This window comes from Paenibacillus vortex V453, assembly GCF_000193415.1.
Taxonomy (GTDB): domain Bacteria; phylum Bacillota; class Bacilli; order Paenibacillales; family Paenibacillaceae; genus Paenibacillus_AQ; species Paenibacillus_AQ glucanolyticus.
Genome location: NZ_ADHJ01000017.1, coordinates 1 through 230,686 on the forward strand (window position 1 = coordinate 1; position 230,686 = coordinate 230,686).

Annotated in this window: 191 protein-coding genes, 6 tRNA genes, 15 pseudogenes and 1 other annotated feature (1 of these 213 cut by a window edge); of the genes and pseudogenes, 174 read left to right on the top strand and 38 right to left on the bottom strand. The window is 50.4% G+C overall.

Features of this window, described 5'->3' with window-relative positions:
- Nucleotides 1–67: 67 nt before the first annotated feature.
- The 14 genes from PVOR_RS08925 (at nt 68) to yajC (ending at nt 8,706) form a co-directional block, all read left to right on the top strand.
- Nucleotides 68–144 (top strand) — tRNA-Asp (locus tag PVOR_RS08925).
- Nucleotides 145–279: 135 nt separating this feature from the next.
- A tRNA-Lys gene (locus PVOR_RS08930) sits at nt 280–355 on the top strand.
- 41 nt (nt 356–396) lie between these two features.
- Nucleotides 397–471 (top strand) — tRNA-Gly (locus PVOR_RS08935).
- Between the two features lie 4 nt (nt 472–475).
- Nucleotides 476–552: transfer RNA gene (locus PVOR_RS08940), tRNA-Arg, on the top strand.
- A 50-nt stretch (nt 553–602) separates the two neighbouring features.
- Nucleotides 603–682: transfer RNA gene (locus PVOR_RS08945), tRNA-Leu, on the top strand.
- Nucleotides 683–690: 8 nt separating this feature from the next.
- Nucleotides 691–764: transfer RNA gene (locus PVOR_RS08950), tRNA-Pro, on the top strand.
- A 147-nt stretch (nt 765–911) separates the two neighbouring features.
- On the top strand, nt 912–1,625 hold the full coding sequence (locus PVOR_RS08955; protein WP_006208830.1) for a BofC C-terminal domain-containing protein: 714 nt from the start codon (nt 912–914) through the stop codon (nt 1,623–1,625).
- 214 nt (nt 1,626–1,839) lie between these two features.
- Nucleotides 1,840–2,343 carry a crossover junction endodeoxyribonuclease RuvC gene (ruvC, locus tag PVOR_RS08960; RefSeq protein ID WP_006208831.1) on the top strand — a complete coding sequence of 168 codons (504 nt, stop codon included), beginning with the start codon at nt 1,840–1,842 and terminating at the stop codon, nt 2,341–2,343.
- A gap of 3 nt (nt 2,344–2,346) precedes the next feature.
- Nucleotides 2,347–2,958 (top strand): Holliday junction branch migration protein RuvA, encoded by a 612-nt coding sequence (ruvA, locus tag PVOR_RS08965; RefSeq protein WP_040680404.1) that lies wholly within the window; start codon nt 2,347–2,349, stop codon nt 2,956–2,958.
- Between the two features lie 34 nt (nt 2,959–2,992).
- Nucleotides 2,993–4,000, top strand: a complete 1,008-nt coding sequence (ruvB, locus tag PVOR_RS08970) for a Holliday junction branch migration DNA helicase RuvB (RefSeq protein ID WP_006208833.1) — start codon at nt 2,993–2,995, stop codon at nt 3,998–4,000.
- A 57-nt stretch (nt 4,001–4,057) separates the two neighbouring features.
- Entirely contained in the window at nt 4,058–6,148 is a 2,091-nt protein-coding gene (locus PVOR_RS08975) for a SpoIID/LytB domain-containing protein (RefSeq protein ID WP_006208834.1), read from the top strand.
- A 5-nt stretch (nt 6,149–6,153) separates the two neighbouring features.
- Nucleotides 6,154–7,185 carry a tRNA preQ1(34) S-adenosylmethionine ribosyltransferase-isomerase QueA gene (queA, locus tag PVOR_RS08980; protein WP_006208835.1) on the top strand — a complete coding sequence of 344 codons (1,032 nt, stop codon included), beginning with the start codon at nt 6,154–6,156 and terminating at the stop codon, nt 7,183–7,185.
- A gap of 21 nt (nt 7,186–7,206) precedes the next feature.
- The gene (gene tgt / locus PVOR_RS08985) at nt 7,207–8,346 is read left to right on the top strand and encodes a tRNA guanosine(34) transglycosylase Tgt (RefSeq protein ID WP_006208836.1); all 1,140 of its coding nucleotides are present in this window, start codon (nt 7,207–7,209) and stop codon (nt 8,344–8,346) included.
- Nucleotides 8,347–8,394: 48 nt separating this feature from the next.
- A complete protein-coding gene (yajC, locus tag PVOR_RS08990) occupies nt 8,395–8,706 on the top strand; it encodes a preprotein translocase subunit YajC (RefSeq protein ID WP_040680433.1) in 312 nt (103 codons plus the stop codon).
- Between the two features lie 140 nt (nt 8,707–8,846).
- Here yajC and PVOR_RS08995 read toward each other — a convergent pair whose 3' ends face one another.
- Entirely contained in the window at nt 8,847–9,236 is a 390-nt protein-coding gene (locus tag PVOR_RS08995) for a TIGR04086 family membrane protein (RefSeq protein WP_006208838.1), read from the bottom strand.
- Between the two features lie 195 nt (nt 9,237–9,431).
- Here PVOR_RS08995 and PVOR_RS09000 point away from each other — a divergent pair, with 195 nt between their 5' ends.
- Complete coding sequence (locus tag PVOR_RS09000; protein ID WP_006208839.1) at nt 9,432–10,229, top strand: DUF421 domain-containing protein; 798 nt, start codon at nt 9,432–9,434, stop codon at nt 10,227–10,229.
- Here the strand turns inward: PVOR_RS09000 and spoVB are convergent.
- Nucleotides 10,226–11,830, bottom strand: a complete 1,605-nt coding sequence (gene spoVB / locus PVOR_RS09005) for a stage V sporulation protein B (protein WP_006208840.1) — start codon at nt 11,828–11,830, stop codon at nt 10,226–10,228. The genes PVOR_RS09000 and spoVB overlap by 4 nt on opposite strands.
- A 188-nt stretch (nt 11,831–12,018) precedes the next feature.
- Here spoVB and PVOR_RS09010 point away from each other — a divergent pair, with 188 nt between their 5' ends.
- The 8 genes from PVOR_RS09010 to PVOR_RS09035 all read left to right on the top strand — a co-directional run bounded on the left by PVOR_RS09010 (nt 12,019) and on the right by PVOR_RS09035 (nt 18,682).
- Nucleotides 12,019–12,276 (top strand): post-transcriptional regulator, encoded by a 258-nt coding sequence (locus PVOR_RS09010; protein WP_006208841.1) that lies wholly within the window; start codon nt 12,019–12,021, stop codon nt 12,274–12,276.
- A 130-nt stretch (nt 12,277–12,406) separates the two neighbouring features.
- Entirely contained in the window at nt 12,407–13,657 is a 1,251-nt protein-coding gene (secD, locus tag PVOR_RS29150; RefSeq protein WP_006208842.1) for a protein translocase subunit SecD, read from the top strand.
- Nucleotides 13,647–14,564, top strand: a complete 918-nt coding sequence (gene secF, locus PVOR_RS29155; RefSeq protein ID WP_006208843.1) for a protein translocase subunit SecF — start codon at nt 13,647–13,649, stop codon at nt 14,562–14,564. The genes secD and secF overlap by 11 nt, the downstream gene beginning before the upstream one ends.
- A gap of 140 nt (nt 14,565–14,704) precedes the next feature.
- Nucleotides 14,705–15,670: a cation diffusion facilitator family transporter gene (locus PVOR_RS09020; RefSeq protein ID WP_006208844.1), complete on the top strand. Its 966-nt coding sequence runs from the start codon at nt 14,705–14,707 to the stop codon at nt 15,668–15,670.
- A 58-nt stretch (nt 15,671–15,728) separates the two neighbouring features.
- Complete coding sequence (recJ, locus tag PVOR_RS31555) at nt 15,729–17,096, top strand: single-stranded-DNA-specific exonuclease RecJ (RefSeq protein ID WP_234972818.1); 1,368 nt, start codon at nt 15,729–15,731, stop codon at nt 17,094–17,096.
- Nucleotides 17,097–17,115: 19 nt separating this feature from the next.
- Nucleotides 17,116–17,928 (top strand): single-stranded-DNA-specific exonuclease C-terminal domain-containing protein, encoded by an 813-nt coding sequence (locus PVOR_RS31560; protein WP_268741783.1) that lies wholly within the window; start codon nt 17,116–17,118, stop codon nt 17,926–17,928.
- The gene (locus PVOR_RS32480; RefSeq protein WP_006208845.1) at nt 17,922–18,140 is read left to right on the top strand and encodes a single-stranded-DNA-specific exonuclease C-terminal domain-containing protein; all 219 of its coding nucleotides are present in this window, start codon (nt 17,922–17,924) and stop codon (nt 18,138–18,140) included. Before PVOR_RS31560 ends, PVOR_RS32480 begins: the two co-directional genes overlap by 7 nt.
- 26 nt (nt 18,141–18,166) lie before the next feature.
- Nucleotides 18,167–18,682, top strand: coding sequence for an adenine phosphoribosyltransferase (locus PVOR_RS09035; RefSeq protein WP_006208846.1), 516 nt, complete (start codon nt 18,167–18,169; stop codon nt 18,680–18,682).
- Nucleotides 18,683–18,776: 94 nt separating this feature from the next.
- Here PVOR_RS09035 and uraA read toward each other — a convergent pair whose 3' ends face one another.
- Nucleotides 18,777–20,075 carry a uracil permease gene (gene uraA / locus PVOR_RS09040; RefSeq protein ID WP_006208847.1) on the bottom strand — a complete coding sequence of 433 codons (1,299 nt, stop codon included), beginning with the start codon at nt 20,073–20,075 and terminating at the stop codon, nt 18,777–18,779.
- 310 nt (nt 20,076–20,385) lie between these two features.
- On the opposite strand from uraA, the gene PVOR_RS09045 reads away from it, so the two are divergent.
- The 5 genes from PVOR_RS09045 (at nt 20,386) to PVOR_RS09060 (ending at nt 24,631) form a co-directional block, all read left to right on the top strand.
- Nucleotides 20,386–22,563 carry a RelA/SpoT family protein gene (locus PVOR_RS09045; RefSeq protein WP_006208848.1) on the top strand — a complete coding sequence of 726 codons (2,178 nt, stop codon included), beginning with the start codon at nt 20,386–20,388 and terminating at the stop codon, nt 22,561–22,563.
- 133 nt (nt 22,564–22,696) lie between these two features.
- The gene (gene dtd, locus PVOR_RS09050; protein WP_006208849.1) at nt 22,697–23,140 is read left to right on the top strand and encodes a D-aminoacyl-tRNA deacylase; all 444 of its coding nucleotides are present in this window, start codon (nt 22,697–22,699) and stop codon (nt 23,138–23,140) included.
- Between the two features lie 52 nt (nt 23,141–23,192).
- Nucleotides 23,193–23,411 (top strand): hypothetical protein, encoded by a 219-nt coding sequence (locus tag PVOR_RS30345; RefSeq protein ID WP_127502952.1) that lies wholly within the window; start codon nt 23,193–23,195, stop codon nt 23,409–23,411.
- 186 nt (nt 23,412–23,597) lie between these two features.
- Complete coding sequence (locus PVOR_RS09055; protein ID WP_006208851.1) at nt 23,598–24,104, top strand: type 1 glutamine amidotransferase domain-containing protein; 507 nt, start codon at nt 23,598–23,600, stop codon at nt 24,102–24,104.
- A 77-nt stretch (nt 24,105–24,181) separates the two neighbouring features.
- A complete protein-coding gene (locus PVOR_RS09060) occupies nt 24,182–24,631 on the top strand; it encodes a hypothetical protein (protein ID WP_006208852.1) in 450 nt (149 codons plus the stop codon).
- Nucleotides 24,632–25,006: 375 nt separating this feature from the next.
- Here PVOR_RS09060 and PVOR_RS30590 read toward each other — a convergent pair whose 3' ends face one another.
- A complete protein-coding gene (locus PVOR_RS30590) occupies nt 25,007–25,198 on the bottom strand; it encodes a hypothetical protein (RefSeq protein WP_148247956.1) in 192 nt (63 codons plus the stop codon).
- 177 nt (nt 25,199–25,375) lie between these two features.
- Here PVOR_RS30590 and hisS point away from each other — a divergent pair.
- From hisS to PVOR_RS09080, 4 genes and pseudogenes are all read left to right on the top strand, one after another.
- Nucleotides 25,376–26,630: pseudogene (gene hisS, locus PVOR_RS09065) on the top strand (histidine--tRNA ligase).
- 47 nt (nt 26,631–26,677) lie between these two features.
- The gene (gene aspS, locus PVOR_RS09070) at nt 26,678–28,453 is read left to right on the top strand and encodes an aspartate--tRNA ligase (RefSeq protein WP_006208853.1); all 1,776 of its coding nucleotides are present in this window, start codon (nt 26,678–26,680) and stop codon (nt 28,451–28,453) included.
- 35 nt (nt 28,454–28,488) lie between these two features.
- Complete coding sequence (locus PVOR_RS09075) at nt 28,489–29,244, top strand: tRNA threonylcarbamoyladenosine dehydratase (RefSeq protein WP_006208854.1); 756 nt, start codon at nt 28,489–28,491, stop codon at nt 29,242–29,244.
- A gap of 255 nt (nt 29,245–29,499) precedes the next feature.
- Nucleotides 29,500–31,682, top strand: a pseudogene (locus PVOR_RS09080) (HelD family protein).
- Between the two features lie 109 nt (nt 31,683–31,791).
- Here PVOR_RS09080 and PVOR_RS32485 read toward each other — a convergent pair.
- Nucleotides 31,792–31,923, bottom strand: a complete 132-nt coding sequence (locus PVOR_RS32485; protein WP_255308661.1) for a hypothetical protein — start codon at nt 31,921–31,923, stop codon at nt 31,792–31,794.
- Nucleotides 31,924–32,166: 243 nt separating this feature from the next.
- On the opposite strand from PVOR_RS32485, the gene PVOR_RS09090 reads away from it, so the two are divergent.
- The 4 genes from PVOR_RS09090 (at nt 32,167) to nrdG (ending at nt 37,067) form a co-directional block, all read left to right on the top strand.
- Nucleotides 32,167–33,474 carry a replication-associated recombination protein A gene (locus PVOR_RS09090; protein WP_006208856.1) on the top strand — a complete coding sequence of 436 codons (1,308 nt, stop codon included), beginning with the start codon at nt 32,167–32,169 and terminating at the stop codon, nt 33,472–33,474.
- A 55-nt stretch (nt 33,475–33,529) separates the two neighbouring features.
- A complete protein-coding gene (locus tag PVOR_RS09095) occupies nt 33,530–34,066 on the top strand; it encodes a PCYCGC motif-containing (lipo)protein (RefSeq protein WP_006208857.1) in 537 nt (178 codons plus the stop codon).
- A 272-nt stretch (nt 34,067–34,338) separates the two neighbouring features.
- Nucleotides 34,339–36,567 carry an anaerobic ribonucleoside triphosphate reductase gene (locus tag PVOR_RS09100; protein ID WP_006208858.1) on the top strand — a complete coding sequence of 743 codons (2,229 nt, stop codon included), beginning with the start codon at nt 34,339–34,341 and terminating at the stop codon, nt 36,565–36,567.
- Nucleotides 36,564–37,067: an anaerobic ribonucleoside-triphosphate reductase activating protein gene (gene nrdG, locus PVOR_RS09105; protein ID WP_006208859.1), complete on the top strand. Its 504-nt coding sequence runs from the start codon at nt 36,564–36,566 to the stop codon at nt 37,065–37,067. Before PVOR_RS09100 ends, nrdG begins: the two co-directional genes overlap by 4 nt.
- A gap of 88 nt (nt 37,068–37,155) precedes the next feature.
- Here nrdG and mnmA read toward each other — a convergent pair.
- Nucleotides 37,156–38,266 (bottom strand): annotated as a pseudogene (gene mnmA, locus PVOR_RS09110) (tRNA 2-thiouridine(34) synthase MnmA).
- A gap of 302 nt (nt 38,267–38,568) precedes the next feature.
- Between mnmA and cymR the strand changes: the two are divergent.
- The gene (gene cymR / locus PVOR_RS09115; RefSeq protein WP_006208860.1) at nt 38,569–38,988 is read left to right on the top strand and encodes a cysteine metabolism transcriptional regulator CymR; all 420 of its coding nucleotides are present in this window, start codon (nt 38,569–38,571) and stop codon (nt 38,986–38,988) included.
- Between the two features lie 766 nt (nt 38,989–39,754).
- Here cymR and PVOR_RS09125 read toward each other — a convergent pair.
- Entirely contained in the window at nt 39,755–40,618 is an 864-nt protein-coding gene (locus PVOR_RS09125) for a hypothetical protein (RefSeq protein WP_006208862.1), read from the bottom strand.
- 508 nt (nt 40,619–41,126) lie between these two features.
- Between PVOR_RS09125 and PVOR_RS09130 the strand changes: the two genes are divergently transcribed.
- From PVOR_RS09130 to PVOR_RS09195, 15 genes are all read left to right on the top strand, one after another.
- On the top strand, nt 41,127–42,272 hold the full coding sequence (locus PVOR_RS09130) for a cysteine desulfurase family protein (protein WP_006208863.1): 1,146 nt from the start codon (nt 41,127–41,129) through the stop codon (nt 42,270–42,272).
- Between the two features lie 141 nt (nt 42,273–42,413).
- Nucleotides 42,414–42,935, top strand: a complete 522-nt coding sequence (locus PVOR_RS09135) for a PRC-barrel domain-containing protein (protein WP_006208864.1) — start codon at nt 42,414–42,416, stop codon at nt 42,933–42,935.
- 11 nt (nt 42,936–42,946) lie between these two features.
- Nucleotides 42,947–43,156 (top strand): hypothetical protein, encoded by a 210-nt coding sequence (locus tag PVOR_RS09140; protein WP_006208865.1) that lies wholly within the window; start codon nt 42,947–42,949, stop codon nt 43,154–43,156.
- 158 nt (nt 43,157–43,314) lie between these two features.
- Entirely contained in the window at nt 43,315–44,382 is a 1,068-nt protein-coding gene (locus PVOR_RS09145; RefSeq protein ID WP_006208866.1) for an AI-2E family transporter, read from the top strand.
- Between the two features lie 210 nt (nt 44,383–44,592).
- Nucleotides 44,593–44,724 carry a hypothetical protein gene (locus tag PVOR_RS32490; protein WP_268741784.1) on the top strand — a complete coding sequence of 44 codons (132 nt, stop codon included), beginning with the start codon at nt 44,593–44,595 and terminating at the stop codon, nt 44,722–44,724.
- A 76-nt stretch (nt 44,725–44,800) separates the two neighbouring features.
- Complete coding sequence (gene alaS, locus PVOR_RS09150) at nt 44,801–47,428, top strand: alanine--tRNA ligase (RefSeq protein WP_006208867.1); 2,628 nt, start codon at nt 44,801–44,803, stop codon at nt 47,426–47,428.
- Nucleotides 47,429–47,638: 210 nt separating this feature from the next.
- Nucleotides 47,639–47,899, top strand: a complete 261-nt coding sequence (locus PVOR_RS09155; protein WP_006208869.1) for an IreB family regulatory phosphoprotein — start codon at nt 47,639–47,641, stop codon at nt 47,897–47,899.
- 12 nt (nt 47,900–47,911) lie between these two features.
- On the top strand, nt 47,912–48,325 hold the full coding sequence (ruvX, locus tag PVOR_RS09160) for a Holliday junction resolvase RuvX (protein ID WP_006208870.1): 414 nt from the start codon (nt 47,912–47,914) through the stop codon (nt 48,323–48,325).
- Nucleotides 48,326–48,342: 17 nt separating this feature from the next.
- Entirely contained in the window at nt 48,343–48,645 is a 303-nt protein-coding gene (locus tag PVOR_RS09165) for a DUF1292 domain-containing protein (RefSeq protein WP_006208871.1), read from the top strand.
- Nucleotides 48,645–48,956: a DUF1292 domain-containing protein gene (locus PVOR_RS09170; protein ID WP_006208872.1), complete on the top strand. Its 312-nt coding sequence runs from the start codon at nt 48,645–48,647 to the stop codon at nt 48,954–48,956. Before PVOR_RS09165 ends, PVOR_RS09170 begins: the two co-directional genes overlap by 1 nt.
- Nucleotides 48,957–49,051: 95 nt before the next feature.
- Nucleotides 49,052–50,095, top strand: a complete 1,044-nt coding sequence (gene mltG, locus PVOR_RS09175; RefSeq protein WP_006208873.1) for an endolytic transglycosylase MltG — start codon at nt 49,052–49,054, stop codon at nt 50,093–50,095.
- Between the two features lie 76 nt (nt 50,096–50,171).
- A complete protein-coding gene (locus tag PVOR_RS09180) occupies nt 50,172–51,104 on the top strand; it encodes a peptidase U32 family protein (RefSeq protein WP_006208874.1) in 933 nt (310 codons plus the stop codon).
- Nucleotides 51,105–51,116: 12 nt separating this feature from the next.
- Nucleotides 51,117–52,463, top strand: a complete 1,347-nt coding sequence (locus PVOR_RS09185) for a peptidase U32 family protein (RefSeq protein WP_006208875.1) — start codon at nt 51,117–51,119, stop codon at nt 52,461–52,463.
- Nucleotides 52,464–52,677: 214 nt separating this feature from the next.
- Nucleotides 52,678–54,852, top strand: a complete 2,175-nt coding sequence (locus PVOR_RS09190) for a methyl-accepting chemotaxis protein (protein ID WP_040680437.1) — start codon at nt 52,678–52,680, stop codon at nt 54,850–54,852.
- A 169-nt stretch (nt 54,853–55,021) separates the two neighbouring features.
- On the top strand, nt 55,022–56,818 hold the full coding sequence (locus PVOR_RS09195) for a peptidoglycan D,D-transpeptidase FtsI family protein (RefSeq protein ID WP_006208877.1): 1,797 nt from the start codon (nt 55,022–55,024) through the stop codon (nt 56,816–56,818).
- Here the strand turns inward: PVOR_RS09195 and PVOR_RS09200 are convergent.
- Nucleotides 56,761–57,930 (bottom strand): AI-2E family transporter, encoded by a 1,170-nt coding sequence (locus PVOR_RS09200; protein WP_006208878.1) that lies wholly within the window; start codon nt 57,928–57,930, stop codon nt 56,761–56,763. The two genes, PVOR_RS09195 and PVOR_RS09200, sit on opposite strands and share 58 nt — an antisense overlap.
- A 142-nt stretch (nt 57,931–58,072) precedes the next feature.
- On the opposite strand from PVOR_RS09200, the gene PVOR_RS09205 reads away from it, so the two are divergent.
- A complete protein-coding gene (locus PVOR_RS09205) occupies nt 58,073–59,458 on the top strand; it encodes a polysaccharide deacetylase family protein (RefSeq protein ID WP_006208879.1) in 1,386 nt (461 codons plus the stop codon).
- A 130-nt stretch (nt 59,459–59,588) separates the two neighbouring features.
- On the opposite strand, the gene ilvD is transcribed toward PVOR_RS09205, so the two are convergent.
- Both ilvD and PVOR_RS09215 read right to left on the bottom strand, forming a co-directional pair.
- The gene (gene ilvD, locus PVOR_RS09210) at nt 59,589–61,277 is read right to left on the bottom strand and encodes a dihydroxy-acid dehydratase (protein WP_040680409.1); all 1,689 of its coding nucleotides are present in this window, start codon (nt 61,275–61,277) and stop codon (nt 59,589–59,591) included.
- Between the two features lie 238 nt (nt 61,278–61,515).
- Nucleotides 61,516–61,755 (bottom strand): annotated as a pseudogene (locus PVOR_RS09215) (KGG domain-containing protein); the annotation flags it as partial.
- A 210-nt stretch (nt 61,756–61,965) separates the two neighbouring features.
- Between PVOR_RS09215 and PVOR_RS09220 the strand changes: the two are divergent.
- From PVOR_RS09220 to mgrA, 3 genes are all read left to right on the top strand, one after another.
- Entirely contained in the window at nt 61,966–62,733 is a 768-nt protein-coding gene (locus PVOR_RS09220) for an HAD family hydrolase (protein ID WP_006208883.1), read from the top strand.
- Nucleotides 62,734–62,769: 36 nt separating this feature from the next.
- A complete protein-coding gene (locus PVOR_RS09225; RefSeq protein ID WP_006208884.1) occupies nt 62,770–63,522 on the top strand; it encodes an NAD-dependent protein deacylase in 753 nt (250 codons plus the stop codon).
- 124 nt (nt 63,523–63,646) lie between these two features.
- Entirely contained in the window at nt 63,647–64,672 is a 1,026-nt protein-coding gene (gene mgrA / locus PVOR_RS09230) for an L-glyceraldehyde 3-phosphate reductase (protein ID WP_006208885.1), read from the top strand.
- 106 nt (nt 64,673–64,778) lie between these two features.
- Here the strand turns inward: mgrA and PVOR_RS09235 are convergent, their stop codons facing one another.
- Complete coding sequence (locus PVOR_RS09235) at nt 64,779–65,651, bottom strand: AraC family transcriptional regulator (protein WP_040680411.1); 873 nt, start codon at nt 65,649–65,651, stop codon at nt 64,779–64,781.
- 189 nt (nt 65,652–65,840) lie between these two features.
- Between PVOR_RS09235 and PVOR_RS09240 the strand changes: the two are divergent.
- The 12 genes and pseudogenes from PVOR_RS09240 (at nt 65,841) to PVOR_RS09295 (ending at nt 82,177) form a co-directional block, all read left to right on the top strand.
- Nucleotides 65,841–67,020 (top strand): annotated as a pseudogene (locus PVOR_RS09240) (galactokinase).
- Between the two features lies 1 nt (nt 67,021).
- On the top strand, nt 67,022–68,011 hold the full coding sequence (gene galE, locus PVOR_RS09245) for a UDP-glucose 4-epimerase GalE (RefSeq protein WP_006208888.1): 990 nt from the start codon (nt 67,022–67,024) through the stop codon (nt 68,009–68,011).
- The gene (locus tag PVOR_RS09250) at nt 67,966–69,630 is read left to right on the top strand and encodes a UDP-glucose--hexose-1-phosphate uridylyltransferase (protein WP_083811668.1); all 1,665 of its coding nucleotides are present in this window, start codon (nt 67,966–67,968) and stop codon (nt 69,628–69,630) included. Before galE ends, PVOR_RS09250 begins: the two co-directional genes overlap by 46 nt.
- 167 nt (nt 69,631–69,797) lie before the next feature.
- Nucleotides 69,798–70,961, top strand: a complete 1,164-nt coding sequence (locus PVOR_RS09255) for an iron-containing alcohol dehydrogenase (RefSeq protein WP_006208890.1) — start codon at nt 69,798–69,800, stop codon at nt 70,959–70,961.
- 201 nt (nt 70,962–71,162) lie between these two features.
- Nucleotides 71,163–71,696 (top strand): hypothetical protein, encoded by a 534-nt coding sequence (locus PVOR_RS09260; RefSeq protein ID WP_006208891.1) that lies wholly within the window; start codon nt 71,163–71,165, stop codon nt 71,694–71,696.
- 4 nt (nt 71,697–71,700) lie between these two features.
- Nucleotides 71,701–73,236 carry a flotillin family protein gene (locus PVOR_RS09265; protein ID WP_006208892.1) on the top strand — a complete coding sequence of 512 codons (1,536 nt, stop codon included), beginning with the start codon at nt 71,701–71,703 and terminating at the stop codon, nt 73,234–73,236.
- 163 nt (nt 73,237–73,399) lie between these two features.
- Nucleotides 73,400–74,257, top strand: a complete 858-nt coding sequence (gene glcT / locus PVOR_RS09270) for a glucose PTS transporter transcription antiterminator GlcT (protein ID WP_006208893.1) — start codon at nt 73,400–73,402, stop codon at nt 74,255–74,257.
- Nucleotides 74,258–74,533: 276 nt separating this feature from the next.
- Complete coding sequence (gene ptsG / locus PVOR_RS09275; protein ID WP_006208894.1) at nt 74,534–76,615, top strand: glucose-specific PTS transporter subunit IIBC; 2,082 nt, start codon at nt 74,534–74,536, stop codon at nt 76,613–76,615.
- 57 nt (nt 76,616–76,672) lie between these two features.
- Nucleotides 76,673–76,948 carry an HPr family phosphocarrier protein gene (locus PVOR_RS09280; RefSeq protein WP_006208895.1) on the top strand — a complete coding sequence of 92 codons (276 nt, stop codon included), beginning with the start codon at nt 76,673–76,675 and terminating at the stop codon, nt 76,946–76,948.
- Nucleotides 76,941–78,662, top strand: coding sequence for a phosphoenolpyruvate--protein phosphotransferase (ptsP, locus tag PVOR_RS09285; protein ID WP_006208896.1), 1,722 nt, complete (start codon nt 76,941–76,943; stop codon nt 78,660–78,662). Before PVOR_RS09280 ends, ptsP begins: the two co-directional genes overlap by 8 nt.
- A 340-nt stretch (nt 78,663–79,002) precedes the next feature.
- Complete coding sequence (gene pulA / locus PVOR_RS09290) at nt 79,003–81,354, top strand: type I pullulanase (RefSeq protein ID WP_040680441.1); 2,352 nt, start codon at nt 79,003–79,005, stop codon at nt 81,352–81,354.
- A 196-nt stretch (nt 81,355–81,550) separates the two neighbouring features.
- Nucleotides 81,551–82,177: a 50S ribosomal protein L25 gene (locus tag PVOR_RS09295; protein ID WP_006208898.1), complete on the top strand. Its 627-nt coding sequence runs from the start codon at nt 81,551–81,553 to the stop codon at nt 82,175–82,177.
- 118 nt (nt 82,178–82,295) lie between these two features.
- Here the strand turns inward: PVOR_RS09295 and PVOR_RS09300 are convergent, their stop codons facing one another.
- The 4 genes from PVOR_RS09300 to kduI all read right to left on the bottom strand — a co-directional run bounded on the left by PVOR_RS09300 (nt 82,296) and on the right by kduI (nt 85,910).
- Entirely contained in the window at nt 82,296–83,177 is an 882-nt protein-coding gene (locus tag PVOR_RS09300; protein WP_006208899.1) for a transporter substrate-binding domain-containing protein, read from the bottom strand.
- 271 nt (nt 83,178–83,448) lie between these two features.
- Nucleotides 83,449–84,201, bottom strand: coding sequence for a 2-dehydro-3-deoxy-D-gluconate 5-dehydrogenase KduD (gene kduD / locus PVOR_RS09305; RefSeq protein WP_006208900.1), 753 nt, complete (start codon nt 84,199–84,201; stop codon nt 83,449–83,451).
- Nucleotides 84,202–84,286: 85 nt separating this feature from the next.
- The gene (locus PVOR_RS09310; RefSeq protein ID WP_006208901.1) at nt 84,287–85,036 is read right to left on the bottom strand and encodes a DeoR/GlpR family DNA-binding transcription regulator; all 750 of its coding nucleotides are present in this window, start codon (nt 85,034–85,036) and stop codon (nt 84,287–84,289) included.
- Between the two features lie 40 nt (nt 85,037–85,076).
- Nucleotides 85,077–85,910 carry a 5-dehydro-4-deoxy-D-glucuronate isomerase gene (gene kduI, locus PVOR_RS09315; RefSeq protein WP_006208902.1) on the bottom strand — a complete coding sequence of 278 codons (834 nt, stop codon included), beginning with the start codon at nt 85,908–85,910 and terminating at the stop codon, nt 85,077–85,079.
- A gap of 291 nt (nt 85,911–86,201) precedes the next feature.
- On the opposite strand from kduI, the gene PVOR_RS09320 reads away from it, so the two are divergent.
- From PVOR_RS09320 to PVOR_RS09370, 12 genes and pseudogenes are all read left to right on the top strand, one after another.
- Nucleotides 86,202–87,101, top strand: coding sequence for a glycerophosphodiester phosphodiesterase (locus PVOR_RS09320; RefSeq protein WP_006208903.1), 900 nt, complete (start codon nt 86,202–86,204; stop codon nt 87,099–87,101).
- 320 nt (nt 87,102–87,421) lie between these two features.
- Nucleotides 87,422–88,681 carry an urea ABC transporter substrate-binding protein gene (gene urtA / locus PVOR_RS09325; protein WP_006208904.1) on the top strand — a complete coding sequence of 420 codons (1,260 nt, stop codon included), beginning with the start codon at nt 87,422–87,424 and terminating at the stop codon, nt 88,679–88,681.
- 53 nt (nt 88,682–88,734) lie between these two features.
- Nucleotides 88,735–89,640, top strand: coding sequence for an urea ABC transporter permease subunit UrtB (urtB, locus tag PVOR_RS09330; protein WP_006208905.1), 906 nt, complete (start codon nt 88,735–88,737; stop codon nt 89,638–89,640).
- A gap of 15 nt (nt 89,641–89,655) precedes the next feature.
- Nucleotides 89,656–90,746: pseudogene (gene urtC, locus PVOR_RS09335) on the top strand (urea ABC transporter permease subunit UrtC).
- On the top strand, nt 90,721–91,560 hold the full coding sequence (urtD, locus tag PVOR_RS09340) for an urea ABC transporter ATP-binding protein UrtD (protein ID WP_006208906.1): 840 nt from the start codon (nt 90,721–90,723) through the stop codon (nt 91,558–91,560). Before urtC ends, urtD begins: the two are co-directional and overlap by 26 nt.
- Entirely contained in the window at nt 91,538–92,233 is a 696-nt protein-coding gene (gene urtE / locus PVOR_RS09345; RefSeq protein WP_006208907.1) for an urea ABC transporter ATP-binding subunit UrtE, read from the top strand. Before urtD ends, urtE begins: the two co-directional genes overlap by 23 nt.
- Nucleotides 92,234–92,483: 250 nt before the next feature.
- Complete coding sequence (gene araA, locus PVOR_RS09350; protein ID WP_006208908.1) at nt 92,484–93,971, top strand: L-arabinose isomerase; 1,488 nt, start codon at nt 92,484–92,486, stop codon at nt 93,969–93,971.
- Between the two features lie 102 nt (nt 93,972–94,073).
- The gene (locus PVOR_RS09355; RefSeq protein WP_234972828.1) at nt 94,074–95,276 is read left to right on the top strand and encodes a GntR family transcriptional regulator; all 1,203 of its coding nucleotides are present in this window, start codon (nt 94,074–94,076) and stop codon (nt 95,274–95,276) included.
- Nucleotides 95,261–95,950 (top strand): L-ribulose-5-phosphate 4-epimerase, encoded by a 690-nt coding sequence (gene araD / locus PVOR_RS09360; RefSeq protein ID WP_006208910.1) that lies wholly within the window; start codon nt 95,261–95,263, stop codon nt 95,948–95,950. The genes PVOR_RS09355 and araD overlap by 16 nt, the downstream gene beginning before the upstream one ends.
- 55 nt (nt 95,951–96,005) lie before the next feature.
- Nucleotides 96,006–97,676: a ribulokinase gene (locus PVOR_RS09365; protein ID WP_006208911.1), complete on the top strand. Its 1,671-nt coding sequence runs from the start codon at nt 96,006–96,008 to the stop codon at nt 97,674–97,676.
- Between the two features lie 159 nt (nt 97,677–97,835).
- Nucleotides 97,836–97,997: a hypothetical protein gene (locus PVOR_RS31570; protein ID WP_006208912.1), complete on the top strand. Its 162-nt coding sequence runs from the start codon at nt 97,836–97,838 to the stop codon at nt 97,995–97,997.
- 39 nt (nt 97,998–98,036) lie between these two features.
- Nucleotides 98,037–99,029: a sn-glycerol-1-phosphate dehydrogenase gene (locus PVOR_RS09370; protein WP_234972820.1), complete on the top strand. Its 993-nt coding sequence runs from the start codon at nt 98,037–98,039 to the stop codon at nt 99,027–99,029.
- A gap of 1,471 nt (nt 99,030–100,500) precedes the next feature.
- Here PVOR_RS09370 and PVOR_RS09375 read toward each other — a convergent pair.
- On the bottom strand, nt 100,501–101,418 hold the full coding sequence (locus PVOR_RS09375) for an ArsR/SmtB family transcription factor (RefSeq protein WP_006208915.1): 918 nt from the start codon (nt 101,416–101,418) through the stop codon (nt 100,501–100,503).
- A 423-nt stretch (nt 101,419–101,841) separates the two neighbouring features.
- Here PVOR_RS09375 and arfA point away from each other — a divergent pair, with 423 nt between their 5' ends.
- The 5 genes from arfA (at nt 101,842) to PVOR_RS09400 (ending at nt 107,010) form a co-directional block, all read left to right on the top strand.
- The gene (arfA, locus tag PVOR_RS09380; protein ID WP_327196529.1) at nt 101,842–103,329 is read left to right on the top strand and encodes an arabinosylfuranosidase ArfA; all 1,488 of its coding nucleotides are present in this window, start codon (nt 101,842–101,844) and stop codon (nt 103,327–103,329) included.
- Nucleotides 103,330–103,553: 224 nt separating this feature from the next.
- A complete protein-coding gene (locus PVOR_RS09385; protein ID WP_006208917.1) occupies nt 103,554–104,882 on the top strand; it encodes an ABC transporter substrate-binding protein in 1,329 nt (442 codons plus the stop codon).
- Nucleotides 104,883–104,953: 71 nt separating this feature from the next.
- On the top strand, nt 104,954–105,847 hold the full coding sequence (locus tag PVOR_RS09390; protein ID WP_006208918.1) for a carbohydrate ABC transporter permease: 894 nt from the start codon (nt 104,954–104,956) through the stop codon (nt 105,845–105,847).
- Nucleotides 105,848–105,849: 2 nt separating this feature from the next.
- Nucleotides 105,850–106,683, top strand: coding sequence for a carbohydrate ABC transporter permease (locus PVOR_RS09395; protein ID WP_006208919.1), 834 nt, complete (start codon nt 105,850–105,852; stop codon nt 106,681–106,683).
- Nucleotides 106,684–106,794: 111 nt separating this feature from the next.
- Nucleotides 106,795–107,010, top strand: coding sequence for a DUF2905 domain-containing protein (locus tag PVOR_RS09400; RefSeq protein ID WP_006208920.1), 216 nt, complete (start codon nt 106,795–106,797; stop codon nt 107,008–107,010).
- Nucleotides 107,011–107,192: 182 nt separating this feature from the next.
- On the opposite strand, the gene PVOR_RS09405 is transcribed toward PVOR_RS09400, so the two are convergent.
- The 5 genes from PVOR_RS09405 to PVOR_RS09425 form a co-directional block, all read right to left on the bottom strand.
- Entirely contained in the window at nt 107,193–108,062 is an 870-nt protein-coding gene (locus PVOR_RS09405; RefSeq protein WP_006208921.1) for a YitT family protein, read from the bottom strand.
- 17 nt (nt 108,063–108,079) lie between these two features.
- Nucleotides 108,080–109,324, bottom strand: a complete 1,245-nt coding sequence (locus PVOR_RS09410; protein ID WP_006208922.1) for a cation:proton antiporter — start codon at nt 109,322–109,324, stop codon at nt 108,080–108,082.
- A 3-nt stretch (nt 109,325–109,327) separates the two neighbouring features.
- Nucleotides 109,328–109,819, bottom strand: a complete 492-nt coding sequence (locus tag PVOR_RS09415) for a cation:proton antiporter regulatory subunit (RefSeq protein ID WP_006208923.1) — start codon at nt 109,817–109,819, stop codon at nt 109,328–109,330.
- Between the two features lie 235 nt (nt 109,820–110,054).
- On the bottom strand, nt 110,055–110,399 hold the full coding sequence (locus PVOR_RS09420) for a hypothetical protein (protein WP_006208924.1): 345 nt from the start codon (nt 110,397–110,399) through the stop codon (nt 110,055–110,057).
- Between the two features lie 141 nt (nt 110,400–110,540).
- Nucleotides 110,541–110,732, bottom strand: a complete 192-nt coding sequence (locus PVOR_RS09425) for a hypothetical protein (protein WP_006208925.1) — start codon at nt 110,730–110,732, stop codon at nt 110,541–110,543.
- A gap of 210 nt (nt 110,733–110,942) precedes the next feature.
- Here PVOR_RS09425 and PVOR_RS09430 point away from each other — a divergent pair, with 210 nt between their 5' ends.
- From PVOR_RS09430 to PVOR_RS09450, 5 genes are all read left to right on the top strand, one after another.
- Nucleotides 110,943–111,569: a stalk domain-containing protein gene (locus tag PVOR_RS09430; protein ID WP_006208926.1), complete on the top strand. Its 627-nt coding sequence runs from the start codon at nt 110,943–110,945 to the stop codon at nt 111,567–111,569.
- A 48-nt stretch (nt 111,570–111,617) separates the two neighbouring features.
- Nucleotides 111,618–112,049 (top strand): hypothetical protein, encoded by a 432-nt coding sequence (locus tag PVOR_RS09435; RefSeq protein ID WP_006208927.1) that lies wholly within the window; start codon nt 111,618–111,620, stop codon nt 112,047–112,049.
- A gap of 203 nt (nt 112,050–112,252) precedes the next feature.
- On the top strand, nt 112,253–113,809 hold the full coding sequence (locus PVOR_RS09440) for an extracellular solute-binding protein (RefSeq protein ID WP_006208928.1): 1,557 nt from the start codon (nt 112,253–112,255) through the stop codon (nt 113,807–113,809).
- Nucleotides 113,810–113,840: 31 nt separating this feature from the next.
- Entirely contained in the window at nt 113,841–115,634 is a 1,794-nt protein-coding gene (locus PVOR_RS09445) for a sensor histidine kinase (protein WP_040680443.1), read from the top strand.
- Between the two features lie 35 nt (nt 115,635–115,669).
- Entirely contained in the window at nt 115,670–117,280 is a 1,611-nt protein-coding gene (locus PVOR_RS09450; protein ID WP_006208930.1) for a response regulator transcription factor, read from the top strand.
- A gap of 168 nt (nt 117,281–117,448) precedes the next feature.
- On the opposite strand, the gene PVOR_RS30600 is transcribed toward PVOR_RS09450, so the two are convergent.
- Nucleotides 117,449–117,592 (bottom strand): hypothetical protein, encoded by a 144-nt coding sequence (locus tag PVOR_RS30600; protein WP_160163984.1) that lies wholly within the window; start codon nt 117,590–117,592, stop codon nt 117,449–117,451.
- 849 nt (nt 117,593–118,441) lie between these two features.
- Between PVOR_RS30600 and PVOR_RS09460 the strand changes: the two are divergent.
- The 4 genes and pseudogenes from PVOR_RS09460 to PVOR_RS09475 all read left to right on the top strand — a co-directional run bounded on the left by PVOR_RS09460 (nt 118,442) and on the right by PVOR_RS09475 (nt 126,947).
- Nucleotides 118,442–119,411 (top strand): annotated as a pseudogene (locus PVOR_RS09460) (ABC transporter permease).
- A 16-nt stretch (nt 119,412–119,427) separates the two neighbouring features.
- Complete coding sequence (locus PVOR_RS09465; protein ID WP_006208934.1) at nt 119,428–120,345, top strand: carbohydrate ABC transporter permease; 918 nt, start codon at nt 119,428–119,430, stop codon at nt 120,343–120,345.
- Between the two features lie 284 nt (nt 120,346–120,629).
- Nucleotides 120,630–122,168: an extracellular solute-binding protein gene (locus PVOR_RS09470; RefSeq protein ID WP_006208935.1), complete on the top strand. Its 1,539-nt coding sequence runs from the start codon at nt 120,630–120,632 to the stop codon at nt 122,166–122,168.
- Nucleotides 122,169–122,291: 123 nt separating this feature from the next.
- A complete protein-coding gene (locus PVOR_RS09475) occupies nt 122,292–126,947 on the top strand; it encodes an S-layer homology domain-containing protein (RefSeq protein ID WP_006208936.1) in 4,656 nt (1,551 codons plus the stop codon).
- A gap of 109 nt (nt 126,948–127,056) precedes the next feature.
- On the opposite strand, the gene PVOR_RS30605 is transcribed toward PVOR_RS09475, so the two are convergent.
- The gene (locus PVOR_RS30605; protein ID WP_160163985.1) at nt 127,057–127,203 is read right to left on the bottom strand and encodes a hypothetical protein; all 147 of its coding nucleotides are present in this window, start codon (nt 127,201–127,203) and stop codon (nt 127,057–127,059) included.
- A 145-nt stretch (nt 127,204–127,348) separates the two neighbouring features.
- Between PVOR_RS30605 and PVOR_RS09480 the strand changes: the two genes are divergently transcribed.
- Nucleotides 127,349–127,870, top strand: a complete 522-nt coding sequence (locus PVOR_RS09480) for a hypothetical protein (RefSeq protein WP_006208938.1) — start codon at nt 127,349–127,351, stop codon at nt 127,868–127,870.
- Between the two features lie 18 nt (nt 127,871–127,888).
- Here PVOR_RS09480 and PVOR_RS31575 read toward each other — a convergent pair whose 3' ends face one another.
- Entirely contained in the window at nt 127,889–128,011 is a 123-nt protein-coding gene (locus tag PVOR_RS31575) for a hypothetical protein (RefSeq protein ID WP_234972821.1), read from the bottom strand.
- Entirely contained in the window at nt 128,008–128,637 is a 630-nt protein-coding gene (locus tag PVOR_RS33165; protein WP_234972822.1) for a nucleotidyltransferase domain-containing protein, read from the bottom strand. Before PVOR_RS33165 ends, PVOR_RS31575 begins: the two co-directional genes overlap by 4 nt.
- A 206-nt stretch (nt 128,638–128,843) precedes the next feature.
- On the opposite strand from PVOR_RS33165, the gene PVOR_RS32495 reads away from it, so the two are divergent.
- Nucleotides 128,844–129,545 (top strand): 4'-phosphopantetheinyl transferase family protein, encoded by a 702-nt coding sequence (locus PVOR_RS32495; RefSeq protein ID WP_006208940.1) that lies wholly within the window; start codon nt 128,844–128,846, stop codon nt 129,543–129,545.
- A gap of 72 nt (nt 129,546–129,617) precedes the next feature.
- Here the strand turns inward: PVOR_RS32495 and PVOR_RS09495 are convergent, their stop codons facing one another.
- Entirely contained in the window at nt 129,618–131,192 is a 1,575-nt protein-coding gene (locus PVOR_RS09495) for an FAD-dependent oxidoreductase (protein ID WP_006208941.1), read from the bottom strand.
- A gap of 156 nt (nt 131,193–131,348) precedes the next feature.
- Complete coding sequence (locus tag PVOR_RS09500; protein ID WP_082834391.1) at nt 131,349–133,631, bottom strand: helix-turn-helix domain-containing protein; 2,283 nt, start codon at nt 133,629–133,631, stop codon at nt 131,349–131,351.
- A 232-nt stretch (nt 133,632–133,863) separates the two neighbouring features.
- Between PVOR_RS09500 and PVOR_RS09505 the strand changes: the two genes are divergently transcribed.
- The 11 genes and pseudogenes from PVOR_RS09505 (at nt 133,864) to sigK (ending at nt 145,324) form a co-directional block, all read left to right on the top strand.
- On the top strand, nt 133,864–135,393 hold the full coding sequence (locus PVOR_RS09505) for an extracellular solute-binding protein (RefSeq protein ID WP_006208943.1): 1,530 nt from the start codon (nt 133,864–133,866) through the stop codon (nt 135,391–135,393).
- Between the two features lie 218 nt (nt 135,394–135,611).
- The gene (locus PVOR_RS09510; RefSeq protein ID WP_006208944.1) at nt 135,612–137,150 is read left to right on the top strand and encodes an extracellular solute-binding protein; all 1,539 of its coding nucleotides are present in this window, start codon (nt 135,612–135,614) and stop codon (nt 137,148–137,150) included.
- Between the two features lie 154 nt (nt 137,151–137,304).
- A complete protein-coding gene (locus PVOR_RS09515) occupies nt 137,305–138,198 on the top strand; it encodes an ABC transporter permease (protein ID WP_419144502.1) in 894 nt (297 codons plus the stop codon).
- A gap of 21 nt (nt 138,199–138,219) precedes the next feature.
- Nucleotides 138,220–139,098: a carbohydrate ABC transporter permease gene (locus PVOR_RS09520; RefSeq protein WP_006208946.1), complete on the top strand. Its 879-nt coding sequence runs from the start codon at nt 138,220–138,222 to the stop codon at nt 139,096–139,098.
- Between the two features lie 20 nt (nt 139,099–139,118).
- Nucleotides 139,119–140,546 (top strand): family 43 glycosylhydrolase, encoded by a 1,428-nt coding sequence (locus tag PVOR_RS09525; protein ID WP_006208947.1) that lies wholly within the window; start codon nt 139,119–139,121, stop codon nt 140,544–140,546.
- 15 nt (nt 140,547–140,561) lie between these two features.
- Nucleotides 140,562–141,689, top strand: a complete 1,128-nt coding sequence (locus PVOR_RS09530; RefSeq protein ID WP_006208948.1) for a hypothetical protein — start codon at nt 140,562–140,564, stop codon at nt 141,687–141,689.
- 197 nt (nt 141,690–141,886) lie between these two features.
- Nucleotides 141,887–142,204: a cupin domain-containing protein gene (locus PVOR_RS09535; RefSeq protein ID WP_006208949.1), complete on the top strand. Its 318-nt coding sequence runs from the start codon at nt 141,887–141,889 to the stop codon at nt 142,202–142,204.
- Between the two features lie 60 nt (nt 142,205–142,264).
- A pseudogene (locus PVOR_RS09540) lies at nt 142,265–143,075 on the top strand (alpha/beta hydrolase).
- Between the two features lie 40 nt (nt 143,076–143,115).
- Nucleotides 143,116–143,274 carry a hypothetical protein gene (locus tag PVOR_RS31585; protein WP_234972823.1) on the top strand — a complete coding sequence of 53 codons (159 nt, stop codon included), beginning with the start codon at nt 143,116–143,118 and terminating at the stop codon, nt 143,272–143,274.
- Between the two features lie 87 nt (nt 143,275–143,361).
- Entirely contained in the window at nt 143,362–144,423 is a 1,062-nt protein-coding gene (locus PVOR_RS09545) for a dienelactone hydrolase family protein (RefSeq protein ID WP_006208951.1), read from the top strand.
- A 199-nt stretch (nt 144,424–144,622) separates the two neighbouring features.
- Nucleotides 144,623–145,324 (top strand): RNA polymerase sporulation sigma factor SigK, encoded by a 702-nt coding sequence (gene sigK / locus PVOR_RS09550; protein WP_006208952.1) that lies wholly within the window; start codon nt 144,623–144,625, stop codon nt 145,322–145,324.
- Between the two features lie 122 nt (nt 145,325–145,446).
- On the opposite strand, the gene PVOR_RS09555 is transcribed toward sigK, so the two are convergent.
- The 4 genes from PVOR_RS09555 to garR are packed head-to-tail and all read right to left on the bottom strand — an operon-like array spanning nt 145,447 to nt 149,187.
- Nucleotides 145,447–146,880, bottom strand: a complete 1,434-nt coding sequence (locus PVOR_RS09555) for a four-carbon acid sugar kinase family protein (RefSeq protein WP_006208953.1) — start codon at nt 146,878–146,880, stop codon at nt 145,447–145,449.
- 37 nt (nt 146,881–146,917) lie between these two features.
- Complete coding sequence (locus PVOR_RS09560; RefSeq protein ID WP_327196530.1) at nt 146,918–147,997, bottom strand: GntP family permease; 1,080 nt, start codon at nt 147,995–147,997, stop codon at nt 146,918–146,920.
- Complete coding sequence (locus tag PVOR_RS32500; RefSeq protein ID WP_006208955.1) at nt 147,979–148,263, bottom strand: GntT/GntP/DsdX family permease; 285 nt, start codon at nt 148,261–148,263, stop codon at nt 147,979–147,981. The genes PVOR_RS09560 and PVOR_RS32500 overlap by 19 nt, the downstream gene beginning before the upstream one ends.
- A 30-nt stretch (nt 148,264–148,293) precedes the next feature.
- Entirely contained in the window at nt 148,294–149,187 is an 894-nt protein-coding gene (garR, locus tag PVOR_RS09565) for a 2-hydroxy-3-oxopropionate reductase (RefSeq protein ID WP_006208956.1), read from the bottom strand.
- A gap of 216 nt (nt 149,188–149,403) precedes the next feature.
- On the opposite strand from garR, the gene PVOR_RS09570 reads away from it, so the two are divergent.
- A complete protein-coding gene (locus PVOR_RS09570; RefSeq protein ID WP_006208957.1) occupies nt 149,404–150,027 on the top strand; it encodes a GntR family transcriptional regulator in 624 nt (207 codons plus the stop codon).
- A gap of 77 nt (nt 150,028–150,104) precedes the next feature.
- Here PVOR_RS09570 and PVOR_RS09575 read toward each other — a convergent pair whose 3' ends face one another.
- The 3 genes and pseudogenes from PVOR_RS09575 to PVOR_RS09585 form a co-directional block, all read right to left on the bottom strand.
- Nucleotides 150,105–150,377, bottom strand: coding sequence for a hypothetical protein (locus tag PVOR_RS09575; RefSeq protein ID WP_040680419.1), 273 nt, complete (start codon nt 150,375–150,377; stop codon nt 150,105–150,107).
- 210 nt (nt 150,378–150,587) lie between these two features.
- Nucleotides 150,588–150,866: a hypothetical protein gene (locus PVOR_RS09580; protein ID WP_006208959.1), complete on the bottom strand. Its 279-nt coding sequence runs from the start codon at nt 150,864–150,866 to the stop codon at nt 150,588–150,590.
- 160 nt (nt 150,867–151,026) lie between these two features.
- Nucleotides 151,027–151,864: pseudogene (locus PVOR_RS09585) on the bottom strand (sugar phosphate isomerase/epimerase family protein).
- Nucleotides 151,865–152,174: 310 nt separating this feature from the next.
- On the opposite strand from PVOR_RS09585, the pseudogene PVOR_RS09595 reads away from it, so the two are divergent.
- From PVOR_RS09595 to PVOR_RS09625, 7 genes and pseudogenes are all read left to right on the top strand, one after another.
- Nucleotides 152,175–153,141, top strand: a pseudogene (locus tag PVOR_RS09595) (acetylxylan esterase).
- Nucleotides 153,142–153,413: 272 nt separating this feature from the next.
- Nucleotides 153,414–153,785: a Na-translocating system protein MpsC family protein gene (locus PVOR_RS09600; RefSeq protein ID WP_006208962.1), complete on the top strand. Its 372-nt coding sequence runs from the start codon at nt 153,414–153,416 to the stop codon at nt 153,783–153,785.
- 150 nt (nt 153,786–153,935) lie between these two features.
- Nucleotides 153,936–154,715 carry an ABC transporter ATP-binding protein gene (locus PVOR_RS09605; protein ID WP_006208963.1) on the top strand — a complete coding sequence of 260 codons (780 nt, stop codon included), beginning with the start codon at nt 153,936–153,938 and terminating at the stop codon, nt 154,713–154,715.
- A 30-nt stretch (nt 154,716–154,745) separates the two neighbouring features.
- Nucleotides 154,746–155,627: an ABC transporter permease gene (locus PVOR_RS09610; protein ID WP_006208964.1), complete on the top strand. Its 882-nt coding sequence runs from the start codon at nt 154,746–154,748 to the stop codon at nt 155,625–155,627.
- Nucleotides 155,628–155,670: 43 nt separating this feature from the next.
- Nucleotides 155,671–156,708: an ABC transporter substrate-binding protein gene (locus tag PVOR_RS09615; protein ID WP_040680421.1), complete on the top strand. Its 1,038-nt coding sequence runs from the start codon at nt 155,671–155,673 to the stop codon at nt 156,706–156,708.
- Between the two features lie 49 nt (nt 156,709–156,757).
- A complete protein-coding gene (locus PVOR_RS09620) occupies nt 156,758–157,420 on the top strand; it encodes a cysteine hydrolase family protein (RefSeq protein WP_006208966.1) in 663 nt (220 codons plus the stop codon).
- A 113-nt stretch (nt 157,421–157,533) separates the two neighbouring features.
- On the top strand, nt 157,534–158,937 hold the full coding sequence (locus PVOR_RS09625) for an MFS transporter (RefSeq protein WP_040680446.1): 1,404 nt from the start codon (nt 157,534–157,536) through the stop codon (nt 158,935–158,937).
- Between the two features lie 124 nt (nt 158,938–159,061).
- On the opposite strand, the gene PVOR_RS09630 is transcribed toward PVOR_RS09625, so the two are convergent.
- On the bottom strand, nt 159,062–160,135 hold the full coding sequence (locus PVOR_RS09630) for a M42 family metallopeptidase (protein WP_006208968.1): 1,074 nt from the start codon (nt 160,133–160,135) through the stop codon (nt 159,062–159,064).
- A gap of 554 nt (nt 160,136–160,689) precedes the next feature.
- Here PVOR_RS09630 and spoVAC point away from each other — a divergent pair.
- From spoVAC to leuS, 21 genes and pseudogenes are all read left to right on the top strand, one after another.
- Nucleotides 160,690–161,178: a stage V sporulation protein AC gene (gene spoVAC / locus PVOR_RS09635; protein WP_006208970.1), complete on the top strand. Its 489-nt coding sequence runs from the start codon at nt 160,690–160,692 to the stop codon at nt 161,176–161,178.
- Nucleotides 161,179–161,184: 6 nt separating this feature from the next.
- A complete protein-coding gene (spoVAD, locus tag PVOR_RS09640) occupies nt 161,185–162,198 on the top strand; it encodes a stage V sporulation protein AD (protein ID WP_006208971.1) in 1,014 nt (337 codons plus the stop codon).
- A 4-nt stretch (nt 162,199–162,202) separates the two neighbouring features.
- Entirely contained in the window at nt 162,203–162,553 is a 351-nt protein-coding gene (gene spoVAE, locus PVOR_RS09645) for a stage V sporulation protein AE (protein ID WP_006208972.1), read from the top strand.
- Between the two features lie 174 nt (nt 162,554–162,727).
- A complete protein-coding gene (locus tag PVOR_RS09650) occupies nt 162,728–163,684 on the top strand; it encodes an AAA family ATPase (protein WP_006208973.1) in 957 nt (318 codons plus the stop codon).
- Between the two features lie 2 nt (nt 163,685–163,686).
- On the top strand, nt 163,687–164,934 hold the full coding sequence (locus PVOR_RS09655; RefSeq protein ID WP_006208974.1) for a DUF58 domain-containing protein: 1,248 nt from the start codon (nt 163,687–163,689) through the stop codon (nt 164,932–164,934).
- Nucleotides 164,934–166,595 carry a transglutaminase-like domain-containing protein gene (locus PVOR_RS09660; protein WP_234972824.1) on the top strand — a complete coding sequence of 554 codons (1,662 nt, stop codon included), beginning with the start codon at nt 164,934–164,936 and terminating at the stop codon, nt 166,593–166,595. The genes PVOR_RS09655 and PVOR_RS09660 overlap by 1 nt, the downstream gene beginning before the upstream one ends.
- A complete protein-coding gene (locus PVOR_RS31595; RefSeq protein WP_234972825.1) occupies nt 166,576–167,172 on the top strand; it encodes a DUF4129 domain-containing protein in 597 nt (198 codons plus the stop codon). The genes PVOR_RS09660 and PVOR_RS31595 overlap by 20 nt, the downstream gene beginning before the upstream one ends.
- A gap of 239 nt (nt 167,173–167,411) precedes the next feature.
- Nucleotides 167,412–167,942, top strand: a complete 531-nt coding sequence (locus PVOR_RS09665; protein ID WP_006208975.1) for a YqeG family HAD IIIA-type phosphatase — start codon at nt 167,412–167,414, stop codon at nt 167,940–167,942.
- Complete coding sequence (gene yqeH / locus PVOR_RS09670) at nt 167,939–169,063, top strand: ribosome biogenesis GTPase YqeH (RefSeq protein WP_006208976.1); 1,125 nt, start codon at nt 167,939–167,941, stop codon at nt 169,061–169,063. The genes PVOR_RS09665 and yqeH overlap by 4 nt, the downstream gene beginning before the upstream one ends.
- A gap of 53 nt (nt 169,064–169,116) precedes the next feature.
- Nucleotides 169,117–169,977: a shikimate dehydrogenase gene (locus PVOR_RS09675; protein ID WP_006208977.1), complete on the top strand. Its 861-nt coding sequence runs from the start codon at nt 169,117–169,119 to the stop codon at nt 169,975–169,977.
- A 107-nt stretch (nt 169,978–170,084) separates the two neighbouring features.
- Complete coding sequence (gene yhbY / locus PVOR_RS09680) at nt 170,085–170,375, top strand: ribosome assembly RNA-binding protein YhbY (protein WP_006208978.1); 291 nt, start codon at nt 170,085–170,087, stop codon at nt 170,373–170,375.
- A 60-nt stretch (nt 170,376–170,435) separates the two neighbouring features.
- The gene (gene nadD, locus PVOR_RS09685; RefSeq protein WP_006208979.1) at nt 170,436–171,026 is read left to right on the top strand and encodes a nicotinate-nucleotide adenylyltransferase; all 591 of its coding nucleotides are present in this window, start codon (nt 170,436–170,438) and stop codon (nt 171,024–171,026) included.
- Complete coding sequence (gene yqeK, locus PVOR_RS09690; RefSeq protein WP_006208980.1) at nt 171,010–171,588, top strand: bis(5'-nucleosyl)-tetraphosphatase (symmetrical) YqeK; 579 nt, start codon at nt 171,010–171,012, stop codon at nt 171,586–171,588. Before nadD ends, yqeK begins: the two co-directional genes overlap by 17 nt.
- Entirely contained in the window at nt 171,585–171,932 is a 348-nt protein-coding gene (gene rsfS, locus PVOR_RS09695) for a ribosome silencing factor (RefSeq protein WP_006208981.1), read from the top strand. Before yqeK ends, rsfS begins: the two co-directional genes overlap by 4 nt.
- Nucleotides 171,929–172,829 (top strand): annotated as a pseudogene (locus tag PVOR_RS09700) (CvfB family protein). The gene rsfS and the pseudogene PVOR_RS09700 overlap by 4 nt, the downstream one beginning before the upstream one ends.
- 43 nt (nt 172,830–172,872) lie before the next feature.
- Nucleotides 172,873–173,643 (top strand): class I SAM-dependent DNA methyltransferase, encoded by a 771-nt coding sequence (locus PVOR_RS09705; RefSeq protein ID WP_006208983.1) that lies wholly within the window; start codon nt 172,873–172,875, stop codon nt 173,641–173,643.
- Nucleotides 173,644–173,966: 323 nt separating this feature from the next.
- Nucleotides 173,967–174,833, top strand: a complete 867-nt coding sequence (locus PVOR_RS09710; protein ID WP_006208984.1) for a sugar phosphate isomerase/epimerase family protein — start codon at nt 173,967–173,969, stop codon at nt 174,831–174,833.
- A gap of 28 nt (nt 174,834–174,861) precedes the next feature.
- Complete coding sequence (locus PVOR_RS09715; protein ID WP_006208985.1) at nt 174,862–176,031, top strand: Gfo/Idh/MocA family protein; 1,170 nt, start codon at nt 174,862–174,864, stop codon at nt 176,029–176,031.
- A 23-nt stretch (nt 176,032–176,054) separates the two neighbouring features.
- Nucleotides 176,055–177,140: a Gfo/Idh/MocA family protein gene (locus PVOR_RS09720; protein WP_006208986.1), complete on the top strand. Its 1,086-nt coding sequence runs from the start codon at nt 176,055–176,057 to the stop codon at nt 177,138–177,140.
- A gap of 65 nt (nt 177,141–177,205) precedes the next feature.
- Nucleotides 177,206–178,090, top strand: coding sequence for an AraC family transcriptional regulator (locus tag PVOR_RS09725; RefSeq protein ID WP_006208987.1), 885 nt, complete (start codon nt 177,206–177,208; stop codon nt 178,088–178,090).
- Nucleotides 178,091–178,130: 40 nt separating this feature from the next.
- Nucleotides 178,131–178,387, top strand: a binding site (T-box leader).
- A gap of 88 nt (nt 178,388–178,475) precedes the next feature.
- A pseudogene (leuS, locus tag PVOR_RS09730) lies at nt 178,476–180,919 on the top strand (leucine--tRNA ligase).
- Here the strand turns inward: leuS and comER are convergent.
- Nucleotides 180,900–181,742: a late competence protein ComER gene (gene comER, locus PVOR_RS09735; protein WP_006208989.1), complete on the bottom strand. Its 843-nt coding sequence runs from the start codon at nt 181,740–181,742 to the stop codon at nt 180,900–180,902. The pseudogene leuS and the gene comER sit on opposite strands and share 20 nt — an antisense overlap.
- Nucleotides 181,743–181,915: 173 nt before the next feature.
- On the opposite strand from comER, the gene PVOR_RS09740 reads away from it, so the two are divergent.
- The 6 genes and pseudogenes from PVOR_RS09740 (at nt 181,916) to holA (ending at nt 189,392) form a co-directional block, all read left to right on the top strand.
- Nucleotides 181,916–182,584, top strand: a complete 669-nt coding sequence (locus PVOR_RS09740; protein WP_006208990.1) for a ComEA family DNA-binding protein — start codon at nt 181,916–181,918, stop codon at nt 182,582–182,584.
- A gap of 48 nt (nt 182,585–182,632) precedes the next feature.
- On the top strand, nt 182,633–183,151 hold the full coding sequence (locus tag PVOR_RS09745; protein WP_006208991.1) for a deoxycytidylate deaminase: 519 nt from the start codon (nt 182,633–182,635) through the stop codon (nt 183,149–183,151).
- A 196-nt stretch (nt 183,152–183,347) separates the two neighbouring features.
- Nucleotides 183,348–186,002, top strand: a complete 2,655-nt coding sequence (locus PVOR_RS09750; protein WP_006208992.1) for a ComEC/Rec2 family competence protein — start codon at nt 183,348–183,350, stop codon at nt 186,000–186,002.
- Nucleotides 186,003–186,186: 184 nt separating this feature from the next.
- A complete protein-coding gene (locus PVOR_RS09755; protein WP_036644490.1) occupies nt 186,187–186,735 on the top strand; it encodes an RNA polymerase sigma factor in 549 nt (182 codons plus the stop codon).
- On the top strand, nt 186,732–187,979 hold the full coding sequence (locus PVOR_RS09760; protein WP_006208994.1) for a zf-HC2 domain-containing protein: 1,248 nt from the start codon (nt 186,732–186,734) through the stop codon (nt 187,977–187,979). Before PVOR_RS09755 ends, PVOR_RS09760 begins: the two co-directional genes overlap by 4 nt.
- A gap of 391 nt (nt 187,980–188,370) precedes the next feature.
- Nucleotides 188,371–189,392: pseudogene (gene holA, locus PVOR_RS09765) on the top strand (DNA polymerase III subunit delta).
- Between the two features lie 144 nt (nt 189,393–189,536).
- Here the strand turns inward: holA and rpsT are convergent.
- A complete protein-coding gene (gene rpsT / locus PVOR_RS09770; RefSeq protein WP_006208995.1) occupies nt 189,537–189,809 on the bottom strand; it encodes a 30S ribosomal protein S20 in 273 nt (90 codons plus the stop codon).
- 162 nt (nt 189,810–189,971) lie between these two features.
- Between rpsT and gpr the strand changes: the two genes are divergently transcribed.
- The 18 genes and pseudogenes from gpr (at nt 189,972) to PVOR_RS09860 (ending at nt 208,674) form a co-directional block, all read left to right on the top strand.
- A complete protein-coding gene (gpr, locus tag PVOR_RS09775) occupies nt 189,972–190,973 on the top strand; it encodes a GPR endopeptidase (protein ID WP_006208996.1) in 1,002 nt (333 codons plus the stop codon).
- A 168-nt stretch (nt 190,974–191,141) separates the two neighbouring features.
- A pseudogene (locus tag PVOR_RS09780) lies at nt 191,142–192,513 on the top strand (stage II sporulation protein P).
- Nucleotides 192,514–192,649: 136 nt separating this feature from the next.
- Nucleotides 192,650–192,985: a hypothetical protein gene (locus PVOR_RS29160; protein ID WP_419144500.1), complete on the top strand. Its 336-nt coding sequence runs from the start codon at nt 192,650–192,652 to the stop codon at nt 192,983–192,985.
- An 87-nt stretch (nt 192,986–193,072) separates the two neighbouring features.
- Nucleotides 193,073–194,887 carry a translation elongation factor 4 gene (gene lepA / locus PVOR_RS09790; RefSeq protein WP_006208998.1) on the top strand — a complete coding sequence of 605 codons (1,815 nt, stop codon included), beginning with the start codon at nt 193,073–193,075 and terminating at the stop codon, nt 194,885–194,887.
- A gap of 205 nt (nt 194,888–195,092) precedes the next feature.
- On the top strand, nt 195,093–196,259 hold the full coding sequence (hemW, locus tag PVOR_RS09795; protein ID WP_006208999.1) for a radical SAM family heme chaperone HemW: 1,167 nt from the start codon (nt 195,093–195,095) through the stop codon (nt 196,257–196,259).
- 75 nt (nt 196,260–196,334) lie between these two features.
- Nucleotides 196,335–196,796, top strand: coding sequence for an N-acetyltransferase (locus PVOR_RS09800; RefSeq protein ID WP_006209000.1), 462 nt, complete (start codon nt 196,335–196,337; stop codon nt 196,794–196,796).
- Between the two features lie 108 nt (nt 196,797–196,904).
- Nucleotides 196,905–197,939 carry a heat-inducible transcriptional repressor HrcA gene (gene hrcA / locus PVOR_RS09805; RefSeq protein ID WP_006209001.1) on the top strand — a complete coding sequence of 345 codons (1,035 nt, stop codon included), beginning with the start codon at nt 196,905–196,907 and terminating at the stop codon, nt 197,937–197,939.
- A 13-nt stretch (nt 197,940–197,952) separates the two neighbouring features.
- On the top strand, nt 197,953–199,488 hold the full coding sequence (locus tag PVOR_RS09810) for a TCP-1/cpn60 chaperonin family protein (protein WP_006209002.1): 1,536 nt from the start codon (nt 197,953–197,955) through the stop codon (nt 199,486–199,488).
- Nucleotides 199,489–199,549: 61 nt separating this feature from the next.
- A complete protein-coding gene (gene grpE, locus PVOR_RS09815) occupies nt 199,550–200,146 on the top strand; it encodes a nucleotide exchange factor GrpE (RefSeq protein WP_006209003.1) in 597 nt (198 codons plus the stop codon).
- A gap of 87 nt (nt 200,147–200,233) precedes the next feature.
- Nucleotides 200,234–202,072 (top strand): molecular chaperone DnaK, encoded by a 1,839-nt coding sequence (gene dnaK, locus PVOR_RS09820; protein ID WP_006209004.1) that lies wholly within the window; start codon nt 200,234–200,236, stop codon nt 202,070–202,072.
- A 92-nt stretch (nt 202,073–202,164) separates the two neighbouring features.
- On the top strand, nt 202,165–203,283 hold the full coding sequence (gene dnaJ / locus PVOR_RS09825; RefSeq protein ID WP_006209005.1) for a molecular chaperone DnaJ: 1,119 nt from the start codon (nt 202,165–202,167) through the stop codon (nt 203,281–203,283).
- 179 nt (nt 203,284–203,462) lie between these two features.
- Nucleotides 203,463–203,834 carry a hypothetical protein gene (locus PVOR_RS09830; protein WP_006209006.1) on the top strand — a complete coding sequence of 124 codons (372 nt, stop codon included), beginning with the start codon at nt 203,463–203,465 and terminating at the stop codon, nt 203,832–203,834.
- A 49-nt stretch (nt 203,835–203,883) separates the two neighbouring features.
- Entirely contained in the window at nt 203,884–204,084 is a 201-nt protein-coding gene (locus PVOR_RS09835; RefSeq protein ID WP_006209007.1) for a YfhD family protein, read from the top strand.
- A gap of 183 nt (nt 204,085–204,267) precedes the next feature.
- Nucleotides 204,268–205,245, top strand: coding sequence for a 50S ribosomal protein L11 methyltransferase (gene prmA / locus PVOR_RS09840; protein ID WP_006209008.1), 978 nt, complete (start codon nt 204,268–204,270; stop codon nt 205,243–205,245).
- 2 nt (nt 205,246–205,247) lie between these two features.
- A complete protein-coding gene (locus tag PVOR_RS09845) occupies nt 205,248–205,940 on the top strand; it encodes a site-2 protease family protein (protein ID WP_006209009.1) in 693 nt (230 codons plus the stop codon).
- A gap of 74 nt (nt 205,941–206,014) precedes the next feature.
- Nucleotides 206,015–206,785, top strand: a complete 771-nt coding sequence (locus tag PVOR_RS09850) for a 16S rRNA (uracil(1498)-N(3))-methyltransferase (RefSeq protein ID WP_006209010.1) — start codon at nt 206,015–206,017, stop codon at nt 206,783–206,785.
- Nucleotides 206,786–206,787: 2 nt separating this feature from the next.
- Entirely contained in the window at nt 206,788–208,131 is a 1,344-nt protein-coding gene (gene mtaB, locus PVOR_RS09855; protein ID WP_006209011.1) for a tRNA (N(6)-L-threonylcarbamoyladenosine(37)-C(2))-methylthiotransferase MtaB, read from the top strand.
- Nucleotides 208,132–208,218: 87 nt separating this feature from the next.
- Entirely contained in the window at nt 208,219–208,674 is a 456-nt protein-coding gene (locus PVOR_RS09860; RefSeq protein WP_006209012.1) for an NUDIX hydrolase, read from the top strand.
- Here the strand turns inward: PVOR_RS09860 and PVOR_RS09865 are convergent.
- Nucleotides 208,671–209,642 (bottom strand): Na/Pi cotransporter family protein, encoded by a 972-nt coding sequence (locus tag PVOR_RS09865; RefSeq protein WP_006209013.1) that lies wholly within the window; start codon nt 209,640–209,642, stop codon nt 208,671–208,673. The genes PVOR_RS09860 and PVOR_RS09865 overlap by 4 nt on opposite strands.
- A gap of 329 nt (nt 209,643–209,971) precedes the next feature.
- On the opposite strand from PVOR_RS09865, the gene PVOR_RS09870 reads away from it, so the two are divergent.
- The 14 genes and pseudogenes from PVOR_RS09870 to PVOR_RS09935 all read left to right on the top strand — a co-directional run.
- Entirely contained in the window at nt 209,972–211,345 is a 1,374-nt protein-coding gene (locus PVOR_RS09870; RefSeq protein ID WP_006209014.1) for a class I SAM-dependent rRNA methyltransferase, read from the top strand.
- A 305-nt stretch (nt 211,346–211,650) separates the two neighbouring features.
- Complete coding sequence (gene addB / locus PVOR_RS09875) at nt 211,651–215,181, top strand: helicase-exonuclease AddAB subunit AddB (RefSeq protein WP_006209016.1); 3,531 nt, start codon at nt 211,651–211,653, stop codon at nt 215,179–215,181.
- Between the two features lie 5 nt (nt 215,182–215,186).
- Nucleotides 215,187–219,302, top strand: a pseudogene (gene addA, locus PVOR_RS09880) (helicase-exonuclease AddAB subunit AddA).
- Nucleotides 219,303–219,353: 51 nt separating this feature from the next.
- A complete protein-coding gene (locus PVOR_RS09885) occupies nt 219,354–220,532 on the top strand; it encodes an exonuclease SbcCD subunit D (RefSeq protein WP_006209017.1) in 1,179 nt (392 codons plus the stop codon).
- Entirely contained in the window at nt 220,533–223,988 is a 3,456-nt protein-coding gene (locus PVOR_RS09890; RefSeq protein ID WP_006209018.1) for an AAA family ATPase, read from the top strand. It abuts the gene before it with no gap.
- A gap of 282 nt (nt 223,989–224,270) precedes the next feature.
- A complete protein-coding gene (locus PVOR_RS09895) occupies nt 224,271–224,630 on the top strand; it encodes a histidine triad nucleotide-binding protein (RefSeq protein ID WP_006209019.1) in 360 nt (119 codons plus the stop codon).
- A gap of 184 nt (nt 224,631–224,814) precedes the next feature.
- Nucleotides 224,815–224,988, top strand: a complete 174-nt coding sequence (gene rpsU / locus PVOR_RS09900; protein ID WP_005547957.1) for a 30S ribosomal protein S21 — start codon at nt 224,815–224,817, stop codon at nt 224,986–224,988.
- A gap of 17 nt (nt 224,989–225,005) precedes the next feature.
- Nucleotides 225,006–225,446 (top strand): GatB/YqeY domain-containing protein, encoded by a 441-nt coding sequence (locus PVOR_RS09905; RefSeq protein WP_006209020.1) that lies wholly within the window; start codon nt 225,006–225,008, stop codon nt 225,444–225,446.
- A gap of 268 nt (nt 225,447–225,714) precedes the next feature.
- Nucleotides 225,715–227,076 (top strand): NfeD family protein, encoded by a 1,362-nt coding sequence (locus PVOR_RS09910; RefSeq protein WP_006209021.1) that lies wholly within the window; start codon nt 225,715–225,717, stop codon nt 227,074–227,076.
- Nucleotides 227,077–227,172: 96 nt separating this feature from the next.
- The gene (gene floA, locus PVOR_RS09915; RefSeq protein ID WP_006209022.1) at nt 227,173–228,180 is read left to right on the top strand and encodes a flotillin-like protein FloA; all 1,008 of its coding nucleotides are present in this window, start codon (nt 227,173–227,175) and stop codon (nt 228,178–228,180) included.
- 19 nt (nt 228,181–228,199) lie between these two features.
- Nucleotides 228,200–228,790 (top strand): hypothetical protein, encoded by a 591-nt coding sequence (locus tag PVOR_RS09920; RefSeq protein WP_006209023.1) that lies wholly within the window; start codon nt 228,200–228,202, stop codon nt 228,788–228,790.
- Between the two features lie 129 nt (nt 228,791–228,919).
- Complete coding sequence (yqfC, locus tag PVOR_RS09925; protein WP_006209024.1) at nt 228,920–229,213, top strand: sporulation protein YqfC; 294 nt, start codon at nt 228,920–228,922, stop codon at nt 229,211–229,213.
- Nucleotides 229,210–230,403, top strand: coding sequence for a sporulation protein YqfD (yqfD, locus tag PVOR_RS09930; RefSeq protein WP_006209025.1), 1,194 nt, complete (start codon nt 229,210–229,212; stop codon nt 230,401–230,403). The genes yqfC and yqfD overlap by 4 nt, the downstream gene beginning before the upstream one ends.
- Before the next feature lie 6 nt (nt 230,404–230,409).
- Nucleotides 230,410–230,686: the beginning of a PhoH family protein gene (locus tag PVOR_RS09935; RefSeq protein WP_006209026.1), read on the top strand. 695 nt of this gene lie beyond the right edge of the window; only the first 277 of its 972 coding nucleotides appear in the window; it begins with the start codon at nt 230,410–230,412; its stop codon lies off the right edge, out of view.

Here is a 230,686-nt window from a genome sequence, read left to right on the forward strand (position 1 = left end):
AAGGTCGTAGGTTCAAATCCTGCCCCCGCAACCAATTTTATCACTAGAATAAGTGATTAAGTCTCATGGAACTGTGGTGTAGAGGCCTAACATGCCTGCCTGTCACGCAGGAGATCGCGGGTTCGAATCCCGTCAGTTCCGCCATTCTTACAAGCTTCAGGGATGAGAACTCATATACTTGGGTTCGTCGAAGCATCATCTTCGTTAGCATAGACTTCGCAGTCTCGAACGAAGAGAGAGTATCCCGTCAGTTTCGCCATTCTTTACTCTTAGTAATAAGAGCCATTAGCTCAGTTGGTAGAGCACCTGACTTTTAATCAGGGTGTCGAAGGTTCGAGTCCTTCATGGCTCACCATTTTTACCAATGTGAGTACAGGATGGAATACATATTACATTGCGGACGTGGCTCAGCGGTAGAGCATCGCCTTGCCAAGGCGAGGGTCGCGGGTTCGATTCCCGTCGTCCGCTCCATTATGCGCCCTTAGCTCAGCTGGATAGAGCGTTTGACTACGAATCAAAAGGTCGGGAGTTCGAATCTCTCAGGGCGTGCCATTTTTCTTAAAAAACTATTAAAATATTTGATTCATACGAAATTTCATTATGCCGGTGTGGCGGAATTGGCAGACGCGCGCGACTCAAAATCGTGAGGGAAACCGTGGGGGTTCGAGTCCCTTCACCGGCATTTATTAACGGGATGTAGCTCAGCTTGGTAGAGCACCTGGTTTGGGACCAGGGGGTCGCATGTTCAAATCGTGTCATCCCGATTCAAATAGAAGGACTGCTTTCAGATCATCTGAAAGCAGTCTTTCTTTGTTGTAGGTAGAAAATAATTCTAATTATAAATGCTTTGCTGAATAATTTGGCAGTGTCCCGGTCACAATATGAAAAACATTGAATAGAAGGGGATTACCTTGAGTGTTTTTCATTTTTTCAAGAAACTGTTCAGAAAACGCTGGAGACGCTGGAGACGCGCCATTTGGTCTTGTGCGATCGTTCTGATCGCAGGTGTCGTGATATGGTCCGGCCAGAATATAAAAGATCAGATGAAGAAGCTGCTCACGGCTACATCAGATGAAACACCACTGGCTGTGGAAACGATGCACTACCTGAAGATTGAAGACGACAAGCAGGAAGAGCGCATAGAGGATCAAAGGGAATTCATGCAGAAGTTGAATACGTCAAAGGGTAAGAAACATGTTCACGTTCGCATAACGTATGTGTGTGGCACCGAAGAACAAGATTTGGGACGGCTCACGCCAGACGGTATTTATGAATTGATGAATAAAAATCCTTTATGGCAGGGACGGTTGGATGATAAAGGCGAAGTCTGGCTGGAGCAAACCATTTCAGATCTTTCGCCAGCTTGTAAGAGACAAGCATATATTAGCGTCGATTCCAAAGGCAATTTAACGCTGTTTGATGGTCCGCCGGAAGAGGAGAAGGTCATGCGAACCTTTTTTCAGCTCGATGTCGGTTCGATGGAGTCTTCTTTGCCTAAGGATGTCATTAAGCAATTAGAAGACGGTATTCGTATTCAGGACATTGAAGAGTATAACAGTGTACTGTCAACCTTTAGCGACTACGCTCGGGATATGGCCGAGAATGTCATGAAGCCAAGCCCTTAAGTAGTTTCTGTTTTTGTATTTGCCGAATTAAGATAAAAAACTGCCCGAATCATTCGGGCAGTTTTTTGCGTTTCCGGGACAGCCGGAGAGAGACAAATATGAAAGTTATATTACGGCTAATCAAAGGTTTAAAGTTTTTCCTCAACTGAAGTCGATCTTTTGTTATAATGAGAGAACGATACATATGTTCGCTTCATCAGAGGAGAGATTGGTTTTGCGTATTTTAGGGATCGACCCGGGGATTGCGATTGTGGGTTTCGGGTTTGTAGATAAGGTTGGGAGCAAGGTGACTCCGGTGCAGTATGGCTGCATCCAGACGGAAGCCCATACTCCGGATGAGGAGAGGCTGCTTCATGTATATGAAGGCATGCAGCAGCTTATTGATAAATACGAGCCTGAGGCTGTGGCATTTGAGAAATTGTTCTTTAACCGCAATGTAACGACGGCCATGTCGGTATCCCAAGCCAGAGGTGTTCTCATTCTTGCTGCCATCCAGCGGGGACTTCCGATTGCAGAGTATACACCGATGCAGGTGAAGCAGGCGATCGTCGGTTATGGCAAGGCAGAGAAGAAACAAGTTCAGGAGATGGTCAGGATGTTCCTAAAGCTGCAGAGCATCCCTAAACCTGACGATGTGGCAGATGCATTGGCGGTAGCGATTTGTCATGCGCATTCATATACACTTAATTCCAAGTTAAATGAGGTATTGCGAAAATGATCGATTTTTTTACGGGGACAGGTTGTCCACTTAGAAAGTGAATATATTGTACTGGATGTTCAGGGAGTCGGATACCGCGTGTTCTGCCCGAATCCGTATGCTTTTGCGAAAACCGAAGGGACAGTGACGGTGTATACACACCATCATGTGCGTGATGATGCGATCCTATTGTTTGGCTTCCCGTCAAGGGAGGAGCAAAAATTATTCCGTAAACTCATTGAGGTTTCGGGGATCGGACCGCGCGTGGCCCTTGGCATTTTGGGTGGGGGGTCTCCGGACCATGTTGTTTCAGCGATCTATCAGGAGAACGTATCCTTTCTCGTCAAACTGCCAGGAATCGGTAAGAAAACAGCGCAGCGCATGATTCTGGATCTTAAGGATAAACTCGAAGGATTCGGCAATGCGACGATGATGACAGGACTTTTTGCAATACAGGAACCGGAAGCGGAGAATGATGGTTCGGCATGGTCAGAGGCTCGCGAGGGATTGAAGGCTTTGGGTTACACGGATAGTGAACTGGACAAGGTCTGGCTCAAGATTAAGGATTCTGGGGCCAGCGGTGAATCCGTCGATGTGCTGATGAAACGGGCGCTGCAGCAGCTATTTGCTGGTTAGATAGAGAAATCGCTGCAGGAAAGGAGTTTTGTAGATGGACGATCGAATTATTTCCGCCAATCTGATGATGGACGAACAGGCTGTCGAGCTTAGTTTGCGTCCGCGTTATTTGGCTGAATATATAGGACAGAATCAGGTTAAGGAAAATCTCAAGGTATATATCGAAGCTGCAAAAATGCGCAACGAAGCGCTTGATCACGTGTTATTGTACGGCCCACCGGGGCTTGGCAAAACGACCCTGGCTAATATTATTGCCAATGAGCTTGGTGTTAATCTACGGACGACGTCCGGTCCGGCAATCGAACGACCGGGAGATTTGGCTGCACTTCTTACCAATCTGCAGGAAGGGGATGTCTTGTTTATTGATGAGATCCATCGCCTGCACCGGACGGTAGAGGAAGTGATGTATCCGGCCATGGAGGATTTTGCGCTGGATATAATGATTGGCAAAGGGCCAAGCGCACGCTCTGTGCGTCTGGATCTGCCGCCGTTCACGTTAATAGGCGCCACAACCAGGGCTGGGCTGCTCTCTGCGCCGCTTAGGGACCGTTTTGGAGTGGTTAGCCGGTTGGAATTCTATACGGTGGACGAGCTAAGTTACATCGTGTCACGCAATGCGGATCTCTTGGGGATTGAGATACTAGGTGATGCCGCTGACGAGATTGCCCTGAGATCGAGGGGGACACCTCGTATCGCTAACCGGCTCTTGAAGCGAGTACGTGATTACGCCCAGGTTCGCGGCGATGGGATGATAACGCCAGCCATTGCTCAAGAGGCGTTGAAGATGCTCCAGATTGACCCGATGGGTTTGGATTTTATCGATCATAAAATGCTTAATGCTATGATTCGAAGTTTCCGAGGCGGGCCAGTGGGTCTGGATACGATTGCGGCAACGATCGGAGAAGAGAGTCAAACGATTGAAGATGTGTATGAACCGTATCTCTTGCAGATTGGCTTTTTGCAGCGGACACCGCGGGGCAGGGTCGTTACTCCCACAGCATATCAACATTTAGGCATTCCTTTTCCGGAGGACCGCCGTTAGTTTATAGAGTCATGAAATTCATACTACATCCTAAAAGCTACAGGAGGAAAGACGCAAATGGATAGGAACTGGACGAAATCATTATTCCGCTGGTCCGCAAAAGGATTCTTGGCACTGACAATTGCAGGAAGTGTATGGAGCGCACCAGCCGTGCATGCGGCTGCTCCTTCATTGGATACGATACGAGTCGCGATGTTTTTGGATCTGGGAAGTCAGTATAAGTCAACAACGAATGCAGTTACTCTGCAATCCATGGAAGCTTTAACGGCTTCACTGCTTGCTGCTGGCACTCTGGAAACACTCGTAAATATTCCTGCCAATCAGCAGGTTCGGATGAGTGTGGATACATACCGCGTCAAGGTGCTTGAGACAACGGATTGGAAAACAGCTTCAGAAGCAGCGAAGAAGCTGCAGGGCACGAGCGACAAACCGATGCTGTTTATTGATGGCAAGGTATATAAACTGTATGCCGGTATGTATGGAACCGAGAAATCAGCTATTGAAGCAGCAGCGAGAACAGCAAAGACTGCGGCTGCTCATCTGAACGGACAGACCCCTTCCGTCAAAGGCGGATTGCATCTGTCGGCTGGATCGTATGGCTCAGAAGCCCAGGCGGAGACGGTTCGTAAATCGTTTGCGGATGCAGGCATTGATGCATTCAACGTGCTGGTGCCGGCGGGAGGAGCTTCTACTTATGAGGTATGGGTAGGGGAAGCCGCGAACACATCGGATTTGGCAGCAATCAAACAGGAAGCGGGAAAAGTTTCTGCTGCACTTGTCGAACAGGGTGCTAATACTTCAGGACTGATTCTGAGACGCGATGTCAGCCTGAACCTGGCAACCCCTCAAGAAACACAGCATTACATGTTGGCGGGCGCTCAGTCCACACTGCGCCTGGAAGGGAAGACAGGGGCCGCAACAAATGTGAAAGAGCGCACGGATCGTTCTTATCGAGGGATATTTGAGATCGGGCAAAAGAACGGCCAGCTCTATCTTGTGAATGAATTGCCGTTCCAGCAGTACCTGTATTCCGTTGTCGGCGCCGAAGTGCCGTCTTCCTGGGGAGCAGAGGCTCTGAAAGCTCAAGCCGTTGCAGCGCGCAGTTATGCTCTATTCCAAGGCAGCAAGTTTGAAGTAGCACATGTGGTGGATACAACATTAAGCCAAGCCTATTATGGAACAGCCTATGAGTATGCCAGCATTATTCAGGCTGTAGATGCCACTGAAGGCGAAGTTGTTTTGAAGGACGGCAAGCTCGTGGAAACCGTATTTTCCTCCAACAGCGGGGGGATGACGGCGGACTCCACTGAGGTATGGGGAAACCGGAACGATCTGTTTACAGCAGTGGAAAGCCCCGGGGATTCTTCGTCCCAAGCTGCGCTCAAGTCATGGTATCATGTGCTCCTTCCGAGCGGGGTTACCGGTTATGTCCGTGAGGACAATGCAAAAGAAACCGGCAATAAAACCTCGGCAGGGCTTCTGTACATGACCGTCACTTCCAAGGATACGAATGTGCGGCAATTGCCGTTAATCCAATCGAACGTTGAGCCTGTGGGCAAGATGAATCCGGGAGACACTGCCGTTATTCTTGAAAAGGTGGCGGAGTCCAACAGTTATGATTGGGTTCGCGGTCCTTATACTTCAGACGAATTGCTGGCCTCTCTAAAAGGAAAAACAACTAACAGCCTGCCAGCCTCTATTTCTTCATTGGATGTAACGGAGCGAGGCCCATCCGGGCGTGCCCTTACGATTAAAGCTAATGGACAAGTGCTGGACGTCAAATATCCGGATATGTTCCGCTCTGCTTTCAACGGTCTGCCAAGCACGCTGTTTGATATTGAATCGACCGGAAGTTATACTGTATTGAGCGCGAATGGTGCGGTATCAACGGTTTCAAGCGGTCAAACGGTATCGGTCATCTCTGGAAGCGGAAACGGAAATGTTAGAGGCTCCGGGACCGTTGTGATGAATGGAACAGGGAAAGCACGTGTAATCGAGAACTCTTCCGGCTTCAAATTTACCGGCAAAGGCTTCGGTCATGGACTCGGCATGTCGCAGTGGGGTGCCAAAGGAATGGCCGATGAAGGGTATGATTATAAGCAGATACTCCAACACTATTACCGCAACACGATTATTACGAAGGACTGACCGACATGAATGTAGATTTGTATGATTTTGAATTACCCGAACAATTGATTGCGCAGACACCGCTGCTTGATCGAAGTTCGTCAAGACTTCTCACCCTTAACAAAGAGAGCGGGCAAATCAATCATCAAACGTTCGCAGATATCATAGACAGCCTGAATGCGGGAGACACGCTTGTATTAAATGATACGAAGGTGATTCCTGCACGATTGTTCGGCGAAAAGGAAGATACCGGTGCCAAGGCAGAGGTCCTTCTGCTGAAGAGTATGGGGCAAGACCGATGGGAAGCACTGGTGAAACCCGGCAAGAAGTTGAAAAAGGGAAATGTGATTTCCTTTGGTGATGGCAAATTAAAAGCGGTTATTGAGGAGGAAGGAGAGATGGGTGCTCGCACCCTTTCCTTCTCTTATAAAGGGATTTTTCAGGAGATTCTGGATGAGCTGGGTCAAATGCCGCTCCCGCCTTATATTAAAGAGAAGCTGGATGACCGGGATCGTTATCAGACCGTATACGCGAAGCACGAAGGATCCGCAGCTGCACCGACAGCAGGCCTTCACTTCACAGAGGCACTCCTGGAACAGATCCGTGCCAAGGGGGTGGACATCGCCTTCATCACCCTGCATGTGGGACTGGGAACATTCCGTCCGATGTCCGTGGATGTGGTCGAGGATCATGTCATGCATGAAGAGTATTATTCTCTCTCTCAGGAGACGGCAGATCTGCTTAATGAAACGAAGCGGCGCGGCGGCCGGGTCATAGCTGTTGGAACGACCTCATGCCGAACGCTGGAAACGGTAGGCTCACAGATGAACGGCGAGCCTCTCCGGGAGAGCAGCGGCTGGACAAGTATTTTTATCTATCCCGGGTATTCGTTTACGGTCGTGGATGCACTGATCACGAATTTCCATCTTCCCAAATCCACGCTGGTTATGCTGGTCAGTGCGCTGGCTGGACGTGAACACATTATGAAAGCGTACAAGGAAGCAGTTGAAGACAAGTACCGCTTCTTCAGCTTTGGCGACGCTATGTTTATCTATTAACTTCGGAGGTTGGTAATCACAATGGCAGCAGCTGTTACGTATGAACATATTAAAACGTGCAAACAATCAGGCGCTAGGCTTGGCAGGGTGCACACTCCTCACGGTGTGATCGATACACCGACTTTTATGCCGGTCGGAACATTGGCAACTGTAAAAACCATGAGCCCGGAAGAACTCAAAGCCATGGATGCTCACATTATTTTGAGTAATACCTATCATCTCTTTCTTCGTCCCGGGCATGACATCGTCAAGGAAGCAGGCGGACTTCACAAATTCATGAACTGGGACCGGCCGATCTTGACCGACAGCGGCGGCTTTCAGGTATTCAGCTTGGCAGAAATGAGGAAAATAACGGAGGAAGGCGTACATTTCCGTTCCCATCTGAACGGTGATAAACTGTTCATCTCTCCCGAGGTTGCCATGGAGATTCAGAACGCGCTGGGATCTGATATTATGATGGCCTTTGATGAATGCCCGCCTTATCCTGCGGAGTACGAATATGTGAAACAATCCACTGAGCGTACTTCCCGCTGGGCTGAACGCTGCCTTAAGAGTCATGCCAGACCGGAAGATCAAGCCCTGTTCGCGATCGTCCAGGGAGGCATGCATGAGGATCTGCGCCGCCAGAGCGCCCGGGATTTGACTTCCATGGATTTCCCGGGTTATGCTATTGGTGGACTTAGTGTGGGAGAATCGAAGCAGCTGATGTATGAAGTGCTGGATCACACGGTACCCCTGCTGCCGAACAATAAGCCTCGCTATTTGATGGGAGTCGGATCACCCGATGCGTTGATTGAGGGCTCGATTCGTGGTGTGGATATGTTCGATTGCGTGCTTCCGACTCGGATTGCCCGCAACGGGACAACGATGACAAGTCAAGGCCGTCTTGTCGTTCGAAATGCTCAATATGCCAGGGATTACGGACCGCTGGATCCGGAATGCGACTGCTACACTTGCCGTAACTACTCGCGTGCTTATTTGCGTCATCTGATCAAGAGCGATGAAACGTTCGGAATGAGATTGACGACGTATCATAATCTGCATTTCCTGCTCAATTTGATGCGGGGCGTACGCCAGAGTATTATGGAAGACCGTCTGCTTGATTTCCGCGATGAGTTTTTTGATAAGTACGGCCTACATGATAATAAAAAAGGGTTTTAAATTAAAATCATGGCCATCATGATAAGTTTTATGAAAGGGGTGAAAGATATGATAGAAACTTTTGATTTAGCAGCAGCGGCGAATGGCGGCAGTGGCGGCATATTAGGTCTGATCTTGCCATTCGTATTGATGTTTGTTATCTTCTATTTCCTGCTTATTCGTCCACAGCAGAAGAAACAGAAGACTAGAAACGCAATGCTTAGCGCCTTGTCCAAAGGCGACAAAGTGGTAACAATTGGAGGACTTCACGGCACGATCGTGGAGATTACCGACGATATTGTGGTCTTGAAAGTGAACGATGTAACGAAGTTGACGTTCGACCGCAACTCGATCAGCCACAGTGTAAGCACGGATGCATAATCACGTCTCACCTACATACGGGATGTAATCGTGAAGATATGACAGCCATAACAAAGGCCGGTTCCTGATGGAATCGGCCTTTGTTTTTTTGTGAGTAAAAGTGTAGCAATGGACTGTTCATGGAAGATTTAGGAAGTGTGTTATTTCTTCAAATTGACCCCGAACATTCCCCCGATTGCGCCAGCAGCAAAAACCATGGCAATCAGTGTCAAGTCTCCAAGAGACAAGGAGCTATCCAGGGCAAGAAAGCCAATGACGAGCAGTGTAACGCCGTATAACAGCCCTGTGAGGCAGCCGTAATACCAGCCTTTGTTTCCTGCTCGCTTCCCGCTTACACATCCACCGATAAACGCTGCGATAGCATGTACGAGAAACGTATAAAAGGATAAGTCGTCTTCAGCCAGCCCGCTGCTCCATAGCAGCAGTGATAAAGCCAGTGCACCCAGAAACATCCAGAAAAAAGAATACAAAAGACCTGAAAGAATCGGATTGGAGATCCTAAAGGTAAATACTCGCCGGATTGGTTCCATGAATCGTCCCCCTTAACTAATCTTGATTATTAAACATTGTATGGCCAAGCCTGTACATATAGTACAAACTGAACATTTTGCAACCGGTTTTGCATGATTACCATTAATTAAGCAATTGTAATCGAATGGGAAGAGGTGCAGCAGGCCAGAATAGCTGTACATGAGAATGTTCGACAAGCTAGGGAGGGATTGTTTATGTCTCATATGACTATTCTGATTCTGCGGACCATTCTGATGTATGTGGTCATTTTTGTCACCATGCGAATCATGGGCAAAAGGGAAATCGGAAAGCTGTCCATCTTCGATTTGGTCATATCCATCATGATCGCTGAAATTGCCGTTTTTGTACTGGAAGATGTCAATAAACCGATTTGGGAAGGGCTTGCTCCTATCGCCGTTCTGGTGGGCATTCAGGTAGGGCTTGCTTACATTGGCTTGAAGAATCGAAAGATACGCCTGTTTGCAGACGGAAGGCCAAGCGTATTGGTGTCCCGTGGCAAGCTGCACCGCAAAGAGATGACAAAATTGCGCTATAATCTGGATGATTTGATGCAGCAGCTAAGAGGCAAAGACATCGACAGCCTGGCGGATGTGGAGTTTGCGATTCTCGAAACTTCCGGCCAGCTCACCGTCATTCCAAAGGATGCTGACAGCAGTTCGAATAGCTCCAACAGCAGCAGCCACTCTTCAAGTTCATCAGAGACCCCGAGTTCCGCAAATTCTTCCGGTTCTTCTTCATCCAAATCCACATCCAAGGAAGTAGATCCAACCGTCGTCGATATTCCATACCACAAAATTACGTACGAAGGGCTTCCCATTCCGCTTATACTGGATGGAAAGGTACAGGACGAAAATCTGGAATTAATTGAAAAGACACGATTCTGGCTTAAAAACGAGATTCAAAATCATGGTGCCAAAGATTTTAAAGATATATTTTTGTGCTCGATTGACCATAAAGGACGTATTTACATTGACCGCAAGAATCGGGATTAACGGCGGCTCAATCGGCTGAACCAGGAACCAACGACGGGAACACGCTCCAGGTCACGAGGAGTGACCAGCCTGGTCATAAAAATCACGATCAAATAGACCATGACTCCAACCGTCGCAGAGGCCAGGAATTGCAGCCACGGTAAGGATGCAAACGGAAGATGTTTATAGCCATACAGAACACAGGCGCCCATAATGATCATAACGGCTCCGATTTTCACATAATCAAGCAGGCGGAACCGAAAGCCGATCAGTCTCGACAGGCTGAATCCATGCAGCAAAGTGACAGCGATGCTGTTTACGATGATGGCGATCACGGCACCCTTGATGCCGAAGGCCGGATTGGATGCCAAATAAACGATGAGGCTCATTTTGATGATAGCTCCGACCAGAGTATTCAATAGAGCACGACCTGGTCGGTCGAGTGCCTGCAGTGCAGCTTGCAGGGGGGACTGCACGTACAAAAACAGAGCGAAGGGCGCCATGATTTTGAGCATATCGCTAATCTCGCTATTGTCGTATAAGAGCAGACATAGCGGCTCGGCCAAAACAAACATGAGGATAGCAAAGGGAGCGCCTGAGACAAGGGCAAGCCTAAGGGATTGGTTCATCCGTTTGTGTATGGTAGCCCGATCATTACGCGCGGCTGCTTCTGAGAGTGAAGGAACAAGGGAAATGGCGAGAGAGACGGTCAGGGCACCGGGCAATAGCAGAAGCGGGATAATCATGCCCTGGAGAGCTCCATACTGGGCGGTAGCTACGGATGTCGCAATACCTGCCATGGCCAGACTGCGATTCGTCAGAATGGTCTCCAGCAAGTAAGAGAAGGAGCCAACCATTTTACCGCCGGTGACGGGTAAAGCGATACCGAATAAACGTTTCAGGATGCCTTTATTGGTGGGGGGCGTTTCCTTCACAATCGGTGCCGGGATTGCCTCTTGTGGTGATCTCGGCATCAGTTTGTTGGTTCTGCGTCCCTCACCAGAATATTGCAGCAGCAGTGCAATCATCCCGATCAGCTCTCCGACAGCTGTGCCGAGCATGGCTCCTGCCGCGCCGTATGCGATACCTTTGGGCATCAACAGATGGGCAAACCACAGCATGCAAATAATTCGGACAATCGTCTCGATCACAGAGGAGCTTGCGGAGGGAATCATGTTTTGTTTTCCTTGGAAGTATCCTCGATACACGGACGAAACGGCAATGATGATCAGCATGGGTGTCATGCTGATGAAGGTTTGATATACACGCTCGTCCGGCAAAAGAACACCAGTTACCCAAGGAGCAAGCAGTAGACTGAGTCCCGTAAAGAGGGTACCTGCTATCAGGGTCAGCATAAGGCTTACATGAAGAATCTGCTTGGAGGCATCCTGCTTCCCGGCTCCTTCGGCTTCAGCAACCATTTTGGCAATGGCCAGCGGAATTCCGCCCGTAATGATAGTTACGAGCACGATAAAGAAGGGATACCCCAACTGGTAAATGCCGACACCCTCGGGTCCAATGATCCGGGGGAGGGCGATACGGGGAATAAACCCGAGTAGGCGGTTTAATATGCCGGCTGCAAGTAAGATCAGCGTTCCTTTAATAAATGATTGCTTGTTCACTGTCCATCCCACTCCCTGGTTAAGACTGAATACGATGACACAACATGGCTATTCTTATGGATATGCCCTACCTGTCCCATCTGATGACTTTACTTTTTTTTCAGGACATGGTAGGAATAGAAGGAAAGCAAAGTAGGATGTCGAATGTATTTTAGGGACAACAGGGAGTCAGTGAGGAGGCCATATGCATGGAACTCGAGCAAATGAGCGAGGAAGAATTGATGAGCACCATTGAGATGGTATGCTTGAGCAAAGTTGAAGAAATGCATCTGATCGGGTACGAATATGTGACCAGCGATGATATTTGGAACTGTGTCAGCAGCAAGTATGAGAAGGAAGGCGTCCCATCCCTCCACAAACTGGTCAACGACATTCTGTCCTTGAAGGCAACAGCATTAATGAACTATATGACAATATCAGCATATAAGGGATCTTCTTTCGATTAATCGGAGAGGTCCCTTTTGCCTTGCGGAATAAGGGTTCATCCATAAGCCCGACAAATTTTGATAAATTGACTGGGTTTTATGACATCGCTATAATAGGAATATTGAGTAAAAAGGGGGAACAAGGGACGGCATGAAGAGAATTATCAGTTTCGTTGGAACCGTGCTCGTGATCACTATTTTAATGGCCGTTACAACTCCAGGCTTGTTGAAAGAGGTCCGTCTTGGTTTGGATCTAAAGGGTGGATTTGAAATCCTTTATGAAGCCGAGCCATTAATGGAAGGTCAGCAAGTCACAAAAGAAGCACTGCAGGAAACAGCGAAGAGCTTGCAAAAGCGCGCTGATGCGATGGGAACGTCAGAGCCGGAGGTTACGCCGGAAGGGACAAACCGGATTCGCCTGAAAGTGGCGGGCGTAACGGATGAGGCCGAAGTTCGAAAAACAATGAAAGAACCTGCAAACCTCACATTCCGAAGCAATGACGGCTGTAAAGAAGGCGAGGAGTTTTGTAAAATAGAGCTCCGCGGCGACGATTTTGTCGAGAATGGCGCATCGGTTGCCTATGACACGCTTAATCAGCCTATGATAGATATTAAAGTGAAGGACAAAGGGAAGTTCGCTGAAATTACAGAACGTCTTCTTGGTCAAGAGCTCGCTATCTTCATGGATGACCAACTTCTGTCGGCTCCGACGGTACGAGCTGTATTGACAGACGGCACTGCGCAAATTACAGGGAATTACTCCCTAGATGAAGCAAAACAGATCCGGGATACGATTAATCTCGGTGCTTTGCCACTGAAACTGGTAGAGAAATACTCCCAGAGCGTAGGGGCAACACTCGGTATGCAGTCTCTTACTAAAACGCTGCAAGCAGGTCTTATAGCGTCTGCTGCGATTCTGTTATTCATGATCATTAGATATCGTGTACCAGGTTTGCTTGCAAGTTTTGCACTCATTTTGCATACATGGCTGCTGATTCTTATTTTCGTATGGGCTGACTTTACCTTGACGCTTCCAGGTATCGCGGCATTCATACTTGGTATTGGTATGGCCGTTGATGCCAACATCATTACCTATGAACGTATTCGGGAAGAGATCAAGACAGGTAAGAGTGTGCCATCCGCAGTGAAATCGGGCGGTAAGTCGTCCCTGCGGGCGATTATGGACTCTAACTTGACAACGATTCTTGTTGCCGCTGTAATGTTCGGGTTTGGTACCGGTGCGGTTAAAGGTTTTGCGCTCGTATTGATCTTGGAGATTATCGTAAGTATTGCCACGAACGTTTATTTCTCCCGTTTCTTGCTCAATCTGCTTGTGAATATTGGTTGGGCCCGCAAACCGAGCCATTATGGCGTAAAGGAGCGTGACATTCGTGAGCTTTAAGAAATACGATTTCGTAAGCAAAAGCAGATTTTTCTATATACTATCCATAGCTATTACGATTCTGGGGTTGGTATTTCTCCTGACTCGAGGGCTTAACTACGGGGTTGACTTCCAATCAGGCTCCAACGTGGATATCTCACTCTCCAAACCGTTGACAACGGAGCAGATTGAATCCGTGCTAGCAGAAGCAGGGATCGGTGAAGATGCAAGTGTTACGCCGGGTAATGATCGTGTGAACATCCGGTTCAGCCAGGTACTCACCGAGGATCAGGATTTGAAGCTGAGATCCGGCATCGAGAAGCTGGATGACACGGCAACATTCGAGATCAATACGGTTGACCCCGAGATGGCTAAGGAGCTTGGGCGGAACGCAATATATGCCGTACTTCTCTCATGTATCGGGATTATCATCTATGTCAGCATTCGCTTTGAATGGCGGTTTGCGATTGCAGCGATTGTAGCGCTCCTGCATGATGCATTTGTGGTTATCAGTATTTTCTCGATTCTCGGGTTGGAAGTGGATTTAACATTCATCATTGCCGTTCTGACGATCATCGGTTATTCGATTAACGATACGATTGTTATCTTTGACCGGATACGGGAAAACTTAAGGTTTGCCAAGATTAAAAGATCATCGGATCTAAAAGATCTCGTAAACAAAAGTTTGCACCAGACGCTCGGTCGTTCGATTTATACGGCTTTGTCCGTATTCATCGCTGCGTTCTTCATGCTCTTGCTTGGCGGTGAGTCGATTCAGATGTTCTCGCTGGCGATTTGTATCGGTTTGGCTTTCGGTGCGTATTCTTCGATCTTTATTGCGAGTCCGTTGTGGCTTGTGCTTAAAAAACGTAATGTCAGCAATAAACCGAATGCACCTAAACCAAACAAAGATAAAATTGAAATTTAATCCAATGGGCTGATGGCGTTGCAATCTAGACAGCAGAGATCCTATACAAGTGAAAGCCGCGTCGTAGGCGACGCGGCTTTCTAAAGTTAACAGCATGATCATGTGCAGGATTGACTGGACACGATTGAGGGGGGCCTCAAGTGAACAATGAACGATTGAATCATACCGAAACTATCGTCTGGACAGGGATTGTAACTGATTTTGCATTGGCATTGTGCAAAGGCATTGTCGGTTATTTATCCGGCAGCAAGGCTCTAATCGGAGATGCTATGCACTCTGCGGCGAACGCAGTAACTTTATTGGTGAACCGGATGCCAAGCACAGGAATCTTTGGCTATAAGAGTTCCATTCGGAGCAAACGGGATGCACCTGAAACGGCGGAGCCAGTAATTTCGATCTTGTTTGCCGTATTGTTTATTATGGGCGGCATCCAAATTGCTATTTCAGCCATTCAGCACATGGCATCAGGCAACCTCCAGCCGCCAACCAAAGGCGCAATAATTGCAGTCCTTGTCTCACTGGCAGTAAATGAAGCCGTATTTCAGTACCAATACCGGCAGATCAAAAGAAACAATGATCCAAGGCACGCGATGCTGTCCGCTGACCACCGATTCGCACTATATTCTTCTCTTACGGTCTTGGTCGGGGTGTCTCTTTCCATGGGAGGCTTTTATTTCGAATGGGCTCCGCTGGTATACATGGACTCGATTGCAGCTCTTATTGTGTCTTGTCTCGTAGTGAGAAAAGGGTATATACTGATCGTTCATTCCGTTTATGGAACGCTTTTAGAAGAGAAGCGACATGAGCATGAAGCGGAGTTTATGGATACGATTCAGCGTGTGCACGGTGTCATAACGGTCACGGAACTGAAAGTTCAGGAATACGGACAGTTTCGCCATGTGAACATCGAGGTGAAAATCACCGTGAATCCGCGTACTTCCGTATTGGAGGCACAGGAAATTGCCGAGCGGATCCGAAAGCTTTTAACCCATCGCTTCATTCAGGTTACGGATGCCAAGATTGCCGTAGTTCCCTATGAACCGGGTTATCCGTATAAATCGAATTATGACTTGATGGACAATGATATGCCGACACTGACGCAGTAACGGATGAGTTACAGGCTAAGACAGCAGGAAAAAGGCAGGAAAAGGAAGGTGAGTCCCTGTGCTGTATTCCAAATACGAATGGCGAATACACCCGGCAGAGTCATCAATCACCGATAGGCTGGTTCAGGACCTGTCGTTGTCGCCCATTGTGGCTTCACTTATGGCTTCGCGGGGGATACAATCGGCCGAGGATGGACACAGATTTCTACATGGTACCTTTGAGCTGACGCATGATCCTTATCTCATGCAGGGAATGCAAGAGGCAGTACCGCGAATACGCAAAGCGCTGGAGGATCGTGAGCATATTCTGATCTATGGCGATTACGATGCAGATGGAGTATCCAGCACATCGTTGATGATTCATCTGATGCGTCACTTGGGCGCATCCTATGATATTTATATACCTCATCGTTCCAATGAAGGTTATGGTTTACATAATCATGCACTGGATTGGGCCCATCAACAAGGGGTGAGTCTGGTGATTACCGTAGATACGGGAATTAGTGCAGTCGAGCAAATTGCGTACGCGAACAGCTTGGGCATCGACGTGATTGTCACAGACCATCACGAGCCGCCTGAGACGCTGCCTGAGGCTTATGCACTGATCAACCCGAAGCTTCCCACATGTCCTTATCCTTTTAAGGGTTTGGCGGGCGTAGGCGTGGCGTACAAGCTGGCTCAGGCTCTTGTGGGAGAGCCGCCTGAGGAATGGCTCCAGATCGTTTCCATCGGGACGATAGCTGATTTGATGCCGCTCACTGGAGAGAATCGGGTGCTGGTGAAGCACGGAATTGAATCGATGCGGAACACTCGTTATGAAGGCATTCGATGTTTGCTCGAGGTATCGGGGGTTCACGTGGAGCAGGTAACCGCAGTAAACGTGGCTTTTTCTATGGCACCACGAATTAATGCCAGCGGCCGCCTCGATCATGCAGGTCGTGCGGTTACGCTCCTCACAACAGAGCACAGGGAAGAAGCGGAGCGTTTAGCCTGGGAGCTGGATGGACTGAACAAGGAACGGCAGCAAGTGGTTGAGACCATTGTTGAGGAAGCCCTTGGAATGGTGCAGACCCGCTGGGGAGGGCGGGAGATTCCTCCTGTCATCGTGCTGGCCGGTGAAGGCTGGAATGTTGGTGTTGTTGGAATTGTGGCTTCCAAAATATTGGAGCGATTCTACAGACCTGTTGTCATACTCGGGATTGACCCCGATACGGGGAATTGCAAAGGCTCTGCCCGTTCGATTCCAGGATTCGATATCTATGCGGCTTTACACTCCTGTCGGGACGTGATGGACCATTTTGGCGGTCATCATTCTGCTGCCGGCATGAGCCTCCAGCGGGACCGCTTGGAGGAGTTTGAACGGGGACTTCATGTATATGCAGTAAGAAGTCACTTGATGCAGAGCTATCTCATTAGCCGTATGTGATGCAGACCTCGAAGCCAGCATGTCGGAGATATCTGTGCCTGTTTTGGAGCAAATCGAACAGTTAGGACCGTTTGGGATGGCGAATGCTGTACCCAAGATTGTCTTTCGTGATGTTGTCATTAAGGATGTTCGGAAAATCGGCAAGGAAGGAAAACACCTGAAGCTTCGTATCCAGCAGAAGCGGGACGTGATGGATGCCATCTCATTTGGATGGGGGCATCTTGCCGATATTTTGCCCGTAGGTACTGTCGTGGACGTGTTGGGAGAGCTCTCCGTGAATGAATGGAACGGCAGCCGCAAGGTGCAGCTGATGGTTCAGGACATTCGCGCCTCCTATCAGCAGGTATTTGATTATCGGGGAATCCAAGAGCCTTTGAAAGAAATTCAGAGGTGGAGAGCGGATCTGGAACCGCATCTCCGTTGTCCGGCTGCCCGTTCGGCAGTGGTATACGCAAAAGATTCACACCCGGAAATAAAAACCCAATTGTATGATATGTGCCTTTGGGTATATGATAGGAATGCTGGCGTCTTGCCGGATAATGAAATTGCTGAGAACCACAATCAAGAAGACATTTCCGTTTTGTTCGTACTGGACGTACCGGAGACGGCTGAACAGCTGGATGGATTCATGTCAGCCTTCCATTCCGTTCCCAATATATTCATGTTACATCCGACCCGGAGTCAGCGTGAACGATTGCTAATTCCGGACCGGGAACAGTTTAAAAAGCTAGTACGTTTACACTCGACTGGAATGACGTCCAGTCCCATGGCCGGAGGAACGAGGTTGTTGCGCGTCTGCAGCAGCAGGCTTCCTTGTCTCCACGCATGTTAGTCAAAGTGCTGGACGTGTTTGAAGAATTGGCGTTCATTCAGCGTGTCGAGGGACAAATTACTTTTATACCGAAGCCGGAGAAAAAACCGCTGGATGCTTCCCGTCACTTCAGGGAATTAAGCGATTTGGCGGATATGGAGCAGCATCTGCTTCATGCCGGTACCGAACAATTAACCCAGTGGATGATGTCCCGCACAAAAGGTGTATCTTAGCCGCAACCATACAGGAGGAGATTATTTTGGATTTTAAAGATTATATTCGTGTCATTCCCGATTTTCCGCAGGCGGGGATCAGCTTCAAAGATATTACCACACTGCTGAAGAACGGTGAGGCATATCGCAAATCCATCGAAGAATTGAAGGTCATGGTGTCCGATCTTAAGATCGATGTGATAGCTGGTCCCGAAGCTCGTGGATTTGTCGTGGGTGCACCGCTGGCGTATGCCCTTGGAGTCGGATTCGCTCCCATTCGCAAAAGCGGAAAGCTTCCATACGAAACGATTGAAGTGGGATATGACCTCGAGTATGGAAAAGATCGCTTGGCGATGCATACCGATGCCATCGAGAAGGGGCAAAATGTTCTGATTGCGGATGATCTCCTTGCAACTGGCGGGACCATTGCAACTTCAATTAACCTCATCCGTCAATTGGGCGGCAATGTGGTTGGAGCTGCCTTCATGATCGAACTTGCCGATTTGAATGGCCGTTCGAAGCTGGATGGAATCGATGTATTTACACTCATGAAATACGAGTAAACGACAAAGATCTTCCTGATTTTCCCGGGAAATATTAACGCCCTGAGCTATAAGCTCAGGGCGTTTTTTGATTTGAGATCCAGTTATGATGAAATCAATCTGGTGTTTTCTCCACGATCGGTCCATCATTTTTTTCATTGGAGAGACCGGTAATTTCGAATACTTTAAAGAGCAGAGCCATAACGACACCTACGATGGTTGCCAATGCCATACCCTTCAGTTCGACGGTATTGATCTTCAAAGTTACGCCGCTAATTCCTGTTACCAACACCAGTGTAGCCAGAATCATGTTGCTTGCTTTGGAGAAATCGACCTTTTGCTCAACGAAGATTCGAAGACCGGAAGCTGCAATAACTCCGAAGAGCAACAGGGATACGCCGCCCATTACGGGTGTAGGAATGTTCGCTACAACGGCAGAGAACGTTCCGGAGAAGGAGAGTATGATCGCAATAACGGCTGCTCCGGCAATCACGAATATTGAGTATACCTTTGTAAGCGCCATGACACCAATATTTTCACCGTAGGTGGTATTCGGTGTTGAGCCTACAAACCCGGACAGGATAGTGGATATACCGTTGCCAAGCAGTGAACGATGAAGGCCGGGATCTTTAGAGAGGTCTTTGCCCACAATATTGCTGGTTACAAGTAAGTGGCCAATATGCTCAACGATAACAACGATCGCAACCGGAATGATGGTCCAGATCGCTCCGTTATCGAACACCGGTGTGGTCAGCTGCGGTGCTGACAAGAAGGTTGCATTCGCAATTTTCTCTGTGTCTACCACTCCAAGAACGAAGGAGAGTGCATACCCGACTACGATTCCGATCAGGATGTGAATGATTTTGGAGAAGCCGCGGAACAGGATGGAACCGAATACCGTGACGCCGAGCGTAACGAGCGAGATTGTAATGATTTTAGGATCAATGGCCTGTCCCTCTTCCGGCAAAAAGCCGGCCATGCCAGCAGCAACAGGAACAAGCTCAAGTCCGATCATCGCGATAATGGCACCCATAACCGCAGGCGGAAATACGAAGTCGATCCATTTGGTTCCTGCATATTTAACGATGAGAGCCACAAGACAGAAGATGAACCCCGTGACGATGAAGGCTCCCAATGCTTTGCCATAGTTGGCTTCCGGGTCACCGGCCAGTACGATCAGAACCGGCGAGATAAACGCAAAGCTGGAGCCGAGGTAGGCCGGGATTTTTCCTTTACATAAGAAAATGTAGAGCAGTGTACCAATACCGTTCATCAGCAGGATCATGCCGGGGTCCACGCCGAATATGTTCGGTACAAGCACCGTGCTTCCGAACATGGCAAACAAATGCTGCAGACTCAGAAGGAAGCCTGGACCAAACGGAAGTTTCTCATCTACTTGAATTTCACGTTGCAAACCAATTTCACTCCTCTTAGTAGGACTTTTAAATATAGGACCGTTTCGCGTACGATCTTTAATAGATTAAACTACAATACGTTCGTTTTTTCGAACAATAATTTTTACAGTTCGTCAAAATATCCAATTCATGTCAAGTTTTGATGTCTCCGCGCCGGAAACGGGCATACTATAAGTGTCAGGATGCTGCACATGTTGACGTATAACGCCACAAGCGTCATAATGATAGGAAAACAATCACGAGGGAACCTGCACGTTTTGACAAGGGCGGGTTCCATTTTATATAGAAAGGGAAGAGAAGGACTCCAAAATGGGCATAGAGCGATTACTCGAAAAGGCCAGCGCCTATATAAAAGAACCCGATCTTCTCCGCATTGAGGAAGCGTATGTATTTGCGGAGCAAGCCCACCACGGACAAGTGCGGAAATCGGGAGAACCTTATATTCTTCATCCGCTTGCGGTTGCAGACATCGTGGTGAACATGCAGGTGGACACGTTGTCTATTATTGCTGCACTGCTTCATGATGTCGTTGAGGATACAACTGTATCACTTGAGCAGATTCGCGAGCGCTTCGGGGATACGTGTGCAATGCTGGTGGATGGTTTGACTAAATTAGAACGTATCCAATTCCGGTCCAAGGAAGAGCAGCAAAACGAAAATTATCGTAAAATGTTTATCGCGATGGCACGGGATATCCGGGTGATCGTGATTAAGCTGGCGGACCGTCTTCATAATATGCGCACTCTTAAGTACCAGTCCGAGGAAAGCCAGCGCCGCATTTCCTATGAAACACTAGAGATCTTCTGCCCGATTGCCCATCGTCTCGGTATTTCCGCGATCAAGTGGGAAATGGAGGACATCGCGCTTCGTTACTTGAATCCGCAGCAGTATTACCGCATTGCGAATTTAATGCACAAGAAGCGGGCTGAACGGGAGCAGTACATCGACAACGTCATTGTCTGTATCCGGGAGAAGCTGGATGAAATGGGTATTCAAGCCGACCTGTCCGGCAGACCCAAGCATATCTACAGCGTGTTTAAGAAAATGACCGTAAAGAACAAGCAATTCAACGAAATCTACGATCTCCTTGCAATCCGCATTATTGTGGACAACATCAAGGATTGTTATGCTACGCTCGGCATCATTCACACCCTCTGGAAGCCGATGCCTGGCCGCTTCAAAGATTATATCGCCATGCCAAAAACAAATATGTATCAATCCCTCCACACGACCGTGGTTGGACCGAACGGGGAGCCGACAGAGGTTCAAATCCGCACCTGGGAGATGCATCGTACGGCAGAGTTCGGTATCGCGGCACACTGGGCCTACAAGGAAGGCTCAGGAGGCAACGGAGGCAGCTTCGACAACAAGATGACGTTCTTCCGTGAAATATTGGAGCTGCAGCATGAAACGAAGGATGCCTCAGAGTTTGTAGAATCTTTGAAAATGGACTTTTTCTCTGATTTGGTTTTTGTATTTACACCCAAAGGCGAAGTCATCGAGCTGCCTTCGGGCTCCGTACCGCTTGATTTTGCTTACCGGATTCATACGGAAGTGGGAAACCGCACCATCGGTGCCAAGGTTAACGGAAGGATCGTTCCGCTGGACTATCAGCTTAAGACCGGCGATATCGTGGAAATTTTGACCTCGAAGCATTCGTACGGCCCGAGTCAAGACTGGTTGAAGATTGCCCAATCCTCTCACGCCCGCAGCAAAATCAAGCAGTGGTTTAAGAAAGAGAAGCGGGAAGAGAACGTGGAGAAGGGACGCGAGATGCTGGAGCGCGAGATCAAGCGTCTGGGTCTTGAGGTATCCGAATGGATGACCGATGATAAATTAATGGAAGCGGCCAAGAAGTTTGCTTTTAATGACATCGAGGATATGTTGTCGGCCGTTGGCTTTGGGGGTATCACCGCCGCGCAGATATGCACCAAAGTGACCGAGAAGCTCCGCAAGGAGCAGGAGGAAGCCAATCAGCTTGAATTGACTTCTGAGATGAAGGAGATCAAGCCGGCAGAGAAACGCAGCCGTCCGACCAACGGGGTACGGGTGAGGGGCATAGACAATCTGCTTGTGCGATTTGCGAGATGCTGTAATCCTGTCCCGGGAGACGACATTGTCGGTTATGTTACCCGGGGACGCGGGGTATCGGTTCACCGATCGGACTGTCCGAACCTGCCAACTACGGATGAAGGCGAAGATGCCGCACGTGTGATTGAGGTTGAATGGGAATCGACCATTGAGGCTAATTACAGCGTCGATATCGAAGTGACCGGTCACGATCGTAACGGATTGCTGAACGAGGTCCTCCAGGCCGTGTCAGAGAGCAAGACGAATATATCTGCCGTAACCGGTCGATCCGACAAGAATAAGATGGCGATGATCCACATGACGATTTTAATACGCAATACGGATCACCTCCAATCCGTTGTGGAACGGATCAAGCGGGTAAAGGATGTATATACCGTTCATCGAATCATGCAGTGATTGGAATGTTGGCATGGTCGTTCTGTTAAGGGGGCCCGGGCCTCATGACAGCACGGATTATTATATGAATGCGGTCTGTTATCCTGCGGGAGACAGGCCGTTTTATTATATGGAGATAAGGAGATATTCCGATATGAAAGTTGTTATTCAACGATGCAAGCATGCACAAGTGACGGTCGACAATGAAGTTGTTGGCAAGATTGGAGCGGGCTTGATGGTGCTTGTGGGTGTGACCCACGGCGATGAAGAGAAGGATGCCAAATATCTTGCCGACAAGGTGGCAGGGCTGCGGATTTTTGAGGATGAGGACGGAAAGATGAATTTCAGTGTTCAGGACGTTGGCGGAGCCATTCTCTCTGTCTCCCAATTCACTCTATATGGCGATACCCGGAAGGGAAAACGGCCAAACTTTATGGCTGCGGCAAAGCCGGATGAAGCCAATGCCTTGTACGAGTTCTTTAATCGTGAGCTCTCGGCGAAGGGATTGCAGGTTGAGACAGGGGTGTTCGGAGCGATGATGGATGTGTCGCTGACCAATTGGGGACCCGTCACGCTGATTATCGACAGCAAGTCATAAATCTAGAATCGCATATGCAAATGCATGATATCAGAGAGATGGGGCATCCTGTGTGAGTAATCGCAGGTCCATTATTCTCTTTGGAAAAGGAGTCATGCTGCCTATGCGTCAATCCCCCAAATTCTCGATATGGAGCAGTTTGCCTGTGTTGGTCGGTTCAGGAGACATAAGGGAAGCAGCCAGCATGGAACGCATGGTTGCTGTTTCAGAGGAACCGGCACAGGAAAGAAACATTAAAGGAAATATTCGGAAACAGCTGCCGAGATCCTAGAATATAGCCGCAGTGAATAAGGATGATATTGCATTGATAAGCAGAGCCTGGGTGAGATAAACTCGGGCTTTTTCTGTTCCCTTCTAAAAAGGCACCCCCTTACCCGCTTCAATAATTCCACTGTTATAAAAAAGACATTACAGGGTAATAACAAATCGAGGACAATCATGAAGGGAGATATGCCAGATGAGTAAAATTGCATTTCTACTAGCTGACCAATTCGAAGATTCCGAGATGAAGACTCCTTATGATGCCGTGAAGGAAGCGGGACATCAAGCAGATATCATTGGATTGAAACAAGGACAAGAGGTAAAGGGCAAACAGGGCAAGGCCTCCTATACAACGGATAAGGCCATTGCCGACGTCAATATAAACGATTATGATGCGGTGGTTATTCCAGGTGGATCTTCTCCGGAAAATTTACGTCTGGATTCCCATATATTGCAGTTCGTCACATCAGCGGACAAGTCAGGCAAACCGATTGCTTCGATATGCCATGGGCCGCAAATTCTCGCAAGTGCCGATCTGCTGAAGGGACGCACCATCACTTCCTATCCTCCGCTTCAGGACGATATGGTGAACGCTGGCGCAACCTTTAAGGATGAAGAAGTGGTCGTAGATCGAAACTTCATTACTTCCCGAACGCCGAAAGACGAGCCAGCCTTCGTGCGTGAGCTGCTAAAGGCACTGTAACGGAAAAATAGCTGTATGGGTTGTCTATGTTATACCGCTCTTTCAAACAAGTTGGTTGATAAAAAGGAGGAATGGACATGTCTAGACAAATTCAAGCCTATTTCAGAACGGAAGACGACGCCGAGGGCGCAAGGACGACACTGTTGACCTACGGCACCGAGCAGCTTGAGGTAGGACAGCTGCAGGATTCGGTTCGAGGGGGAGGGAATATTCTTGTCCCGCTCGTGCCTTGGGGTAATTCAGGCACAGGCGGAGCAACTGCGGGTGCCACGACGATGGGTGCACCCGGCGGAGTAGTAGGCGCTCCAGGCGTCATTGTGGGCTCGCGGGAAGCAAGCCGCGACCGGGCAGAGGATCGGCCTGACAGCGATGATATGAACGGAGACGGCTGGCGCGAGGCGGATGTGACGGACCGCGACTATGATGATCTGAGATACGTATTGTCCGTTAAAGTAAGGGACGAGGATTACGATCAGATTGTGCATGATCTGCGGGCAAATAACGCTTACGTGGAGCGTTTTGACTAAATAATAAAGGATAGCCTGGCATTGCAGTCCTATTGGATGATAATGATTGCAGCAAGCGAAGAAGGCATATCCCATTAACGTAAAGGGGCTGTTCCGTCATTGGAGCAGCCCCTTTGAAGCCGTTTCAATAAAAGCGCTTTCTCGCTTGTAATATAACTGTAATGTTTGTTCAATGTTCCTTTAATATTCGCTGTTTATAATAACAGCATGACCCCCTTTTTTATATAATATATGTTTTGGACCTACAACAGTGGTTTGTAGGTTTTTTTCTTTTTTCGGGTAAATTCTACAAAGTTTCTTGACTTTAGTGCGGCGGTTCATTAGAATCTAAAAATATAATGTTTTGGGTATACTATATTTTATGAATAACGGATTTCATGACGGGAACAAGTACTCCATCCCCACAAGACCAGAGAAGAATCCCCTGGCTGTAAGGATTCGCTTGATGAGTGGACGAATGACCTCCCCGAGAACAGACGGCGAAGCAAGCACCGGGTAACCGGTGGGATAGACAGTAGCCGAACTGCGCGGCCGGGCGTTAAACGGATGAAGCGGATGCTTGAACACGCCCTAATGCGTGTCATATCCGGAATGTGGGTGGTACCACGGGTGATATCGTCATGAACATCTCTCGTCCCTGTTGTCTTAGGACAGCGGGGCGGGAGATTTTTTTGGTTTTATAACACAGATCAAGGCATGGACATGTTCAGTCGTGAAGATGTCAAAGGACGTGGAGGGATGAAGATGGCAAACGAGAAATTTGAAAAGCCGACTGGCACGCAGGACATACTTCCTGGAGCCGTCGAGAAATGGCAGTTTATCGAGGAGAAGGCACGGGATCTGTGCCGGAGATACAATTACCATGAAATTCGCACGCCGATGTTTGAGCAGACCGAACTGTTCAAACGCGGGGTAGGTGAAACCACCGATATCGTGGAGAAGGAAATGTACACATTCAAGGATAAAGGCGATCGCAGCATGACTCTGCGTCCTGAGGGAACAGCTGGCGTCGTTCGGGCTTATGTGCAAAACAAGCTGTACGGCGAACCTGACGTATCCAAATTGTACTACATCGGGCCGATGTTTCGTTATGAGCGGCCGCAGGCTGGCAGGTACCGTCAATTCCATCAGTTCGGGGTAGAGGTGTTCGGGACTGCGGAACCGGCCATTGACGCCGAAGTTATTGCACTCGGATACAGCTTCTACAAGGAGCTTGGGCTTAACGGAGTTAAAGCGGAGATTAACTCTGTAGGTACGCCAGAGGTTCGGGCGGCTTACCGAAACACACTTCTGGCCTTCCTGGAGCCGATGAAAGACAGCCTGTGCTCGGACTGCCAATCTCGAATGGACGCGCAACCCGCTGCGTGTGCTGGATTGCAAGAAGGATCAAGGGAAGTTCGATGATGCTCCTTCGATCCTGGATAGCCTTGATGAGGAGTGCAGCACACACTTCGAGAAAGTAAAAGGATATCTGGATGCCATGGGCATTGAGTATGAGATCAATCCAAGACTCGTTCGGGGATTGGACTACTATACGCACACCGCATTTGAATTCAAAGCACAGGGGATCGGCGCAATTGACACGGTAGGCGGAGGCGGACGGTTTAATGGACTGGTCGATCAGATCGGTGGACCGGATCAGCCGGGTATCGGGTTCGGGATTGGTCTTGAGCGGATTCTATTGATCCTGGAGCATCAAGGCGTCAACCTGTCGGCTGCGAAGCCGCTGGATGTCTACCTGTTGGCGCTGGGCGAAGCGGCTGAGCGGGAAGTGGCAAAATTGATCTACGAGCTGCGCAGCAAGGGCGTATCTGCAGAACGGGATTATCTCGGCCGCAAAATGAAAGCCCAGATGAAATCCGCTGACCGTCTGCAAGCCAGGTATGCTGCTATTTTGGGCGATGATGAACTGGCGCGCGGAGAAATCGCTCTGAAGTCGATGGAAACCGGCGAGCAGCGCATCGTGAAATTGGATAGTCTGGTTCAAGAGTTCGTTTAATCGTCGTGATTTAGCGACTTAATTATACTAAAGGGGAATGATAACCGATGAAAAGGACGCATCAATGCGGTCACCTGACAACCGCGCACATTGGAGAAAATGTAACACTGAACGGCTGGGTACAAACCCGCCGTGACTTGGGTGGAGTGCTGTTCATCGATCTTCGTGATCGCAGCGGCATTATGCAGATTGTATTCAATCCGGATTTCTCAGGCGAAGCTTTGGCAGTTGCCGACAAAGTTCGCAGCGAGTTTGTACTGGCTGTATCCGGTAAAGTCGTAAAGCGTGATCCTGAAACGTTCAACCCGAATCTGCCAACAGGCGAGATTGAGGTTCAAGTGACTAACATCGAAGTGCTGAACGCAGCAAAAACACCTCCGTTCTTCATCGAGGACGGTGTGGAGGTAGATGAGCAGCTTCGCCTGAAATACCGTTATCTGGACCTGCGTCGTCCGGAGATGCAGAAAACGCTGATGCTGCGCTCGAAAGCGTCAAAAATTTTCCGTGACTTCCTCGACGGCGAAGGCTTCGTGGATGTGGAAACACCTATTCTAACAAAGAGCACGCCGGAAGGCGCACGTGACTATCTTGTGCCAAGCCGCGTACATCCAGGCGAATTCTTTGCGCTTCCGCAATCCCCGCAAATTTACAAGCAGCTCCTCATGGTGAGCGGAATTGAGCGCTATTACCAAATTGCGCGCTGCTTCCGTGACGAAGACTTGCGGGCTGACCGTCAGCCGGAGTTCACCCAGGTCGACATTGAGACGTCCTTCCTGGAACGTGATGATCTGCTGACCATGATGGAGCAGCTGATGGTGAAGCTGTTCAAAGAAACCGCAGGTGTCGAGCTTGCAACGCCGTTCCAGCGCATTAGTCATGCTGAAGCCATGAGCAAATACGGCTCGGATAAGCCGGATCTTCGCTTCGGTCTGGAATTGATCGAAATGAACGATATCGTAACAAGCAGCGGTGTAAAAGTATTCTCTTCCGTCATCGAAAAGGGCGGCGAAGTGAAGTGTTTGAACGCTAAGGGCTGCGGTACTTGGACCCGTAAAGAGATTGACGATCTGGGACCCTATGCCGCCCGTTACGGAGCGAAGGGTCTTGCATGGATTCAAGTGAAGGAAGGCGAATTCAAAGGGCCTATCGTGAAGTTCTTCAGCGAAGAGGAGATTGAAGCCGTAAGAGAACGTACGGGAGCCGAAGATGGTGACTTGCTGCTGTTCTCCGCTGACAACAAAAAAGTGGTTGCGGATGTTCTCGGTGCACTCCGTCTGAAAATCGGACGTCAGCTTGGTTTGATTGACGATAACGAATACAAATTTGCTTGGGTGCTGGACTTCCCGCTGCTCAGCTATGACGAAGACGCGAAGCGTTATGTAGCCGAGCATCATCCGTTCACCCGTCCAAAACATGAAGATCTGGAGCTGCTAGACACGGACCCGCTTGCCGTACGCGCGGAAGCCTATGATATCGTGTTGAACGGGTATGAAGTCGGTGGCGGTTCTATGCGGATCTATCAGCGAGAGGTTCAGGAAAAAATGTTTGCCGCACTCGGATTGTCGCCGGAAGAGGCTCATGAGAAGTTCGGCTTCCTGCTGGACGCGTTTGAATACGGTACGCCTCCGCATGGCGGAATCGCCTTCGGTTTTGACCGTTTGGTCATGCTCCTTGCAGGGCGCACCAACCTGCGTGAAACGATTGCATTCCCGAAAACGGCCAGCGCAACGGATCTGTTGATGGATGCTCCTTCCCAAGTGGACGGTGGACAGCTGGAGCAGCTGCATATCAAACTTGCCAAGAAGCCGGGCGACGAGAAATAAGCCAGGTGTTCTCGATAAAGGAGGTTGCTTGAATTATGCTGCATCAGTTTTCCCGAACGGAATTAGCCATCGGCCCTGAGGGCCTTGAAGTGATGAAGAACAGTACGGTGGCTGTGCTCGGTATTGGCGGCGTGGGTTCCATCGCGGTGGAAGCCCTTGCCCGTACCGGGGTTGGCCGCATCATTCTGATCGATAAAGATGTGGTGGACATCACCAATATCAATCGTCAGATCCATGCGTTAACCACAACGGTGGGTCAGAAGAAAGCCGATCTGATGGTGGATCGGGTTAAACTGATCAATCCGGAGTGTGAAGCGATTGCGCTGAACATGTTCTACACCGAAGAGACATATGAAGAGCTGTTCAAGTATGAGCTGGATTATGTGATCGATGCTTCGGACACGATTATTTATAAAGTGCATCTGATTAAGGAGTGTCTGCGGCGCGGCATTCCGATCATCTCCAGTATGGGTGCAGCCAACAAAATGGACCCAACGAAGTTCCAGGTAGCTGATATATCCAAAACTTCCATGGACCCGATTGCCCGAATTGTGCGCACCAAGCTGCGTAAAGACGGCATCAAAAAAGGGGTCAAGGTGGTATTCTCTCTAGAGGAGCCGATGAAACCCCGTAAGGACGTTACGGAGAAGATTGTGCCCGAGAATGCACCCGAGATTCGGAAGGCGAAGCAGCCGCCGGCAAGCAATGCGTTTGTTCCTCCTGTAGCCGGTCTGATCATGGTTAGCGTAACCGTGAAAGAGCTGCTCGAAAAAGGCGGCGTATCCTTGTAAACGAGGCTTTCAGCAACAGCCGCAAAAATTTAAAAATATATAAAGACGCAGTATCCGAACAGGGGATGCTGCGTCTTTTGCTGCGATTGAAGGAATGCTTATGTAGCTGAACAAGCACTGCGTAATTCATGCGGCAGAGCTGTGCTAGTATATCCAGGCAAGTTGTGCTACAATGAAACTCCTTTTGTGTCGCGGTCAGTTATAAAGCCAGAATTCCGATGCGAAAATAATATGTTTCTTAGGAGGTAACTGAAAGTGTCAGAATCTTTTCAAAGTGCCTATCAAGAAGAAGAGTCAAGGCTAAACGAGGTTATTGTCGAGATTGACCGTCAACTTGAGCGTTTGCGCGGCATTCCCGTATACACGGGTCATGATTTTACGGAGCAGGTGCTCGAAGCAGGACGGGAAGAGAAACGGCAAGCCCTCGCCAAAAGTTTGCCGGAGCCTTACTTCGGAAGGCTGGATTTTCAAGAAAACGGAAACGGAGCGAAGAAACCGCTCTACATTGGGAAGATAGGCTTCGATAAAGCAGATGCCGGGGATCATCCGATGGTGATTGACTGGCGCGCTCCAGTCGCGAGTCTTTTTTATTCGTTTACGGGCGGTACCGATCCAGCATCATTCGAAGCACCCGAAGGAATCATCGAAGGTCTTGTGTATCTGAAACGCAACGTTGTAATCCGTAAGCAGATCCTGGAGCGGGTCTCCGACACGTACAATCGGGATAGCGGCGGACCCGCTGTATCCGATGAGTTCCTGGTCTACCGTCTCGGGGAAAACAAGGATAACCGGCTTCGGGATATCGTATCTACGATACAGGCCGAGCAGGACAAAATCATCCGGGCAGCGAAAAACACCGCCCTCATTATCCAAGGGGTTGCGGGAAGCGGCAAGACAACGGTAGCACTGCACCGACTGGCATATTTGCTCTATCAGTACAAGGAGCAGGTTACTGCGGAGAAAATGATTATTTTTGCGCCGAACCTGATGTTCCTGGATTACATATCCGATGTGCTGCCTGAGCTTGGGGTTGGCGACATTCAGCAGCGTACATTCGGCGACTGGGCTTCGGAGTTACTGGATATTCAGCTCTCCTCGGAAGATCATGCGACTAGACCGCTGAATCAATGGTTTGAGACAGAACCAGGGCAGGGAACGCCTGACATTGACGACCAAGTGTCAGCGGCCGCTACAAAGGTTCACTAAGGCTGATGGAGCTTATCCGACGCTGTGTGGAATCGTTGGAAACCGAGGCGCTCCCTGTTGACGATTTCTCCCCATGGGATGGAGCCGTTCTAAAACAGGAGACGATAGCTGAATGGTTCTACCAGGAATATAAGCCTTATCCGTTAGCGAAGCGCAAGGAACGGCTGCTGGCAAGATTACACCGCTGGGTAGAAATGGAGCTGAAGAAGTCCCCTTCGGCAGCCGTGATGAAAGAACGGAAGAAAAGGGCGGCTCAACGCGAAAAGGCTTATGGCAATCGATGGCCGAAGTTCGAGCCGGTTTCATTATATAAACAATTGTTCGGTGCGGCTAAAGCGGCCGGTACGTGGTTTGAAGAGCTGTCGGCCCTTATCCCTTCCGGCGTGCTTGCTGCAACGCGCAAAGATTTGAAGAAAAACGTGATCCGGGAAGAGGATCTCCCGGCACTGCTGTATTTCCACTGCCTGCTGAATGATATTTCCGGGGATCAGCGGTTTGACCATATCGTGATTGATGAAGCGCAGGATTTCTCTCCATTTCAGGTAGCCGTGCTGGACCTGTTCGTGAGAGGACATTCTTTCACGATATTAGGTGATTTATCGCAAGGTATCCATGCGTATCGTGGCGTTCATGCTTGGGAAGAGATGAGCTCCCTCTTCAAGGAAGAGGAGACGGCTTACTTTGCTCTGACGCGCAGCTATCGTTCCACGATGGAGATTATTGAATTTGCTAACGACATACTGGAGAAGGGGGTCAGCAGTGACCTGCTGGCTGTACCCGTATTCCGAAGCGGCGATGCCGTCCGTCTTATACCATATGATTCCAAGGACTCCAGAACAGGTGACTTAGCACGGGCGTTGGATACGCTCATCTCCAAAGAATACCGGACCGTTGCGATACTTACCCGCACCCTACGGGAAGCGAAAGATTTACATGAGCAATTAAGTGCCGATTGGCCCGACCTGAACCTGATAGATGGCAACAAAGGAACCTATCAGGGCGGCTATTCCATTCTCCCTGTGTATTTGTCCAAAGGGCTGGAGTTTGATGCCGTTGTCGTGGCGGATGCGGATGCGGCACATTATGCGGAGAAAGCTTGGGATGCCAAGCTAATGTATGTGGGCTGCACCCGGGCATTGCATGAGCTGTGGCTGCTGCATGGAGAGCCGCTGCCTTCCTATGTCATGACGGAAACGTCGGAGATTACTGTCAATGGTTGGCCTGTGGAGTAATGATGTAACATCACGGATGTTAAGGTGATCGAAATTAACAGAAAAAAAGCCTCTTTGGGGTGATACATGCATGCATCATGTGCTCATCCCGACGAGGCTTTTGCTGCGCTTATCCAAGCATTTGGTAGGAGGAACCCAACTGATCGATAAATCGAATCAAAGTCCAAACGATGAGAATAGAGAAAGCGGCAAGCAGCAGGATGATCAGAGTTATTTTCTTTCGTACAGGTTTACGGTTCATTTCATATCCTCCGGTCGTGGTTGATTCTAATCATACGTTGCTTAATCTTAAACGCTTTTAGAAAGATAAAAGTTTGACTTTTTGTCAAAGCAAGCAGTTATTCATCAGTGTTATCAGATCAACAAATTATGAAGTCATTGCCTTCCACAGGCACAGTTAAATCGAATATGATATGATAGAGCGTGACGGATTTTATTGAAACCGGCTTAGGATTGCATTGATATCAGACAAGGAAGTGTAGCAATGGATTTATTCAGTATCGGGCGTGAAGGGGACCGGGATTCCCGGCTGCTGGCCGATCGCATGCGCCCTTCGTCGCTTGATGAATATATAGGACAAGAACATATTATTGGACCGGGCAAGCTGCTTAGGCGGGCCATTGAGGCGGATCAGGTTTCTTCCATATTGCTGTATGGCCCGCCGGGTTGCGGCAAAACAACCCTCGCCCATATCATATCCCAGCAAACCAAGGGACATTTCGTTCGCCTTAATGCGGTGGAGGCGTCCGTTAAGGACGTTAGGGAAGTCATTGAGCAGGCTCAGAGCAACCGCAGTCTGTATGGGACCAAAACGATACTGTTCCTGGATGAGGTTCATCGCTTTAACAGTTCCAGGCAGGATGCGCTGCTGCCCGCCGTTGAGAACGGCACGATTATATTTATCGGTGCTACGACCGAGAACCCCTTCCATTATGTGAATGGGGCCTTGATGAGCCGATCGACCTTATTCCAGCTTCAGCCGCTGACCAAGGAGCATTCCATGATTGCAATGCAGCGTGCTCTGGCAGATCAAGACAAAGGCCTCGGATTTATGGATCTCAGAGCGGAAGAGGAAGCGCTGGATCACATTGCAACCATGGCGAACGGCGATATCCGGCGCGCGCTGAATGCGCTGGAACTGGCAGCTATGACTACACCTCCGAATGCCAGCGGTACGATCCATATTACGCTGGATGTTGCGGAGGAATCGATTCGCAGGCCCATCGTGCGTGCCGATGAGTCCACACAGTATGATGTGCTGTCAGCCTTTCATAAGAGCATTCGGGGGTCCAGTGATGCGGCACTGTTCTGGTTTTTGTACGCGGTTGAAAAGCTCGGGATGGATCCGATGGTTTTCATTCGGCGTTTGATTGCCGCCAGCAGTGAGGATATCGGCTTAGCCAACCCGCAAGCGATGGTGCAGGCGGTAAGTGCGCTGGATGCGTACCGGAATAACGGTTGGCCGGAAGCGAAACTGAATATCGCCCAGGCGATTCTGTTTGCAGTGGAGAGCCCGAAATCGGACAGCGTTGTATCCGCCATCTCCCGTGCCATGTCGGCCATGGATGAGGTGAAATCAGCAGAGGTTCCGCTTCATCTGCGTGATACACATTATCAGGGAGCCGTGAAATTGGGACATATCGGCTACAAATACCCGCATGATTATCCAGGCCATTACGTGAAGCAGGATTATTTACCGAAGGAGCTCTCCCGCAGGGTGTTTTATCAGGCGACCGAGCAGGGGAACGAATCGAAGATCGCCCACAATCAGAGACTACGACGCGAAGAATAGCGGAACGGCTGAGCAACAACCGCTGCGACCGCTAATTAATTGGAGGATAAGAGTAATGAGAACAGGGAAACAACGGTTTGTCATCCTGCTGCTGTCTGTTGGTGTATTGCTCAGCGGCTGTTCGGGAAAAAGCGTCCAGGAGCAGGTCACAAATGGGCAGGCTGCGGAAGCGGCGCATGAGCATGGGCACCAGATTCAGCTGACGAACGGGGATATTCAGGAGGCGACGGCTTCCATTGACGAGCTGCCTGATTTTTTGAAGAATCAGACCAGCGAACTTCAAACGATTTATGCGCTGTCTGCACAAGTGAGTGATGTGCTGAAATATATTCCTTGCTATTGCGGGTGCGGGGAAAGTGCCGGTCATGAGAGTAACTTGAACTGTTTTATCGATGAGATTCAAGAGGATGGGACCGTGGTATGGGATGATCATGGTACCCGCTGCGGAGTGTGCCTGGACATCGCCGTAGAATCTGCAAAAATGAGCAGCGAGGGCATGAGTTTGACGGATATCCGGACTGCCATCGACGAGAAATACAGCACCGGTTATGCCAAACCGACGCCAACTCCAATGCCGCCAGCTGCAAGCTGATCGGTTACTGGAATGAAAGGAATGAAAATTCAGAAGATGCCGCTTGCGATTCATGAATCGTAGGTGGCATCTTTTTCGTTCGCCGGATTTACTTCGGCAAGCTGGCTGCTTGGGCGGTCTTCTTTCTCATTTGTCATTTTCCCTACATGACTCTCTCCTGAACCGTGATCTATATCACAGCGCCAAACTATATATAGATGTAAATTTGTTTAACGAAACTATATATAGTGTGATAGTGATCTTGATCTATCTATAAGGAGTTGACCGAATTCATGAAAGTCATGAAGAGAGACGGATGCCTGGTGAATTTTGAGATGAGCCGGATTGTGAAGGCGGTGGATAAAGCATTTATAGCGGTAGAGGGTGCTTCCCGGGAGCAAGCTGCGTTAGAGATTGGCGTTCGGGCAGCCCATATAGCGGCGGGAATGGATCAGGTGACGGTGGAGGAGATTCAGGACATCGTGGTTGAACATTTGCAGAGCAGCGGTTATACAGAGGTAGCCGCGGCCTATCAGCAATACAGGGAAATCCGTGACCTGGAGCGGGTTCGCCGGGGGGAGCTGTACAAAATCAGCAGGGATGTGATTGGGGTAGCCAATCTCGATCTGCTGCGGGAGAATGCAAATCTGAACGGGGATTCCTTCAGCGGAAAAATGAGCCGTATCGGCTCCGAATATGCCAAGTGGATGGCAAGTCATTTCGTTCTCCCGGCGGAGCTTATGAGAGCTGTCAAGGACGGTTATGTATATGTGCATGATCTGGATCAGTATGCGCTCGGAACGACGAACTGTATATTCATCCCATTCAATCGTCTTTTGGAGCGGGGCTTTAATACCGGAAACGGATCCGTCCGGCCGCCGCAGAGTATTATGACGGCAATGGCGCTGGTAGCCATTATTTTTCAATCCCAGCAAAACAGTCAGTTCGGCGGTGTTTCGGGCAGTAAAATCGATTGGGATCTGGCACCGTATGTCGGTAAATCCTTTCGCCGGCATTTTCGCAAGGGTGTGGCCTATCCGGAGGAGGCAGCACAGAGAACATCGACGGCAGGTATTCTTCCGGACACTGAATTATACATAGACAATGAGCAGCTGAAGGAAACATACCCTCGAACTTACCGATACGCCTACAATGAGACGGTGAATGAAGTGAAGCAGGCTGCGGAATCCTTGATCCATAATTTGAATACGATGAGCAGCCGGGCAGGCGGTCAGATTCCCTTCACTTCGCTGAACTACGGCATGTGTACGTCCACCGAAGGACGTCTGGTGTCCCATGCCCTGCTTGACGCCACGATGAGGGGACTTGGCGGGGGAGAGACGCCGATTTTTCCACAGCATATATTTCAGTGCAAGCAAGGGGTCAATCAAAGGGAAGGAGATCCCAATTATGACCTGTTCCTGAAAGCTGTAGAATGCTCCAGCCGCAGGCTGTACCCGAATTTTGTCAATGTGGACGCATCGTTTAACCTTGCCTACTACAGCCCGGACGATCCGGATACAATCATTGCCACCATGGGGTGCCGAACAAGGACGATTGCAGACCGTTTTGGGCGAAATCGCCTGAGTGGAAAAGGCAATTTGTCCTTCAACACCATTAATCTGGTCAGGCTTGGCATTGAGCATGGAATACTCGAAGGGAAGCGGGACTTACCGGATCTGACCCACTTCTTCAAGCAGCTGGATCATTATATGGCCATTGCGGTGGAGGGGCTGATTCATCGTTATGAGCTGCAAGCGGATCAACCGGCTAAAGCATCTGATTTTATGATGCGGGAAGGCGTGTGGGAAGGCGGCGAAGTGTTGTCACCGGAGGACAAGGTGCGGGATTTGATCAAACACGGCACCCTTGCGCTTGGATTTATCGGGCTGGCTGAATGCCTGAAGGCGTTAACCGGACAGCATCACGGGGAGGATGAGACCAGCCACCGGCTGGGGTTTGAGATCATAAGGCATATGCGGCAGTTTTGCGATGAGGCCAGTGAAAGATACAATCTGAACATCTCCTTGTTTGCAACACCGGCAGAGGGGTTATCCGGAAAATTTACGAAGCTGGATCGCCATACCTTCGGCGTGATCAAGGGGGTAACCGATCGCGAGTATTACACCAATTCCTTTCATATTCCGGTTTACCATCCGATGGCGGCCTATCGAAAAATCCGCTCGGAAGCACCCTTTCACGAGCTCTGTAATGCAGGAGCCATTTCGTATGTAGAGCTGGATGGGAATGCGAGACAGAATACGGCTGCTTTTCGGGAGATTGTGCAGTTTGCCTTGCAGCAGAATATCGGGTATTTCTCTGTTAATCACCCTGTCGATCGGTGCCCCGCATGCAATTATGAGGGGATTATCGGGAGCGCTTGCCCCGGGTGTGGTGCTTCGGAAGCAGATGGGAACTTCCAGCGGCTGCGCAGGGTGACGGGGTATTTAACCGGCAATTATACCGAGCGCTTCAATTCCGCCAAGCAGGCTGAGGTCAGGGACCGGGTGAAACATCTGTGAATGTGTGCGGATATTTGCCTGAGAGCATCAATGAAGGAGCCGGGCTTCGGGCCGTTCTTTTTGTCAGCGGGTGCCGTCATGCCTGCGAAGGATGTTTTAATGCGGCTTCCTGGGATTTTGAAGCAGGGGAACCGTTTACAGAAGCGATGTCCATGAGAATACTCCAAGAAGTGTTGGATAATCCATTGCTGGATGGCTTGACCTTATGTGGCGGGGATCCGTTCTTCTCTCCGGAGGAATGCAGTGCATTTCTGCACAGCTTCAGGAAGCTGTGTCCCGGGAAAAATGTATGGGCTTATACGGGATTCACCTTTGAAGCATTGATGAGGCAGCCGAAGCGGCGTGAATTGGCTTTGCTATGCGACGTGATCGTGGATGGCAAATTTCAAATGGAGCTGAGAGATGTCTCCCTTCCTTTCAGAGGCAGCTCGAATCAGCGATTAATTGATGTAGCGGCCAGCGTGGAGCATGGAGACGTTGTGGAATGGGTTCTCCGATAATATTTCTTCTTATATAAAAAGAGCACACACTTCTCGGAACGGAAACCTTCCGGGTGAAGTGTGTGCTCTTCAAGTTTAAACCAGCCGATCAATAGGGCACTTTATCCGCTGTTTCGATCGTTCCACCGCCGATGCACTCATCCCCTTGATAGAAGACGACGGCTTGTCCAGGCGTGATTGCCTTTTGCGGCTTGGCAAAAGCAACATGAACGGTTCCATCTTCGCGCGGGGTTATGGTTACTTCCTGATCGGGCTGACGGTAACGGAATTTGGCTGTGCAGGTGTAGGCGTCTTTGGGCATAGCGTCTTGACCTGCAATCCAGTTGATTCCGGAGGCAGCGAGTCCGGTTGAATACAAACTCGGATGATCGCCTTGAACTACGTAAAGAATATTGTTAGTCAAATCCTTATCGGCAACAAACCATGGCTCTCCGTTGCCGGAACCGCCGATTCCCAGACCCTGGCGTTGTCCCAGCGTGTAATACATCAAACCGTCATGACGGCCCTTCACTTCGCCGGTTACAATGTCTACCATATCCCCGGACTGAGCGGGGAGGTATTGTCCAAGAAACTCTTTGAAATTCCGTTCTCCGATGAAGCAGACGCCGGTGCTGTCTTTTTTCTTGGCGGTATACAGTCCTGCTTCCTCTGCGAGACGGCGAACTTCCGGCTTAGGCAGATGCCCGATGGGGAACATCGCTCTGGAGAGCTGCTCCTGGCTCAGTGCATTGAGGAAATAGGTTTGATCCTTGTTGCTGTCGACACCACGCAGCAAACGGTATTGTCCGTTTTCTTCGATGACACGGGCATAATGGCCGGTGGCCACATAATCGGCTCCCAGATCCATTGCCTTGTTCAGAAATTCACCGAATTTGATTTCACGGTTGCACATGACATCGGGGTTCGGTGTTCTCCCGGCTTTATATTCATCAAGTAAAATAGGAAAATACTTTATCAAAGTATTCCTTCTCGAAATTGACGGTATAGTAGGGAATGTCGAGCTGCTCGCACACGCGGCGCACGTCTTCAGCGTCCGCTTCGGCTGTGCAGTAGCCAAGCTCATCGGTGTCATCCCAGTTTTTCATAAAGATGCCGATCACTTCATAGCCCTGCTGCTTGAGCAGGAGCGCTGTTACGGAGGAGTCGACTCCTCCTGACATGCCGACAACGATACGAGTGTTATGATTTTCATTTGCCATCGTTATCACCATTTTCATATTGAATTATGCCCATGGACGTATTTTAACATATTGGAACAAGGTTCACACGCTTCATTTTGTCCACTCAGGGTGAACATTTTTTGGTTTTCCAGCTGGAATATTACCCATTGAGGTTCAGGATATGTTACCATAAGCTGAGGGTAATGATCGGAATACGGAGAAAAACACAGAATTCGGTGTATCCTTCGCTGTGCGAGCCGTATGATCGCTTCACCCAACCACCTACAATTTATGTACAGGATGAACACAATATACAAATTACCGAAAGAGGTGTCACCCCCTTGAAGATATCAACTAAAGGAAGATACGGATTAACGATTATGATGGAGCTGGCTGCCAAGTTTGGCGAAGGCCCAACCTCACTGAAGAGCATTGCCGAGAAGAACCAGCTATCAGAGCATTACCTGGAGCAATTGATTGCACCGCTTCGGAATGCGGGTTTGGTCAAAAGCATTCGCGGCGCGTACGGAGGATATATCCTTTCTCGCGACCCGGCTACCATCACGGCGGGTGATGTGATTCGCGTGCTGGAAGGCCCGATATCCCCTGTGGATTTTACGGAAGAGGACGATCCGGCGAAGCGGGATCTATGGCTGCGCATCCGCGACAGCATTGCTGAAGTTCTGGATTCCACAACTCTGGATTACCTGATCAACTATCATGAACAGTCTGCTGCAGACAATTACATGTTTTACATTTGACAGGGATTTGAAATCCCGACTATTCAAAGGGATTGAGAGTTATTGAGGAAAAGCGTTACCCACAAGTTACCCACAACACTTAGTTTTTAAGGCCCATTCAAAATCATCTGCAATTTTTAACTGACGATTTTGGGTGACATGTAGATAGATAAGTGTTAAGAATCCCTTTACGCAGGAGTAGCGGTATCTTCCTCAGGTCCTGCCCTTTGTATTGCAGGATATCGAATACCACATAAGCACATAAAAAATATAGTACTTTGTTGTTGGTCTTTATTTTTTATGATTCATTTTTCACGAAAATTCTAGTAAGTATTATACCACTCAGTATTCCGAATATTATATTAACGTGTAATTTCATAAAGATGTTTGTGAAAAATGAGGGTTCAATATCTATAAAGAATGCGGGGAGCATTGCTAAAAATAATGAGACTAGAAAAGGAAATATTAATGAATAGTGTATGCTTATTTTCTTTTTTACAAGCTTAATGACATTTGACCAATCGAAAACAATACCTAGACAAAGACTGAGCAAAATAATTTTCAAACGCTCCATATTTGCTGCAGGGGACAGCTCATTAATATATTTGTTCATGGATACGTAGGAATGATCAATAGCGAGTAAAATAAAAAACATTACTACTCCGACAACAAGGAATGTGATGATTTTCCTCAATTTTATTTAACCCCTCCTTACGAATGAAATAAAAAAGCACCTCGGAAATCATTGTATGATTTCCGAGGAAAAGAGTTCATGAAGGTTGATATCTTAGTTGGTTGAATATATTCCTAACTTATTTTGCTTAAATACCTCATCTTGGACTTTATTCCATTCATCAGCTTTACCCGACCAGATTTCTCTACCTGACTCATCGTTTACTGTTACTTTTGGATTGATCGGTTTGGCTTGTCCTGATTCAATCGCTAAATCTAATTGTTTTCGTTCTTCTTTAATGTTCAATAATTCAGCATCTGGAAGATCGTTAGCATTGTTTTTTTCTGCTGAGAGTCTGCTACCAGTTTCCAGATACATACTTGATTTGCTCCCGATTTGTGCGTCCATTGCAAACAAGCCTGAGGCCGTCCATCCATTTAGAAATGTCCAATTCTCATTTCCATGAGCAAGCATTAGATTGCTGATTGAAGTATTTGATGTCCCCGTCCAGTTATAATCTACCCAAGCGTTTACACTTTGACCAGGGTTTATGAAATCACCGGTGTTATTATCTCCAAAAGTATACCGGTAAGTACTGGTAGTTCCACTAACAGAAATATTTACACTCCATGTTGATGCATCTGAATCATTTCCGCTAGAAGCGTACATGTTTTTAAACTGCAAATGAGTGTTTGGAAGTCCTATCCAGTGACTAGGGACAATCCCTCCACGACTTGTGTTCTCCATTGTGAAAAGTGTTGAAATAGTTTTTCCATTGCTTAAACCAACAGTGGGGGATAACAAAAATTGTGTTGTAGCATCGCCTCCCGAGCCACTTGCTCTGTACACATCAGTAGAGCTATTGTAGATAATTGAAACTGTTGAATCTGGATACGTAGTTGATGCGGAGGTGGCTATTGGGAACGAGAGACACATTACCATGGCAAGGGTAGTGATAATTGACTTCTTTTTCTTCAATGTAATTCCTCCTTATCTATAAGTTGCATAAACTTTACTAAATATTCCTTATACTCATCAAAGAGGATGAAGAGAAATAAGCTCTTATATCCGCTGAATAACTAGATTAGACTTTGAATAACTCCAAATAACTGGAAATTCAATTATTCACCAAGTTAACAGGTATTGTCGTACTGATCCACACGTTTAGTCGAGAAATCAAGTTGTCCATGCCTGAGGGAGAATGGCATTGGATTAAGATCGACGAGATTGTTTCGGCAAATTGATCAAAAAGAAATCGAAAAAAAAGGACTCCAGTTCTTAGCGGCGGAGTCCTTTTTCATTGCACTTCAATAAATATTAGTACCCACACCTCAACCACAAAAAGCTTGTAGGTTGTTGTTTGTCTTTATAGATTGTACTATTATAGAAGACACTAAAATCTTGAATCTGAAAGGGTTGTTGTAGAATGAACTTTAGTCTTGTAGATCCTGTCAGATATATGTTCTACATTTAAGGGTGACCTATTATGAAATCAATATATCTGGATCATGCCGCATCAACTCCGGTGCACCCGGAAGTTGCCCAGCGGATGATGAATGTGATGACAGGCCAATACGGCAACGCTTCAAGCGTCCATGCCTTTGGACGAGAAGCGAAGAAGATTATAAGCGGGGCGCGTGATCAAATCGCGGCCCTTTTAGGATGCCAGTCGGACGAGCTGGTGTTTACCGCAGGCGGAACCGAAAGCGATAATCTGGCTATTTTGGGAATGCTGGAATCGCTCGGAACGAAGGGCAAACACGTCATTACGTCAGCGATCGAGCACCATGCAGTGCTTCATACATGCCATGAGCTGGAACGGCAGGGCTGTGAGGTGACCTATGTCCCTGTAGACAGTACAGGACGTGTGTCCGTGGAGGACATTGTCGGCGCGATCAAGGACAACACGGTGCTTGTGACGATTATGTACGGTAATAATGAAGTAGGCACTGTTCAACCGATTGCTGAGATCGGCGAGGTATGCCGCAGCCGGGGAATTGTGTTCCACAGTGATGCTGTGCAAGCTCTGGGCTCAGAGGCAATCTCATGCCGCGACCTGCCGGTGGATATGTGGAGCTTCTCCGCTCACAAAATCAACGGACCGCAGGGCGTTGGGGCTTTGGTTGTCCGCAGAGGAATCAGTGTAACCCCACGCCTGTTCGGAGGGCTGCAGGAGAAGAAACGTCGTGCCGGAACCGAGAATATGGCTGGAATAGCCGGTTTTGCAGCGGCTGTGGAATTGGCCGTGAGAAACATGGAGCAGCGTATTCAGCATTACAGCGGGCTGAGATCAACCCTGCTTCAGGGTCTTCGTCAGGAGATTGGCGAGGATTCTTTTGTGATCAACGGAAACCTGGATCATTACCTACCTCACATCCTAAATATCAGCTTTTCTGGTTCCAACACGGAGTCTATGCTGATGAACCTCGATATGGAAGGGATTGCGGCAGCAAGCGGCTCAGCCTGCACGTCGGGATCTCTGGAAGTATCCCATGTACTCCAATCCATGAAACTTTCTGACCCTGTTTTGCGCTCTGCGATTCGTTTTAGTTTCGGTTTGGGTAATACTACTCAAGAAATGGAGTACACTGCCCAAAAAATTGGAACCATCCTTAATCGGTTACGTAAATAGATGTTAAGGGATTTCTTCTTCTAAGGAAAAGGGGGTATGCGTTCGTCCATTTCATCCTTTGAGATTGGCCGTTAGTCGGATGTCGTTTTGACCGGCGGTTGATTTTAAACCCATGGAGGATGAGGAGGTGTCCACCGTATTATGAAACTTCAAGAAATGATTGGACTGGCTGTATTCGACGTGGAGAACGGTAAGGAAATCGGCAAAATCCACGATTTTATACTAGATGAGAACTGGTTGATCACCGGATTGGAACTGGACGGCAAGGCTTTGTTTTCCACTCATGTGAAAAGCGTCTCATGGGAAGATATTGTAGCCTATGGGGAAGATGCCGTCATGATTCGCAACCAGGAGGCTGTCCGAAAGCTGGGCGCCAATGATATACCGCTTACGTACCTGTTGGGCAAGCGCAAACTGAAAGAGATGCAGGTCTTGACCGAGGATGGAATCCTGCTTGGACGTATATCGGATGTTTATTTTGAGCAGGAACAGGGCAATACAATACTAGGGTTAGAAATATCTGATGGATTTGTATCGGATTTGATCGAAGGTCGCAAATGGCTGCCTTGCACAGCGGAAATGGCTATCGGCGAGAGTGCCGTCATGGTACCCCCGATGAGCGAACAGCGTCTGGAAAAAGCCATTAATTCTGTGAACGGATAGGGTGAGGTAGGATGAAATGTCCAAACTGTAGTTCCAAAGATATCGGAAAGATTGGCTCCCACCAGTTTTATTGCTGGGGTTGCTTTATCGAATTGACAGTCAACGGAGAGAAAATGTCAGTATACCAAGTAGAAGAGGACGGCACGCTCAGCTCGCTGGATGACCTGTTCTTCGGCGATGAAATGCAGCCGGATTTCCCTCAAATACACGCGTCCTCTTAAAGTGCGCGTACATATTACAAGATAAACGACTCCTTGCCAAAGGCCGATGCGGCTGTATAGCAGGAGTCTTTTTTCATGTCCGCTGCTGGAAATCTTAGTTTATTTCTGGAAGCTTGTACATATACTACAGGATAGCTTGCGAAAAAGGAGGGTACCCTGTGGAACAGCTGACGGAGAGCAAGTGGTTTCGATTATTGGTATGGTTGATGCTTGGATTGATCTCTCTTTACTTTGTCTGGCTGCTGCGTCCGCTGTTTCTGGATGTCTATCGATTTCTCAAGGCTGTTCTGGCACCATTTCTGGTTGCCATGATCATATCTTATGTGCTCAATCCGGTTGTATGCATGCTCTCCGACCGCAAAGTTCCCCGCAGCATGGCCGTGCTGATCATTTATGCCGTCTTTCTGACCTCGCTCGCGGTCATTCTGATTAATATGATTCCGATGCTGATTCGGCAGCTGGAAGAGCTTAATGAGCATCTGCCCGAATTAACAATGAATGCTCAAAGTCTCATGACCAATCTGGATAGCAGGCTGCTGCCGCCTGGGGTTCGCACGGGGATGAACAGCTGGTTCTTTCAGATGGAATCGAGGCTCGCTGGCGGCATCACGGCTTTTATGGACAATATCGGCAACACCATCAACATCCTGTTTAATGTATTGATTGTTCCGTTCCTGATCTTTTACATATTAAAAGATTTTGAGGTGTTCCAGCGAACCGCCGTATCGTATCTGCCCCGGAGTCATCGCAAATCAATTGTCATGCTGCTTAAGGAGATCGACACGGCGCTTGGGAATTATGTCCGCGGGCAGTTTCTGGTGTGCTTGATCATCGGCGTTCTGGCTTACGTGGGGTATATTATCGTGGGCATGCCTTACGCACTGCTGCTGGCCAGCATCGTGGCGGTGTTCAACATCATTCCGTATTTAGGCCCTTTTCTCGGCGCGGCTCCTGCGCTTGTGATGGCATCCACCATTTCATGGAAGATGGTGCTGCTTGTGGTGGTTGTGAATATGATCTGTCAGACGCTGGAGAGCAACGTCATTTCACCCCAAGTGGTGGGAAAAAAGCTGCATATGCATCCACTGTTGATCATTTTTGCCCTGTTAGTCGGGGGGCAGTTGGCAGGAACAGTGGGCTTGATTTTGGCTGTGCCCGTTTTTGCTGTCATCAAAGTGCTGCTGCAGCATTTTTTTGCCTATTATGTAAGAAGGAAATCAGGCTGATTGCTCCATTTCAGACTTGCCATGCTCCTGCATTGACAGATAGATTCACCCTAGATATACTTGAAATGTTAGATCCATAACCGTACAAATCGATGAGAAAATCAAGTAGGCTTAGAGTACCTTGCTCAGAGAACAGGTTCCTTACGGGCAATCATCCGTCTGGCTGCGAGAACCTGGAAGTGTCCCAAGCTGAACAGCTAATTTTTGAGTGTGAGTCAAATTCACCGGCTGGCCCCCGTTATCAAGCTGCAACAAGGCGATCGTCACGTGCTTCTCCAGGGAAACAGTCTGGAGCTGAAATGGGCGATAACCAGGGTGGTACCGCGAGAACATCGTCCCTGAATTATTTCAGGGGCGTTTTTTGTGTTTGGATGCAAGTCAATCCGATCCCTATATTACGACTGGAGGATGTGTAGAGATGAAAGCTAGTGAAATCCGTTCCAAATGGCTGGAGTTTTTTGCTGAGAAAGGCCACAATATTGAACCGAGTGCATCGCTTGTACCGCATAATGACCCGTCCCTGCTCTGGATTAATGCAGGTATGGCTCCACTCAAGCCTTACTTTGACGGGCGCGTGAAGCCTGAGAATCCGAGAATTGCAAACTCGCAAAAATGTATTCGTACCAACGATATTGAGAATGTCGGCAAGACGCGCCGTCACCATACGTTTTTTGAAATGCTGGGCAACTTCTCCATCGGAGACTACTTTAAAGAAGAAGTTATCACGTGGGCCTGGGAATTTTTGACCGACAAGAAGTGGATCGGATTCGATCCCGAGAAGCTGTCTGTCACCGTTTATCCCGAAGACGAAGAAGCATTTAAATTGTGGAATGAAAAAATAGGTCTGCCGGAGAGCCGCATCATTAAGCTGCAGGATAACTTTTGGGAGATTGGCGAAGGTCCTTGCGGCCCTTGTACCGAAATTTTCTATGACCGTGGCGAAGAATACGGCAAGGGCACTCCGGAATCGGAGATGTTTCCTGGCGGAGAGAATGAACGCTGGCTTGAAGTGTGGAACCTGGTATTCACCCAGTTCAACCTGAACAAGGACGGCAGTTATACGCCGCTTCCCAACAAGAATATTGATACGGGCGCCGGTCTGGAGCGCTTTGCATCCATTCTGCAAAATGTAGACTCCAACTTCGACACCGATTTGTTCCAGCCTATTATTCAGAGAACGGCGGAACTGGCTGGCGTGAAATATAATGATTCTCCTGAGTATGATGTGGCGCTGAAGGTTATTGCGGACCATATTCGCACGGTTGTGTTTGCCGTAGGTGATGGCGTGTTGCCTTCGAATGAAGGACGCGGTTACGTGATCCGCCGTTTGCTCCGTCGTGCGGTGCGTTATGGCAAGGTGCTGGGGCTGGACAAACCGTTCATGTACACCTTGACTGAAACCGTGGGCGATATTATGGGAGTGTACTACCCGGAGGTCGTGGAGAAGCGGGCATTCATTGAGAAGGTGGTTGCGACGGAAGAGGAACAGTTCCACAAAACGCTTTCGGATGGGCTCGGCATCTTGGCGGAGGTCAGCGCTGAAGCCAAGAAGCAGGGAAAATCGGTGATCAGCGGCAGCGACGCATTCAAATTGTATGATACCTATGGCTTCCCGTTTGATTTGACGGAAGATTATGCTTCTGAGAACGGTTTGACCGTAGACCGCGAAGGCTTTGACGCTGCGATGGAGGAACAGCGCGATCGTGCGCGTGCAGCCCGTCATGAGACGGAAAGCATGAAGATACAAGGCGGCGTTCTTTCCGATTATACGGTTAAAAGTGAATTTGTTGGATATAATGACACCGTTCGCGAGGCGAAAGTACTCGCCATCGTGTCCGATGACAGTTTTGCCGACAGCGTGAGCGAAGGCCAGACCTGTCAAGTCATTCTGGATGCTACGCCGTTCTATGCCGAAAGCGGCGGTCAGGTGAGCGATCAGGGTGTTTTGGAGGGCGGATCTGTCCGTGCCCGAGTCGAAGGTCTCTTCAAGGCTCCTCATGGACAGCATGTACACTTTGTAACTGTAGAACTCGGCGAGCTTAAAGTGGGCGATACCGTGACAGCACAGGTGAATGCCTCCATGCGCAATGATATCGTCAAGAACCATACGGCGACTCACCTTCTGCACAAAGCGTTAAAAGAAGTGTTGGGCGATCATGTGAACCAGGCAGGTTCCCTGGTTGAGCCGCAGCGTCTGCGTTTTGACTTCTCCCATTTTGGCAGCATCACGCAAGAGGAGCTTGGCGATATTGAGCGCCGGGTTAATGAGCAGGTATGGAAGAGCATCCCGGTTGTCATCGAACGCAAGGGCATTGACGAAGCAAAAGCAATGGGCGCCATGGCTTTGTTCGGAGAGAAGTACGGCGACATCGTCCGAGTGGTTCAAGTCGGCGATTACAGCATCGAGCTTTGCGGCGGATGTCATGTGGGGAATACGTCCCAGATCGGAATCTTTAAGCTGCTGGGCGAGAGCGGGATCGGATCGGGCGTACGCCGGATTGAGGCGGTAACGGGCCGCTATGCTTACGAGCATCTGGAGGAACAGTTGGATCTGCTCAAACAAGCCGCCGGCCTGCTGAAGAGCAATCTTACGGATGTGCCGAAGCGGATTGAGGGCCTGAATCAACAAGTGAAGGATCTTGCCCGCGAGAACGAGTCCCTGCAAGGCAAGTTGGGAGCCATTGAGGCCAGCCAATTGACCGATAAAGTGAAGCAGGTTGGAAATACGCCTCTGCTTGCTGTGGAAGTACAGGCAGGCAGCATGGACGGACTTCGGGGTATCGCCGACGAATTGAAAGGCAAATTGCCGGATGCCATTCTGGTACTCGGTTCCAAGGCAGACGACAAGGTGAATTTTGTTGTAGCTGTTCCGCAGGATCTGGTGAAAAAGGGCTACCATGCAGGCAAGCTCGTTAAGGAAGTGGCTTCGGTATGCGGCGGTGGCGGTGGCGGCCGTCCGGATATGGCGCAAGCCGGAGGCAAGGATGCTTCCAAGCTTGCCCAAGCGCTGCAGCACGCAGAGGAACTTGTGGCCAAGGGCGTATAACCTTTCTTGTCCAGATTGTGTACAGCAAACCGGAATCAATATTTTTGCTGTACACAATCCTGAATTTTTTGGAACACTTCCTAAATATTTCGCTTTGGATTTCCGTAGAGACTTAGGGTTATGTTATGATATAACTAGATCAAGCTGGTAAATATTTATTCGACGAAGCATGGTAAATCATGTTCTTTGAAGAAGCGAGGTGTGTCACACATGGACTCCATGGATAAGACAGTCAAGTTCAATGTAAAAGGTGATGAGAAGGAGGCTTCCGCCCAGGACATTCTACTTTCGGTATATGATTCGCTGGTAGAGAAGGAGTACAATCCGATTAACCAAATCGTAGGGTATCTTTTGTCCGGGGATCCAGCTTATATACCTCGGCACAATAATGCCAGAAGTTTGATCCGGAAGAAAGAGCGAGATGAATTGATTGAAGAACTGGTCCGGTTCTATTTAGCCAGTCACCGTTAGGAGTACACAGGGATGAAGAAAATCATGGGATTAGATTACGGGGACCGCAGAATCGGTGTTGCCATAAGCGATGTGTTCGGATGGACGGCCCAAGGGGTTGAAGTTATCGAACGCCGCCGTGATGAAGGTGAGCTGGTCAGGATTGCCACACTCGTCAAAGAGAACGAGGTCGGTGAGGTTGTAGTCGGCTTGCCTAAAAATATGAATGGCACGATTGGTCCACGGGGCGAAATCTGCATGGAATTCGCAAATACATTGCGAGAGTCCCTATCCTTGCCCGTTCACCTTTGGGATGAACGGCTATCAACAGTATCCGCTGAAAGGACATTGCTTGAAGCCGATGTCAGCCGAAAGAAGCGAAAACAGGTTGTAGATAAGATGGCGGCAAGCTTGATTTTGCAAAACTACTTGGATTCTAAAAGGTAAAGGTGAGGGTGATAACAATGGCTAATGAGCATATTGGTATGGAAGAAGAACCGGAAATTATTTATATTCCCGATGATGAAGGCAACGAGGAAGAATTCGAAGTCATCATGAAATTCGAGGTTGATGGCTCGGATGCTAAATATATGATGGTTGTACCAAGAGAGTCCGCAGACGAAGAAACAGACGAGGTCTACGCCTTCCGTTATGAGGAAGATGGAGAAGATCTGAAATTGTTTATGATTGAAGACGATGAAGAATGGGCCATTGTTGAGGAAACCTTCAATACGCTCGTGGATGAGCTGGACGGGAGAGACGAATGATGACTGATTTTTCGGTTGAAAATATCGTATGGACCCAAGTACTTAAGGAAGCATTCGGTGAGAGTGTGGAGCTTGAGGACGACAAAGGCCATATCGAGGTATATGATATTGCCGCCGAATTTGAAGTGGATGGCCAAGGATATGCCATTCTGGTTCAGCCGGACCGTACGGATGAGGAGTACGAGGTGCTTCGTATCGTAAAGGATGCGGATGGCGGATTGGAACTCTCAACCATCGATGATGACGAGGAATGGGAGAACGTATCGGAGCTGTACGATGAGCTGACGTTTCCCGAGGGAGACGAGGATTAATTGTTCTCGTAAGAGGCACGTGCTTACGTTTTCAAATGAAAGTTCAGGAAGGGGCGGAGCTTGTCCGCCCCTTTTGGTGTGAAGGGATGAGTAGATTGAAGAAACTGGCTATTGCGGTATTGGTTCTGATCCTTATTGCCGGCGGAGGCTTGTTCTACATTTGGAACGGTTTACAGCCTGTTACAACCTCTGAAACACCGGTTGAATTCACGGTGGAGTCCGGAATGAGCACATCATCCATTGCCGATCTGCTTGAGGACAAGGGTCTGATCAAGAACGCCCTTATACTTAAAGGTTATCTGAAGATTACGAACGAAGGCAGCCGGCTTATGGCCGGCACATATGAGGCTACACCGGGAACCCCCTTCAAGGAGCTGCTGTCCAAGATGAGCAACGGTGAAGTGAAGGCGGAGGAAATGGTCCGGTTCACCATTCCTGAGGGTTACACCATTCTCCAGATGGCAGAAACCATCGCTCGTGAGAGCGGAATCGATGAGAAGGAATTTCTGGATGCTGTGGATCAGACTACCGGTTGGGACGTACCGATTGTAGGTGAGATCCCGGAAGGAACGGATCTCAGGCACCATCTGGAGGGCTATTTGTTTCCTGCAACCTACGATGTGCCGAAGAAGGATCTAACAGCTAAAGGCATTGTGGAGACCATGCTCAAGGAAACCGAGAAACGTCTTGCGGAAATTCCTGATTTGCAGAGCCAACTGGAGGCACGCGGCGTGACGTTCCATGAGCTCATGACCATTGCTTCACTGGTTGAGCGGGAAGTGGTTGCAGAACAGGAGAGAGCTCTTGTAGCCGGCGTTATCTATAACAGGCTGGAAGAAGATATGCGGCTTGAGATTGATGCGACTGTTCAATACCTGTTAGATAAACCGAAGGAACGGTTGCTTTATGCTGATCTGGAGGTTGAAAGCCCGTATAACACCTACCGACAAAAGGGGCTGCCGCCCGGTCCAATCTCGAGCCCGAGTTTGGAGTCCATTCAGGCCGCTCTGAATCCGGAGAAATCAGACTATTTGTTCTACGTAACCAAGAAAGACGGTACGCAAGAGCATTTGTTTGCTAAAACGTATAAAGAGCATTTGAAAAACATTGAGAAGAGTAAGAAAATGGCACAACCATAATATGACTTGATCAAAAGATCCGAATTCAATAGACAGGATCCTTTTTGGACAACCCCGAATAGGGAGGAAATATTTCATGAGTATCAAACCTGAATTATTGGCGGCTGCTGGTTCCTTGGAAGATGCTGCTGCTTACCTGGAAGCGGGAGCGGATGCTTTGCTGGTTGGTGAAGATCGTTTTGGCATGCGTCTGCCCGGCAGTCTGACCTTGAACGACATTCGTCAAGTAGTCCAGCATGCGCATGGACAGGGAAGTAAAGTGTATGTAAGCTTAAATAACCTGATGACCAATGATTTGCTGCCTGAGCTTCCTGCTTATGTCAAGGCACTGGGTGAAATCGGCGTGGATGCGGTGGAGTTTAACGATCCGTCCGTACTTACTGCGGTGAAGGAGCTAGCTCCTCAGATTAAACTGCACTGGAATGCGGAAATGACGGCCACAAACTACTCAACGTCCAATTACTGGGGGAGCAAAGGCGCATCCCGGGTCATTCTTGCGCGTGAATTAAATATGGATGAAGTAACGGACATGAAGCCGCTGCTTCAAGTGGAAGCACAGGTTCAGGTCCATGGCATGACCAATATCTACCATTCCAAGCGGCGTCTGGTGAACAGTTATATGTCGCAGCAAGGTAGACCCGTAAATGAAGGCAGTTTGGACAAGGAACGGGGACTGTTTCTCATTGAGGCTGAGCGCCAAGACGAGAAATATCCCATTTACGAAGACGTCAACGGAACTCATATTATGAGTTCGGAGGATATTTGTATCCTCGAGGATCTGCATCTGTTGATGGCAGCCGGTCTTGACAGCTTTAAGGTGGAGACGCTGCTGAAGCCGCGCCAATATAATAAGCTTGTGATAAGCATTTACCGCAAGGCGATTGATTTATATACTGCGGACCCTTCTTCCTATGCATTTCAGGAGGATTGGATGGATGAAATTCGTGCCATTCAGGATCCGGAGCGAGAGTTATCGTTTGGATTTTTCTATAAGGAACAAGTTTATTAAGGAGTGTACAGCATGGAAGCAATGGCACAGCCAAAATACAAGGGCAAACGCTATCGCCTGGACAAGCCAGAACTGCTCGCCCCGGCTGGTAATTTGGAAAAGTTGAAATTTGCGGTGCACTACGGCGCCGATGCAGTTTATATTGGAGGACAGAAATACGGTCTTCGTTCGAACGCGGACAATTTCAGCTTCGAGGAAATGAAGGAAGGCGTGGAGTTCGCCAAGAAATACGGTGCTAAAGTATTCGTGGCAACCAATATCTACGCGCATAATGAGGACGTAGAGGGGATTGAATCCTATCTGCGCAGCTTGGAGGAAGCGGGCATCGCAGCGATTATAGCCGCAGATCCGGCCATCATTGAGGTTGCCAAGCGTGCCGCGCCCAAACTTGAGGTTCATCTGAGCACACAACAGTCTACGCTTAATTGGCAGGCCGTGAAGTTCTGGAAGGATGAAGGATTACCAAGGGTTGTGCTGGGCCGCGAGACGAGCATAGAAGAAATTGCAACGATTAAAGAGCATGTTGATATTGAGATCGAAGCCTTTATTCATGGTGCGATGTGTTCCTCCTTCTCCGGACGCTGTGTGTTGTCAAATCATTTTACGGATCGTGACTCCAACCGGGGCGGTCTGCTGCCAATCCTGCCGCTAGGAAATACGATTTGTTTGAGGTATGGAAGAGAAGATAACGGCAACTGGGTATCCGAAGAGGTGCAGATGATGGAACAGCGGGCATCGAGGCCGTCTCCATTCAAGCCGGGCGTTACACAGATTCCGTTGTTTCAACCGGAGGACAACCAATTTACCATGGGGTCGAAGGATCTTTGCATGCTGGAGCATATTCCGGACCTGATTGAGGTCGGCATTGACAGCTTCAAGATTGAGGGCCGGATGAAATCCATTCATTACGTAGCTACGGTTGTTAATGTGTACAGACAGGCGATTGATTCCTATATGGCAGACCCTGAACATTACGTGCTGAAGCCGGAATGGATCGAGGAAATCAACAAAGCGGCCAATCGACCGCTGAATACCGGATTCTTCTATGATACCCCGGATCATGAGGACCATATCTATGAACCGGAAGAGAAGGCCGTGCCTTATGATTTTGCCGGATTGGTTATGGCGTATGACAAGCACTCAGGTACAGCTGTAATACAGCAGCGAAACCATTTTAAGCCTGGTGACGAAATTGAGTTTTTTGGCCCAGAAGGTACCTTCTTCAAGCAGGTAGTTGGCCCTATTCAGGATGAGGATGGAAATGAGCTGAACGCGGCACGGCATCCCTTACAGCTTATTCGCTTGCAAGTGGATCAGCCGGTGCGTAACTTTGATATGATGCGAAAGCGCAAAGGGTAAAAAAGATATAGTTCTATATAACTACACATATGAGAATCCGGGTCCGTGGATGGACCTTGGATTCTTTTTATTTTCAAAAAAATTAGGAGTAATGGATTATTTTTTTGCGAAAACCCAAAGGAAAACACCTCCAATTGTCGAAATAAAAAGTAACGAATACGTTCAAGAGATTAGCCGGCGTATTAATATTATGATTGTGGTAGGTGAACAGCTAATGTCAGAAGTCGAACAGCATGATAAGAAGCCGAAAAGAGACAAGAAGCTCGGGGGAAACAAAGAGAAAAAGAAAGCACCTTCGGCATCAACGGGAATACATAATGCAAAGTCGTTCATTTCAAACATGGGAACGGCCATCAGCCGAATGCCTGTGAACCCGGCAAAATCCGTAGGGATCCGGTTGTTTTTAATCTTTTTGTCAGCGATCGTATTTTTTGTTATCGTGTTGGGTTATCTCTCTTACAGTAAAGCGAAGAGCACCATTGAGAAGAATGCTGCCAACGGCAATCAGCAGACGATCATTCAAACTTCTGAGAAAATCGACATCATCTTGGATAAGTACGAGAACGCTGGACGGCAAATTTTCTATGATATTGAACTGCAGAAGCTGTTGTCAGAGTACTCGGATAAAAACTTGAGTGATTATGATTCGTTTACCGTAGAACGCAGCATTCGGGATAAACTATCTAACCAAATCACGTCAGATTCGTCCATCAGGGCTATTTATCTGATCCCTGACAAAGGTGAGAAGATGATCTCGGCGGGGCAAACCTCGGAGACCTCCAAAACCGTGCTTGAACAAAGCTGGTATACAGAGCTGAAGGATGGCGACAAAAAGATTGTGTGGCTGCCAACAACGCAGAACAGCGGAGCTCCGTACTTTACGATTGCACGCTCTCTTGGATCAATGAATGATCTGACTTCTACGTACGTTGTTATGTTTGAACTTAACGCTTCCGTACTGGATACGCAACTGAAGGGGATTGACCTGGGTGAAAACGGCCAGCTGCAGTTGATCAGCCCAGAGGGCACGATTGTATCCTCCAGTGAGAGTTCGATCGTGGGTTCAGAGACAGCTTGGGCATTTACAAAGGAATTCAAGGCAGAAACGAAGACGGATAACGTAAGAACCAAGGATGAGAACGGCAAGCAGGTATTGGCCGTTTATAATACGCTGAGCACCAATGATTGGAAGCTTGTGGGATCGGTTCAAACCAGTGAACTGACGAAGGATGCAACGAGCATTTTGACAATTACGCTGATAGTGGCAGCCGTTGACGTTATATTCGCCATACTGATCGGTATTTGGATGGTGAGAATGATTGCCCGTCCATTAGGCAAGCTCAACCTCCTGATGAAGGAAGGCGCAAAAGGTAATCTGAATGTTCGCACAGACCATAAGAGCCAGGATGAAATCGGTCAGCTCTCCGCAAGTTTTAACGATATGATGGAGCAGATTACCGGCCTCGTGCAGCAAACAAGCAATACGGCTCAGGAAGTACTCAAGACGGCTGCAGAGTTAAGTGATGCCTCGAAGAAAACGGCCATCTCTGCAAAAGAAATTGCCGTTGCCACCGAGGAGATTGCGAACGGAGCCAGCAGCTTGGCAGTTGAAGCCGAGCGCGGCAGCGATCTGACCAACAATATCTCGAAGCAGATGCAAATTGTTGTTACGGCTAACGATGAGATGGGCAAATCGGCCCGTCATGTGGAAAGCTCCAGTGAGCTGGGCACGAAGCATCTGAGCGACTTGCTCGACAAGACACACCAGACCGAGGATATGACACGTTCCATGATGCACAAGGTGGATGGCTTAAAGGAAACGACTTCTTCGGTTGTCAAAGTGCTGGATGTACTTCAGAACATCACGAAGCAAACGAACATCCTTTCCTTGAATGCAACGATTGAAGCGGCCCGTGCAGGAGCAGCGGGCAAAGGGTTTATGGTTGTCGCCGATGAAATCCGCCAGTTGGCGGACCAGTCCAGGCAATCCATAGATATGGTTAGCCAGATCACAGACCGTATCATGACCGAAATGAATGAAACCGTTCAGGTACTGCTGGATGCAAATCCGCTGTTCAAAGGCCAGATGGATGCCGTGAAGGAAACGAATGACATCTTCGTATCCGTCCAGCAGCAGATGGTAGACTTTATCGAACGTTTGGATTCTGTAACGCATTCCATTGATGAGCTGAACGAATCCCAGAATGTGCTCTCTGAAGCGATGAGCAACGTCAGTGCGGTTGCCGAGGAATCCTCGGCGACTTCCGAAGAGGTAGCTTCTCTCTCAACGGAGCAGCAAAGTGTTAGCAGTCAGTTGGTTAATCTGTCATCACAGCTGGAAAATGTATCGAATGAGCTTAAAGAGACCTTGTCTCGCTTTAGACTGTAATATTCCATTCATAGACTGCTCTATCAGTTAAGACTGATGGAGCAGTCTTTTTTGTCTACCCGGCTCACTCATTACCTTCTGATAATCCTCCCCTATCAGTTCAATGTGATTGATTCAGGTTCCACATGGAAATAATGGAGAAACAAAGAACTAATTGGAGGAGCAGGACATGAGGCTGATCCGAAATAAGCGAATTACATACGGATGGCTGATATTGACGATGCTTATCGCCATTTTGACCCTAAGACTCGCATGGGTGCAGCTTGTGATGAAACATCAGCGGGTCCCCGGCAGTCGGCATACGATGGTTGAGGCCTCCCTCATACAGCGCGAACGAGGCATTGTGCTGGATTCTGGCCGCGGTCAATTTACAGACCGGAACGGAAAGCCGCTCACGGGTAAGCTGGTTTGGACAGTGGTGTTGTTCCCGGTAAGCGAGAAAGAGCTGAAGGACTCCCATAATCAGTTAGTTCAGCTGGCCCGCATCCTGGGGACAAATAAGGATCATTTGGTACAGACATGGGGCAAACTAAAGGAGCCGAAGTTGTGGCATGGAGAGAATACGGTCATTCCTCGTACCCTAACCAAAGCTCAGATCCAGCAGATCCAAGAGCTTGAACTTCCCAAACTGAAGGTTCTTCCTTATGAGCAGCGCTACGGCAATCGCCAATCGGGCATGCAGTGGCTTGGTTTTGTATCCGGCCAGCGGAAGGAGAATCTGTTTTTTCGTGATTATCCGGAGGTTACGGGAACGAGCGGTTTGGAGAAAACGATGGATTCACTGATACGGGGAGAAGGTCCTACCATCGTTTATTTTCCAGTCAACAGTACCAATGAGGTGATACAGGATATCAAGCCGATGGTAAAGGCGCCGGATAATCCGTATTATCCCTTGAGGGTATCCACAACGATTGATATTGATATTCAAAAAGGGATCGAAGCTATAACGGAGAAAGCGGGCATGAAGGAAGGGGCCGTTGTTGTACTGGATGCGCACAATGCCGATATTGTTTCTATGGTCTCAAGGCCGTTCTATAATCCGGAGCAGATTCACCCAAAGGACGGGCAGTGGGAAAATCGTGCCTTGAAAGCGGCAACTCCTGGCTCCATTTTCAAAATTGTCACGGCATCTGCAATTCTTGAGCATGATTTAAGCTCCCCTGAAGAGCACTTCCATTGTGACGGCGAATACGGCAAGTTCGGACTTTCCTGCTGGAAAGAGGGAGGACATGGAACGATTGGGCTTCGCGAGGGTTTTGCCGAATCATGTAATGTCGTCTTCGCTACCCTTGCGGAAAGATTATCCGCACAGCAAATAGCGGATGCGGCATCGGCGCTTGGTTTTGGGCAAACTGTGGGCTGGAGATCACAGGAATTCTTAGGTCTTCGTTCTTTTGTTCCATTGGATCATGAGGAGAAGGGGACGGTATTCTCGGACTCCGTGGATGCTTCTGATGCAGGGGTTAGGGTACAGACTAGCATAGGGCAAAGGGATGCGGCCGTGTCCCCGCTGCAGGCGGCAAATGCGATTGTGACTCTGCTTCACGGCGGTGTAAAGACCAAACCTCGTATTCTACAACAGATTCGGTACGCTAATGGCCAATTGCTTCAGGATACCCATCCGCTTAAGGAGCGTAAGTCAGCACAAGGTATTTCCCGGGAAACCTCATCCATTCTGCTGGAATGGATGGAGGATGTGGTTCAAGAGGGGACAGGCAGTTCTTTGAAAAACCGGAAATGGACACTTGCAGGGAAATCTGGAACGGCTCAGGTAACCGTAAAGGGCCGTCCCCGAAACAACCAGTGGTTTGTCGGTTACGGCCCCGTGGAGAAGCCACGATACGCTGTGGCTGTGTTGGTGGAGAATCGGAGTCCAAGCAGCAGCAATCAGGCGACGGAGATATTCGGTCAGGTTTCTGACTTCTTGGCTTCGGTTGAATCGCCCTCGGGCTCGGGCTCCGCATAAGAGCGGGACATGTCCCAAGGAGACACATCGAATTCTTCTCTCGGCAGATGAATCCATTGCTGCAGGTATCCTTGTGTAAGCAATTCCTTAATGAGAATCAGCAGGATCGGAGCCAGAATCAAACCGGCTACTCCAAATATGGACAGCGAAATCATCATGAAGGACAACATCAAAAATGCAGATGATACGCCAATTGAATTGCCTGTAATCTTCGGTTCAAGCAGCTGTCTGGAGATCATGACAACCGCAAGCAGAACGATTAGTCCAATGGCAAGACCTGTATTGCCGACAATAAACAAATAAACAATCCACGGAATAAGAATAACGGGAACACCCAGCAGCGGCAATACATCGAATACAGCACAGATAAGCGCAATGGACAGCGAGTTGCCTGTACCTAATATCAACAGCCCTATGTATACAATAACAAACGTAATGCTGACCAGCTTCATCTGAGCTTTTAAATAAGAACCGATCGCCTTAAATACATTTTCCTTCAGAAAGACAAAGGCCATCTTGAAGGTTTTGGGCGTTTTTTCTTTTGCGATTCTCCGCCAGCTGCCAATCTCAATGCTCAGGAAAAAGGCGAGAATGATCGCTACCCCGAAGCTGGTGATGAACGAGGAGAATGAACCCATGAAACCAACGATATAATGAAAGAACGACTCGGCAGCCCCTTGAGCAAAAGCGGTAATGTCTTGAAAATAGCCGTTAACCCGTTCTGTCAGATCAGGCGGCAGTGCCTCGAGCTTGCTTTGCAGGAAGATCAGACCCTCGGAGAAATGTTTTTGAATCGTTGCGGTGTAAGCCGGCAAATTCTCCTGAAGGTTCATGAACTGCGATACAATGAGTGCCCCTGCTCCGAACAAGATGCCGAGGATAATCAGCAGGAAGAGCAGAACGGATATCGCGGCGGCAAACGGCTTCGGAAGACCCCTGCGGTGCAGGAATTTGGATAAAGGCTCAATAATCAGGAAAACGAGGAAAGATAAAAACACGGGAGCCGCAATCTGGTAAAGCTTGCTGAATATGTACATGACCAGGTAAACCGTAAGTACGATTAATCCAATATCGAAAGCGGTTCTCCAATATTTTTTATACAAGGGAAGCATAGTGGAATATCGGCTCCTTTATACTTTATTAATTGATATCATTGTACACGATTTGTGAAAAAAAAGCCTATTTCTTTAAGTGCTATGCTAAAATAATAATAGTGTGTTAATTAGAAAAAGAAAGAAAAAGCGGGGAGTTAGCATGCAAACATTACTGCTATGGTTGTTTTACCTTTCATCTTTTTATGCATTTATTCCCGGCATCCTGACCCGAATATTTGGTTTCCGAGTATTTCGCAGGGGCACAGGCACAAAAGAGTTCGCCTTAACCTTTGATGATGGGCCTGATCCTCTCTATACGCCAAGGCTTCTGGATCTTCTGAAGCAGTATGATATGAAAGCGACCTTTTTCCTGGTTGGTTCCCATGCAGAGAAACATCCAGAAGTTGTAAAACGCATTCATCACGAAGGCCATCTGATCGGGATCCATAACTATGTTCACAAGAGCAACTGGCTGATGAGACCTGTGACGGTTCGTAAGCAAGTAAAGCGAACGGATGATATTATCTACACCATAACTGGTGAACGTTCAGGTTATTACCGACCGCCTTGGGGAATTGTGAATCTGTTCGATTTTGCCAAGAATACCGGTTGTCGCATCATCTTGTGGTCATCCATGTTTAATGACTGGCGCAGCAAGATCGGCGCTGACAAACTGACTCAGCGAATGCTAGCCAAGCTTCGCGGCGGCGAGGTGATGCTGCTTCATGACTGCGGGACGACCATGGGAGCAAACCCGGACGCACCGGAGCAGATGCTCATCGCATTGGAGCGTGTACTGAATGCCGCAGAGCAGAAGGGGATGAGAAGTATCCGAATCGACGATATGATGGCTAAGGAGAGCAAAGCGAAAGCGAGGAAGCTGTCTCCTCTGAAGCGCGTGATGGTTTCATTGTGGCTTTTGTGGGAAAAAGTCTTTCATGCCGTGTTTGCACTCGAAACGGTCTCTCCTTCAGACCCGATGCTCCATTTCCGTAAACGGCCGTTTGCCGGGAAAACCGTCGTGATGGAGGATGGAAGCCGCCTGGAAAAGGGAGACGAGGTCCTTGAGCTTCATTTTGACAACAAAAAATTGTTCGAGATTGGCAGCCGCTCCCGTTCGGAGGTGCAGCTTGCGATTAAAATGATTCGCGCCGTGCAGAACGATCTGCCTTCCCTCGCCAATATGGTGCTGGAGCGTCCCGAATTCAAGGATGTCAAAGGTTTGTATGCCGTTACCATGATTTCACGGGGACCAGAGCAGTTCGGATTTCATGTCATGGATTTACCGCGGGGGCTGTTCGCAAGTTCGACCAGACTGTATCTTAAACTGCTGCTCAGTGTTATTCATCCCAAAGGTCAGGCCCGCCTGAAGGAAGGAAGCCAGATGATGGAGCCGAAAATGCTCATGATGCCAGTGGACGTTCTGATCGAACGTTATGCTGAGAAGAAGACACAGGTTCAGCCTCCAAAGGAGGAACCGCTAGCAATTAGCAGACAGGAACAGATGGGGGATTTGGCAGTTGCCAGCGCATCGCAAGGAATGTAAGTGGATAGATTGGACTTTTTACTGCTATCATGATTGATTATTACATTGAATGTTCATCGATATAAAAAAGGGGGTTATTCCCGCAGGCTGTTCAATGCCTGCGAGGAATAACCCCCTTGCTATGCTGTAATTAGATTTTCAATACGCCGCCTGAGCTTGCATTCGTTACAAGCTTCGAATAGCGGGCGAGGTAACCGGTTTTAACTTTTGGCTCGAAATCGACCCATTTGCTGCGGCGAATCGCCATTTCTTCATCACTGACGCCCAGCAATTGAATGGTGCGGTTGATCAGATCAAGCTCAATGATATCGCCATCTTCAACGAATGCGATAGGTCCGCCTTCGGCAGCTTCCGGCGAGATATGACCGATACTAATACCACGGGAAGCACCGGAGAAGCGTCCGTCCGTGATCAGGCCGACTTTGGCTCCAAGACCCATACCGGCGATTTGCGAGGTTGGTGCCAGCATTTCTGGCATACCCGGACCGCCTTTAGGACCTTCATAACGAATGACAACCACATGGCCTTCCTTAACTTTGCCGTTGGCAATGCCACTAAGCGCCTCATCCTGAGAGTTGAAGCAGATGGCAGGCCCCTTATGATACCCGCCAACCGACGCATCAACAGCGCCGACCTTGATGATGGAACCTTCAGGAGCCAGGTTGCCGTACAGGACAGCGAGTCCGCCGCGCTCGGAATAAGGACTGTCAATCGGATGGATAACGTTGGTGTCCTGGATTTCACAGCCTTCCACGTTCTCCGCCAGCGTCTTGCCGGTTACGGTGATACGATCTCCATGCAATGCACTCGGTTTCTTGAGGAGCTCGTGCAGGACCGCACTAACACCGCCTGCCAAGTGTACATCCTCGATAAAGTAATCCGAAGCTGGAGCGAGTTTGGAGATGTGAGGAACACGGTCGGCAACTTCATTGATACGCTCAAGCGGATAATCGAGACCAGCTTCATGAGCAAGTGCCAACGTATGCAGCACCGTATTGGTGGAACCGCCCATGGCCATATCCAGTGCAAACGCGTTGTCAATCGCTTCAACCGTTACGATATCACGCGGCTTGAGATCCATTTTCACAAGTTCCATCAATTGTGTAGCTGATTGTTTTACGAATTCCTTACGCTCTTCAGCGATGGCAAGGATGGTACCGTTGCCCGGCAGAGCCAGACCCAGCGCCTCGGCAAGGCAGTTCATGGAATTGGCCGTGAACATGCCCGAACAGGATCCACAAGTAGGACATCCGAATTGTTCCAATTCCAGTAGCTCATCATCATTGATTTTACCAACCTGGTGAGCGCCGACTCCTTCAAATACAGAGGTCAGGGACAATTTGCGTCCTTTGCTGTCCACGCCGGCTTTCATCGGTCCGCCGCTGACAAAAACTGTCGGGATGTTAACGCGAAGGGCGCCCATCAGCATGCCCGGCGTGATTTTGTCGCAGTTCGGAATGCAGACCATACCGTCGAACCAGTGAGCGGATACGACCGTCTCCAAGGAGTCCGCGATGATCTCGCGGCTTGGCAGTGAGTAACGCATGCCGATATGTCCCATGGCGATGCCGTCATCAACCCCAATGGTGTTGAATTCGAATGGAACGCCGCCCGCTTCACGAATCGCTTCTTTCACGATTTTTCCGAATTCCTGCAGATGCACATGACCGGGAACGATGTCGATGTAGGAGTTACATACGGCGATAAACGGTTTGCCGAAATCCTCTTCCTTAACGCCTGCTGCACGCAGAAGGCTGCGGTGCGGTGCGCGGTCAAAGCCTTTCTTGATCATGTCTGAACGCATTTTTTTGGTTGCCATGATGTCGATTTCCCCCCAGATCTATTATAAAATTGTTGCGCTTTAGCGCGGTCTTCCGGCAAAGCAGCCGGGTACCTGTGAACAGCGAATAGGTTTTAAATGAGTCTATCACAAAAAGGTAGGTTTTTCTACATGATATTAATTAGGAAACAATGGAGGGAGGCCTGTTGCTGCGGCATGAAAAGAGCCTGTCCCATGAATGGGAGCAGGCTGCTCATTCGAGTGTTTATCATTATTTCTTGCCGCCTTTGCGGCCGATTTCCTGATAGAATTCACGATCATGATTCCGCGAGGTGGCTTCGCCGCCTTTCTGACCGATTTCCTGGTAAAACTCGCGGCTGTGGTTTTTGGACGTCGCTTTGCCGCCCTTTTTGCCGATTTCCTTATAGAACTCGCGGCTATGATTCTTTGCTGTCGCTTCGCCGCCAAGACGTCCAGCTTCTTCGCGGGTCATCTTGCGATTGCCGTTTTGTGCCATCACAAATCACTCCTTTTCCGTCGTATTTGCTATGCGTATATGTTACTTACCACGACTTATTTGTCATGAATCAAAACAATCGACTAAAGATTGGTAAATGTCAGTTTGGGATGAATTTCTGAAGGAAAGCGGCAATTCCGCTTAAATCAGAGTTTATTTCATGGTTTAATAAGAGTATGATCATGAATAGGATAGGGAGGTTTTATGACATTGCCGTTTTTTCAAGTGAAGGGACACTCCATTCCCTGCAAAGCGATCTTGTTTGATAAAGACGGTACGCTGCTCCATTTCATGGCGCTGTGGGGAGGCTGGGTCGAGTATGTCCTCAAGTACATGGAGGAGCGGCTGGGGCTGATGGGAGCCGGCTTCACGCTGCCCACAGAGAAGGTGCTGGGCACAAAGCATGATGTAAGCGGGCGCGTGTCCGGTTACGATGTCAGGGGGCCGCTCGCCATGGGGACCGTGGAAGAGACGACGGGGCTGCTGGCATGGCAACTGTACGCAGCGGGAATGCCTTGGAACGAAGCCATTGTGCAGGTCAATCAGATCACGAAAAATGCGATGTATGAAGTTCGTCAGCGAAAACCGGCATTTCCGATGCCGGGGCTGGAAGATTTTCTGAGGAAATGCAGTTTGGCCTCTGTGAAAATGGCAGTGGTCACGTCCGATCAGACCTCGGGTGCACTGGAACAGCTGGAGTGGATGGGGCTGCGCTCTTATTTTACCGTCATTATAGGAAGAGATCAGGTTGGAAACGGTAAGCCGCATCCGGAGATGACCGAAACGGCATGCGGTCTCCTCGGAGTGAAGCCGGAAGAAACGGTTGTCATCGGTGACAGCAATGGGGATATGCAGATGGCCAAACAAGCAGGTGCGGCCCTGGCCGTAGGGTTGTTGACGGATGAAGGGGACACATCACATCTAACAGATGCCGATGTTGTCATATCCGATTATAATGAATTAGACGTGCACAGGTAGACGTGATATTTTTAGGGCTGTACGGAGGTGTTTAGAGTGGAGAACAGGGAGAAGATCGAGCAGTTGGCAACATGGATCGAAGCGAGCGACTACATTGTTTTTTTCGGGGGCGCCGGTACCTCCACGGAGAGCGGAATACCTGACTTCCGTTCAGCAGCCGGGCTTTACCAGAGCGAGCATCAATCGCCATATCCGCCGGAGGTTATGCTTAGCCACACGTTTTTTATGAAGCATCCGGACGTGTTTTATGATTTTTACCGAAGCAAGATGCTTCATCCGAATGCACAGCCAAACGGCTGTCACCGGCTATTGTCGAGGCTTGCATTTGACGGGAAGCTGAAAGCGGTGATTACGCAAAATATCGACGGACTCCATCAGAGCGCAGGATGCTCCGATGTGATGGAGCTTCACGGCTCTGTACACCGCAATTATTGCATGGATTGCGCAAGGTTCTACAGCCTGCAGGATATTATGGACATTAAGGAAGTTGTCCCGCGCTGCAAGGATTGCGGTGGGCTGATCAGACCGGATGTCGTGCTGTATGAAGAGGAGCTGGACCAGAACATTATTATGCGCTCGATTCAGGAAATATCGACAGCGGACTTGCTGATCATCGGCGGGACTTCCCTGACGGTTCATCCTGCGGCTGGGCTGATATCCTATTTTCAAGGAAGCAAGGTGGCTCTGCTGAATGCAGATCCGACCCCGTACGATCACCGGGCCGGCCTCTTGATCGCCGATCGGATCGGGCAGGTCATGACACAAGTGGATAAGCTGATCAGCACGTAGCGGCGACAGCTGCGGCGTGTTGCTGCACGCATAACTGTAATCGTTTTCTTGTCAAAGTCCAGCGAAACACGTTAAGATGAATTTAGCAATGGATCTATTCACTTTAGAGAGGCAGGGATTGCAAGTGACCTATGTGGCTAGCGAAGACCGCTATGAAGGAATGAAATATAACCGTGTGGGGCGTTCCGGGCTGAAACTTCCGGCAATCTCTCTTGGATTATGGCATAATTTCGGTGGTATCGACACGTATGAAAACGGGCGGAGCATGGTTACGCGTTCCTTCGATCTGGGCATTACCCACTTCGATCTGGCGAACAATTATGGACCGCCTGCAGGATCTGCCGAAGAGACATTTGGCAAAATTCTCTCCCGTGACCTCAAAGCCTACCGCGATGAAATCGTTGTTTCATCCAAAGCGGGTTATTACATGTGGCCTGGGCCATACGGGGACCATGGTTCACGTAAATATCTGGTGTCAAGTCTCGATCAGAGTCTGAAGCGGATGGGCCTGGATTACGTCGATATTTTCTATCATCATCGGATGGATCCGGAAACGCCGCTTGAAGAAACCATGGTCGCCTTGGATCATCTGGTACGTTCCGGCAAGGCGCTTTATGTTGGGGTGTCTAACTATTCGCCGGAGAAGACGCGGGAAGCGATCTCCATTCTGAAAAGCCTGGGCACTCCGCTGCTTATTCACCAGCCGAGTTATTCCATGCTGGACCGCTGGGTGGAGAACGGTTTGCTCGATGTTCTGGACGAGAATGGTGTGGGAAGCATCGCGTTTACCCCGCTTGCCCAAGGACTCTTGACCAATAAATACCTGAACGGCGTACCTGGCGATTCGCGTGCGGCAAGCGCGTCCGTGTTCTTGAACGAAAGCAACATCACGCCTGAGGTGCTGCGCAAGATCAGGGCGCTGAACCAGATCGCGCAAGCGAGGAACCAAAGTCTTGCCCAATTTGCCCTGGCGTGGGTGCTTCGGGGCGGCAGAGTGACATCTGCCCTCATCGGCGCGAGCAAGGTAAGCCAGATCGAAGACAATGTGGCTGCCTTGAACAATCTGGAGTTCTCGAAGGAAGAGCTGGATCGCATTGAAGCGATTCTGAGGACGGAGAACGGATCAACTGCAGAGGGCCAGAATAATTGATGCAATAGACAAACTAAACATAGCGAAACGAAGAAGGAGCGCCTCAGGATGTATTACCCGGCCTGATATGCGCTCCTTTTTGGTGCAAATATGATCATGAACTCGCTTATGGCTCCGTTGGTGCTGCTGCGGACATGATGTCCTTCCGGTATCGTGTTGGCGATCGGCCGACAAGGCGTTTGAATTGGCGCGAGAAATAAAGTGGGTCGGTCAGACCTACGGACGCGGAGACCTGCTCGATGGACAAATCGGGACGTTCGCGCAGTAGCCGCTTGGATTGGTCGATCCTTAATTTGAGCAGGTACGTAATCGGGGTCATGCCTGTTTCCTGCTTGAATATGCGCGACAAGTAAGCGCGGTTGTAACCCAGGCTCGCACACATCTGTTCGATGGAGACGGGGTGGGCATATTGGGAAGTCATGTAATTGATCATTTGCTTCACTGTGCGCTGAACCTGAGGCTCTGCAAGCGACAGCAGCGACGGGCGGTCGCTGCGGTTCAGGATCTCGGCCCAGATCAGATGCAGGTAACCAATGGCGGCGATGTGGGAGCTTTCTTCCCTGGATTGAAAATGCTTCTGGATGAGGGAGACATATCCGGGAATCGGGTTGTTCGCCTCCATGAGATGCAGGACGGGCTTGTCGGGCGTGAGCCCCAGGCGATTCATTTCTTCACCGGCATGCTCTCCGTCAAAGGCGACCCACCGGTATTGCCACGGGCAACTCGCGTCAGATTCATAGCTGACAATCTGACCGGGATGGATGAGAAAGCAATCGCCGGGACCCAGCTGGTACATATCGGTTTCCGTTCGAAATATGCCATATCCTGATTCGATAATATGCAGCAAGTAATGATCGTATATTTTCGGCCCCAGGGCATGCTCAGGTCTGGTCTGGCTTTCCCCCGCAAATCGGACGTGGAGCCACCCGCTGCCCTGCTGGGCAGGATTTGAGGCAACAGAATAGGTTGGTTTCATCATAATTTTTCCTTTAGAATAGGATTTTGGAAAATACGGGATTGAAGGTTGTTTTGATTTTATGAGTTTATTGTACCTTTTAAAGTCACATAAATCCATATGTAACACACAAGATTTCATTATCGTTAAACGAGGTTTCCATTATACTGAAGACAGTAAAACTACCATATGTACAGGATGGAGTGATGGGCAGTGACTACACAACAGCTTATGCAAAGATTCATGGACAAGCACGGAGAAAGCCGGCATGAGGTTCGGATATTTAACGCACCCGGCAGGGTGAATCTGATCGGGGAGCATCTGGACTATAACGGAGGTTACGTTCTTCCGGCAGCCTTGGAGTTTGGCACAACCTTGATTATCCGTCCGCGTGACGATAAGAAGGTAAGCTTCTCTTCAACCAATATCCCTTATGAATTAACGATCAGCCTGGACGAGGATTACCGTTACAAAAGCGATCAATGGACGGATTATCCGGTTGGCGTCATTACGGAATTGCATAAAATAGGCTCCAATCTTAGCAGCGGGTATGACCTGCTCTACCATGGGGATATTCCTAACGGCGCGGGTCTGTCTTCCTCTGCCTCCATCGAAGTGGTCACAGCCTACGCGCTCTTGAGCATGGAGGGCAAGGCAGCGGATACCGTGGAGATCGCGAAGCTCTCACAGAGAGTGGAGAACCTGTTCGTTGGCGTCAATTCCGGCATCATGGATCAATTTGCCGTGGCTAACGGCAAGCAGGATCATGCCATTCTGTTAATGTGCGATACCCTTGAGTATGAGCTTGTACCGTTCCAGACGGGACCATATAAAATCGTGATTTCCAATACCAATAAACGACGGGGGCTTGTCGACTCCAAATACAATGAACGCCGAAGTGAGTGCGACCGTGCTTTGGAGATTTTGCAGAATGAGCTTCCTGCACTAACGTATCTCGCACAGCTGAACCCGGATCAATTCGTAACATTACAGGACAACATCCAGGATGAAACGGTCCGAAGACGCGCCCAGCACGTCGTGGAGGAGAACCAGCGCGTTCTTGATTCCGTGAAAGCATTGAAGAACGGGGATCTGGAATCGTTCGGTCAGTATATGAACCAGTCCCATGACTCCTTGCGTTATCTGTATGAAGTGACAGGCGATGAGCTGGACGCGCTCGTTGAGGAAGCCCAGCGCATCCCAGGAACGCTTGGTTCCCGGATGACGGGGGCCGGTTTCGGGGGCTGCACGGTGTCCTTGGTCCACGAGGATGCGGTGGAATGCTTCATAGCGGAAGTGGGGCAGCAGTATGAAAGCAGAACCGGACTGAAGCCGGATTTCTATGTATGCGGCGTTGGTACAAGGTGTGCATGAAGTGAAGGAGGGCAAATAATATGGCGATTTTAGTAACTGGCGGTGCAGGTTACATCGGTTCTCACACTGTGGCGGAACTGCTTGAGAAGGGAGAAGAGGTTGTTGTTATCGACAGTCTGGAGACCGGGCATCGCGAAGCGCTCCTTGGCGGAAAGCTGTATGTTGGCGATCTGCGCGACAAGACGCTGCTAAACCAGCTGTTCTCGGAGAATGATATCGATGCCGTTATCCACTTTGCTGCGAATTCGCTGGTCGGCGAGAGCATGAAGGACCCGGTGAAGTATTACGACAACAACGTATACGGAACGCTCTGTCTGCTGGAAGCGATGAATGAAGCAGGTGTACGCAAAATCGTCTTCTCCTCAACGGCTGCTACCTACGGTGAGCCTGAGAAGGTGCCTATTGAGGAAACGGACCGGACGCAGCCAACGAACGTGTACGGGGAAACCAAGCTAATGATGGAACGGATGATGTCCTGGTTTGATACCGTGCTCGGTGTAAAATATGTATCTCTTCGTTACTTCAACGCTGCCGGATCCCATGCCAGCGGCTCCATCGGAGAGGATCACCGCCCGGAGAGCCATCTGATCCCGCTTGTGCTGCAAACCGCTTTGAAGCAGCGCCCAAGCATCTCCGTGTTTGGCGATGATTATTCTACGCCGGACGGAACATGCGTGCGTGACTATATCCATGTCAGCGATCTTGCGAACGCCCATCTGCGCGCGGTAGAGTATCTCCGCCGTGGGGAACCCAGCAATGTATTTAACCTCGGCAACGGGCTCGGTTTCTCGGTGAAGGAAGTTATTGAGACATCGAGGCGGGTGACTGGCGCTGACATTCCGGTTGTCATGGAGGCACGGCGTTCCGGCGACCCTGCTGTATTAGTAGCCTCTTCAGATAAAGCGCGTACCGTCCTTGGATGGACGCCATCCAAAACGTCGCTTGAAGAGATTATCGATAGTGCATGGAAGTGGCACAGCAGTCATCCGCACGGTTACGGAGACAATTAATCCAAGGGGGACTACGGCGATGGAAATCAGTACCATCAGGAACTCCCGAATCGAAGCAATCGAAGCAGGCTCTGCATGCGATTGAAATGCTGGTGCGATTTGCCCTGCATAAAGGCCTTATCGAGGCAGCCGATGTGGATTACAGCCGCAATCTGCTGCTGGAGGACTTCGGCTTCAGCGAGCCGTATGGCGACGAAGTGAATGAGCAGATTCCGGATGGACCCCAGGCCATGCTGGACATTTTGATCGATTACGGTGCGGCGAACGGACTCATACCGGAGAACACGGATACGTACCGGGATTTGCTGGATGCCAAAATCATGGGCCGTCTTATAGCAAGGCCTTCGGAAGTGACAGCCCGGTTTCGAGCAGCCCAGCAGGAGCAGGGGATCATTGCAGCTACACAACAGTTCTATGATCTGTGCATCGATTCCAACTACATTCGCATGGATCGGGTAGCCAAGAATGAATATTGGAGACATGCCAGCGCGTACGGCGATATTGAGATCACGATTAACCTATCCAAACCGGAGAAAAGTCCGAAGGAAATCGCTATGGCAAAGCTGCTGCCACCGCCTGTTTATCCCAAATGTCAGCTCTGCCGTGAGAATGTCGGTTATGCTGGCAGGGTCAATCATCCGGCACGGCAAAACTTGCGGATTATCCCGCTGGAGTTAAACGGGGAGCGCTGGTTCTTCCAGTATTCGCCCTATGTATACTACAACGAGCATTGCATCGTGTTCCATCATGATCATGTGCCGATGAAGCTGACCAGGGAGACGCTTGCCCGCCTCTTGAGTTTTGTGGATGCGTACCCGCATTATTTTCTCGGGTCGAATGCGGATCTCCCGATCGTGGGGGGCTCAATTCTTACGCATGATCATTTCCAAGGAGGCCGTCATTCCTTCCCGATTCAGAAAGCACCGAAGGTGGCGGGCTTCTCACATGAGGCTTATCCCGGCGTGTCCGTCAGCATCGTGAAGTGGCCGATGTCGGTTATCCGGCTGGCCTCAAGTGATCGGGGATTGCTCCTTGAATGTGCCAACAGCATCTATGAGAATTGGAAATTCTACAGTGACCCTTCGCAAGACATTGAAGCGTTCAGCGAGGTGAAGGGAGAGAGAGTCCGCCATAATACGGTTACGCCGATTGCCCGGCAAAATGACGAAGGCATCTATGAGCTGGATCTGGTGTTGCGGAACAATCGGACCAGTGAACGGCACCCCGAAGGGATTTTTCATCCTCACCGGGAGATGTTTCATATCAAGAAGGAGAATATCGGCTTGATCGAAGTTATGGGGCTGGCGATCCTGCCGGGCAGGCTCAAGGAAGAGCTGGACCAAATTGCCGAGGTTCTGGTCGGGAACGAGAAACTGTATGCGGACAGCCAGGCCCCAGACCATCCGCTTGCTGTTCACGGCGATTGGATCGAAGAGCTGCGGGAACGGGGAGCCGCCCTGTCCGACAAGGCTGAGGCTATGGAGCTGATCCGCCAGGAAGTTGGCAAGAAGTTCACTACGATCCTGGAGCATGCCGGTGTGTACAAACAGACGGAAGACGGACAGCAGGCCTTTGAGCAATTTCTAAGCCGTATGGGATTCCAGCGTGAGAGCATGTAGTTCTCCGTGATAAAAAATATCCATTTAACTGCGTTAATAGCAAAAACAGCCGGTCCTTTCCGCAGAGAGGAACGGTTGTTTGTTTTACACAGGAGGAATGATATAAAATGAATGAGCATGCATGATTGAATAATAGCTGCAAACACGATGCGATGGAGGTAATAAATATGAGACCATTTGTATTTCATAATCCGACTCAGTTGATATTTGGCAAGGGCAAACTGAGCGCTTTAAGTAGTGAAGTGGCCAAATACGGCCAGAATGTATTGCTAGTATACGGTGGGGGCAGCATCAAGCGCAGCGGGCTGTATGACCAGGTCATCGCGTTGCTGCAAGAAGCGAATGCTGTGGTAACAGAGCTGAGCGGAGTGGAACCGAATCCGCGTCTGTCCACGGTTCATAAGGGCGTTGAGTTGTGCCGGAAGCATAACATTGACCTCATTCTGGCTGTTGGCGGAGGAAGTGTGCTTGACTGCTCCAAGGCGATTGCCGTTGGTGCCAAATATGACGGCGACATGTGGGATTTCGTAGAGCGCAAGGCGGCTCCGCAAGGGGCTCTTCCACTCGGGACCGTGCTCACGATGGCTGCCACGGGCTCGGAGATGAATGGGGGCTCCGTTATTACCAATGAGACGACCCAGGAGAAGATGGGCTGGGGAAGCTCGTACGCCTACCCTGCATTTTCAATTCTGGATCCTGTACATACGTTCTCCCTTCCACGGGACCAAACCGTGTATGGTGTCGTTGATATTATGTCTCACGTGCTGGAGCACTACTTCCACCAAGATACGAATACGCCGGTGCAAGACGGATTCTGCGAAACGATACTTCGCACCATGATAGAGACAGCACCCAAGCTCGTAGAGGATCTGGAGAACTATGAGCTTCGCGAGACGACGATGTACTGTGGAACGATGGCCCTGAACGGCATGATCAATATGGGAATGGCGGGAGACTGGGCTACCCACAATATTGAGCATGCGGTATCTGCCGTATACGACATTCCGCATGGCGGCGGCCTGGCGATACTCTTCCCGAACTGGATGAAATACAATCTTAGCGCAGATCCTCAGCGCTTCAAGTCGCTTGCTGTGAATGTGTTCGGAGTTGATCCGGCAGGAAAGACCGATGAAGAGATCGGATTGGAAGGCATTGAAGCCCTTCGCAGTTTCTGGACTTCCATCGGCGCACCTAGCACATTGGGAGCTTACAATATCGACGATCGCGAGATCGAGGCTATGGCCGACAAAGCGATGCGTTTTGGACCGTTTGGCAATTTCCGCAAGCTGCAGCGCGAAGACGTTGTTGAAATTTATAAAATGTCGCTTTAATGCGCCCTGACCTGTTGCTCGCATAGCAGGGGGGACGATGCAAGCCTGCCGGTTCATACCGAGCAGGCTTTTTGTCATGGCGTGTGGAATATAGATATGCAGAGATTTTCATACGTTTGAGGCAAATAATTGAAACTTTAGCAAACATTTTGCCGTATTACTTGTTATACACAGTAAGGAATTCCAGAGGGGGCAATCAACATGGAAGCGTTATATTGGGGCTGTCTGATCGGAGGCGTCTTATTCGCCATCGTAACCGTGGTGCTTGGTGACATACTCAGCTCGGCACTTGACGGATTGTTGGACTTTTTGTCAGTGGATTTTTTCAATCCGGTTGTAATCGCTGGGGGAATCACCGTATTTGGCGGTACCGGAATCATGCTGATGAAATACACGAATTTGGCAGCAGGTGCCCATGTAACGCTGTCTATCCTGTCAGCTATCGTCATCTCGATTCTCGTCTACTTTGGGTATGTCAAACCTATGGAGAACAGCGAGAACTCGACAGGCTTCTCTATTAAAGAGCTGGCGGGCAGGATTGGCGTTGTAACTGTACCGCTCCCTGAAGAGGGATTTGGTGAAGTAATGGTCAAGATTGGAGCAGGCAACACCATGCACATTGCGTCCAGCTTTGATCGTCAGATCCTTCCCGCAGGTGTCCGCGTGGTAGTTATCGACGTTGTTGATGGTGTCCTGAGAGTGTCCGAACTGGAAGAACGAAAAGGAGATGATTGATTCAATGCCAGAGTACTTAGTAATTCCGTCCATTGTCGTAGCCGTTATTGTTGTGTTGGGACTTGCATTCTGGGCTCGTTACAAAACGGTGAGTCCGGATGAAGCGATGATTGTAACCGGTTCATTCCTGGGGAGCAAAAATTTATCGGAGGATGAATCCGGCCGCAAAATCAAAATCGTACGCGGCGGCGGCGCTTTTATACTACCCGTATTTCAACGTTCCGAATTCGTATCGCTCTTATCCCATAAGCTGGATGTCATGACCCCTGAAGTGTACACGGAGCAGGGCGTGCCGGTGATGGCCGATGGGGTTGCCATTATTAAAGTCGGAAGCTCCATTGAAGACGTGGCGACCGCAGCCGAGCAGTTCATGGGCAAGCCGATTGAAGCGCTGAAAGGCGAAGCCCAGGAAGTGCTTGAGGGTCATCTGCGTGCCATTCTGGGTTCGATGACGGTGGAGGAAGTATACCGTAACCGCGACAAGTTTGCGCAGGAGGTTCAAGGCGTTGCGGCAAGAGATTTGAAGAAGATGGGTCTGCAGATCGTATCCTTCACCATTAAGGACGTTCGCGATAAGCATGGATACCTGGAAGCACTAGGTAAGCCGCGGATTGCCACGGTGAAGCGGGATGCAGAGATTGCCGAAGCGGAAGCGGTTCGGGATGCGCGGATTCAGAAAGCCCGTGCGGAAGAAGAAGGACAGAAGGCCGAGGTCGTTCGCGATACCAATATCGCTGAAGCTGAGAAGGAAAGAGAACTGAAGGTCGCTTCCTTTAAGAAGGAGCAGGATACGGCGAAGGCGGAAGCCGACCAGGCATACCATATCCAGGAAGCCCGTGCCAGACAAACAGTGGTTGAAGAGCAGATGAAGGTCGAGCTCGTCCGCAAGGAACGTGAAATCGATCTGCAGGAAAAAGAAATCATGGTTCGCGAGAAGCAGTATGATGCGGACGTGAAGAAAAAAGCCGAAGCGGATCGCTACGCGGTGGAGCAGGCAGCCGAAGCGGATAAAGCCCGCAAGATGCGCGAAGCGGATGCCGTGCAGTACTCCATCGAGACACAGGCAAAAGCTTCTGCCGAACAGAAGCGCCTGGATGGTATGGCGGTCGCTGATGCAGAGCGTGCAAAAGGTACGGCTGAAGCTGAAGTCATTCGTCTTCGGGGTATTGCCGAAGCCGATGCCAAAGAAAAACTTGCCGAAGCGTTCCAGAAGTTCGGAGAAGCTGCGGTGCTCGACATCATTGTAAAAATGCTGCCTGAGCTTGCTGGCAAGATTGCTCAGCCAATCTCGTCCATCGATAAGCTGACGGTTGTCGATACAGGCAAAGGCGAGGGAGCGGCTCGCGTGAGCAATTATGTGACCGAGCTTATGTCTACGGCGCCTGAAATGCTGAAGAGCGTATCGGGAATTGATGTGGAAGAGCTGATCAAGGGATTGACCAAGAAACCAGCAGCTGTCCATAAGTCGGTTGCGGTCGAGCCGGAGCTGGTGCCAGTGCCGGTTCCTGTAGAAACAAGCGCAGCGAAGGAAGAATCATAATCGTTTAAACGCAGTTAGATGCGATTTGAATCGGGGCATGTGTGTTGACAGGCAGTGGTACAGCACCTTGAATACATTGGCAACCACAAATGATTTTGCTGTGCTCTCATATTTCTGATAAGATATCCGAGTATACGCGTTTGAATCAAAAAGAGGTGCGAATGTGAGCAGCTTACAAGTGGCTAAAGTGTTGAACAACAATGTAATCATAGCGCGGCATCCTCAGCACGGGGAGGTTGTTGTCATCGGCAAGGGAATTGGCTTTAATCGCAGGAATAAAGACAGCATCCCGGCTTCCGCTGCCGAGAAAATGTTCATTTTGACTAAACCGGAGGAGCAGGAGCAGTATAAGCAGCTGGTGCCTCATATCGATGAGAAGCTGATTGAGGCGATGAATGATATTATTCTGAATGCTGCGAAATCCAGTGAGGCTCCTCTGAATGAGCATATCCACATTGCGTTGACCGACCATATCGCATTTGCTATTAAACGTCACGCCCAGGGGCTTTATATTCATAATCCTTTCTTATATGAAACCCGCGAGATGTATCCTGAAGAGTATGAGATGGCAGAATACGCGGTCCGTACCATTCGGGATAAACTCGGGGTGGATCTGGGTCAAGAGGAAATCGGATTTATAGCCCTTCATTTTCATGGCGCTCTTACGAACCAGCATATTTCGGAAGTTCGCAAGCATTCGGAGCTGATCGCGGATCTCGTACATACCGTGGAGCAGCAGATGGATTATGCCATACCGAAGGATACGCTGGATTATTCCCGCCTGTTGACCCATCTTCGGTTCGCGCTGGAGCGGATAAGGCGGGGGGAAGCGGTGAATGAGACGAGTTCGCTGGACGGTCTTCTGAAGCGTGAATATCCTGAGACATATTCCTTGGCGTGGAAGCTGACGAAGATCATGGAGCAGCGGCTGAAGAAGCCTGTCTATCCAGCAGAGGCTGGTTATCTGACCATCCATCTGGAGCGGCTGATGCAGCGCAAAGGCCAGAACGAGCAAATGTGAAGATTTTATTAAGTCCTCTTCATGTGGTTGCAACGATAAATGAACGGTGTTACAATACGATCAGTTATTAAGTAAAACATCAAATTAACGTGTAACTGATTCGATCAGGCATGAGTACAGCAGGAAATTGGTTGTAATTACCCATTTTTGGGTAATCTAATCCATGAGATTAGACCACCATTTCCCGTGGTTACTCATGCCTTTTTTGGTTTGTTTGTTTTACTGTGCCTTTTACATTCGCTTGTGACAACAACTAGACAGAGGGTGAGAAACTTCATGTTCAAACGGCTTTTTGGCGTACTGCAAAGGGTCGGTAAAGCTCTGATGCTGCCAGTGGCAATATTGCCGGCGGCCGGACTTTTGCTGGGTCTTGGAAATATGCTGGTTAACCCCGATTTCCTGCAGTATGCTCCATGGCTGAACGCAGCTTGGGTGCAAGCGGCTGCAACAGTCATGATGAACGCGGGTCAAATCGTGTTCACGAATTTGTCTCTGCTGTTCGCAGTCGGCGTTGCCGTCGGCTTAGCCGGCGGAGAAGGGGTGGCCGGACTTGCCGCCATCATCGGTTACCTGGTTATGAACGTAACCATGGGAAGTGTCATTGGCGTGACGCCATCGATGATCGGCACGAATTACGAATATGCCAGCGTACTGGGCATTCCGACACTGGCAACCGGAGTATTTGGCGGGATCATCGTCGGTATATTGGCTGCAAGCATGTACCGACGATTTTACAAAATAGAGCTTCCGTCATATCTGGGCTTTTTTGCAGGCAAACGGTTTGTCCCGATTATGACAGCCGCAACCTCGGTGTTGCTTGGTCTGTTGATGGTGTTTATATGGCCACCGATTCAGTCGGCGCTTAACACGGCATCCCATTTCATGCTGGAGCAAAATTTGACGCTGTCCGCTTTTGTGTTCGGCGTAGTGGAACGCGGATTGATTCCATTCGGTCTGCACCACATTTTTTACTCCCCATTCTGGTTTGAGTTCGGTGAATATGTGAACCAGGCAGGTCAAATGGTACGCGGTGATCAGAATATATTCATGGCTCAGCTTCGGGACGGCGTGGAGTTTACCGCGGGTACATTCATGACGGGGAAATATCCGTTTATGATGTTTGGTCTTCCTGCGGCCGCCCTGGCCATCTATCATGAAGCAAGACCAGAGAACAAAAAGCTTGTAGCAGGTATTATGGGGTCTGCTGCACTGACCTCTTTCTTGACAGGAATCACGGAGCCGCTTGAGTTCTCATTCCTGTTTGTGGCGCCGATCCTGTTCGCCGTGCATGCTCTGTTTGCGGGTCTTTCCTTCATGACGATGCATATTCTGGACACGAAGATTGGCATGACCTTCTCCGGCGGCCTGATCGATTACATGATATTCGGTGTCATTCCGAATCGGACGCCATGGTGGAATGTGCTCATCGTTGGTGTTATCATGGCAGTGATCTATTACTTTGGGTTCCGTTTTGTCATTCGGAAATTCAATCTGAGAACACCGGGCCGGGAGGAAGCATCTGCATCGGCTGCGGAGTCCGGATCCGGGTCAGCAGGAGGAAGCAGTAGAGATGATCTGCCGCTTCACATTCTGACTGCACTTGGAGGCCAGTCGAACATCGCGCATCTGGATGCATGTATTACCCGTCTCCGCGTTGAGGTGAAGGAGAAGGGCAGTGTTGACAAGGCTAGGCTGAAGCAGCTCGGTGCGTCAGGCGTGCTGGAGGTGGGGAATAATATCCAGGCGATATTTGGAACCCGTTCCGATACGATTAAGTCGCAAATTCAGGACATTATGTCCGGAATAACACCGTCCTCGGCACCTCAAGCAGCCCCAGCAGAAAGCATGCCGGCAGCCAGTGAGGAATTCCAGGCGACTCAGGATGGCGAGACGCTTGTGATGGAGGAAGTTGTATCCCCTGTCGACGGAGAGTTGGTGGATATCTCCCACGTGCCTGACCCTGTGTTCGCAGAACGCATGACCGGGGATGGGTTTGCGGTTATTCCTCACAACGGAACCATTGCTTCTCCTGTGAAAGGAACGGTATTTAATGTGTTCCCTAGTAAGCACGCTGTCGGCATTATGTCCGATGGCGGCAAAGAAGTCCTTGTCCATATCGGTGTCAACACGGTTAAGCTGAAGGGGCAGGGATTTGAAGTTCTTGTACAGGAAGGCGATTCGGTATCCGCGGGCCAACCAATCATGCAGGTGGATCTGGAATATGTGAAGGAGAATGCAAAATCGATTATTTCTCCTATTATTTTCTCAAATCTGCCGGAAGGTGCTTCTGTGAAGCTGAACAAGACGGGTGAAGTAAAACGTGGCGAACAAGGAATCATAACCATAACGAAACCTTAGCCCAACATGGATATTAAGGAATCATAAAAATAACTTTACGAAAGTAGGATGATGAACATGCAACAAACATTCAGAATTATTGACGAAGATGGAATCCACGCACGCCCGGCAACGGCATTGGTAAACACAGCTAATAAATTTCAAGACACGAATTCATTCGCTGAAGCTAACGGCAAAAAAGTAACACTGAAATCCATTCTGGGCGTTCTGTCTCTTGGACTGGAGCAAGGTGACACTTTGACACTGATCACAGAAGGCGGCAATGAGAGCGAGGCGCTTACAGCACTTCAAGAAGTGATGGTGAACGAAGGGTTAGGAGAGGTTCATGAATAATCTGAAAGGAATCGCGGCATCTGCGGGCATCGCGATTGCACGGGCGTTTACACTTGAGCATCCTGACTATTCCGTCACCGAAAAGCAAGTGACGGATACGGATGCCGAGCTCGCGAAGCTGGATGCAGCACTGGCTCAGTCTCAGGCTGAGCTCGAGGCGATCAAAGCCCGCACACTTCAGGAGCTCGGGGAGAAGAAGGCGGAGATTTTCGAATCTCACCTTCTCATCCTGAATGATCCGGAACTGATTGAGCCGGTCAAGGCAAAAATCGCTTCCGAATCGGTTAATGCTGAGTTTGCATTGAATGAAACGGCTACCCAATTCATTCAAATGTTCGAGAACATGAAGAGTGCCTATTTGCAGGAGCGGGCGGCCGATATGCGCGATGTAACCAAACGGATTCTCAAGCATCTGCTGGGACTGAATTATGTCAGCCCTTCGGAGATCAGCGAAGAAGTCATCGTGGTTGCAGAAGACCTGACTCCGTCGGATACGGCACAGCTGAACCGCAAGTACGTTAAGGGATTCACTACGAATATCGGCGGACGTACCTCGCATTCGGCCATCATGGCCCGTTCCCTTGAAATTCCGGCCGTTGTCGGAACGAAGAACGTGCTCTCCTCGGTTCAAAACGGGGATTGGATCATCGTTGATGGACTTGAAGGGGATGTCATTATTAATCCCACTGAAGCTATCTTGGAGCAATACCGTGCGAAGCAGGAAGCCTACGCCAAACAGATCGAGGAGTGGAAGAAACTTCGCTCTGAACCGACCGTGTCCAAGGACGGAATCCATGTGGAGCTGGCTGCCAACATCGGGACACCGAATGACGTAGCTGGCGTACTGGATAATGGCGGGGAAGCAGTAGGACTGTACCGCACCGAGTTCTTGTACATGGGCAGAGACAAACTTCCTTCGGAAGAGATCCAATATGTCGCTTATAAATCGGTTTTGGAAAAAATGGAAGGCAAACCGGTTGTTGTCCGTACCCTCGATATCGGCGGGGACAAGGAGCTGCCATATCTGGATCTGCCGAAGGAAATGAACCCGTTCCTCGGATTCCGCGCCGTAAGGCTGTGCCTGGACCGTCAGGATATCTTCAGAACACAGCTGCGCGCGCTGCTGCGTGCGAGCGTCCACGGCAACCTGCGCATCATGTTTCCAATGATAGCGACACTGAGTGAATTCCGTGAAGCGAAAGCTCTTTTGGAAGAAGAGAAGGCCAAGCTTGTGAGCGAAGGCACTCCGGTATCCGAGGAGATTCAGCTGGGGATCATGGTGGAGATTCCATCCACCGCCGTGCTGGCCGATCAGTTTGCCAAAGAGGTTGATTTCTTCAGCATCGGAACCAATGACCTTATTCAGTATACGATGGCGGCTGACCGCATGAATGAACGGGTGGCCTATCTGTACCAGCCATACAATCCGGCGATTCTGCGATTGGTCAAAATGGTCATCGATGCCGCTCATCGCGAGGGTCGCTGGGTTGGGATGTGCGGCGAAATGGCTGGTGACTCTACAGCGATTCCGATTCTGCTCGGTCTGGGTCTGGATGAGTTCAGCATGAGCGCCACATCCATTCTGCCAGCGCGAAGCCAGATCGGGAAGCTGTCCCGCGGCGATATGCAGGCCCTCGCAGCCAAAGCGCTCGAGATGGGTACCGCAGAGGAAGTTGTATCTCTGGTCGAATCCATAGAGGCTGCAGCCGAATAAGGCGGACGATCGAAGAATTTGGAACACCTGATGAAGCAACCGGGTTTTCTCCAGGGACTCTACAAAACTTTTTCCACGTTTAAAAATATGACCTTGATAACATCTGTCCATTGGGCAGATGTTTTTTTTGATCAAAAGAAAGACAGCTGGCATAATTGCTAGTATAATAGCCTAAATATATAGTGACTTGGCTTCAAACCCAAACCAAATCAGGGCTTTTGGCATACCATGATATATGAAAGCGTTCTAAAATTCATGTGCTAGAGGTCTGTCTTATGATTCAGGCGCCCATACTAGGAAGTAAATCTACTTAAAAGTGACGGTGATGATGAGTATGGACATGATCAAGAGCTGCACGAGTCTGAAGCTGGGAGCGATTTATCGCAGAGAAGGGACTGCCTTTTTGGTGTGGGCTCCGGATGCGGTTCATGTGTCGCTGGCTTTGTATGAAGGTGCAGGAGAGTATGATCCTCAGGGGTTCGTGACAGATCACGAGGGCGGTACCTTATACGGTATGGACCGGAATGATGAAGGTGTATGGTCGACTAAAGTGAACAGGGATCTGCATGGAACCTATTACATGTTCAAAATCGAGTCAACGGACGGTGCTGTCCGTTATGCCGTTGACCCTTATGCAACAGCCGTCTCGGCTAATGGCAGCCGCGGCGCTGTAATTGATCTGGCAAAAAGCAATCCTCCAGGCTGGGAGCTGGATGTTAGACCCGAGCTGCTTAAGCCTACGGATTCGGTGCTCTACGAACTGCATGTACGCGATTTCTCGATCCATGCCGATTCGGGAATGAAATATAGAGGAAAGTATAAGGCTTTTACAGAGGGCGGCCTGCGGGATATGGGCGGGAACGCGGTTGGGCTGGACCATCTTGAAGAATTGGGCGTAACGCATGTGCACCTGCTGCCGATATTTGATTTTAGAACGGTTAACGAGCTGGATGGATATGCAACAGGCCATTTGAGTCGAGAGTATAACTGGGGATACGATCCGCAGAATTACAATGTGCCTGAAGGATCGTATGCCACAGACCCCACAGATCCTGCCTCGCGCATTCGGGAGCTGAAGGAAATGGTCCTGGCTCTGCATTCGAGGGGAATCCGTGTCGTGATGGATGTGGTTTACAATCATACGTATACAGTGGATGATGGTCCCTTTGAACGATTGGCTCCGGGGTATTTCTACCGGAAGGACGTAAGCGGTGCCCTGTCGAATGGCTCCGGCGTAGGGAATGAGCTGGCCACGGAGAAACCGATGGTGCGCAAATATATTAAGGATTCTCTAAGATACTGGGCCGAAGAATTTCATATCGACGGATTTCGGTTTGACCTGATGGCTTTGATCGATACCACTACGATGAGAGAGATTGTAAGCGAGCTGCGTCATGAGGTGGATAACTCTCTTCTGTTTTATGGTGAGCCCTGGACAGGGGGAATGAGCCCGCTGACGGAGCAGACCGTCAAGGGAAGTCAGCGTGATCAAGGCTTTGCTGTATTCAATGATCATTTCCGGCATGCCATCAAGGGCGACAATGACGGGCGGGGCCGGGGGTTTGCTACTGGCGAGCCGTGGTATGAAGGGGCTGTTGTGGAAGGGATGATGGGGTCCATCCATGATTTTGCCCTTCATCCGAGCGAGACGGTTAATTACGTCACAGTTCACGATAATTTAAACCTGTGGGACAAAATCTTAATTGCAGAAGGGATGGAGCAGCAGGCGGGTCTGCTGCATCTGATGGACGGGAAGCTGCCAGACGGCGGCGATGTATGGCAGGCAACGGCTGCTTCAAATCCATATGCCGGTGTATCGGATGAAGATGTGATGCGGGCAGTGCCTGTTCGCCGCAGCTTGCTGGCTAATGGCATCGTGCTTCTCTCCCAAGGGATTCCCCTGCTGCATGCCGGTGATGAGCTGCTTCGCACGAAATTCGGCGATCATAACAGCTACCGCAGCGGGGACGCCATTAATGCGATCCGCTGGAGCAACAAACAACGCTTCAGACCCGTCTTTGACTATTACAAGGGTCTTATCGCCCTGCGGAAAGCCCACCCGGCATTTCGTATGACCACAAGAGAAGAGATCGAAGAGCATATGGAGGTGCTGCGCAGCAGCGACCGGATTATCGCCTATCGGCTCATGAATAGTGCTGCAGGTGACAGCTGGAGCCAGATCGTGGTTGTCGTTAACGGGAATGAACATGAAATGTCGGTTGATCTCCCGCCGACCCTGTATCGCTGGAATATCGTTGTGAATGAACAACATGCAGGAACCGAGACGATTGAGACGTCGGATCAAGGGGCCGTCACCGTGCCAGGACTATCCCTGATGGTTTTATATGAGGATAGAACCGAAATGAAGAAGGGGCTCGTCACCGTTGAGGTTGAGTACGAGAGACGTGACCAGGCGTATGATGGCTGGAACGTATGGGTATGGGGAACGGGTGTACAGGATGGCAGCGTGCTGTTTACCCAGGGCAGCAGCGGTAAAGCCCGGGTGGTCTTCCATGTCGCTTCCGGAACCAAGCGGGTCGGCTGCATCGTCAGGCTTAACGATTGGGAGGATCGGGAAGGTGAGAATGACTGGTTTATCGATATTCCGCCAGATGAAGTGGAAGTCCGGTTTTCACTTCGAAGCGGGAAGGACGAAGGATTCAACAAAGGTCAGCGGGATATGGCCAGTTGAAACATCTTCAGCGCAAAAAATAAGGAGCCTCCTTTTCATTTTTGAAGAGGGGGCTCCCGTTTTTATATTTTCAAAAGGGGTACCATGTATTACCCTCTGACTTGAATTGCAAAACATCTTTTTTGCATGATTAGTTAGCAGCTAAATAGGGTAATAATGAGATAGACTTTGTTTTCGATAAAGGAGGATGTCACTCATGTCAAAAGGAAACAACGTTCAACTCAAAGCCGATGTTCGAAATGAATTTACGCGGGCTTCTCGCCGTGTGCTTCGTGAGAATGGTGGAATTCCCGGTGTCGTATACGGTGCGGGTGAGGAAAGCATCCCTGTAGCTGTTGATTTCAAAGATACGTCCAAGCTGTTCCATACGGGCCGCTCAGAGGTGTTCCAGCTTGATATTCCAGGCTCCGGTAAAATCCCGGTGTTGATTAAGGACATTCAGAAGAGACGCGGCAATGTCTCCCATGTGGACTTCCTGCGGATCTCGATGAACAAGCCGGTTCGCGTCAGCATTGGAGTGGATTTTCAGGGGACTGCTGTCGGCACCAAGTCGGGCGGTATTCTGCAAACCCAGCTGAATGCGATAGACGTAGAAGGATTGCCGGGTGATTTGCCTTCGACCCTTGAAGTGGATGTATCCGCTCTGGAGATTGGGGACAAACTCACCGTTGCGGATATCAAAGTGCCGAAGGGCATTACCTTACACGCATCGGAGGAGGAAGTGCTGGCAAGTGTCATCGTGCCCCGCGCTGTGGAGGCTGCAGAGACCGAGGACGCAGGTACTGAGGAAGCGAATGCGGAAGAGACAACCGAAGAATCCTAATATGCACGATAAAAAGACGCCTGCTTTGCTGGTAACCAGCGGAGCAGGCGTCTTATTTTTGGTGAGATGACAATTTTGAAAGTGGTGCATGGTTGTCCTCAAGATTCACTAGCCATTTTTACTTATTCTTGCGATCATGAATGCCTTTGTAACTTGATGGAGCATCTCCAAAGTATTTGTTCCATATGGTCAGATAGGTTCCGTCCTGCTGCATGGTAGCCAGAGCGTTATCAACGGCGGCTACGAGATCCGGATTGCCTTTTACGAAGGCGGCAGAGACCTCGAACGCCTGGTTGGCCGATTGAACGGTAGTAACCGGCATATCCGGAAACTGCTGCTTCAGGTTGGTCACAGACAGCGGGTCTGAAATTATGGCGTCAAGCTCGCTTCTTGCAAGCATACGGGCTGCGTCATATATATATTTGACCGGAACGATTATCGCCCCATGTTTCTTGGCAATATCATTATAGGTTCCTGTTGGGTTCAGACCAACGCGCTTTCCCTTAATGTCCGGGAAGGTACGGACTTGATCTTCGCCTGAACGCACGAGCAGAACCGGAGTAGAGGACAGATAAGCTACGGAGAAATCATAAAGTGCCCTCCGGTCGGGGCGGTCTTCGATTTGGTTAAATACCGCATCATATTTGCCTTCCGTTAAACCCGGCAGCAGATTCTTCCACTCGGTTTCCACAAATTCTGCCTTTAATTCCATATGACGTGCAACCTCTTCGGCAACCTCCACATCAAACCCGGTTAGTCTTCCACCTGTTCCATGGTAGCTGAAGGGGGGGTAATCCCGTTCTGTCGCAATTCGCAAGGTTCCGCGCTCCACGGCATTCCGAAGCAGGTAGCCGGTGTTCACCCGGTACGGATTTACACCCATATTCGGGGTTGGCACCCGGTCGTTGCTGTTGACCGTACAGCCGGCAAGCATAATGGAACCGATCAGAGTGAACAGGGAGAGCAAACGGATACGTTGTATCGATTTTGTTCCGCGCATGACGCCCAAACCATCCTTTCTTTATTCAAGGTCCTTCGAGGCCCATATCGTAAAGTTAGCATGTCCCAAAGGATGGTTCGTATATTCGTGCAATGTCAGGACTTTAGTGAGGATCAGGAGAGTTTGAAACATTTAAAGAGAGGGGGGCAATTACAAAAAAGAGGTTACGCTATCTCTGCGCATAATAGCAGCAGAAGGCGTAACCTTATAAACGTCCGTACAGTAGGAGCTTTATGATAACGTCAGGTTCAGGTTGAACCGTGTATTGATGTTAGCGGGCCATCCATCCGCCGTCAACGCAAAGCACATGTCCATTCATGTAATCCGAAGCGGCGGAAGCGAGGAAGACAGCAGGTCCGCCGATATCCTCAGGTTTACCCCAGCGACCGGCTGGGATGCGATCCGTTATGGAAGCGCGGCGGTCCTCGTCTTGGCGGATAGCTGCCGTGTTATCGGTTTCAATGTATCCCGGGGCAATTCCGTTGATCTGGATGCCGCTGGCCGCCCATTCGTTAGCCAGCGCTTTGGTCAAACCGGCGACACCATGTTTGCTTGCGGTGTAGCCGGGTACGTTGATTCCGCCTTGATAGGAAAGCATGGAGCAAATATTGATGATTTTACCGCTGCCGCGCTCAATCATATGTCTGCCTGCCAGTTGGGACAGCATAAATACGGTGTTCAGATTCAGATCCATTACATCGAGCCAATCTTGGGCAGCATGATCCTTGGCCGGCGTCCGGCGGATAATGCCGGCGTTGTTCACCAGAATATCCACGTGTCCCGTCAGCTCCAGCGCTTGGTCGAAGGTATGCTGCAGTTGGCTCTGGTCACTTAAGTCCACCCTGATCTCAGAAGCCTTTCTGCCAAAAGATGTGATCGCCTCAATTGTTTCCGCGCTCGTATTCATGGACACGGCGACGATATCCGCACCGGCTTCGGCAAGGGCAATCGCGATTCCTTGCCCAAGACCGCGAGCAGATCCGGTTACGATTGCGGTTTTTCCAGATAAATCAAACCTGTTCATGCACAGCATCCCCTCTCATTTTGTTCAATTCATAAGGTTGAAATTAAGTGTGGCTTGCTCGAGTGTTTCCTTTCAAGCAAGCGAGTTACAGCATGGTGACACCCGCTGCATCATATTGTTTTATCGTATCGGAGGGCAGGCCTGTATCGGTAATGATGCCGCTTATCTCCTGAAGGGTGGAAAAGGTCCTCAGTGCGGTTTGGCCGAATTTATGGTGGTCAACAACGGCATAAACCGAAAGCGCGGTTTCGATTAAAGCACGCTTGAAGGGGATCAGATCCCCGGTGTAAATGGACAATCCATGATCAAGATGAACGCCGGTGGCCGAGATAAAGGCTTTTTGAATGTTCAACTGCTTCACATACGATACGCCTTCAGGACCTGCAAGCATGTTCCTTACCCGGTAGCCGCCTGGAACCACAAGTCGGATGTTGTTCTTGGTGGCCAGCTCACTGATGATGTACACATCGTTCGTGATGACTGTTAAGGGCACATCATCCAGTCTGCGGGCAATCTCCAGTGTGGTGCTGCCTCCATCCAGCGCAATGATGTCGCCGGTGTTGATATGGGCCAGTGCTTTTAGCGCAATCTCGGTCTTTTCGTCCCGATTCTTTGCCAGCGGCTCTTTGGATGGCAGGATGCCAAACTGATCGCTGTGCGCGAGGACAGCTCCGCCGTGCACACGAACGATAAGGCCTTGTTCCTCCAGCTTGGTCAGATCCTCGCGAATTGTTTTTCCTGTCACTTGCAGCTGCTGGCTCAAATCCGCGACAGTCACTTCTTTGTGGGTGAGAAGGAATTCCATTATTTTTTCATAGCGTCGTAACGGGTTCATATGAATCTCAACTCTTCCGTAGCTTAATGATGAATCCCCTCTATTTTAAATCCTTCATGGACACGGGGTCCATATCATCATATCTTTTATTATCTCCGGCCATACCCCAGATAAAGGTGTAATTGCTTGTGCCTACTCCGCTGTGGATAGACCAGCTTGGCGAAATCACGGCTTGTTCATTGCGCATCACGATGTGCCGTGTCTCGTTTGGCTGACCCATGAGATGGATGACAACCGCATCTTCCGGCAAATCAAAATACAGATAGGCCTCCATGCGTCTTGGGTGGGTATGGGCAGGCATGGTGTTCCACATATTTCCTTCCTTCAGCAGGGTCATACCCATCACGAGCTGGGCGCTCTGAATGCCTTTTTGGTGAATAAACCGATAGATGACACGATCATTGGAGTTTTTGATATCGCCCAATGCGCTGGAATCGGCTTCTTCAAGGGTAGCTTTGGCAGTCGGGAAGGTTTGATGCGCCGGAGCCGAGTTCAAATAGAATTTGGCAGGATGTTCAGGATCCGAGCTTGTGAAAATGACTTCTTCCGCCCCCATGCCAACGTAGAGACATTCTTTGTTACTGAGTTCGTGCTCCGTGCCGTCCACCCGTACGGTTCCATGTTCGCCAATATTAATAATGCCAAGCTCACGACGCTCCAGGAAAGAGGAAACGCCCAGCTCTTTAAGGTCGGTTTCCAGTGTGATGGGTTCCCGAACCGGAGCAGCACCGCCAATAATCAAACGGTCTTCATGGGTAAGGACAAGTTCCAGCTTGTCAGGTGTGAACAGGGCGGGAATATGGAATTCCTTGCGGAGTCGGTCCGTGTCAAATTGTTTCACTTCATTAGGGTGTGAGGCATAACGTCTTTCCATTATCATTCATCTCCTCGTTATTCTATTGTAAATAAATCAAATAATGTTCATATAAGTACAAATTACTCCATTTACGTTCATATTACAATACCAAAAATATAAAATGCACAAAAATGATTCCCTCCAGGCTCTGCACGATCTATCTGTAAGGGGAAGTCGGGCTGACTGAAATTCGGCTGTATAGGGAAGAATTAGCATCAGAAGTGATAACGAAAGCTGGTTCAGCGTGAGTCTGAGTTAGGCATCTATTATGAATCAGCAGGGTTCGATCCAATAGGAGATTGATAGCATATGAAAAAAATGATCGTTATCATGACGGCCGCGCTCATGGTTGCCGGTTTCCGAATATCTGCCGATGTGCCGAATTATCCTTTGCATGACATAAGAGAACAGGCAGCCTGGATCGGGTCCGAGGGTGACGCCAATCAGTCCTGGATCAATATCGCTCATCGGGGGGCGTCGGGCGCCGCTCCTGAAAATACGATGGCCTCCTTTGCCAAAGCTTTTGATATGGGAGCAGACATGTTGGAGCTGGACGTCCAGATGAGCAAGGACGGAGAAATGGTGGTCATCCACGATACGACGGTTGATCGGACGACGAACGGTCAAGGAAATGTGGGGGATTTAACCTTTCAGGAGCTGCGGCAGCTGGATGCCGGCTCATGGTACGGATCGGAATACAAAGGAGAATTGATTCCGACACTGTCGGAGGTGCTTGAGCATTTCGGGGGACGAATCGGGCTGCTGATCGAATTGAAATCGCCTGATTTGTACCCAGGCATTGAGCAAGGGGTTGCAGATGGGCTGAAAAAGGTTATGAAGGGTGCCAACGGACCTCAGCGATATAAGGAAATGGTTGTTGTCCAGTCGGCAGACACGGATGCGCTGCTCCGGTTTCATAGACTGATGCCAGATATTCCGCTTGGCGTGGTCATCACCAGTTCAGGCGAGTTGTCCAGGGAGCGAATGCAAGATATGAAGGCTTACGCGGAATACGTGAATGTCTCAATGAGGCTTGTCACCAAGGGATTAGTTCAAAAGATCCATCAATCCGGGATGAAAACCTTTGTCTGGACCATTAGGGATATGCTGCAAATCCCGTATGTGCTTCAGATTAACGTAGACGGAATCATTACGGATTATCCGGATCGGGTACCTATCTCAATTACAAACAGGAAGACCATCCGATAGTCAAAAACATAAACAACCTTTATAGATAGTCTCTACACCACAGCCTTTTTAAGAAAAGGCTGTTTTATTTTTGTGTGATAATATATTACATAAATTAAAAATTGACGATCATTCGATTTATAATTTCGATTTTATGTTATGTTAATTAACATTTAATATTGAAAAATTGCGACGATTTTACTAAAAATGAAAAAAAGAAATAAATTTATGTGAGTATTATTGACACAGGAAATATAAGGCAACTATAATGTGGATTAACGAACAGAGATAAGAAGATGCTGACAGAATGTTCGGAAACAGAAAAAGGGAGTTGGGAGCGTATGAAGAAACAGAGCGTAATTGTAAAGGGATGGGCCTCTTTTGTATTATGCGCCATTTTGATGTCAGGCTGTGTTACGGAAAAGGAAGCTGCTCCGAATGCCGGAGCGGATAACGGCAGCGCGCCAATCGAAGCCAAAGGTGATTCAATCAAGGTCGGCATTCTTCACTCCCTAAGCGGAACGATGGCGATCAGCGAGGTATCCGTCAAGGATGCCGAAATGCTTGCGATCGAAGAAATTAATGCGGCAGGCGGTGTGCTGGGCAAGCAGATCGAACCTGTGATCGAGGACGGTGCCTCGGATTGGCCGACCTTCGCCGAGAAGGCGGGCAAACTGCTGCAGCAGGATAAGGTTGCCGCCGTGTTCGGAGGGTGGACCTCCGCCAGCCGTAAAGCGATGCTCCCTGTTTTCGAACAAAACAACGGTCTTTTATTTTATCCGGTCCAATATGAAGGGTTAGAATCTTCCCCTAACATTTTCTATACAGGTGCAACAACCAATCAGCAAATCGTGCCTTCGGTATCCTGGCTGCTTGAGAATCGGGGCAGCAAAATGTTCCTGCTCGGATCGGATTATGTGTTCCCGAGGACGGCCAACAAAATTATCAAGGCGCAGCTGACTGCAGAGGGAGGGGAGCTTGCGGGAGAGGAATATACACCGCTGGGTCATACCGATTTCAGTACGATTATTGCCAAGATCAAAGAGGCGAAACCCGATATCGTCTATAACACGCTGAATGGCGACAGTAACGTGGCATTCTTCAAGCAGCTGAAGGATGCGGGCATCACTTCCAAGGATATGACCACGTTGTCCGTAAGCGTGGCGGAGGAGGAAATTCGCGGAATCGGCGCTGACATTCTTGAGGGGCATCTGGCAGCTTGGAACTATTATCAGTCTACGGATACGCCGGAGAACAAAGCCTTTGTTGATAAATACAAAGCGAAGTATGGTGCCGACCGGGTTACAGCCGATCCGATCGAAGCGGGATATACCGCTGTGTACTTATGGAAGGCTGCGGTAGAGAAGGCCGGTTCAACAGAGGTAGCCAAGGTCAAGGAAGCGGCTAAAGGCATCGAGTTTGCTGCACCGGAAGGCAAAGTCACTATTGACGGCGACAATCAGCACATCTACAAAACGGTGCGCATTGGCGAAGTGCAGGCAGATGGTCAGTTTAAAGAGCTCTGGAACTCGGGAGAACCTGTTAAACCCGATCCGTATCTGAAAACGTACGATTGGGCGAAGGGGTTAAGCGGAGAATAAAGCAGTAGGCACGAAAAGGCTCCCGGGCCTTTTCGTGAAAGGAGGCTCCCGAAATGGAAATGACAATCCTGCAGGTATTCAACGGATTGAGTGTCAGCTCGATTTTATTATTGATTGCACTTGGCTTGGCGGTGACGTTCGGATTGATGAATGTTATTAATATGGCCCATGGCGAGCTGATCATGATCGGCGCTTATTCCACGTATGTCACCCAGGGCTTGTTTACCGCGTATATGCCGAAATCCTGGTTTGATACTTATTTCATAGCGGCGCTGCTGGTTTCCTTTGTGGTTGCTGCCCTCATCGGTTGGCTGCTTGAGATGATTCTGATTCGGCACCTGTACGGAAGGCCGCTGGATAGTTTGCTGGCTACATGGGGTGTCGGGATGATGCTGCAGCAGATCGCAAGGTTCATCTTCGGCGCTCCGAACGTGGCCGTAACCAGCCCATCCTGGCTGAACGGAGGGCTTGCGATCACTTCAAACATCGTGCTTCCTTATAAACGGTTGTTCATTATTGTATTGGTGGCCTTGGTGGTGACGGCAATGTATCTCTATATTTATCGAACGGTTCAGGGCAGGCGGATGAGAGCGGTGATGCAGAACCGGAACATGGCGGGATGCCTTGGCATTTCAACCCGGCGTGTGGATGGTCTCACGTTCGCGATTGGCTCGGGTATCGCGGGTATTGCCGGCTGCGCATTGACGCTGCTCGGACCCATCGGTCCGTCGATTGGAACCTACTACATCGTGGATGCCTTTATGGTGGTCGTGCTTGGCGGTGTTGGAAAATTGATCGGAACGGTTGCCGGGGCGCTGGGAATCGGTATGTTTAATACGCTGTTTGAGACCTACACTTCGGCTTCCATCGGCAAAGTGCTGGTGTTCGCCTTAATCGTGGCTTTCCTGCAGTGGAAGCCTCGCGGGCTTGTTGCACTTCGAACGCGCAGTCTGGATTAGAGAGGAGGGGATGGTATGGTGCTGAAATGGTTGACAGGAAATCCCGGCAGCCGGACAAAACGGATTCTGTGGAGTGTTCTGCTGCTTCTCATGTGTATGGCTCCTTTGTTCATGACCCCTTTTCGCTTGGGGTTGTTGACAAAATTTCTGGCTTTGGCGATTCTGGCGGTCGGACTTGATCTGATCTGGGGATATGGCGGTATTCTAAGTCTTGGACACGGCGTGTTCTTCGGACTTGGCGCTTATGCTATGGCGATGTATCTTAAGCTCGAGGCCAGCGGGACGTCCCTGCCCGTATTTTATGAGCTGGTAGCGGTGTGGAGGGACTGCCCTGGTTCTGGGAACCCTTCCGGTCGTTTCCCGCTGCCCTGATACTCGGGATGCTGCTTCCGGCGCTGCTCGCTTTGATTCTCGGTTTCTTTACGTTCCGCAACCGGATCGTGGGCGTGTACTTTACGATTCTGACCCAGGCTCTGGTCATGATTGTAGTCACGCTGTTTGTAGGCAAGCAGGAGTGGACGGGGGGCACGAACGGACTGACGGGATACCCTTCGATTCTGGGCTTTAACCTGAACACGCCGTCAACCAAAATCGGATTGTATTTCATCACGCTGGCTGCTTTGGCAGGGGCATATGTGCTGTGCAGAAGGATTGTGAGCAGCCGCGTGGGTCAGGTGCTGGAAGCGTCAAGGGATGGAGAGAACCGGGTGCGGTTTCTCGGATTTGACCCTTCCCGTTACAAGACGTTTGCTTTTGCCGTCTCGGGCGGTCTGGCCGGGCTTGCCGGAATGCTGTTTGTACTTCAGGTAGGCATTATATCCCCTTCCATGATGGGGATTGTCCCGTCCATTGAAATGGTATTATGGGTGGCTCTGGGCGGGAGGGGGACCCTTATCGGCGCGATTATCGGTACAGTGCTGCTGAATTCGGCCAAAACCGGGATCAGCGAAGCCTACCCGGAAGGCTGGCTGCTCGTATTGGGCGCTTTGTTTGTCATTGTGGTTGTGTTGATGCCAAAAGGATTGGTAGGAGTATGGAGCAAGGTGGTTTCGTCATTATCCCGAAGAGGAGGTACTGTCCATGCAGCCGTACGCAAAGAAGGTTGATTTTTCCGTCCCAGTCCGTGGAGAAGTGAGAGAAATCGGCATTTCACCAATCGTGTTGTCCGCAGAGGATATCACGGTGACTTTTGGCGGGTTCGTGGCGGTAAACGGCATGAATCTGGCGCTTCGCAAGAATGAACTGCATTTTCTTATCGGCCCAAACGGTGCTGGAAAAACCACGATGCTGGATGTGATCTGCGGGAAGACAAGGCCTGCTGCCGGACGCGTGCTGCTGGGGGACGGCCTGGACATTACTAAAAAGCGGGATTATGAAATTGCAGGTCTCGGTGTCGGGCGGAAATTCCAGGCACCCTCGATTTTTGCAAACTTGAGTGTTAAAGAGAATCTGGAGCTGACACTCGATCCCGATCGAAGTGTGTTTCGGGCGCTTAAGGTAAGGAGAAATCGATGCACCACGTTCGAGATGAAGAAGGTGCTGGAGCAGATCGGGCTTCCTGATCGGCTCCATGTTCGGGCAGGTTCTCTGTCGCATGGGGAGAAGCAGTGGCTGGAAATCGGCATGCTGCTGCTTCAGAAGCCGCGATTGCTGCTGCTGGATGAGCCGGTAGCCGGAATGACGGATGAGGAGACGATGAAGACAGGAATGCTTCTTCAGGATATCGCCAAGGCATGTTCCGTTGTTGTGGTTGAGCATGATATGGATTTCGTTCGTTCTTTTGCCGCGAAGGTTACGGTGATGCATGAAGGGAAACTGCTGAAGGAAGGCTCCATGGCGGAAATTCAGCGCGATCCGATGGTTGCCGAGGTGTATCTGGGCAAAAGGAGGGAGACCAATGCTCAAGCTGCAGGGCATTGAATCGGGTTATGGAGAGAGCGCCGTCCTGCGCGGCGTATCCATGGTAGTCGACCCGGCGAAGGTTGTATGTCTGATCGGACGCAACGGCGTTGGAAAGACTACGCTTATGCGCACTTTAACCGGACAGCTGAAGATCCGTCAGGGGCGGATGAGTCTGGGAGAACAGGAGGTTACCGGCTGGGATTCTGTCAAAAGAGCGCGTGGAGGCATCGGGTATGTCCCGCAGGGGCGCGAGATATTCCCTCAGCTCACCGTGAAAGAGAATTTGCTGCTCGGGCTTGAGCCATGCGTGCCCAGGAGCAAGGTTTTTCCGGAGGATGTGTTAGCCTTGTTTCCCGTACTGCCGCAAATGTACCATCGTCAGGGCGGAGATTTGAGCGGCGGACAGCAGCAGCAGCTCGCCTTTGCCAGGGCGCTGGCCTCTCGGCCCAAGGTGCTGCTGCTTGACGAGCCGACGGAGGGCATTCAGCCGTCCATCGTGGAGGAAATTCAAGACGTGATCCGCGGGATCAAAGCCAAAGGAGAAACGTCGGTTATCCTGGTGGAGCAGAGCATCGAGTTTGTGCGGAGCGTAGCGGATTATATTTATGTCATGGATAAAGGCACGGTTGTAGCCGAAGGCGTTCAAGATGCCATTGACATGGAGCAGTTCGAGCATTATTTGACGGTATAGAGCTGCTTGAATCTTAGGTTATCGCGACCGGGAACATGCAGTTTGAGGGAGGGAGCAGGGGCTGTCATATAGGCCGGCATTTTCAGCCTATGGGACAGTTCTTTTTTTATTTTCGTCTTGCTATTTTTCAGGAGCGGGGGTAGAATGTGAGTGATTCTACTTGTACGTACAATTTATCATAAAACAAATAATTTAATCATAGGTATGTACAAGATAGTGACAAAGCATTCATTCAGGAGGCGTTCTAATCATGAAATTGAAACCGCATTCTTTTTGGTTTGTTACCGGAAGCCAGCACTTGTATGGTCCTGAAACGCTGGAGCAGGTAGCTGAGCATTCCCGCATTGTGGCAACGGAGATGGGGAAAGATCCTGTATTTTCGTACCCTATTCTGTTCAAACCGATCGTAACGACACCGGATGAAATATACAATCTGATTCTGGAGGCCAACAACGATGAGTCCTGTGCAGGCATAATGACCTGGATGCACACGTTCTCTCCGGCCAAGATGTGGATTGCAGGCCTATCCCAACTTCAAAAGCCGCTCCTTCATTTCCATACCCAATTCAACCGGGATATTCCTTGGGAATCGATTGACATGGACTTTATGAACTTGAACCAGTCCGCCCACGGTGATCGTGAATATGGTCATATCGGTGCCCGTCTCGGCATTGCCCGCAAGGTGGTTGTGGGTCATTGGGAAGATGGGGAAGTTCGTGACAGCATCGCCGGCTGGATGCGGACGGCCGCGGCTTATGCCGAAAGCCGCAGGCTGAAAGTGGCGCGTTTCGGTGACAATATGCGCCAGGTCGCGGTAACCGAAGGAGATAAGGTGGAGGCCCAAATTAAGCTTGGCTGGTCCGTCAACGGTTACGGCATTGGCGATCTTGTGCAATCCATGAATGAAGTGGGAGATGAGGATGTAAAGGCGCTCCTGAATGAATATGCAGAGCGGTATTCGATAGCAAAAGAAGGGCTTAGCGAGGGGCATATGCGTGATTCCATTGCGTATCAAGCCCGGATCGAGATTGCACTGCGCCGTTTCCTGGAAGAGGGCGGGTTTGGCGCATTTACGACGACCTTTGAGGATCTGCACGGCATGAAGCAGCTTCCGGGACTGGCCGTTCAACGGCTGATGGAATCCGGCTACGGCTTCGGCGGCGAAGGGGACTGGAAGACAGCGGCTTTGACGCGCGTACTCAAGGTCCTTGCGGGCAATAAAAGCACTTCCTTCATGGAGGATTACACCTATCACTTCGAGCCGGGAAACCATATGATTCTTGGATCTCATATGCTGGAGGTATGCCCGACCATCGCCCTGGATCAGCCGACGCTGGAGGTTCATCCGCTCGGAATTGGAGGAAAGGGAGACCCGGCCCGTCTCGTGTTCAACGGCCAGGACGGTCCGGCAGTCAACGCTTCACTGATTGATCTGGGACATCGCTTCAGACTTCTCGTGAACGTGGTCGATGGCGTCAAGGTAGAGCAGCCGATGCCGAAGCTGCCCGTGGCCCGTGTGTTATGGAAGCCGCAGCCATCCCTTCGCGAGTCTGCAGAAGCGTGGATATTGGCTGGCGGGGCGCATCACACCGTCCTCTCTTATGCAATGACGTCTGAGCATCTGAGCGATTGGGCCGATATGGCGGGTATTGAAGCGGTTATTATTGACAAGGATACCACCTTGCAGCGGTTTAAGAATGAGCTCCGCTGGAGCGAAGCGGCCTATCGCCTGCGGTAACTGGTTCTGTCGGCTATTCGCCTGGCCTGTGTTACAATAGCGAGATAACTTGGGATTACTCCAAATCCTAACATAATGAGTGCGTGAGGCTAGAGGTGAATGATGAATAATAGACGGATACCCAAATATATTGTATTAAAAAACGAACTGCTCTCCTGGTTTGAATCGGGCCGGCTTCAGGCGGGTAAACAGGTCCCTTCGGAGCATGAAATTGCGGATCAGTTCGGCGTAAGCCGGCAGACGGTACGCCAGACCTTCGGCGAGCTTGAGAAGGAAGGTTGGCTGGAACGGATACAGGGCAAAGGAACGTTTGCAAGAAATCCGGAGCGCCGGGAGAGCGAGCAGGTCAAGACGATCGGGATCATTACGACGTACATCTCGGATTACATCTTTCCGCATATTGTCCGGGGAGCCGAAGCCGAGCTGCGAAGCAAGGGATATCGCCTGCTGCTCTCCAGCACGGATAATAACAAGGATAAGGAGATGGACAGCCTTCAGCTTATGACCAGCCAGCCGCTTAGCGGGCTGATTATTGAACCGACCAAGAGTGCGGAAGGCAATCCAAACCTGTCGTATTTCTTATCCTTGCAGGAGAAGGGAATTCCGTTTCTGATGATTAACGAGAAGTATCGGGAGCTGGATTGTCCTTGCCTCAAGCTTGATGATGAGTTAGGCGGTTACAAGGCAGCGTGCCATTTGATCGAGAACGGACACACGGCGATTGCCGGGTTTTTCAAGCGGGACGATCTTCAGGGCGTGAATCGGCTAAAAGGCTTCTTGCGGGCACATCGAGAGGCGGGCATTCCCGTATCGCCGGAGCGGGTGGTTACCTACACAACCGAGCAGAAGGGGAGCTTCCCTTACGATCAGGCCGTACAACTGCTGAAGCAGCCGGATGAGCAGCGCCCGACAGGGCTCGTATGTTACAACGATGAGTTGGCCGTGTCTCTGGTGGAGGCCGCGGGGCAATGCGGACTACAGGTTCCACAGGATGTATCCATGGTCGGCTTCGATGATTCGACACTTGCGATTGCTTCCGGTGTGAAGCTGACAACGATGACTCATCCAAAGACGGAGATGGGGATCACCGCCGCGAGACAATTGATCAGTATGATCGAGAATCAAACGGAAATTTCCGATACGATTTATGAGCCTGAGCTGGTGGAGAGAGAATCAGTAGAAAAAAAAGTAGGTCATTATAGAAGATTTGAGGTCCGGAAAGACGGACCCCTGCATGCCAACTTGTACGTACAACTATATTTTTCAAATATAGAGAGGAGAGATAGTTCATGTTGGAGAATTTAAAGCAGCAGGTGCTGGAGGCAAATCTGGAGCTTCCGAAGTACGGACTTGTCACATTTACATGGGGGAATGTAAGCGGCATTGATCGGGAACGCGGGATGTTTGTTATTAAACCCAGCGGCGTGCCTTATGAAGAGCTGACAATCGATGACATGGTCGTGCTCGATCTGAAGGGAAACGTAGTTGAAGGCGATTTACGGCCTTCCTCCGATACCCCGACTCATCTGGTGCTCTATCAGAATTTTAAAGAGATTGGCGGGATTGTGCACACCCACTCGCCATGGGGAACGAGCTGGGCCCAAGCCGGACGCGCGCTTCCTGCCTATGGAACAACGCACGCCGACTATTTTTACGGGGAGATTCCGGTTACGCGTCCCATGACCCGTGAAGAGATCGAAGGCGCTTACGAGCGGGAGACGGGCAACGTCATCGTGGAGCGTTTCGCCGATCTGGATCCGAATCGGGTGCCCGGCGTGCTTGTCCATTCTCATGCGCCGTTTGTATGGGGCAAGGATGCCCATAATGCGGTGCATAATGCAGTGGTTCTGGAAGAGTGCGCGAAGATTGCGGCTCGCATGCAGCAAATCAACCCTGCTATTGAACCGATGGATCAGAATTTGCTGGATCGTCACTTTTTGCGGAAGCATGGGATTAATGCCTATTACGGTCAAAAGTAAAATTTGTCATGGTCATCATCATTCTATGATTTCATCTGGTAGGGGGGAAATGAGAGTGGGGAAAAAGTATACCATTGGCGTCGATTACGGGACGCAGTCCGGACGTGCGGTATTGGTTAATCTGGCAGACGGGCAGGAAGTCGCGGATCATGTTACGCCATATCGGCATCATGTCATCGATGAGTTTTTGCCGGGTTCCGGACAGAAGCTTGAGTATGACTGGGCGCTTCAGCATCCGGGGGATTATCTGGAGGTTCTGAAGGTCTCCGTGCCTGCTGTCATTGAACAATCCGGTATTGATCCGGCGGATGTGATTGGCATCGGCATTGATTTTACGGCATGCACGATGCTGCCGGTTGACGAGCTTGGCGAGCCGCTCTGCTTCCACCCGGAGCTGGCGGATCAGCCGCACAGCTGGGTGAAGCTGTGGAAGCATCATGCCGCGCAGCCCGAAGCTGACAAGATCAACGCCATTGCCGCTGAGCGCGGAGAATCCTTTTTGCCGCGTTACGGCGGGAAGATCTCCTCCGAGTGGATGATGGCTAAGGTATGGCAAATTCTCGATGAAGCGCCGGCTATATATGAACGTGCGGATATGTTTCTGGAAGCGACGGATTGGGTCATTTCCCAAATGACTGGCAATATGGTCCGAAACAGCTGTACGGCTGGTTACAAGGCGATATGGCATAAGCAGGATGGATACCCAAGCAAGGCCTACTTTAAAGCACTGGATCCGAGATTGGAGAATCTGGCGGAAACCAAGCTCCGGGGCGAGGTCAGACCCCTTGGGAGCCGAGCGGGTGGACTTACAGAAACCATGGCCGAGGTGATGGGTTTAACCCCCGGTATCGCTGTTGCAGTGGGCAACGTTGACGCTCATGCGGCGGTTCCGGCTGTCGGTGTGGTTACTCCAGGCAAGCTGGTCATGGCGATGGGAACGTCGATCTGTCATATGATCCTCGGTACCGAAGAGAAGCGGGTTGAGGGGATGTGCGGGGTCGTGGAAGACGGCATTATCCCGGGATTGTACGGTTATGAAGCGGGACAATCGGCCGTCGGCGATATTTTTGAATGGTACGTTGAGGAAGCGCTTCCCGCGTATGTAACAGAAGCTGCGGCTGCAGACGGAATCGGCATTCACCAGTGGCTGGAGCGGGAAGCGGCTGCCTACAAGCCGGGCCAAACCGGTCTGCTCGCGCTGGACTGGTGGAATGGCAACCGTTCGGTGCTGGTGGATACAGACCTGACCGGGCTGATATTAGGGATGACTCTGCTGACGAAGCCGCAGGAAATCTACCGTGCCTTGCTGGAAGCAACGGCGTTTGGTACACGCAAAATCGTGGACGCCTTTCACGAGAATGGCGTGCCGGTGGACGTCCTCTATGCCTGCGGCGGACTGCCGCAGAAGAACCACCTTTTAATGCAAATCTATGCCGATGTCACCAACCGTGAAATTGTGGTGGCCGACTCCAAGCAGACACCGGCGCTCGGGGCTGCCATGTTTGCCGCTGTCGCTGCGGGTCAGGCACAGGGCGGATATGATTCGATTATCGATGCTGCCGCGAAGATGGCTCGGGTGAAGGAAGAAACCTTTAAACCGATTCCGGAGCATGTGGAAGTGTACGAGCAGCTGTATCGGGAGTACAGCAAGCTGCATGATTATTTTGGACGGGGCGAAAATGACGTGATGAAACGGCTGAAGCGGATTAAGCAGTCGGCTGAATAAACCATAGGCAGGTAGAAACAGCTGGAAGGGTTGAGCGTGGGATACCGGGGATGGCTATCGGATTATAGCTTCGCAAGGTCAGCTCTGCTGTCAGGATGGGAATAGATCGAGAGAAATTGGCAAGGATCATACATGGATAGAATGAAGGGGAGGAACTGCATGACGGAATCTCTGAACTACGCAAAACGTTTGATGAGTCAGATGAAGGAAGTCCAGCCAACGTTCCGTGGTCTTGATGATATGGCGCTTGAGCGGGGAGTTATTCTTGATGTGCCTCTGTATCTGATTCGGCGAGGGTCTTCACGTCACCGGTCTTGGTAGCGGATACGAACACATATAGAAGCTGCCGGACAAACGTTGATGAACTGCCTGGAAGCAGCAGGTGTGAATTCCCGGCTTTGTCTGATCAAGCCCGATGAGCAAGGAGACGTTGTGGCGGATGAGCGCTCGCTGATGCAGCTGCTTATTGAAGTGGAGCCGGAGCGGACAGGATGCCTGATCGCTGTGGGATCTGGCACGATTCATGATATTACCCGCTTTGTAGCTCACCGGACCGGCAAGCCGTTCATTTCGGTACCTACGGCTCCTTCTGTGGATGGTTTTACTTCAGCAGGCGCGCCGATTGTAGTCCGGGGAATCAAGCAGACCTTTGCGGCTACAGCTCCCCTCGCCATATTCGCTGACCTGGATATACTTGTTAAGGCACCCCAGCCGCTGGTTGCCGCCGGTTTTGGCGATATGCTTGGCAAATATACATCGCTGCTGGATTGGAAATTCTCTTCTACCACGGCAGGCGAGCCCTATGATGAAGGAGTGGCCGCCATTACAGAACAGGCGCTGGAGGCTTGCGTCAAGCATGTGCAGGCCATCGGCGATCGCACGGAGGAAGGCATCCGCATTCTGATGACGGCCTTGATTGAATCCGGCATCGCGATGCTGCTGTTCGGACAGTCCCATCCCGCCTCAGGGGCGGAGCATCATCTGTCCCATTATTGGGAGATGGCGTATTTGCGCCTGGGCAAGCGCGCGCTCCTTCATGGTGCCAAGGTGGGGGTGGCTTGCAGCGAGATTTCAAGCCTTTATCATGATGCGGCAGATCACGGAGTTTATCCGTATGCCGAGCCTACAGATTGGGAGCAGTACCGAACGTCAGTTCAGGAATGGCTGCGAAAGGTTCCTGCGAAAGAAGAGCTTGCTATCTTACTGCAGCAGGCTGGAGGACCTTCAAGCCTCCAGAAGCTTGGAATCGATGAGGAGCTGTTTCATCAGAGCTTGAAGGAGGCGCACGCGCTCCGTGACCGCCATACTATTTTAAGGGCTTTAAATGAGGCAAAAGTTGGGGCAAGTCGATAGGGAGATAACATGATAGTGGATGATTGACTGGTGACTACAGGCACTGAAATTAACTGGACTGAGTATAACTTGGAAATGGGATTGGCTGTTCGTTTGCATTTTGTGCGAGGTGCGTACAGTTCCCTGTGCGTGTGTGTTCATGGTGCACACGGCTTCCTGCATGCACGGCTTCCTGTATGCACGGCTCTCTGTATGCACGGTTCCCTGTATGCACGGTTCCCTGTACGTACGGTGTGAATTGGTGCAGACGGGGCTCCCTGTACGCACATTGCGCGTGGTGATGCAACTTCCCACTGCGCACAGTGCGTGGTCAAGGGCAGGCTCGATGCTGGCGACCATATATGAGAGATCGTTTGTTTCATTAATGAGGTGGGGCGTCCAAAAGATCTGAATTCTAGTGGATGCCCCTTTTTGTTCTGTTTAGACGCTCTTTATCACACAGTTCCTCTCGTAGTTGTTCGACTTGAGTTTTGTATGACTCGAGGCAGTTTGACATGTGGTTGTTCGAATTGAGGCAGTTCGACTTGTGGTTGATGACTTGTGGTTGCTCCTCCTATAGGTGTTCTATCCCTCCCGTGTTCCTCAACTGTTCCTTCAGTAACTATTCCTTATGCCACTTTTCCTTCAGTTATGTTCCCTCCAGTGTTGTTCATCCTGTGGCTGTCTTTCTGTGACTGTTCCTCTAGTCATACTCCTTATTTTACTGTTCTACCTGTCACTGTTTGCACCATATTATCCTCCTCCAGAAAGTCATAGACCGATGAAGGAGGCTCGACCGCTCGCGTGCTGTTCAAGGATCCTTGTTAGCTCTGCTCTTTGCGTTCTTTTTGCATCCCCCGGCGCGTTAACGGACTCCATTGCTCTTATTCTTCATAATCGACTCCGATTTCGAGTTTAACGGACTCAGGAGTCCTTATTATCACAAAATCAGTTTGATTTCCGGCAATTTCTACAGATTAACGACTTTCGTGTCCGTTAGTTTTCTAAATAACGCCATTTGGCGTGAATAACGGATTCTCAGTCCGTTAGCCCTGAGAAATCCACGAGTTGCAGCAGAGTTAGCAGCCCTCGCCAGAGGTCAGCCACCTACAGCAGATGCCACCGCCCTCGTCAGAGGCCGGCAATCTGCAGCAGAGTCCATCGCCCTCGCCAGAGGTCAGAGTCACCTACAGCAGATGCCAGCGGCCCTCGTCAGAGGTCAGCCATCTGCAGTAGTGGTAATCGCCCTCGCCAGAGGTCGGCCACCTACAGCAGATGCCAGCGGCCCTCTCAGAGGTCGGCAATCTGCAGTAGTGGCAATCGCCCTCGCCAGAGGTCAGCCACCTACAGCAGAGTCCACCGCCCTCGTCAGAGGCCGGCCACCCTCGGCAGAAAAACAGCTGGAGCAGGGTTTCCCTGCATCCAGCTGTTTTTTTCATATGTCCGATGTTGAGTAGAAGCTGCCTACGCAGAACTTCCCCATCATGTACCCTTACTCTTCCTTCACATCATACAGCACACGCGCCAGCAGGTCCTGGCTGTAGTTGCCGAAATGTTTGCCGTAAATGGTTAAGCCGCGCTTGTTGACCGATCGTTCGTTGACAGCAACCCGGAAGGTGAGCTCGCTCTTGTAATCCAGTTGAATCTGGTCCAGGCCTACGTCCGAAATGCGGCATCCATCGATGAAGCTGCCTTCCTTGTTGATCCGGATCAGCTTCAGCATGCCGTACTGGTTCAAATGGGGCGGCCACCATTCGGGATTGAAGGTGCCGCGTTTGTCGCCGAAATCACCGGGACTTGTCCAGCTGCCAATCTCGATGCCGTTGACATAAAAGAAAATATCCGATGGATAGTTATCGCAATATCCCGGAGCCTCAGAACCGAGCTCCAACGAGAATTGGATCTCGCGGAATGACTGGTTCGACTTCAAATAATTCGGAATCCGGTATTCCAGGAAACCTTCGGTAAGCCAGATGATTTCCGAATGAATCCGCTCTGGATCTGCGAAATAGCGTGGATCGTCAAAATCCCCGATGATACTGTCCTTGGTGGCTAATCCACAGGTCGGAATGACTTGGTAGTCGCTGTAATGCCCAACCTGAATCTCCACCTCGTACAAATTATCAATGTCCTTGCTGCGAAGATCAACCATCAGTGTGTCTTTATTCAAGTAACAAATCTTCTGTATGCCGTGCTTCCCGCCTGTGGTGTTGATCTCGATCAGACCGCTCTCCTCCAATTTCTTGATATGCATGGTGATGGCACCATTGCTGAGGTTCAGCCTATTTGCCAGATCGTTCAGGTTCAAGCTTTGGTTCTTGGCCAGCAGCTCCAGAATTTGAATGCGAATTTCGGAGCTAAGGGCTTTAAAGATATCAAGCCCGCTCATTAAATCTTTAATGTAGATCATTTTATCTCGAACCTTCTTCCGATTAAGGGATTAAATAACGATGTGTACAGGGAATGATGTTTATTTCAAATAATTATAAATCAACATCAGCGTGAAATAAAGATGTGTTCCAAATCTTCGAGAATCTTGTGAAGAAAAAGATCATTTTGATAGCAGACACTTCTTTTATTTGAGGTTTATATCAAGATAAAAAGTATGAATATCAACAAAATAAGCAAATTTCGACAAAAATAAACTAAATTCTCTACTGAAAATTCATTTATTATTTATTTGTGTAAATCATTTTATATTTGTATATTTACATAGCACTCCTCATATGATATTTTATATCTGAAAACGAATTCATTCGGGTTTATTTAAAATGTTTCATAATTATTTTAACGGAAGGTGAAGGACTTGGCAGCTGAGAAAATGAAGGCACGGATGATCGTGGATAAGTCGTTTCGAATCGCGCAAGTTGATAACCGCATTTATGGTTCATTCATTGAGCACCTTGGTCGTGCTGTGTATGGAGGGATTTACGAGCCCGGTCATGAGACGGCGGATGCAGGGGGCTTTCGAAGTGACGTGAAGGAATTGATTAAGGAACTGAATGTCCCCATTATCAGGTACCCCGGCGGGAACTTTGTCTCCGGTTACAACTGGGAGGATGGAGTAGGACCCGTGACCGAGCGGCCGAAACGGCTGGAGCTTGCCTGGCGGACGCTGGAACCGAACGAGGTAGGCACGAACGAGTTTATTTCCTGGGCCAAGGAGGTTGGCTCGGAGGTCATGATGGCTGTGAATTTGGGCACCCGGGGTATTGATGCCGCCAGAAATTTGCTGGAGTACACGAACCATCCTGGAGGTACATATTGGAGCGATCTGCGCCGCAGTCACGGCTATAAACAGCCCCACAAGATCAAAACGTGGTGCCTTGGCAACGAGATGGACGGACCATGGCAGATTGGACACAAAACCTCTGCGGAATATGGCAGGCTTGCACTGGAGACGGCAAAAGCGATGCGGCTGGTTGATCCCTCGATTGAACTGGTTTCGTGCGGCAGCTCAAGCACCGGCATGCCAACATTCCCTGAATGGGAAGCCGCAACGCTGGATCATACGTATGAGGCGGTGGACTACATATCCCTGCATCAGTATTATGGTAACCGCGACAACGATACGGCCAATTACCTGGCGCTTACGCTGGATATGGATCACTTTATCCATACGGTCAAGTCCACTTGCGACTATATCAAGGCCAAGAAACGCAGCAAAAAGACGATGTACCTCAGCTTCGATGAATGGAATGTTTGGTATCATTCCAACGATGCAGACAGGCAGATCGATCCTTGGAGCGTGGCTCCGCCTCAGCTGGAGGATGTGTACAATTTCGAGGACGCCATTCTGGTGGGCAGCATGCTCATTACGTTCCTGCGTCATGCAGACCGGGTGAAGATGGCTTGTCTGGCGCAGCTCGTGAACGTGATTGCCCCGATCATGACAGAGAATGGGGGACGCGCCTGGAAGCAGACGATATTTTATCCATATCTTCACGTTTCGAAGTATGGCCGGGGTGTATCGCTGCTGCCGATCGTCGACTCGCCGAAGTATGATTCCAAGGACTTTACCGATGTTCCGTACCTGGATAGTGCGGTTGTTCATAACGAAGCCGACGAAGAGATTACGATCTTTGCCGTGAACCGTCATCTGGAGGAAGCATTGGACCTCGAATGCGATGTGCGCAGCTTTGAAGGATACCGGCTTATCGAGCATATCGTAATGGAGCATGACGACCTCAAGGCCGTGAATACCGCGTCGGAGGAGACGGTAAAACCCCACAACCGGGGAGAAGCCAAACTTGACAGCGGACATGTGACGGCACGACTTGCCAAGGCATCCTGGAATGTTATTCGTTTGAAAAAGGCCTGAGTTAACTTATGAAGCGGTCCCAAGGGCTGCTCCATCTCTCAAAATCATATCAAATTACACACAATATGAAAGCGCTTTCTATTCAGCGGGATACAGAAGTACTGAAGAGCTGAAGTATTGAAGAACTAAAGTATTGAAGATCTGAAGACTGAAGAACTGAAGGCTGAAGTACTGTTTTCGAGTGTAGAGGATATAGGAATGAAAATTGAGGGAGGTCCCGTATGATGAGGAAAAAATGGATAATGGTGCTTATGGTGTTAGGCATGACGCTGTTCCTGTGGGGATGCGGTAAAGCGAACAATGCAGGGGGAGAAACCTCGGTTCTGGACGGAGGGGCGGGAGAAAGCGCCACGGAGCTTTCCTATTGGACATTCGTTGAGCTGCACGGACAGCATTTTGAGAAGATGCTGGGCAAATGGAACGCCGAGAATCCGGATCGCCAGATTAAGCTGAACGTGACGGTCATGCCATATGACGACATGCACAATAAACTATCCATCGCGGTTCAGTCCGGCACGGGTGCCCCTGATATTGCCGATATCGAGTTAGGCAAATTCCCGGATTTTCTAGCTGGAACTCCGCAGCTGGAAGCGCTCAATGACGTTATTGATCCATACCGAGATACCATCGTCAAATCCCGGATTGATCTTTACAGCAAGGATGGCGTGAATTACGGCGTCCCAACTCATGTTGGAGCCTCCGTGGCCTTCTATAATACCGAAATCCTGGAGGAGGCTGGTGTTAACTATCAGGATATCGTGACCTGGGAGGACTTCAAGCAGGCCGGCATCCAGGTCTATGAAAAAACCGGCAAATATATGGGAACGGCGGATACAAGTGCAGCCTGGCAGGCATCCATGCTGTTGGCGCAGCAAGGGGTCGACCTCACCGACGATTCCGGCAATCCGGTCGTGAATTCGGAGCCCATGATCAAGGCTATGACGCTGCTCAAGGATCTGCAGGACAGCAATGCCATTGCGACTATCGCCGGTGGTCAGCCTGATACGGAAGAGGCTTATGGCGAGTTTAATGCAGGGAATTATGCTACCGCCTTCATGCCGCTGTGGCAAATGTCCAGATACACCAACTACATGTCCGATTTATCAGGAAAAATAGCGATCGCACCGATCCCGGTAATTGAAGAAGGCATGCCAAGATCCGTTGGCGGCGGCGGAACCGGTACCGTTGTTACCAAGACCGCAAAGGATGTTCAACTGGCGAAAGACTTCCTGGCGTTTGCCAAATTGTCGCTGGATGCCAACAAAGAGATATGGAACACGCTTGGGTTTGATCCGGTCAATATGGATGTCTGGGATATGAAGGATGTCACGCACAACCCTGAGAATCAGTTTGTCCAATATTTTGTGAACAACCCGTTTGATGTTCTGAATGAGATCCGGGATGAAATCCGGTTAATCAAATCGACCTCCGCTTCGCCCACCATCAACAACGTCCTGTGCACAACGACATTTAATGAGATTTTTGAGGATGGCAAGGACATTACAGAAGCTTTGAACGATGCCCAGAAGCAAATCGAACAGGAATTAAAATGATTCCGGCTCATCGGTAACCATAACGAAGGGCTGCTCATACGATGGGCGGCTCTTATCAAAGGAGTAAAGTGATGATTAAAAAATTTCTGTACTCTCAAAAGGTTGCTCCTTATGTTTTTGTGCTGCCGTTTATTCTGGTTTTCCTTGTGTTCTGGGTACTTCCGTTAGGCAGCTCATTTGGCATGAGCTTTCAGAAGATCCAGCTGGGTCAGGAAGCCGATTGGATCGGCTTGGCTAATTACGAGAAGCTGATGGGGGACGGCATTTTTCTGAAGGCGGTCATGAACAGTGCGATTTACATGCTGCTGACACTCCTTATTCTGATTCCGTTTCCGATGCTGTTTGCCGTGCTGATCAACAACAAGTTTATGTGGGGAAGAGAGTTTTTCAAATCGTCTTTTTTCTTTCCGGCACTGACGTCGGTTGTTGTCGCGGGTACTATCTTCCGGCTGATGTTTGGAGAGATGGAAGGGTCGCTCATCAACAGTATATTGGGCTGGTTCGGGGTGGATCCGGTGAAGTTTCTGAAGGGACAGGTTACCGGTTTCATTGCTTTGGTGGCTCTGGCCACATGGCGGTGGACGGGGGTTAATATGCTGTATTTTTTATCCGGACTCAAGAACATCCCGGATGACTATTATGAGGCGGCATCCATCGACGGGGCTTCGGCCTTTCAGAAGTTTACCAAAATCACGATGCCATTATTGAAACCGACCACGATTTATGTATTAACGATCAGCATTTATGCAGGGCTGGCTATGTTTATTGAGAGTATGATGCTGTGGAACGGCAACAATTCTCCCAAAAATATCGGCCTTACGATTGTCGGTTACCTGTACCGTCAAGGCATCGAGAAGAACAATCTGGGGTATGCGGCCGCTGTGGGGATTGTGCTTCTGGCCATTACCATGATCATTAATCTGACGCAGCTGAAACTCTCAGGAATGTTCAAGAAGGAGGATTGAGGATGAGAAGAGAAACACTGATCAAAGTGATCCTCTTGATTTTGTTCTCCGCACTGTGTTTTCTGATCCTGGTACCCTTTTACGCCGTTACCATCGCGTCCTTTAAGCCCGGTGAGGACTTGATTCGTTATGGCCTGAATTTAAAATTCGATCTGTCGGTAATGAACCTGGACAATTTCACGTATCTGTTTACAGGGAATCATTCTTATTTTATGTGGTTTTTCAACTCCTTGCTGCTTACGGTGGTACAGGTTACATTAACTTTGCTGGTGAGCGCAACCGTTGCGTATGGTTTTGCAGCTTATGATTTCATCGGCAAGAATTTCCTGTTTATATGCGTGCTGCTCATCATGATGGTTCCTTTTGAAATTCTTCTTCTTCCACTGTATTCGCTGATTTACAATCTCGGCCTTATGAACTCATACTCGGCCATTGTGCTGCCGGGGATTGCAAGCGCGGCTACGATCTTCTTCTTCAGGCAGTATTTAAGAGGGATTCCAAAAGAAATGATTGCGGCAGGGCGGGTGGACGGTGCTACGGAATACGGGATCTATGTGCGGTTGATCCTGCCGGTGATGAAGCCATCCTTCGCAGCCATGGCGATCCTGAACGGGATGAACAGCTGGAACAACTTCCTGTGGCCGTTCATGGTACTCAGCGATGACAGCAAATATACCCTTCCGATTGGCTTGAAGACACTGCTGACCCCTTACGGGAACAACTATGATTTGTTGATTGTGGGCTCTTTTTTCTCGATTATTCCGATCTTCATCTTGTTTATGGGCTTCCAGAAGTATTTTATCGACGGGATGACGGCCGGAGCAGTGAAAGGCTAGAACACGTCTGTAGGCGAGGTGCGCGTGCCTTGCGGCGAGTCCATCAAATCCATTATGATACAAGGAAACCTTTCGTATGATGAATTGATTTGATGAATGAGGTGAAATAGTTTGCATCCTGTAACAAGGGCACTGTTATGGATAGGGGGCGCCCTGATCGTGATTGGGCTGCTATGGCCTGTCATTGGCCGATTTGTCGGCAGGCTGCCAGGCGACATCGTTGTGGATAAGCCCAATGTCAAAATCTATTTTCCGATTGTAACCTGCTTAGTCATCAGCGTGGTGGGCTCCTTGATTTTGTTTCTGATCCAGCAGTTTCGCAAATAACGAAATTCATAAGAAAAACGTCTATCGACGTATTTTCTCAGAAGACTGACCGCGGTTAGGGGATGTTTTTCTTGTGATATCAGGAAGGCCTAAACTTCGGAGTTTACACTCTCTGATATCTAAAAAAACAGGCTGGCTAGGGCAAACCCTTAGCCGGCCTGTTTCCATGGAAGAGAGAACACTTACTTCTGAATGATGGTAATCTCCGCATTCGGATCAAGGCTTCTCACGATCGCTTTTAGTCTGGGCATCTCCAGAATATGAACCCGGTAGACAAGCCGGGAGGATTTTAATGAGTTGTTCTCAAATCCTGTATCTTCATTCAAACTCTCCGTTTGGGGTTCATATCCCATGATGGCTTTCATACTGTGTTTGATCTCTGCTTCACTCGTACTATCAATCCGAACCTCCCGTTTAAGCGGAAGACGGGAGGTCGTAATGCGACCCGTCTCCAGCGCCATCAGGCATGCGATGGCAGAATACATCGCATGTTCCCAGCCAAGCAGCAGCCCTGCCAATGTCAGTACCATGATATTGATAAAGATATGGTTGTGGGGCAGCTTCAACCGGGTTAGCAGATGGGATAGCTGCTGCGGCATCTTGGGTAATTGAAGGGTATCGAGGACAACCCCGTAACGAAGGCAGATCCCGATGCCAAGCCCAAGGAAAATGCCGCCAATGCCTGCACTCCCGATCTTGCTGTCCAGTAGAGCAGGCATCGGGAAGAACAGGATCGAGCATATGGAAAAGGTCAGCAGCCCGATCGTTGCCGCAATGGCTTTTTCCCGATTGGACTTGTAATAAACAAGCAGGAGCAAAGGTAAATTGAGTGCAAATAGAAACATGCCTGTATGAAGCCCTGTCAGATGCGAAGCGAGTGCTGAAATTCCTGTCACACCGCCTGCAATGATTCCGCTAGGTACAAGAAACAGATCTAAGCCGAACGCCGCAATCAGCCCTCCGGTGGCAGCCATGATCAATCTTCTGGGTGTACTTGCCTTGCTTGCGGCGTCTTGTGCACCGTTCGTGACACGAACCGGGACTTGAACCATAGGCAATGTACCCTCCTTTATCCGCCAAGACTTTCATCCTTTAGCTTCGGTTTAACCGGTTTCTTCTCCTTATGGTCTTTAAATTTAAATATTTTGTTCAAGAAGTTGTATACATGCTTGGATTCCTTGGTCAGCAATGGTCCGAGTATGGCAAGAATGAGCACATACAAGGCTGCAAACGGTTGAATGAAGGCAGCTAGCCCGCCGGCTTTACCCATATTGGCGAGAATAATGGAAAATTCCCCGCGGGAGACAATCGTCAGACCGATATTGGAGGACGCTTTGGAAGACAATCCGGCACTGCGTCCGGCAAGCATACCTGCAATAAAGTTACCCAACAGCGTGATGACAACGGCGATCAACGATAACCATACAGCTCCACCAAGCTCGGATGGTACGATCGTTAAACCGAAGCTAAAGAAGAATATAGCGCCAAAGAAATCGCGGAATGGCAAAATCAAATGCTCAATCCGTTCACGATGCTCTGTCTCTGCCAGGACAAGCCCGACAAGCAGTGCACCGATGGCTTCCGCAACATGAATCGTTTCAGCGAAGCCTGCCAGCAGGAACAATGCGGCAAAAACAACCAGTGCAAATAATTCGTTAGACCGTATATTCAGCGCCCGATTCAGAAGCGGCACGGCTTTTCGGCCCAGAATAATGACAAGCAGCATAAACCCGAGTGCAATAACCGCAGATATCAATACTCCACCCAGCGAAGAAGATCCGCTTAATACGAGACCGGACAGAATAGAGATATATACGGCCAGGAATACATCCTCAAACATGATAATCCCGAGTATCATTTCGGTCTCCGGATTAGCTGTCCTTCTCAAGTCAACGAGCACCTTGGCTACGATAGCACTTGATGAAATTGTGGTTATTCCTGCAACAATCAGTGTTTCCGCCACCGGAAATCCGGAAAAAATTCCGATCATAAGTCCAAGTGTAAAGTTAATGGCAATATAGATGCTCCCACCGACAACGATGGATTTGCCTGATTTGATTAACCGGCCGACAGAGAATTCCAGGCCGAGGTAGAACAGAAGAAACAGTACGCCGATCCGCCCCATGAAATCAATGAGCGGAGCACTTTCTATAAAACGAAAATCAAATGATCCAAAATGAAATGCGTGGGGCCCTACCGCCATCCCTACAAGAATATAGAAAGGGACGACGGAAAACCGGAGTTTAGCTGATAGCAACCCCGCCAGGGCGATCAACGCAATCGCCAGTCCGACTTCTAAAACCAAATGATCCATTCATCAACCACGTCCGTTCATCAAGATTTGTTTAAATAGCCGCTGTTGTTGACGTTCGCCAACGACGACAAGCGTCGAATCCGGCGTGATAATAACGTCAGGCCCGGGATTGATATGTTTGCTGTTTTTGTGAACTGCCGCAATGATGGTTGCACCTGAAGCTTGACGTACGCCCAGATCACCAATGGATTTGCCTGCCCCATAGTAGTGGGGCTCGATGCGGTACCACTCAATAATCAATTCGTCCAGCGCCATATCGATTGTTTCTAGCGCCTTGGGTTTATAGGTCAGACCGCCAACGATGGCGGCAATTTGACGAGCCTCATCATCATCCAGGGAGATCATGGAGATGCTTTCTTCCGGATCGTCATATTCATAATGGTACATTTCACGGCGACCGTCGTCATGAATGATGATGACCAGCTTATCACCACCACGGGTATCGATTACAAATTTTTTGCCAATTCCGGGTAAATCCGTTTCGCGAACATGCATAGGTTAAAATCCTCCTAAGAAAATACACTTTTAGTTATGGGTAGACCAACGTCACACGGATATCCAAATTACGAGTAGCCAAATAAAACAATCCATTCATGATGTTCTGCACAGTCTTATATAAACCTAAGTGCATAGGTCAATCAGCACAGGCTCGTTGTGTTGCTGCATGAGTGATGAAAAATTGGCGAATTTAAGAAACCGCAGTCAGTTTGAATGCGAAAGGGAGGAATAACTAAACGAATATGGATGTGTATTTAATGGGGAATAATAATAAAAGCCGGAGCCGAAGTGGAATAATCGGCCGATAGGGCAGACGTGTTCTGGGAGCCTGCTGCAGAAGGACGGCCGAAAACATTAAGAACAATGGCAAGGAGTTGCCAGCTGCCTTAAGTTTGGAGAGAATTTGAGAGTGTTTCAGAACAGCCGCTTTCAGATGAAGGTCGTTCTTGTAGACGTACCGATCATCTTCAATTTCGTTGCTGTAATACTCTTGGACGGGAATGTAAAGAGCAAATGCCGTAACCAAAACAAGTATCAGCATCCATACGATTCTTGCTGTTTTTAAGAAACGGTTCACAGTTACTCCCCCCTTCGTCCCAAGCTTCTATGTTAATCATAACATAAAAATAATCGTTCTCAAAATGAGAACGATAAATAATTTTCAAACACTTTTACAGATCGATTATATTTTTTACATTATATTGAAGCTTGTCTAATTCTACTTTTTCCGAAGTTTATCGTAATTTTCTGTCTGGGGTTCGATATCGAGTTTCGTTTCATCCTTATCCTCCAAAATACCAAGGACAAGATCATCGATGTTGTCGGTTGCGGCTTGATCCGGACGGTCTGGCTCGGGAATGGGGTCAACGCCAGGGAATTGTCCGTCGAATTCGGGTTTCTTTTTGCTCATTAGGATCACTTTCCTTTCTGGCAATATTTTGGCTCAAAAGGATCGGTTCTATGTAACGAATAAACGCAGGGGAAGAAAGTGAAACAATGAAGGCATAAGCAGAATGGTAAAATTTTTCCTTCTATATAATGTAATTACATATATGAATCTCCTATATAGGAATATGCTAGAATGTACTGGAGGGATATTATACCAGGGGGTTACGATGTCATGAAGAAAAAAATGTTATGCTGTACCCTTGCTTTACTGCTTGTATCAGGCTCGGTCGTATCAGCACATCCGGGAAGAACGGATGCCAACGGCGGGCACACCTGCCGAACCAATTGTGAACGCTGGGGGCTGTCATATGGGGAGTATCATTATCATAACGGGGGAGGAAGCTCTTCCGGCAGCAAGTCGTCTTCATCCGCACCCAAGGCGAAATCATCGCAAAACAGCACGCCTAAGTCCGCGCCGAAGCCGGCTGCTCCGGCCTATGCCAAGTCCGGTCTTAAGGTTTATGTCAACGGCGGCCTGGTGAAATTTGATAGTGAGCCCTTGGTGTATAACAACATCAACTTGGTGCCGCTGCGGGAAATTGCAGAGGGAATGGGGGCTAAGGTCACCTGGAATCGTGAAGCTGCCAGCATTGGTGTGCAAAGAGGGAATCATAAAATAACGCTTACGATCGGAAGCAAAACGATATATTACAACGGTAAATCGGAGACCGTGGCAGTTGCTCCCAAGGTCATCGATGGCGTGACTTATGTGCCTGTTCAGGTATTCGCAAGAGGGCTTGGTGCTGGCATTAACTACACGGACCATGATAAAATTCTGAGAATCGCACTGAAGGAATAAAATGATGACAGCTCGAAAAAGAAGTCAAACAGAGAGGGAGAGTGCAGCTTGAGTTTTTTTGATAAATTTAAGGCCGGCGTGTCAGACGCCGGAAACAAAGCCAAAATCCTGGTTGAAGTTAATCGGTTAAAGCTGCAAAACAACGGTAAGAAGAGTGATATCGATGAGCAGCTGCTGGAAATCGGAAAAGTTGTATTTGCTGCAACTGAGGCGGGGCAATGGCCGCCCGAAGAGGAGAGCATCCAAAGCTATGTAGCCAAGATCCATCAATTGAATTTCGAAATCGAGCAAAATCTGCTTCACATCGCCAATCTTACGGATGAGAAGGTATGCAGAGGCTGTGGCAACAGCTCAGCGCTCAACGCCAAATTCTGTGCCCACTGCGGTCGTACGTTCGAAGTGATCCAAGTGCAATCGGAAGAGTTGCGCAAAGAAATCCCCTTGCTGGAGGAGACTCGAGACCAAGAGGAGCCGAAATAGTAGTTGGAGTATGACAGGATCCATATTTGTTGCTTCATGTAGAGCCGTACCCTGGTTCGGGAATGACCGGGGTATCGGCTCTTTTCTTTTGCCTGGGTGAAGGAAGCCGCATTTCATTACAGAATGATTATAAAGGTGATCTAACTCACCATAAAATCGTTATATAGTAGTATTAGCTTACCAGTTAGAGGGAGTGAGGACATATGCCGAAGAACAAGGCCTGTAATGATGAGTTTATTCAACGAGTGGGTCGAGAGGGGTCAAGGCTGCTAAAAGGTAACGTTCTAATTCTTCTATGTGTATTTCTGATATTCTTTGCTGCCGGATGCAGCGGTCCAAATCCTGCAGAGGAGGACAGCCCGCCGGAAAATCAACCGAAGAGTGCTTCAATCAACATCGTCATTTCGAGTCTCGGGATGACGTTCCCTGCAGGCATGGATGAGAATGACAATCCGTATTTAAATTACATTGAAGAGCGTACCGGACTTGAGATTGGGGTTAATCTGCCGCCGCCTGAGGTATACAACGAGAAGCTTGATGTGATTATGTCTTCAGGCAATTTGCCGGATATGCTTCATACCTATGAGCCGGTATGGTTTGACAACTATGTCAAACAGAAAGCGTTTATGCCGCTGGACGAGTTAATTGACAAGTATGGTCCCCATCTGAGAGAGAAAATTCCGCCGGAGGTGTGGGATCGGGTGAGATATGACGGCAAAATCTATGCGGTTCCCAGCTTGAATGAAGTGACCGGAGCAGAGCTCATGTATGCGCGCAAGGATTGGCTCGATCGGCTCGGCCTGAAACCTCCTGAAACGCTGGAGGAATATTATGAAGTCATCCGCGCCTTTACCCTGGATGATCCGGACGGCAACGGCCTTCAGGATACGATCGGGTTAACCCTTACCTCGAAATTGGGGCGCTCCTCCCCGTTTTTCGGTGCTTTCGGTACGCAGCGGAATATGTGGTTTGAACGGGACGGGCAGCTTGTGAACGGAAACATTTTGCCTGAAACGAAGGAGACCCTCGCATTTTTTGCCAAGTTGTATCAGGAGAATTTACTGGATCGGGAATTCCCTTTGAATTTACAGAACAATCTGTTCGAAAAAATAGAAAATGGCACGGTAGGGCTGTTCTCCGCGGCATGGTATGACACGCGGGGGCCGATTGCGGCCAACATGAACAAGGATCCGGAGGCAGAATGGATTCCGCTTCCATATCCGACTGGACCTTCCGGTTTTAAAGGGGTGGAAGGCAAGGATATTATCCGCGGCTACAATGTCATTCCGGCCAGCTCGGAAAATGCTGCCGAGGTGATCAAGATGCTGGATTTTATCGCCAGTGATTACAAAACGCTGAAGCTGGGCTTCGAGAATGAAATTTGGAAGTGGGAGGACGGGGAGATTGTTACGGATTTTACGCTTCATGACAAGCATTTATATCGCGGGATCTACCAGTCCCTGGTCGACGTGCCGGATGAATTGCTGTTTAAGGAACGGCTTGACTCGCTCGGCGACTTCAATTTATACAACAACTTGCAGATGATTAATCATCATATCATTCCCAACGCATTCTACGGAGTCCCTACACCTGCCATGACAAAGTATAACAATAAGCTTAAAAATCTGGAGGATGTGTTTACGAAAATCATTATGGGACTTGAGCCCCTGGATGCCTTCGATGACTATGTGAAGACGTGGAAGGAAGAAGGAGGAGATGAAATTACGAAGGAAGTTAATGAATGGTATGCCAAACCATGAGGACGATTTGGGCGAGGGAGGGGGAGATGGAATGATGGCGATGTTTCGCTGGATCAGGGATCGATTTTCGCAAAATATTCAAACCCGGCTGACCGGTTATTTTCTGCTGATCCTGCTGCCGCTGGTCATCATCAGCCTGTTTGCGGTAGAGCGGTCCAGAGCCATTCTCTATGAACAGGCCGTCGAACGGACAGAGATGGCCTTATCGTCTGCGATGAATCATTTTGATCTGGCACTGCAAAATGTGGAGGAGATCTCTTCCCTGATCTCGGGTGATCTTAGAATGAACGAGCTGCTCAATAAAAACAGCACCAATTTCTCACCTCAATCGATTGTGGATTTCTCCTATATTCTGGATCAGTTATCGGATTTTGTGTCGGTAAACCGGTATGTGTCCCAGATTACCGTGTACCACCAGGCATCCAACATGTTTATTTCCACCCATTACGGAGGAAAAAGGTTGATGGGCGAAACTCAGCAGGAATGGCTCGTCGAAGCTGCCCGGAGAAACGGAACGGGGATTTCCTACGTTATGTCGGAATACCCTGTGGCGGAAGGCGTCTCTTTTGGTCAGATGACCAACACGGACAGCATTTCCTTGATTCGGGCCATGGACTTATATAACGGTGAACGGCAGTCGAACCTGCTGGTCGTGTCTTTCAGCGAGAGCAAGCTGTTGAATATTATCAAGACGCTGCTGCCTTCGGAGAACAGCCGGATTGCCCTGTTAAACGAAAAGGGAGAAGTGGTGGTGGAGACCGGCAGAGTGTACGAGGAGGAGATCTCCGACAAAGAGATGACCGTCACCATTGACTCGGATTATTCAACATGGCGTCTTGAGCTGCTCCAGCCGAAGAGTGAGCTGTATAAAGAAACCGATCAGCTGCGCTTGTTCACGGTTGCGATAATCGTGCTTAGCGTCCTGCTGGCCATCATTATTTCGTGGGTGGTTTACAGTGGAATTGCGTCCCCTGTACTCAAATTGGCCCGCGGAATGAAGCGGCTCAGCAGCGGGGAGCTGAACATCCACGTTGATACCAAGCGAAAGGACGAGTTCGGTTTTCTTATCCAGTCGTTTAACAAAATGGCTGTGGTACAGAAGCATCTGATCGAGGACCATTATGAGCAGCAGCTGAGATTGACCACAACGGAGCTGAAATTTTTGCAATCCCAGATCAACCCGCATTTTCTGTACAATACGCTGGATTCGATCTATTGGACGGCGAAGAATTATGATGCGGATGAGATCAGCGAGATGGTCATGAATCTGTCGAAGTTTTTCCGATTGAGCCTGAACAAGGGCAGGCAGGTGTTCACGATTGAGGAGAGCATCACCCACCTGCACTACTATTTGCGCATTCAGCAGCTTCGCTTCATGGACAATTTCACCGTAGACTATCAGATTTCGGAAGACAGCAAGAGAGTACCACTCCTGAAGCTCCTGCTTCAGCCCTTGGTAGAGAATGCCATCATTCATGGCATGGAGGGGAAGTCATCAGGGGGATGCCTGAAGATTTCCAGCTGTATTGAGAAGGGGAATACGGTAGTGATCAGTGTGCAGGACAATGGACCGGGCATCGGAGAGGAAAGGCTGCGTTACATACAGCATGAACTTGCAATGATGGGCTCCCGGAGCGTGCCGGCTTCCTCTCAGGATGAGGAGAATGTGAAGGATCTGTTTGGTCTTCGCAATGTATTTAGCCGGATGAAGCTGTATTACGGCAGGGAGGCCAATCTGACGGTGCACAGTGTGCCTGGCGAAGGCACAACCGTCACCATCTCCATTCCGCTGGACCGCTGCAAGGAAGTTAATATGGAGTTATAGTTCATATCCAGATGGCTTAAAAGGGGAGGACCTGAATGAATCTCATGATTGTGGAAGATGAACCTCGGCTGCGCAATGCACTAGCCCACAATATCCCGTGGGACAAACACGGGATTGAAGTGGTGGGAATGGCATCTAACGGAGTCGAGGCACTTGAGCTAGTGAGCAGGAAGAAGCCTGATATCATGCTGATCGATGTGCAGATGCCTGAAATGGATGGACTGACGCTCCTTGGCGAACTGCGAAGCCGACAGGAAATCAGCAAATTAATGAAAATGATCATCCTGAGCGGACATGATAACTTTGAATTCGCGCAGATTGCGCTGGAATACGGGGTGTCCAAATATTTGTTGAAGCCGGCCGGCGAGGAAGAAATTCTCGAGGCTGTGCTGGAAGCGAGACAGCAGCTTCGAGGGGATCTGGAGCAGTGGCAGCGCAAGGCGGCGCTGGAGCAGAAATGGAAGGATAATCTTCCGCATTTGCAAAACCTATTTTTCATCCAATGGATCAGCGGCAAATATACGAGGCAGGACATTCTCAGCAAGAGCAGGGAGTTATATATTCCGCTGAAGGAGCATGACCGTATTGCGGTGGCTGTGGTGGATCTGGACCCGTTGCCTGAGCATGAGACCCGGTTTCAACGTGGAGATGTGGAGCTGCTGCAGTTTACCATGCAGTGCCTGGCGAAGGAGCTGCTGCCCCATCCTTCCCGCTGGATTACATCGGATTCGGGCAACCTGCTGCTGTTGGTGCTGATTGTGGAGGAGGACCAGGATGCCAAGGAGGCCATGCTGCGGCTGAACGCGGATGTATCCAAGCTCCTCTCGCAAACGAGGGAAGTGCTGAAGTTAACGGCAAGTGCGGGCATATGTGCATCCATCGGCACGATTGAAGAAATGAGCCTGCTGTATGTACAGGCCTGCCGGGCCCTGCAGGAGCGCGTCGTGTATGGACACGATCTCGCGATTCCTTACCGGGAACAGCTGAGACGGGATATCCAGGGCGTGATCGTGCAGCAGAACCTGGAGAAGGCACTTGAGATCGCGCTGGAAACGGCGGACGAAAGTAAGGCGCTGGAGGCGCTCAAGGGGTTGTGGGAGGAGGCCTTTACGAGATCCGAATCCTCGGACGAATTCCATGAGGCGGTTCTTTATATGAACAGCTTTTTCACCCGAATGATCCAGAAGCAGGGCTGGACGGTGAAACGCGTGGTTGGCGAAGATATCGATTATTTCCAAAACGTCAAACTGCTCAGCACTAAAATGCAGACGTTCTCGCTCCTGGAGCGAACGGTGAAACATATTGTCGCGTTTATGAGCGAGCAGCGGAAAACGACGAGCAATCAGGTGGTGAAGGATATTCTGAATCTGCTTGAGGAGGAGATGGACCAGGAGATTACGCTGCATACGGTAGCAGACCGTTTATACGTCAATTCCTCCTACCTCAGCCGGCTGTTCAAGCAGGAAATGGGGGTAGTCTTCTCTACCTATGTGCTGGAGCGCAAAATGGAGCGGGCCAAGTCGCTGCTGCAGGATGGATTTAAGGTGTACGATGCCGCCAGGCTGGTTGGGTACCGCGATGTCAGTTACTTCACCAAGGTGTTTCGCAAGTATTGGGGCGTGAACCCGGGGGAGTTTAAGGGATGAGCATGCGGGAGAGGCTGTACGGCACTACTGCACACATCTGAAGCCCGCTACGCGGTCATATCGTTCCTCCAATCGCTGTTGTCGCCGAATTTCCAGGAATGATGATGACAGCGGAAGAATTTCGGCTCCAGATTATGCTTTCGATGTGAGTTTTCCTATGGAAAACTTTCAGCCGACCGCTACCGCTTTTCCGGAATCGATACGTCCTCTCCGCTGGTCCGTGGGGGTCATGCCCACAAAAAGCTTCTCCCCCTTGTAGTTGGGGGGAGGAAGAAACGTGAAGCCCGCTGCGCGGTCATATCGTTCCTCCAATCGCTGTTGTCGCCGAATTTCTGGAATGATGGTTACGGAGGAAGAAATTCGGCTCCAAATTATGCTTTCGATGTGAGTTTTCCTATGGAAAACTTTCAGCCGACCGCTACCGCTTTTCCGGAATCGATATGTCCTCTCCGCTGGTCCGCGTGGGTTCATACTACCCCCAAAGCCTCCCCCCCCTTGAAGTGGGGGAGGGGGTAAAACGCAGCGCAGCAGAGCGCGCGGCAGTACATAAACTAACCAAACGAGCCGTTCGGGGCATACATCCCGAACGGCTCGTTTGGTTATCCCTCCAGCCCCAACCATCGGCAGGACGGAAGTAATCACCCGCATGGGCGCTTCAGATGGTTGTGCAGAAAGGCCAAGCTCGGCGCAGAGCAGACGAGGTGCTGCCTTTGGCGACGGTGCACGGCAAGCCATAAATCGACCGCCTAAACCCTAATGAGCAAGCTTCAACGGAGCAGGCGGAATTGTTCTGGAGAAGCGGCAGCGGTCCCCTTTATCCCCGGATTTCCACATTATCTATCCATTCAGATGAAATCCGGGGGTAACAGGGATCGGAAGAACAATCCGTATGCGGAGTGATGAACCATCCTCTTTTTTTGGCAGGGTATGCTTTGAATTTCAGATTTGAATTTCGTTGGCAGCGATTAGCCGATCGTGACAAGTTAACACCTCATGAAACGCCTGCCGTAACCTCATGTCATAATTACTGACGTCCATGCCCCAACACAACATCATATTACCATAAATAGTAATCATCCTCGCCTACTCAGTCTCCTCGGCGCGAATTACAATGTGTAGTAACCAAGGAGATTGAATCAATAGAAAGGGGGAGACGAGTCGATGAAACCCACGATAGAACCATCGCCGGCACCGCATAGAGAGATAAAACCAAAACGAGGATACTGGGGCCGTTTAGGGACGGACATTTGGAAAGAGTGGGTATCTTTACCTGCTGCTCGTGCCGGGCATCTTGTTCATTTTACTGTTCAAATACACACCGATGTACGGGATTACGATTGCATTTAAGGATTTCAACATCTTCACCGGATTTGCCGACAGCCCGTGGGTAGGATGGAAGCATTTCGAGAAGCTGTTCACGTCGCCGGACTTTGCGCAGGTATTCAAAAATACGGTTATCATCAGCTTCCTGAAAATCGTGATTTTGTTTCCTCTCCCCATTATGATTGCCCTGATGCTCAATGAGCTGAGGAATATGGTATTTAAACGCACGGTGCAAACCGTCATCTATCTTCCGCATTTCCTGTCCTGGGTCATCGTTGGCGGATTGTTTATCGATCTCCTCTCAACAAACGGAGGAATCGTCAACAAATTGCTGGTATCCCTGGGGATGGAGCAGATTGCTTTTTTCCTGGATAACAGCGTGTTCCGGGGCGTGCTGATCACGTCCGCAGGCTGGAAGGAAACGGGCTGGAGCACGATCGTATATTTGGCAGCGTTTACAATGATTGACCCGATGCTGTATGAAGCCGCGAAGATTGACGGGGCCGGACGCTGGAAGCAGCTGTGGCATATCACGCTGCCGGGGATCGCGCCGATTATTGTCCTGATGTTTATCCTGCGGCTCGGGAACGTGCTGGAAGCGGGAACGGAGCAAATTCTTGTCATGTATAATCCGGTGGTGTACCAGGTGTCGGATGTCATCGGAACCTATGTATACCGGCAGGGTCTCGGGAACCAGGATTACAGCTTCTCCACCGCGGTTGGCTTGTTCGAAGCCATTATATCCTTCACGTTGGTCATCATTGGCAATTCTATGAGCAGAAAATACTTACAGCGCGGGATCTGGTAAAGAAAGGATGGCGCATATGGATCACAAAAAAGCTTTGGAAGGAACAAACACCACCCGAGGTGTCATCCAAACCTCGTTTTCGGAAAAATGCTTCTCGGTATTCAATTATGCTTTTTTCATTGTGATGGGCTTAACCACGCTGCTGCCTTTCATGAATTTGATCGCCAAATCCTTGAGCAGCGAGGGCGCCGTCATATCAGGGCAGGTAGGGCTGCTCCCGGTCGGGGTTCAATTCGAAACCTACAAATATGTGCTTCAGGATTCCATGTTCCTGAATTCGCTCAAGGTGTCCATTTTTTTGACAGTGGTTGGAACGGCCTGCAGCCTGTTCCTGACTACGCTCACGGCTTATCCGTTGTCCAAATACCGACTGCGGGGACGAAAAGGACTGCTGTTGATCTTCGTATTCACGATGCTCTTCAGCGGCGGCCTGATTCCGACTTACCTGCTTATGCAGAACTTGAACTTGGTAAACTCCTTCCCGGTGTTGTTCCTGCCAGCGATGGTGAATGTGTACAACATGCTCATTATTAAAAACTATTTCGAGGGTCTTCCGGATGAGCTGGAGGAATCCGCCAAGCTGGACGGGGCGGGGAATATCCGCATCCTCGTCTCGGTCATTGTGCCGCTCTCGCTTCCCGTCATGGCAACGATTGGATTGTTCTTTGCGGTCGCTTTCTGGAATGACTATTTTGCGGCGATGATCTACATTACCGATCCGGCGATCAAACCCATGCAGTTGTACCTGAAGGAGCTGCTGGTTTCGTCCAGCGGGGATTTCCTGAAGGATAATGTCGACGCCGCGATTAACGCAACACCTCAGTCCATACAGGCTTCTTCAATCCTGCTGGCAACGATCCCGATTTTGCTGGTGTATCCATTCCTGCAAAAGTACTTTGTCAAAGGCGTGCTGGTAGGTTCGGTTAAAGGCTAGATTCATCAGGTGTTTCTTAAGAGACAAGGAAGTACCGGAAGGTTACCCACCTTATTTCATAGGAAAAATGTCCTCTATAAGCGGTCGATCTCTAGAGAAAGCACGTCGATAGACGTTTTTCTTAACATTATAGAAGTTGTAATTTCCGGGGTCCCGCAAAGTACCTGAATGGACTTCGGAGCAAGGCCCCACTTTGTGGGGTTCTCTTATAAAGGTGGTGATGCGCTTCGTATTGCTCAGGTGGCAGGATTCATTGAATTTCTCAATCACAAGGAGGGTTATCCATGATCAAGATTAAAAAATCCGCAGTACTGGCTGGAATTCTCGGATTTACGCTGGCGCTGTCCGGATGCGGCGGCGGGGGAGGCGGCACGACCGATACACCGGCGGCTCAGCCTTCGGATACGCCGGCTACAACCCCGAAAGACGAAGGGGACGGAGGGAAAACTGCCGAAAAACCGGGTCTGCGCATGATCATGCAATATGGATTGTTTGATCCTAAGACTGAATATGCGGCCAAGTACATCCAGGAAAGAACCGGATTCAATGTGGAATATGAACTGCTGCCGGCAGAAAATGCGGACGAGAAGCTGAACCTGCTCGTATCCAGCAAAGACAATTATGATCTGGTGAAATTAAATGCAGCCCAGTTCTACAATCTGGCATCTGCGGGAGCACTTGAGCCAATTGATGAGCTGCTGGAATCCCACGGCAATTATATTAAGCAATCCATTAAGCAGGAATCCTTCGGCAGTGCCACCATCGACGGGAAGATTTACGGCATTCCCGAGACTGGAGCAGGCGTAAGTATCGGGGAGGAACTGGTGGTTAGACAGGATTGGATGGATGAATTGGGACTGTCCACACCGACAAACGCCGATGAGCTTTACAATGTGCTCAAAACGATCAAAGAGAAGAAAAATGTCATTCCGCTCACGGTGAGCAATAAGGCCCCTGCTATTTATGGCAACATTGCCACGACATTTGGTGTTTTGACGGATTGGAAAGAGGTCGACGGCAAGCTGATGCATCGGGCTGAGCTTCCAGAGATGAAAGAGTACCTTACCTTTATGAACAAACTGTATAAAGAAGGATTGCTCGATAACGAGACTCCGATTAATACCGCACAGAAATCCATTGAAAAGTTTTCGGGTGGTAAAGCTGCGATGTATGAGCTGGCCTGGTGGAATGCCGGGACAACGATTGATGCGCTTACGAAAAACTTCCCGGATGCCAAAACGTCCATCATCCCTTACCTGAAAGGCAAAGACGGCAAAGCCGTTGTCGGTGTTAAAACGAACACCACTTGGTATGTAGCTATCCTGAAATCCTCAAAGAACAAGGAAGCCGCGATGGAATTCCTGAACGCGAAGTTGGAGCCTGAGACGTTCAAAGGCATCGCGCTGGGTAAAGAAGGCGTCCATCATGAAGTGAAGGACGGTAAGTACTATCCAATTCTGCCGATCTTTAATGATGAGCTCAACAATGCAAGCAGTTTCCTTACAGGTGTCGATGAAGAGAAGTACCCGATCTACTGGCAGGCACGCGTTCGTAAGGATCCGGTTCTGCAAGCACATTTCGAAGCTTTCCAGAAAAATGCCGAGGGTATTATCGTAGTGGATCCGATGTCAACAGCACCGCCAATTGAAGCTGTATCCAAATATCAGTTGAAATTGACAACCATGCTGGATGACAATGTGCTGCAATTCATTTCCGGAGCGAAGCCGATTGATGCATACGATCAATTCCTTGCTCAATGGAGAGCTGAAGGTGGAGCCGATATGGTAAATGCAGCGAATGAATGGTTCCAATCCACGAAGTAAATGATTTCATTTGAAGAAGCAGTCTGCATTTGCAGCTGCTTTTTCAAAATTAAGAATAAAGAGGTGTTGGTTGAATTTAAAGAGCACGGTTCATTCTTAATAAAAGAAGGGTGGTAATCATTAATGTATCGTTTATTTCGCAGGCGGATTGCTCTGCTACTCAGTCTTTCGCTGATCATATCCCTCATCGTGCCGGTTGGTTCTTCCGCGTTCGCGGATAACGAAGCTTCCCCGGCTCAAAGCGCGAGTCCCGACCCGATTACGCTGGTCTCCCAAGGCGGACAGAGTCTGGAGTTTACGGATATTAACGTGGCAGGTGACCCGCTGGAAGGGGAAAATGATTATTTGGCACTGTACACCAGCGGTGCAACCGTTACGGGCTCCGTATATACCGGCGAGGTGTGGGTTCCGACGCTGCAGGTTGCGGTTGCTGTGGATGCAAGCGGCATCGTACAGGATATCGTTGGACCGGACAGCGATCCGCCGACTGCCTGGGATCCCGGCACATTGCTGCCGATTCCTGTCGGGGGTTACGTTGTTGTAGCTGGCAGCACCAATGCGTGGGATCAATCCCTTTTTCAGAAACCTCTCTTTAATCATAACAAAACGGGAGACTCGGTGAAGCTGATGCAAGCTGGAGTAGAGGTGACTGCGGCCGATTTCCTGCCGGAGCAGCCGGGCCCGGGCCCAGGTCCGGATCCGCTGCCGCCGGAGCTGCATCTGATTACACCAAACGATACAACCGTGGATATTCCGGTCGCTGAGATTGCAGGTTTTGTGGCTAATTATGCCGAGGACCTGGATTTAAGCGTCACCGTCAATGGCGATGAGAGCACGCTTACAGCGGATGGGGTGTTTCGCACGAATGTTTATTTGGAGCCGGGTCCGAACGCAGCTGAAGTTAAGCTGTTCAAGGGAGAGGGCGAACTGGCTGCTCAAACGCTGAACATCGTGTATGAACCGATTGAGAACCAGGATTATATTGAAGTTGAGGCGGCGCCAAAGGACATTACCATCGACATTGAAGGTCCGCGCAAGCAGCTGGATTACGTTGACAAGGATGTCACGGGCGTGCCTAACATCGTGGCGGTGTTTACAAGGGATTATGGCACCGCCATCACGATTCCTCAGACCAATGTTGCCGTGCAGGTGGATGCCAACAATCGTGTACTAAGGGTCATTAATCCATCCATCGACGGCAAACCTCCGGTATGGACTGGACCGACCGATCTTGAAATACCTGAAGGCGGTTATGTGCTGATGGCACAGGACAACAGCTATGCAGGCAATAACATCAAGCGGTATTTGGCCGAGAACTTTAAGGTTGGGGACATGATTAAGCTGCGCAAGAACGGAGAAGTGGTACAGGTACGCGACATCATGAGCGGCAACGGGCTTATTGCCCGGCTTACGCTGGATAACCAGGCGATGTATACGGTAACGGAAGGCAGCACCGTGATTTCTGGCCGCATTGACAACATGGACGATATCACGGCGATTAAACTGCTGATGAACGATAACGAGATTTCTTTTCAAGCAGATGGTTCATTCTCCTACACTTATACGCTTGCGAATGGGACCAACTATATCGAAGTCAAAGTGCTGAAGAATGACATCGAGCAGGATGTTCGTCATCTTGCGGTGTTTGCAAGACCTGGGTTTTCCCCGGAAAAAGAAGTTATTCTCTGGGTGGACCAGGCTTCCAATGCGAGAAAGTTCAAAACCAGCGAGGATGTTCTGGCTTTTCTGACAAAAGCCAAGGAGACGGGTGTTACTTCGATTGCGTTTGATGTAAAAGGCGTTGAAGGGTATGTATCGTATAAAAAGAATGACCTGACAGGCAGACCTTACGTCAGTGAGATCAAGGCACCCGAAAAAGCGGGAGCAAGCCCGGATCTGGACCTGCTGCAGGAGTTCATTGACCACGGCCATGCGCTGGGTTTGGAGATTCATGCGGCAATCAACGTGTTTGCCGAGGGATCGATCGCTCATAACGAGTATGCGGTTCTGAACGATCACCTCGACTGGGAGGAGCGCGTGTATTTTCCTGAAAACAACGGGGAGATCAAGCGTCTTCGCGAAAGCAAAAAGCAGGGCTTGGTAGCCTTTGTCAACCCGTCCAATGACGAGGTCCGAAATTATCAGCTCAGAACCTTTGAAGAAATCATGAAGAACTATGATGTGGACGGCGTTATCCATGACCGGAGCCGGTATGACAACGAAGGGGCCGATTTCAGTGACGAAACCCGCGTGAAGTTCGAGCAGTTTTTGCAGGCCCGGGGCAAGCAGCTTGTCAATTGGCCAAACGATATCTTCTACTATGAAAACAATGCAAGAGTATACGGCCCACTGATTCAGGATTGGTGGGAATTCCGCTCAGGGACGATTCAGAGCTTCTTCGGCGAAGTGAAGACGCTGGTGGATTCCTACGAAGCGTCAAAGGGAAGAAAGATCGAAGTCTCCTCCTATGTAGGATCCTGGTACGAAACGTATTATTTGAACGGCGTTAACTGGGGCAGCAAGAACTTCCGGTTTAATCCCGCGCTCGGCATGCCGGACGAATCGGTGTATACGCCGGAATATTATCAGACCGGGTATATCGAGCATTTGGATTTCCTGATGATCGGGGCGTATCAAACCACCAGTCAGGAAATTCAGAAATACATCACGCTTGGCAACATCGTTACGAACGGGGAAATTCCGCTGTATGCGGGCATTGCGATGAACAATGTGCAGGCACCGGCCGTTCAGCGCGAAGTGTTCCAGGCGGGCTTGAAATCCACGAACGGACTTATGCTGTTTGATGCATCCCAGGTCAACTGGCCGATTGCGGCAGCTGCTCTGCAGGATAAGGAGTGGGTGAAGGATTACCAGCTTGGCATGAGTTTGCCTGGAAGTCCGGATTCGTTCCTCGAAGGCAATTTCTATAATATTAACCGGATTGAGGGCAACGTCAATGTGATGACGGAGGCCTTCGGTTACTCAACTGGTACGAACCGCTTCGGGGTTGAAGTGGTTGTGGACCCCACGGGTCACGTCACACGCGTGGTCAATCGGAACCAAGCCATTAAATGGAGCTGGGGATCGCCGGAGGAGAACAACAGCGTCATTCCGCAAGGCGGCTTCGTGATTTCGACGCTGGATCCTTCAGGCACAAGAACGCTGCGGCAGCTTGTTGCCAATGCCTATAATACGGGCGACCAGGTTCGTTCGGCGGTACTAAGCGGACTGATGGATGATGAAGGCAAAGAAACGCGCGACAGCCAGCTTGCATTAAAAGGCATGGTTGAAGTTCTGGGACCAGGCAAAGCAACCGTGAAGGTTAATGGTGCGGAGGCCGTCATGTCAGCGAGCGGAGAATTTACTGCCAATATTCCGCTGGCGACCGGTGTGAACTCCATCACGGTGGATGTATTCGTTGACGAATACAAAACAAACAGTAAAACATTTGAGGTGATCCGGACCTCAACGGGTGATGGCGGATCGGAGCCAGGCCATCCAGGTTCTCCGGGCAGCGGCTCCGGTTCATCCGGTGGAACGACATCTCCTAAACCACCTGTGCCAGAGCGCCTGAGTATCAAAAAAGAAACGGCTGAGGGTGGTCGTACGGTCATCGTAGCGGATGCAAGCGAGAGCGCCATGCTCGCGGATGTGGAACGTCTCAGCAAACTGCCTGCGGCCTCGCGCCTGCTTACGTATACGGTGACGGACACGTCGGATTCCGTCGTTCTTCACTTGCCGGTTCAGGGACTGAGCGCTGCGGTGAAGGAGCTGCCAGGGGGATCCATCCTGTTGGAATCCTCCCTTGGCCGCTTGGAAATTCCGCTGCAGTCGCTGACGGAAGCGCTGCAGCGTCGGGGGGCGGCCGATAGCCTGCAAATTCGCATCGGTTTTGCTTCGAAAGAAGAAGAGGACCGGATGAAGGCAGCCATGGAGGATGGAGCCTCCATGCTGGATGCGTCGCTTGCCTTAACCTTGGCTTGGAAACAGGGTGACAAATTATCGACGCTGCCAGCACTGAAGGGAGCTTACGCGAAGTTTACCAAGGTGCTGTCCCGTGTCGTCAGCCCACCCCAAACGACGGTGTTACGATGGGATCCGGCATCCGGCAAGGCAGTGTTCGTGCCGGCACTCATTCGAACGGCCAACGGAAAATCCCATGCGGAGTTTAAATGGACGGAGAGTGGAGTGTATTCCGTTGTCTCCTATGCGAAGACGTTTGCGGATTTAACAAGTCATTGGGCACGCGAGGACGTATCGCTGCTGGCTTCGAAAAAAGTGATCGAGGGTTTAAGTGATACGCGTTTTGGTCCGAATGAGCCGATCACGAGGGCGCAGTTTACCGCGATGCTCGTTCGTGCTCTTGGACTGAAGGAGCAGGGAGCCGATGCGGGCTTCCAGGACGTGAAGACAAACGATTGGTATGCAGCCGCTGTGGCCACTGCTGTGGAGAATGGGCTGATCGAGGGCTTCAGCAATGGTACGTTCCGTCCGAACGAAGAGATTACACGTGAGCAGATGAGTGTCTTGCTGCTCCGGGCGCTGAAGCTTGCCGGAACGGAATTGGAGGCAGGAGACCCCGCATCTATATTGGAAGGATTCAAGGATCGCGACAGCATTGCAGCCTGGTCGGAAGAGGCCGTATCGGCCATTGTAAGATCAGGCCTGATGGAGGGACGTTCGGCCGACAGGTTCGTGCCGGGAGCTCATTCCACCCGGGCTGAAGGAGCGGTAGTATTAACCAGAATGCTGCAGATGGCAGAATTCATGAATCGATAAAGTCAAAATCCCCGTTCGTTATCAACGAACGGGGATTTTTTATGTATTAGCCCTCTGGAATAGCACAGATCTTGATGCAGCTTTAGTCCGAAGCAGCCGAAAACAGGTGTCAATTGCTATCCGGGCTACCTAATGAATTCAGGAGCTCCGCCGCGATTAAAGCGAATGCGCCAATTACCAGCAAAACAACAACCATGATAATAACAAATGTCTTACCGTTCATCATATTCACCTCTTGATCGGTCATTTTTTTCATATAAAACCGATTATTTCAAATAATAGTAAATATTTCGTTTACTATCTTTATTTTAATAATGATAGGATTTAGACCGTATCCTGGCAATGGATGAATCATTGCTGCTTCTGTTAATTATACAATACATGAATCCTATTTGAATGGAATGGAAAAATTGAAAAAACCTCTAAAAATCACTCTAATCGTTTCTATCATCTTGAATGTTTTATTGTCTGCTGTATTTCTATATCAATACACACATCATAAAAATAATTATGGAATCGGAGATACCAACTCGTACAGAATATTTATCCACAGGCTTGAGTATTTCAGTCAAACGATGGGTGAGGTCGTAGAAACAAATGGAAAAGTTGAAAATATGAATCTGTTGATTAACGCAGATGAAAGGCTTAACTTATCCATTCATTCGTTTATACGATTTGAGAATTCTATGGCTTCAACCAAGATGAACTCGCATAGCATAGAACTATTTTTATCTTATATCGACGAGGCAATGTTTGAACGGATTCTGATTAATTCTAGCATTTTCAATTTAGAAGATTATGATATTAGCACGTTTGAAGACTTGAAAAACCGAACAGATGAATTGCTCCGTCTTTTGCCTGATGCCTATAATCCTCAAGATCAAAAACGATTCATTGAAACCATAAACGATATCATTCTATAAGGTTTGCGTATCCCTTGTCTATTCCAGCGACTCATAAATTTGAGCGAGCATATCGCTCGCAAACGACATGAGTTCATCCGGTGCGGAATCCGCAGCATTACGGGCACCGCCGCTATATTGAGCTAAAGCGCGCTGAATCAAGGGACGATACTTGGAGGCGAGTGTGTGCAGGCCCCATTCACCGCCTTCTTTTTTTGGAGGACACCACGCCCTCCTTCAGATAGTACAGCACTCGGCACAGGTTCAGCGTAGTAGTACATGGGTGAGTTGGTGATGTCCTGCACCGCGCCTTCCACATCCTGTACAATCGCCTGGATGTAATACTGCCGGTCGATAAGATCAAAGACTTCTCGAACCGGTTTCCCGTACAAAGCAATGCCGCGATGATAGATCACGGTGTAATGAGCGGCCAAGTCAGCGTCCTCGAATCCACCACAAACATATTCGTTGTCGGTCAGGTACCTCTCGCGATGAAAGGCGGAATAGTGGAATTCGAACGGGGGCGGATACACGAAATTCTGCAGGCTGGATTCCAGAACAAGGCTAAGCTCCAATCCCTGCTGATTGGGCATGGTATCGTGTAAATTTATGATGTTCTTGGCAAGCCGTCTCATCTGCTCCCTGGTCAGCTTGTCCCGTACCACGAGCAGCAGATCCACATCGCTGGTGTCCGGGTTGAAACATCCCATTGCCAATGACCCATGCAAATATATGCCGACCAGATTGCCACCAAGCTCCTCTTTAAATAATTCTACAACACGATTCAAAACCAAGGGTGTGTCCAACTTGATGCCCACCTTTAACTTATGTGATATTCATCCATTATGTTTGGAGATTATTTCCTTGTCAATTGGCAGCGTTGGCTGCAGCCGTTACACCAGTAATTGGGGCAGACTGCACCTGGCAAGCAGGGGAATTGTACCTGTGCATCGAAGTGAACAGAGGACTATTTATTTGGTGAAAGGACGGAGTTATGGCTACATTGAATCAGGAACAACCCGGCGCTGTCGAGGTATATGCAATCAAGAATTCGGACCATATCCGTGATGAGACGTTCCGAGCCTTATTCCTGACGTTGTCACCCCAAAGGCAGGACTACGTATCCAAATTCAGAAGGGTGGGCGATTACCACCGCTCAGTGCTTGGAGATGCCATGGTCCACCGGGTTCTTCGGGAGAAGCTGGGGCAAGGTCGAAATCACATAGAAATCATAAGAAATACATATGGCAAGCCGTTCCTGAAGGATTATGAGAACCTGCATTTTAATATCTCGCATTCAGGGCATTGGATTGTGTGTGCCGTCAGCCATGAGCCCGTCGGGATCGACGTGGAGAAGATGAAGGCCATCGATATGGATATCGCCAAGCGCTTTTTCCATAAAACCGAGTTTCACGCACTGTTAAACCGTGAACCGTCGGCGCGGCTTTCTCACTTCTTTGATCTGTGGACGTTAAAAGAAAGTTATATTAAGGCAGTGGGCAAGGGGCTGCACTTGCCGCTGGATTCTTTTGCATTGGAACTGAAGGAGGGCGAGTGGGCACCTGTTGTTGGGGAGAGTGGAGAGACGTATTCTTTTAAACAGTATGCACTGGAAGAAGGCTACAAGCTGTCGGTATGCAGTACCTGCCGGCATTTCCCCGAACGCATCCGGTTAGTAACGGCTGAGGAGTTGTGAATAGTCAGGAAAAAAACCAGCCCGGGGGATGGCCCCTGAGCTGGTTTTTTGGCGTTTCTGTTATGAGTGGGATCAGACCGGGCGCAGTGCCGGCCACGCAAGCTCAATCCCTGCACTGACCAGCCTTTGCTGGAACGTGGCCAGTCTTTCTGCATCGTTTCGCACGTCTGTCGGCAGGATGTCTTGATCCAGACAGTAGCTGATGCAATAACCGGCGGCTTCGCCGATGTTCCATTCAACGGGATGCAATCGGTAACAGCCATTGGTGATATGGGTTACACCGATGTTCTTGCTTGCAGCCAGCACATTCTTCATCCGTTTCGGGATTAAGCTGCCCAGCGGAATCTGGAATGGCAGGGAAGAGATATCGATGTAAGGGCGCTCTCCGGTGCTCGGGTGTAAGTCGATCCGATAACAGCCGATGCCGACCGAATCCTGGAACGTCTCGGCAACACCGTCCGGCCGCGATTCAGTTGCCACATGTTGTTCCAGTACCGTAAACTCGGCTTGAATTCTTCTGGATTCACGGATATAAGGATACATGGCCATTCCGTCTTCCGTACCCACAACATCCGGCCGCAGGCGCAGCCCGGGGTAGCCCTGCCCGCCATCCGGCCGCGGCACCTCGGTTTGCAGCCAATACAGCAGGGACAGGCTCAGCTGCTTGGCCTGATACATACGATGGTCCGCGTCTTCCTTCGGTACATCGATAATGGAGCCCAGCCAATAGTCGTTTTGCGGCCAGTTTACCAGAGAAACCGGGCCTTCAAACGTGCCTTCGGCAAAATGCTTCGGGTCCAGAATTTGCCGGTATTGAAAGAGAGGGAATTTGCCGTGGCCCGAAAAAATCTCATACTCAATCGGCTCATTCGTGGACGGCTTGACGGCGGTCAGGCTTAACAGCTTATCCGGCCAGAAATCGGGCTTGTAATCGCGCCAAAAATCATACAGCTCTGGCTTCTCAATCGTATGGTCCTCGCCCTCCAGATAATCCACGGCAAAACAATACGTGAAGCCCTGCATGTCCTGCGGCAGCGGCTCCCCATCGACGGCATGCGGTTCGCCTGTCTGGGATTTGGACTCCGCTCCGGTAACATATTCGATACCCGCCAGCGGAAGCAGGTCCCCGAGTTCGGTGGCATCCACGAAGTACGGGGCCTGGAGCAGGATTTGATCCTGGGTCTCAAGATGTTGAATGGTTACGCTGTTCACGTGATCCCCGCTAACGTCGGCAGACACCGCCGCATATCGATACAGGATCGTGAGCCGCCCGCTGTGAATATAGGGGGCCAGCATTTGTTGCAGCACAGCTAATGCGGTCCGGGGCTCATGGCACAACCGGCTGACAATGCCGCTGCCGGGGTTTAGCTGTACATTGGATCTTGCTTTGGGAGTCATGGGGAAATGATCGCGATAGTACTGGCGGACGCCTTCGCGGAACTGCCTGTAGCTGCGCGTGCAGCCAAACGATTCAATCCATGGATGCTCGTCGGGCGGAACCGCCTGGCTTGTCAGCTGTCCTCCGATCCAGGCAGTCTCCTCCGTCATGATGACGGTTTTTCCTGATTTCGCAGCGGCGAGCGCGGCAGCAGTTCCACCTGTCCCGCCGCCGAGAATGACGATATCGGCCTGCATTTGTTGTGTCATTACACAGATTCTCCTTTGGGGATGGTTTAGAGTGATTCAGTGATCCACATGATCAGAACAAAAAAAGTGACTATTCTAATTGTAGGTTCTCTACCAAAGGAAAAGTACGGGACACAGGTGACCTTTTTTGGTAATTTGATGCGGTATTGCTGCGGTTTAAGGCACGGCTCTGTACTTGCTGCGATATTGTCCGGGCGTCATTCCCTCCAGCTTGCGGAAGGAGCGGATAAAATTCTGCGAATTGTTGTAACTCAGCTTCTCGGCGATATCCTTAATCGGCATATCCGTTTCGACAAGCCACTTCTTGGACATTTTGAAGCGGTATTGGGACAGGTATTCACTGAAGGACATGTTGGTTTCTTTTTTAAATACACTGCTTAGATAGAAATTGTTGTAGTGCAGGCGTGACGCGCATTCCTCAAGCGTAATATTGCGGTCAAATTCATTGCGGATCATCTCAATCATCTGCTCCGACAGATTCTGATATTGGGAGTCTTGGCGATCCCGGAATACACTCACCATCGGCCGGATAATACGGGATTTGAACCAGCTCTCGATATCGGGGTTAGTATAGAGCCGAAGGAGCTCCTCCACCAGGGAGCTGTCCCGGATATCAAGCTGCTCCAGCATGATCCCGTTCTCTTGCATCACAATCATCAGATCATTCAACAGCCGGATGAGCGAGATTTGGTAATCATGGGGCGTCCGATCCTTGCGAAACACTTCATCAAGCCACTGCTTCAGCAGCTCGATGGCCCGTTCCTCGTCAGCCAGCTTAATGGCATCAATCAGCTCGTTCTCAAGCTGCATCGGATAGAAATAGACCCGCGTATGCTTGCCGGAGTTGAGACTGAAATAGGGAATGATGACGCCGGTGCCGAGCTTGATGCGGTGCTTGAGCGCTTCGAGCCCTTCCTGATACGCGCGTGATGTTTTGGATAAGCTCTCATATGGCAAACTGATGCCGATGCTGACTTCAAGATCCAGGACATGGCGGGTCGTTTTCTGGATCTCTTCAGATAACGTATAGAGATCATTATTGAATTCCTCCAGGGAAATCCCGCCCCGTCCGATCAGTGTAACCTGCGTTAGGTCAATAATGACGGACGGCAGCCGATGGGCGGAGGGGATCATCTCCTCAATAATATTGTTGATGGCAAACAGCAGCAGATCGGAATCCTTGCGTTCATAACGCGTTTCATCCAGCATGTCGATCTGAAGGGTAAACACCGCCAGGTGCTCCCAAGCGGATACTTGCTCCTCGAAGCCGAACAATTCGATTTGTTCCATCACTTCCTGGGGACTGATTTTGCCGAGGAACAGTTTATGGAGGAAAAAGGTGCGCAGCTGCTGGCTGGTCTGCCGCAGCTCGCTGCGGAGCTTGGTGTTCGAATTGAACATATCACGGATATGTTCATCGATGACTTGCAGCTCGCTCTTTTTATTCGCTTGAATTTCCGGCAGGCGCTCTACGATATGTTGGAAGATGCGGCGGATGGGTGTATACATCTTGCGGGTACCTACCCATACCAGCAGAACGCTAAGGCCGATCATCAGCAGGCAGATATACAGCGTAAACCAGCCGATGGAGCGGGACTCCTTGGTAATGGCGGACATTTCGGTGAAGGAGGCATACAGCCAGCCGTTAAAATCGGACCGTACATAGGTAACCGACACCGGCTTGTTATGTATCTTCGTTTCGAATTGCCCCGACTTGCTGTCAAAATGGTTCAGCGCCTCCTTCGCATACCCGTTATCCGTCAGGTACTGACCAAGCTTCGCTTGCTCGGGATGCACGATAATCCGGTAGTCATGGTCCAGTACCATGACCTCACGGGAATCGGAAGGGCTGTCCATCATCGCGGCGAGACTGCAGCTCGGAATGGTGGCAAGTGCGACTCCCCGGGCGATGGAGGCGGAGAGCGGCATTTTCTTAACAAGCGCAATGGTGTAAGGGCAGGCATAACTGAGCGTATCGCTGGAGCCCAGGGATTCCGTATCCAGCATCACCCAGTTGGAATTCCCCTGAAGCTCCATCAGTGTCAAAAGTGTATCTTTGGAAGCGTATTCATTAAATGGGTACATGCCCCGATTGTTGATCAGCCAGTTCGTGGTTGTATTCGCGAGAATGACATCCGTTACTTTAGTTTCAGGAGACTGCAGCAGGCTCATTTCTTCTCTCAGCTTGTTATACAATTGAAAGTCATAGTAGGACAGCGGACGATACAGCGCACTTTGCAGAATGTTGGAATTAATCACGTAATTAAGTGTATAGTCCACCGTCCGCAGCACCTGCTCCAGATTGCTGTTCGTTTGATTCATAATCTGAATATTGCTGCCGTTTACATGGTTTTGCACAGAGGTTGATGATTTCATGAACGAGAAGAAGCCGAGGGCTGCAAGAGGGAGGATGCTGATGACACAGCCGAACAGGACCATTTTAGAATAAAAGCTACTTTTTGGATGCAATAGGTTACACCTTCCCATTTTACAAAGTGTATAATCATTGTATGGGCAACCCTGGTTTCATTCAATAATCATTTCGAAATGAATAATCACTGTATTTGATCATCATGTGCTTATCATGTAAAAAGATGTACATATGGTATGATCATCCCATTCATATGGGAATTGCAAGAAGCATGGTGGGAACGGAGGTAGAACGGAAGTGATGACCCGTCTGTCAAACTATGTATTTCTTACGCTGGCTGTCCTTATTGTCTCTGCTGCTTGCCTCAGCATGGCCAGATCCTCAGGCGAGGATGACGGAAGTACGTCTTCTGGTCGATTAACCAGCATCTCTATTATGGCCAACCTGCACACCGCACAGGTTCCATCCGACTGGATTGAGAAATGGCTTGAGGAACGAACGGGCACTCAGCTGGACATTCAGTGGGTTCCGGACGGCAGCTATGACCAGAAGGTATATGCTTCGCTTGCAACAGGGACGCTGCCGCAGGCGCTGTATTTAAAAAATGCCGCATCCTTGTCCTATTTCAGAGATGAGATTCGGAGCGGGCTCTTCTGGGAGATCGGACCGCTGCTTGCGGACTATCCGAATCTAAAGAACCTGAAACCGGAGGTTCTGAACAATACCTCCATTGACGGTAAACTGTACAGCCTGTATCAGGAGCGCGCTTTAGCCCGTCAAGGCATCATTTACCGTAAGGATTGGGCAGACCGACTCGGGCTTTCGGCACCGGAAACGCTGGATGAGCTGTACGAAATACTGAAAGGGTTTACATACAATGACCCTGACAACAATGGCGTTGATGATACCATGGGTTTGGCGGATCGGAATGATCTGATCTACGGGGCATTCAAGACCATCAGCTCCTATTACGGAACGCCGAATAATTGGGGATGGTACGATGATTCATTGCAGCCCGAGTTTGTGTTCCCGAATTATATGGAGACCATGAAGTTCTTCCGCAAGCTCCATAGTGAAGGACTTATGAACGAGGATTTTCCGATTACCAGTAAAACGGATCAGCAGGAGCTGTTTGTTACGGGAAAAGCCGGCGTATATATCGGAGCGATGGGGGACGTGCTGTCTTTGGAATCCAGGCTTCTTGCCCATGATCCAGCAGCAGAGCTGGATGTGCATAATCGGGTGCTCGGACCGGAAGGGTACGGCATATGGGCCTCGGAGGGATATGGGACGGTGATCTTGTTTCCGAAGTCCGCCATTGCAACGGAGGAGGAATTGAAGAAAATCCTCTCCTTCTATGATGCGTTAATGAGTCCCGAGCTTGCGAATCTGATTTATTGGGGAATCGAAGGAACCCATTACACCGTTCAGAACGGCAAAGCCATGGCGGTGGATGCTTTTGAGCTTAAGGAAAAGGACGTAAAGCCTTACCAGGCCCTGATGGTCGGAGGATTCAGCACCATACCGGGCATGCTGCAGCCGGTTAACGCGAATAAGGTCAAGGATAAGGCAGAGCAGCTGATTTATGATAATGAAAGCTTCCTGATCTATGATCCGACCGGCCCGCTGGAATCTCCGCTGTACAATGAGATCGGAGTCAGATTGAATGAGCATATGCGGGACGCCGCATATCAATTCATGCTCGGCATGATGGATGAGAAGGGATATGAAGCCGAGATTGATCGCTGGCTTGAAGATGGGGGCAGGCAAATTATCGAGGAATATAATGCGTCTTACCGAAGGACGGTTGGGGCGTATCTGCATGAGTAAACCGCTGGGGAGCACGTTCCCTGGCGGTTTTTTTTTGACTTGGCGCGCGAGTGCCATGACAGTGGCAGCACAATCATTAGATTTGATTTAGGTGGTTCCACATATGAGGCGAGCCCGAAATCGCTACATCCAATCTTGGGATTATATACGTAACGGAGCGCCATAATCTAAGCTTTTACTTGCCAGGCCCATTCAAATTTTAATACGGAGGTCAGAAGATGAAGAAGAAAAAAGCCAGTTCCATCCTGGCAATTGTAACCGCTTTATCGGTGTTGGCGGGTTGTGGCGGCGGCAGCTCCGCGCCTGCGGCAACCGGCACTTCCAATGGCAGTGCAGTGCAAGGGGAGAACAAGTGCGAACCGGTAGCCATCTCGATCATGGCCAACCTCCATACCCCTGAAGTTCCCTCCGATATGATTGAGAAGCTGCTGGAAGAGAAAACGGGCACCAAGCTGGAGATTCAGTGGGTACCGGACGGTACATATGACGAAAAGGTTAATGCATCCTTTGCCACAGGAACGCTGCCGCAAGTGACATATCTAAAGAATGCAGCTTCGCTGGTGAATATGCGTGATGCGATCCGCAACGGTCAATTCTGGGAAATCGGCCCGCTGCTGGATCAGTACCCGAACCTCAGTCGGCTGAAACCGGAGGTGTTAAAGAACACGGCGGTGGACGGCAAAATTTATGCACTTTACCGTGAAGTGCCCTTGTCGCGCCAAGGCATCATTTACCGCAAGGATTGGGCCGACAAGCTTGGGCTCAGCGCTCCAACTCATATCGACGAATTCTACAACATGCTGAAGCAGTTCAAGGAGAACGATCCTGACGGCAACGGCAAAGATGATACCATCCCGCTGACGGACCGAAACGATTTGGTCTATGGTGCCTTCAAGACGATAAGCTCCTGGCTCGGTACACCTAACAACTGGGGCGAGAAGGACGGCAAGCTGGCACCCGAATTCATGTTTCCTGAGTATATGGAGACGATGAATTTCTTCAAGAAGCTCCACCAGGAAGGCCTGATTAATCAGGATTTTCCGGTCACCAGCAAAACCGATCAGCAAAATCTGTTCATCACTGGCAAGTCCGGTGTTTACATCGGAGCGATGGGGGATGTATCCAGCCTGCATCCGAAGGTCGTGGAAGTGAACCCGGATGCAGAGCTCGACGTCCAGAATAAAATCGAAGGCGGACCGAACGGCTATGGCATCTGGTCTGTGCCCGGCTATGGCTCGGTTATTCTCTTCCCGAAAACCGCCATTAAAACAGAAGAGGATCTGAACAATGTCCTTACATTTATGGATCAACTGATGAGTCCAGAACTTGGCAACCTGATCTATTGGGGGGTTGAAGGCACGCATCACAAGCTGGAGGACGGCAAGGTCATTCCTTCGGAGGACATCAAGCTGACGGATCGTGAAGTGAAGCCCTATCAAGCGATCCAGGTCGGCGGGCCTTTAACAATCGAAGGATTTTATGAACCGAAGCATATGCTCCCTGTCAAAGCAAAATCCGAAGAGATGATTACGGAGAACAATGATTATCTGATTGAGGACCCGTCGGCCGCGCTCGATTCCAAGACGTTTAACGAAAAAGGCGTACAGCTGCAGGAGATGATTAAGGACGGTACGTATCGCTACATGCTTGGCGATATCGATGAGGCCGGATTTCAGTCCGTCGTAGATAACTGGCTGAAGAGCGGCGGTCAACAAATTATAGATGAATTCAATGTTTCCTACTCATCCTCCAAATAATGAACAGGCCAGCATCCCGAGGAATCGGGGGACTGCGATGCTCTGCAGTCCCCCCGGGGGTTCGGGGCAGAAAGGAAGTCTTTAGATCATGAGCGAAACCGCAGTGAAGGCCGGGATGCGCAAAAGCACCCCCAAAATACCGGAGTCTGGCCGAATGAGAAGAATCATAAAAAACCGGGCGATCTACCTCATGATTCTTCCGGGATTTTTATACTTTCTGATCTTTAAATATATCCCGATGTCGGGATTGATCATAGCTTTCCAGGATTATCAGGCTTATCTTGGCGTTACGGGCAGCCCCTGGGTTGGACTCAAGCATTTCGAACGGCTGTTTACCGAGCCGATGTTCTTCACGATCCTTGGCAACACACTGCTGCTGTTTTTCTTGAACCTGGCGTTCTATTTTCCTGTGCCAATTATTCTAGCCTTGATGCTGAATGAGGTGCGGCGCGAGGTGTTTAAACGTTTTATCCAGACGCTGGTGTACATTCCCCACTTCATGTCTTGGGTCATCATCGTATCCATTTCGTTTGTGATGCTCTCGATGGACCGCGGAATCATTAATGAGTTAATGGTTATGGCCGGATTCGACAAAATCAATTTCCTCATGAGCAGCGATTGGTTCAGGCCAATGTATGTCATGCAGGTCATCTGGCGGGAAGCGGGCTGGGGGACCATCATTTATTTGGCCGCCATGGCCGCGATTGATCCCGGTTTATACGAAGCGTCCCGAATTGACGGGGCAAGCCGTTTTCGGCAAATGTGGCATATTACCCTCCCCTCCATTCGCAGCGTGATCGTTGTACTGTTGATTCTGAAAATCGGGGATGTGCTGGAACTTGGATTCGAACATATTTATCTCCTCTTAAACTCGATGAACCGGGATGTGGCGGAGATATTCGATACGTATGTATATACTGCGGGTCTCAAGCAAGGACAATTCAGCTTCAGTACAGCCGTCGGGTTCTTCAAATCACTGATCGGTCTGATCTTGGTGATGCTGGCCAACAAGCTGGCGAAAAAAGCCGGAGAAGAAGGCATCTATTAAATAACAGAAAGGTGGACCGCTATGGTACAAGATAAAACGATTTCGAGCCGAATCTTCGATATCGTGAACTATACGCTGCTGTCGATCATTGGCCTGGTTACGATTCTGCCTTTCCTTCATGTCATCGCCGGATCCTTCACAACGGTGACGGAGCTGGCGCAGAAGCAGTTTGTCCTGTTTCCGACCGTATGGTCCCTGGATGCCTATAAATATGTATTTTCAACCAATACCGTTTTTCGCTCGCTTGGCGTTTCCGTGGGGGTAACCTTCTTCGGCACCTTGTTCAGCATGCTGTTAACCTGCCTGATGGCATACGGACTGTCGCGGAGGGATCTGGACGGCCGAAACTTCATAATGTTCATGGTATTGTTCACGATGCTCTTCAGCGGCGGTATGATTCCCACGTTCCTCGTTGTGAAGGAGATGGGCCTGATCGATACTTATGCAGCGCTGATTGTCCCGACGGCCATCAACGCCTTCAATCTCATTATCATGCGAAACTTCTTCCAGAACCTGCCTGAGGGATTGGAAGAATCCGCAAAGATCGACGGCGCAGGCGATTGGGGCATTCTGTTCCGGATTGTCATCCCGCTGTCGATGCCGGCCATTGCAACGATATCGCTTTTCTATGCGGTAACCTACTGGAACACCTATATGTCGGCGATTCTGTATCTGAATGATGCGGCCAAATGGCCTGTCCAGGTCATCCTGCGGCAGATTGTCATTCTGGCCAGCGGATTGGCAGCGGACACGTCCGGTATGGACGAATTTGTCCGTCCGCCGGAGCAGACGGTGAAGATGGCGGTCATTGTCATTGCGACGCTGCCGATCCTGTGTGTATATCCGTTTCTGCAGAAGCATTTTGCGAAAGGTGCGCTGCTGGGTTCAATCAAGGGGTAGAGAGGAGCTGTGGATCGCTAATGGAAAAGAGACAGTATGCGCCTGTTATTGCCGGGAATTATGCCGACCCCTCGGTCATCCGGGTAGGCGCGGATTATTATATGACGCATTCATCCTATAAGCTGACGCCCGGGCTTATTATCTGGCATTCGCGCGATTTGCTGAACTGGAGCAGGGTTGGGGCTGCGCTCCCCCGTTATGAGGGGGACGTGTGGGCGCCGGATTTTGTGGAGCATAACGGGGTGTACTATATCTATTATCCGGCGGGGAGAACGAACTGGGTTGTAACGGCGCCCAGTCCGGCAGGGCCATGGAGCAAACCGATCAATCTGGGCATCAAGGGAATTGATCCAGGGCATACGGCAGGACCGGACGGAAAGCGTTATCTGCATATGTCCGGAGGTGATTGTGTAGAGCTGACAGCGGATGGATTAGCGATTGCCGGCGAAATCAGACACGTGTATGACGGCTGGCGATATCCGGATGACTGGGTAGTGGAGGCATACAGTTTGGAAGGACCGAAGATCACCCTTCACGATGACTATTATTATTTGACGGTGGCTGTAGGCGGGACGGCTGGTCCGCCTACAAGCCATATGGCCGTATCGTCAAGATCCAGAACGCCTTCGGGCCCGTGGGAGCATTCTCCGTACAACCCGATAGTTCACACGGAGTCCAGGAGTGAGCCATGGTGGTCCAAAGGACATGTATCATTGATAGATTCTCCGGACGGTCAGTGGTGGATGGTATACCATGCCTATGCCAACGGATTTCATTCGCTTGGCAGGCAGACCCTGCTTGAGCCGGTCGAGTGGACCCCGGACGGGTGGTTTCGTGCTGCGGGAAGCCGTCAAGGGATCGATCATCCGGATGGTGTGGAAGGTGCGATTCCAGCAGATGAGGCAGCGTCGTTTCTTGATACCTTTGACGATTCTGAACTGGGCCTGCACTGGCAATGCGAGGGTGTGGAGCCTGCGGTCCGGTTCCGTTCGGGGAATCATGAGCTGGTTGCTGAAGCGGCAGCGGAGGAAGCCACAGCTTCTCCGCTGCTCTATATGGCGGGCAGTAAGCGTTATTCGGCAGAGGTGGAGGTCGTTGTGGAGGGACCTGCAGAAGGTCGTCTGCTGCTCTATTATAATGATGCGGCATATCTCGGCATGGGAGTCAACGAGTACGGAGTCCGGCATTTCCGGTCCTTCAAGGGATATGGCACGATGCCGAATGATCAGCGCAGGGCATTTTTGCGTTTGGTAAACGATGCGCATATCGTCTCATTCTATTACAGCTTCGATGGGTTGGAATGGGTGCGGTACGACAAGGTGGTGGACGTCTCAGGGTTTCATCACAACACGTTTGGCGGATTTCAGAGCCTTCGCATCGGATTGGATGCCGTTGGTAAAGGCAAGGTAATCTTCCGGAATTTTTCGTATAACGTCCTAAGCAGCTGAAAGGGGGGGCTTTGAATGCAATCCTATTTAGAAGACATTATTGCACGTGGTGACGGGCTGTTTGAAGGTTTCTTCGAGTGGCTTGCGCTTCAGTATGATGAAGTGAGCGGCGGTTTCTATTATGCACGCAGCTCCAGGGAGGGAGAGGCGTTTACGCCCGATATCGAATCGACGGCCCAAGCGCTGAATATCATCGAGTGCTGCGGAGCAGGCAGCTTGCTGAGCGCAGAGAGGAGAGCTCGAATCGTCCGTTTTTTTCAAGCGAAGCAGGACCCGGTAACGGGTTTTTTCTATGATGCTGATCCCCGGATGAGAAGGGACGATGTGATGGTCGGCCGTGCACTCGGTTATAGTCTGGGGGCTCTTGGCAAGCTGGGAGCTGCCCCCTTGCACCCGCTGCCGGGCCATCGCAATATGGCGCCGGAATACTGCGATTCACCGGAGGTTTATGCCGAATGGCTCCGCTCGGTCAGTCTGGTGAACAGCTGGCGCGGCTGCGACAGATTGTGCAATTCTGCTCCGCATCTGATGCAGATGACAGCGGAGCAGCGGCAGCCCTTTTTAAGAGAAGCGCTGTCTTATTTCGCCAGCATGCAGGATCCGGAGACCGGGTTGTGGGGAGAAGGCGCCCCCTACGTCCAAATTTCAGGGACCTTTAAGCTGCTGACCTTCTATAACCGATTCCATGTTCCGCTGCCGCGGACGACAGAGATATACCGATCATTGCGGCATGCCCTGCGAAATGAGAGGGCAGTGGATATGTGTTATATTCGGAATCCGATCAGTCTGCTGTCATCGATGAGAATGGAACTACCAATGAAGGCATTGGCCGAGATCACCGAGATTACCCTGCACAACATGGCACAGCTTAAGCGTGAGGATGGAGGATTCTCCAGAGAGATCGATCACTCCCCGCCAGCTCCGAATGTGGCGCAGGTAAAGCCGGGAGAGTATTATCCCGACATGCCCGCGGCTGTTCCGTTAGGTATGGGTGAGGTGGAAGGGGACATGAATGCCGGAACGCAGGCCATTCTCATTCGTTACTCCCTGCGCGAGCTTGGAGGACTGCCGGAACGACATCTGCCTTATGCGGAAGCCGAGCTGCTGCCTCTTTGGGCAGATGCGAAAAGGATCGGTGAATAATCTGGCGTTCATATAGGAATTCGCGGGACCTGCGGCGAAGAAGTAGACAGGTTCATAAGGAAGCCGCAGGAGTGACGCCTTTTCATGAAGAGCGGGGATGGTGCGGGGACATCGACATCAGCTGTTCTTCTTGTTGTTCCTTGCGGAAGGCAGAAATTGCTTAGAGTTAAGACATGGATTAGCAGAGGAGGAGGAACATGGCGGCCATTGGAGTTTGGGAGCAAGCGGAGCCTGGGGTTACAAGAAAGGTGTTTCAACCGGGAATCGGGCTGATGATGATGGAGGTTCATTTTGAAGAAGGGGCGGAAGGGGCACTGCATGCCCATCCTCATGAGCAGATGAGTTACTGTTTGAAGGGTGCCATTGAATTTAAGATCAACGGAGAGAAGACCCTTGTTCGTCAGGGAGACACCATCGTCATTCCCGGCGGAGCAGAGCACGGGGTGAAAGCCCTTGAGCCATCCGCTCTTTTGGATACGTTTACACCGCTCAGACTGGATTTGCTTGGCACCTGAGGAAGGTGCGAACGGAGGGAAGTGAATCTATTGACAAGGGGGCAGAAAGGAATGGGTATAATGAAGCTTTGGGAAGAGGATATTCCCGGATATGAGTCGGTGGAAGAGAAATTCGCACCGTACATGAAACCTTATCTTTTGGAAAATGATTCGCCTCGCGGAGCCGTGCTTGTGCTGCCGGGCGGTGGTTATGGAGGACGTGCAGACCACGAGGGCGATCCGGTTGCCATGTGGCTGAATTCGATTGGCTTATCGGCCTTTGTGGTTCATTACCGCGTGGCCCCTTACCGCTACCCCCATCCGCTGCTGGATGCTCAGCGAGCGATCCGTCTGGTAAGACATCATGCTGAGGAATGGAACATCGATCCGGACCGCATCGGGATCCTGGGGTTCTACTGCCGGCGGACATCTCGCGGCTACTGCCAGCACTTATTTCGATGAAGGGAACCCGGAGTCGGCAGATGCTGTGGAGCGGCATAGCTCACGGCCGAACGCTTCGATTCTGTGTTACCCGGTTATATCGTTTAAAGATCACTACCATGAGGGCTCCATGTTCAATCTGCTGGGTGAGGAGCCTTCGGAGGACAAGAGGCAGGCGCTGTCTCTGGAGCGGGCGGTGAAACCGGAGACCCCGCCTGCCTTTCTGTGGCATACCGCGGATGATGGGGCGGTTCCGGTCGAGAACAGCCTGATGTATGCCAGGGCACTAAGCGAGCAGCGCATCCCGTTTGAGCTTCATGTCTTCCCGGAGGGGCGCCATGGACTTGGGCTGGCCGAAGCGGACGTCAGTGTCGCGCAATGGACGGGCCTGTGCGAGGGCTGGCTTCGGAAGATTGGATTTTTGTCGCAAGCCGCGATACAACAAGTGTAAGGAAAATAAGGCCGAAAGGGCATGACCTTTAGAACACTTGATGACAAAACAAGCTCATCTGATGAATTCTTCAGATGAGCTTGTTCGTATGACCGAAAGATTAGGATCGGCCTCTGATCTCCTGGCGGAGGAACAGAACATAAGAGATGGCAAAGCAGATCAGGGTGGTCGTGGTCAGCCCGGCACTATGGGGCCCTGATACCCCCGGTAGGCCAGGGATGTACATGAATCCAAGCAAGGGACGCCTTATGTAAACAGCGAGTAAATCGAAGGAGGTGAGTTCGGGATGTGGAAAGCAGATACTTTGCTGGAGCACATGTATAACGAAGCAATAAGAGAAGCGAAAGACAGACAGGTTTCCATGAGTCCGTCAGAGAGGAAGCTGCTGTTGAAGCAAGTACTTCGGCAATTGATTGGCGAATTCGAAATCAATGTAAACCACAAGCCTGTATTGCTTGAACGGGTGCCGTGTGAATGCTATGTTCGCGAAAGGGTGGAGCTGTCCGCCGTACCTGGTGTATCCTACGCTGCCTATGTATTGATTCCGGATGGCAGTCAGGGAAAGCCGATGCCTGCCGTCGTTGCCGTTCATGGACATGGCTATGGAAGCAGGGAGATTGTGGGGCTGAGGGAGGACGGATCAACTGATACCGATCAACCGGGCATCCATCGGCATTTTGCGGTTGAGCTGGCGCGGCGGGGCATGGTGGTAATTGCCCCGGATGTAGCCGGTTTCGGTGAACGTCGCCTTATGGCGGATCTCGCACGGGACCCGGATACCCCGAACTCCTGCCATCGGTTGTCTACCCAGCTGATGATGTATGGCAAGACAGTTGCCGGTCTGCGCGTGGCCGAGACACTTGGGGCAGTGGGCCATCTGGCCGAGCGCTCCGAGGTTCAGCCAGGCAGAATCGGCATTATGGGTTTTTCGGGCGGCGGGCTGATCTCGTTCCTGTGCGCGGCGCTGGATGAACGAATCCGGGCCGCTGTGCTGGCTGGGTATCCTAACACCTTCAAGGACAGTATCATGGAAATCCGCCACTGCGTGTGCAATTACATCCCCGGTATTCTGAATCATGCCGAGCTGCCCGAATGGCTGGGGCTGATGGCTCCCAGGCCCTTGTTTCTGGAGTCTGGAACGCATGATCCGATATTTCCCGCTGCCGGTTTTAACGCTGCAGTTGATCGGCTCAGGGAAATATACCGGCGCGAAGGCTCTGAGGAGAACCTGCAAACCGATCTGTTCCCGGGGGCCCATCAAATCAGCGGCAGGCATTCCTACGATTGGTTATTCGAGCAGTTGAACCGCCCTGATATGCCTCCGCCATTGCCTAGGATCCGTTTTTAAAGCTTGGTGCGACTATGAAAGCCATAAATGGTTAATGCGTAATGATATGTCCCGTTATATGTCTGCATCTTGTGTTTTTTACTTATCACTTTCCCCCGTACAGGCACTTCTGGGCCGCTGCCTACATACAATGAGAAGACCGAGAAACCGAGCGCGATAAGGGCCGGTTGCATTGTAACTTCGCAGGAGGTGTCCCAAAGTGCCTGGACTGTTTACCGCAATTGCTTTGTTTATTAAAGAGTTGACCCTGCTCGTTTCGTACGTGAAAAACAACGCGTTTCCTCAGCCTCTGACTGAGGAGGAGGAAGCTAAACATCTGCAGCGAATGGCCGAAGGCGATCCTCAGTCGCGCAATAAACTGATTGAGCATAATCTTCGGCTGGTCGCACACATCGTCAAAAAATTCGATAACACCGGCGAAGATTTGGAAGACCTCATATCCATCGGAACCATCGGTCTGATCAAGGCCATTGAAAGCTTCCGGCCCAACAAGGGCACAAAGCTGGCCACATTCGCAGCTCGATGTATCGAAAACGAGATATTGATGCATTTGCGCTCGCTTAAAAAAACCCGCAAGGACGTATCCCTCCACGATCCGATAGGAACGGACAAAGAAGGGAACGAAATTACACTTATAGATATCCTCGGAACAGAAGCGGATGATATCGTGGATGCGGTGCAGCTGAAGATTGAGAAGAGCAAGATCTATAGGAATCTCGATATACTGGATGATCGCGAGAAGGAAGTGGTTATTGGTCGCTTTGGCCTGGAAGCCGGCGGAGAGGAACGGACGCAGCGGGAAATTGCCAAGGAGCTTGGCATTTCACGCAGCTATGTGTCACGCATCGAGAAGAGGGCGCTGATGAAGCTGTATCACGAGTTCTACAAGCAGAAGCGATAGGCGCAGCCCGTTGGAGTTTTTCTTGGATCAACGTTCATGGTTCTCATATAGAGCAAGCTAAAGCCACTTCCCATTTAGGGAGGTGGCTTTAGCTTGGTTTATGCAGAACGTAAATACAGGTTCTACCGTTCCAGCAGTTCGACTGTTTCTTTTAGTGTATCCCGTGTTCCCACATTGCCCGGAAAGATGATATACGGCATACCGGGGAACAAACTCTCATCTCCGGTAATCCATACCGGCACGCCAGGTTTGATTTGTCCGGCTACCGTGGCACGTTTGACCCGGAGACCTTTCGTGCCGATATCGCTGGACGTTATACCGCCTTTTGCAATGATATAACGAGGGCGTGCTTGCAGTCTCTCCACGATGCTGGTCACGGCATCGGAAATTTTGATGGATTGCTTCAATTCTTCTTCTTGTTTGCCTTCACCCAGATCCAGCCGCTCGCGCCGGGTATAAATCGTAACTGTTTTGCCGGAAGCAATAGCACTCTCGGCTAGAGCGATGACACGATCGGTTTCCGACTGGAATGCAGCCGCATCGGTGACCAGGTGAACATCAAATTCGATGAATGTAATCGAATCAACGGTTTTCAATTGTTCCAGCTGCTCTGTCGTTTTTTGGACATGCGATCCTACCAGGATGAGCCCACCACTTGTGGAGGATTCTTGGATAAGCTCCTCTTTTGTAAGCAAGGGTTTGTCGCTGACACCCCCGATCACCTTGGTGAAGGAAGCCGCGCTTCGGAACATGAAATGTTTCCCTTTTTTAATCGCTTGAATGAGTGCAATGGTGAATACTTCGACATCTACATCATCGGCTGCGTTGACCACAACTTTGTTGAAATGCTCAACTGCCATGAGCTGATCCACGATGGTCTCGATTTCCAAGGCTCGAAGGGATTGAAGTGAAATATAGGTTGTATTCGCGGCGGTATACACGCCATTGGTTTTCTCTTCGACCCATTCCCCCAGGTCGGATTTGGTGTAGCCAAACGTACGGTCGCGCGCGAACTCCGTTTCACCGGCGGGAATCAGTTCTTCACCGTACAATACATAATGCACATTATTAACCGTAAACCGTCCGCCTGCCTTGAAAAAGGGGATTATAACCTCGCCATCAAACGAGATGCCGGATTGTGCCTCCACCGTGTCTTTCAGTGTTTCCGTTTCGAGCGGGTAATGGCCTCGCAGGGTGGAATCACCTCGGCTGATAATCACATATGGCTTGTTTGTCGCTTGAGATGCCTCTTCCGCATGAAGGGCAATATCACGATGCACCGCTTTTGTGTCGCTTGCCACAAGGCCGCGGGAATTGGTCAGGATGAAGAACATCGACTGCTCCTCTTCAAATCCCTTGATCATGGTGTTGACTGTCCAATCGGTATATACCGAAATGCCATGTACCGTTTGAACCCCCGTTGGGTCATCATCCAGCACGATGATTTTCCGGTCAAATCCGTCCAATTCGTCCGCAAGTTTGGCTCTTACCCATGTTTCATCGATGCGAGGCAGGTGATCCAACACATCTGCTGCCATTCTCTTTTTCGTATTCATAGGTTCTCATCACCCTTTATCTGTATAGTCGTGCCCGTTATAGTCCTGGTAAGATGCCGCTGAACAAACTTAATACATACACCGATGCGAGCGCTGTCAATCCGGCGATGAAACCGCCGAGTGTCCATACCTTCAGCGTCTGGGTTACTGTCAGCTTGCCGAAGCGGTTCACGACCCAGAAGCCGGAGTCGTTCGGAAGCGATAAACCGATACCGCCCGCACAGATGGCCAGTCCGAGCAAAATAGGAGAAACACCCAGATCGAGAACGAGCGGCCCCATAATACTGGAGGTCGTAACGAGTGCCACGGTTGAGGAGCCCAGCGATGCGCGCAGAATCTGCGAGAATATGAAGGCCAGCATCAACACCGGAATGCTCCAGCTTTGCATCGTTGTGATCAGGTAGTCGCCAATGCCGCTATGGTTAATGACTGCCCCGAATGCTCCGCCCGCTCCGGTAATAAGCACAATCATACCGCCGGTCGCGATAGCTTCGGAATAAAGCTTGCCCGAATCCTCCGCGATGTAAGGACGCAGGAAAATGACAGCCGCGAACACGCTGATCAACAGTGCAATGTTCTTATCGCCGATAAAACCGAAGAAGGTTTCTATGGCTGTTCCCGGGTACAGCATTTTGGAGATGGTATTAGCCAGAATAAGCACAATGGGCAGTGCCAGCATCCCGAAAGACAAGGAGGTACTGATTTCTTTGCGCGGAGCTTTGTTCTCGGCTTCCTCGGCAACCACGACCTCTTCTGTGGTTTGGATGCGTTTTCCTATAAACATTCCGTAAATAAAACCGCCCACTAATGTTGCGGGGATTGCCACCAGGATACCGTACAAGATAAACAAGCCCAGATCAGCCCCGGTATTCTCGGCAACCACCATCGGACCAGGCGTTGGCGCAATCATGTTATGGGAAGTAATGAGACCGATGCCGAGAGCGGTTACAAATGTAACAATCGAGATGCCTGTTCGAGTTGCCAAGCTTTTGAGCAGTCCGCTTAAGATGACGAAGGCTGCATCGAAAAACACCGGAATGGAAACAAGGGTACCTGACATGGCCAATCCGGCCGGTGAATTTTTAATGCCGAATATTTTCAGAAGCGAGCCGGCAATCTTTTCAACTGCACCGGAAGCGCCAAGAAACTGGCCGAACGATGACGCCTAAGACCGATTAGAATGCCTACCCCGACCAGCGTGTTTCCGAATCCCGACGTTACGATGCCCGGCACTTCCTTGAGCGGGATGCCAATGGCAATCGCGGTACCGAATGCGATGACGGTCAGAGCCAGAAACGGCTCTACCTTCCATTTAATAATCAGCAGGAACAAGAAGGCTAACGCAATAAGGAATACTACGATGAGCATAGGTCCTGTTAACATGTATTTTCCACCTTTACAATGATATTATTTTTAGTTCGGCATTTTTTTGACTTCCACATTTGCTGCTTTTTCATAGTATTGGACAATGCCCGCATGATCATTTGCCTGTTTGCCTTCATCCTTCAAGGTTTCAAAAATATGGCGGACATGCTCGGTCAATGGGAGGGACATATCAAATGCTTCAGCCGTCTCCATGACATTTGTCAAATCTTTCAGATTAATATCAACGCGTCCACCGGCTTTGAAATTGCGTTCGATGATCATTGGAAGCTTGGCATCAAGAACGGCGCTCCCGGCAAGCCCCCCGCGAATAGCGTGATACATTTTTTCGATATCGATGCCAGCTTTGGCAGCAAGCACAAGCGCCTCTGACATAGCGGCAATATTGACATTGACCATAATCTGATTGGCCAGCTTGGCGGTTGCACCACTGCCGCTGGGACCCACCCACGTAATGTCCTTGCCCATGCAAGCGAGCACTGGCTTAACTTTCTCAAAAACGCTTTCATTTCCGCCGGCCATAACGGACAGTGTACCGTCGATTGCTTTGGGTTCGCCGCCGCTGACCGGGGCATCCAGCATTTCTATGCCGTGGTCTTGCAGGCTCTCTGCGACCTCCTTGGCAACAACCGGTGAGATCGAACTCATGTCGATGACAACCGTCCCGGCTTTAGCGCCTTGAACGATACCGTCTTCTCCAAGAATGACATGTTTCACAATGGCGTTGTTTGGAAGCATCGTAATAATGACATCGCTTTCAATTGCAACCTCTTTAGGTGATTGTCCATTTTTTGCCCCCAATTGCGCTAAGTGATCGATGGCCTCTGTATTCAGATCATAAACGGTAAGGCTGTAACCTTTGTTCAACAAGTTTGCGGCCATCGGTTTACCCATGATACCAAGACCTATGAATCCAATATTCATGTAAGTTCCTCCTAGATGATAACGATATTTAAAATTCGAACTAATTGTACACAATAAATTTAAAATTGTATACAAAAATATTATTATTGGATACAAGTGTAAATGTAGTGGATACAAAAATTGAAAGAAAGCTTTTAATGGACCATGCTTTCCCCTATAATTTAAGGACGGTGTATAAGTCATGCTCTATGTGTAAACGAAGGATGGGAATAATGAATGTCTAAACAAGGATTCCAAGCGGCGTATCTCCATTGTTATGAGCTGATCAGGGATAGAATATTGAACGGCGAATTGCCGGGCGGCATGAAATTGGTGGAGGAACGGCTTGCGGAGGAATTGGGTGTAAGCCGCACTCCTGTCCGTGAGTCCATCCGAAAGCTGGAGCAGGAAGGTCTCATCAAGAATAAGCGGGTGGTGAATCCGTCTGACGAGGATTTGCGCCATATTTTTCAGGTGCGCATGCTGCTCGAAGGTTTTGCTGCTCGTTGTGCGGCATTTTATATGGATGAAGCGACGCTGGAACAGCTGCAGGAATGCATTGCTGTGGCCCGCAGCGGGAGCGTCAGCGAAACCATGGAAGCTAACAAGATGTTCCATGATATTATTGTGCAGTCAAGCCGCAATCCGGAGCTTGTTCTTATCATTGATCGAATGCAGTCCATTATTTATCTGTTTCGCAGAGCGGTGGTGCATCATAAACGTCCGTTCCTCATTGATGAGCATCAGCAGATCGTGGATGCAATCCGTGCTCATGATGCTGAAGAGGCTGAGCGCTTAATGAAATCTCATCTGCAGGCAGATCTTGATTTTTACTTGCATTTGAGCAGAAGTTCAATTTAAACACCTTGTCCGGTAGCAAAAATACAAGTTGGAAAGTATAAAGCGGCGGCACCTCTCCAAGGTGCCGCCGCTTTGATCTATGTAGGGTTTAGCTCCCTTGCACCTGACAGCGAGCGCAGACTCAGGTGCGGAGAATTGCCGGATTTAAGCTGCTGCCACTGCAGCACGCGGCGAATCGCAATCGGAGCCAGGATACTGCCGATCATGCCAAGCAGATCGGATTGAAGTGCTCTTTGTGCGATGATATAGCCGCAGGATCCACCGATAAACTCGATGGACATGTAGCGTGTAACATGGGATAAAGTGACAACATAGATAACGAATTCATCGTTTTTCCTCTGGTTTGGCATAAGCAGCTCCCCCCACTCCTTCTTATCTCTGTATCTTCGGTAAATTGCGATAAGGCTCATGAGCCAGTGCATCATGGTGTTCGATTGAGGTTTTTATGCCATCTTATGTATTTTTATAGGCGGTTATGCTCTTCGGCCGGGACATACAAGCCCTGTTACGACAAAAACCAACCGTCTTGTCCACAGAATGACGGTTGGTATATACAGTTTCTACTCTGGTTTTTCTTGTCCCGGATCTGCTTGAATGGTTTCATCTTCACCGGGATAATCCCGCTTGATGCCCATGTGCAGATTGCGATCCTCATAATCGAATCGATTCGGAGGGCGTTGATCCGCGCGCCACGGACTGCTCTTGCCGAGGGATTCGCTGCGAAGATCGGAACCATAAGGTCCCTCCGGAAATTCCTCCGGTGCCAGATCGTTGCGCTGTGACTCAACGGTGGACAGATCGGTGGCTTCCGATCGTTCTTCCTTCTCAAACCCGTTCATATTGCGGCCTCCCGAAAAGGTACTTAAACTACCGTTTCAGTGTACCCTGAACACGAGAATTCATTCCGTCAGCGGCTGAACCGCGAGCTTGGATAACAGCTCATTGCCATACATAATGTTACTTATCCTGCGGTCATTCCGTACGAATCACATGATCCCGCTACAGTCCGGCAGCGCCGAATACTTTATTAAAGGCTTCGCGTGATTTGGCTGCCAGCTCTTCCGGTGTTCCCGTTGGTGCAGACGGGGTCAGAATTTCTTGCGTAACCGGGCCGGTATAACCGATATCGTTCAGGGCCGTAAGGAAGCCCGGCAGATCGATGACGCCTTCACCCGGGTAGAGCCGATCATTGTCGAGTACGTCCTGGACAGGAATGTCCTTGGCGTCATTAATGTGAACATGGACAATCTGCTCGGCACGCAGCGATCGAATATCGGCGGTTGTCATCTCGTTGGTATACCAATGGTATGCATCATACAGAAGCCCGACATTCGGTTCTGCAATTGCATCAACCCAGTCCAGAGTCTCTTGGACGGTCCAGATGAACGGGTTCTTCCAGTTGGGTACGCAGATGATGCGGTCCTACAAATTCCAGCGCCAATCGGATCCCGTAAGCTCCGAGAATGCTGGCGCAGGCCCGCAGCCTTGTTGTGGCGAGCGCCATAAAATGTGCTGCGGACGCATCTGTCGCAGGCAGAATATATGTACAGCAGCGCGTACAGCCCAGGGCTTTGGCAGCCGCTGCCGCTGCCGGCAGTTTTTCAAGGCCGCTGAGAAACTGTTCGTCTGATCCTCTCCATTCAACGGGGAGACCGATTGCGCCTATCTCCAAGTGATGGGATTGCAGCAGATCGGCTGCCGCTTCTACTCCAAGACGGTCTGCAAGACCCTTGGCATCGATATCGACACATTGAAACTCATGTTTGGCCGCGAGTTCGATAAACTGTAAATCGCTTTCAAGTTTTCCGAGTCCTGCGCTAGTTAAACCTTGCAGCATATTCATCGTCTCCATTCGCTATAAGATGTCATTTGGGGGTTAGGTGAGTGCTTCGTTTATATCAACCCTCGTTATTTCATAGTTTCTATTATGATATGTTCGACTCTATAAATCTATGATAGCTTTTATTATTTTTACAAAAGGTTAACGGGTAGCCGTCCCGTTCCTTGTTCCGTCTTTATCGAAGGACCTGCCGTTTTTTGTTCGGGGCTGCTTCCTATTCTATCGAAGGGGATTGCAGGTCACTTGCCGAATAATCATGTTAACCATGTACTTCTACTTCACACGCGAAAAGGGGATTGAACACTAGATGGATACCATTAAGCTTCGCAAGAATGAACTTGGCAGCCTGCGTCCGGAACCAACGATGAACGAGCAGGTACTGAATCGGTTTTGGGAGGAGGCGCTCAAGAACTACGACGATAAGCCGCTGCAGATTGTCAATCATCCGGAAGATACGACCATTTCCTCATATGAAGGTATCGAAGGTTACCTATCACGGTTATGATGATACCCCCATCCATGCATGGTATATCACGCCAGCCAGCGATATTTCAACGAAGAAGACCATGCCATGTATCGTGACCTTCCCGGGTTATTCGGGAGATCGGGGACTTCCCGAACGGTACGCTCACTGGGTGATGCTCGGTTACGCAGTGTTTGCAGTTGATGTCAGGGGACAGGGCGGGGAGACGGGAAATCTGCTGTCCATGGACAGCGGCGTGGTGAAGGGCTGGGTGACACAGGGGATTACGGATATGCATCGTTCCTATTACATGGCAATTGCCATGGATGCTGTGAGGGCAGTTGAAACAGCGTCGCAGCAGCCGGGTGTGGACTCGGATAAAATCGCCGTGGTTGGCGGGAGTCAAGGCGGAGGTCTGGCGCTGCTCGCAGGGGCTCTGAATGCGAAGGTTTCAGCCATCGTAGCAGACATTCCCAATATGTGCAGAATGGATTACGGAATTCTGTATTCGGTCAGCTCCCTGACCGAAATCGCCCAGTACATCAAACGTTTCCCGGAGCAGCTGGATCATATTCTGGCGCATCTCGCGCATTTTGACATGCTGAATTTAGCGCCCAGAATCAAGGCGCCGGTCATGGTATCCGTGGGCTGGAAGGATACGGTTTGCATGCCTGAGACGATATATGCCGCATACAACAGGATAGAGGCGAATAAAGAAATCAGGGACTACCCGTTCTCGGGCCATGAAGTCAATGAATACCAGAAGCGGGAGGCGGTTTTGTTCCTGGAGCGGATTTTTAACGGGGAATAGAAGAGGGCACAGGGCCTAGCCGAATCAGTGGATATCTCTAACAATCTATGAAACAAGAACAGAGTAGAGCTAAGGTAGAGAAATGAAATTGCGTCATATTAATGTTATATATTTTAACATAAAATTGATTTTTGGTAACTTTTTTGACGTTATTGTATTGACAAGTGTCTGTAATCGCCTATAATTATACCCAAGGACAGAGAAAACTCGATAAACACCCTATACCTACCCCGGTCAATGTAATGAAAATTTACACAAAGGGATGTTGGACAATGACGACAGCAGGCGAACTCAAACAGGATCTTTTGAGGGTTTACAACGCGATAAATAAGAAAATATTTAACGTGGGTGTAAAGCAGCAAAAAGTCGATTTCGTCGGCAACAAAATCATCATTGTATCGAGGAATAGTAGAGTCCCCGTCCTCAAACTGCTGGATGAGAATTACCCCCTCTCTACCCGGCAGTTGGACCATCTTTTATTTCAGGTATTCAAACAGGAGATTAAAACCTGTCTCGAAGCGCAATTTCAATTTAAAATCATCTCCATTCTTAAAGACTACGATGCAGAGACCGAATACTCCGGTACCATCGTATTCTTGGAGAAGGATGTAGAAACATATCTGAACGACATGCCGGAACTCTAAGTAGAGAGCGGGCCGATCGTCAGTTTGGTACCAAGCATGCACGTATGTGCATAGATTGGGGCTGGACTGGCGATTTTTTTTATCCGCTTTTGAAAATAAATGTTTGGTATTTCTGAAAAATCATGAAATCAGAATGAAGGAGGAAGGGGTATGACTCACAAAATTGAAATTTCGGGTGTCAGCAAATGGTTCCGCAGAAATGGGGAAGAAATTGCTGCCATGCGGGAGACGAGTCTGTCGATTGAGGAAGGGCGCTTTGTTAGCATTATCGGTCCCAGCGGGTGCGGCAAATCAACCCTGTTTAACATTATCGCCGGCTTGATGCCGCCGTCCACGGGAAGAGTGCTGGCTGATGGGAAGGACATCGTGGGCAAAACCGGTTACGTGGGTTACATGCTGCAAAAGGATATGCTCCTGCCTTGGCGCACGATCCTCGACAATATCATTCTGGGCATGGAGGTTAGAGGCGTCCCCTACAAGGAAGCCGTGGAAAGGGCCCTGCCCTTAATGGAGAAGTATGGGTTGAAGGGTTTTGACAAGCATTATCCGAGGGAGCTGTCGGGAGGAATGAAACAGCGCGCCGCTCTGCTGCGAACGCTGCTCTACGACCGGGATATTATTTTGCTGGACGAGCCGTTCGGCGCATTGGACGCACAGACCCGGCTGACTATGCAAAATTGGCTGCTGCAGATCTGGGAGGATTTTGGAAAGACGGTTCTGTTTGTTACCCACGACATCGATGAAGCGATTTATTTGTCGGATGATATCTATGTGTTCTCTTCCAGACCGGGGCGAATCAAATCCAAAATTACGGTAACGATGGAACGTCCGCGCAAAACGGAAGACATGACGTCTCCTGCATTTATGGAGCTGAAGCATCATCTGATGGATTTATTGTCGGCCGGGCATGAAGAAGAGCAAATATCGTAAGCGACAAGCATCGAAGAGGGAGGGATAGCGATGGAAACTGCACGTAAAGAGGCATTTGTTGTACACGCCGTGGCACCGGCGGAGTCGGTGACCGGATCATCCAAACGGCCGGAGGTTGTACCGTACATCCTGGATGAAGAGGCGATGGAGCGCCGCAGGAGTCGCCGGATCGTCTGGGGACGCGCCGCTGTGGCTGTATTTATTTTTCTGGTATGGGAGGTGTTCACCCGGATCGGTCTGCTGGATTCCTATTATTGGAGCAGCCCCAGCGCCATTCTTGGCACGACCTGGACTCAAATGGCCGAAGGGACTCTGTTGAGGGACATTACGTACACATCCGGCTCGACGATCCTCGGCTTTGTGTTCGGAACCTTGCTTGGAGCGCTGCTTGGATTATCGTTCTGGTGGTCGAGATCGTATGCAGGCATCAGCGAGCCGTATCTTATCATTCTGAATGCCATGCCCAAGCTTGCCCTGGCTCCGGTACTCGTCATTCTGCTGGGAATTGGATTCTTCTCCAAGGTGGCTCTCGCTTTCTCCATGACGGTTGTCGTTTCTGCGCTTTCCGCATACAGCGGTGTAAAGAGCGTGGACCCTGATATGGAAAAGCTGATGTATTCCCTGGGCGCCAAACGGCATCAGGTCTTCACCAAGGTCGTTGTCCCATGGTCCATGCCCTGGATTATCAGCAGTTTGCGGATTAACATTGCCCTTGCGCTGGCAGGAGCCATCGTGGGTGAGTTTATCGCTTCAAGCCAGGGTGTCGGCCGGATGATCATGTATGCGGGGACCATACTCGATATTAATCTCGTGTGGGTGGGCGTAGTTGTCTTGTCGCTGCTGTCCATGGTGATGTACTGGGGAGTAGTCGTCATAGAGAAATGGTTGTCCAAGGGCTTGACCAAACAATAGACAGAAATCGAACTTATTATTTCTATATAAAAGGGGAATTCATATGAACCGTAAAATGAGGAAGCTTTCACTATTGTTCGCACTTGTCATGATCACAAGTCTGCTGGGAGCCTGCGGCAATGAGAAGAATGACACCGCCTCCGCCTCCGGCGAGGGTAAGCTGAAGAAAATCGTGATCGCCGAGCCGCTCCATTCGACAGGCTATCTTCCTCTATATGTGGCCCAGCGCGAAGGTTTCTTTGCGAAAAGGGGGCTGGATGTCGAGGTCATCCAAGCCGCGGGAGGTGCGCATGTAACCGCCGTGGTCAGCGGCGATGCTTGGGGCGTCATTGGCGGGACGGAGTCCAACGCCTTGGCTAACAACAACAATTCCGATCCGATCATCTCTGTCGTCAACGTTGTCAACCGGGCGAATGTGTATTTAATGGCTAAGAAAGGCACCGCACCCGCCAGCCATTCTCCCGAGGACCTGAAGGCTTTCTTACAAGGAAAAAAGATCAATGCCGGGCGCCATGGCGGTACGCCCAATCTGTTAACCCGCTATCTGCTGATTCAGCTTGGTCTGGATCCGGAGAAGGACGTGCAGCTGCTTGAGCCGGCAGACGGCTCCACGGTCGTGACGATGGTTCAGCAAGGGGCTGCCGATATCGCCAATGGGGCGGAGCCGCAGATTAGCGACGGGATATCGAAGAATGTGTGGGAGGAGCCGTTTTACAAGTTTCATGATTTGGGTGATTTCTCGTATTCGGTGCTCAGTGTGAGGAAGTCCACAATCGAGAAGGATGCAGAAGCCGTTCAAAGCTTTACAGACGCCATCATCGAAGCGCTTGGAGCTGTTCAGAGCGATAAAGAACTGGCGAAGAAGAATTTGAAGGCCGAATTCCCGACGCTTTCCGATGATGCGATTCAAGCGGCGCTGGACCGGGCTTATGAAGACAATTTATGGAGTTTGGACGGGCTGATCTCGGAAGACGCGCTGAAACATGACATGGATGTCATGATCGAAACGGGGATATTCAAGGGGGATTATTCCTACGATGCCCTTGTGGACATGCAGTTTGTGAACAATGCCAAGAAGTAAATGATGGGGTTCATTCTTTCAAATACACAATCGGAAGGGGAGAGTCGCGATGAAATCTTTGAATCAGCTGATGCTTGAGAGCAAAGCGGCGGTGATCGTGGTTGATGTGCAGAATGATTATTGTCATCCGGAGGGAGCGCTGCCCCGAGCGGGCTGCGATGTTAGCGGGGTAGGAGAGATGATGCCGAAGCTGCATAAGCTGCTTCAGTCCGCCAGGGAGTTTCATGTGCCCGTCATTTTCATTCAGACACTCCATGAGAAAGCAACGGATTCCGACGCCTGGACTACCAGGTCCTCGGGACGGTCGGCCCATGTCTGCCGGAGGGGGAGCTGGGGAGCCGAGTTCTATGAGGTTGCTCCGGAGCAGGATGACATCATTGTCAATAAACACCGGTACAGCGCTTTTGTGAATACAAGGCTGGATTCCGTGTTGAAAACGCTGAAAATCGAAACGTTAATCATGACGGGAGTCAGCACCAATGTCTGCGTGGAATCCACTGCCAGGGACGGTTTTATGCTGGATTATCATATCGTGCTTGTAGCGGATGCCTGCGCATCGTATTCGCAAAGCGCCCATGATATGACACTCGAGAATATTGAAGGGTATTTCGGGAAAGTTAGTGGGGTGCAGCATGTGATTGATATCTGGATGGATAAGATTCCAGATGAATCAGTAAGGCCGATGTCGGCGGCTCAGACGACCGCGCGTTAGGTTGTCTGAGTGCATGATCCAGGCAGAATGAAGCTCTCCGCATGCGGGAGCTTTTTCTGTGAGGGTCCTCTCTTCGCATGCACAAATTCATGAATAAAGCTGGTGAGGCCTGCGTGAATAACAGATCGAGGATGATCGTTCAATACACCATTTGTTTAGGAGCATTTCTGTCCAATCTGTCAGCCGGCATGTTCAACATTGCGCTTGTAGACATTGCAAGAACCTTTGATTCAACTATTCCAACAGCCCAATGGATCGTCACGGCTTACCTGCTTGTGATTTCCATATTGCTGCCTGTGATGGGCAAGCTCGGCGATATGCTGGGCAGACGGAAAATTCACAATATCGGCTATTTTATTTTTATGGCCGGGGCTATCTGCTGTGCCGTGTCGCCTTCATTAAACGGACTGATATCCTCCCGCATTCTTCAAGGTATAGGGGCGGCCATGTACCAGGCCACCAATATGGCTTTGATCATTTCTGTGTTTCCCAAGGAGCAGCGAGGCAAAGCGCTCGGGCTGATCAGCACGTTTGTTGCAGCAGGCTCCATGATTGGTCCGAGCCTTGGCGGTATATTGATCCAATGGTTCAGCTGGCGAAGCAATTTCTGGCTGCTGACGGCGCTGTCGCTGGTTGCGTGGATGTTTGCTCAGCGGTTCATACCGAAGGACAAACCGGAAGGGTCGGAAAGCCGTTTGGATGTGCCTGGGGCTGCCCTTTTTGCCATATCATTGACTGGTCTGGTTACGGCTGTGAATTTGGGCGCTCAGTGGGGCTGGAGCTCATGGCAGGTTGCGGTACTGTTCATTCTGTTTGGGGTGGGCGCTGCTTCCTTCATCGGGTGGTGTCTGTCCTCACGCTGGGAACGGCAAGGGAAAGGGCGGCTGCCCTTCATGAAGCTGGATCTGTTCCGAGATGCGGGCATCAGCGTGGGGATTATCATTACCATCATTTCCTATATGGCGGCTTTCTCGGCCCAGCTTGTACTCCCAGTATTCCTGCTGAGTGAGCTTGGCATTGAGCCTGCGACGGCAGGGCTGATCATGATGGGTTATCCGTTGTCGCTGATCATATTCTCTCCCTTGAGCGGCAATCTGTCGGACAAGCTGGGGACATTTCCGCTGCTGTCGGCCGGTCTGCTGGTTATGACGACGGCATTACTCGTACTGGGCTTTGTATCGCCTGCCTACCCCATATTCTTTTTGATTCTCCTGATTGTACTGCTCGGCGGTTCCATGGGGCTGATTACGCCTCCAAACAATTCTCTGGTGATGAGCCGAACATCCAAGAGCGATCTCGGCTTGATCAGCAGTATTCTGGCGCTGTCGCGGAATCTGGGCATGATGTTTGGGACGGCGGCTGGCGGTGCCATGCTGGCGCTTCCAGGCCAGGCGGCAGGAGGATTGACCGGATTTCGCATGATTTTTGTGCTGAACACGGTGCTGGTGGTCATCGTCTATTTAACGATGATTATCTCCTTTCGTTTGGCAAGGCATAAAGAGACGCTGTCTTCATAGTGTGAACATGAGGAAAAAAAGGGTATCCCGCGGTCTGATCAAGACGATGCAGGATACCCTTATTTAACATAATCAGAAATATATACTTTGAAAGCCAGCAGGGGCTTCCTTGAACTGATATCGCTTATGCGCGGTCCAGAATCGTCTGGAGCGTCGAGCGATCAAGACCTTTAACAAGCTTGATCAGAAGTTCTTTAGCTGCTTCATAATCATCGGTATGGATGATGGATGAAGAAGTGTGGATGTAGCGGGAACAAATGCCGATGATGGTGGATGGAACACCGATGCCGCTAAGATGTACTTGGCCAGCGTCGGTACCGCCCGGAGAGACAAAATACTGGTATTTGATTTTGTTGGTCTCCGCGGTATCTTGAACGTATTCCACCATTCCGCGGTGAGTCAGCATCGTTGGATCGAAGATGCGGAGCAGCGCGCCTTGTCCCAATTGACCGAACTGGCTCTTGTCACCCATCATGTCGTTTGCAGCACTGGCATCCAGTCCGAAGAAAATATCCGGCTGAATCAGGTTTGCCGAAGTGCGCGCCCCGCGCAGCCCCAGCTCTTCCTGAACCGTCGCACCGGCATATACCGTGTTTGGAAGCTTCTCGCCGTGAAGAGCTTTCACAAGCTCAATGGCCAGGCCTACGCCATAGCGGTTATCCCATGCTTTGGCCATGATTTTTTTGGGATTGGCCAGCGGGGTGAATTCACAGATCGGAACCACTTGCAGACCGGGACGGATGCCAAACGATTCGGCCTCCGCTTTGTTGTCCGCACCGATATCAATATACATCGTTTTGATGTCGACAGGTTTGCTGCGCTGTGCTTCATCCAGCAGATGAGTAGGAATGGAGCCGACAACGCCGACAACCGCGCCCTTATCTGTAATAATTTGCAGGCGCTGCGCAAGGACCGCTTGGCCCCACCAGCCGCCTAGCGGCTGAAAACGGACCATGCCCGCTTCGGTGATGCCGGTGACCATGAATCCAACTTCGTCCATGTGGCCGGCTACCATGACTTTTGGCCCTTCATCGTTTCCGCGGAGAACAGCAAACAGACTGCCCAGGCGATCCTGCACGAACTCATCTGTATATGGAGAGAGGGCATCCTTCACCCATGAACGAAGTTCTCTTTCAAAGCCCGGCGCAGCCGGAAACTCCGTTAGTGTTCGAAATAATTCCAATGTTGATTCATTCATAACGAATATCGCTCCTTTTGAAAAGGTATGTATGAGTTTTACTTTTCTAGTATGCCCCTATATATCTGAAAAGTCTACAAAACCGGCGCCGTGCAAGATACTCCAAATAAAAAGTAAATGACAAGCACCCTGTACGTGGGATAGGAATAGGATGATAGGAAAACAAGTGAAATTTTGTCAGTCGGGGGAAGGGGCAGAATATGAACCACCATGGGGTTGTTTGGTACGACCATCATGCCGAAGTCAGAGAACTTCTGCTCATTATGGTCCTGTTCATCCTACTCGTCATTTTGCTGAAGTTCATTCTTATATAATGACAACCTTAAGCATAATGGCAGCGAGACTTCTTTCAGCTTTCAGGTCGTATTCCTGAAGGCTGATTTTCGTGCGGATTCTCCATATGCTGGGGGACAAGCTGTGCCTCATCATGAGAAGGATGATTTTCCAAACATAAAGGAAGTTCATTCAAAGCATAATGATATCGAGTGATATCCATAGTGTCTCTTCGGCGCTTCATGAAATTCCATACTTAATTCAAGCGGAGGTGTTTTGAAATGTCCGGCTCTAATCAAAAGTCCAAGTCCGATATCACCACCATGAGCTCGGCGGAATATCAGGCCATTGCCAAAAAGCACGAACCTCCCCGCGCCATCCTTAAAAATTGTTTGCGCGCTTTTTTGGTCGGAGGTTTGATCTGTTTGATCGGCCAGTGTATCCAGCGGTTTTTTATGTCCGTATTCGATATGACTTCAACCGAAGCAAGCAATCCGACGGTTGCCGTGCTGATTATACTGTCGGTCATCCTGACCAGCTTCGGCGTGTATGACAAAATCGCGCAGTGGGCCGGGGCAGGCAGTGCCGTGCCGGTTACGGGGTTTGCCAACTCCATGTGCTCCGCAGCGCTGGAGCATCGGGCAGAGGGCCTGGTTCTAGGCGTGGGGGCCAGCATGTTTAAACTTGCAGGCTCTGTCATTGTGTTTGGTACCGTTGCTGCGTTTATTATCGGTGTCATCTATGCCATTTTTGGCATCGAAGGGAGGTAACATTCAATGAAGGTGATTGGCCAAACCTGGCAGTTCGAGAATAAACCCGTCATTATCAGCACGGGAACCATTGTAGGACCGGAGGAAGGCGAGGGACCGCTGGCGAATGATTTTGATTTTGTGTATGACAATATCGAAATTAATGAAAAAACATGGGAAAAGGCCGAGCGGAAGCTGCTTGAGGATGCTTCCAGAAAAGCAGTGGAGAAGGCGGGCATCAAAGAGGACCAGCTGCAGTTTTTTGTGGGCGGGGATCTGATGAACCAGATCATCAGCAGTTCTTTTGCCGCCAGACAGATGGGTGTGCCTTATATCGGCGTATTTGGTGCTTGCTCCACCTCCATGGAAAGTCTGGCCGTCGCCTCGATGCTGGTGGATTCGGGAGGAGCCAAGTATGTGATGGCCGGAACGGCAAGCCATAACTGCACGGTGGAGAAGCAGTTCCGCTATCCGACGGAGTACGGATCACAGAAGCCGCCCTATGCGCAGTATACGATTACGGGAGCAGGCTGCTCCGTTGTTTCGGACAAGGGGGATGGCCCTGCGGTCACCTATGCCACCATCGGCAAGGTTGTGGACCTGGGTATTAAGGATCCGTTCAACATGGGGGCGGCAATGGCTCCTGCGGCAGCAGATACGATTACCAAGCACTTTAAGGATACAGGCCGGCAGGCGAAGGATTATGACTTGATTGTCACCGGTGACCTGGCCTCGGTGGGGCTTCCCATCGCCAAGGATCTTCTGAAGAAGAATGATGTCATCATGGACGGTACGGTGTTTGCCGATTGCGGGTTGATGATCTACGACTTGGAGAAACAGAAATATGTGAATGCCGGAGGCAGCGGGTGTGGCTGCTCGGCTGTAGTCACATACGGCCATATCTTGAAACGGATGCGCAAAGGCGAATTAAAAAAGGTGCTGATTGTGGCTACCGGGGCTCTGCTGTCGCCGCTTTCGTACCAGCAGGGCGAGAGCATTCCGTGTATTGCTCATGCCGTAGCCTTAGAGATGGGAGGATAATGTTATGCAGTTTCTGTGGGCTTTTATTATAGGCGGTCTGATTTGCGTTATTGGGCAAATTATGATGGATGTTATCAAGCTGACACCGGCACATACGATGAGTACTTTAGTGGTGGCCGGAGCCGTTGCTGACGGTTTCGGGTTATATGAACCGCTTGTCAAATTTGCCGGAGCCGGAGCCTCGGTGCCTATCACCAGCTTTGGCAATTCCCTTGTTCACGGCGCCTTAACGGAGCTGGGGAGGGACGGCTGGATCGGGGTCGTGACGGGGATATTCGAAGTAACGAGTGCAGGGATATCCTCAGCGATCATTTTCTCTTTTCTTGCAGCTTTGTTCGTCCGTCCGAAGGGATAAGCCATATGATGCGGTTTGCAAGACCCTGGTACTGTACCAGGGTCTTTTGCCTGTTTATGCGGACCTGTAAACAGGTTAATAACCAAAATATCTCTTCGAATGTACTCCGGGACTTCGATCATGTACAATAGTACTAAATTAAGTATTTATTCCCTTACAGGAGGTTAGTCATACATGCCCGTAAGCCAAGAATCCATGAAAATCATTACCTCGGTACGAACCAATCTGGAGTCGTGCCTGCTAGGCAAAGAATTTGAGATCCAATTGCTCCTTACGGCGCTGCTCGCCGGCGGACATGTTCTGATCGAAGATGTGCCCGGCACAGGAAAGACCCAATTGATCAAAGCATTAGCTAAATCCATGCAGGGAGACTACCGCCGCATTCAGTGCAATCCGGACATTCTCCCGAGTGATATAACAGGGGTTTCGGTATTCCACCCTCGTGACGAAATGTTCTACTTCCGTCCAGGCCCGGTCATGACCAATATTCTGCTGGCGGATGAAATAAATCGAGCTACCACCAAGACGCAATCGGCTCTGCTTGAAGTGATGGAGGAGCGCAGTGTAACGGTGGACGGGGCGACCCACGAACTTCCCCATCCCTTCATGCTGTGCGCTACCCAGAACCCGATCGATTTTGAAGGTACGTACATGCTCCCGGAGGCCCAGCTGGACCGGTTTATGTTAAAACTCAGCCTGGGTTACCCTGATGCCGCAACGGAGAAGCAGCTGATGTACCGTTCACGTGACGGACAGCTGGCGGACAAGCTGCAGCCGGTAACACATATGGATACAATCTCCGCCATTCAGCGTGAAATTCGGGACGTCTTCATCGGCGAGCCTGTTGCCGACTACCTGCTGAATATCACCCGCTCGACGCGTGAACATCCTTCCGTTATGCTGGGCGCAAGCCCCCGGGCAACCCTGTCATTCATGAACGCGGTCAAAGCCTACGCCTTCTTGAACGAGCGGGATTATGTTTTGCCTGATGATGTCAAGACGCTTGCTCCGTACGTACTTTCGCACCGGATCATGCTGCGTCCGGAAGCCAGACTCGACAATGCGAGTCCGGAATCGGTGCTTGAGTTTATACTGCGTCAGGTCAAAGTGCCTGTACAAATGGGGAAATAGGCATGCGCCGTGCGGTTTCGTTATTTTTGAATGGCATGCAGCCGTCCAGACTGGCAGCGGTGTTGGCGGTATGGTGCCTGTGTCTTATGTACGTTTTGTTTCAAGGAGGCAAAACCTCGCTCATGCTGTTCTCGATGGTGAGCCTCCTGACGATATATCTGATCGGTGCTGGCTTTGGCGGTGTCAATCGAGTCAAAGCGCAGCGCAGCGTACTGGGCGGGTCGGAGCGTGCTGGAGAGCAGCTTCATGCCGGTGAACAGGTTCGCGTGAAGCTGGAGGTTCATGTTCCAGGCTTGCTGCCTATGCCATACATGATTGTACGTGAAGTGCTGCAGAGGCATAACGGCGACTCCTGGTCATTCGAGGACAGCATCATTCCGAACCTTCGCGGTACAGGCAAGCTTGTATTCCAGACGCCGCCGCTTGAGCGGGGGCGGTATGCTTTTTCCAAAACGGAATGCATAAGCGAAGATATTTTCGGCTTAATGGAGCACAAGGGACGGATTGAAGTTCAGACGGATTTTCGCGTATTGCCGAGAACCATCTATATCCCCAAGTGGCATCGAAACATTCGGAATTCCAGATTAGGCGGCACGCATACAACGATATCGGCTTCAAGACGGGAAACAACGCAGATCAATGGAGTCCGCGATTATGTATATGGTGACCGGATCTCCCGGATTCACTGGAACGCTACGGCAAAGACCGGCTCCTGGAAGTCGAAGGAATTCGAGCATGAATCCTTTCCGAAGACGATGATCGTTCTGGATTGCACCGCAGAAGGGTTTGATAACGCCCAGCAGTTTGAGCTCGCTGTATCGGCAGCGGCGTCGTTGATTGAATATGGTGCCAAGGAGCATGCGGGTACAGGTCTGTTCACAACCACGCAGGAAGCCAAAATGTTCGCTCCCGCCGACCATGCGGGCGAACGGATGCGGATGATTCAGCATTTGGTTGATGTGGATTATAACCGAAAGGGCAAATTGATCGCTTCCCTGGAGAAGTCCTATCGTCATTTTCCCAAAGGCGCCTTGTTCCTGTTGATCAGTCCGATGAGTGGCAAGGAAGCATCCGAGATTATGCGCTGGGTTGAAACCAGGGGGATGAACCCTTGTTTTCTGCAAATTCATAACCCGAACGAAAAGAAGCGGCAGGATGAATCCATATCGCTCCTTCAATCCCGGGGCATATCGAGTTATTCGGTTTCCTCGCTGGATGAGCTTCCGGCTGCGCTTGGAGGTGGTGTTTGATGAGACTATGGCTGGATAAACTGTCCACGACCTTCTTCAGTACATTGGCGATGCTCTGGCTCTGGATCATGGGCATGCAGTGGGTATCCTTCACCGAAACGATCTGGCTCTCGGAAACGACGGCCATTGTCATAGCGGCGTTAACCATCACGGCTGTCATTGAAGCCCTGCTTCCCATTAAACAGGGCTACAGGCTGCTGATACAGTTTGTTTTGATTCTCTATTGCGTGTACAGTTTGCTGAAGTCTTACGGCAATCCGGTTCCTGTCATGACAAGTGAAAGTGTTTTGGCTGAAGAAATCATGTATCTCTTTCCCTATTTATGGTTCGCTGTCGCTGCCTGGGCGATTTTCCTGTTCATTGCACACTGGGCCAAAACCAAAGGACGCGTCCTTTTTATTGTCGGGCTGAATGTCATCAGCTTTGCCGTGCTGGATTCCTTTACAAAAATTGTGCTGTGGGATGAGATCGCTTGGGTGGTCGGAGCCGGAATGGGCTGGCTTGTTTCCAGCCATTTCAACCGGTTCCGCAGACGGTTTCCTCAGGGCTGGATCAACTTATCAAAATACCCGTTTAAGATTATTGCTAACATTTTGGTTATATTCTCTTTGATTATTGTAGCTGGCGTGAATATGCCTCATGTGCAGCCGACATTAACAGATCCTTATACGGCATGGAGGGAATGGAGCGGGGTGCCGCTGTCCACGGGCAGTACAACCGGAACCGGAACTCTTATCGAGTCTTCATCAGAGAGCATGTCCGGTTACGGAAGAGAGGACAATGATCTTGGCGGCGGCTTTAACTTCGACTACTCACCGGTGATGTCAATCACCTCGGATGAACGCAGCTACTGGCGCGGCGAGACCAGAGCGGTGTATTCCGGCACAGGTTGGGCAGACGGAGCCAGCAGCCGGCGTTCCGGTACAGGCGTAGAGATCGGCGAGGAACTGCCGGGTGAATCGAACGGATCACTATCCACCAAGAAACTGGAGCAATCAGTGACGATGCTGAGTGATACGGTGTACCCCGTATTGTTCGGTGCATACTCTGTTAAGCAGCTGGAGGGTCTGGATGAAGATATTGATCCGGGGCGGCTCCGCTGGCAGATGGAAGGCGCGGAAATGCATCTGGATGATGTCCGGGATGCAGATTATCCGAAGAGTTATACCTTAACCTCTGAAGTGCCGGTTATTCCTATTGATGAGCTGAGCACAAGAACATACGATCAGTTGTATTCCGGCTCTATGGACGATGCCTATATCCAGAAGCCGAGAAATTTCCCGGAACGCGTCACAACGCTGGCTGAGGAAATTACGGCTGAAGGAGATACTCCGTATGAGAAGGTTATGCTTTTGCAACAATATCTAACAAGCAACTATACCTATACGAACACCCCTGACCTTACCCGCAAGAAGAGCGATGATTTCGTGGATGGTTTTCTGTTTGAGGTCAAGGAAGGATATTGTGATTACTTTTCTACCTCGCTTGTCATGATGACAAGGTCCCTTGATATCCCAGCACGCTGGGTAAAGGGTTATGCTCCCGGCAGCCTGACGGCTTCGGAATACATGCCGATGGATGGTCAAACCCCGATTGAGCCAGGGAACTATACCGTAACGAATGTCAGACGCCCATTCTTGGGTGGAGGTATATTTCGGTGAGTACGGATGGGTTCCGATTGAAGCAACGCCGGGATTTAGCATGCCCATCCTGACAGCCGACACAGATGCCGAGCCGGTCATTGAGGAAGACGTTGAAGAAGAAGAGAGTGCAGAGGATGAAACCACTCCTGCTTCCGCCTCTAATGATAAACAATCCGGGTGGGTCAAAATGATTGTAACGGCTGCCGCGGTTGTAATCGTATTGTGGATTCTGTATATTTTGTGGAGAATGCGTATCAGCCTGCGTTTTGCAGGAGCGCGCATTCGTGCAGGCAAGCCGCTGACGGCAGCGGATAAAGTCATTGCCGAAACCGAACGCTGGATTCGTTCCGTGCACCGCAAGGGATTGGTACGCCAGGAACATGAAACGCTTCGTGAGTCGGTGAAGCGCTGGTTGCAAGCACATCCTGCGCTGGAATCCGAAATGAGACCGCTGCTGCAGCAATTCGAGGCTGCACGTTACAGTCCTGCTGAAGTGCAGGAGGAGCAGTGGCGTTCCGTTCAAAATGATGCCGAGAAACTGAAGAAGTCTATAAAAAAGATTCGAATTGTGCATGAAAAACGGCTGTCGCCGTAATTCCAGGAAGACAGACCGCATAGTGGTGGTTGTTCTTGCGATATCAGGATACCTCGATATGGATACGTGCTCTGATATCCAGTAATTTCAAGACCGCCCGGCTCTCTTCCTGAGCTGCCGGGTGGTCTTTTGCTGGTCATGATGATTACGCGGTATGAAGGATGAAAAAGGCTCGTGATTATTTTTACTAAGGAACCGGAATATGGTATAGTTTTTCGTATGAAATTGAGGTGACGAACTTGTTTGAAATGTTAATCCCAAAGCTCCGTGTCAATACGGTTTTTGATATTAACCTAGAAGAATTATATGAGCAGGGGTATCGTGGAATCATTACGGATCTGGATAACACCCTCGTTGGTGCAAAGGCTCCGCTGGCGACACCGGAACTGGTCGTTTGGTTCAAAAGAGTGAAGGAGCTTGGCTTTCAGCTCATCATTGTTTCGAACAACCAGCTCGAACGCGTGTCCAAATTTGCGACGCCGCTGGATATCCAATATGTGCACGAAGCCCGTAAGCCCAGCAATACTCCGTTTCGCAAAGCCATGAAAATGATGGAGCTCACTCCGGATAAAACGGTGGTTGTCGGTGACCAGATGCTGACTGATGTATATGGCGGGAATCGCCTCGGTTTGTATACGGTTCTGGTTATGCCTATCGCAATCAGCGATGAGGGATGGTTTACCCGTCTGGTTAATCGCCGGGTGGAACGCATCGCATTGACCCGTTTACGCAAAAAAGGATTATGGATGGAGGAGGAACCGAAATCATGACGTTGCCTACAGGCGGAGACATCAAGAAGTGCAGCGGCTGCGGCATACCGCTTCAGAGTGCAGCACAGGACAAGCCCGGCTATTTGCCGGAGAAGGCCTGGGACCGTGAACCGGTCATTTGCCAGCGCTGTTTCCGGATCAAGAATTATAATGAAGCATCCTCGGTAACCGTAGATCAGGACGAATTTTTACGGCTGCTCGGACAAATTGGCGGCAAGAATGCGCTTGTTATTCATATTGTGGACCTCTTTGACTTTGAAGGAAGTCTCATTTCAGGACTGCAGCGTTTTGTCGGCAATAACCCTGTCGTTTTGGCTGTTAATAAAACAGACCTTCTGCCGAAAGTTACCAATTGGAACAAGGTTCTGAATTGGGTGCAGAAGCAGTGCAAGGAGCATGGCCTGAGAACGGAAGATATAGTGCTCTGCAGCGCGAAGAAGAATCAAGGCTTCGAGCGGCTGCTGGAGATGGTCGGGCAGCACAGAGGCGACCGTGACGTATATGTAGTTGGAGCCACGAACGTAGGCAAATCCAGCTTGATCAACCGTTTGATCCGCGACTACAGTGATCTGGATCAGGAGTTGACCGTTTCCCGTTATCCGGGAACGACATTGGATATGGTCAATATCCCGCTGGATGATGGCCGGTATATTATTGATACGCCGGGCATCGTATACCCTTGGCGCTATAGCGAGGTAGTCAGCCGTGAGGATTTGGGGACAGTGATGCCGGAGAATCCGTTGAAACCGATGGTATACCAGCTGAACGAGGGTCAGACCCTGTTCTTCGGAGGTTTTGGCCGCTTTGACTTTTTGCAAGGGGAGCATCAATCCTTCACTTGCTTCATCAGCGGCCGATTAGGCATTCATCGGACCAAGCTGGAACGGGCGGATTCGTTGTTTGAGGAGCATGCCGGAGAGCTCCTCTCGCCCCCGACTAAGGAACGGCTTGAGGAATTACCGGAATGGACAAGACATGAAATCCGTATACCGAAGGGAACGCGCCAAGACGTGTTTATATCCGGCCTCGGCTGGATCAAGATCAACGGTGAACAGGGTGCGCTTGTAGCGGTTCATGCACCGAAAGGAATCAAAGTTCTGTCGCGTCCATCCTTGATATAAGTGACTCATCCATAGGTGCACCATTGGCTTATGGCGGGAGAGGCGGAGGAGAAATGAAAGAGAATTCATGGATCGAGCGTGATTACCTGCTCCTTGGCGTTATGGGGGATCCCATCGGCCACTCGAAATCGCCGGCCATGCATAATGCGGCCATAACCGCACTGGGGTTATCGGGCGCCTATGTGCCGCTTCATGTACGTCCGGAAGGATTAGGGGAAGCGATCCAGGCTGTGAAAGCGTTGGGGTTTCGTGGCGTAAACGTTACGATCCCCCACAAGGTGGAGGTTATGAAGTATCTGGATGTCGTTGATGAAGGGGCGCGGCAGATCGGCGCCGTCAATACCATCGTCAATGACAACGGCACCCTAAAGGGTTACAATACGGATGGCATCGGATATGTTCGTTCATTGAAGGATGAAGCGTGTCCCGACCTCAAAGGGAAGCGCATTGTTGTCCTTGGAGCCGGAGGCGCTGCCCGGGGTATCATTTATGCCCTTATCGGCGAAAAGCCCGAGACGATATCGATCGTGAACCGGACAGCCGCCAAAGCGCTGGCGTTGGCTGAGGAATGGAGCTCGCTTGCCGACTTGAGGGGATACGGTGAAGATTATGCCGAAGAGGCATTGCTTACAGCGGATGTCATTATCAACACAACCTCTGTAGGCATGTTTCCCCGGATTTCGGAGATTCCTATCCCTCAAGGGCACATTCCGGAAGGGATCGTGGTCAGCGATCTGATCTATAACCCGCTGAAGACGGAGCTTCTCCGGCAAGGTGAGTTGCGGCAATGCACTGTGCATGGCGGACTTGGGATGTTTATCAACCAGGGCGCGTATGCACTGGAGTATTGGACGGGATTGACGGCACCTGTGCAGGCCATGAAGGAAGCGGTTCTGAGCAGCTTTCAAGCCTGAACCGGTGCATCTTGTTTATTGATTAATGGTGAAGCAAAAGCTACAATATAGCTTTCGACCAATCCGTTGGATTTAATAATTGAATATTTAAGGAGTAATGACCAAGCATGTTAACAGGAAAGCAAAAACGACATTTACGTTCCCTTGCGCACCATCTGGATCCGCTGTTCCAGGTAGGCAAGGGAGGAAGCAACGAGCATCTGATCCGCCATATTTCCGAGGCGATTGAGAAGCGTGAGCTGCTGAAAGTATCCGTATTGAACAACTGCCTTGAAGATCCTCGGGAAATCGCGCAGGAACTTGCCGAGGGAGCCAAAGCGGAATTGGTGCAGGTCATCGGCAAAACGATCGTGCTCTATAAAGAATCCAAAGATTACAAGACCATCGAACTGCCATAAGGGAGCACGTTGCTCCTTGTAAGGCAGTAGAATAACTCTCTATAAGGGGAGGCGATCCGGATGAAGGTAGGGATAATGGGTGGAACCTTTGATCCCATTCATATCGGGCATATGCTGGCAGCTGAAGCTGCACGGGATACTTATGACCTGGATGAGGTATGGTTCATGCCGAGTCATATCCCCCCGCACAAGGAAGATGCCGGCGTAACCGGACTCATGCGGCTGGAAATGACGGCCGAGGCTGTAGCCGACCATCCGTCCTTTCGTACATTGGACTGGGAAGTGCAACGCGGCGGAGTTTCCTACACCGTCGACACCGTCAGAGAGCTGCGGGATACGTATCCCGAGCATGAATTTTCGTTCATTATCGGAGCGGATATGGTGGCATACCTTCCCAAGTGGAACCGCATTGAGGAACTGGCGGAAATGCTCATCTTTATCGGGCTCAACCGTCCCGGGACCAAGCTGTCCGTGGATGAGCTGCCGGAATTTCTGCGTCAGGTGGTGGTCACGGCGGAGATGCCGCTGATCGAAATATCCTCCACCCTGATTCGGGATAGAGCGGCATCGGGCTTGTCCATCCGTTATATGGTACCGGACCGTGTTTATGATTATATTGTTAGGAGCGGTATATATGCTGTACAGCCGTGAGAAACTGATTGACGCTGTATCCTCCCAGATGCCGGCCAAACGCTGGGAGCACACGCAGGGCGTAATGGAAACCGCCGTCATCCTGGCCGGCCGGTTTGGAGCCGACCCGGTTAAGGCGGAGCTGGCAGCCATCCTGCATGATGTTGCAAAATATTGGCCTGTGCAGAGGCTTCACCAGATGATGGTGGATCATAAACTCTCCGAAGAGCTGCTCCATTACGACAAGCAGCTCTGGCACGCTGAGGTCGGTGCTTTTGTAGCGCAGCAGGAGTATGGGGTGACGGATGCCCAGGTGCTTGACGCAATTCGTTACCATACGTCAGGACGCATAGGAATGACGCTGCTGGACAAGGTGGTCTGCCTTGCGGATTACATGGAACCGGGACGGGATTTTCCCGGGGTGAATAATATTCGCGAACTGGCCAACCATAGCCTTGAAGAGGCGCTTGCCGCCGGTTTTGATTCCACGATCGGACACCTGCTATCACGCAGACAAATTATTTATCCGTTGACGGTATTAGCCCGCAACGATCTAATTAAGCAATTGGAGGCGAATTCATGACGTTGAAACCGAATGAGTTGTTAAATGTGGCAGTTGCCGCCGCAGAAGATAAAAAGGCAATGGATCTCGTTGTTCTGGATCTCAGAGGGATTTCGCTAATCGCAGACTATTTTGTCATCTGTCACGGTAACTCGGATACCCAGGTGCAAGCGATAGCAACCGAAATCCGCAAACGGGCCCATGATGAAGGCGTAGCTCTTCGCGGACTGGAAGGAATGGACGCAGCCCGCTGGGTATTGATGGATCTTGGAGATGTTATCGTGCATATTTTCCACCGCGATGAGCGCGAGTATTACAATATCGAGCGTCTGTGGTCGGATGCTAAAGTGGTGGAGAACGTATGAGTTTAATTGCCGGCACATTGACGGAGCTGGTTGTATCCAGAGAAGTTTCTCCTTACGGTTATTTTCTGGATGGCGGCGATCGGGATGTGCTTCTTCACTATTCGGAGCTCACGGGCAAGATTGAACCGGGGGACACGGTAGAGGTATTTATTTTCTTTGATACGGAAGATCGCTTGGCTGCAACGATGAAGAAACCTTATCTGACACTGGGTGAAACCGCGAAGCTGCAGGTGGCGGATGTTCATCCCCGTCTTGGGTGTTTTCTTGAGATGGGGCTTGGCAGACAATTGCTGCTTCCAATCCGGGAGTTGCCTGAGATGCGGGAACTGCATCCGGTCGTGGGAGACTATGTGTTTGTCATTATGGAGCATGACAAGCAAGGGCGTCTTCGGGCGAAGCTTGCCGGCGAGCAGGAGCTGGCTCCGCTTTCGTTCCATGCGCCTGATTCATGGAAGGGCGAATGGTTCACAGCCCTCGTCTATAAACCGCTCCAGATGGGCACATTTGTCATCATTGACGGAGGCGTGGTCGGCTTTGGTGCAATCGGCATGATCCATTCCTCCGAACGGACACGCATGCTGCGCCTTGGCGAAGAGGTCAAAGTCCGGGTGAGCCATATTCGGGAAGATGGAAGGGTCAACCTGTCCATGGTTCCGCAAAAAGAGATCGGCCGGACAGATGATGCCGACCGGCTCCTTGCTTTTCTGAAGGAGCGCCCGGGCCATGCGATGCCGTATTCGGATGATACACCGCCCGATATCATCAAGCAGCGATTTGGCATAAGCAAATCCGCTTTCAAACGTGCGCTTGGACAAACTGATGAAGGACGGGCTCGTTACCCAGAAGGACAGCTGGACGTATATGGTCAATAAAGAAGAGAATACCGATTCTAAGTAACAACCCGGATCATAGGGGAAGCTTCTAGGAAAGTGGTGTCATCATGTTGTCTTACCGCAAGTTTGCTTACGTATATGATCAACTCATGGAAGACATGCCTTATCCGGATTGGATCCGCTTTGCGAGAACAGCCTGGGATAAACACGGAATGCCAAAAAGCGTTGCGGAGCTCGGGTGCGGAACTGGCAGTATCACCATCCCGCTGGTTAACTCCGGATTTGAGGTAACAGGTATTGATCTGTCAGCGGACATGCTGTCCGTTGCCAGACGCAAGCTCGAGGGAACACCGCAGGGGCACCGTTTATTTCGGGAGGGCAGCGTCCGCTGGGTACAGCAGGATATGCGCTCCTGGGAACTGCCAGAGCAGGTGGATTCTGTCATTTCATTTTGTGATTGTGTGAACTACCTGCTGGAGGAGAAGGACATACGCTCCGCTTTTGCACGGACTTACAGCGGTCTTAAGGAAGGCGGCACGTTCCTCTTTGATGTGCATCACCCCAATACGCTGATTCGTTATGACGAAGAGCAGCCATTCGTTCTGGATGAACGGGAAGTGTCCTATATCTGGACATGCGACCTGGATGAACGTCGTTGTGAGATTGAACATCATCTTTCCATTTTTGCCAGGGACGATCAGGATCCTTCGGTTTACCGCCGCTTTGAGGAGACTCATGTCCAGCGCGGATACGACCCGGAATGGATGAGAGTTGAACTGGTGAAGGCCGGATTTCGGGATGTGAAATGTTATGCCGATTTTGAGTGGATTGAAGCAGGGCAGGATGCATCCCGGCTGTTCTACGTTGCCGTAAAATAATGAATACTTATGATAAGGAAGGCACTCTTACCGTCTGTTCCAGGACGGCAGGGGTGCTTTTTTGCGTTAAGGACGGTTGATTGTATTCAAAGACACTTCTTTTCCGCTTTGTTTGACTGTGGTTAAGGTTCGGATACAGGGATATGGGTTTGCCTCCTGGACTGTGCTACGATGTTGGAGAGAGAGAAAAGACAGAAATGAGAGCGCTATCTGCAAGGTTGGTTCTATGAATCTATGACGCTCTGAATGATAAGAAATGAGTCCAACGATGATCAAATGTTGCTCATGCAAATTCACAGGTCTGAAGAGAGGATGACGGAATAATGAAACTGTCTGTTTTTACAGTCGCAACACCTGATTTGCAGCCTGAGGCGCTGGCTAAATCAGCGGCTGATGCCGGTATTGAGGGCATTGAATGGCGCTTCAAGGAAGTTCCAGCCGATGCCGCAGAGGAGAAGCCTTCCTTCTGGCGTCATAATCGATGCTCAATAGATCCGGGAGGCACGGAGGAGGATTGGCTTAGATTCCGCCAAGCTGCCGACAAGTTTGGACGGCGCAGTCTTGCGGTGGTCCCCTATCTGACCTGTGGTGATGTGGAAGCAACGGAAAAGGTCATGCAGGCAGCCAAGCTGATCGGAGCTTCATTTATTCGCGTGGGTATTCCGGGATATGACCGAAAGCACAACTACAATGAACTGTACGATCAAGCGGTACGGTATTTACACGAGGTTCAGGACTTGGCAGCGGCTTATCAAGTCAAGGCATTGGTGGAGACACATCATCTGACGATTGCGCCGAGTGCGGGACTAACGCACCGTCTTGTATCCCACTTCAATCCACAGCATATTGGGGTGCTGTATGATCCGGGCAATATGGTCCATGAAGGGTATGAGAATTACCGAATGGGCCTGGAACTGCTGGGTCCCTATCTGGCTCATGTCCATGTTAAGAATGCAGGATACCGCAAGACTCCATCAGAGGATGGAAGCACGGCAGTCTGGTCTGGAGAATGGGTTTCTCTTGCCCAGGGAGCCGTTCCGTGGGTGCAAGTGATACAGGATTTGCATTCGGTGGGCTACGATGGTTATTTCGGGATTGAAGACTTTAGCGGTACGTATGAGTCTACGGAGATGCTGCTCCGTTTTGCCGAGCAGATGAAGGTCTGGGCAGATCATAAACAGCGCGTGTAGACATTCATTCACAAGGGAGGTAAGAAATATGGATCAAGTAAGAGTAGCCGTCATTGGACTCGGCATGGGATTCTCGCATGCCAGAACGCTTGCAGCAGGCCGGATTGCCGGAGGGAAGCTCAGCGCTATATGTGACCTCAACCCGGCTAAGCAGGAAGAGGCGAAGGCAACACTGCCCTCGGATGTGAAAATCTGGAATGATGCGGATGCTTTAATAGCTTCGGGAGAGATCGATGCGGTGATCATTGCCACGCCGCATTATGCACATCCACAAGTGGCGATAAAATGCCTCAGTCATGGACTCCACGTCCTGATCGAGAAGCCGGCGGGCGTCTATACCAAGCAGGTTCGGGAAATGAACCTTGCCGCTGCGAGCAGTGGCAAAGTCTTTTCGATTATGTATAACCAGCGCTGTAATCCGCTGTATAAGAAGCTTCGGGAGCTGATTGCAGACGGCGAGCTTGGTGAGATCCGGCGGATGAACTGGATCGTAACCAATTGGTACCGGTCCCAAAGCTATTATGATTCCGGCGGTTGGCGTGCAACCTGGGGCGGTGAAGGTGGAGGCGTGCTGATCAACCAGTCTCCGCATCAGCTGGATTTGTGGCAGTGGACGACCGGAATGATGCCGAAGAGGATTCGTGCCTTTTGTTCGTTTGGCAAATACCGCAATATTGAAGTGGAAGACGATGTAACGGCTTATGCTGAATATGAGAATGGTGCAACGGCCGTTTTTATTACCACAACGGGCGAAGCGCCTGGAACGAACCGGTACGAAGTGACGGGGGACCGTGGAAAAATCGTCATTGAGGACGGAAAGCTTACCTTCTGGCGCCTTCGCGTTCCGGAACCCGAATTCAATCAGCAGTATACCGGAGGTTTTGGAGAACCGGAATGCTGGAAATGCGATGTGCCGATCTCGGGTGATAATCCTCAGCACAGCGGCATTATTCAAAATTTTGTGGATGCCATTCGTCAAGGCACGCCGCTGATTGCGCCGGGCGAAGAGGGGATCCACGGATTGACGCTGTCAAACGCGATGCATCTGTCCACCTGGACCGATCATTGGGTGGATCTGCCCTTGAACGAAGATTTGTATTATGAGCTGCTGCAGGAACGCATTGCCCAATCTTCCAGCCAGAAGACCGTCAGAGAGGTTGGACCGGTTGATATGAGCAAAACGTTCGGAACCTATTAATGAACCGTCAGGAGGCAATCGGTATGGATCGCAGTAATGGAATGCTCTATGCGCCGGTTGGCAAAGCCCAGCCGGTGTGCAAGCCAGGGGATTTTGTCTTTGCCGCCATGTCGCTGGAGCACGGACATATATACGGCATGTGTAACGGATTAATTGAAGCGGGGGCAACTTTAAAATGGGTGTATGATTCAGACCCCGCCAAGGTAGCGGCTTTTCTCGAGACCTATCCAGGCGTAACCGCCGCTTCCTCCGAGGCACAGGTGCTCGAGGATGCGGAAGTTCATCTTGTAGCGGCTGCCGCCATTCCATCGGAGAGATGTGAGCTTGGTTTGAAGGTTATGTCACACGGCAAGGATTATTTTACCGATAAGACGCCGTTCACCACCCTGGAGCAGGTAAGCTCCGCACGTGCAAAGGCGGCAGAGACAGGCAGGAAGTATATGGTTTATTACAGTGAACGGCTGCATGTGGAGAGTGCGGTCCACGCGGGTCGGCTGATACAGGACGGCGTGATCGGCCGCGTGGTGCAGGTGATGGGAACAGGACCGCACCGCTTAAATGCTCCATCCCGTCCGGACTGGTTTTTCCGCCATCAGCAGTATGGCGGCATATTGTGCGATATCGGGTCCCACCAGATTGAGCAGTTTTTGTTTTTTGCAGGCTGCCGCGATGCCAAGGTGCTCAGCAGCAAGGTGGGCAATTATGCGAATCCGGCCTACCCGGAGCTGGAGGATTTCGGAGATGCGACACTTCTCGGAGACAATGGGGCCACGAATTATTTCCGTGTCGATTGGCTGACGCCTGGGGGCCTTGGTACCTGGGGCGACGGAAGAACCGTTATTTTGGGAACGGACGGATATATCGAACTTCGTAAATACATTGATATTGCCAGACATCCACAAGGCGATCATCTGTATTTGGTTAACGGCGAAGGGGAGTTTCATATGGAGCTGCAGGGCAAGGTAGGCTATCCGTTTTTCGGAGAGCTGATCCTGGATTGTCTGGAACGGACCGAGTTTGCCATGTCCCAGGAGCACGCCTTCAAGGCCGGCGAATTATGCGTGATTGCTCAGAATGAAGCCATGCGCATTCAAGAAAATCATATATAATAGAGAAAAACTCCGCGATGTTCAGGGGTTCTACAACCCCAGGCCGCTAAAGGGGCGATTCTCTTATGTCCTCGTCATCATCCAAAGGGCTGCCAAGCTTCGAGTGGATGCAGCTGAAAGAGCCAATAGATCTGAGCTATTATAATGAACAGCCCCTTATCAGCGGGCAATTCCATTCCCACGCCTTTTATGAAATCTATTATTTTCACGAGGGATGCTGCACCTATCTAATCGGTGACTCTGTCTTTGCGCTGAAGCCGGGGGATCTGCTGCTGATGAATGGTTTGACGCTTCATTGTCCTAGTGTGGAACCCGATTCCAGATACGTAAGAAGCATTCTGCATTTTGACCCGGCCTGGGTGTGCAAGGGGCTGTCGGAATCGGCCAAGACGATCCTGCTGGATCCCTTCGATACGCTCCGGAATCATCGTATGACCCTAACCGGGACCAATCGGGAAGAGTTCGAGGCCCTGCTGGCCGATATTCATCGCCTGTCAGCGTCCACGACCCACTACCGCCAGGAACGCATGACCTTGCGCATCCAGGAGCTGATGTACGTCATTGCAGGCTGGTGTCAGGCCGCTGTACAGGGTCAGGACTCGATCTCAGAGAAGGAGCGGCATGTCCAGCATGTGGTATCGTTTGTCGAGGAAAATTATATGCACGATCTGACGCTGGAGAGAATCGCCCGCGATATGCATATTACCAAGCATTATCTATCCTCCTTATTCAAGGAGGTGACGGGAACAACGGTGTTTAAATATTTGTATCACCGGCGGATCAACCAGGCTAAAATTTTACTGCGGCTTCACCCTTATCTGAGCATAACGGAGGTCAGCCAGGCATCCGGGTTTAAGCATCTGGCTCATTTCAGCCGGATGTTCAAATCAATGGTCGGAACGACACCGGAGCATTACCGCAGGAGCGGAGATGAACTTTCGTTGACTTGATCGTACATTTTGGGTATAATAGCCACATTAAAATGGTAATATGAAAGCGATGATGAGGATTAGTACTTCCGCATTCGATCATGCAGAGAGCCGGTGTTTGGTGAAAACCGGTTGACGATAGGAATGAACTCGCCTCGGAGCAATGATGTTAACCCGGCCGCTGAATGGCTATTTCAGCAACTGGCCGATGAAGCATTGTCGTCTCATCCGCGATAAGGATGCAAAGGGAGTGAAAGGCAAAGTATGCCTTTGGCTAACTAGGGTGGTACCACGGGAATCAAACCTCTCGTCCCTAGCGATCAACGCTATGGATGATGAGGTTTTTTTGTTTTTGGACAATGGCATCAGGCCTTGTCTCTCGAATGTGAAGGAGGAGCATTGAAGTATGACGGACAATCAGACAACCGGCCACGGCTATATCCCGCAGGCCATCGAACCGAAGTGGCAGCAGTACTGGGACGAGAAAAAAACGTTTAAAACCGAAGAGGCATCATCCAAACCGAAGTTTTACGCACTGGATATGTTCCCATATCCATCCGGCGTAGGCCTGCATGTAGGGCATCCGGAAGGATACACGGCAACAGATATCGTGTCCCGTTACAAACGGATGCGAGGTTACAATGTGCTGCATCCCATGGGATGGGATGCTTTCGGACTCCCTGCAGAACAGTATGCGATGGACACAGGCAAGCATCCCCGCGAGTTCACCGTGCAAAATATCGATACGTTCCGGCGCCAGATCAAATCCCTCGGATTCTCGTATGACTGGGACCGGGAGATCAGCACCACCGATCCGGAATATTTCAAATGGACCCAGTGGATCTTTATCCAGCTCTATAACCGCGGCTTGGCTTATGTGGCTGAAGTGCCGGTTAACTGGTGCGAAGCACTCGGTACCGTGCTGGCGAACGAAGAGGTCATCGATGGCAAGAGTGAGCGCGGAGGACATCCGGTCGTTCGCAAGCCGATGCGTCAAGTGGATTCTGCGTATTACCGAAGTATGCAGAACGCCTGCTTGAGGATCTGGATGAGCTGGACTGGAGCGAAAGCCTGAAGGATATGCAGCGCAATTGGATTGGCAAATCCACGGGTGCCGAGGTTCGTTTTGACATCGAGGGTTACGATGGCCATCTGGAGGTATTTACAACCCGCCCGGATACACTGTTCGGCGCTACCTACTGTGTGCTGGCACCGGAGCATGACCTCGTGGACAAAATTACGTCAGCGGATCAGCGCGAAGCGGTCAAGGCTTATCAAGTTCAGGCTTCCCGTAAAAGTGATCTGGAGCGGACGGATTTGGCAAAAGACAAAACCGGTGTCTTTACCGGAGCATACGCCATTAATCCGGTGAGCGGCGCTAAAGTGCCGATCTGGATTGCGGACTATGTGCTGGCAGGTTACGGAACAGGAGCCATTATGGCGGTTCCGGGTCACGACAGCCGTGACTGGGAATTTGCCAAACAGTTTGGTCTTCCGATTATTGAAGTCGTTCAGGGTGGAAATGTTGAAGAGGAAGCCTACACCGGCAGTGGCGAGCATGTGAATTCCGGTTTCCTGAACGGGCTGGATAATGAAGCGGCTATTCAAGCGATGAATGAATGGCTGGAAAAAGAGGGCAAGGGTCAGAAGAAGGTAACTTACCGTCTGCGTGACTGGCTGTTCAGCCGTCAGCGCTATTGGGGCGAGCCGATTCCGATCCTGCATCTGGAAGACGGAACGATGAAGACCGTGCCGGAGGATCAGCTTCCGCTGCTTCTCCCGGATGTCGATCAGATCAAGCCGTCCGGTACCGGTGAATCACCGCTGGCTAACGTTACGGAGTGGGTGGAAACGGTAGATCCTGAAACCGGCATGAAAGCCCGCCGCGAGACCAATACGATGCCGCAATGGGCAGGCAGCTGCTGGTATTATCTGCGTTACATCGATCCTGACAACCATGATGAATTGTGCTCCAAGGAGAAGCAGAAGGAGTGGCTTCCGGTTGACTTGTACATCGGTGGCGTGGAGCATGCCGTGCTTCACTTGCTGTATGCGCGCTTCTGGCACAAAGTATTGTATGACCTGGGTGTTGTTGATACGAAGGAGCCATTCCAGAAGCTTGTCAATCAGGGCATGATTCTTGGCAACAATAATGAAAAAATGAGTAAATCCCGTGGCAATGTCATCAACCCGGATGACATCGTTAACGAGTATGGAGCCGATACGCTGCGCGTATACGAGATGTTCATGGGGCCGCTGGAAGCGACCAAGCCATGGAACACCAACGGCGTTGAGGGAACGCATCGCTTCCTCTCCCGTGTATGGCGCCTGTTCATCGGTGACGACGGTCAATTGAATCCTAGAATCGTTGAGGGCGAGGGTACGGACGAATTCAAACGTACGCTGCACAAAACGATCAAGAAAGTGACCGATGATTTCGAGCATCTGCGCTTTAACACAGCAATCAGCCAGCTGATGATATTCATCAACGAGGGATACAAGACGGATGAGCTTCCACGGAAGGCCATGAAGAGCTTCGTTCAACTGCTTTCCCCGCTTGCGCCTCACCTGGCTGAAGAGCTGTGGAGCCGTTTAGGCTACAGCGAGAGTGTAACCTATGAGCCATGGCCTGATTTTGACGAGGCTTGGACCGTAGAGGCAGAAGTTGAGATTGTTGTTCAAGTCAACGGCAAAATCGTAGAACGTGCCAAAATCGCGAAAGACATGGATCAAGAAGCCATGCAACAACATAGCCTCTCCCTTCCGAATGTCAAGCAGGCGCTGGAAGGAAAGAGTGTACGCAAAATCATTGCCGTACCGGGTAAACTGGTCAATATCGTGGCCGGTTAATCGTAAAACCGAAGGCAGCATCCAGTTTTGCCAGATCCTCCTCATACTTGTCGTGTGTGGTCTGGATCAATTGGTAGAACAGTCCGTTCAGGTTTGACTCAAGCAGTGTCAAAGCCTGGGCGGTGATGCCTCCGGGAACCGCCACCCGCTCTTGCAGCTGCTCGGGGGAGAAGCCCTCCTCCGTTAGCAGCTTGCCGGTGCCAAGCAGCATTTCACCGGCTAATGCATTGAGGGTCTTACGGTCGATACCGGTCATTTCAACGGCAGCGTCGATCCATTTTTCCATGAATAAACTTAAAAAAGCAGGCCCGCAGCTGGAGAAATCGGAAGTGATTCGCGTGTGCGATTCCAGTATCTCGAGCGGCCTGCTGATATAAGACAGGAGGCTTTCTATAAGCTGCCTGTCTTCTTCTTTTATTCGGGAACCATACATACATAACGATGCTCCGCCTCCGGTAATGTTGGTGATGCTCGGTATGATTTTCGCGACCTTGCATGGCAGCGTTGATTCCAAATGGATCAGTTGCACCGGACTCGTGATGGATATCGCGATTTGCCGGGCTTCCAGCTGATCTTTGATCTCGCTGATGACCGTTTTAAACTCCAGCGGCTTGACACATAAGAAGAACAGGTCGCTCTGTGAAGCCGTCTCTGTGTTAGAGCTGCATACAGTCAAACCGGGATGTCGCTTTGCCAGCTCCTGCGCCTTTTCAGGACTTCGGTTGCTGACTCGAATCTGCTCAGGCAGGAGTGCGCCCGATTGAATGAAGGCTTCGATCAACAGACTTCCCATGCTGCCCGTACCGATAAAACCGACCTTCATGTGTACGTTCCCTCCTTTCGCGCTTTACGGCAGAAATGTACCGTCCTTAAGTTAATGTATGCGGGGAAGATGCCGATTCATGACGGTTTTTCATGTGATTTCGGTGAGAGAATGCAAGTATTCTGTTTTTGAACACAATGGATATGAATTTTTATGATAAGGAGAGGTCATGAATGAAACGGATATCATTAGGTTGGAGTCTTGCGGCAACCATCGCAGGTTGCGGATTCATTTTGTTTGCAGGCGGCACCGACAAGGGGATCGAGGGCTGGCAGCCGTTAAACGACCAACTGGAGCAAGTGGTGGGGGTTGAAGGAGAAAAGGGAATGAAGACGTCCTCCGCGAACTCCCGGAACGGGGCCGTGGAAGATGCTGCTCCAGCAGAGGCTGGTGACGTTCCTGATGCTGCGAAGAAGGCGGACCCTGATACAGGAAGCGAGCCTGCGGGCAACACGAAGGATCTCTCACTAAGCAGCAGCCAAGGTGCTGCTACCGTAAGCGGTTCCCCAGGCGAAACGTCGCCTCCGGCTTCTGTCCAGCCCGAATCCTCTTCGGGTTCCTCCCAGACCGATGGTGACGCTCTGCAGACGCAGCAACGAGCTTCTGCTAGTGAGTCTGCCGTGGATTCGCCGTCGTCTTCGGTACAGTCCGGATTGATTAATGTGAACACGGCGGATGCAGCGACTCTGATGGAACTCCCCGGCATCGGGGAAGCCAAGGCCCAGGCCATCATCGATTACCGGAAGCAGTTTGGGCCTTTTCGGAGTATAGCGGATTTAATGAATGTCAAAGGCATTGGACCCAAAATGCTGGAGAAGATGAAGCCTTACGTTGGACTTTAGCTATGTGCTACAATAAAGGAGATATCGATAAGAAACAGGTGACAGATGATGAGTGCAGATCAACGTAAAGATTGGGATACGTATTTCATGGATATTGCCTTTATGGTTTCTACCCGCTCCCAATGCCCGCGGCGTCATGTTGGGGCGGTGCTGGTGCAGGGGAAAAAGCTGCTCGGTACAGCATACAACGGCGCGCCGATGGGGGTTCCTGACTGCTCGGAAGCAGGCTGTATGATAGCGGAGGATTACGAGTTGGTTGTGCAGGATGGCCAGGAGCGCATGGTGAAAAAACAGCGCTGTATCCGCACCATTCATGCCGAACAAAACCTGCTGCTGTTCACAGACCGGATCGACAGGGAAGGCAGCACGGTCTATGTGACCGATGAGCCTTGCTGGACCTGTGCGAATATGCTGGCTAACAGCGGCATTGTCGAAGTGGTATTCCACCGCTCGTATCCGAAGGATTCGGGCAAGGTGTCTCGCATGATGGAACAAAAGGGGATTTTGTTCCGGCAGCTTGAGTCGTACGAGCCCCCACGAGAGACATTAATGACTGTAGCGGAATGATGCGTGAAGGATGTCTACGTAATACTTCTATGAAATAGGATGCGAAATAGGAAGTCACAAAGGAAGAACCTTTGGCTGCGATATGCAGGCACAGGTTCTTTTTTTGTTATGACAACGAAAGGATATACCAATTATGAGGCGAAGGCCGTTACTTGTGTTTACTGTTATATGGGTTATGGGCAGCGGGGCTGCATGTATGTACGATGGATGGAGACTGGCCCTGATTGCTGCCGGGCTGATGCTCCTGCTGCTGGCTGTATGTCATTGGGGACGCACGGGACCTTTGTTTGTGTTCTGCATGCTGTGCTCGTTGTGTTGTTCTACCATCTACTGGGAATGGCACGACGCGTTAAATGTAAGTGATTTGGAATTGCGACTTCCCGCAGCAGAGACAGTGGATACTTATCCTGTGACCGCACAGGGCGTGATTTCTTCGCCTGTGGAGGTGGATGGAGACAGGGCCGATTTCAAAGTTTCGCTGCAGAAGGCTGATCTTGGTTTCAGGCAGTCTACATTAACCCACATGAAAACTCATGCTCACCAGGACAATGACCAGGATCTAAAGACGCATGATGTCGTTATGGTTCAAGTCAGATTATTGGACAAGTCCGAGCTGGATATAGCAGGCCAGTGGCAGCGCGGAGATCATATACAGTTAACCGGAGAACTGCAAAAACCGGGTGAAGCGCGAAATTTTGACGGTTTTGATTATCTTCAATATTTGCGCACTCAGAATATGCATTGGATCATCAAGGTCAAGGGCGCCGACCAAGCGCAGATCACACCACCTGACGGCTGGAGCTTAAGCCATATTCTCAGGTGGAATGATTCTGCCCGAGATACACTCGGCGGCAAGCTGGAGCAATTATACACCGGAGTTCATGCAGGTTATATGAAGGGACTTGTTATTGGCAATCAGGATGATCTGGATCCCGATACATTTATGGAGTTCTCCCGCTTGGGTTTAACACATATTCTTGCGATATCAGGCATGCATGTTGCCGTGGTTGTAGGCTGTCTCTTATTCTTGTGCACGACCCTTCGAATGACGCGAGAGACTTCGCTCACCGTGGTCATGTGGCTGATACCGGTCTATGTTTTGCTTACCGGGGCGAGTCCCTCCATCGTCCGTGCGGGAATCATGGGCATGATCGGCTTGTATGCTGCGAGGCGAAGGCTGTTGAAGGACGGATTGCATATTCTTAGTGCTGCGGCACTTGCCATGCTGCTGTGGAACCCGTATTTTCTTGTCAACGTCAGCTTCCAGCTCTCGTTCATCGTGACTGCAGGCTTGATGATTTTCGTGCCAAAGCTGATGCCGCTGCTGAGATTTATGCCCCGCTGGCTTGCGGGCACTGTAGGCATTACGGTGGTGGCTCAGCTCATCTCTTTTCCGCTCACGATTTATTATTTCAATCAGGTATCGCTCCTGTCTGTCATCGCAAATTTGATTCTCGTTCCCGTCATAAGTCTGATCGTTCTCCCGTTAGGGATGGTGTCCCTGCTGCTCAGCTGGGTATGGATGCGGGGAGCAGGCTGGCTGGCGAATATAACCGAATGGCTGAATCAGCTGACATTTCGTATCGTTGAATGGATGAATGCCTCCTCTGCTTTTATGACGTTGTGGCCATCTCCTTCGCTGGCCTGGATATTGGCGTACTATGTTGCCCTATATGTACTGCTCTCGATTGTGAAGAAGAAGTCAGAGCATCAAGGAGCAGCGATGAATAACTCCGATGACACGGTTCCGTTGGAAGGTCGTGATTCCTTGAACAGCAGAGCAGACTTATCTGAACCGACTGCCGTGTTTCCGCTTGTGGATCAATGGGCTGGCTCGTTGCGATGGAGGGGGTTCATTACAACAAGTCATTATGTCGAGCGCTATGCGGTAAGATCCGTGATCATGCTGCTGTCCGTGGTTTTGGGTGCACTGCTGTATACCGGATATCAATCCCCTTCCATGGGTGGGGCAGGTCTGGTGCAATTTTTGGACGTTGGACAAGGGGATTCGATTCTGGTAACAACTCCGGAAGGCAAGCATATTCTTATTGACGGCGGCGGAACGGTGAATTTTCGCAAGGAAAAGGATGCCTGGAAGGAAAGAAAAGCGCCGTTCGAAGTGGGAGAGAAAGTGGTGGTGCCTTTGTTAAAAAAAAGGGGGGTTCACCAGCTTGAGGCCGTCATTATGACGCATGGTGATCAGGATCATATTGGTGGTCTCTTGGCCGTACTGAAGGAAATTCCCGTGAAATCGGTTGTTTTTAACGGGACCTTGGCCGACTCTGACTCCTTCCGGGAGCTGATGTCAACTGCCGTACAACGGAATGTTCCGATATATCAGGCTGGCGCCGAGCGGGGACCCTGGAAGGTTGACAAGTACACGGACATACAATTTTTGTTCCCTATTTTCCCAGAAAGTGGAGAAACCATAAATTCATTACCGTTGATTAAGGAACAGAATCATGCTTCACTAGTATTTGTCCTTCAGATGAATGGAAGCCGAGTGTTATTTACCGGAGATACGGATCAGGCTGCCGAACAGAAAATATTGCTGCATTTGGAGGAACTGCTGCACGAAGGATCGGGACTCCAAGCCGATAACCCGGTTGATGTCATGAAGGTTGCCCATCATGGAAGCAAAACCTCGACATCGGCGGCATGGCTGAATGCTTGGAAGCCGAGGACGGCGGTAATTTCTGCTGGTGTTAACAATATGTACGGGCATCCGCATCCGGATGTGGTAGGACGGCTGGAACGGTCCGGGTCGATCATCTATCAGACCAATCTTCATGGTGAAGTCCAGATGAGGATGAAGGAGAACCATATTGAGATCCGCACGAAGCTTCCATAATGCGCACGGCTGTCCTTGAGACCCGGAATCGTAGTATGATCTATATAGGAAATTGCAGCAGATGACTATAAACTTTATATTTGGTATAGTTAGATGAAGTTTCCTGAAAAAAATAATAGGTTACATACTGCAACATTTTTTTATTCTATCCGTCTGTATGTATGCAGGGAGAGGGGGATCCACTGTGGTGGAGCAGGGACTCATAAGAGCCGCTCAATCGGGCGATCGCGACGCTCTAATCACCCTATTGCGAGAAATTGAGCAACATGTTTACCGAACTGCTTATTATATTTTAAACAATGAACAGGATGCCATGGATGCAGCCCAGGAAGCACTAATACGCGTATATACGAAGATTAACTCCTACGAGGAGAAGGCCCAGTTCAAGACATGGGTCCAGCGAATTGTAACCAACATATGCATTGATAAATTCCGCAGAACGAAGCCGACGGTTTCCATCGATGAACATGATCTGGTGTTTCGGGATAATCTCGATGTAGAACGGGAAGTGATGTCGGGTTATCTCGCTCAGGATATCCAGGAGGCCATTAATCAACTCCCGGATCATCATCGCACCGTCATTGTCTTAAGATATTTGCAGGACCTATCCTACAACGAAATCGCTGATTGTCTGAACCTCCCGCTCAATACGGTGAAATCCTATTTGTTCAGGGCCAGGCAGCAGCTGCAGAATATGCTCCAAGAGCATCAGAAAGGTGGTGTATCAGGATGAATTGCCAAGAGGTGGTGGAACGTATGCACCGGTATTTGGACCGGGACCTTACTTCCGATGAGACGGCCGAAATGTATCAGCATATTGCTCTGTGTCCCATGTGTGCGGAGACCTTTAATATATTGAAATCATTGAATAGAGAGCTTGAGGATCTTCCGGCCGTAACCCCGCCTGTCAGTCTGGTAGATGCTATCATGCCGAGACTTGATGCTATTGACCGTGATCGCCATAACCTTGTCATACCCCCAGCCGTAAAAAACCAGGAGCCTGCAGAGATGATGCCGGAAATTCGGCGTCCACGACGTGCAGGCAGCTGGTGGAGTACGGTTGGCGGGAGAACGGCCATCGGAGCTGCTGCCGCAGTGCTTATACTTGGCGTTGCCATATTCAATAATGAGCCGAAGATGTTATCCGATGCGGAAATTCCATATGAAGAGGCAAGTACGACAAGCGCTGGATCGACAGAGGAATCGACCGAGATCCAGGATCAAGGTACGCCGCAGCTGTTTACCGATGGCGGTACAGCGGCCAATAGCACGGAGAAGGAGGGGAGCGACCCTTCCGACAGCACTCAAAGCTCGGCGTTGGAATCGTCAACCGAATCCGATCCGGATCCGAATGAAACCAAGGGAACAGCTGAGCCGTCGGATGCCCCTAAGGAAACTGGGGAAGAAACGCCGGCACCCGATGCTTCCGTGAAAAAGAACGATGAAGGGGTACCTCAAGCGCCAGAACAACCTGCAACGAGCAACAATGAGGTACCGAAAAGCAATGCTACAAGTCCGTCTGCCCCTCCAGCCAGTGAACCTCAACAGAATAATGAGGGAGTGAATGGGCAGACCCCGCCTTCCGAGTCGGCGGATACGAAGCCAGAGACGCTGTCTCCAAGCAATGATCCTTCAGCAGATGCAGGAGCCGGAAGTGCTGAATCTTCCGAACGGTCAATGGGAATTGCGATGATGCCGGAGCAATGGTCATCTCCGGACGGTCTGTACAGGGCTTCGCTGGAGCTGGATCAGCTGGTCATTTATCGGCTGCCTTCGGGAAGCAATACGTCGCCAGAAGCGATGGAAACACTTGAGAAGATTCCACTCAGCGGCAAATGGGTATCCGGTCAATGGTCTGAGGATGGCTTGACGTTTAAGTACAAAGTGCAGATGAACAGCGAATTGGTTGAATCTGTTTATTCCATAGAGAAGACCGAGCCGCCTGCTGCCACACAACAGAAGAAGCCGAAGCAATAGAAATATATATAGATAATGAAATCGGCGCACCAATGCCGGGAGATATGAATACACTATATATTAGAGAGAGCATTATACCAACCACAGTCGTATGACCGGCGGCGGGGTGTTTCTAGAGCATTCTTGCCGGCGTTTATATAGATGTGTTGGGACGAAGGGACCTTGCCGCTGCTAAAGCCGAGGTCTCTTTGTTTTTTTGAGGACTCCGGATTGATTGGACATCCAATTGCCGCAAGATTTGATATCGCAAGCGAGTTGATGATGATTTGCGAAATCCTTCTAGTTTTGTTGCCGTTTGTTCAAAAAGCAGATCTCATAATTCTGCCGGTCATCTATCGCTTTTGGGCCCTCTTTTTTGGTATAGTGTACAGTGTAGAAAGGGGGGACGCCGATGGATGCCAAAGCGGCGGCCAAGGCGGTCAAGCAGGGAGATGTGTCTTCCGTCTATTTGCTGTACGGCAGCGAGAAATTTCAAATGAAGGAATTCGCCGAATTTCTGGAAGCCCAGCTGATCCCGAAAGAAGACCGTGATTTTGCCCTGATTCATATGGATTTAGGGGAAGCTTCGATTCAAGCCGTTGTGGAAGAGGCGGAGACGGTTCCTTTTATGGTTCAGAAAAAATTGATATTTGTCCGGGATACGTCTTTTTTTACCGTCTGCAAAAGATAACGGGAAAGTGGATCATCGTCCAGAGGCACTGTTGGATTATTTGACCAATCCTGCTGATTATAGTGTGATTGTCTTTATGGTGGGCCAAGAGAAGCTGGATGAGCGCAAAAAGGTAGTTAAAGCCGTGAAGAAGACAGGTGTAGCGCTGTCCTTCATGCCTTTAGGCGGGGAAGAGCTGCTCCGCTGGGTGGACAAGCAGGTGAAGCAAAGCGGCTGCACACTGCGTGAGGGTGCGGCTGAAGCGATTGTTCGTAATGCCGGAACCAGCCTGCAGTCCTTGTCGGGCGAGATCGAGAAGCTGTGTTTATACGCGGGTTCAGGCGGAAGCATTGATATCGCAACCGTGGATATGCTGGTGGCTCGAAGCACGGAACAGAATGTGTTTGCATTGGTCGAGGATATCGCAAATCTCCGGATGGACAAGGCACTCGGTATTTATTACGAGCTGTTGAAACAACGCGAGGAGCCGATCAAGATTGCTGTCATTGATCACAAGGCAATTCCGAATCATTCTGCAAGTGAAGACCTTATCCACCCAAAGCTACTCGCAGCAGCAGATTGCATCCACGATCGGACTGCATCCCTATGCGGTGAAGATTGCCGGAGAACAGGCCCGTAAGTTTGAGACGGCTCGTCTGGAAGGCATACTGAACCATCTGGCTAATCTGGATTATCAGATGAAGACCGGGGCTGTGGATAAGGTGCTGGGGGTTGAATTGTTTCTATTAAGGCTTGGAGCATAGTCATTTGTTCGGACACACCTGAATGTTATTGCGAGATCGGAGCGTGCGGCTATCACTAGCGTATGCTCCTTTTATCTCCACAAAAAGCCCTGAGCAGCGTGAACTGTTCAGGGCTTTTTCAATGTCGTATTCAACAAACGTTACTTACGCTTGAGCCGTAAGAGCGTTCAGTCTTTTCGCCAGACGGGATTTCTTGCGGGCAGCTGCGTTTTTATGGATCAGGCCCTTCGTAACGGCTTTATCAAGCTTTTTGGAAGCAGCTTGGAAAGCAGCTTTAGCAGCTTCGATTTCTGTACCGTTCAACGCTACGTCAGCAGTTTTAACAGCTGTGCGAAGCGCGGATTTCTGAGAAATGTTAAGCGCGTGGCGTTTGTCACTTGTCTTTACACGTTTAATCGCGGATTTGATGTTTGGCATTACATTCACCTCCTGTAAGGCATTTCAATAGAGCGAAATGATTCACAACTTAAAATATTTTAGCATGGGGGTGGACAAAAAGCAATACTCATTCGGACTTCTGCATAAACTCCCCCCTACTCTCGCACACTATTAGCAATATGAGGAGGAGTGTGAATTTAGATGGATCTGGATCTTCAAAAATATTCGGTCCGAACGGACCTCGCGGTGGAATCTAGAGAACTGGCCGGTGGCGCAGGCAGTCCAGCCATTCCGGGTTTGCTGGAAGATGTGGTTCAGGAGGACGGAATCAAGATTACGAGGCTTGACGTAGAGAACGAAGCTGCCTCCCAAAAGATCGGAAGAGTGAAGGGTCACTACGTCACATTGGAAGTTCCCGATCTCCGCAAGGGAGATACAGGGCTGCAGGATCAGGTATCGGTTGTGTTCGCACGCGAGTTTGAGGCGTTTATGTCTCGAATCGGAATCGGACCTAAGGCGAGTGTGTTGATTGTGGGGCTTGGCAACTGGAATGTAACCCCGGATTCGCTGGGACCACTCGTTGTCGAGAATGTGATGGTGACCCGTCAGTTTTTTGAGCTCATGCCTGATCGTGTAGCGCCAGGCTATCGCCAGGTCAGTGCGGTTGCACCCGGCGTCCTCGGTCTGACGGGGATTGAATCAAGCGAAACGGTGCAAGGCATTGTGGAGCAGACCCGTCCCGACCTGATCATTGCTATTGATGCACTGGCTTCGCGTTCACTGGAGCGGGTTAATACGACCATTCAGATTGCGGATATCGGAATCCATCCCGGCTCGGGCGTTGGCAACAAACGCAAGGGTCTGACGCAGGACATACTCGGCGTCCCCTGCATTGCGATTGGAGTGCCAACGGTCTGTTATGCCTCCACTATCGTAAATAATGCGATTGAAATGATGAAGTCACATTTCGGCGAGGGAGCACCGGAGACCGGGAAGATCATGGGCATGCTCCATGATATATCGGAGGCGGAGCGGCTTGCGCTCGTGAAGGAAGTACTGGAGCCTTTGGGCCACGACCTTATCGTTACGCCGAAGGAAATTGACGAGTTTATCGAGGATATTGCCAATATCGTGGCATCGGGGTTAAACGCGGCGCTCCATGAGGCCGTGGATCCCGGTAATGTGGGGGCGTACACCCACTAGCTCCAATCTATAAAAGCTCCGAATCTATCGGAGCTTTTATATTTTTCCATGGATCTAGTTCTATCGATTCCCCTCGGTTCATAGATTTGGAATATAAGAGATTACAGAGTCGCGGGAACGGCGAGTAGATGGCCTGATAGCTCCCGGCGAACCGAGGAGGACTTCGTTATGAACAATCGCAAGTTTCGTATATGGAATATTGCCCGACTGAAACGCAAGGTGATGGAAGGTCTGAGCATGGGGCGAACGCTAGTCATATTAATGCTGGGCTCTCTTATATTTTTTATTTTACTAGGGCTCGGCGGGATGGCGGAGCAGCGGATGAATTCCTCGCCTGTGTCGTCGATGAAAGGTTTGGCCGCTTCCCTATCAAGCCACTTTTTCATTGATATGATCGGAATGGAAATGCCGCATATGACGGCTTCGAAAGAGACTTCAAGTTTCTCCGGGGATAAAATGTCGACCTTCGTCTTTGAACTGCTCACGAGTGTGAATACCCAAAGATCCAAAAAGCCTCCTCGCGGGTGAGCTTCCGGGTATGAAGGCCAATCAACCGGTACAGCTGTCCCACGGCTCTGGCAATGAGGATGGCGAAGCCCCGGCGGACTACCGGCCGGATCCTGCAGCGGAACAGCCGGAAGAGAACCCGGGGGATACGGGCGAGGAACCGCCGCAAGGAGAGCAGGGCGACAACGGCATAGGCGGTGGAGACGGGCCGGATCAAGGGGCCGAGGAAGAGCCTGGCAGCAAGAATGAACCTGGAAACACATCCAAGGACGGTAAAACCACAGGCGGCAAGAAGGCTGTATTAATCTATCATTCGCATCCGCAGGAGGCCTATAACCCGCTGCTCACGCATCCATCCGATAATCCGGGGGCGGTATCGCCGAGCAAAAACGTTATGCTGGTGGGCAGTTTTCTAAGCAAAAGACTTGAGGCCAACGGGATTGGCACCCTGCATGACAAGAGTGACTATCAATCTACCGTACCGGGGTACAACTACAACTATTCCTATAAATACTCCCGTCAGATGGTCATGGAAGCCATGTCCCAGAATGACGGCATCAACTATCTGATCGATATCCACCGCGATTCGCAGCGTTACAACAAAACAACAGCCACCGTGAACGGTTTGAACTACGCCAAGGTCTACTTCATTATCGGTCATGCGAACGAGAACTGGAGAAAGAACGAGGAGTTTGCAAGTAAAATCAATGCCAAGCTTGAGAAATCCTATCCCGGCGTCTCACGGGGCGTGTGGGGCAAATCCGCAGATCAAGGAAACGGGGAGTACAACCAATCCCTGTCACCGAACAGCATCCTGATCGAAATCGGCGGGATCGACAACACCAAGGAAGAATTACAGCGTACGTCTGAAGCGTTGGCGGATATTATTGCAGATGTGTATTGGCAGGAGCAGGAGGCTAAGAAAGCCAGCGTGAAAAAAGACAGTGATCCAGCGAACAAACGTGCCGCTTCAGCGCCAACCAAAGAAAGCGGCACTGCGGACACTGAGCGTAAAGCAGCCAAGGCAGGCTAAGTTCTGAAAGCTGCCTTGTGAAATACAGGGCAGAGCACACGTGAAATCGGAGGGGGACTTATGATGTCAAGAATGGGGAAACGGTTTGTGGCTCTTATCATTTGGACAGGCATCGGCATATTGGTCGGCATGCAGCTTGGAGGGTCAAGAGCGCCTGTACCGGCAGACGGCGTTTCAGCTGTGCAGAATGTGCAGCAAGGCCATGTTCAAGAGACGCAAGGCGAGACAACCCGAGGGAATGGCTGGGGGAGGGACGCGCAGGACCCCGCCGGCATCAGAGTCCACGGCTCAGGAACAGGAAGTCCGTGCATCGGAGCCTGAATTCGAGCCGTCACCCAGCGATATTCTGCTGCCCGAACGCTCAAAACCGCCTGCGGATGTGCTTGCGGACAAGACGGCAGGACTGCTCCAGCAGCTGTCTGACCAGAGCATACGCTGGGTGGTGTCGATGTTCGGATCCATCACGGATTAAATTCACCTTTTTCTCAGCATTGCTGTGCATCCCCTCAACTGGTATAATAAGTTGATTCAAACATCTGGTGGTTGTTGGGGGTTAGGCATGACAGACGTACAAGCAAGACAACAAAAAATTCGTAATTTCTGCATTATTGCACATATAGACCATGGGAAATCGACACTTGCTGACCGTATATTAGAGTATACCGGTGCATTAACCTCGCGTGAAATGCAGGAGCAGGTTCTGGATCAGATGGATCTGGAGAGAGAACGCGGTATTACCATCAAGCTGCAGGCGGTTCGCCTAAATTACAAAGCCGATAACGGCGAGGAGTACATATTGAATCTGATTGATACTCCGGGGCACGTCGACTTTACGTATGAGGTATCCCGAAGCCTGGCTGCTTGTGAGGGCGCGCTGCTCGTTGTTGATGCTGCGCAGGGTATCGAAGCCCAGACGCTGGCCAACGTATATCTGGCACTGGATAACAATCTTGAAATCCTGCCTGTCATTAACAAAATCGATCTGCCAAGCGCCGATCCTGAGCGCGTAAAGCAGGAGGTCGAGGATGTCATCGGGCTTGATGCCAGCGATGCGGTCCTGGCTTCCGCCAAAGCGGGCATCGGTATCAAGGAGATTTTGGAGCAGGTGGTGCAGAAAGTACCGGCACCTACGGGCCATCCGGAAGAACCGCTGAAAGCGCTGATCTTCGACTCCCACTATGATCCATATAAGGGTGTCATCGTCTATGTGCGTGTTATCGACGGAAGCATTAAGGCAGGCTCCAAAATCAAAATGATGGCGACCGGCAAATCTTTCGAAGTCATTGAAGTGGGTGCATTTAAGCCCCGCATGTCCATCGTGGACGAGCTTAACGTCGGAGATGTCGGCTTCATTGTAGCGGGTATCAAGAGTGTAGGCGATACGCAGGTCGGCGATACGGTAACGGATGCCAAGCGTCCGACAGCCGAGCCGCTCCCGGGTTACCGCAAAATCAACCCGATGGTGTTCTGCGGATTGTATCCAATCGAAACGTCAGACTACAACGATCTGCGCGAGGCGCTTGAGAAGCTGCAGCTTAATGATGCATCGCTCAGCTTTGAGCCGGAGACGTCCAGTGCACTCGGATTCGGCTTCCGCTGCGGATTCCTGGGCCTGCTTCATATGGATGTGATCCAGGAGCGGATTGAACGCGAGTTTAACATACCGCTGATCACGACCGCGCCAAGCGTTATATACCGCATTACGCTGACGAACGGGGAGCAGATCCAGATCGATAACCCTTCCCATTATCCTGAGGTCGGCAAGGTTGATTATGTTGAAGAGCCTTATGTTAAAGCGGCCATTATCGTGCCGAACGATTATGTAGGGTCGATCATGGAACTGTGCCAAAACAAACGCGGCGAATTCGTCAACATGGAATATTTGGACACAACGCGCGTCACCATTACCTATGAAATTCCGTTATCGGAAATTGTCTACGACTTCTTCGACCAGCTTAAATCCAGCACGAAGGGGTACGCCTCCTTTGATTACGAGGTGTCTGGATATCGTAAATCCAATCTGGCGAAGATGGATATTGTACTCAACGGCGAACAAGTGGACGCCTTGTCCTTTATCGTGCACAAGGACCGCGCGTATCACCGCGGACGGGCCATTTGCGAGAAGCTGCGCGAGCTGATTCCTCGCCAAATGTTCGAAGTGCCGATTCAAGCTTCCGTGGGTACCAAGGTAGTTGCCCGTGAGACGGTGAAAGCGATGCGGAAGAATGTACTTGCCAAGTGTTATGGCGGTGACATCTCCCGGAAGCGGAAACTCCTTGAGAAGCAGAAGGAAGGCAAGAAGCGGATGAAGCAAGTCGGCAGCGTCGAAGTGCCGCAGGAAGCCTTTATGGCCGTCTTGAAAATCGACGACTAGTAATCGGATGGTTCAGCAGGACGTGTGTTTAGTCTCAGCGAAGCCACCAGTCTTTTTAGCTTCACCAATGCAAATGATGGGAAAGCCGATTCTCGGCTTTCCTTTCTTTCATTACAAGAGGCGTAGCGTTATAGTAGAGAATGAACATCTGTAATTACTTAAGTTAGTCGTGCAGGAGGCTGCACATGAGGGGGCAAGAAAAAGAATGATGGCAATCGATAAACGGACGGAAGCAGTGTACATCCATATTCCGTTCTGCACCAATAAATGTTTTTACTGTGATTTCAACTCCTATGTATTAAAGGATCAGCCGGTTATGGATTATCTGCATGCGCTGGATAAGGAAATGGAACTGACCGTTAAGGCCAATCCTCCGGGCATCATCAAGAGCATATTTGTGGGGGGAGGAACACCGACGGTCCTCAAGCCGAATGAAATGGCATATTTTCTGCAAAGCGTGAGGCGGCATTTTCCCGAATGGACGGAGGACATTGAGTTCTCGATGGAAGCGAATCCCGGTACTACGGATTTGGAGAAATTGTCCGTCATGCGTGAAGGCGGCGTGAACCGGATCAGCTTCGGGGTGCAGGCCTTCCAGAACAGCTTGCTGACTGGCATCGGGAGAATCCATGATACGGATGACGTGTACCGGAGCCTGGACAACGCCAGGCAAGCAGGCTTTGACAACATGTCCATCGATTTGATGTTCGGACTTCCGAACCAGACGCTGGAGATGCTGGCGGAAAGCGTGGATAAGGCCTTGGCACTGGGGCTCCCTCACTATTCGATATACAGCCTGAAGGTGGAAGAGAACACATTGTTCCATACGATGTACCAGAGAAACCAGCTGCCGCTTCCGGACGAGGAGGACGAGCTGAATATGTACCTTCTCTTAATGGAACGGATGAAGGCGGCCGGATATAAGCAGTATGAGATCAGCAATTTTGCCAAACCCGGATTTGAGAGCCGTCATAACATGACCTACTGGCGGAACGAGGATTATTATGGACTGGGCGCAGGAGCGCACGGATATGTAGGCCGTCAGCGTCACGTGAACATCAAAGGGGTCAATCCCTATAATGAAGCAGCCAACAAAGGACTCCCGAGACTGGAAAGCTTTGAGGTGTCAAGGGAAGAAGCGATGGAGGATTTCCTGATGGTTGGACTCCGTGTGCTGGACGGTGTATCACGGACCCGATTCCAGCAGCAATTCGGTGTTCCCATGGAGCAGGAATTCGCCCGTCCGCTGGATAAAATGGTGGGGGCTGGGCTTCTGGATTCCACGGAAGACGGCTATAAGCTGAGCAGCAAAGGAATTCTGTTTGGCAACGATGTGTTCGCCGAATTTATAGGGAGTCTGTCGACAAATTAATCTATTGAACTTATATGCGCTCTGTTGTATATTTATTCATAACATGACGGAGCGTGTAAAGGGGAGACGGACAACATGTCGGCTGTATGCAGAAAAGCAAAGCTTGAGGATGTCGAGCCGCTGTATCAGATGATTCAGGGATATGCCGAGAAGGGGATCATGCTGCCCCGGTCCAAAAAAGTGCTGGAGAAACAGATCGGAGAATTCGTGGTTGCGGAATCCGATGGACATGTTATCGGCTGTGGTTCATTGTGTCAGCTCGGAACCGATTTGGTTGAGATCCGATCACTCGGCATCTCTGAAGGTTATAAAGGAAAGGGCATCGGCTCGATGCTGGTGGATTCCCTTTTGGAAGAGGCGAAGCGTCGTGAGCTTCCGAAAGTGATGGCCTTGACGTACGAGGTATCCTTTTTCATCAAAAACGGCTTTGACGTCGTTGAGAAGGAGATTTTCCCGGAGAAGGTGTGGACCGACTGCATCCATTGCAAGAAGCAGCACGCCTGTGACGAAATAGCTGTTCTTAAAGTACTGAACTGACTTGACAATCCTCAGGTCGGTTTGGTATTTTTGTTATATCGGTTAGCACTCGATGACGATGAGTGCTAACGAAAGCGAAATTTAGCAGTCAGCAAGGAGGGGAGCGACATGTTAACAGATCGTCAGCGCATGATTTTGAATGCCATTGTGGATGACTATATCCGTTCTGCTGAGCCGGTAGGTTCGAGAAGCATTTCCAAACGCGGGGATGTGGGTTATAGTCCGGCTACCATTCGAAATGAGATGGCTGATCTGGAGGAGCTCGGGTTTTTGGAGCAGCCTCATACGTCAGCTGGACGAATTCCGTCTCATAAGGGATATCGTTATTATGTTGATCATCTCGCGTCGTCGTTTTCCTTGAACGCTGCGGAGCTGCATTTGATGAAATCATTTTTTGCAGAAAAGCTGAACGTGATGGAGCAGATGATTCAGCATACAGCCGGCATTTTGTCTCAGATGACTAATTACACTTCCATCCTGCTGGGACCGGAAGTTTTTCATACGTCTTTGCGTCATTTCCAGCTTCTTCCTCTTCATGAGGACCAGGCCGTAGCGATCATCGTAACCAGCACTGGGCAAGTTGAGAACAAGATTGTCTCCATTCCCAAGGGCGTGTCCGTTTCGGAATTGGAGCAAGTGGTGAACCTTCTGAACAAGAAACTTGTCAACGTGCCTCTATATAAACTCAAGACCCGTTTGTATACGGAGATTGGCGAGGAAATGCAGCGGCATATTTCGCATTACGAGGATCTCATGAGCATGCTCGATATTGCGCTTAATAACGAACCGGACCACCGCGGTGTGTATCTTAGCGGTACCACCCATATGCTGAATCAGCCCGAGTTCAAGGATGTGGATAAGGTAAGGGAAATCTTTGAGCTTCTGGAGCAGACGCCCGCCCTGATGAAGCTGATGGCACCGGCTCCTGGGGAGCACGGCATTCAGGTGAAGATAGGTACGGAGAATACGCATGAAGCGATCTCCAACTGCAGTTTAATAACGGCTACCTATTCCATCGATGGCAAAGCGCTTGGTTCCATCGGAATACTCGGCCCTACACGAATGGAATATGCACGGGTGATCGGCATCTTGAATGTATTATCCCATGACCTGACGAAGCTGCTGTCACACTGGTACAAATAAAGGAGTGAGACAGATGAGCCAAGGACAACATAGCCAAGTGGATGGAGATGAGCGATACTCTACGCTGCTGAACAATAGTAATGCCGTCCGGGCTGTCACGTCCGCTGTGGAAGGTACTCTTGGGCCCAAGGGGCTGGACGTGATGCTGGTGGGTCCTCGCGGTGAAGTCGTCATTACTAATGACGGTGTCACGATTCTGGATAAAATGGATGTCACCCATCCGGCAGCCCGCCTTCTCATACAGGTGGCGCGTGCCCAGCAGGAGAAGATCGGGGATGGCACCACAACCGCTACCGTGCTTGCAGGTGCCCTGGTACAGGAAGGCGTATCCCGCATTACGCGGGGTGTCCCGGCTTCCAAGGTGGTGGAGGGTCTGCGCCAGGGAATCGAGACGTCTTTGCGGTTGTTATCTGACCGGGTTCGGGTCATTGACGGACTGGACGATCCGCTGCTTGAGCGGACGGTGTACGTTGCTGGCCGTGAACGCAAGGACATTGTGGAATTAATCATGCAGGCTGCGCACAAGGCCGGAATTAATCGGCTCCAGGACCCTTCCTACTCGCTTGCAGACAGTATAATTGCTCTGGAGAATGCCGAGAATGAAGTGTTTGAAGGGGTTCTGCTGCGGCAGAGGCCGATCTTCGCTCGCGAATCACAATCATATGATGATGCCAAGGTGCTTGTGCTGTTCGATTCCCTGGAGCCGGATGAGATAGACGAAGAGGCGCTGACAACGGAAGCCGGGTTTGCGCAGTATATGGATCTTAGGAAAGTGTTCGCTTCGGATTTAGAGAAGATGTCGGAATTGTCCGTAAAACTCATTCTGCTTGAAAAAGGAATCCACCCCGATGCAGAGCAGTTCTGCCTCGACCACGGCATGATGGTTGTGCCGCGCGTATCGCGTGCGGATCTTCGGCGGGTAAGCGACATGACGGGGGCTACTCCCATACGCCGGAAGGCGTTACATAAAGACTCGAAGGAGCTTGCGGCTCTTCTGGGCCATACCCCGCGTGTCTCTTATGATGAAGGGATTGAGAAGATCCGGCTTGCATGCGGCAATCAAGACCGTATTGTGACGGTCATTGTCGGTGCAAGCACCTCTGAAGTGGTGGGCGAGGCCGCCCGAATCGCGGGAGACGCAGCATCGGCTCTGCAGGCGGCCGTATCCGGCGGGGTGCTTCCAGGCGGCGGGACAAGCGAACTTGCCGTGTCCTACGAGTTGGAACGGATCCGGGAGGCCCAGAAAGGCATGGAAGCCTTCGGGATGGAGGCCGTTTCGGCGGCGCTGCGCAAGCCGATGTCGCAGATCCTTCTGAATGCCGGTTACAATCCGCTTGAGAAGATGGAGGAAGTGCGCGCAGCACAAATTCGTGCCATCTCCGATAGTATGGGTATTGATTGTGACAGCGGCCGTGTTGTGGATTATGAGGAGCTTGGGGTGCTTGATCCGGCTCCGGTCAAACTTCACGGACTGCGGGCAGCCGGCGAAGTAGCGGCTGCCGTGCTTCGGATTCATCATGTAATCAAGATGAAGGAAATAGGCGAATAACGTAATCCCATAAATGAATCACAGACAACCTGGTTTAGAATATGAAGGAGGTGAAGGCGTCTTGAATAATGAGCATAAGGATGCCGTTCAAGATACAGTATCAGAGGAAATAGTAGAAGAAACGTTGGAGAACACGCCAGGCCCGGGTGAGGGTGAAGTAACCCCTGAGCAGGAGATTCCTGTAACGGAATCTTCGGATGAGGCTGGTTCTGCCGAGCTTGAGAAACTTCAGGCTGAAGTGCTGGAGCATCAGCAGCGTGCGCTGCGAGTGCAAGCGGATTTCGATAACTTCCGCAGACGTACACAGAAGGAGAAAGAGGAGCTTGGTAAATATGCTTCCTCCAAACTCATTACGGAGCTTCTGCCCGTGATTGACAACTTTGAACGTGCCCTTCAGGCATCCGGTGACAATCCGGAGTTTGAATCCTTCTCTAAAGGGGTAAACATGATTTTCCGTCAACTGGAATCCGTTCTGGCAAGCGAAGGCTTGACGGCGATGAACAGTATCGGCGAGCCGTTTAATCCGGAGTATCATCAAGCGATAATGCAAGTGGAAAGCGATGAATTCGAGGAAGGCATCGTGGTCGAGGAAGTGCAGAAGGGCTACATGCTGAAAGACAAAGTATTGAGACCTGCCATGGTTAAAGTGAGCATGTAAGCGACTCTCGAATGGTCGTTTATCATATAAAAAAATGATCAATATCATACGAAGATTCGTGTGAATGAATAAGGAGGAAAATTTTTCATGAGCAAAGTAATTGGTATCGACTTAGGAACAACCAACTCCTGCGTAGCCGTAATGGAGGGTGGGGAAGCAGTAGTTATCCCGAATCCGGAGGGTGCTCGTACAACCCCGTCCGTCGTCGGATTTAAGAAAGATGGTGAGCGTGTTGTTGGGGATACAGCCAAACGTCAAGCGATCACCAACCCGGATCGTACCATTATCTCCATCAAGCGTCACATGGGTACGAATCACAAAGAAACCATCGATGGCAAAGACTACACACCGCAAGAGATTTCCGCAATCATTCTGCAGAAGCTGAAATCCGATGCGGAAGCGTATCTGGGCCAAACCGTAACCCAAGCCGTTATCACGGTTCCTGCATATTTTAATGACAGTCAGCGTCAAGCGACCAAGGATGCCGGTAAAATCGCGGGTCTTGAGGTTCTGCGTATCGTTAACGAGCCGACGGCAGCTGCTTTGGCATACGGTATGGAAAAATCCGAAGACCAAACGATTCTGGTATATGACCTTGGTGGCGGTACATTCGACGTTTCTATTCTGGAACTCGGCGATGGCTTCTTCGAAGTAAAAGCAACCAGCGGTGACAACAAACTCGGCGGAGACGATTTTGACCAAGTGATCATCGACTACCTGGTAGCAGAATTCAAAAAAGAGCAGGGCATTGACCTGAGCAAAGACAAGGCTGCCGTTCAACGTTTGAAAGACGCAGCTGAGAAAGCGAAAAAGGAATTGTCCGGCGTACTTACAACAACGATTTCCCTGCCGTTCATCACCGTTGCTGATGGCGTGCCTCAGCATTTGGAGATCAACCTGACTCGTGCTAAATTCGAAGAATTGTCCGCTTCACTTGTAGAGCGTACGCTTGGACCAACTCGTCAAGCGCTTAGCGATGCAGGTTTGACGGCTAATGATATTCATAAAATCGTACTTGTCGGCGGTTCTACCCGTATTCCAGCCGTACAAGAAGCCATTAAGAAATTGACAGGCAAAGAGCCTCACAAAGGCGTAAATCCTGACGAAGTGGTCGCGCTTGGTGCCGCTGTTCAAGCGGGCGTATTGACTGGCGACGTTAAAGACGTGGTTCTGCTCGACGTAACTCCACTGTCCCTCGGTATCGAAACCGCAGGCGGCGTATTCACCAAAATGATCGATCGCAATACGACAATCCCAACAAGCAAATCCCAAGTATTCTCCACGTATGCCGATAACCAGCCGAGTGTCGAAATTCACGTGCTTCAAGGTGAGCGCGAAATGGCTGCCGGCAACAAAACATTGGGACGATTCATGCTTGGAGATATTCCTCCAGCACCGCGCGGTGTACCGCAAATCGAAGTTACCTTCGATATTGATGCGAACGGTATCGTCAATGTTTCGGCTACGGATAAAGGCACTGGCAAGAGCCAGAAGATCACCATCACGTCTTCCAGCGGCTTGAGTGACGCTGAAGTTGAACAAATGATGAAAGACGCTGAGCTTCACGCCGAGGAAGACCGTAAACGTAAAGAGCTGGTAGAAGCTCGCAACAATGCGGACCAACTCGTATACACCACAGAGAAAACCATCAAAGACCTTGGAGACAAAGTTGATGCGGCCGAAGTGGAAAAAGCGAACGAAGCGAAAGAGAAAGTGAAAAAGGCGCTCGAAGCCGATAACCTGGAAGAGATTAACGCTTCGGTTGAGGAGCTGACTCAAATCGTGCAGCAGCTGTCCGTGAAACTGTATGAGCAAGCAGCACAAGAACAGCAAGGTGCTGAAGGTGCTGACACTGGCGCTCCGAAGAAAGACAATGTCGTTGATGCAGATTACGAGGTTGTTGACGAAGATAAAAACAAAGGTTAATCTGAATAGATTGTATGGGAAGGTCAAAGCTGCGCATCTTCGCACTTTGGCTTTCCTTATGTAAAGAGTAATAAAGAGATTGGGGTGAAACCGTGGCTGATAAGCGTGATTATTACGAGGTGCTCGGTGTTGGCAAGGATGCATCGGATGATGATATCAAGAAGGCGTACCGCAAAATGGCTCGCCAATACCATCCGGATGTAAACAAAGCGGCTGACGCGGAAGCCAAATTCAAAGAAGTGAAAGAGGCTTACGATGTATTGAGCGATGGTCAGAAGCGTTCGACTTACGACCAGTACGGTCATGTCGATCCGAACCAAGGAATGGGCGGAGGCGGCTTCTCCGGTGATTTCGGCGGTTTTGGAGATATATTTGATATGTTCTTTGGCGGCAATGGACGCCGTGATCCGAATGCGCCTCAGCGGGGGAACGATCTGCAGTACACCATGACGGTAGAGTTTAAGGAAGCCATATTTGGCAAGGAGACGGATATTAATATCCCGAGAACCGAGACCTGCGATACCTGTCATGGTTCCGGTGCCAAACCAGGCACGCAGCCTCATACCTGCTCGGTATGTAATGGCAGCGGACAGCAGGAGGTTGTGCAAAATACGCCATTCGGACGTATGGTGAACCGCCGTGCTTGCTCCAACTGTAACGGAACCGGAAAGATTATCAAAGACCGCTGCTCGACTTGTCATGGCAATGGTAAAGTGAAAAAACAGCGCAAAATTCATGTTCGCGTACCTGCCGGTGTGGATGACGGAGCTCAGCTGCGCATGACAGGCGAAGGCGAAGGCGGATTACGCGGCGGACCTGCCGGTGACCTGTATATCGTTATTCGTGTGAAACCGCATGATTTCTTTGAACGCGAAGGGGACGACATTTATTGCGAAGTGCCGCTTACCTTTGCCCAAGCTGCGCTTGGCGATGAGATCGAAATCCCGACGCTGACCGAAAAAGTGAAGCTGAAGATCCCTGCTGGAACACAGACCGGCACCTTCTTCCGACTGAAAGGCAAAGGGGTACCGCGGCTGCGCGGCATGGGACAGGGCGACCAGCATGTCAAAGTCGTGGTTATCACGCCAAGTAAGCTGAGTGATGAACAGAAAGAACTGCTTCGTCAATTTGCTTCGCTTGATGGCGAACAGACTCACGAACAGGAACAGTCTTTTTTTGACCGTGTGAAAAAAGCATTCCGTGGTGACTAATACCGATATAGGGATATTCCCTTTCATAGCACGAAATATAACAGCAGGCTGAAGGATAACATACCTTTGGCCTGCTGTTTTTTCTACAGCTCCCAAGAATAAAAGGATCAATGATGAAGCATCCTAGGGGGGTTCCATCCAGATGCGCGATTTTAAAGAGGAAATGCAGGTGAAGTGAAGTGGCAGAGAAAAATATTTTGGCGTATTTCAAAAGCCCTGATCAGGCACAGCACGCAGCTCGCAAGCTCCAGTCGCTGCGCGTTGCGGATATGTCTATCGACCGGTTTGGGGCTTATCCCGGCGGGGAGCTTAACCAACCGATGAATCCGTTGACAGGTAATATTGCCAGCTTGTCAACGTTGACCCTAAATGCGGACATTTCGGGGCCGGGAGCCGGAATCCTCGGAGCGGCGGATCCTTCTGCCAGCGGGATGAGCAGCGGAGGGCAGGACGGAACCGAGGGCCGGGATATTCTGTTGACGGTTGTGTTGGATGAAGGCGTATTCACTCAAGCCATGCGAATCATCGAAGAATCCGGCGGCATGGTTTAAGTGTTGCAGGTCAGCGCTAATCGTTTATAAGGAAAGGAGAATAGCACTCATGATGAGACGTGTGAAAAAAGGAAAAATTTCAAGCAAAACGGAGAAGATGATTGCTCTTCAATCCGCCAAGGCTGAGGATGTTGAATTCTCGGCAATGGAAGCCGATCACGATGATGTCGAGGCGCTTCGCAGAAGCGAGGCTGCGGATGAACGCCAATTGAAGAAAATTCTCGACGAAACCAGTAAAGATGTAGATTGATCGTTACGAATTTAATGTATTGCCCGGTCCCTCTTACCTTCTTCTTGCGGAGGCGGTAAGAAGGACTTTTTTGATTATTTGATCAACAGAATAGTCGCCACGCATTTCCGTACAAACTTTGTATCAGGGGTCCTCCATATAGTACAATGGTATTTATGTATGAACGAGGAGGAACTGTAGCACATGTTATGGCGTGAATTAACGATACATACCACGGAGGAAGCCGTGGAGATGATTACGAATTTCCTGCATGAAGCAGGAGCCGGAGGCGTCTCAATTGAAGAGTCCGGTACTACGAACAAGAAGCGGGATACATCCCTTGGGCAATGGTTTGATGAGATTGTTCCGTTTAACGATATTCCTGAAGGGTTTGCCGTCATCAAAGGTTACTTTGATGAGACGGTTACGCTGGAATCGGTCCTTGATGAAATTGCCCCTCGTGTGGAGGAGCTGAAGGAATTTGGCATTGATACAGGTGAAGTAAGTTATGAGATGAAGACGGTGGATGAGAATGAATGGGCGACTGCCTGGAAGCAGTATTTTAAACCGATCCGCGTGTCCGAGAGGTTAACCATCAAACCGACGTGGGAGGAATACACGCCTGAATCGGACAATGAATCCATTATTGAACTGGACCCCGGGATGGCTTTCGGAACGGGAACACATCCAACCACTTCCTTGTGCCTGCGTACGCTGGAGATGGTAATCCAGGGCGGTGAGGAAGTCATTGACGTCGGGACGGGATCAGGCATTCTCTCCATCGGTGCGGCGCATCTGGGGGCTTCGCGAATTCTGGCTCTTGACCTGGACCCGGTTGCCGTATCCAGCGCGAAGGAGAATACCCGTCTTAATGGTCTGGAAGATGTCATCACGGTGAAGGAAAGTGATTTGCTCTCGGTACTGACGGATTCGTCCGTTCAATCGGACCTGGGCGTGAGACTGCCGGTACAAGTTGTGGTGGCCAACATTTTGGCGGAGGTTATCCTATTGTTTGTGGACGATGTTTACCAGGCCCTTCAGCCAGGCGGCGCCTATATCGCTTCCGGAATCTACAAGAACAAAGAAGAAATCGTGGAGAAGGCGCTGATTGCCTCGGGGTTCGAAATCGCGGACATTTGCCGCGAGGATGATTGGGTTGCATTCGTAGCGAGGAAGAACTGATTATGGATTTTTTGGATAAGCTGCTATTTTATCCGCTGGAACAGCTTCCGTTTTACCTGATTGCTTTAATCATTGCATTTACCGTGCATGAGTTTTCACATGCCTATTTTGCTAATAAATTCGGAGATCCTACAGCCAAGCTGCTGGGCAGAGTGACACTGAATCCTGCGGTGCACTTTGATTTTCTGGGCATCGTCCTCCTGCTGATTGCCGGGTTCGGCTGGGCAAGACCGGTTCCCATTAATCGGCAGAACTTTAGCAACCCACGCCGGATGAGCATTATCGTGGCGGCGGTGGGTCCGCTGAGCAACCTTTTGTTAGGCATACTTGGGGCGCTCATTTATGCTGTTCTGTATCAAACCGGCATTATTCCTCCCGAAGGAATAACCAAGACGGATCAAGCGGTACATTTGTTCTTTAATATATTCATATTGCTCAATTTCTTTTTATGTCTGTTTAATCTGGTTCCATTGCCGCCGCTGGACGGCTACCGCATCCTGGAGAACGCGCTTCCTCCGCGGATGAGTGCGAAGATACAAAAGTTTGAGCAATGGTCGATCCTTATATTCTTGTTGATCATTCTGTTGCCTTTTTTCCAGAACTATACGATCAAGCCCCTGTATGATACGGCATATGCGCTGTCCTCCAAAATTTTGGATATGTTCATTTTGATGACCGGCGGTTATCGACACTGATTTTTTCTGGTCAGTTCGCATGAAAAGTTGTATGATGGGGTTTGGCGATTTTTGAGTTAGGTGAGGATATAAAGATGCAGCGATATTTTGTGACTCCCGCACAATTCGAGGGAGACCGTGTAGAGATTACGGGCGATGATGCCCGTCATATCACCAAGGTCATGCGAGGAAGGCTTGGTGATAAACTGATTGTAAGCGATGGGGTATCCCGCGAAGCCATGGTTGAAATTGAAAGTTTAGAAGCGGCTAGCGTTTTTGCCGTTGTGATTGAATCCATGGAGATGAGAAATGAGCCGCGCCTGCAGGTGACGATTGCCCAGAGCTTGCCGAAAGGCGACAAAATGGAGACCGTCATCCAAAAATGCACCGAGATTGGCGCGGTGTCCTTTGCTCCCTTCTTATCGGAACGAACGATTGTTCAGTACGATGCCAAGAAGGAAGGCAAGCGGCTGGAGCGTTGGCGCAAAATCGCGAAGGAGGCTGCTGAACAGGCTCATCGTAACCGGGTACCGTCTGTTGAACAGCCTTTATCGTGGAGGAATCTGCTTGCAGCGTTTTCCAGCTATGATGCTGTTTGCTTTTGTTATGAGAAAGAGCATGGTTCCCAGTTAAGGGACGTGCTCAAGCCATTTGTAGAGCAGGCGCTGCCGGAGTCCGGCTCCCAAGCCTGCTTGCTGCTGGTCGTTGGGCCTGAGGGCGGATTTACGGAAGAGGAATGCCGGGCTGCCGAGGATGCGGGAGCCGTGTCCGTCGGACTGGGAAGGCGGATTCTCCGCTGCGAGACTGCCGGCATGACCGCGCTTGCCTGCGCACTATACGAATCTGGAGAAATGGGGGGCGTTTGAACATGCCATCCGTAGCGTTTTATACGTTGGGTTGCAAAGTCAATTTTTACGATACCGAGGCCATCTGGCAATACTTCAAAAATGAAGGCTACGACCAGGTGGACTTCGAACAAACCGCTGATGTTTATTTGATTAACACTTGCCACGTTACCAATACAGGGGATAAAAAGAGCCGTCAAATGATCAGACGCGCGGTTCGCCGCAATCCTGAAGCCATCGTGGCTGTAACGGGCTGTTATGCCCAAACCTCGCCTGCCGAGATTTTGGATATTCCAGGCGTGGATCTTGTAATCGGAAACCAGGATCGCGATAAAATCATGGATTTCATTCAGGATATTGAAAAAACGCGCCAACCGATTAATGCGGTGCGTAATATTATGAAGACCAGAGTGTTCGAGGAGATGGACGTTCCGGATTTTGCCGAGCGTACACGTGCATTCCTGAAAATTCAGGACGGATGCAACAACTTCTGTACGTTCTGCATTATTCCTTGGTCCCGCGGACTGTCGCGGAGCCGGGATCCGAAGAGCATTATCCAGCAAGCGCATCAGTTGGTAGGAGCAGGATATAAAGAAATCGTGTTGACCGGTATTCACACGGGCGGATACGGCGACGATCTTGAGGAATACCGATTGTCCGACCTGTTGTGGGATCTTGACCGGGTTGACGGTCTGGAACGCATTCGCATCAGCTCCATTGAAGCGAGCCAGATCGACGAGAAGATGCTGGACGTTCTGAACCGTTCCACTAAAATGTGCCGTCACCTCCATATTCCGCTGCAAGCTGGAGATGATACGGTGCTGAAACGGATGCGCCGTAAATATACGACGGAAGAGTTCTATAACAAGATGGGCTTGATCCGCCAAGCGATGCCGGATGTCGGCATTACCACCGACGTCATCGTTGGATTTCCAGGAGAAACGGATGAGATGTTCCGCAACGGCTATGATCTGATGAAGGCCATTCAATTCTCCGAGATGCACGTGTTCCCTTATTCCAAGCGTACCGGTACGCCGGCAGCACGCATGGAGGATCAGGTGGACGAGGAAGTGAAGAACGCCCGTGTCCATGATCTGATCGACTTGTCGGAGCAGCTGCAGCTTGCTTATGCGGAGCAGTTTGTAGGCAAGATTCTGGACGTGATACCGGAGCGGGAATACAAGGGTGCTCCCAAAGGCGGAAAGATGCAGGGTTACAGCGACAACTACCTCCAGCTCATATTCAATGGCTCGTCTGATCTCGAAGGCAAATTGTGCCGCGTAAAAGTGACCAAAGCCGGTGTAAATGAATGCGAGGGCGAACTCCTCAGCGTCATGGATCATGGACTTAAGGCAGCTGCCCAGTAATTCCAATAGCGGCCATACCAGACAAGGATTTCATTTCCTAGCCATTTGGAAGTGGAATCCTTGTTGTACATGAAGGAGGAACAGGACATGACATATACACAAATTTCCGCAGGCGGCGTTGTATACCGTCATTATGAAGGGGCGCTTCAGATCCAGCTCATATTGGACCGTTACGGAAAAACCTCGCTTCCCAAAGGCAAGATGGAAGCAGGTGAAACCGTCGAGCAGACGGCACTCCGAGAAATATGCGAGGAGACAGGTATAGTCGGATCCATCACCTCTCCAGTGGACATCATTGCATATAAATACCATCATCCCGAATTAGGCCAGGTGGACAAGGAAGTTCACTACTACCTGGTAAAGGCAGAAAAGGGTGTTTTGAAACCCCAGGTCGAGGAAATTAACGGGGTGGATTGGTTTGAGCCTCTTACCGCATGGAGGAAGCAGCGCAGTAACGGTTACAACAATAATGATGTTATCCTGCGTAAAGCGCTTACGCTGCTTGATATCAGCATTCCTGTAGACGAAGATATTCAGATTTAGGTCTGAGCCCGTTTGTTCCAGAATGGCAGATAGCACAGCGGAAGCGCGATAAGAGAGCAAACGACATTAAACAAGGTTTGTGCATGGGCGATCTGACCAGCCGGGTCTGCGGCAAACCAGCCCGATACCATCGTTAAACCTGCAATCAAGGGCGTAAAGAGAAGAACCCCGCCGATATTGAGACCTATGTGGGACCAAGCCACAAATCGTCCGGCCCGGGTGCTGCCAAGCGCAGCTATTAAAGCTGTCACGCAGGTCCCCACATTAGAGCCCAGCACGATGGCGACGCCAATCTCGGGAGGCAGTGCTCCGCTTGCTGCAAGGCCCATTGCCATGGCGATGACTGCAGTGCTGCTGTGCATGAGCGCGGTCAGCAGCGTTCCGGCGGCAATGCCCCAGAGGACGCTTCGCGAAGCATGGTCGAGAAACCATTGGAACACGCCAAGGCTTTGAAGGGTGGGGCCGATGGATTGCATGAATTGAATGGCGAGCAGCACAAGCGAGAATCCGGCAACCGCCAAGCAGAGAAACTGACTGCGGATCAGCTTCTCTTTTAATTTGTCATAGCTGGAAGGTACGTGTTCGCTGACGAGTACAGCTCCAATCCATAACATCAGGGAGAGGACAAGGAGGGGCATGGCTGCCTGTCCGATTTGAAGACTGATGAGCTCCGTGGTAACCGTTGTGCCGATGTTGGTGCCTAGAATGATGCCCAGGGTTCCGGCAAAACTCAACAGGCCGGCATTCGCGAATCCTATCGCTAGTACGGTTACAGCGGTGCTGCTCTGGAGCAGTGCTGTTACCGCAGTGCTGGCGATCATGCCCTTGATGGGTGTGGATGTCGCTTGGTGGAGCCACTTATGCAACAGGGGACCGGCCCAGCGCTGGAGGGCAACCTCCATGACCTTCATACCGAACAGGAACAGAACAAGACCATAACAGATGGGAAACCAGAGTGAGGATAGCATGATGTTCTCCTTTTCTGAGGAATAAAGTGTGAGATAATAACGTCGGCCGCGGCGGAAGGACTTGACCGGATCTCTTCGGTAAGACCTCCATCGGTGCTTTTCTTAAGATTATGGAATTTATAACAGTTCACCGAAGCTGAGCGAATTCGATAATCGCAAGAAAAACATCCTTTACACGCTGTCTGTCTTACGCAAAAGTGTCTTATGGAAAAGTCTGTCTTACGCAAAAAACACGTCGGTAGACGCTTTTCTTATTACGTATATGACCCCTGGCGGACATGCATGCCTATAGATATGGCGCAGGGGATAACTTAAGGAGTGAACATACAGTGCCATCGGTTATTTTGGAGCGCAGTCGAAAAAAGAGATTGGAGCAGGGGCATCCCTGGGTTTATAAAAGCGAGATTGCCTCAGTTGAGGGAGAGCCGAAACCGGGGGATCTGGTTTCTGTGTTAAACCACCAAGGGCGGTTTCTTGCCTCGGGTTATTACAATCCGCAGTCTCAAATCACGGTACGCACCGTTTCCTACGAGCCGATTGAGTTGATGAATCGGACTTTTTTTGCCGCCCGTTTTCAGGAGTGCCTGAAGCACCGGGAACGGTTTATCGGGGAAGAGAACGCCTACCGGCTGGTATACGGAGAAGCCGATTTTTTACCCGGTTTGATTGTAGACCGTTTCGCTGACGTGCTGGTTGTGCAGCTGCTGACGCTGGGTATGGATCGCTGCCGTGAAGAGATTGTGAGTGCGCTGGTTGAGGTTATGCAGCCAAAAGGGATCTATGAGCGGAGCGACGTATCCGTTCGTGAGCTGGAGGGACTTGAGCTGCGCAAAGGGGTCCTCTACGGAGAGTGTCCGCGCCACGTAACCGTGACGGAGAACGGCCTCAAGATTAAGGTTGATATCGAAGAGGGACAGAAGACGGGATATTTCTTTGACCAGCGTGAGAATCGGGCTTCCATTAAACCGTTAATGACCGGCTGGGGAAGCCGCAGCGGAATTGCGCTTCAAGCAGTGGAATCGGGTGGTGAGCTGAAGAAGGTGCCTGTGAACAAGAGTGGAAAAGAAGTTACTTTTCCATATTGGGACGGAGCCACGGTGCTTGAATGCTTTTCCCATACGGGCAGCTTCACCCTGCATGCTTGCCAATATGGCGCCAAGAAAGTTACCTGCCTCGATATTTCGGAGCATGCAATAGACAGTGCCAGAGAGAATGTCGAACTGAACGGATTTCAGGATCGGGTGGAGTTCGTCGTGGATGATGCCTTCCAATATTTGCGGAACCAGGTAAAAGGACTGGATGAACGTGAACAGCGGGCCAAAGGGGATCAGAAGGTAGACACCTCCAAACCCCTGACAGCAGGAGGCGGCCGTTCCTGGGATGTGGTAATTCTGGATCCACCGGCATTTGCCAAAACCAAGTCAGCCGTCAAAGGGGCTTGCCGCGGATACAAGGACATCAATTTGCATGGCATGAAACTGGTGAACGAGGGCGGTTATTTGGTTACGGCTAGCTGCTCGTACCATATGCGGCCGGATTTGTTCCTGGAGACGATCCAGGATGCGGCCCAAGATGCAGGCAAAATTCTGAGATTGGTGGAATGGCGTGCCGCTGGTAAAGATCACCCCCAAATCCTTGGGGTGGACGAGGGGCATTATTTGAAATTCGCTGTGTTTGAAGTGCGCAGCAAATCAAGACTATAGAGTGCTGCCGAATCGTATGGATAAGAAGGATCTTCCAAGTGGTGGGTAAACCATGAGGGGAGGTCCTTTTTCTTATGCACACAATATTTTGGAATGGCAATGAAATCCAAACGTATGTTCCATCAAACCGCACTTATGTTATACTAGTAATCAGCATCTTTTTTGATAGAGTGCTAACAATTACAATGGATTTTACATCCTTTTTGGTCAAATAAATCATAGATTCAAGGGTATGATTTCATCGGAACGATATCGTGTTCTCTGGTGAAGGAGTACCTGGCAGACACTGTGGAAGGGGGCATAGCATGAGCGTTCAATTTGTGATCGGAAGGTCAGGCAGCGGCAAGAGCACATTGATCCGTCAAGAGATGATGGATCAACTGGAGCGGGATCCCAGGGGGAATCCGATGATTCTGATCGTTCCGGAGCAGGGGTCCTATGAAGCCGAACACGCACTCGTGAATGCGGGAGGCATACGGGGCATGATGCGTGCGCAAGTGCTCAGTTTCCGCCGATTGGCCTACCGGGTCATGCAGGAGACTGGCGGAGCAGCGAAAGTGGCGATCAGTGAAGAAGGAAAACGCATGCTGATGTATAAAATTTTGCGGAGGCGCAAAGAAGAACTGCAGCTATTCGGCGCCTCAGGCGAGCAGCTCGGTTTTGTCGGTAAGCTGAGTGAGCTCTACACGGAAATGAAGCGATACTGCATTGACGCTTCCTGTGTGGAGGAGCAGCTGAGCCAGATGATGTCGGGCTCCGGAAATTCTCCGATGCTTCGCCGAAAGCTGGAAGATATCGTAACTGTATTCCGTGATTTCGAACTCGAGATATCGCGGCTGTACACGGATGAGGAAGACACACTCGCCTCACTGGCGGAGGGCGTGGCGGACTCAGAATACATCAAGCGTGCCGACATCTGGATCGATGGCTTCCATGGCTTTACCCCGCAGGAGTATCGGGTGCTCGGGGAGCTTATCCATCATGCCAATCACGTCACGATAGCTCTGACACTCGACAAACCTTATATGGATGGGGCTGTTCCACATGAGCTGGATTTGTTTCATCCTACCGCGGTGACGTACATAAAGCTGAAAGGAATTGCCGATGAGTTGGGAATGGATGCGGAACACCATATGCTGCATCCTGAAGTGCCGCCGAGGTTTCAGGATTCCCCGGTGCTGGCGCATCTTGAGCGCGGTTATGACCGGAAGAAGCGCTGGACGGGAGCTTATGGAGACGGGAATCATGAGGACAAGGAGAACGGCCGCAGAGAAGGGCTGCTTCTTCATGCTGCCAGCCATCGCCGGGCCGAAATCGAAGGGGCACTTCGAGAGATGCTGCGCTTGGCGCAGGAGGAAGGAGCGAGATTCCGGGAGATGGCGGTATTCGTCCGGAATATGGGAGATTATGAGCATCTGGTAGGCCCGTTATTCAAGGAATACGATATTCCTTATTTTCTGGATCAGAAGCGGAGCGAACTGCACCATCCGTTAGTTGAATTCATTCGCTCGGCTCTGGATATCATTGGGCGAAGATGGCGTTATGAGGATGTGTTCCGCTGCGTGAAGACGGATTTGCTGCTTCCGCTGGACGGCTCCCTGAACCGGGAGGATATGGACCGGTTGGAGAATCATGTGCTCGCTTCCGGGATTCATGGTTACCGCTGGACGGATGGCCGTCCGTGGAAGGGGATTCCAAGTCTCTCTCTAGAGGATGGAGAAAACGAGGTGCTCAATCTCGACGGCATGCAGGCTATTGAATACGCAAGAAGGGTCATCGCAGAGCCGCTTCATGCGTTCGAGAAACGGATGAAAAAGGCTGCGACCGCCATGGATCAGAGTACGGCAGTTTATCGCCTTCTGGAGGAGTGCGATGTACCTGAGAAGCTGGAGCTGCTCAGCCGGGCCGCGTTGGACGCAGGACGTCCAGAGGAAGCCAGGGAGCATCGCCAGGTATGGGGAGCCGTGCTTGACCTGCTTGACCAGATTGTGGAGATGATGGGTGCAGAGAAGCTGAGCACGGAATTGTTTACAGGGGTGCTGGATACGGGTCTCACTGAAATGAAGATGGCCCTTGTACCACCCTCTCTGGATCAGGTGCTTATCGGAAGCATGGACCGGACACGAACGGGCGGGGTGAAGTATGCTTTTCTGCTCGGCATTAACGATGGCGTTCTTCCAGCCCAGTTTCAGGATGACGGCATTTTGACAGAGCCGGAGCGGCTCCATCTCGAAGATCGCGGGTTGGAGCTTGCCCCGAGTATATCCCGCAGACTGCTGGATGAGCGCTTCCTGATCTACAACGCGCTTACTTCAGCCAGCGAGCAGCTGTGGGTCAGCTATCCTGCTGCAGATGATGAAGGCAAGACGTTATTGCCTTCCGAGGTGATCCGTCATCTGAAGCTGATGTTCCAGATCGACGAGACACCCCTGTATCCAAGGCCGCATGCCGGGCAATCGGTTCCCGAACAGGAGCGTTATGCGGCCCGCCCGGACAAGACGCTTGCATATTTAACGGGCAGGCTTCGCGACTGGAGGAATGGAGAGGACATTCCGCACATTTGGTGGCATATGTACAATTGGTTTGCTCAGAAGCCGGAATTTCGGCCGCGTCTGGAATCGATGCTCTCTTCATTGTCCTATCGGAATGAAGCGCAGCCTCTTAAGGAAGAGACCAGCAGGCAATTGTATGGAACGAAGCTGCGGACAAGCGTATCCCGGATGGAGCGGTTTGTAGCCTGTCCATTTTCACATTTTGCATCACATGGATTAAAGCTGAGAGAGCGGCAGCTGTACCGACTGCAGGCTCCTGACATCGGACAGCTGTTCCATGCTGCCTTGAGCAGCATGGCAGTGAAGTTTCAATCGGAGCATCGAAGCTGGGGAGACCTGTCGGCAGATGAGTGTCTGCGTGAGGCGGAGGCTACCGTGGATCGGCTCGCTCCGATGCTGCAGGGCGAAATCTTGTTGAGCTCCAAACGGTATGGATATATCTCCCGGAAGCTGAAGAATATCGTGGGCAGAGCTTCCGTTATTTTGGGTGAACAAGCCCGGCGCGGCAAATTCGAGCCGATCGGCCTTGAGCTTGACTTCGGTCCCGGCAAACCGCTGCCGCCGCTGACGTTTGAACTGCTTAACGGGGTGAAGATGGAGGTTGTCGGTCGTATTGACCGGGTGGATATGGCACGTGGCGAGCATGGGATCATGCTTCGGGTCATTGATTATAAATCCAGCCAGAAGGATCTGCGATTGCATGAGGTCTATTACGGATTGTCCTTGCAGATGCTGACCTATCTGGACGTGCTGCTGACGTTTGCGGAGGATTGGCTTGGCGAACAGGCATTGCCTGCGGGAACGCTGTATTTCCACGTTCATGATCCGGTATTGCAATCCGCAAACGGCATGACGCCGGAACAGGCGGCAGAGGAACTGCTCAAGCGCTACAAAATGAAAGGTCTGCTGCTTGCAGACCGTGAAGCCGTTTCCCTCATGGATTCATCCCTTGAAAAAGGCCATTCGGCTATTCTGCCTGTTGCCGTCAAAACAGACGGCAGCTTCTACAGCAGCGCAGCCGTTGCGACGCCGGATCAGTGGGAGACTTTGTTATCCGCAGTGCGGGAAAATATGCTGACGATCGGCTCCAGAATTACCGGCGGCGATGTAGCGATTGAACCTTACCGAATCCAGCAGGAAACAGCTTGCACGTACTGTTCCTACCGGCCGGTGTGTCAGTTCGACGATGCGATTGAGGGCAGCGACTACCAGCTGCTGGGCAAGCCGGGACGCGATCAGGTCTGGGATCTGCTGGGACATCCGAAGGGAGGAGAGAGTCGGTGAGAGAGATGATAGCAAAGCCTGAGGGCAGCATGTGGAGTGATGACCAATGGAAGGCCATTGCACTTTCGGGTGATGACATCCTGGTTGCAGCTGCAGCAGGCTCAGGAAAAACCGCCGTGCTTGTTGAGCGGATCATTCGCAAAATCCTTGACGATACCACAGGGTTCAGTGTGGACCGGCTGCTTGTGGCTACCTTTACCAAGGCAGCGGCAGCCGAAATGCGCGGTCGGATTCGGGAAGCGCTTGAACGCGAGCTGGACCGTGACCCGGACAACGAGCATATCCGGCGCCAGCTCGCTTTACTTGGCAGGGCGTCTATTACAACGCTGCACTCCTTCTGCATGGAAGTCATCCGCCGGTATTATCAGCTGATCCCGCTGGATCCGGGGTTCCGCATTCTGAATGAACATGAGGCGGATTTGATGCGGCAGGATATGCTGGAGGAGCTGTTCGAAGAGAAGTATGGTGAAGCAGAGCAGGACCAGGGCAGTACGTTTCTCCGTTTGGCGGATTGGTTCAGCGGGGAGAGAACGGACGATGCACTGTATCGTCTCGTGCAGCGCCTCTACGATTTCTCGCGCAGTCATTCATGGCCGGCAAGCTGGCTCCGAGACACAGCGGCAAGCTTCCATGTAGCGGATACCGAGGCGCTCGGACAAACAGCGTGGGTTCAGAGTGTATTGGCTGATGCACGTTTAGCATTGAACGGAGCTGCAGGCCTGCTATTGCAAGCGAAAACCATCGCTATGCAGCCCGGGGGGCCAGCACCGTATGTGGATAATCTGAATGAGGATTTGTCGCTGGTGGCCTCTTTGCTTGAAGCCATCGATTCTTCACCGTGGGAATCGTTATACGGTATTTTTCGCGAGGTTTCTTTTGGCAAGCTGAAGTCGGTCAGGAAGGACGATGTCCTGCCTGAGCTGCAGGAACGGGTCAAGGAACTTCGGGACCTTGTGAAGAAGACCGTAAATGAGCTGAAAAGCGCCTTGTTCGGCCGACCGGCATCAGAATTTCTGCAGGAGCTGCATACGGCTGCGCCGCTGATGCAGGAACTGGCCGAGACGGTTGTTTCCTTTGGCGAGCGACTACCGGGAGTCCAAGGCATCCAAAGGCTTGGTCGACTTTAACGATCTGGAGCATTACTGCCTACATATTCTTCGCCATCCGGATTCCGTGCCGGGTCATATGATGCCCTCCGATGCGGCGATGGAATATCGCGAGCAGTTTGACGAAGTGCTGCTGGACGAATATCAGGATACAAACAGTGTGCAGGAAGATATCGTACGATTGATATCCAGAGAAGAGCCGGGAAATCGGTTTATGGTTGGAGACGTGAAGCAGAGCATCTACCGTTTCCGCCTGGCAGAGCCGGGACTTTTTCTTGATAAATACAAAAAATTCTCCTCGGACGTCAACACGTCCCTTGTGGGCATGCGGATTGATCTGGCTCGAAATTTTCGAAGCCGGATGGAAGTTGTAAATGCTGTTAATGTGCTGTTTCGACAGATCATGAATGAATCCGTAGCGGAGATCGCCTATGACGAGCGTGCAGAGCTGATATCCGGCGCTTCCTTTCCCGAACGCGAGGATACAGGGGGCATGAGTCCTTATACGCCAGAATTGCTTCTCATCGACCGTCTCGGAAAGGGTGCGGAGGAACCGTCCGAAGAATCGGCTTCGGAAGAGGACGGGGGCATGATGGAGGTTGAGGCGCTTGAGATGGAAACCGCCCAACTGGAAGCTCATGCCATTGCCCGCAGAATCCGTGAGATGACCGGCGAAAGCGGAAAGCCGCTCATGGTTTACGATAAGGCACTAAAATCGATGCGGCCCGCCGGGTATGGAGATATGGTCATTTTGCTGCGTTCTGCCATGGTATAGGGCGCCTCTAATCATTGAGGAGCTGCGACAGGAGGGAATTCCGGCGTTCGGCGAGCAGAACAAAGGATACTTTCAGGCAACCGAAGTGGAGATTATCTTATCGCTGCTGCAGGTAATCGATAACCCTCGGCAGGATATTCCTCTGGCATCGGTTCTGCGATCGCCCATTCTCGGTTTATCCGAGGAAGAGATGGCACAGGTCCGCCTGTGCGCCAAAGGTACTTATTACGATGCGCTTAAGGCAGCTGCTGCGTTAGGTGGACTGGCGCCGGTATTGGATTCAGAACGTTCATTAGGTCTCGTTGACGGGAAGTGGACTCCGGGCACAGAGCTGGAAAGTATGGCAGAAGCGGCGGCAGGCCATGAGCTGGTTGCAGGCAGCTCTTCAAGTGCTTCGATGCGGATGAACGGCCCGAATGTTGAAATATCAACGGAGCTGGGCACAAAACTGGGGTCGTTCATGGACCGGCTGCGGCGCTGGCGTCAGGAGGCCCGTCAGGGGAGCCTGAGCGAGCTGATCTGGGGGATCTACAGCGAGACCGGTTACTTGGATTGGATCGGCGGTTTGCCGGGAGGCAAGCAGCGTCAGGGGAATCTGACAGCCTTGTATGACCGTGCGGTGCAGTATGAGCAGGATACTTCCTCAAGGGGACTCTTTCGTTTTCTTACCTTTGTTTCAAGGCTTCGGGAGCGGGGGGGAGATCTTGGGACTGCCGGCGGAACGGACAGCCAAGGAAACGCTGTACGTCTGATGACCATTCACAAGAGCAAAGGGTTGGAATTCCCGGTCGTTTTTGTGGCGGGATTGTCCAAGAATTTCAACCAGCAGGATTTGAACTCGCCCTTCCTCATGCATAAGGAGCTTGGATTTGGACCGAAATTTGTAGATGAGGGCATGCGGGTCAGTTACCCCACCCTGCCTAATCTGGCAATCCGCCGCAGATCGCAGCTGGAGCTGCTGGCCGAAGAGATGCGAGTGCTCTACGTTGCGCTCACACGGCCGAAGGAGAAGATGATCCTGGTCGGTACGGTGAAGGATTTGCCGAAAAAAGTGTCTACATGGGCGCAGGCCGATCATAATCCCGAGCTGCTGCTGCCGGATTATGTCCTTGCCCGAGGCCGGAGTTATTTGGACTGGATCGGCCCTGCCGTGATCCGGCACCCTTCCGCGACCTTGCTCCGTGAAATGGCAGGGTTGCCCGTAGAGGGGAATTTGGGTGTGCTGGCTGAGGATCAATCAGAGTGGCTGTTTTCGATAGAGACACCGGAATCTTTGGCGCAGGGCATGAGTGGAATTGCGGATGATGTTCAAGCAGACAGTCTGGATCGAATGAACAAATTAAAAGCTCTTCACAAACTTGATCCGGTAGAACTGGATTCAGCGACGGCGCAGCAGGAGGATGTTGTGTCCGATCACCAGCGGGAAGCCATTGACCGGCGCTTGTCTTGGAGCTATCGCTATGAAGCGGTCAGTCAAATTTCCGCCAAAACGTCTGTGACGGAGATGAAGAAACTTTTGACGCTTCAGGACAGTCCCTCCTTGGATCTGATAGAGGAGCAGGCCGTGAAACGCCAGAGCCAGGAAGATATAGGACTTGGCGCTTCCTTCACACTGAATCTGAGGCGGCCAAAATTCATGGAGTCTGCGAAGCTGACACCAGCCGAGCGGGGAACGGTCTACCATACGATTATGCAGCACTTGCCCCTTCAACGATTGGGGGGAGCTGCTGAACGGATTTCCGAGATTGAACAAACCATCCGCTATCTTGTGGAGAAGGAAATCATAACCGGAGAGCAGGCTGCCGTCGTGGAGCCGGACGGAAATCAGCAGCCTTTTTGATTGTGCAGTTGGGAAGCAGCTTATGGAAGCAGAAGATACATGGCGTGAAATGCCGTTCTCCTATGCACTGCCTGCAGCGGAAGCCTATCAAGGGCTTGCTTTTATAGACCAAATCGCGGAACAGACGGCGAACGATCACCCGCATGTTCAACTGCTTCAGGACGAGACTGTGCTGATCCAGGGGGTTGTAGACTGCTTATTCCGGCACAATGGAAGACTTGTGCTGCTGGATTATAAAACGGATCGGGTGCTGGAGCACCGCGGCGGCATTCCGGCGTTGGCGGAACAGTACCGTTTTCAACTGGATTTGTATGCAAAGGCGCTGGAAGACATTTTAGGCGAGCCTGTATATGAGAAATGGCTGTACTTTTTTGATGGGGGACAGGCCGTTCAGGTTTAACCCATTGTAGTGAGTTTGAGTTTGTTGGAAGTTTGGGAGAGGAGATTTGCGATGCGTATTTTGCACACCGGAGACTGGCACTTGGGGCGAACGCTTGAAGGACGGAGCCGGCTGGCGGAGCAGGAGCACTTTCTGGATGAGGTGGTTGAGCTGGCTAAGGATCAGAAGGCAGACCTGATCCTTATGGCGGGAGATGTCTATGATTCCGTAAATCCGCCTGCGGCAGCGGAGCAGCTGTTTTATGATGCGGCAGCCAGGCTGACAGAGGGAGGCCGCCCGATGGTGGTCATTGCCGGCAATCATGATCAACCGGAGCGTGTGGCATCCATCACGCCGCTTGTTTCGGCCAGGGGCATTACCCTCATTGGAACTCCTATCGCCAATGCCGTGACCGTTTCGGCGGCACGTACGGGAGAAACAGCCAAGATAGCCGCTCTTCCCTATCCCTCGGAGGCGCGGTTGAATGAACTGCTCTCGGTGGATGGGGACGAGGACCAGCTCCGCCGTGCTTATAGCGAAAGAGTAGGGAAACTGATGAGGATGATGGCACGGGAGTTTTCCCAGCAGACGGTTAACCTGGCTATGAGCCATATTTATGTTCTTGGCGGCGTTGAGAGCGATTCTGAACGACCGATACAGGTTGGCGGAGCTTATACGGTCGATCCGTCCGCACTCTCTGTCGGCGCAGCCTATACGGCGCTGGGTCATTTGCATCGCTCTCAGGCTGTGAAAGGGGAGGGGATCATCCGCTACAGCGGTTCACCGCTGGCTTACAGCTTCTCGGAAGCTGGGCAGGCCAAATCTGTGACGATGGTTGACGTGGCGCCAGGTGGAGTCCCCGTGATTGAGGAGCTGTTTCTAAGCAGCGGTCGTTCGCTAGTTCGCTGGAAGGCAAAGGGCGGCTTGGAGGAAGTTTATCAGTGGCTTGATGAGGGTCGTGATCCAGATGCCTTTATCGATCTGGAGGTATCCTTGACGGAGGCCATGGGGCTTGCGGACATCCAGCGCCTGCGCAAGAGCAGGGACGGGATTGTTCACATTCGCCCGGTATATCCGGAGATGGAGGCGCTGGAGCTGGAGAATGAGCGTTCCCGACTGCCGCTTCCAGATCTGTTCCGAAAGTTCTATCAGCGGCAAACCGGCGGGGCGGAGCCCGAGGACCATCTGGTTGATTTGTTCCTGGAGCTTGTAGAGGAAGAGGAACCCGACGGGACGGAGGTGAAAGCGTAGATGAAACCGATTCTGTTGAAGTTATCCGGTTTGCAGAGCTACCGCAGTACGCAGGAAATTGATTTTGAAACGTTGTGTGAAACCGGACTTTTCGGGATATTCGGTCCGACTGGAAGCGGGAAATCCACACTGCTAGATGCCATTACACTGGCTATGTACGGGAAAGTGGAGCGCGCGGTTAACGGCACCCAGGGAATCATGAACCATTCGGAGGACAGCTTGTCTGTCTCCTTTACGTTTGAGCTTTCTTCTGCTGCCGGGCTGGAGCGATACCGGGTAGAGCGGAGATTTAAACGAGTGAATGAGCTCTCCATCAGCAATACGATCAGCCGTTTTATCCAAGTTACACCCGAAGGGGAGCAAGTGATGGCGGATAAGCTGGCCGACGTCACCCGCTGCGTAGAAGAGAAAATCGGATTGAAGATGGACGATTTTACCCGTGCGGTCGTGCTCCCTCAAGGGAAATTCGCCGAATTCCTATCCCTGAAGGGCAGCGATCGCAGGCAGATGCTCCAGCGGCTGTTTCATTTGGAGAGGTACGGAGATCAGCTTGCCATGAAGCTCAGCCGCCGGGTGAAGGATACGGACGGTGCCCTGAAATCCATAGAAGCGGAGCAGCAAGGGCTGGGCAGCGCGGGCAAAGAGGCTTTGGCAGAAGCGAAAACAGCGCTGGAAGATGCTAAGAAACTCGCTGTATCCTCCCGCAGCCGTCTCCAGGCCACAATTGAGGCGCATGAAGCTCTGGGAAAAATTCGCGAGCTGGACATGGAGAAGCAACGGTTGTTGGGCAAGCTGGATGAATTGTCTGCTCAAGAGGAAGAGATTAAGCGGCTGGAGCACCGGCTGGAGCTGACGGGAGCAGCTGCCGCTGTCCTCCCTGCGCTTGAGACGTGGCGTGATACCGGCAAAACGTGGGAAACTCGGCTCAGGCATGCCGAGGGGCTCACCAAGCAGGCTGCAGCAGCTCAGCAGGCTGCTGAACAGGCGGGCACAGCAGATGAAGCTGCCCAGGCAGCGCTCATCGCAGAGGAGCCAAAGCTCGTGCTGCGTGAGCAGCAGCTCGAGCAAGACTGTCTTATTGCAGCAAGAGCGGGATTAGTTTTGTACCAAACCGAGTTGGCCCGGTTGGATGTACAGCGAGCGGATGCCCGCAAAGAATTCGAGACGGTGGGCGTGCAGCTCCAGAAGGAGCAGGAGCTGCTTGAACGAGGACGCAGACGGCGGGAGGAGCTGCAGGATAAGCTCAAAGGGCTTGAGACCCGCTCAGGTGAGCGTCAGGCGCTTCATGCGGCGATGCAGAAGGTTCAGGCACTGGAGGCAGCCCGTAAGCATAAGGAAAAGGCAGAACACGAACTGAAACAGCAGGAGATCAAACTCAAGGAGCAAGAGTTAAGGCTCAGTATGCTGCAGAAGCAGGAAGTGGAACTGCAGCAGCGATACATAAAGCTCTCGGCACATGCCGGCAATCTGCAGCGTTCTGCCGCTGAAGTTGCGGCGTTTGCCGACCGGACTGCAGTTGCGGCCAGCCAGGTAAACCAGGCGATGAATCAATTGCTTCGTGAAAAGCAGCTTCATGATTTGTCCATGTCGCTGGCTCTTGAGCTACAGGAGGGTAAGCCTTGTCCCGTATGCGGAAGCGAGCATCACCCTCTTCCTGCGGCAGCTTCGGAGCCGTCTGATACGACCTCTGACGAGAACCTGGATAGACTGTCACGGATTGCCCATCAGATACAGGAAATTCGATTGACCCTGCGGGGGCAGCTTAACGAAGCGGAATCTCTGGTGAGTCATTTGAATGCCCAGACGGAGCCGTTCGCTGGAAGCGAACTCCTTCTCGAGGGCCCTCGTGAGGAGCAGGACGAAGCATGGGTGGAAGCTGCAGCCTCAGGAGTGCCTGTTGTTGAAACACCGTACGATGTGGAGAGGCTTGCTTCAGACACTGCATGGCTGGTGCAAAGAGCGGAAGCACAGGCAGCTGCCATTGGGCAGTGCCGCATGGAGGCGTCCAAGGCTCAGCAGAGCCTCCACGCTTGCCAACAGGAGCTCATGAAGCAGAATGCTGCGGCTGAGAATGGTCAGACGATAGTGAACCAACTGCGCGATCAGCTTGCAGGCTTGGAAGCCGAAACTGCCGACATTCAAAGTTTATGGCAGGAGGACAACCCGGCATTTCCTTTGGAAGAGACGGCTGATCGTTTTCAGCTCATGCAGCAGAAGGATGCGGAGTCCGAGTCCATTAGGGAAGGGCTTGAACGAAGCGTTCCCTTCATTGAGGAGAAGCAGCAGGCGGTCCTCCGCCTGGAGCAGAAGCTCCGTGAGCTGGAGAAGCTGCTGATTCAGTGGGATGCCCAGCGTGAGGGCAAAGCTGAAGTGTTGAAAGACAAGAAAGAGCGCCTTCAGGCATGGATTGGGGAACGATCCGCTGAAGAGCTGTTGAGCGAATGCCGATCCAGATTGAAGCTTCTGAAGGAATCCGCTGAGCAAGCCAGAGGCAAGCGCAGAAAGGCCGATGAGGCGGCGCAGCTTGCAGCCAAAGAAGCAGCTCTTGCAGAACAGGCTGCAAACGCCGCACAGGAGCTGTATCTTGCTGCCAAGCTTGCATGGGAGAAGCAACTGGAAGCCTCGCCGTTTGTTACGGAGGCAGCCGTTATGGAAGCCTGCTTATCCGAGAGCGAAACCGAACGATGTGCCCAGCTGGTGAAGGCGCATCGTGAGGGACAACGAGAATGGACGCTAAGGCTTCGGGACGTCGAGCAGAAGCTCGGCACCGATCCATTCCGTCAAGAGGAATGGGAACGAAGCTCTGCCGAGCTTCAGGTGGCTCGTACGGCCGATGAGGAGGCCGTACGGGCGAAAGCCAGAGCGGAGCGGGACCTGGATGATTTGGAGAAGCGACATATCCGGTTTATGGAATTGGAAGAGCTGCGCCTTGGCCTTCAACGGGAAAGCGAGCGCTTGTCCAAACTGCAGTCCTGCTTGCGAGGCAATGCATTCGTGGAATACATTGCGGAGGAGCAGCTGATGCAGGTGAGCCAGTCTGCTTCCCAGCGTCTTCGCTTCTTGACCAAGCAGCGCTACTCGCTTGAGGTGGATTCCGGGGGAGGCTTTGTCATTCGTGACGACGCCAACGGCGGCGTAAGGCGGCCGGTATCCACGCTATCCGGCGGTGAGACATTCTTAACCTCGCTGGCCTTGGCTTTGGCGCTTTCAGCGCAGATTCAGCTTCGGGGGCAGTATCCGCTCCAGTTCTTCTTCCTTGATGAAGGCTTTGGCACCCTGGATCCGGAACTGCTGGAGACGGTTATCACCGCTCTGGAGCGGCTTCATAATGATAAGCTTACCGTCGGCATCATCAGTCACGTGCCAGAGCTTCGGGCGCGTTTGCCACGGAAGCTGGTCGTGCGGCCTGCGGAGCAGGCTGGAGAAGGATCGCAGCTTGCGATCGAATCGCTGTAGCAGCTAGAGCAGTCGATGTGATATATATCACGGAAACAGCAACAAGGCACTGTTATAGTACAGTTAAGCCGACATATACAAGAAGCACCGGGCAGGCGCTTGATCATGGGGGATTCCTAACTTTTCCCTTGCTCTCATGATGAAGCGCCTCCTTACTGGACAGCTGCGTTCCAGGGGTGCTTCTCTTTTTTTTGCCTGCTGCTGATAAAGTCATTTATTGGACGCATGGTCCATTTTCTTATATGATAAAAGCGTGAGAACGTATGAAAGGGGTAACCGTGCATGGATTGTCTTTTTTGTAAAATTGTAGAGGGTGAGCTTCCTTCGACGAAAGTACTCGAGAATGATAAGGTGCTTGTATTTCAAAATATTAACCCGGAAGCACCTGTTCATGTATTGATCATTCCCAAGAAGCATATCGCATCCATGAACGATATTCAGGATGAGGATTCGCAGCTGATTGGTGAGATGCACCAAGCAGCAAAAGAAGCTGCGGCCAAGCTTGGCATTGCAGAGAGCGGTTATCGGCTGATTAACAACTGCGGACCTGATGGAGAACAATCGGTGTTCCATGTACATTATCATCTGATGGGCGGCCGTCGTTTAGGTGCATTGACAGGCATTTCACCCGCTCATACATAGCATCTGGAATAAAGAGAACGATATCAACCTCCCAGTGTTTGACCTCTGTGGGGTTGTTCCAATTGTTGAGACTATTGTAAATTAGGCGCCCAAGGTTGACACCCTATTTCGGTTTGCCCTATAATGAAGTTTGATGAACCGTGTTAATGCTCTTGGACGGTCTGGTCGGAGGGAGGGAAAACTGGTGTCTGAAACTAAAGTTCGCAAAAACGAGACAATTGATGCTGCACTTCGTCGCTTCAAGCGTTCCATTGCTAAAGATGGCGTATTGGCTGAAGTGAAGAAACGCAAGCATTATGAAAAGCCAAGCGTAAAGCGCAAGAAAAAGTCCGAGGCTGCTCGTAAGAGAAAGTTTTAGGAGGATCTGAAAAAAGCATGAATCTTAGCGAACGATTGAACGAAGATATGAAGCAAGCGATGAAGAGTAAGGACAAGTTCAAACTCTCAACGATTCGAATGGTTCGTTCGACGATAAAAAATCTTGAAATAGATTTGAAACGAAGTTTGGATGACAACGAAGTGCTTGATATTTTTAGTCGTGAAATCAAACAGCGCAAAGATGCCCTCCAAGAATTTGAAAAAGCGGGACGCGACGATCTTGCCGCCGATGCAAAAGCAGAAATTGAGCTCCTTAGCGCCTACCTCCCGGAACAGCTTACTGAAGAAGAAATTAAAGTCATTGTACAGCAGACCATCCAGGAAACCGGTGCTTCTTCAAAAGCCGAGATGGGTAAAGTGATGAGCGCTCTCATGCCAAAAGTTAAAGGGCGTGCAGACGGAAAGCTTGTTAATCAAGTAGTTCAACAATTTCTGTAACAACATAAGTGAAACACCCCTTGTTTTTCAAGGGGTGTTTTTTCTTACTCTGTGGCTAAACCGCTTACTTTGTTAGAAATGCTATTTACTTAATCGATGGTTTTTTCCAACGATGGGCATACTTTTTGAAACGAAATCGTTTCTGATTCGTAATAACTACCATATGAGGGCAAGTAAATACATATGCTTATGCTTAAGGCAGGTCGCTGAACTCATTTTGTTGAATTAGGGGATGGATGGCTTAATAATTCGAAAAGGAGGGAGAAAGATGAAGGGACAGATCTGGATGCGAAGGTTCCTGACTTTGACGGCAGCCGCGGTTATGATACTGATATCCATCGGGATGTATTTTGGTCCGACAAAGCCTGCAGTGGCGGCTAACGTCGGGTCGGTCTATGTCATTCCGGTTAAACAGCAGATCGAGCGGGGTTTAACCAGTTTCATGGAACGCGGGTTTAAGGAAGCCGAACAAATGTCGGCCGGGCTCATTGTTCTGGAGATTGATACGCCTGGCGGACTGGTCGATCAGGCTGGGAAAATCGCCACCTTGATGAAGGACAGCAATATTCCTATTGTAGCCTACATTACAGGCGATGCTGCATCTGCTGGCAGCTATATCGCGCTGAACGCAGATAAGATTGCTATGTCGGATGGCAGCATGATAGGTGCAGCCTATATGGTCGATTCCAGAGGAAACCGAATTGAAGATGCCAAGTTGGTTTCCTGGTGGAAGAGCAAGATGGCTGGTGCTGCTGAAGCAAGCGGGCGAAACAAGAATATCGCCATGGGCATGGCTGACATTAATCTGAAGGTTGATATGCCTGAGATCGGATTGACAAAACAACCCGGTGATATTATTTCATTGACGCCAGATGAAGCACTCAAGACGGGTTATGCGGATACGCTTGCAAACAGCACCGAAGAGGTTATCGCGTGGATGGATTATTCCACTCAGGATGTATTCCGGATGGAGCCGACTTTCTCGGAAAAGCTGGCTACTTTCCTAACACACCCTGGGGTAATGACACTGCTGTTATTCATTGGTATCGCAGGTGTTATCATCGAAGTCATTGTACCGGGCTTCGGCGTACCTGGAATTCTCGGCGTGGCCTCATTTGTACTGTATTTCTTCGGTAATCAGGTAGCCGGTTTTGCCGGATGGGAGACCTGGCTGCTGTTTATTATCGGCATTGTGATGCTGGCCTTGGAACTGTTTGTGCCAAGTTTCGGCATACTGGGCATTATTGGATCAGCCAGTTTGATCGCCGGTGTCGTGCTGGCGGCCTACAGCACATCGCATGTCGCATTGTCCCTTGGTATTGCCGCCGCCTCGGCTCTTGTAGCTGTAATCGTTGTCGCTCTCGTATTCAAGGAACGCGGGATATGGCGGAAGTTCATACTTAGTGACAGCTTATCGAGGGAGCAGGGATATGTTCCGAATGAAGACCGGGATGTATTAATCGGTCTCATTGGAACTTCAATTACGCCGCTCCGTCCAGCTGGAACGATGGAACTCGAGGGAAGACGTCTGGATGTGGTCACGCTGGGAGGATTCATTGACTCCGGTCGCCCGGTCCGAGTGATCAAGACAGACGGTACTAGAATTGTGGTAGAGGAAGAAAAAGGGTGAACCTCGTCACGTAATTGTGTAGTATGAAAAGGGCAAGTGTTTTAATCGGTTCCAGGATATGATGAAAATATTTTTCAAATGGAGGGTGAAGTAAGTATGGCATTGGATGGTTCTTTGATAACGATTCTGTTGATCGTGGTTGTCGCGATCATCGTACTTAGTGTGTTTTTCAGTTTCTTCCCGTTAATGCTCTGGATCTCGGCGATTGCTTCCGGCGTTCGCGTAGGGATTATAACATTGGTGGCTATGCGCCTGCGGCGTGTAACGCCAAGCCGAATTGTGAATCCGCTGATTAAAGCGACAAAAGCAGGTCTTGGTTTAAATATCAATCAGCTGGAAAGTCACTATTTGGCAGGCGGTAATGTAGACAGGGTTGTAAATGCCCTGATTGCAGCTCAACGTGCCAATATTCCACTTGAATTTGAACGTGCAGCCGCAATTGATCTTGCGGGACGCGATGTTCTGCAGGCTGTTCAGATGAGTGTTAACCCGCGTGTCATTGAGACGCCAATCGTTGCCGCTGTTGCAAAAGACGGGATTGAAGTCAAAGTTAAAGCCCGTGTAACCGTGCGTGCCAACATTGACCGTTTGGTCGGGGGCGCCGGGGAAGAAACGATCATCGCTCGTGTAGGGGAAGGTATCGTTACAACCGTCGGTTCGAGTAACTCTCATAAAGATGTTTTGGAAAATCCGGATCTGATCTCCAGAACGGTACTGTCCAAGGGCTTGGATGCCGGTACCGCATTTGAAATCCTGTCCATCGATATCGCGGATGTGGACGTAGGCAAGAACATCGGTGCTTATTTGCAGACCGAACAGGCTGAAGCCGACAAGCGTATTGCCCAAGCGAAGGCGGAAGAACGACGCGCGATGGCAGTTGCGCAGGAACAAGAGATGAAGGCTCGCGTCGTAGAGATGAGAGCGCGCGTTGTGGAATCGGAATCCCAAGTTCCGCTGGCCATGGCTGAAGCCCTTCGCAGCGGTCAACTCGGCGTTATGGATTACATGAACCTGAAAAACATCGAAGCCGACACGCAAATGAGGGGATCCTTCGGCAAGATGGGCGAGAACAATGATAATCCGGGAGACAACAAAAACAAGTAAATGATGAGGTGGGCCTATAGTGAGCTGGTTAATTGAAAATTTTTACATTGTAGCTGTTATAGGCTTCTTCATCATCTCCGCCCTCGGAAGGCGCGGCAAGAACCCTGAGGAGGGGAAAACCACCCGTATGCCAACATTCGGTGGCGAGGGAGAACGTCCTGCAAGACCGGGACAGCAGAGGCAGCAGGATCCGCAGCAGCGGCCTGAAACAAGGCGGGTACAGACATCTCCGGAAGTCTCCCGTCCAGCACCTGCTCATGAAACCTCCCGTTTTGACAGGATCGATGAAGAAGAACCGGGGACCGGGAACGGATACTCTCTTGAACATCAAGAGATTGATCGAATGAGACGTGACCAGGAGATGAATCGTCAATCCGATAGCATGGATCATAGGATGCGCATGATGCAATCGGATCTGGACCGGATACATTCCGAGTTGAACAGGATGACCACCGCACTACCGGAAACCATTGTCGAAATTCGAGACGAAGATCGTGAACAGTCTGATGGCAGTCGATCGAATTTTGCAGAACAGGCACGAAATGGTATTGTATGGTCAGAAATATTAGGAACCCCGCGTGCCAAACGCCCGATGAATCCTCGTCGATAAGTAGATTAATAGAAGTGGGAGACCGCCTCGTCAAGATTTTTTTGACGGGGCGGTCTTTTTACTTTTGATCTCATAAAACAGCTACTTGGGGCATAAGGTGTACAGTACAGGAAGGGGGAAAGTCTCCATATGTCCCGCATCAGCCGCAAGCTGCAGAAATGGACCCAAGAAATGCTTGATTTGCCACAGGACCTGTTATTTGATTTGCCGCGGTTGACCCTGATCGGCAATAAAGAGCTGCATATCGAGAACCATCGCGGAGTCCGGCATTTTTCAGAGGAACGACTTGTGTTGTCTTTGACGCAGGGTTCTTTGGAGATTTCAGGGGCCGGTCTTGCGATTCAGGCAATCCAGAGTAATGAAGTGACCATCATTGGAACCATTCATAATATCCAATACATAGGAACGGGGGAGAAACCGTGAAGATTCCGACAATGATTAACCTTCGAGGATATTTGACGCTTGCTGTTCGCGGTGAGCATGTGGAAGCATTCATCAATTCGTTGGCGGAGGCGGGGATTCCCGTTTGGGACGTTACACCGACAGGGGCGCATTCAGCGGAGCTTAAACTGCTGCTGAAGGATTTTAGAGGGCTCCGTCCGCTGTTAAAACGGACAGGCTGCCGCACGCGCATCAAGGAGCGCTGCGGTTACCCCTTTAAGGCTCGGCGTCTGTTGAAACGCAAAGCGTTTGTGTTTGGCATTGTTTTGTTTTTTACCATATTGCTGACCCTTTCCTCGATGATATGGAATGTTGAGGTAGAGGGGAATGAGACCATTGCTTCGGAAGATGTGCTGGATGCAGCCAAGCAGGAAGGGATTTATCCTTTTCAATGGATTTTTAAGCTGGAATCGTTGGACAAGCTGTCCGGGAATATGACGGCCCGCCTTCCGGGAACCTCATGGGTGGGAGTGGAACGTAACGGGACACGCATACGTATACAGATTGTAGAAGCTGCCGTGCCGGAGAATCCGCCTCTTCAGAGCCCAAGGCATCTTATCAGTACACAGGATGCTGTCATTACCCACATATATGCTGAGAAGGGGGTCCCCAAAGTAGGGATCAACTCCCGGGTGAAGAAGGGGGACGTCCTGATTTCCGGTGTCCTCGGGGATGAGGAGAACTCGGAGAGAGTGGTGGCCAATGGAGAAGTGAGGGGGCTTGTATGGCATGAGTACAACATTGAGGTCCCCTTGGTTAAGACGCATAAGGTCTATACGGGCGAAGGGAAAAAACGATCTTATATCGTATTTGGAGATCGGGCCGTCCAGCTGTGGGGTTATGGCGAAATTCCATTTTCGCAACAGGAAACGTTGACCTATTATGATCCCCTCACATGGAGAACGCGCGTGCTTCCGCTGGGCTGGATGACAGAAAAAATTATGGAGGTCACGGAGGTTCAGCATACCATCACGGAGGAAGAAGCGAAAAATGAGGGTATCGAGGGGGCACAGCGGGATATTTTAGCGAAATACGGAGCGAAATCAAGGTTCGTAAGCCAAAAAATTTTGCATGATAAGAAAGAGAATGGTAAAGTTTATATGAAAGTGCTTTTTGAGGTGGAAGAGACCATCGCGAAAGAACTTCCCATAGTATACAATCAAGGAGAATGAGGCTATTTGTCACAACAAACGACCAGCATTCAAATTTTACTGCAAAGCGCGTCAGAAGGTCTGTCTTTGTTCGGACCACAAGATACGTTTCTTAAATTAATTGAAAAAGAAATTCCCGCAACCATCGATTCACGGGAAGCGGTCATCACGATTCGGGGAGAACACCGAAATGTGGAGAGTCTCCAGCAGCTGTTTGAAGTGCTGCTTCAGCTTGTCCGGAACGGTTACATGCTGACTGAACGCGATATTCTGTATGCTGTAGAACTCGCTAAGGAATTGAGGG

Excerpts from the sequence above, each read along its gene's own strand:
- ruvB (WP_006208833.1), top strand. The coding sequence starts at position 2,993 with ATGGACGATCGAATTATTTCCGCCAATCTGATGATGGACGAACAGGCT.
- PVOR_RS08975 (WP_006208834.1), top strand. The coding sequence starts at position 4,058 with ATGGATAGGAACTGGACGAAATCATTATTCCGCTGGTCCGCAAAAGGA.
- queA (WP_006208835.1), top strand. The coding sequence starts at position 6,154 with ATGAATGTAGATTTGTATGATTTTGAATTACCCGAACAATTGATTGCG.
- tgt (WP_006208836.1), top strand. The coding sequence starts at position 7,207 with ATGGCAGCAGCTGTTACGTATGAACATATTAAAACGTGCAAACAATCA.
- yajC (WP_040680433.1), top strand. The coding sequence starts at position 8,395 with ATGATAGAAACTTTTGATTTAGCAGCAGCGGCGAATGGCGGCAGTGGC.
- PVOR_RS08995 (WP_006208838.1), bottom strand. The coding sequence starts at position 9,236 with ATGGAACCAATCCGGCGAGTATTTACCTTTAGGATCTCCAATCCGATT.
- PVOR_RS09000 (WP_006208839.1), top strand. The coding sequence starts at position 9,432 with ATGTCTCATATGACTATTCTGATTCTGCGGACCATTCTGATGTATGTG.
- PVOR_RS09010 (WP_006208841.1), top strand. The coding sequence starts at position 12,019 with ATGGAACTCGAGCAAATGAGCGAGGAAGAATTGATGAGCACCATTGAG.
- secD (WP_006208842.1), top strand. The coding sequence starts at position 12,407 with ATGAAGAGAATTATCAGTTTCGTTGGAACCGTGCTCGTGATCACTATT.
- PVOR_RS31560 (WP_268741783.1), top strand. The coding sequence starts at position 17,116 with ATGTCGGAGATATCTGTGCCTGTTTTGGAGCAAATCGAACAGTTAGGA.
- PVOR_RS32480 (WP_006208845.1), top strand. The coding sequence starts at position 17,922 with ATGTTAGTCAAAGTGCTGGACGTGTTTGAAGAATTGGCGTTCATTCAG.
- PVOR_RS09045 (WP_006208848.1), top strand. The coding sequence starts at position 20,386 with ATGGGCATAGAGCGATTACTCGAAAAGGCCAGCGCCTATATAAAAGAA.
- dtd (WP_006208849.1), top strand. The coding sequence starts at position 22,697 with ATGAAAGTTGTTATTCAACGATGCAAGCATGCACAAGTGACGGTCGAC.
- PVOR_RS09055 (WP_006208851.1), top strand. The coding sequence starts at position 23,598 with ATGAGTAAAATTGCATTTCTACTAGCTGACCAATTCGAAGATTCCGAG.
- PVOR_RS09060 (WP_006208852.1), top strand. The coding sequence starts at position 24,182 with ATGTCTAGACAAATTCAAGCCTATTTCAGAACGGAAGACGACGCCGAG.
- aspS (WP_006208853.1), top strand. The coding sequence starts at position 26,678 with ATGAAAAGGACGCATCAATGCGGTCACCTGACAACCGCGCACATTGGA.
- PVOR_RS09075 (WP_006208854.1), top strand. The coding sequence starts at position 28,489 with ATGCTGCATCAGTTTTCCCGAACGGAATTAGCCATCGGCCCTGAGGGC.
- PVOR_RS32485 (WP_255308661.1), bottom strand. The coding sequence starts at position 31,923 with ATGAACCGTAAACCTGTACGAAAGAAAATAACTCTGATCATCCTGCTG.
- PVOR_RS09090 (WP_006208856.1), top strand. The coding sequence starts at position 32,167 with ATGGATTTATTCAGTATCGGGCGTGAAGGGGACCGGGATTCCCGGCTG.
- PVOR_RS09095 (WP_006208857.1), top strand. The coding sequence starts at position 33,530 with ATGAGAACAGGGAAACAACGGTTTGTCATCCTGCTGCTGTCTGTTGGT.
- PVOR_RS09100 (WP_006208858.1), top strand. The coding sequence starts at position 34,339 with ATGAAAGTCATGAAGAGAGACGGATGCCTGGTGAATTTTGAGATGAGC.
- PVOR_RS09130 (WP_006208863.1), top strand. The coding sequence starts at position 41,127 with ATGAAATCAATATATCTGGATCATGCCGCATCAACTCCGGTGCACCCG.
- PVOR_RS09135 (WP_006208864.1), top strand. The coding sequence starts at position 42,414 with ATGAAACTTCAAGAAATGATTGGACTGGCTGTATTCGACGTGGAGAAC.
- PVOR_RS09140 (WP_006208865.1), top strand. The coding sequence starts at position 42,947 with ATGAAATGTCCAAACTGTAGTTCCAAAGATATCGGAAAGATTGGCTCC.
- alaS (WP_006208867.1), top strand. The coding sequence starts at position 44,801 with ATGAAAGCTAGTGAAATCCGTTCCAAATGGCTGGAGTTTTTTGCTGAG.
- PVOR_RS09155 (WP_006208869.1), top strand. The coding sequence starts at position 47,639 with ATGGACTCCATGGATAAGACAGTCAAGTTCAATGTAAAAGGTGATGAG.
- ruvX (WP_006208870.1), top strand. The coding sequence starts at position 47,912 with ATGAAGAAAATCATGGGATTAGATTACGGGGACCGCAGAATCGGTGTT.
- PVOR_RS09165 (WP_006208871.1), top strand. The coding sequence starts at position 48,343 with ATGGCTAATGAGCATATTGGTATGGAAGAAGAACCGGAAATTATTTAT.
- PVOR_RS09170 (WP_006208872.1), top strand. The coding sequence starts at position 48,645 with ATGACTGATTTTTCGGTTGAAAATATCGTATGGACCCAAGTACTTAAG.
- PVOR_RS09180 (WP_006208874.1), top strand. The coding sequence starts at position 50,172 with ATGAGTATCAAACCTGAATTATTGGCGGCTGCTGGTTCCTTGGAAGAT.
- PVOR_RS09185 (WP_006208875.1), top strand. The coding sequence starts at position 51,117 with ATGGAAGCAATGGCACAGCCAAAATACAAGGGCAAACGCTATCGCCTG.
- PVOR_RS09190 (WP_040680437.1), top strand. The coding sequence starts at position 52,678 with ATGTCAGAAGTCGAACAGCATGATAAGAAGCCGAAAAGAGACAAGAAG.
- PVOR_RS09195 (WP_006208877.1), top strand. The coding sequence starts at position 55,022 with ATGAGGCTGATCCGAAATAAGCGAATTACATACGGATGGCTGATATTG.
- PVOR_RS09200 (WP_006208878.1), bottom strand. The coding sequence starts at position 57,930 with ATGCTTCCCTTGTATAAAAAATATTGGAGAACCGCTTTCGATATTGGA.
- PVOR_RS09205 (WP_006208879.1), top strand. The coding sequence starts at position 58,073 with ATGCAAACATTACTGCTATGGTTGTTTTACCTTTCATCTTTTTATGCA.
- ilvD (WP_040680409.1), bottom strand. The coding sequence starts at position 61,277 with ATGGCAACCAAAAAAATGCGTTCAGACATGATCAAGAAAGGCTTTGAC.
- PVOR_RS09235 (WP_040680411.1), bottom strand. The coding sequence starts at position 65,651 with ATGATGAAACCAACCTATTCTGTTGCCTCAAATCCTGCCCAGCAGGGC.
- galE (WP_006208888.1), top strand. The coding sequence starts at position 67,022 with ATGGCGATTTTAGTAACTGGCGGTGCAGGTTACATCGGTTCTCACACT.
- PVOR_RS09250 (WP_083811668.1), top strand. The coding sequence starts at position 67,966 with ATGGAAGTGGCACAGCAGTCATCCGCACGGTTACGGAGACAATTAATC.
- PVOR_RS09255 (WP_006208890.1), top strand. The coding sequence starts at position 69,798 with ATGAGACCATTTGTATTTCATAATCCGACTCAGTTGATATTTGGCAAG.
- PVOR_RS09260 (WP_006208891.1), top strand. The coding sequence starts at position 71,163 with ATGGAAGCGTTATATTGGGGCTGTCTGATCGGAGGCGTCTTATTCGCC.
- PVOR_RS09265 (WP_006208892.1), top strand. The coding sequence starts at position 71,701 with ATGCCAGAGTACTTAGTAATTCCGTCCATTGTCGTAGCCGTTATTGTT.
- ptsG (WP_006208894.1), top strand. The coding sequence starts at position 74,534 with ATGTTCAAACGGCTTTTTGGCGTACTGCAAAGGGTCGGTAAAGCTCTG.
- PVOR_RS09280 (WP_006208895.1), top strand. The coding sequence starts at position 76,673 with ATGCAACAAACATTCAGAATTATTGACGAAGATGGAATCCACGCACGC.
- ptsP (WP_006208896.1), top strand. The coding sequence starts at position 76,941 with ATGAATAATCTGAAAGGAATCGCGGCATCTGCGGGCATCGCGATTGCA.
- pulA (WP_040680441.1), top strand. The coding sequence starts at position 79,003 with ATGATCAAGAGCTGCACGAGTCTGAAGCTGGGAGCGATTTATCGCAGA.
- PVOR_RS09295 (WP_006208898.1), top strand. The coding sequence starts at position 81,551 with ATGTCAAAAGGAAACAACGTTCAACTCAAAGCCGATGTTCGAAATGAA.
- PVOR_RS09300 (WP_006208899.1), bottom strand. The coding sequence starts at position 83,177 with ATGCGCGGAACAAAATCGATACAACGTATCCGTTTGCTCTCCCTGTTC.
- kduD (WP_006208900.1), bottom strand. The coding sequence starts at position 84,201 with ATGAACAGGTTTGATTTATCTGGAAAAACCGCAATCGTAACCGGATCT.
- PVOR_RS09310 (WP_006208901.1), bottom strand. The coding sequence starts at position 85,036 with ATGAACCCGTTACGACGCTATGAAAAAATAATGGAATTCCTTCTCACC.
- kduI (WP_006208902.1), bottom strand. The coding sequence starts at position 85,910 with ATGGAAAGACGTTATGCCTCACACCCTAATGAAGTGAAACAATTTGAC.
- PVOR_RS09320 (WP_006208903.1), top strand. The coding sequence starts at position 86,202 with ATGAAAAAAATGATCGTTATCATGACGGCCGCGCTCATGGTTGCCGGT.
- urtA (WP_006208904.1), top strand. The coding sequence starts at position 87,422 with ATGAAGAAACAGAGCGTAATTGTAAAGGGATGGGCCTCTTTTGTATTA.
- urtB (WP_006208905.1), top strand. The coding sequence starts at position 88,735 with ATGGAAATGACAATCCTGCAGGTATTCAACGGATTGAGTGTCAGCTCG.
- urtD (WP_006208906.1), top strand. The coding sequence starts at position 90,721 with ATGCAGCCGTACGCAAAGAAGGTTGATTTTTCCGTCCCAGTCCGTGGA.
- urtE (WP_006208907.1), top strand. The coding sequence starts at position 91,538 with ATGCTCAAGCTGCAGGGCATTGAATCGGGTTATGGAGAGAGCGCCGTC.
- araA (WP_006208908.1), top strand. The coding sequence starts at position 92,484 with ATGAAATTGAAACCGCATTCTTTTTGGTTTGTTACCGGAAGCCAGCAC.
- PVOR_RS09355 (WP_234972828.1), top strand. The coding sequence starts at position 94,074 with ATGAATAATAGACGGATACCCAAATATATTGTATTAAAAAACGAACTG.
- araD (WP_006208910.1), top strand. The coding sequence starts at position 95,261 with ATGTTGGAGAATTTAAAGCAGCAGGTGCTGGAGGCAAATCTGGAGCTT.
- PVOR_RS31570 (WP_006208912.1), top strand. The coding sequence starts at position 97,836 with ATGACGGAATCTCTGAACTACGCAAAACGTTTGATGAGTCAGATGAAG.
- PVOR_RS09370 (WP_234972820.1), top strand. The coding sequence starts at position 98,037 with ATGAACTGCCTGGAAGCAGCAGGTGTGAATTCCCGGCTTTGTCTGATC.
- PVOR_RS09375 (WP_006208915.1), bottom strand. The coding sequence starts at position 101,418 with ATGATCTACATTAAAGATTTAATGAGCGGGCTTGATATCTTTAAAGCC.
- arfA (WP_327196529.1), top strand. The coding sequence starts at position 101,842 with ATGATCGTGGATAAGTCGTTTCGAATCGCGCAAGTTGATAACCGCATT.
- PVOR_RS09385 (WP_006208917.1), top strand. The coding sequence starts at position 103,554 with ATGAGGAAAAAATGGATAATGGTGCTTATGGTGTTAGGCATGACGCTG.
- PVOR_RS09390 (WP_006208918.1), top strand. The coding sequence starts at position 104,954 with ATGATTAAAAAATTTCTGTACTCTCAAAAGGTTGCTCCTTATGTTTTT.
- PVOR_RS09395 (WP_006208919.1), top strand. The coding sequence starts at position 105,850 with ATGAGAAGAGAAACACTGATCAAAGTGATCCTCTTGATTTTGTTCTCC.
- PVOR_RS09405 (WP_006208921.1), bottom strand. The coding sequence starts at position 108,062 with ATGGTTCAAGTCCCGGTTCGTGTCACGAACGGTGCACAAGACGCCGCA.
- PVOR_RS09410 (WP_006208922.1), bottom strand. The coding sequence starts at position 109,324 with ATGGATCATTTGGTTTTAGAAGTCGGACTGGCGATTGCGTTGATCGCC.
- PVOR_RS09415 (WP_006208923.1), bottom strand. The coding sequence starts at position 109,819 with ATGCATGTTCGCGAAACGGATTTACCCGGAATTGGCAAAAAATTTGTA.
- PVOR_RS09425 (WP_006208925.1), bottom strand. The coding sequence starts at position 110,732 with ATGAGCAAAAAGAAACCCGAATTCGACGGACAATTCCCTGGCGTTGAC.
- PVOR_RS09430 (WP_006208926.1), top strand. The coding sequence starts at position 110,943 with ATGAAGAAAAAAATGTTATGCTGTACCCTTGCTTTACTGCTTGTATCA.
- PVOR_RS09440 (WP_006208928.1), top strand. The coding sequence starts at position 112,253 with ATGCCGAAGAACAAGGCCTGTAATGATGAGTTTATTCAACGAGTGGGT.
- PVOR_RS09445 (WP_040680443.1), top strand. The coding sequence starts at position 113,841 with ATGATGGCGATGTTTCGCTGGATCAGGGATCGATTTTCGCAAAATATT.
- PVOR_RS09450 (WP_006208930.1), top strand. The coding sequence starts at position 115,670 with ATGAATCTCATGATTGTGGAAGATGAACCTCGGCTGCGCAATGCACTA.
- PVOR_RS09465 (WP_006208934.1), top strand. The coding sequence starts at position 119,428 with ATGGATCACAAAAAAGCTTTGGAAGGAACAAACACCACCCGAGGTGTC.
- PVOR_RS09470 (WP_006208935.1), top strand. The coding sequence starts at position 120,630 with ATGATCAAGATTAAAAAATCCGCAGTACTGGCTGGAATTCTCGGATTT.
- PVOR_RS09475 (WP_006208936.1), top strand. The coding sequence starts at position 122,292 with ATGTATCGTTTATTTCGCAGGCGGATTGCTCTGCTACTCAGTCTTTCG.
- PVOR_RS30605 (WP_160163985.1), bottom strand. The coding sequence starts at position 127,203 with ATGAAAAAAATGACCGATCAAGAGGTGAATATGATGAACGGTAAGACA.
- PVOR_RS09480 (WP_006208938.1), top strand. The coding sequence starts at position 127,349 with ATGGAAAAATTGAAAAAACCTCTAAAAATCACTCTAATCGTTTCTATC.
- PVOR_RS32495 (WP_006208940.1), top strand. The coding sequence starts at position 128,844 with ATGGCTACATTGAATCAGGAACAACCCGGCGCTGTCGAGGTATATGCA.
- PVOR_RS09495 (WP_006208941.1), bottom strand. The coding sequence starts at position 131,192 with ATGACACAACAAATGCAGGCCGATATCGTCATTCTCGGCGGCGGGACA.
- PVOR_RS09500 (WP_082834391.1), bottom strand. The coding sequence starts at position 133,631 with ATGGTCCTGTTCGGCTGTGTCATCAGCATCCTCCCTCTTGCAGCCCTC.
- PVOR_RS09505 (WP_006208943.1), top strand. The coding sequence starts at position 133,864 with ATGACCCGTCTGTCAAACTATGTATTTCTTACGCTGGCTGTCCTTATT.
- PVOR_RS09510 (WP_006208944.1), top strand. The coding sequence starts at position 135,612 with ATGAAGAAGAAAAAAGCCAGTTCCATCCTGGCAATTGTAACCGCTTTA.
- PVOR_RS09515 (WP_419144502.1), top strand. The coding sequence starts at position 137,305 with ATGAGAAGAATCATAAAAAACCGGGCGATCTACCTCATGATTCTTCCG.
- PVOR_RS09520 (WP_006208946.1), top strand. The coding sequence starts at position 138,220 with ATGGTACAAGATAAAACGATTTCGAGCCGAATCTTCGATATCGTGAAC.
- PVOR_RS09525 (WP_006208947.1), top strand. The coding sequence starts at position 139,119 with ATGGAAAAGAGACAGTATGCGCCTGTTATTGCCGGGAATTATGCCGAC.
- PVOR_RS09530 (WP_006208948.1), top strand. The coding sequence starts at position 140,562 with ATGCAATCCTATTTAGAAGACATTATTGCACGTGGTGACGGGCTGTTT.
- PVOR_RS09535 (WP_006208949.1), top strand. The coding sequence starts at position 141,887 with ATGGCGGCCATTGGAGTTTGGGAGCAAGCGGAGCCTGGGGTTACAAGA.
- PVOR_RS31585 (WP_234972823.1), top strand. The coding sequence starts at position 143,116 with ATGACAAAACAAGCTCATCTGATGAATTCTTCAGATGAGCTTGTTCGT.
- PVOR_RS09545 (WP_006208951.1), top strand. The coding sequence starts at position 143,362 with ATGTGGAAAGCAGATACTTTGCTGGAGCACATGTATAACGAAGCAATA.
- PVOR_RS09555 (WP_006208953.1), bottom strand. The coding sequence starts at position 146,880 with ATGAATACGAAAAAGAGAATGGCAGCAGATGTGTTGGATCACCTGCCT.
- PVOR_RS32500 (WP_006208955.1), bottom strand. The coding sequence starts at position 148,263 with ATGTTAACAGGACCTATGCTCATCGTAGTATTCCTTATTGCGTTAGCC.
- garR (WP_006208956.1), bottom strand. The coding sequence starts at position 149,187 with ATGAATATTGGATTCATAGGTCTTGGTATCATGGGTAAACCGATGGCC.
- PVOR_RS09570 (WP_006208957.1), top strand. The coding sequence starts at position 149,404 with ATGTCTAAACAAGGATTCCAAGCGGCGTATCTCCATTGTTATGAGCTG.
- PVOR_RS09575 (WP_040680419.1), bottom strand. The coding sequence starts at position 150,377 with ATGCCAAACCAGAGGAAAAACGATGAATTCGTTATCTATGTTGTCACT.
- PVOR_RS09580 (WP_006208959.1), bottom strand. The coding sequence starts at position 150,866 with ATGAACGGGTTTGAGAAGGAAGAACGATCGGAAGCCACCGATCTGTCC.
- PVOR_RS09600 (WP_006208962.1), top strand. The coding sequence starts at position 153,414 with ATGACGACAGCAGGCGAACTCAAACAGGATCTTTTGAGGGTTTACAAC.
- PVOR_RS09605 (WP_006208963.1), top strand. The coding sequence starts at position 153,936 with ATGACTCACAAAATTGAAATTTCGGGTGTCAGCAAATGGTTCCGCAGA.
- PVOR_RS09610 (WP_006208964.1), top strand. The coding sequence starts at position 154,746 with ATGGAAACTGCACGTAAAGAGGCATTTGTTGTACACGCCGTGGCACCG.
- PVOR_RS09615 (WP_040680421.1), top strand. The coding sequence starts at position 155,671 with ATGAACCGTAAAATGAGGAAGCTTTCACTATTGTTCGCACTTGTCATG.
- PVOR_RS09620 (WP_006208966.1), top strand. The coding sequence starts at position 156,758 with ATGAAATCTTTGAATCAGCTGATGCTTGAGAGCAAAGCGGCGGTGATC.
- PVOR_RS09630 (WP_006208968.1), bottom strand. The coding sequence starts at position 160,135 with ATGAATGAATCAACATTGGAATTATTTCGAACACTAACGGAGTTTCCG.
- spoVAC (WP_006208970.1), top strand. The coding sequence starts at position 160,690 with ATGTCCGGCTCTAATCAAAAGTCCAAGTCCGATATCACCACCATGAGC.
- spoVAD (WP_006208971.1), top strand. The coding sequence starts at position 161,185 with ATGAAGGTGATTGGCCAAACCTGGCAGTTCGAGAATAAACCCGTCATT.
- spoVAE (WP_006208972.1), top strand. The coding sequence starts at position 162,203 with ATGCAGTTTCTGTGGGCTTTTATTATAGGCGGTCTGATTTGCGTTATT.
- PVOR_RS09650 (WP_006208973.1), top strand. The coding sequence starts at position 162,728 with ATGCCCGTAAGCCAAGAATCCATGAAAATCATTACCTCGGTACGAACC.
- PVOR_RS09655 (WP_006208974.1), top strand. The coding sequence starts at position 163,687 with ATGCGCCGTGCGGTTTCGTTATTTTTGAATGGCATGCAGCCGTCCAGA.
- PVOR_RS09660 (WP_234972824.1), top strand. The coding sequence starts at position 164,934 with ATGAGACTATGGCTGGATAAACTGTCCACGACCTTCTTCAGTACATTG.
- yqeH (WP_006208976.1), top strand. The coding sequence starts at position 167,939 with ATGACGTTGCCTACAGGCGGAGACATCAAGAAGTGCAGCGGCTGCGGC.
- PVOR_RS09675 (WP_006208977.1), top strand. The coding sequence starts at position 169,117 with ATGAAAGAGAATTCATGGATCGAGCGTGATTACCTGCTCCTTGGCGTT.
- yhbY (WP_006208978.1), top strand. The coding sequence starts at position 170,085 with ATGTTAACAGGAAAGCAAAAACGACATTTACGTTCCCTTGCGCACCAT.
- nadD (WP_006208979.1), top strand. The coding sequence starts at position 170,436 with ATGAAGGTAGGGATAATGGGTGGAACCTTTGATCCCATTCATATCGGG.
- yqeK (WP_006208980.1), top strand. The coding sequence starts at position 171,010 with ATGCTGTACAGCCGTGAGAAACTGATTGACGCTGTATCCTCCCAGATG.
- rsfS (WP_006208981.1), top strand. The coding sequence starts at position 171,585 with ATGACGTTGAAACCGAATGAGTTGTTAAATGTGGCAGTTGCCGCCGCA.
- PVOR_RS09705 (WP_006208983.1), top strand. The coding sequence starts at position 172,873 with ATGTTGTCTTACCGCAAGTTTGCTTACGTATATGATCAACTCATGGAA.
- PVOR_RS09710 (WP_006208984.1), top strand. The coding sequence starts at position 173,967 with ATGAAACTGTCTGTTTTTACAGTCGCAACACCTGATTTGCAGCCTGAG.
- PVOR_RS09715 (WP_006208985.1), top strand. The coding sequence starts at position 174,862 with ATGGATCAAGTAAGAGTAGCCGTCATTGGACTCGGCATGGGATTCTCG.
- PVOR_RS09720 (WP_006208986.1), top strand. The coding sequence starts at position 176,055 with ATGGATCGCAGTAATGGAATGCTCTATGCGCCGGTTGGCAAAGCCCAG.
- PVOR_RS09725 (WP_006208987.1), top strand. The coding sequence starts at position 177,206 with ATGTCCTCGTCATCATCCAAAGGGCTGCCAAGCTTCGAGTGGATGCAG.
- comER (WP_006208989.1), bottom strand. The coding sequence starts at position 181,742 with ATGAAGGTCGGTTTTATCGGTACGGGCAGCATGGGAAGTCTGTTGATC.
- PVOR_RS09740 (WP_006208990.1), top strand. The coding sequence starts at position 181,916 with ATGAAACGGATATCATTAGGTTGGAGTCTTGCGGCAACCATCGCAGGT.
- PVOR_RS09745 (WP_006208991.1), top strand. The coding sequence starts at position 182,633 with ATGAGTGCAGATCAACGTAAAGATTGGGATACGTATTTCATGGATATT.
- PVOR_RS09750 (WP_006208992.1), top strand. The coding sequence starts at position 183,348 with ATGTACGATGGATGGAGACTGGCCCTGATTGCTGCCGGGCTGATGCTC.
- PVOR_RS09760 (WP_006208994.1), top strand. The coding sequence starts at position 186,732 with ATGAATTGCCAAGAGGTGGTGGAACGTATGCACCGGTATTTGGACCGG.
- rpsT (WP_006208995.1), bottom strand. The coding sequence starts at position 189,809 with ATGCCAAACATCAAATCCGCGATTAAACGTGTAAAGACAAGTGACAAA.
- gpr (WP_006208996.1), top strand. The coding sequence starts at position 189,972 with ATGGATCTGGATCTTCAAAAATATTCGGTCCGAACGGACCTCGCGGTG.
- lepA (WP_006208998.1), top strand. The coding sequence starts at position 193,073 with ATGACAGACGTACAAGCAAGACAACAAAAAATTCGTAATTTCTGCATT.
- hemW (WP_006208999.1), top strand. The coding sequence starts at position 195,093 with ATGATGGCAATCGATAAACGGACGGAAGCAGTGTACATCCATATTCCG.
- PVOR_RS09800 (WP_006209000.1), top strand. The coding sequence starts at position 196,335 with ATGTCGGCTGTATGCAGAAAAGCAAAGCTTGAGGATGTCGAGCCGCTG.
- hrcA (WP_006209001.1), top strand. The coding sequence starts at position 196,905 with ATGTTAACAGATCGTCAGCGCATGATTTTGAATGCCATTGTGGATGAC.
- PVOR_RS09810 (WP_006209002.1), top strand. The coding sequence starts at position 197,953 with ATGAGCCAAGGACAACATAGCCAAGTGGATGGAGATGAGCGATACTCT.
- dnaK (WP_006209004.1), top strand. The coding sequence starts at position 200,234 with ATGAGCAAAGTAATTGGTATCGACTTAGGAACAACCAACTCCTGCGTA.
- PVOR_RS09835 (WP_006209007.1), top strand. The coding sequence starts at position 203,884 with ATGATGAGACGTGTGAAAAAAGGAAAAATTTCAAGCAAAACGGAGAAG.
- prmA (WP_006209008.1), top strand. The coding sequence starts at position 204,268 with ATGTTATGGCGTGAATTAACGATACATACCACGGAGGAAGCCGTGGAG.
- PVOR_RS09845 (WP_006209009.1), top strand. The coding sequence starts at position 205,248 with ATGGATTTTTTGGATAAGCTGCTATTTTATCCGCTGGAACAGCTTCCG.
- PVOR_RS09850 (WP_006209010.1), top strand. The coding sequence starts at position 206,015 with ATGCAGCGATATTTTGTGACTCCCGCACAATTCGAGGGAGACCGTGTA.
- mtaB (WP_006209011.1), top strand. The coding sequence starts at position 206,788 with ATGCCATCCGTAGCGTTTTATACGTTGGGTTGCAAAGTCAATTTTTAC.
- PVOR_RS09860 (WP_006209012.1), top strand. The coding sequence starts at position 208,219 with ATGACATATACACAAATTTCCGCAGGCGGCGTTGTATACCGTCATTAT.
- PVOR_RS09865 (WP_006209013.1), bottom strand. The coding sequence starts at position 209,642 with ATGCTATCCTCACTCTGGTTTCCCATCTGTTATGGTCTTGTTCTGTTC.
- addB (WP_006209016.1), top strand. The coding sequence starts at position 211,651 with ATGAGCGTTCAATTTGTGATCGGAAGGTCAGGCAGCGGCAAGAGCACA.
- PVOR_RS09885 (WP_006209017.1), top strand. The coding sequence starts at position 219,354 with ATGCGTATTTTGCACACCGGAGACTGGCACTTGGGGCGAACGCTTGAA.
- PVOR_RS09890 (WP_006209018.1), top strand. The coding sequence starts at position 220,533 with ATGAAACCGATTCTGTTGAAGTTATCCGGTTTGCAGAGCTACCGCAGT.
- PVOR_RS09895 (WP_006209019.1), top strand. The coding sequence starts at position 224,271 with ATGGATTGTCTTTTTTGTAAAATTGTAGAGGGTGAGCTTCCTTCGACG.
- PVOR_RS09905 (WP_006209020.1), top strand. The coding sequence starts at position 225,006 with ATGAATCTTAGCGAACGATTGAACGAAGATATGAAGCAAGCGATGAAG.
- PVOR_RS09910 (WP_006209021.1), top strand. The coding sequence starts at position 225,715 with ATGAAGGGACAGATCTGGATGCGAAGGTTCCTGACTTTGACGGCAGCC.
- floA (WP_006209022.1), top strand. The coding sequence starts at position 227,173 with ATGGCATTGGATGGTTCTTTGATAACGATTCTGTTGATCGTGGTTGTC.
- yqfC (WP_006209024.1), top strand. The coding sequence starts at position 228,920 with ATGTCCCGCATCAGCCGCAAGCTGCAGAAATGGACCCAAGAAATGCTT.